The 219,162-nt window shown below is 41.6% G+C and carries 208 protein-coding genes and 7 tRNA genes; 100 read left to right on the forward strand and 115 right to left on the reverse strand.

What is annotated here, in order from left to right:
* Positions 1–360: 360 nt before the first annotated feature.
* The 4 genes from thrS (at position 361) to rplT (ending at position 3,571) form a co-directional block, all read left to right on the forward strand.
* Positions 361–2,301 (forward strand): threonine--tRNA ligase, encoded by a 1,941-nt coding sequence (gene thrS / locus J0654_RS13350; protein ID WP_207029629.1) that lies wholly within the window; start codon positions 361–363, stop codon positions 2,299–2,301.
* A gap of 36 nt (positions 2,302–2,337) precedes the next feature.
* Positions 2,338–2,889: a translation initiation factor IF-3 gene (gene infC / locus J0654_RS13355; protein ID WP_313784003.1), complete on the forward strand. Its 552-nt coding sequence runs from the start codon at positions 2,338–2,340 to the stop codon at positions 2,887–2,889.
* 48 nt (positions 2,890–2,937) lie between these two features.
* A complete protein-coding gene (gene rpmI / locus J0654_RS13360; RefSeq protein WP_014033572.1) occupies positions 2,938–3,135 on the forward strand; it encodes a 50S ribosomal protein L35 in 198 nt (65 codons plus the stop codon).
* Between the two features lie 91 nt (positions 3,136–3,226).
* The gene (rplT, locus tag J0654_RS13365) at positions 3,227–3,571 is read left to right on the forward strand and encodes a 50S ribosomal protein L20 (protein WP_014033571.1); all 345 of its coding nucleotides are present in this window, start codon (positions 3,227–3,229) and stop codon (positions 3,569–3,571) included.
* 220 nt (positions 3,572–3,791) lie between these two features.
* Here rplT and J0654_RS13370 read toward each other — a convergent pair whose 3' ends face one another.
* Positions 3,792–4,214, reverse strand: coding sequence for a secondary thiamine-phosphate synthase enzyme YjbQ (locus tag J0654_RS13370; protein ID WP_207029630.1), 423 nt, complete (start codon positions 4,212–4,214; stop codon positions 3,792–3,794).
* Between the two features lie 98 nt (positions 4,215–4,312).
* On the opposite strand from J0654_RS13370, the gene J0654_RS13375 reads away from it, so the two are divergent.
* On the forward strand, positions 4,313–5,104 hold the full coding sequence (locus tag J0654_RS13375; protein WP_207029631.1) for an HAD family hydrolase: 792 nt from the start codon (positions 4,313–4,315) through the stop codon (positions 5,102–5,104).
* A gap of 88 nt (positions 5,105–5,192) precedes the next feature.
* Complete coding sequence (locus tag J0654_RS13380; protein ID WP_207029632.1) at positions 5,193–6,080, forward strand: dienelactone hydrolase family protein; 888 nt, start codon at positions 5,193–5,195, stop codon at positions 6,078–6,080.
* Here J0654_RS13380 and J0654_RS13385 read toward each other — a convergent pair.
* From J0654_RS13385 to tgt, 5 genes are all read right to left on the reverse strand, one after another.
* Positions 6,077–7,384, reverse strand: a complete 1,308-nt coding sequence (locus J0654_RS13385; protein WP_417949084.1) for an asparagine synthetase B — start codon at positions 7,382–7,384, stop codon at positions 6,077–6,079. The genes J0654_RS13380 and J0654_RS13385 overlap by 4 nt on opposite strands.
* Positions 7,368–8,915, reverse strand: a complete 1,548-nt coding sequence (dnaB, locus tag J0654_RS13390) for a replicative DNA helicase (protein ID WP_207029633.1) — start codon at positions 8,913–8,915, stop codon at positions 7,368–7,370. The genes J0654_RS13385 and dnaB overlap by 17 nt, the downstream gene beginning before the upstream one ends.
* A gap of 167 nt (positions 8,916–9,082) precedes the next feature.
* Entirely contained in the window at positions 9,083–10,036 is a 954-nt protein-coding gene (locus tag J0654_RS13395) for an acetyl-CoA carboxylase carboxyltransferase subunit alpha (RefSeq protein WP_207029634.1), read from the reverse strand.
* 114 nt (positions 10,037–10,150) lie between these two features.
* On the reverse strand, positions 10,151–11,233 hold the full coding sequence (locus tag J0654_RS13400) for an LptF/LptG family permease (RefSeq protein WP_207029635.1): 1,083 nt from the start codon (positions 11,231–11,233) through the stop codon (positions 10,151–10,153).
* Complete coding sequence (tgt, locus tag J0654_RS13405) at positions 11,233–12,363, reverse strand: tRNA guanosine(34) transglycosylase Tgt (protein ID WP_207029636.1); 1,131 nt, start codon at positions 12,361–12,363, stop codon at positions 11,233–11,235. The genes J0654_RS13400 and tgt overlap by 1 nt, the downstream gene beginning before the upstream one ends.
* 156 nt (positions 12,364–12,519) lie before the next feature.
* On the opposite strand from tgt, the gene J0654_RS13410 reads away from it, so the two are divergent.
* Genes J0654_RS13410 through J0654_RS13420 form a run of 3 tightly spaced genes read left to right on the forward strand, consistent with a single transcriptional unit; the run spans position 12,520 to position 15,000 of the window.
* Positions 12,520–13,365 (forward strand): transketolase, encoded by an 846-nt coding sequence (locus J0654_RS13410; protein WP_207029637.1) that lies wholly within the window; start codon positions 12,520–12,522, stop codon positions 13,363–13,365.
* 17 nt (positions 13,366–13,382) lie between these two features.
* Entirely contained in the window at positions 13,383–14,336 is a 954-nt protein-coding gene (locus J0654_RS13415) for a transketolase family protein (protein ID WP_207029638.1), read from the forward strand.
* A gap of 52 nt (positions 14,337–14,388) precedes the next feature.
* On the forward strand, positions 14,389–15,000 hold the full coding sequence (locus J0654_RS13420) for an outer membrane beta-barrel protein (protein WP_207029639.1): 612 nt from the start codon (positions 14,389–14,391) through the stop codon (positions 14,998–15,000).
* 68 nt (positions 15,001–15,068) lie between these two features.
* Here the strand turns inward: J0654_RS13420 and J0654_RS13425 are convergent, their stop codons facing one another.
* A complete protein-coding gene (locus J0654_RS13425; RefSeq protein WP_207029640.1) occupies positions 15,069–16,019 on the reverse strand; it encodes an FKBP-type peptidyl-prolyl cis-trans isomerase in 951 nt (316 codons plus the stop codon).
* A gap of 78 nt (positions 16,020–16,097) precedes the next feature.
* Here J0654_RS13425 and J0654_RS13430 point away from each other — a divergent pair, with 78 nt between their 5' ends.
* Positions 16,098–16,469: an RNA-binding S4 domain-containing protein gene (locus J0654_RS13430; protein WP_207029641.1), complete on the forward strand. Its 372-nt coding sequence runs from the start codon at positions 16,098–16,100 to the stop codon at positions 16,467–16,469.
* Positions 16,470–16,505: 36 nt separating this feature from the next.
* Entirely contained in the window at positions 16,506–17,003 is a 498-nt protein-coding gene (locus J0654_RS13435; protein WP_207029642.1) for a phosphoribosyltransferase family protein, read from the forward strand.
* Here the strand turns inward: J0654_RS13435 and J0654_RS13440 are convergent.
* Positions 16,995–17,507 carry a shikimate kinase gene (locus J0654_RS13440; RefSeq protein ID WP_207029643.1) on the reverse strand — a complete coding sequence of 171 codons (513 nt, stop codon included), beginning with the start codon at positions 17,505–17,507 and terminating at the stop codon, positions 16,995–16,997. The two genes, J0654_RS13435 and J0654_RS13440, sit on opposite strands and share 9 nt — an antisense overlap.
* A gap of 118 nt (positions 17,508–17,625) precedes the next feature.
* Here J0654_RS13440 and J0654_RS13445 point away from each other — a divergent pair.
* Both J0654_RS13445 and J0654_RS13450 read left to right on the forward strand, forming a co-directional pair.
* A tRNA-Lys gene (locus J0654_RS13445) sits at positions 17,626–17,698 on the forward strand.
* 297 nt (positions 17,699–17,995) lie between these two features.
* Positions 17,996–18,604 carry a recombinase family protein gene (locus J0654_RS13450; protein ID WP_207029644.1) on the forward strand — a complete coding sequence of 203 codons (609 nt, stop codon included), beginning with the start codon at positions 17,996–17,998 and terminating at the stop codon, positions 18,602–18,604.
* 96 nt (positions 18,605–18,700) lie between these two features.
* Here the strand turns inward: J0654_RS13450 and J0654_RS13455 are convergent, their stop codons facing one another.
* Positions 18,701–19,012: a winged helix-turn-helix transcriptional regulator gene (locus J0654_RS13455; RefSeq protein ID WP_207029645.1), complete on the reverse strand. Its 312-nt coding sequence runs from the start codon at positions 19,010–19,012 to the stop codon at positions 18,701–18,703.
* Positions 19,013–19,133: 121 nt separating this feature from the next.
* On the opposite strand from J0654_RS13455, the gene J0654_RS13460 reads away from it, so the two are divergent.
* From J0654_RS13460 to J0654_RS13490, 7 genes are all read left to right on the forward strand, one after another.
* On the forward strand, positions 19,134–19,643 hold the full coding sequence (locus tag J0654_RS13460; RefSeq protein ID WP_207029646.1) for a VOC family protein: 510 nt from the start codon (positions 19,134–19,136) through the stop codon (positions 19,641–19,643).
* Positions 19,644–19,863: 220 nt separating this feature from the next.
* On the forward strand, positions 19,864–20,247 hold the full coding sequence (locus J0654_RS13465) for a hypothetical protein (RefSeq protein ID WP_207029647.1): 384 nt from the start codon (positions 19,864–19,866) through the stop codon (positions 20,245–20,247).
* Positions 20,248–20,464: 217 nt separating this feature from the next.
* Positions 20,465–21,010, forward strand: a complete 546-nt coding sequence (locus J0654_RS13470) for a hypothetical protein (RefSeq protein WP_207029648.1) — start codon at positions 20,465–20,467, stop codon at positions 21,008–21,010.
* A gap of 155 nt (positions 21,011–21,165) precedes the next feature.
* On the forward strand, positions 21,166–21,504 hold the full coding sequence (locus J0654_RS13475; protein WP_207029649.1) for a hypothetical protein: 339 nt from the start codon (positions 21,166–21,168) through the stop codon (positions 21,502–21,504).
* A 481-nt stretch (positions 21,505–21,985) separates the two neighbouring features.
* Positions 21,986–22,582, forward strand: coding sequence for a hypothetical protein (locus tag J0654_RS13480; protein WP_207029650.1), 597 nt, complete (start codon positions 21,986–21,988; stop codon positions 22,580–22,582).
* 100 nt (positions 22,583–22,682) lie between these two features.
* Positions 22,683–23,429 (forward strand): DUF6090 family protein, encoded by a 747-nt coding sequence (locus tag J0654_RS13485; protein WP_207029651.1) that lies wholly within the window; start codon positions 22,683–22,685, stop codon positions 23,427–23,429.
* A gap of 159 nt (positions 23,430–23,588) precedes the next feature.
* The gene (locus tag J0654_RS13490) at positions 23,589–25,103 is read left to right on the forward strand and encodes an MFS transporter (protein ID WP_207029652.1); all 1,515 of its coding nucleotides are present in this window, start codon (positions 23,589–23,591) and stop codon (positions 25,101–25,103) included.
* Positions 25,104–25,392: 289 nt separating this feature from the next.
* Here J0654_RS13490 and J0654_RS13495 read toward each other — a convergent pair whose 3' ends face one another.
* A complete protein-coding gene (locus tag J0654_RS13495) occupies positions 25,393–28,440 on the reverse strand; it encodes a vWA domain-containing protein (protein WP_207029653.1) in 3,048 nt (1,015 codons plus the stop codon).
* Positions 28,441–29,089: 649 nt separating this feature from the next.
* Between J0654_RS13495 and J0654_RS13500 the strand changes: the two genes are divergently transcribed.
* The 3 genes from J0654_RS13500 to J0654_RS13510 all read left to right on the forward strand — a co-directional run bounded on the left by J0654_RS13500 (position 29,090) and on the right by J0654_RS13510 (position 31,933).
* Positions 29,090–29,422 carry a hypothetical protein gene (locus tag J0654_RS13500; RefSeq protein WP_207029654.1) on the forward strand — a complete coding sequence of 111 codons (333 nt, stop codon included), beginning with the start codon at positions 29,090–29,092 and terminating at the stop codon, positions 29,420–29,422.
* A gap of 109 nt (positions 29,423–29,531) precedes the next feature.
* Positions 29,532–31,091, forward strand: coding sequence for a SulP family inorganic anion transporter (locus tag J0654_RS13505; protein ID WP_207029655.1), 1,560 nt, complete (start codon positions 29,532–29,534; stop codon positions 31,089–31,091).
* Positions 31,092–31,312: 221 nt separating this feature from the next.
* Positions 31,313–31,933, forward strand: a complete 621-nt coding sequence (locus J0654_RS13510; RefSeq protein WP_207029656.1) for a WG repeat-containing protein — start codon at positions 31,313–31,315, stop codon at positions 31,931–31,933.
* A 97-nt stretch (positions 31,934–32,030) separates the two neighbouring features.
* On the opposite strand, the gene J0654_RS13515 is transcribed toward J0654_RS13510, so the two are convergent.
* Both J0654_RS13515 and J0654_RS13520 read right to left on the reverse strand, forming a co-directional pair.
* Complete coding sequence (locus tag J0654_RS13515; protein ID WP_207029657.1) at positions 32,031–32,399, reverse strand: GerW family sporulation protein; 369 nt, start codon at positions 32,397–32,399, stop codon at positions 32,031–32,033.
* 14 nt (positions 32,400–32,413) lie between these two features.
* Positions 32,414–32,908: a hypothetical protein gene (locus tag J0654_RS13520; RefSeq protein ID WP_207029658.1), complete on the reverse strand. Its 495-nt coding sequence runs from the start codon at positions 32,906–32,908 to the stop codon at positions 32,414–32,416.
* Positions 32,909–33,171: 263 nt separating this feature from the next.
* Here J0654_RS13520 and J0654_RS13525 point away from each other — a divergent pair, with 263 nt between their 5' ends.
* Genes J0654_RS13525 through J0654_RS13535 form a run of 3 tightly spaced genes read left to right on the forward strand, consistent with a single transcriptional unit; the run spans position 33,172 to position 36,124 of the window.
* The gene (locus J0654_RS13525; RefSeq protein ID WP_237686004.1) at positions 33,172–34,173 is read left to right on the forward strand and encodes an efflux RND transporter periplasmic adaptor subunit; all 1,002 of its coding nucleotides are present in this window, start codon (positions 33,172–33,174) and stop codon (positions 34,171–34,173) included.
* A complete protein-coding gene (locus J0654_RS13530) occupies positions 34,170–35,432 on the forward strand; it encodes an ABC transporter permease (RefSeq protein WP_207029660.1) in 1,263 nt (420 codons plus the stop codon). Before J0654_RS13525 ends, J0654_RS13530 begins: the two co-directional genes overlap by 4 nt.
* 8 nt (positions 35,433–35,440) lie before the next feature.
* Entirely contained in the window at positions 35,441–36,124 is a 684-nt protein-coding gene (locus J0654_RS13535; protein ID WP_207029661.1) for an ABC transporter ATP-binding protein, read from the forward strand.
* A gap of 5 nt (positions 36,125–36,129) precedes the next feature.
* Here J0654_RS13535 and J0654_RS13540 read toward each other — a convergent pair whose 3' ends face one another.
* From J0654_RS13540 to J0654_RS13550, 3 genes are read right to left on the reverse strand one after another with little or no spacing between them, the layout of a single operon-like run.
* A complete protein-coding gene (locus J0654_RS13540) occupies positions 36,130–37,098 on the reverse strand; it encodes an MlaD family protein (RefSeq protein WP_237686005.1) in 969 nt (322 codons plus the stop codon).
* Between the two features lie 19 nt (positions 37,099–37,117).
* Positions 37,118–37,900 (reverse strand): ABC transporter ATP-binding protein, encoded by a 783-nt coding sequence (locus tag J0654_RS13545; protein WP_207029663.1) that lies wholly within the window; start codon positions 37,898–37,900, stop codon positions 37,118–37,120.
* Positions 37,900–38,682 carry an MlaE family ABC transporter permease gene (locus J0654_RS13550; RefSeq protein ID WP_207029664.1) on the reverse strand — a complete coding sequence of 261 codons (783 nt, stop codon included), beginning with the start codon at positions 38,680–38,682 and terminating at the stop codon, positions 37,900–37,902. Before J0654_RS13550 ends, J0654_RS13545 begins: the two co-directional genes overlap by 1 nt.
* Before the next feature lie 222 nt (positions 38,683–38,904).
* On the opposite strand from J0654_RS13550, the gene J0654_RS13555 reads away from it, so the two are divergent.
* The 4 genes from J0654_RS13555 to deoD all read left to right on the forward strand — a co-directional run bounded on the left by J0654_RS13555 (position 38,905) and on the right by deoD (position 41,131).
* Entirely contained in the window at positions 38,905–39,285 is a 381-nt protein-coding gene (locus J0654_RS13555) for a hypothetical protein (RefSeq protein WP_207029665.1), read from the forward strand.
* Positions 39,286–39,373: 88 nt separating this feature from the next.
* Positions 39,374–39,778, forward strand: a complete 405-nt coding sequence (locus J0654_RS13560) for a hypothetical protein (protein WP_207029666.1) — start codon at positions 39,374–39,376, stop codon at positions 39,776–39,778.
* Between the two features lies 1 nt (position 39,779).
* On the forward strand, positions 39,780–40,430 hold the full coding sequence (gene deoC / locus J0654_RS13565; protein WP_207029667.1) for a deoxyribose-phosphate aldolase: 651 nt from the start codon (positions 39,780–39,782) through the stop codon (positions 40,428–40,430).
* The gene (deoD, locus tag J0654_RS13570) at positions 40,427–41,131 is read left to right on the forward strand and encodes a purine-nucleoside phosphorylase (protein WP_207029668.1); all 705 of its coding nucleotides are present in this window, start codon (positions 40,427–40,429) and stop codon (positions 41,129–41,131) included. The genes deoC and deoD overlap by 4 nt, the downstream gene beginning before the upstream one ends.
* A 7-nt stretch (positions 41,132–41,138) precedes the next feature.
* On the opposite strand, the gene J0654_RS13575 is transcribed toward deoD, so the two are convergent.
* Genes J0654_RS13575 through J0654_RS13590 form a run of 4 tightly spaced genes read right to left on the reverse strand, consistent with a single transcriptional unit; the run spans position 41,139 to position 45,674 of the window.
* Positions 41,139–42,857 (reverse strand): adenosylcobalamin-dependent ribonucleoside-diphosphate reductase, encoded by a 1,719-nt coding sequence (locus J0654_RS13575; protein ID WP_207029669.1) that lies wholly within the window; start codon positions 42,855–42,857, stop codon positions 41,139–41,141.
* The gene (locus tag J0654_RS13580) at positions 42,854–43,882 is read right to left on the reverse strand and encodes a hypothetical protein (RefSeq protein WP_207029670.1); all 1,029 of its coding nucleotides are present in this window, start codon (positions 43,880–43,882) and stop codon (positions 42,854–42,856) included. The genes J0654_RS13575 and J0654_RS13580 overlap by 4 nt, the downstream gene beginning before the upstream one ends.
* Before the next feature lie 11 nt (positions 43,883–43,893).
* Positions 43,894–45,066, reverse strand: a complete 1,173-nt coding sequence (locus J0654_RS13585; protein WP_207029671.1) for a M20 family metallopeptidase — start codon at positions 45,064–45,066, stop codon at positions 43,894–43,896.
* On the reverse strand, positions 45,063–45,674 hold the full coding sequence (locus tag J0654_RS13590) for a flavin reductase (RefSeq protein WP_207029672.1): 612 nt from the start codon (positions 45,672–45,674) through the stop codon (positions 45,063–45,065). Before J0654_RS13590 ends, J0654_RS13585 begins: the two co-directional genes overlap by 4 nt.
* Positions 45,675–45,902: 228 nt before the next feature.
* On the opposite strand from J0654_RS13590, the gene ftsH (J0654_RS13595) reads away from it, so the two are divergent.
* Together ftsH (J0654_RS13595) and J0654_RS13600 are read left to right on the forward strand one after the other, a co-directional pair.
* Positions 45,903–47,918 carry an ATP-dependent zinc metalloprotease FtsH gene (gene ftsH / locus J0654_RS13595; RefSeq protein WP_207029673.1) on the forward strand — a complete coding sequence of 672 codons (2,016 nt, stop codon included), beginning with the start codon at positions 45,903–45,905 and terminating at the stop codon, positions 47,916–47,918.
* 55 nt (positions 47,919–47,973) lie between these two features.
* Positions 47,974–48,360: a hypothetical protein gene (locus J0654_RS13600; protein WP_207029674.1), complete on the forward strand. Its 387-nt coding sequence runs from the start codon at positions 47,974–47,976 to the stop codon at positions 48,358–48,360.
* Between the two features lie 56 nt (positions 48,361–48,416).
* Here the strand turns inward: J0654_RS13600 and J0654_RS13605 are convergent, their stop codons facing one another.
* Positions 48,417–49,691 carry a mechanosensitive ion channel family protein gene (locus J0654_RS13605; protein ID WP_207029675.1) on the reverse strand — a complete coding sequence of 425 codons (1,275 nt, stop codon included), beginning with the start codon at positions 49,689–49,691 and terminating at the stop codon, positions 48,417–48,419.
* Positions 49,692–49,878: 187 nt separating this feature from the next.
* Between J0654_RS13605 and J0654_RS13610 the strand changes: the two genes are divergently transcribed.
* The 5 genes from J0654_RS13610 to J0654_RS13630 all read left to right on the forward strand — a co-directional run bounded on the left by J0654_RS13610 (position 49,879) and on the right by J0654_RS13630 (position 53,789).
* Positions 49,879–49,962: transfer RNA gene (locus tag J0654_RS13610), tRNA-Leu, on the forward strand.
* A gap of 168 nt (positions 49,963–50,130) precedes the next feature.
* Entirely contained in the window at positions 50,131–51,030 is a 900-nt protein-coding gene (locus J0654_RS13615) for a MerR family transcriptional regulator (protein WP_207029676.1), read from the forward strand.
* A 7-nt stretch (positions 51,031–51,037) separates the two neighbouring features.
* On the forward strand, positions 51,038–52,498 hold the full coding sequence (locus tag J0654_RS13620) for a phytoene desaturase family protein (RefSeq protein ID WP_207029677.1): 1,461 nt from the start codon (positions 51,038–51,040) through the stop codon (positions 52,496–52,498).
* On the forward strand, positions 52,495–53,337 hold the full coding sequence (locus J0654_RS13625; RefSeq protein ID WP_207029678.1) for a phytoene/squalene synthase family protein: 843 nt from the start codon (positions 52,495–52,497) through the stop codon (positions 53,335–53,337). Before J0654_RS13620 ends, J0654_RS13625 begins: the two co-directional genes overlap by 4 nt.
* Positions 53,334–53,789: a sterol desaturase family protein gene (locus J0654_RS13630; protein ID WP_207029679.1), complete on the forward strand. Its 456-nt coding sequence runs from the start codon at positions 53,334–53,336 to the stop codon at positions 53,787–53,789. Before J0654_RS13625 ends, J0654_RS13630 begins: the two co-directional genes overlap by 4 nt.
* On the opposite strand, the gene J0654_RS13635 is transcribed toward J0654_RS13630, so the two are convergent.
* From J0654_RS13635 to J0654_RS13660, 6 genes are all read right to left on the reverse strand, one after another.
* Positions 53,786–54,352 (reverse strand): TlpA family protein disulfide reductase, encoded by a 567-nt coding sequence (locus J0654_RS13635; protein ID WP_207029680.1) that lies wholly within the window; start codon positions 54,350–54,352, stop codon positions 53,786–53,788. The two genes, J0654_RS13630 and J0654_RS13635, sit on opposite strands and share 4 nt — an antisense overlap.
* Positions 54,349–54,909: a TlpA family protein disulfide reductase gene (locus J0654_RS13640; RefSeq protein WP_207029681.1), complete on the reverse strand. Its 561-nt coding sequence runs from the start codon at positions 54,907–54,909 to the stop codon at positions 54,349–54,351. Before J0654_RS13640 ends, J0654_RS13635 begins: the two co-directional genes overlap by 4 nt.
* Positions 54,910–54,990: 81 nt before the next feature.
* Positions 54,991–57,258, reverse strand: a complete 2,268-nt coding sequence (locus tag J0654_RS13645) for an aconitate hydratase (RefSeq protein ID WP_207029682.1) — start codon at positions 57,256–57,258, stop codon at positions 54,991–54,993.
* A gap of 105 nt (positions 57,259–57,363) precedes the next feature.
* Positions 57,364–58,317, reverse strand: a complete 954-nt coding sequence (locus J0654_RS13650; RefSeq protein WP_207029683.1) for an AAA family ATPase — start codon at positions 58,315–58,317, stop codon at positions 57,364–57,366.
* A 4-nt stretch (positions 58,318–58,321) separates the two neighbouring features.
* Positions 58,322–59,719 carry a peptidylprolyl isomerase gene (locus tag J0654_RS13655; RefSeq protein ID WP_237686006.1) on the reverse strand — a complete coding sequence of 466 codons (1,398 nt, stop codon included), beginning with the start codon at positions 59,717–59,719 and terminating at the stop codon, positions 58,322–58,324.
* A complete protein-coding gene (locus J0654_RS13660) occupies positions 59,703–60,542 on the reverse strand; it encodes a peptidyl-prolyl cis-trans isomerase (protein WP_237686007.1) in 840 nt (279 codons plus the stop codon). The genes J0654_RS13655 and J0654_RS13660 overlap by 17 nt, the downstream gene beginning before the upstream one ends.
* A gap of 159 nt (positions 60,543–60,701) precedes the next feature.
* Between J0654_RS13660 and J0654_RS13665 the strand changes: the two genes are divergently transcribed.
* The 3 genes from J0654_RS13665 to J0654_RS13675 are packed head-to-tail and all read left to right on the forward strand — an operon-like array spanning position 60,702 to position 62,561.
* Complete coding sequence (locus J0654_RS13665; protein ID WP_207029685.1) at positions 60,702–61,154, forward strand: SRPBCC family protein; 453 nt, start codon at positions 60,702–60,704, stop codon at positions 61,152–61,154.
* A gap of 5 nt (positions 61,155–61,159) precedes the next feature.
* Positions 61,160–61,417: a hypothetical protein gene (locus J0654_RS13670; protein ID WP_207029686.1), complete on the forward strand. Its 258-nt coding sequence runs from the start codon at positions 61,160–61,162 to the stop codon at positions 61,415–61,417.
* 10 nt (positions 61,418–61,427) lie between these two features.
* On the forward strand, positions 61,428–62,561 hold the full coding sequence (locus J0654_RS13675) for a serine hydrolase (protein ID WP_207029687.1): 1,134 nt from the start codon (positions 61,428–61,430) through the stop codon (positions 62,559–62,561).
* 49 nt (positions 62,562–62,610) lie between these two features.
* Here the strand turns inward: J0654_RS13675 and J0654_RS13680 are convergent, their stop codons facing one another.
* Entirely contained in the window at positions 62,611–63,129 is a 519-nt protein-coding gene (locus tag J0654_RS13680; protein ID WP_207029688.1) for a fasciclin domain-containing protein, read from the reverse strand.
* Between the two features lie 118 nt (positions 63,130–63,247).
* On the opposite strand from J0654_RS13680, the gene J0654_RS13685 reads away from it, so the two are divergent.
* Both J0654_RS13685 and J0654_RS13690 read left to right on the forward strand, forming a co-directional pair.
* Entirely contained in the window at positions 63,248–63,811 is a 564-nt protein-coding gene (locus tag J0654_RS13685; RefSeq protein ID WP_207029689.1) for an RNA polymerase sigma factor, read from the forward strand.
* Positions 63,808–64,554 (forward strand): anti-sigma factor, encoded by a 747-nt coding sequence (locus tag J0654_RS13690; RefSeq protein ID WP_207029690.1) that lies wholly within the window; start codon positions 63,808–63,810, stop codon positions 64,552–64,554. The genes J0654_RS13685 and J0654_RS13690 overlap by 4 nt, the downstream gene beginning before the upstream one ends.
* A gap of 95 nt (positions 64,555–64,649) precedes the next feature.
* Here J0654_RS13690 and J0654_RS13695 read toward each other — a convergent pair whose 3' ends face one another.
* Positions 64,650–66,266, reverse strand: a complete 1,617-nt coding sequence (locus tag J0654_RS13695) for a Gfo/Idh/MocA family protein (protein ID WP_207029691.1) — start codon at positions 66,264–66,266, stop codon at positions 64,650–64,652.
* Positions 66,263–66,742 carry a DoxX family membrane protein gene (locus tag J0654_RS13700; protein WP_207029692.1) on the reverse strand — a complete coding sequence of 160 codons (480 nt, stop codon included), beginning with the start codon at positions 66,740–66,742 and terminating at the stop codon, positions 66,263–66,265. Before J0654_RS13700 ends, J0654_RS13695 begins: the two co-directional genes overlap by 4 nt.
* 356 nt (positions 66,743–67,098) lie before the next feature.
* Here J0654_RS13700 and J0654_RS13705 point away from each other — a divergent pair, with 356 nt between their 5' ends.
* On the forward strand, positions 67,099–69,681 hold the full coding sequence (locus J0654_RS13705; protein ID WP_313783924.1) for a cyclic nucleotide-binding domain-containing protein: 2,583 nt from the start codon (positions 67,099–67,101) through the stop codon (positions 69,679–69,681).
* A gap of 1 nt (position 69,682) precedes the next feature.
* On the opposite strand, the gene rimO is transcribed toward J0654_RS13705, so the two are convergent.
* The 3 genes from rimO to ftsY form a co-directional block, all read right to left on the reverse strand.
* On the reverse strand, positions 69,683–70,984 hold the full coding sequence (gene rimO / locus J0654_RS13710; RefSeq protein WP_207029693.1) for a 30S ribosomal protein S12 methylthiotransferase RimO: 1,302 nt from the start codon (positions 70,982–70,984) through the stop codon (positions 69,683–69,685).
* Between the two features lie 111 nt (positions 70,985–71,095).
* On the reverse strand, positions 71,096–72,757 hold the full coding sequence (locus tag J0654_RS13715) for an amidase family protein (RefSeq protein ID WP_207029694.1): 1,662 nt from the start codon (positions 72,755–72,757) through the stop codon (positions 71,096–71,098).
* A 6-nt stretch (positions 72,758–72,763) separates the two neighbouring features.
* Positions 72,764–73,720, reverse strand: a complete 957-nt coding sequence (gene ftsY, locus J0654_RS13720; protein ID WP_207029695.1) for a signal recognition particle-docking protein FtsY — start codon at positions 73,718–73,720, stop codon at positions 72,764–72,766.
* A gap of 252 nt (positions 73,721–73,972) precedes the next feature.
* On the opposite strand from ftsY, the gene J0654_RS13725 reads away from it, so the two are divergent.
* Positions 73,973–75,829: an immunoglobulin domain-containing protein gene (locus tag J0654_RS13725; RefSeq protein ID WP_207029696.1), complete on the forward strand. Its 1,857-nt coding sequence runs from the start codon at positions 73,973–73,975 to the stop codon at positions 75,827–75,829.
* A gap of 63 nt (positions 75,830–75,892) precedes the next feature.
* On the opposite strand, the gene J0654_RS13730 is transcribed toward J0654_RS13725, so the two are convergent.
* From J0654_RS13730 to recR, 9 genes are all read right to left on the reverse strand, one after another.
* Complete coding sequence (locus J0654_RS13730) at positions 75,893–76,045, reverse strand: DUF4295 domain-containing protein (RefSeq protein WP_014033527.1); 153 nt, start codon at positions 76,043–76,045, stop codon at positions 75,893–75,895.
* Between the two features lie 37 nt (positions 76,046–76,082).
* A complete protein-coding gene (gene rpmG / locus J0654_RS13735) occupies positions 76,083–76,265 on the reverse strand; it encodes a 50S ribosomal protein L33 (protein WP_100817574.1) in 183 nt (60 codons plus the stop codon).
* A gap of 28 nt (positions 76,266–76,293) precedes the next feature.
* On the reverse strand, positions 76,294–76,521 hold the full coding sequence (gene rpmB / locus J0654_RS13740; RefSeq protein WP_127138560.1) for a 50S ribosomal protein L28: 228 nt from the start codon (positions 76,519–76,521) through the stop codon (positions 76,294–76,296).
* Between the two features lie 74 nt (positions 76,522–76,595).
* The gene (locus tag J0654_RS13745; RefSeq protein WP_207029697.1) at positions 76,596–77,846 is read right to left on the reverse strand and encodes a competence/damage-inducible protein A; all 1,251 of its coding nucleotides are present in this window, start codon (positions 77,844–77,846) and stop codon (positions 76,596–76,598) included.
* Positions 77,847–78,185: an Hpt domain-containing protein gene (locus J0654_RS13750; protein ID WP_207029698.1), complete on the reverse strand. Its 339-nt coding sequence runs from the start codon at positions 78,183–78,185 to the stop codon at positions 77,847–77,849.
* Positions 78,185–78,796, reverse strand: a complete 612-nt coding sequence (locus J0654_RS13755) for a fumarylacetoacetate hydrolase family protein (protein WP_207029699.1) — start codon at positions 78,794–78,796, stop codon at positions 78,185–78,187. Before J0654_RS13755 ends, J0654_RS13750 begins: the two co-directional genes overlap by 1 nt.
* A 34-nt stretch (positions 78,797–78,830) precedes the next feature.
* A complete protein-coding gene (locus tag J0654_RS13760; RefSeq protein ID WP_207029700.1) occupies positions 78,831–79,604 on the reverse strand; it encodes a 3'-5' exonuclease in 774 nt (257 codons plus the stop codon).
* Positions 79,605–79,676: 72 nt separating this feature from the next.
* The gene (locus tag J0654_RS13765) at positions 79,677–81,044 is read right to left on the reverse strand and encodes a dihydrolipoamide acetyltransferase family protein (protein ID WP_207029701.1); all 1,368 of its coding nucleotides are present in this window, start codon (positions 81,042–81,044) and stop codon (positions 79,677–79,679) included.
* A gap of 79 nt (positions 81,045–81,123) precedes the next feature.
* Positions 81,124–81,744, reverse strand: a complete 621-nt coding sequence (gene recR / locus J0654_RS13770; RefSeq protein WP_207029702.1) for a recombination mediator RecR — start codon at positions 81,742–81,744, stop codon at positions 81,124–81,126.
* Between the two features lie 76 nt (positions 81,745–81,820).
* Here recR and J0654_RS13775 point away from each other — a divergent pair, with 76 nt between their 5' ends.
* Positions 81,821–83,308 carry a sodium:solute symporter gene (locus tag J0654_RS13775; RefSeq protein ID WP_207029703.1) on the forward strand — a complete coding sequence of 496 codons (1,488 nt, stop codon included), beginning with the start codon at positions 81,821–81,823 and terminating at the stop codon, positions 83,306–83,308.
* Here J0654_RS13775 and J0654_RS13780 read toward each other — a convergent pair.
* Positions 83,292–83,651, reverse strand: a complete 360-nt coding sequence (locus J0654_RS13780; protein ID WP_207029704.1) for a CoA-binding protein — start codon at positions 83,649–83,651, stop codon at positions 83,292–83,294. The two genes, J0654_RS13775 and J0654_RS13780, sit on opposite strands and share 17 nt — an antisense overlap.
* 343 nt (positions 83,652–83,994) lie before the next feature.
* Between J0654_RS13780 and J0654_RS13785 the strand changes: the two genes are divergently transcribed.
* Positions 83,995–86,445, forward strand: coding sequence for a TonB-dependent receptor (locus J0654_RS13785; RefSeq protein WP_207029705.1), 2,451 nt, complete (start codon positions 83,995–83,997; stop codon positions 86,443–86,445).
* A 114-nt stretch (positions 86,446–86,559) separates the two neighbouring features.
* Here J0654_RS13785 and J0654_RS13790 read toward each other — a convergent pair whose 3' ends face one another.
* The 3 genes from J0654_RS13790 to J0654_RS13800 all read right to left on the reverse strand — a co-directional run bounded on the left by J0654_RS13790 (position 86,560) and on the right by J0654_RS13800 (position 89,635).
* A complete protein-coding gene (locus J0654_RS13790) occupies positions 86,560–87,567 on the reverse strand; it encodes a 3-oxoacyl-ACP synthase III family protein (protein ID WP_207029706.1) in 1,008 nt (335 codons plus the stop codon).
* 95 nt (positions 87,568–87,662) lie between these two features.
* Positions 87,663–88,973, reverse strand: coding sequence for an ABC1 kinase family protein (locus tag J0654_RS13795; protein WP_207029707.1), 1,311 nt, complete (start codon positions 88,971–88,973; stop codon positions 87,663–87,665).
* A 5-nt stretch (positions 88,974–88,978) separates the two neighbouring features.
* On the reverse strand, positions 88,979–89,635 hold the full coding sequence (locus J0654_RS13800; protein ID WP_207029708.1) for a TetR family transcriptional regulator C-terminal domain-containing protein: 657 nt from the start codon (positions 89,633–89,635) through the stop codon (positions 88,979–88,981).
* A 324-nt stretch (positions 89,636–89,959) separates the two neighbouring features.
* Here J0654_RS13800 and htpG point away from each other — a divergent pair, with 324 nt between their 5' ends.
* Genes htpG through J0654_RS13815 form a run of 3 tightly spaced genes read left to right on the forward strand, consistent with a single transcriptional unit; the run spans position 89,960 to position 93,638 of the window.
* Positions 89,960–91,846, forward strand: coding sequence for a molecular chaperone HtpG (gene htpG, locus J0654_RS13805; protein ID WP_207029709.1), 1,887 nt, complete (start codon positions 89,960–89,962; stop codon positions 91,844–91,846).
* A gap of 13 nt (positions 91,847–91,859) precedes the next feature.
* On the forward strand, positions 91,860–93,275 hold the full coding sequence (locus J0654_RS13810) for a hypothetical protein (RefSeq protein WP_207029710.1): 1,416 nt from the start codon (positions 91,860–91,862) through the stop codon (positions 93,273–93,275).
* Between the two features lie 6 nt (positions 93,276–93,281).
* A complete protein-coding gene (locus J0654_RS13815; protein ID WP_237686008.1) occupies positions 93,282–93,638 on the forward strand; it encodes a DoxX family protein in 357 nt (118 codons plus the stop codon).
* Here J0654_RS13815 and J0654_RS13820 read toward each other — a convergent pair.
* Positions 93,635–94,045: a hypothetical protein gene (locus tag J0654_RS13820; RefSeq protein WP_207029711.1), complete on the reverse strand. Its 411-nt coding sequence runs from the start codon at positions 94,043–94,045 to the stop codon at positions 93,635–93,637. The genes J0654_RS13815 and J0654_RS13820 overlap by 4 nt on opposite strands.
* 4 nt (positions 94,046–94,049) lie before the next feature.
* On the reverse strand, positions 94,050–94,616 hold the full coding sequence (locus J0654_RS13825; protein ID WP_207029712.1) for an RNA polymerase sigma factor: 567 nt from the start codon (positions 94,614–94,616) through the stop codon (positions 94,050–94,052).
* Between the two features lie 136 nt (positions 94,617–94,752).
* Here J0654_RS13825 and J0654_RS13830 point away from each other — a divergent pair, with 136 nt between their 5' ends.
* Complete coding sequence (locus J0654_RS13830) at positions 94,753–95,106, forward strand: DUF6249 domain-containing protein (RefSeq protein WP_207029713.1); 354 nt, start codon at positions 94,753–94,755, stop codon at positions 95,104–95,106.
* A gap of 66 nt (positions 95,107–95,172) precedes the next feature.
* Positions 95,173–95,805, forward strand: coding sequence for an MOSC domain-containing protein (locus J0654_RS13835; RefSeq protein WP_207029714.1), 633 nt, complete (start codon positions 95,173–95,175; stop codon positions 95,803–95,805).
* A 50-nt stretch (positions 95,806–95,855) separates the two neighbouring features.
* Here the strand turns inward: J0654_RS13835 and J0654_RS13840 are convergent, their stop codons facing one another.
* Positions 95,856–96,233, reverse strand: coding sequence for a hypothetical protein (locus J0654_RS13840; RefSeq protein WP_207029715.1), 378 nt, complete (start codon positions 96,231–96,233; stop codon positions 95,856–95,858).
* A 213-nt stretch (positions 96,234–96,446) separates the two neighbouring features.
* Between J0654_RS13840 and J0654_RS13845 the strand changes: the two genes are divergently transcribed.
* A complete protein-coding gene (locus tag J0654_RS13845; RefSeq protein WP_207029716.1) occupies positions 96,447–97,319 on the forward strand; it encodes an AraC family transcriptional regulator in 873 nt (290 codons plus the stop codon).
* A 6-nt stretch (positions 97,320–97,325) separates the two neighbouring features.
* Here the strand turns inward: J0654_RS13845 and J0654_RS13850 are convergent, their stop codons facing one another.
* Entirely contained in the window at positions 97,326–98,096 is a 771-nt protein-coding gene (locus J0654_RS13850; protein ID WP_207029717.1) for a S1/P1 nuclease, read from the reverse strand.
* 149 nt (positions 98,097–98,245) lie between these two features.
* Here J0654_RS13850 and J0654_RS13855 point away from each other — a divergent pair, with 149 nt between their 5' ends.
* The 3 genes from J0654_RS13855 to J0654_RS13865 all read left to right on the forward strand — a co-directional run bounded on the left by J0654_RS13855 (position 98,246) and on the right by J0654_RS13865 (position 102,715).
* Positions 98,246–100,444 (forward strand): DUF5916 domain-containing protein, encoded by a 2,199-nt coding sequence (locus tag J0654_RS13855; protein ID WP_207029718.1) that lies wholly within the window; start codon positions 98,246–98,248, stop codon positions 100,442–100,444.
* Between the two features lie 261 nt (positions 100,445–100,705).
* A complete protein-coding gene (locus tag J0654_RS13860) occupies positions 100,706–101,968 on the forward strand; it encodes a DUF819 family protein (RefSeq protein WP_207029719.1) in 1,263 nt (420 codons plus the stop codon).
* A 42-nt stretch (positions 101,969–102,010) separates the two neighbouring features.
* The gene (locus tag J0654_RS13865; protein WP_207029720.1) at positions 102,011–102,715 is read left to right on the forward strand and encodes a DUF4369 domain-containing protein; all 705 of its coding nucleotides are present in this window, start codon (positions 102,011–102,013) and stop codon (positions 102,713–102,715) included.
* On the opposite strand, the gene J0654_RS13870 is transcribed toward J0654_RS13865, so the two are convergent.
* From J0654_RS13870 to J0654_RS13915, 10 genes are all read right to left on the reverse strand, one after another.
* Positions 102,712–102,984: a hypothetical protein gene (locus J0654_RS13870; RefSeq protein WP_207029721.1), complete on the reverse strand. Its 273-nt coding sequence runs from the start codon at positions 102,982–102,984 to the stop codon at positions 102,712–102,714. The genes J0654_RS13865 and J0654_RS13870 overlap by 4 nt on opposite strands.
* A gap of 28 nt (positions 102,985–103,012) precedes the next feature.
* The gene (locus J0654_RS13875) at positions 103,013–103,981 is read right to left on the reverse strand and encodes a type I phosphomannose isomerase catalytic subunit (protein WP_207029722.1); all 969 of its coding nucleotides are present in this window, start codon (positions 103,979–103,981) and stop codon (positions 103,013–103,015) included.
* A 1-nt stretch (position 103,982) separates the two neighbouring features.
* The gene (locus J0654_RS13880) at positions 103,983–104,390 is read right to left on the reverse strand and encodes a 6-pyruvoyl trahydropterin synthase family protein (protein ID WP_207029723.1); all 408 of its coding nucleotides are present in this window, start codon (positions 104,388–104,390) and stop codon (positions 103,983–103,985) included.
* Complete coding sequence (gene idi, locus J0654_RS13885) at positions 104,387–104,920, reverse strand: isopentenyl-diphosphate Delta-isomerase (RefSeq protein ID WP_207029724.1); 534 nt, start codon at positions 104,918–104,920, stop codon at positions 104,387–104,389. Before idi ends, J0654_RS13880 begins: the two co-directional genes overlap by 4 nt.
* Positions 104,921–104,976: 56 nt before the next feature.
* On the reverse strand, positions 104,977–105,930 hold the full coding sequence (locus J0654_RS13890) for a PorP/SprF family type IX secretion system membrane protein (RefSeq protein WP_207029725.1): 954 nt from the start codon (positions 105,928–105,930) through the stop codon (positions 104,977–104,979).
* Between the two features lie 3 nt (positions 105,931–105,933).
* Positions 105,934–107,982: a T9SS type B sorting domain-containing protein gene (locus J0654_RS13895; protein ID WP_207029726.1), complete on the reverse strand. Its 2,049-nt coding sequence runs from the start codon at positions 107,980–107,982 to the stop codon at positions 105,934–105,936.
* 2 nt (positions 107,983–107,984) lie between these two features.
* Positions 107,985–116,150, reverse strand: coding sequence for a beta strand repeat-containing protein (locus tag J0654_RS13900; protein ID WP_207029727.1), 8,166 nt, complete (start codon positions 116,148–116,150; stop codon positions 107,985–107,987).
* A gap of 404 nt (positions 116,151–116,554) precedes the next feature.
* Positions 116,555–118,504, reverse strand: a complete 1,950-nt coding sequence (locus J0654_RS13905; RefSeq protein ID WP_207029728.1) for an OmpA family protein — start codon at positions 118,502–118,504, stop codon at positions 116,555–116,557.
* Positions 118,505–118,515: 11 nt separating this feature from the next.
* Positions 118,516–119,463, reverse strand: coding sequence for a PorP/SprF family type IX secretion system membrane protein (locus J0654_RS13910; protein ID WP_207029729.1), 948 nt, complete (start codon positions 119,461–119,463; stop codon positions 118,516–118,518).
* A 12-nt stretch (positions 119,464–119,475) separates the two neighbouring features.
* On the reverse strand, positions 119,476–123,804 hold the full coding sequence (locus tag J0654_RS13915) for a T9SS type B sorting domain-containing protein (RefSeq protein ID WP_207029730.1): 4,329 nt from the start codon (positions 123,802–123,804) through the stop codon (positions 119,476–119,478).
* A gap of 395 nt (positions 123,805–124,199) precedes the next feature.
* Here J0654_RS13915 and J0654_RS13920 point away from each other — a divergent pair, with 395 nt between their 5' ends.
* On the forward strand, positions 124,200–125,789 hold the full coding sequence (locus tag J0654_RS13920; RefSeq protein ID WP_207029731.1) for a peptide chain release factor 3: 1,590 nt from the start codon (positions 124,200–124,202) through the stop codon (positions 125,787–125,789).
* A 110-nt stretch (positions 125,790–125,899) separates the two neighbouring features.
* On the forward strand, positions 125,900–126,331 hold the full coding sequence (locus J0654_RS13925; RefSeq protein WP_207029732.1) for a hypothetical protein: 432 nt from the start codon (positions 125,900–125,902) through the stop codon (positions 126,329–126,331).
* A gap of 34 nt (positions 126,332–126,365) precedes the next feature.
* Here J0654_RS13925 and J0654_RS13930 read toward each other — a convergent pair whose 3' ends face one another.
* From J0654_RS13930 to J0654_RS14055, 27 genes are all read right to left on the reverse strand, one after another.
* A complete protein-coding gene (locus tag J0654_RS13930) occupies positions 126,366–126,677 on the reverse strand; it encodes a DUF3467 domain-containing protein (protein WP_207029733.1) in 312 nt (103 codons plus the stop codon).
* A 53-nt stretch (positions 126,678–126,730) separates the two neighbouring features.
* Complete coding sequence (rpoC, locus tag J0654_RS13935) at positions 126,731–131,029, reverse strand: DNA-directed RNA polymerase subunit beta' (RefSeq protein ID WP_207029734.1); 4,299 nt, start codon at positions 131,027–131,029, stop codon at positions 126,731–126,733.
* Between the two features lie 39 nt (positions 131,030–131,068).
* The gene (rpoB, locus tag J0654_RS13940) at positions 131,069–134,878 is read right to left on the reverse strand and encodes a DNA-directed RNA polymerase subunit beta (protein ID WP_207029735.1); all 3,810 of its coding nucleotides are present in this window, start codon (positions 134,876–134,878) and stop codon (positions 131,069–131,071) included.
* Positions 134,879–135,006: 128 nt separating this feature from the next.
* Positions 135,007–135,390 (reverse strand): 50S ribosomal protein L7/L12, encoded by a 384-nt coding sequence (rplL, locus tag J0654_RS13945; protein WP_014033483.1) that lies wholly within the window; start codon positions 135,388–135,390, stop codon positions 135,007–135,009.
* Between the two features lie 55 nt (positions 135,391–135,445).
* Complete coding sequence (gene rplJ, locus J0654_RS13950) at positions 135,446–135,964, reverse strand: 50S ribosomal protein L10 (RefSeq protein WP_207029736.1); 519 nt, start codon at positions 135,962–135,964, stop codon at positions 135,446–135,448.
* A 23-nt stretch (positions 135,965–135,987) separates the two neighbouring features.
* A complete protein-coding gene (gene rplA, locus J0654_RS13955) occupies positions 135,988–136,680 on the reverse strand; it encodes a 50S ribosomal protein L1 (protein ID WP_207029737.1) in 693 nt (230 codons plus the stop codon).
* Between the two features lie 20 nt (positions 136,681–136,700).
* Positions 136,701–137,138, reverse strand: coding sequence for a 50S ribosomal protein L11 (gene rplK, locus J0654_RS13960; protein WP_207029738.1), 438 nt, complete (start codon positions 137,136–137,138; stop codon positions 136,701–136,703).
* 67 nt (positions 137,139–137,205) lie between these two features.
* Positions 137,206–137,757, reverse strand: a complete 552-nt coding sequence (nusG, locus tag J0654_RS13965) for a transcription termination/antitermination protein NusG (RefSeq protein ID WP_014033479.1) — start codon at positions 137,755–137,757, stop codon at positions 137,206–137,208.
* Positions 137,758–137,769: 12 nt separating this feature from the next.
* Entirely contained in the window at positions 137,770–137,958 is a 189-nt protein-coding gene (secE, locus tag J0654_RS13970; RefSeq protein WP_100817505.1) for a preprotein translocase subunit SecE, read from the reverse strand.
* Positions 137,959–137,979: 21 nt separating this feature from the next.
* Positions 137,980–138,052: transfer RNA gene (locus J0654_RS13975), tRNA-Trp, on the reverse strand.
* Positions 138,053–138,124: 72 nt separating this feature from the next.
* On the reverse strand, positions 138,125–139,312 hold the full coding sequence (tuf, locus tag J0654_RS13980; RefSeq protein WP_207029739.1) for an elongation factor Tu: 1,188 nt from the start codon (positions 139,310–139,312) through the stop codon (positions 138,125–138,127).
* A gap of 47 nt (positions 139,313–139,359) precedes the next feature.
* A tRNA-Thr gene (locus J0654_RS13985) sits at positions 139,360–139,431 on the reverse strand.
* Positions 139,432–139,522: 91 nt separating this feature from the next.
* Positions 139,523–139,595: transfer RNA gene (locus tag J0654_RS13990), tRNA-Gly, on the reverse strand.
* A gap of 79 nt (positions 139,596–139,674) precedes the next feature.
* Positions 139,675–139,757 (reverse strand) — tRNA-Tyr (locus tag J0654_RS13995).
* A 22-nt stretch (positions 139,758–139,779) separates the two neighbouring features.
* A tRNA-Thr gene (locus J0654_RS14000) sits at positions 139,780–139,853 on the reverse strand.
* A 101-nt stretch (positions 139,854–139,954) separates the two neighbouring features.
* Positions 139,955–140,257: a ribosome hibernation-promoting factor, HPF/YfiA family gene (hpf, locus tag J0654_RS14005; RefSeq protein ID WP_207029740.1), complete on the reverse strand. Its 303-nt coding sequence runs from the start codon at positions 140,255–140,257 to the stop codon at positions 139,955–139,957.
* Positions 140,258–140,310: 53 nt separating this feature from the next.
* Positions 140,311–141,201, reverse strand: a complete 891-nt coding sequence (locus tag J0654_RS14010; protein WP_207029741.1) for a tyrosine-type recombinase/integrase — start codon at positions 141,199–141,201, stop codon at positions 140,311–140,313.
* 97 nt (positions 141,202–141,298) lie between these two features.
* Positions 141,299–141,493 (reverse strand): 30S ribosomal protein S21, encoded by a 195-nt coding sequence (gene rpsU, locus J0654_RS14015; RefSeq protein ID WP_119606422.1) that lies wholly within the window; start codon positions 141,491–141,493, stop codon positions 141,299–141,301.
* A gap of 92 nt (positions 141,494–141,585) precedes the next feature.
* The gene (locus J0654_RS14020; protein ID WP_207029742.1) at positions 141,586–142,755 is read right to left on the reverse strand and encodes an acyl-CoA dehydrogenase family protein; all 1,170 of its coding nucleotides are present in this window, start codon (positions 142,753–142,755) and stop codon (positions 141,586–141,588) included.
* 10 nt (positions 142,756–142,765) lie between these two features.
* Complete coding sequence (locus J0654_RS14025) at positions 142,766–143,620, reverse strand: ComEA family DNA-binding protein (protein ID WP_207029743.1); 855 nt, start codon at positions 143,618–143,620, stop codon at positions 142,766–142,768.
* Positions 143,621–143,634: 14 nt separating this feature from the next.
* Entirely contained in the window at positions 143,635–145,254 is a 1,620-nt protein-coding gene (locus J0654_RS14030) for an alanine/glycine:cation symporter family protein (RefSeq protein ID WP_207029744.1), read from the reverse strand.
* Positions 145,255–145,338: 84 nt separating this feature from the next.
* On the reverse strand, positions 145,339–146,346 hold the full coding sequence (locus J0654_RS14035) for a potassium channel family protein (protein ID WP_207029745.1): 1,008 nt from the start codon (positions 146,344–146,346) through the stop codon (positions 145,339–145,341).
* Positions 146,347–146,348: 2 nt separating this feature from the next.
* Entirely contained in the window at positions 146,349–146,576 is a 228-nt protein-coding gene (locus J0654_RS18320; RefSeq protein WP_014033469.1) for a PspC domain-containing protein, read from the reverse strand.
* An 8-nt stretch (positions 146,577–146,584) separates the two neighbouring features.
* A complete protein-coding gene (locus tag J0654_RS14040; protein WP_207029746.1) occupies positions 146,585–147,865 on the reverse strand; it encodes a DUF2851 family protein in 1,281 nt (426 codons plus the stop codon).
* A gap of 21 nt (positions 147,866–147,886) precedes the next feature.
* Positions 147,887–148,198, reverse strand: coding sequence for a rhodanese-like domain-containing protein (locus tag J0654_RS14045; protein ID WP_207029747.1), 312 nt, complete (start codon positions 148,196–148,198; stop codon positions 147,887–147,889).
* 79 nt (positions 148,199–148,277) lie between these two features.
* Positions 148,278–148,910 carry a thioredoxin family protein gene (locus tag J0654_RS14050; protein ID WP_207029748.1) on the reverse strand — a complete coding sequence of 211 codons (633 nt, stop codon included), beginning with the start codon at positions 148,908–148,910 and terminating at the stop codon, positions 148,278–148,280.
* A gap of 6 nt (positions 148,911–148,916) precedes the next feature.
* Positions 148,917–149,471: a TlpA family protein disulfide reductase gene (locus J0654_RS14055; RefSeq protein ID WP_207029749.1), complete on the reverse strand. Its 555-nt coding sequence runs from the start codon at positions 149,469–149,471 to the stop codon at positions 148,917–148,919.
* 134 nt (positions 149,472–149,605) lie between these two features.
* On the opposite strand from J0654_RS14055, the gene J0654_RS14060 reads away from it, so the two are divergent.
* The 11 genes from J0654_RS14060 (at position 149,606) to J0654_RS14110 (ending at position 159,744) form a co-directional block, all read left to right on the forward strand.
* A complete protein-coding gene (locus tag J0654_RS14060; protein WP_207029750.1) occupies positions 149,606–150,052 on the forward strand; it encodes a MarR family winged helix-turn-helix transcriptional regulator in 447 nt (148 codons plus the stop codon).
* Between the two features lie 7 nt (positions 150,053–150,059).
* Complete coding sequence (locus J0654_RS14065; RefSeq protein WP_207029751.1) at positions 150,060–150,692, forward strand: NAD(P)H-dependent oxidoreductase; 633 nt, start codon at positions 150,060–150,062, stop codon at positions 150,690–150,692.
* 42 nt (positions 150,693–150,734) lie between these two features.
* Positions 150,735–151,307, forward strand: a complete 573-nt coding sequence (locus J0654_RS14070) for a YceI family protein (protein WP_207029752.1) — start codon at positions 150,735–150,737, stop codon at positions 151,305–151,307.
* Positions 151,308–151,550: 243 nt separating this feature from the next.
* Positions 151,551–152,948 (forward strand): anthranilate synthase component I family protein, encoded by a 1,398-nt coding sequence (locus J0654_RS14075; protein ID WP_207029753.1) that lies wholly within the window; start codon positions 151,551–151,553, stop codon positions 152,946–152,948.
* 2 nt (positions 152,949–152,950) lie between these two features.
* Positions 152,951–153,520, forward strand: coding sequence for an anthranilate synthase component II (locus J0654_RS14080; RefSeq protein WP_207029754.1), 570 nt, complete (start codon positions 152,951–152,953; stop codon positions 153,518–153,520).
* A 102-nt stretch (positions 153,521–153,622) separates the two neighbouring features.
* Positions 153,623–154,618, forward strand: coding sequence for an anthranilate phosphoribosyltransferase (gene trpD / locus J0654_RS14085; RefSeq protein WP_207029755.1), 996 nt, complete (start codon positions 153,623–153,625; stop codon positions 154,616–154,618).
* 89 nt (positions 154,619–154,707) lie between these two features.
* Complete coding sequence (trpC, locus tag J0654_RS14090) at positions 154,708–155,493, forward strand: indole-3-glycerol phosphate synthase TrpC (RefSeq protein ID WP_207029756.1); 786 nt, start codon at positions 154,708–154,710, stop codon at positions 155,491–155,493.
* 8 nt (positions 155,494–155,501) lie between these two features.
* Positions 155,502–156,152 (forward strand): phosphoribosylanthranilate isomerase, encoded by a 651-nt coding sequence (locus J0654_RS14095; protein WP_207029989.1) that lies wholly within the window; start codon positions 155,502–155,504, stop codon positions 156,150–156,152.
* An 11-nt stretch (positions 156,153–156,163) separates the two neighbouring features.
* Positions 156,164–157,348 carry a tryptophan synthase subunit beta gene (gene trpB, locus J0654_RS14100; RefSeq protein WP_207029757.1) on the forward strand — a complete coding sequence of 395 codons (1,185 nt, stop codon included), beginning with the start codon at positions 156,164–156,166 and terminating at the stop codon, positions 157,346–157,348.
* A gap of 104 nt (positions 157,349–157,452) precedes the next feature.
* Positions 157,453–158,214, forward strand: a complete 762-nt coding sequence (trpA, locus tag J0654_RS14105) for a tryptophan synthase subunit alpha (protein ID WP_207029758.1) — start codon at positions 157,453–157,455, stop codon at positions 158,212–158,214.
* A 33-nt stretch (positions 158,215–158,247) separates the two neighbouring features.
* Positions 158,248–159,744 carry a M20/M25/M40 family metallo-hydrolase gene (locus J0654_RS14110; RefSeq protein WP_207029759.1) on the forward strand — a complete coding sequence of 499 codons (1,497 nt, stop codon included), beginning with the start codon at positions 158,248–158,250 and terminating at the stop codon, positions 159,742–159,744.
* A gap of 72 nt (positions 159,745–159,816) precedes the next feature.
* Here J0654_RS14110 and J0654_RS14115 read toward each other — a convergent pair whose 3' ends face one another.
* The 6 genes from J0654_RS14115 to J0654_RS14140 all read right to left on the reverse strand — a co-directional run bounded on the left by J0654_RS14115 (position 159,817) and on the right by J0654_RS14140 (position 166,143).
* On the reverse strand, positions 159,817–160,014 hold the full coding sequence (locus tag J0654_RS14115) for a hypothetical protein (RefSeq protein ID WP_207029760.1): 198 nt from the start codon (positions 160,012–160,014) through the stop codon (positions 159,817–159,819).
* 115 nt (positions 160,015–160,129) lie between these two features.
* On the reverse strand, positions 160,130–160,825 hold the full coding sequence (locus J0654_RS14120) for a uracil-DNA glycosylase family protein (RefSeq protein WP_207029761.1): 696 nt from the start codon (positions 160,823–160,825) through the stop codon (positions 160,130–160,132).
* A 122-nt stretch (positions 160,826–160,947) separates the two neighbouring features.
* Positions 160,948–163,497 (reverse strand): phosphoenolpyruvate carboxylase, encoded by a 2,550-nt coding sequence (locus tag J0654_RS14125; protein WP_207029762.1) that lies wholly within the window; start codon positions 163,495–163,497, stop codon positions 160,948–160,950.
* Positions 163,498–163,670: 173 nt separating this feature from the next.
* Positions 163,671–164,432, reverse strand: coding sequence for a peroxide stress protein YaaA (yaaA, locus tag J0654_RS14130; RefSeq protein WP_207029763.1), 762 nt, complete (start codon positions 164,430–164,432; stop codon positions 163,671–163,673).
* 88 nt (positions 164,433–164,520) lie between these two features.
* Positions 164,521–165,552 (reverse strand): RluA family pseudouridine synthase, encoded by a 1,032-nt coding sequence (locus tag J0654_RS14135; RefSeq protein WP_207029764.1) that lies wholly within the window; start codon positions 165,550–165,552, stop codon positions 164,521–164,523.
* Between the two features lie 3 nt (positions 165,553–165,555).
* Entirely contained in the window at positions 165,556–166,143 is a 588-nt protein-coding gene (locus J0654_RS14140; protein WP_207029765.1) for a PASTA domain-containing protein, read from the reverse strand.
* A 78-nt stretch (positions 166,144–166,221) separates the two neighbouring features.
* Between J0654_RS14140 and J0654_RS14145 the strand changes: the two genes are divergently transcribed.
* The 5 genes from J0654_RS14145 to J0654_RS14165 all read left to right on the forward strand — a co-directional run bounded on the left by J0654_RS14145 (position 166,222) and on the right by J0654_RS14165 (position 171,954).
* The gene (locus J0654_RS14145) at positions 166,222–167,196 is read left to right on the forward strand and encodes a D-alanine--D-alanine ligase (protein WP_207029766.1); all 975 of its coding nucleotides are present in this window, start codon (positions 166,222–166,224) and stop codon (positions 167,194–167,196) included.
* 33 nt (positions 167,197–167,229) lie between these two features.
* The gene (coaD, locus tag J0654_RS14150) at positions 167,230–167,685 is read left to right on the forward strand and encodes a pantetheine-phosphate adenylyltransferase (RefSeq protein WP_207029767.1); all 456 of its coding nucleotides are present in this window, start codon (positions 167,230–167,232) and stop codon (positions 167,683–167,685) included.
* A 199-nt stretch (positions 167,686–167,884) separates the two neighbouring features.
* Positions 167,885–169,711 carry a PAS domain-containing sensor histidine kinase gene (locus J0654_RS14155; protein ID WP_207029768.1) on the forward strand — a complete coding sequence of 609 codons (1,827 nt, stop codon included), beginning with the start codon at positions 167,885–167,887 and terminating at the stop codon, positions 169,709–169,711.
* Entirely contained in the window at positions 169,698–170,111 is a 414-nt protein-coding gene (locus tag J0654_RS14160) for a response regulator (protein ID WP_237686009.1), read from the forward strand. Before J0654_RS14155 ends, J0654_RS14160 begins: the two co-directional genes overlap by 14 nt.
* Positions 170,112–170,181: 70 nt before the next feature.
* On the forward strand, positions 170,182–171,954 hold the full coding sequence (locus J0654_RS14165; RefSeq protein ID WP_207029770.1) for a M14 family metallopeptidase: 1,773 nt from the start codon (positions 170,182–170,184) through the stop codon (positions 171,952–171,954).
* On the opposite strand, the gene J0654_RS14170 is transcribed toward J0654_RS14165, so the two are convergent.
* On the reverse strand, positions 171,947–172,546 hold the full coding sequence (locus J0654_RS14170; RefSeq protein WP_207029771.1) for an NUDIX hydrolase: 600 nt from the start codon (positions 172,544–172,546) through the stop codon (positions 171,947–171,949). The two genes, J0654_RS14165 and J0654_RS14170, sit on opposite strands and share 8 nt — an antisense overlap.
* Before the next feature lie 7 nt (positions 172,547–172,553).
* Between J0654_RS14170 and pyrE the strand changes: the two genes are divergently transcribed.
* Both pyrE and J0654_RS14180 read left to right on the forward strand, forming a co-directional pair.
* Complete coding sequence (gene pyrE, locus J0654_RS14175) at positions 172,554–173,195, forward strand: orotate phosphoribosyltransferase (RefSeq protein ID WP_207029772.1); 642 nt, start codon at positions 172,554–172,556, stop codon at positions 173,193–173,195.
* 9 nt (positions 173,196–173,204) lie between these two features.
* Entirely contained in the window at positions 173,205–173,603 is a 399-nt protein-coding gene (locus J0654_RS14180) for an SRPBCC family protein (protein ID WP_207029773.1), read from the forward strand.
* Here J0654_RS14180 and J0654_RS14185 read toward each other — a convergent pair.
* On the reverse strand, positions 173,597–174,340 hold the full coding sequence (locus J0654_RS14185; RefSeq protein ID WP_207029774.1) for a biotin--[acetyl-CoA-carboxylase] ligase: 744 nt from the start codon (positions 174,338–174,340) through the stop codon (positions 173,597–173,599). The genes J0654_RS14180 and J0654_RS14185 overlap by 7 nt on opposite strands.
* Positions 174,341–174,422: 82 nt before the next feature.
* Between J0654_RS14185 and rsfS the strand changes: the two genes are divergently transcribed.
* From rsfS to J0654_RS14215, 6 genes are all read left to right on the forward strand, one after another.
* Positions 174,423–174,800 carry a ribosome silencing factor gene (gene rsfS / locus J0654_RS14190; RefSeq protein ID WP_207029775.1) on the forward strand — a complete coding sequence of 126 codons (378 nt, stop codon included), beginning with the start codon at positions 174,423–174,425 and terminating at the stop codon, positions 174,798–174,800.
* Positions 174,801–174,806: 6 nt separating this feature from the next.
* Positions 174,807–176,759, forward strand: coding sequence for an ATP-dependent zinc metalloprotease FtsH (gene ftsH, locus J0654_RS14195; RefSeq protein WP_207029776.1), 1,953 nt, complete (start codon positions 174,807–174,809; stop codon positions 176,757–176,759).
* A gap of 66 nt (positions 176,760–176,825) precedes the next feature.
* A complete protein-coding gene (locus tag J0654_RS14200; RefSeq protein ID WP_207029777.1) occupies positions 176,826–177,434 on the forward strand; it encodes an LUD domain-containing protein in 609 nt (202 codons plus the stop codon).
* Positions 177,435–177,438: 4 nt separating this feature from the next.
* Entirely contained in the window at positions 177,439–178,242 is an 804-nt protein-coding gene (locus J0654_RS14205; protein ID WP_207029778.1) for a phosphatidate cytidylyltransferase, read from the forward strand.
* Complete coding sequence (locus J0654_RS14210) at positions 178,232–178,897, forward strand: phosphatidylserine decarboxylase family protein (protein WP_207029779.1); 666 nt, start codon at positions 178,232–178,234, stop codon at positions 178,895–178,897. Before J0654_RS14205 ends, J0654_RS14210 begins: the two co-directional genes overlap by 11 nt.
* Positions 178,890–179,153, forward strand: coding sequence for an acyl-CoA-binding protein (locus J0654_RS14215; protein WP_207029780.1), 264 nt, complete (start codon positions 178,890–178,892; stop codon positions 179,151–179,153). The genes J0654_RS14210 and J0654_RS14215 overlap by 8 nt, the downstream gene beginning before the upstream one ends.
* Here the strand turns inward: J0654_RS14215 and J0654_RS14220 are convergent.
* The 5 genes from J0654_RS14220 to J0654_RS14240 all read right to left on the reverse strand — a co-directional run bounded on the left by J0654_RS14220 (position 179,150) and on the right by J0654_RS14240 (position 186,495).
* Positions 179,150–180,418: a sterol desaturase family protein gene (locus tag J0654_RS14220; RefSeq protein ID WP_207029781.1), complete on the reverse strand. Its 1,269-nt coding sequence runs from the start codon at positions 180,416–180,418 to the stop codon at positions 179,150–179,152. The two genes, J0654_RS14215 and J0654_RS14220, sit on opposite strands and share 4 nt — an antisense overlap.
* A gap of 52 nt (positions 180,419–180,470) precedes the next feature.
* On the reverse strand, positions 180,471–181,304 hold the full coding sequence (locus J0654_RS14225) for a sugar phosphate nucleotidyltransferase (protein WP_237686010.1): 834 nt from the start codon (positions 181,302–181,304) through the stop codon (positions 180,471–180,473).
* Positions 181,305–181,309: 5 nt separating this feature from the next.
* A complete protein-coding gene (locus tag J0654_RS14230; RefSeq protein ID WP_207029782.1) occupies positions 181,310–182,362 on the reverse strand; it encodes a GHMP family kinase ATP-binding protein in 1,053 nt (350 codons plus the stop codon).
* Positions 182,363–182,376: 14 nt separating this feature from the next.
* Complete coding sequence (locus tag J0654_RS14235; protein ID WP_207029783.1) at positions 182,377–183,765, reverse strand: Gfo/Idh/MocA family protein; 1,389 nt, start codon at positions 183,763–183,765, stop codon at positions 182,377–182,379.
* A 105-nt stretch (positions 183,766–183,870) separates the two neighbouring features.
* On the reverse strand, positions 183,871–186,495 hold the full coding sequence (locus J0654_RS14240; RefSeq protein ID WP_207029784.1) for a valine--tRNA ligase: 2,625 nt from the start codon (positions 186,493–186,495) through the stop codon (positions 183,871–183,873).
* Between the two features lie 197 nt (positions 186,496–186,692).
* Between J0654_RS14240 and J0654_RS14245 the strand changes: the two genes are divergently transcribed.
* Positions 186,693–187,079 (forward strand): DUF1573 domain-containing protein, encoded by a 387-nt coding sequence (locus J0654_RS14245; RefSeq protein ID WP_390822340.1) that lies wholly within the window; start codon positions 186,693–186,695, stop codon positions 187,077–187,079.
* A gap of 62 nt (positions 187,080–187,141) precedes the next feature.
* On the opposite strand, the gene J0654_RS14250 is transcribed toward J0654_RS14245, so the two are convergent.
* The gene (locus tag J0654_RS14250; RefSeq protein ID WP_207029785.1) at positions 187,142–188,488 is read right to left on the reverse strand and encodes an aspartyl protease family protein; all 1,347 of its coding nucleotides are present in this window, start codon (positions 188,486–188,488) and stop codon (positions 187,142–187,144) included.
* Between the two features lie 147 nt (positions 188,489–188,635).
* Between J0654_RS14250 and J0654_RS14255 the strand changes: the two genes are divergently transcribed.
* From J0654_RS14255 to J0654_RS14295, 9 genes are all read left to right on the forward strand, one after another.
* Positions 188,636–189,829, forward strand: coding sequence for a pyridoxal phosphate-dependent aminotransferase (locus J0654_RS14255; RefSeq protein ID WP_207029786.1), 1,194 nt, complete (start codon positions 188,636–188,638; stop codon positions 189,827–189,829).
* On the forward strand, positions 189,826–190,842 hold the full coding sequence (murB, locus tag J0654_RS14260; RefSeq protein ID WP_207029787.1) for a UDP-N-acetylmuramate dehydrogenase: 1,017 nt from the start codon (positions 189,826–189,828) through the stop codon (positions 190,840–190,842). Before J0654_RS14255 ends, murB begins: the two co-directional genes overlap by 4 nt.
* 201 nt (positions 190,843–191,043) lie before the next feature.
* Positions 191,044–191,610: an RNA polymerase sigma factor gene (locus J0654_RS14265; protein WP_207029788.1), complete on the forward strand. Its 567-nt coding sequence runs from the start codon at positions 191,044–191,046 to the stop codon at positions 191,608–191,610.
* Entirely contained in the window at positions 191,607–192,365 is a 759-nt protein-coding gene (locus J0654_RS14270; RefSeq protein WP_207029789.1) for an anti-sigma factor, read from the forward strand. Before J0654_RS14265 ends, J0654_RS14270 begins: the two co-directional genes overlap by 4 nt.
* Before the next feature lie 74 nt (positions 192,366–192,439).
* Positions 192,440–192,649: a membrane or secreted protein gene (locus J0654_RS14275; RefSeq protein ID WP_207029790.1), complete on the forward strand. Its 210-nt coding sequence runs from the start codon at positions 192,440–192,442 to the stop codon at positions 192,647–192,649.
* Between the two features lie 29 nt (positions 192,650–192,678).
* Complete coding sequence (locus J0654_RS14280) at positions 192,679–193,239, forward strand: RNA polymerase sigma factor (RefSeq protein ID WP_207029791.1); 561 nt, start codon at positions 192,679–192,681, stop codon at positions 193,237–193,239.
* A gap of 62 nt (positions 193,240–193,301) precedes the next feature.
* Entirely contained in the window at positions 193,302–194,177 is an 876-nt protein-coding gene (lipA, locus tag J0654_RS14285; RefSeq protein WP_207029792.1) for a lipoyl synthase, read from the forward strand.
* 24 nt (positions 194,178–194,201) lie between these two features.
* Positions 194,202–195,212 (forward strand): type I glyceraldehyde-3-phosphate dehydrogenase, encoded by a 1,011-nt coding sequence (gene gap / locus J0654_RS14290; protein WP_207029793.1) that lies wholly within the window; start codon positions 194,202–194,204, stop codon positions 195,210–195,212.
* Positions 195,213–195,268: 56 nt separating this feature from the next.
* A complete protein-coding gene (locus J0654_RS14295) occupies positions 195,269–197,431 on the forward strand; it encodes a tetratricopeptide repeat-containing hybrid sensor histidine kinase/response regulator (RefSeq protein WP_207029794.1) in 2,163 nt (720 codons plus the stop codon).
* Here J0654_RS14295 and lpxK read toward each other — a convergent pair.
* Entirely contained in the window at positions 197,428–198,426 is a 999-nt protein-coding gene (lpxK, locus tag J0654_RS14300) for a tetraacyldisaccharide 4'-kinase (RefSeq protein ID WP_207029795.1), read from the reverse strand. The two genes, J0654_RS14295 and lpxK, sit on opposite strands and share 4 nt — an antisense overlap.
* Before the next feature lie 48 nt (positions 198,427–198,474).
* On the opposite strand from lpxK, the gene J0654_RS14305 reads away from it, so the two are divergent.
* Both J0654_RS14305 and J0654_RS14310 read left to right on the forward strand, forming a co-directional pair.
* On the forward strand, positions 198,475–199,569 hold the full coding sequence (locus J0654_RS14305; RefSeq protein WP_207029796.1) for a Nif3-like dinuclear metal center hexameric protein: 1,095 nt from the start codon (positions 198,475–198,477) through the stop codon (positions 199,567–199,569).
* A 5-nt stretch (positions 199,570–199,574) separates the two neighbouring features.
* Positions 199,575–200,354 carry a zinc ribbon domain-containing protein gene (locus J0654_RS14310; RefSeq protein ID WP_207029797.1) on the forward strand — a complete coding sequence of 260 codons (780 nt, stop codon included), beginning with the start codon at positions 199,575–199,577 and terminating at the stop codon, positions 200,352–200,354.
* Between the two features lie 112 nt (positions 200,355–200,466).
* Here J0654_RS14310 and J0654_RS14315 read toward each other — a convergent pair whose 3' ends face one another.
* Entirely contained in the window at positions 200,467–201,813 is a 1,347-nt protein-coding gene (locus J0654_RS14315; RefSeq protein ID WP_207029798.1) for an FAD-dependent oxidoreductase, read from the reverse strand.
* Positions 201,814–201,954: 141 nt separating this feature from the next.
* On the opposite strand from J0654_RS14315, the gene J0654_RS14320 reads away from it, so the two are divergent.
* Genes J0654_RS14320 through J0654_RS14330 form a run of 3 tightly spaced genes read left to right on the forward strand, consistent with a single transcriptional unit; the run spans position 201,955 to position 204,929 of the window.
* Positions 201,955–202,092: a DUF2256 domain-containing protein gene (locus J0654_RS14320; protein ID WP_207029799.1), complete on the forward strand. Its 138-nt coding sequence runs from the start codon at positions 201,955–201,957 to the stop codon at positions 202,090–202,092.
* Between the two features lies 1 nt (position 202,093).
* Positions 202,094–203,392 (forward strand): DASH family cryptochrome, encoded by a 1,299-nt coding sequence (locus J0654_RS14325; protein WP_207029800.1) that lies wholly within the window; start codon positions 202,094–202,096, stop codon positions 203,390–203,392.
* 4 nt (positions 203,393–203,396) lie between these two features.
* Positions 203,397–204,929 carry a cryptochrome/photolyase family protein gene (locus tag J0654_RS14330; RefSeq protein WP_207029801.1) on the forward strand — a complete coding sequence of 511 codons (1,533 nt, stop codon included), beginning with the start codon at positions 203,397–203,399 and terminating at the stop codon, positions 204,927–204,929.
* 139 nt (positions 204,930–205,068) lie between these two features.
* Here the strand turns inward: J0654_RS14330 and J0654_RS14335 are convergent, their stop codons facing one another.
* The 4 genes from J0654_RS14335 to J0654_RS14350 form a co-directional block, all read right to left on the reverse strand.
* The gene (locus J0654_RS14335; RefSeq protein WP_207029802.1) at positions 205,069–205,614 is read right to left on the reverse strand and encodes a ClpP family protease; all 546 of its coding nucleotides are present in this window, start codon (positions 205,612–205,614) and stop codon (positions 205,069–205,071) included.
* A 73-nt stretch (positions 205,615–205,687) separates the two neighbouring features.
* Entirely contained in the window at positions 205,688–206,518 is an 831-nt protein-coding gene (locus tag J0654_RS14340; protein WP_207029803.1) for a mechanosensitive ion channel family protein, read from the reverse strand.
* A gap of 34 nt (positions 206,519–206,552) precedes the next feature.
* Positions 206,553–206,741: a hypothetical protein gene (locus J0654_RS14345; protein WP_207029804.1), complete on the reverse strand. Its 189-nt coding sequence runs from the start codon at positions 206,739–206,741 to the stop codon at positions 206,553–206,555.
* Positions 206,742–207,371 carry an RNA polymerase sigma factor gene (locus J0654_RS14350; RefSeq protein ID WP_313783959.1) on the reverse strand — a complete coding sequence of 210 codons (630 nt, stop codon included), beginning with the start codon at positions 207,369–207,371 and terminating at the stop codon, positions 206,742–206,744.
* A gap of 86 nt (positions 207,372–207,457) precedes the next feature.
* On the opposite strand from J0654_RS14350, the gene J0654_RS14355 reads away from it, so the two are divergent.
* Together J0654_RS14355 and J0654_RS14360 are read left to right on the forward strand one after the other, a co-directional pair.
* Positions 207,458–208,147 carry a hypothetical protein gene (locus J0654_RS14355; RefSeq protein ID WP_207029805.1) on the forward strand — a complete coding sequence of 230 codons (690 nt, stop codon included), beginning with the start codon at positions 207,458–207,460 and terminating at the stop codon, positions 208,145–208,147.
* Between the two features lie 162 nt (positions 208,148–208,309).
* Entirely contained in the window at positions 208,310–208,705 is a 396-nt protein-coding gene (locus J0654_RS14360; RefSeq protein WP_207029806.1) for a VOC family protein, read from the forward strand.
* A gap of 45 nt (positions 208,706–208,750) precedes the next feature.
* Here J0654_RS14360 and J0654_RS14365 read toward each other — a convergent pair whose 3' ends face one another.
* Genes J0654_RS14365 through J0654_RS14375 form a run of 3 tightly spaced genes read right to left on the reverse strand, consistent with a single transcriptional unit; the run spans position 208,751 to position 211,732 of the window.
* Positions 208,751–209,899: an MFS transporter gene (locus tag J0654_RS14365; RefSeq protein ID WP_207029807.1), complete on the reverse strand. Its 1,149-nt coding sequence runs from the start codon at positions 209,897–209,899 to the stop codon at positions 208,751–208,753.
* A gap of 41 nt (positions 209,900–209,940) precedes the next feature.
* Complete coding sequence (gene kynU, locus J0654_RS14370) at positions 209,941–211,209, reverse strand: kynureninase (protein WP_207029993.1); 1,269 nt, start codon at positions 211,207–211,209, stop codon at positions 209,941–209,943.
* A 58-nt stretch (positions 211,210–211,267) separates the two neighbouring features.
* Positions 211,268–211,732, reverse strand: a complete 465-nt coding sequence (locus J0654_RS14375; RefSeq protein WP_207029808.1) for a GNAT family N-acetyltransferase — start codon at positions 211,730–211,732, stop codon at positions 211,268–211,270.
* Between the two features lie 66 nt (positions 211,733–211,798).
* Here J0654_RS14375 and J0654_RS14380 point away from each other — a divergent pair, with 66 nt between their 5' ends.
* Positions 211,799–212,440, forward strand: coding sequence for an O-methyltransferase (locus J0654_RS14380; protein ID WP_207029809.1), 642 nt, complete (start codon positions 211,799–211,801; stop codon positions 212,438–212,440).
* Here the strand turns inward: J0654_RS14380 and J0654_RS14385 are convergent.
* From J0654_RS14385 to J0654_RS14410, 6 genes are all read right to left on the reverse strand, one after another.
* Positions 212,406–212,978: a phosphatase PAP2 family protein gene (locus J0654_RS14385; protein WP_207029810.1), complete on the reverse strand. Its 573-nt coding sequence runs from the start codon at positions 212,976–212,978 to the stop codon at positions 212,406–212,408. The two genes, J0654_RS14380 and J0654_RS14385, sit on opposite strands and share 35 nt — an antisense overlap.
* Positions 212,979–212,985: 7 nt before the next feature.
* The gene (locus J0654_RS14390; protein ID WP_127138444.1) at positions 212,986–213,258 is read right to left on the reverse strand and encodes a Sec-independent protein translocase subunit TatA/TatB; all 273 of its coding nucleotides are present in this window, start codon (positions 213,256–213,258) and stop codon (positions 212,986–212,988) included.
* A gap of 83 nt (positions 213,259–213,341) precedes the next feature.
* Positions 213,342–215,654 carry a M1 family metallopeptidase gene (locus tag J0654_RS14395; RefSeq protein ID WP_207029811.1) on the reverse strand — a complete coding sequence of 771 codons (2,313 nt, stop codon included), beginning with the start codon at positions 215,652–215,654 and terminating at the stop codon, positions 213,342–213,344.
* A 60-nt stretch (positions 215,655–215,714) separates the two neighbouring features.
* On the reverse strand, positions 215,715–216,233 hold the full coding sequence (locus J0654_RS14400) for a DUF6702 family protein (RefSeq protein ID WP_207029812.1): 519 nt from the start codon (positions 216,231–216,233) through the stop codon (positions 215,715–215,717).
* A 144-nt stretch (positions 216,234–216,377) separates the two neighbouring features.
* Positions 216,378–217,187 (reverse strand): carboxypeptidase-like regulatory domain-containing protein, encoded by an 810-nt coding sequence (locus J0654_RS14405; protein ID WP_207029813.1) that lies wholly within the window; start codon positions 217,185–217,187, stop codon positions 216,378–216,380.
* Positions 217,184–217,924: a carboxypeptidase-like regulatory domain-containing protein gene (locus J0654_RS14410; protein WP_207029814.1), complete on the reverse strand. Its 741-nt coding sequence runs from the start codon at positions 217,922–217,924 to the stop codon at positions 217,184–217,186. Before J0654_RS14410 ends, J0654_RS14405 begins: the two co-directional genes overlap by 4 nt.
* A 213-nt stretch (positions 217,925–218,137) precedes the next feature.
* Here J0654_RS14410 and J0654_RS14415 point away from each other — a divergent pair.
* The coding region (locus J0654_RS14415) for a hypothetical protein (protein WP_207029815.1) at positions 218,138–219,162 on the forward strand (1,025 nt) is incomplete at its 3' end.

Raw genomic sequence — 219,162 nt, forward strand, 5'->3', positions numbered from 1 at the left:
ATTAATTCTACGCTGTCGTTACAATATGTATATGAACTTCTTCTCTTGTCTTTTACTTCCGAAAACCCCTCTCGGTGTCTCAGAAGCGCCCTGCCTTATCAGCTAAGCGGGTGCAAATATAGAGAGGTTTAAATGATCCCACAAAACAATTTTGCGATTTTTTTAAAAAAAATTACACTTCATTGATTTACAGACTTTTAATATAGGAATAATTTTAAATCGAGCCAAGGAACCATCAAAAATATTTTATACATATATATAAGGCCCTGATTGATTAGAACTTACAAATGCAACCGCTTCCTATTGTAAGCATCAAATCAAGATAGTATCTTTGGCACCATCCAAAATAAAGGAGCGTAAATGATTGATATTACATTGCCAGATGGCGCAGTAAAGAAAGTTCCAGAAGGAACTACACCCATGGAGGTTGCTAAAAGCATCAGTGAAGGTTTAGCTAGAAATGTTATTTCGGCAAAATTCAACGACACCACCGTTGAAACCGTCACACCATTAAAGGAGAGCGGCACCCTTACTTTGTATACCTGGAAAGATGATGAAGGCAAAAAAGCTTTTTGGCACTCCACTTCGCACGTAGTGGCACAGGCATTGGAGGAACTCTATCCTGGAATTAAACTTACCATTGGCCCTGCCATTGAGAACGGTTTTTATTATGATGTTGATTTTGGAGACCAGTCCATTTCCGAGAAGGATTTTCCTAAAATTGAGAAAAAAGCCCTAGAGATTGCTCGCGGCAAACATGACTATAATATGCGAAGTGTTTCAAAAGCCGATGCGCTTTCCTATTATAAAGAACAAGGCAATGAATATAAGGTTGAACTCATCGAAAACCTTGATGACGGCACCATTACCTTTTGCGACCATAGCACTTTTACCGATCTATGCCGTGGCGGACACATTCCAAACACGGGGATCATTAAAGCCATCAAATTGTTGAGTGTTGCCGGTGCCTACTGGAGAGGTGACGAAAACAACACACAGTTGACACGTGTTTATGGCATTTCCTTTCCAAAACAAAAGGAGCTCACCGAATACTTGCAGCTTTTGGAAGAGGCCAAGAAAAGAGACCACAGGAAACTGGGCAAGGAATTGGAGCTTTTCACCTTCTCACAAAAAGTAGGACAAGGTCTTCCTTTGTGGCTGCCCAATGGTGCCGCATTACGGGAACGCTTGGAACAATTCCTAAAGAAAGCACAGAAGAAGGCAGGCTACGAAATGGTGGTTACCCCCCATATTGGCCAAAAGGAACTATATGTTACCTCGGGCCACTATGCCAAATACGGGGAAGATAGCTTTCAGCCAATACACACGCCCAAAGAGGACGAAGAGTTCCTATTGAAACCGATGAACTGTCCGCACCATTGCGAGATATACAATAGTCATCCGTTCAGCTATAAAGATTTACCAAAGCGTTATGCCGAGTTCGGTACGGTATATAGGTATGAACAAAGTGGAGAGTTACATGGTCTTACCAGGGTAAGAGGATTTACCCAAGATGATGCTCACATTTTTTGTACCACGGAACAATTGAACGACGAGTTCAAAAATGTAATTGACCTTACACTATATGTATTGAACTCCCTAGGTTTTGAAGATTTTACAGCCCAGGTATCTGTAAGGGATTTGGAAAATCCGGACAAATATATTGGCAACAAGGACGACTGGAAAAAAGCCGAGCAGGCCATTATAAACGCTGCTGAAGAAAAAGGTTTGAACTACGTAGTTGAGACTGGCGAAGCTGCTTTTTATGGCCCCAAGTTGGATTTTATGATCAAGGATGCCCTTGGAAGAAACTGGCAATTGGGAACCATTCAAGTGGATTATAACCTGCCAAAACGTTTCGACCTCACCTATAAAGGAAGTGACAATGAGCTGCACAGACCCGTGATGATTCACCGCGCTCCTTTTGGAAGCATGGAACGATTCGTGGCTCTATTACTCGAGCACACTGGCGGTAACTTCCCATTGTGGTTGATTCCAACACAGGCTATCGTACTGCCCGTCAGTGAGAAACATGAAAAATATGCAGAAAAAGTTTTGAATTCGTTAGAAAATCACGAAATTCGCGCGCTCATTGATAATAGGAACGAGACGGTAGGGAAAAAAATCCGTGAGGCAGAACTTAAGAAAATCCCTTTCATGATCATTGTCGGGGAACAGGAAGAAGAGTCTGCGACCATTTCTGTAAGGCGACATGGAGGTGAAGATTTGGGCAGTTTAAGCGTAGATGCATTTTCAGACTTGGTAACTACTGAAATAAATAGTACCTTAAAGTCGTTCTAAGAAATTAAGTTTAATTAAAAAGTTTACGTCATAGCAATTAGAAGAAGATTTAGACCCCAACCAAGGAGGGAGAATAAAAACCCTCACAACATCAATGAGAAAATAAAAGCCCGAGAAGTAAGGCTTGTCGGCGATAATGTTGAAATGGGTGTTTATCCCATTTCCAAAGCAAGGGATATAGCCAACGAACAGGAGTTGGATTTGGTGGAAATTTCCCCAAAAGCCGACCCACCTGTTTGCAAGGTGATGGATTATAAAAAGTTTCTTTACGAACAAAAGAAACGTGACAAGGCCATGAAGGCCAAGGCGAGTAAAGTTGTCGTAAAGGAAATCAGGTTTGGACCACAGACGGATGACCATGATTATGAATTCAAGAAAAGACACGCAGAGAAATTCTTGAAAGATGGTGCCAAACTTAAAGCCTATGTATTCTTTAAGGGACGGTCTATCGTTTACAAAGATCAAGGCGAAATATTACTGTTAAGACTGGCCCAAGAGCTCGAAGAGTTAGGAAAAGTTGAACAGATGCCTAAATTGGAAGGCAAGCGTATGACCATGTTCATCGCACCCAAGACAAGTAAAAAATAAAAACTGAACCCTGGTTCGGTATAATAAGCGGAGTTAAATACTAGGAAAATGCCTAAGATGAAAACAAAATCCAGTGCCAAGAAGCGTTTTAAGCTTACAGGAACTGGTAAAATCAAAAGAAAGCACGCTTTTAAGAGTCACATTTTGACAAAAAAATCTAAAAAGCGTAAGCTAAAGTTGACACATTCCACTTTGGTTCACAAAGCGGATGAGGACAACATCAAAGAACAATTGCGTTTAAAATAATTGTTCACCGGTACATTATTTATTAACCATGGAGTCGGGCTCATAAAAGTTCTCAATAATTGAGACGCCTGCTACAAAAAAATGACACATTATGCCAAGATCAGTAAATTCAGTTGCTTCAAGAGCTAGAAGAAAAAAAGTGATGAAGCAAGCCAAAGGTTACTTTGGAAGACGTAAAAACGTTTGGACAGTAGCCAAAAATGCGGTAGAAAAAGCAATGCTTTATGCTTACCGCGATAGAAGAAACAAAAAGCGTACTTTCCGCTCTTTATGGATTACCCGTATTAATGCTGGTGCCAGGATGCACGGAATGTCTTACTCTCAATTTATGGGGAAGGTAAAAGCCAATGGAATTGAACTTAACAGAAAAGTTCTTGCCGATTTGGCCATGAACCATCCAGATGCTTTTAAAGCAATTGTTGAGAAAGTAAAGTAAAAAACTTATATAAACTTACCCCGCTTATTTGGATCCCGCCTTGTGCGGGATCTTTTATTTTAGTTTAGTACCAAACTGGTTGACACGAATTACTCGAACTGTCGTAAATGCTCTCTGTTTCACTCTAATTACCCGCTGCTGAAAAGAGAACTATATAACCCGATAGGTTTGTAGCACAAGCCACTTCCTTATTTATTGAAAATTATAGACTTATAATGGTTTATTGCCCAAAGGCCGTAACCACCAACTTTCTTCCAGAAGCATGATTACGATGCTCACATAAGTAAATACCTTGCCAAATCCCCATGTTCAAACGTCCGTTGGTAATGGGAATCTGAACAGATGCACCCATTAATGAAGCTTTAATGTGGGCGGGCATATCATCCGGACCTTCATAGTTATGCACATAATAGGGTGCATCTTCGGGCACCATTGTATTGATGTGGCTTTCAAAATCCGTTCTCACCGTTGGGTCGGCATTTTCATTTATCGTTAAACTGGCCGAAGTATGTTTAATAAACACCTGTAAAAAGCCTGTATTTATCTTTCGGAGCTCTGGCATCGCATCCAAAACAGTATCCGTAATCAAATGGAACCCTCTGGAGTACGACCGTAGTTGTATTTCTTTTTGATAAAAATTCATGTAAAAAACATTCTTTGGCCTCAAATTAATATAAAGTTTACCAAAACAAGGAACCATTTCCATGAATAACAAATAACTTTGCAGCTTAATTAGTTGGAATGGACCTATCACAAATAAAAATGGTGGTTACCGATATGGATGGAACACTTTTGAATTCCAAACATGAAGTAAGCCCCCGGTTTTTTGAAATCTACGAAGAACTCAAAAAGAAAAACATTGCCTTTGTTGCCGCTAGTGGAAGACAGTACCACAGCATGGTGGACAAATTGGAGTCCATCAAAAATGAGATTTTGGTCATTGCTGAGAACGGTGCTCTGATCAAGAAGCAAGAGGAAACCTTACTTACAACCCCTATCAATACATCCGAGGTGCATCGAATTTTGGACACTGTGCGCCCATTGGAAAATGTACATCCCGTATTGTGCTGCCAAAACAATGCATTTGTAGGCGGCGACTCCGATGAGTTTATTGATATGCTTAAAGAGTACTATTCCGAATTCGAGATTGTTGAAGATCAAAAGCAAGTGGATGCGGAAGTACTTAAAATAGCCATTTACCATTTTGAAGATTCCGAAAAACACATTTATCCCAACGTTAAACACCTGGAAGGTGACCTAAAAGTAAAAGTATCAGGGGCCAATTGGGTTGATGTATCCGATTTGAATGCACATAAAGGATACGCCCTAAAAAAAGTGATGGACGAATTTCAGATTGCATCCAACGAAATTATGGTGTTTGGGGATTACAACAACGATCTGGAAATGCTGGAACTGTCCGATTACAGTTTTGCCATGGCCAACGCACACCCCAATGTGCTGAAAACCGCAAAATACACCACCCACAGCAACGATGAATTTGGTGTGGAGCGAATATTGGAAAAGTTGCTTTAGTTTCGCAATAATATTCCACACCTCTCTTACTGAGTAATTTGCTTTTGTAAAATTTGTACCTTAAGGAACAAACTATAAAAGCAATACTATGGCACCTTTAAAAAAAGAAGACATTAAACAAGAGGTCTTTGACCTCTATGATAAATATGCCCACAACCAGATAGACCGTAGGGAGTTTATGGAAAAACTTTCCGTGTATGCCGTTGGCGGTATTACTATGGCTTCGTTGATGAGCTTTATTATGCCCAATTACAAGGATACACTTACCGTTTCACCCAATGACCCGGAACTGGATTCCAAATTTATCACCTACAACTCTCCAAAAGGTGGTGGTGAAATCAAAGGCTTGCTGTCCAAACCCAAAAACAGTACCGGTAAAATGGGCGGTATTGTGGTAGTACACGAAAATCGGGGCCTCAACCCTTATATTGAAGATGTTGGACGCAGGGCGGCCAAAGCAGGGTTTATTTCCTTGGCTCCAGATGCCCTTACACCACTTGGAGGATATCCAGGCAACGATGATGACGGCAGGACACTTCAGCGACAACGAGATCGTAACGAGATGTTGGAAGATTTTATTGCAGCCTACGATTATCTCAAAAACCATGAGGATTGCAACGGAAAAGTAGGTGTTGTAGGGTTCTGTTTTGGTGGATGGATATCGAACATGATGGCCGTAAAAGTTCCAGATTTAGCAGCCGCAGTACCGTTTTATGGTAGTCAACCCGCAGATGATGAAGTAGCACAGATCAATGCCCCTTTATTGATTCACTACGCGGGATTGGATGAAAGGGTAAATGCTGGTTGGGAAGATTACAAAGCGAAACTGAACGAACTCGACAAGGATTATGAAGTGCATTTTTATCCAGATGTCAACCATGGGTTCCACAATAATACAACACCTCGTTTTGATAAGGCCTCAGCTGATTTGGCTTGGAAAAGGACTATAGATTTCTTCAAGGAGCACTTGAGTTAGGTCTTCTGTTTCTTTTTACGGGCGGCAGGAAACAACACATTGTTCAAGATCAATCGGTATCCCGGTGAAGTGGGATGCAGTTCCAATTCCGTTTTAGGATCTCCTACCCTATGCTGATAATCCTCGGGGTCGTGACCTCCATAAAAGGTAAAGAATCCTTTGCCCTTAATGCCATGTATGTACCTTGCCTCCCCGTTGATTTTGTTCTCACCAAGCACCATTACCGTTGGCTTTACTTGGCTTCGGGTGTAGGCTGTGGTCTGCCCCATAAATCCCTTCACCAAACTGGTATGGTTTTGTGTCAACATGGTGGGAACAGGATCCCATTTGGCCGAAAATTCCATCAAAGAGAAATAATCGGATTCTTTGGGCACATTGGCCCTTTTGTTGGTCATATCGATGGATGAAAACTCATAGCGGATGGGATTTCGCTCCAAGGTAAAATTGGTAAAGGCGAACGTATTGCTAAAATCCAATTTGGCCTGATAATTGGCATCGGATGGATCACCATCGAACATTGGCTCGCAGATATCCACATCTTCGGCAGCCAGTGCAATATCAAAACTATCGGTAGCGGAACACATGGCAAACATAAACCCACCACCAATCACATAATTTCTGATTTTCAGGGCTACGGCAAGCTTCTCTTCGGAAACCTTGTCATACCCCAAGCTTTGAGCCAACTCCTCTGCATTGGCCTTGTCCTCAATGTACCATGGAGCTGCTCTGTAATGCCCATAGAAGCGCCCATATTGTCCAGTGAAATCTTCATGATGGAGATGTAGCCAATCGTACAAGGCCAATTTATCGCCCAGTACCTCCGTATCATATATGGTGGTATAGGGAATCTCCGCATAGGTAAGTACCATGGTCACGGCATCGTCCCAAGGCTGATTCCCTTTTGGGGAATACACCGCAATCTTTGGTGCTTTTTCAAGTATGACAGCATCTTGGTTTTGGGATGGACTACTGATTTCATCCAGTATTTGAGCCGCCTGTCCATCGGAAAGCACTTCAAACGAAACACCCCGTATTTGGCACTCCTTGCGAATGGCCTCTCCATCGGGCAATATAAAAGAGCCCCCTCGATAATTGAGCAACCACTGCACCTTTTGCTGTTTGGAGAGCACCCAATAGGTTATTCCGTAAGCTTTCAAATGGTTTTTCTGCCCCTCGTCATCCATTGGGATTAGGATAACGGAAGCAAAAGATTGAAAAGTAAGTAGTAAAAAAAATGCTAAAAGCACACCTCTGATTTCTGTGCGAGGTGATAAAAAAGTAACTATTTTAGAAAGGTACGTCATTATCATCTGGGTCATCGTCACTGTTCATTGCGCTACCAAAAGCATCGTCCGTACTCGGAAGATTTGGTGTCGCAAAGGGATTTTCTTCGTCCGCATTCATCTTCGATTGGAATTCGAATGGGGAATCAAAGTCATCCAAGTTATCAAATTTACCCAGAGCACCCACAAATTTTAACCTAATATTTTCTAAACCACCATTACGGTGTTTGGCTACAATGAACTCAGCTTGACCTTGGGTGGGGGTGCGTTCTTCATCGTCCCACTCGTCAATTTTATAATATTCGGGCCTGTAAATGAACGATACGATATCCGCATCCTGTTCAATGGCACCTGATTCCCTCAAGTCGGAAAGAATAGGTCGTTTACTACCTCCACGGGTCTCAACGGCCCTCGATAACTGGGATAGTGCAATTACAGGAACATTGAGTTCCTTGGCCAATGCTTTTAGGTTCCTAGAAATAGTTGAAATCTCCTGTTCACGGTTCCCTCCTTTTTGACTTCCCCCAGCCGTCATCAACTGCAAATAATCAATCACAATAAGTTTAATATCGTGTTGTGAGGCTAAACGTCTTGCTTTGGCACGAAGGTCAAAAATGGAAAGGGAAGGCGTATCATCAATAAACAAAGGCGCCTTTTCCAAAGTTTTCACTTTAACATTCAACTGTTCCCACTCGTGCTTTTCCAGTTTACCGGTCCTTAATTTTTCCGAGGACAAGCCTGTTTCCGAAGAAATCAAACGGGTGATCAACTGTACCGATGACATTTCCAAGGAGAAAAAGGCAACAGGAATTTCGGAGTTTACCGCAATATTCCGTGCCATTGAAAGTGTCAGGGCGGTTTTACCCATACCCGGACGCGCTGCCACAATGATCAAATCACTGGGCTGCCAACCAGAGGTAAGCTTATCCAGTTTGTCAAAACCGGAAGGAATTCCACTCAAGCCCTCTTTATTGGAAATTTCCTCTATTCGTTTTTTGGCCTGAATCACCAAATTTTGGGCAGTCTCCGCAGAACGCTTTAAGTTTCCTTGCGTTACTTCGTATAATTTTGCCTCTGCATTGTCCAGAAGGTCAAATACGTCGGTCGCATCACTGTATGCTTCCTCAATAATATCGTTGGATATTTTGATCAGGCTACGCTGAATGTACTTTTGAAGTATGATCCTCGCGTGAAACTCAATATGTGCTGAAGAAGCCACTTTTTGAGTGAGTTTTATCAAATAAAAATCACCACCAACAGCTTCTAGCTTCCCATCTTTCTTTAATTGTGACGAAACAGTTAATAAATCCACCGGTTCGGAAGATTCGAACAATTTGAAAATGGCTTCGTATATGTATTTATGGGAATCCTTGTAAAAAACGTCGGGATGAAGAATGTCGATCACTTCATCAACACCTTTTTTATCAATCATCATAGCGCCCAGCACAACCTCCTCTAAATCAACAGCTTGAGGCGGTATTTTACCTTTCTCGAGATTGATAAGTGCGGATTTGTCCACTCGATGTCCAGCGATGGGGCTCGGTTTTTCCATGAATACGAAAGTAGCTAATTAACCTTTAGTTAACTTTAATTTAAACGAATACGATTTCCACAGGTACTCAACAATTTTATTGTTAATAACTTTAATTACCTGTTAATAACATAAAAAAAATCCGGGATATACCCTAACAAAAAAGGTGAGCCCCCAAAAAACAAGAATTATTCACTGAAAACACCCATATTCGCATATTTTTCCATGCGGGTTTTCACCAATTCTTTTGGTGATAACTTTTTGAGTTCTTCAAAATGGGAAGAAATTTTGTTAGCGACAGTATCAAATGTTTTTTCTCGGTTGGAATGTGCACCACCAAGAGGTTCCTTTACAATTTCATCGACCAAACCTTGCTTTTTCATGTCAGTAGCGGTCAATTTTAAGGATTCGGCAGCTTGTTCCTTGTATTCCCAACTTCTCCAAAGGATAGATGAACAGGATTCTGGAGAAATAACAGAGTACCATGTATTTTCCAACATCAATACCTTATCCCCTACTCCAATACCCAATGCGCCACCTGAAGCTCCTTCTCCAATAATGACTACAATAATAGGAACCTTGAGACGGGTCATCTCCAAAATATTACGTGCAATCGCCTCTCCTTGTCCACGTTCCTCGGCTTCAATACCTGGGTAAGCCCCTGGAGTATCCACAAAGCATACTACGGGAATCTTAAATTTTTCGGCAGACTTCATCAACCGAAGTGCTTTACGGTAGCCCTCGGGATTGGCCATACCAAAATTTCGGTACTGACGGGTTTTGGTATTATATCCTTTTTGTTGACCAATGAACATAAAGCTTTGGTCACCAATCTTACCCAATCCGCCAACCATGGCCTTATCATCCTTTACATTTCTATCACCGTGAAGCTCCAGAAAGGTGTCTCCACAGATAGCATTGATGTAATCCATGGTATAAGGTCTGTTGGGGTGTCTGGACAACTGTACTCTTTGCCAAGCGGTAAGGTTTTTATAAATATCCTTTCGGGTCTGATCCAGTTTTTTCTCAATTTGAGAGCACGTTTCTGTAACGTCTACATCACTTTCTTCCCCGATCACCATACATTTTTGAAGTTGATCTTCAAGTTCTTTGATGGGGAGTTCAAATTCTAGATATTCCATGGGAAGTCTTTTATTTTCACGAAAAACAATGGGGACAAATATATAACTTTATGGAATACTCACATGAAATATACAAGTCTTTTAACTTCAACAATATACGCTATACTTAATGAATTATCGCTTGGCCTTCATAAGCATATAAATGGCAAAAACACCAAAAATGAGGTTGGGAATCACCACGGCCAGCAAAGGTGAAAATCCTGATTGCTCGGCCAAGGTTCCAAAAACCTTGTCAAAAAAGATATAGACAAAGGCCACTCCTATACCAAAGGCCAAATTGAGCCCCATACCTCCCCTACGCTTTACGGAAGATACGGCTACCGCTATTACGGTAAGTATAAATGCTGCTATGGGCAAGGCCCATCTTTTATATTTTACAAGTACGTAGGCGTTTATATTTGATGCACCTTTTCTACGTTGATCCTCGATAAAATCGTTGAGCTCAAAAAGGTTCTTGGTCTCCGCTACATAGGAAACCGGGGTAAGATCATCTATTTGAAATGAGAAAACGGTATCCAACCTACGCTTTGCATTAATGTACTCGGTCTCATTTATGACCTCTCGTTTTTTATAGTTGGTAAGCCTATAAATGCTGTCATCTTCCACCCACCTTATGTTACTGGCAGTAATCTTATAATCGAGTTTACCAATAGAGTCAAAATGTTCGTAGGTAAAGTTGTAACCGATCTGACGATTGGGATCAAAACTGCTCACATAGATATAATCCCGCTCGTTCAATTGATTAAAGATATTCTCGGTAACCCTAGTTTGTTTACCTTTTTTAAAGTATTTGTACTCAAACTCGTTAAAACCAATACTGGCATGGGGCACTATAAACATCCCCATCATAAAAATAAGTATGGCTACCATGGTGGCCCCAACAAAATAGGGACGTAAGAAACGCCCAAAGGAAACACCTGAACTCAAAATGGCAACAATTTCGGTATTGCTGGCCAGTTTAGAAGTAAAAAATATAATCGATAGGAAAAGGAAAATGGGCAACAATAAATTACCGATCACCAAAGTAAAGTTACCGTAAAAGACAATTACCTCGGCCAATGGGGCCTCGTTGTCAATGATTTTCCCGATTTTTTCCGCCAAGTTGGCCATGATCCCAATAGGCACGAACAACAATAGCATCCCCATAAAGGTGATCAGGTAGCGTTTTAGGATGTATCTATCGAGTATGGTGAACATTACAGTCTTTTATCCATCTGGCCGACCATTTTGGTCTTCCACTCCAAAAAATCTCCGGCTAAAATACGTTCTCTTGCCGTACGCACCAACCATAAATAAAAACCTAGGTTGTGAATGGTGGCAATTTGCTTGCCCAAATACTCGTTGGCAGCAAACAAATGTCGCAAATAAGCCTTGGAATATTCTGTATCCACAAAGGTAATCCCCATCTCATCTATTGGGGAAAAATCATTTTCCCATTTTTTGTTTTTAATGTTGATGGTCCCGTGTGCCGTGAACAACATTCCATTTCTAGCATTACGGGTAGGCATTACACAATCGAACATATCCACACCCAACGCTATATTTTCCAAAATATTGATTGGTGTGCCAACTCCCATTAAATATCTTGGTTTGTCTTCTGGCAGGATATCGCAGACCAATTCTGCCATTTCGTACATTTCCTCTGCGGGCTCTCCTACCGATAGGCCGCCAATGGCATTACCTTCTGCCTCTACAGATGCAATGTATTCTGCGGATTGTTTTCTTAGGTCCTTATAAGTGGAACCCTGCACGATCGGGAAGAAACTTTGTGAATAATCATAGGTGTATGGCAGTTTTTCCAAATGATTGATACATCTGTCCAACCACCGATGCGTCATGTGCATGGAACGCTTTGCATATTGGTAGTCGCATGGATAGGGTGTGCACTCATCAAAAGCCATAATAATGTCGGCACCTATAGTACGTTGGATCTCCATTACATTTTCTGGTGTGAAAAGATGACGGGACCCATCAATATGGGACTTAAACCTTACCCCCTCTTCCTTGATCTTTCTGTTATCCGAAAGAGAGTATACCTGATAGCCACCACTGTCTGTTAAAATGGGGCGGTCCCAATTCATAAATTTATGGAGTCCACCGGCCTCCTGTAAGATTCCCGTTTTTGGTCTTAAAAACAGGTGGTATGTATTGCCCAGAATAATGTCCGGGTCAATCTCATCCCTCAACTCTCTTTGGTGCACCCCTTTTACGGAAGCTACCGTGCCAACCGGCATAAATATAGGGGTCTGTACAGTGCCATGGTCGGTGGTCAACTCCCCCGCCCTAGCCTTACTTTTGCTATCCTTTTGTACTAAGGTAAAATCCAATTGTTTGTTTTAGAACCGCAAATATAACCAACTCTGTTTCGTTGATCCTTAACAAAAAAATAAAGTTTCCAAGGTTAAATCATTTAATAAATGTATATTTAACACTTGTTTTCGAACAATAATGCGATTACATTTGATATCTAAATTAGACACACAATGCCGAACACGCAAGAATTACAAGACCTGGTAATACAGGTAAGAAGGGACATTTTACGAATGGTCCACAAGGTTAATTCGGGGCATCCGGGGGGCTCCTTGGGTTGTACCGAGTTCTTTGTAGCACTCTACAACGAGATCATGGATTTAAAGGATGGGTTTGATATGGATGGAATTGGGGAAGACCTCTTTTTCCTTTCCAATGGCCATATTTCTCCTGTATTTTACAGTGTTTTAGCCAGAAAAGGGTATTTCCCGATAGAAGAGCTGAACACGTTTAGGCTGATCAATTCCAGATTACAGGGACACCCGACCACCCACGAAGGATTGCCTGGGGTTCGAGTGGCTTCCGGTTCTTTGGGACAAGGAATGTCCGTTGCGATAGGTGCTGCCCTTGCCAAAAAATTGAACGGAGATGATCATTTGGTATTCAGTCTCCACGGAGATGGTGAATTACAAGAAGGGCAAAACTGGGAAGCCATCATGTATGCCGCTGGTAACAAGGTGGATAATTTGATCGCCACTGTAGACAGAAATGGCCAACAAATCGATGGTGCAACCAAAGATGTGCTTCCTCTTGGTGATGTAGGCGAAAAATTTAAGGTATTTGGATGGGATGTTCTGGAAATTGAGGACGGTAACGATTTGGAACAGGTAATTGCCGGTTTAAATGAAGCCAAGAGCAGAACAGGCAAAGGAAAACCTGTTTGTATCATCATGAAGACCGAAATGGGCAATGGTGTAGACTTTATGATGCATACCCATGCATGGCACGGTAAGGCCCCAAGCGATGAGCAATTGGCCACTGCATTGGAGCAAAATCCAGAGACTTTAGGCGATTACTAATCATAGAAAAAGAGAAAATGACAAAATATACAGATCAAGGAAAACAAGATACTCGAAGCGGATACGGCGCTGGAATGACAGAATTGGGGAGAACCAACCCAAACGTTGTGGCGCTTTGTGCCGACTTGGTAGGTTCTTTAAAGATCGACACTTTTATTGAAGAAAACCCAGAGCGTTTCTTTCAAGTTGGTATTGCAGAAGCCAATATGATGGGTATTGCAGCAGGTTTGACCATTGGTGGAAAAATCCCGTTTGCATCAACTTTTGCAAACTTCGCAACTGGGCGTGTTTACGATCAAATTCGTCAATCCATTGCATATTCCGATAAAAACGTGAAAATATGTGCCTCCCACTCTGGTTTAACCCTTGGAGAAGATGGTGCCACACACCAAATCCTGGAAGATATCGGTTTAATGAAAATGTTACCCGGAATGACGGTCATCAACACATGTGACTATAACCAGACCAAAGCTGCAACATTGGCTATAGCCGAGCACCATGGTCCGGTTTATTTGCGTTTTGGACGACCCAAAGTGGCCAATTTTACGCCAGTAGACCAAAAATTTGAAATTGGTAAAGCCCTTATGCTCAATGAAGGTACCGATGTAACCATTTTGGCCACCGGCCATTTGGTATGGCAGGCCCTAATGGCCGCGGAAAGTTTGGAAAATCAGGGTATTTCAGCAGAAGTAATCGATATCCATACCATTAAACCTTTGGACAGTAAAGCCATTTTGGATTCTGCAAAGAAAACAGGATGTGTGGTAACCGCCGAAGAACACAATTACTTAGGAGGACTAGGTGAAAGCGTAGCCCGTGTACTGGCCTCCCACCACCCTACCCCTCAAGAGTTTGTGGCAACACAAGATACTTTTGGCGAAAGCGGAACCCCAGAACAACTTATGGAGAAGTATGGCTTGAACAATAAAGCCATTGAAGAGGCCGTTTTAAAAGTGTTGAAACGCAAATAGTTTCATAAAATATCTCTGAATAGATATTTTACAATCATTTAAAACAACACTTATGAAAAAAACTTTTCTAGTAGCTGTATTTGCCTTGATCGGTTCTGCAGCAATGGCCCAAAGTGGTTCAGGATTCGGTGTAAAGGCCGGTCTATCGTATAACAAGAACGGTGATCTGATCCAATCAGTCAGCGAAGGTGGAAGTGATATTACCAAAGGAGCCGAAGGTAAAACAGGCTACCATTTTGGTTTTTGGGGCAAATTGGACTTCCCAAAAATTTATCTAAGACCTGAATTGGTGTATTCCAAAACCAAAAGTTCCTACGATATAGAAGGCGACTCACAGGATTACGATGTTTCCAAATTGGATATGCCCGTACTTTTAGGATATAAGCTTATTGGGCCCCTGCACATTTTTGCAGGTCCTGCTTTTCAGTATACCTTGAACAATGATTTGGGCGACCTACAGGTCGAAGATGTGAAGAACGACTTTACGGTAGGTCTTAATGCAGGTGTAGGTGTTAACCTTGGTAAATTAGGCTTGGACGTAAGATATGAAAGAGGTTTCTCGGAGAACGAAGCCGAATTTATCGACACCAATGTCGCCAATGTTGAAGGAAGGGTTGATTCGAGACCTTCGCAAATTATATTTGCTCTTTCGCTTAAATTGTAAGCGTTTAATCATAACAAATAAAAAAGCCCAGCTGCATGCAGCTGGGCTTTTTTTATCCTATGTTTTTTTTAGTTGGAATCCGGGTCCAAATAATCAGGAATACCATCACCATCTGAATCAGGATAAGGAGTGATTATATTTCCGTTATCATCGGATATTTCATTTTTTGTAGAAACCCCATCTCCATCATCGTCGGCGTCCCTAAAGTTCGCCAGAGGGTTAAAAGGTTCCTCTTCCAGATCGGTATTATCATCAAACAAGTATTCGTTTCCGTTTAAATCCTCTTCAATGGAAGGAATCCCATCATTGTCCCTATCAGTGTTTTCAACATAAAGGCCCAACTCCACTTTAAACAATAAAGGAGAGTAAGAGGGTATCAGTGCAGACCCCGAACTATTAAAATAACCTAAACCCGATGGTATCACAATAATTCCCATTCCACTATTGGTCACACTGTAAGTACCGTCCGCATTTTCCACTACTTGGTCCGAAGTTCCCGCTTTTAGTTTAGAAATTCCGCTACCGTATCCACGCACCGTGAAAGGAAGCTCTTGCCATGTAAAGTCTTGGCTCTCATCAAACAATGTCCCATCCAATAAAGAACCTTGATATCTTACCAAAGTGGAATCTGCATAAGTTGGGCTACCTCCCCCTCCTTCTTTAACCTCAATATAGTAGTAAGTATGGGCTATATCTTCCTCCCCTGCTTCCAGGTTCAAATAAACTGAAGAAACGTTGAGCGTAACAGGAACAGCATCTTCCATCATAGGTCTTTTGTCCGCATTATCGCCTGCTATGGTATCGATAACAATCTTATAGTCAAAACCTTCAGGAAGGTTTTCAAAGTCTTCATAATTATAAAAATGCGTATTTAAAAACTCTTTTATCGTAGCATCATCTTCTGGTGCCACATCGCTCAATAAGCTTGGTGGTATCACAACAACATCGTTGTCATCATCCTTTTTACACGATAAGAGTGTGACCGCAAAACATAAAAAAACTAAAATTCCGTACCTCATCAAGTCTGATATTTAGGCGCGCAAGATACAATTTTCCATTATTTTTGCTTTGTCCATTAACAAAGAATTGCGAAGACCATGCGAATAGACAAGTACCTTTGGTGCATCAGATACTTTAAAACTCGGAGCATTGCATCCAATGCAGTAAAAAAAGGACATGTGAAAGTAAATGGAAGTGCGGTTAAACCTTCCAGGGATGTATATCCAATGGACAAAATAGTGGTCCGTAAAAACCAAATTGAATACCAACTAACCGTTTTGGACATTCCAGAAAGCCGCGTGGGGGCGAAATTGGTGGATATTTACAGAAAAGACACCACCCCGAAGGAAGCCTTTGAACATACCGAGTTGCTACAGTATGCCAAAAAGCATTATCGCAAAAAAGGGTTGGGACGGCCTACCAAGAAAGATCGTCGTGATTTGGACGATTATTTGGACGAACCGGAATAAACTGTTTTTATATCTTTGAATCAAGCATCGAAAACTATGATAAACCGCATTCTTACCCACGACCAAATACAGCATATTGCCAAGCGAATCGCTTACCAGATCTATGAGACCAATGTGGACGAAAAGGAAATTGTGGTCGCTGGAATAAAAGGAAGCGGGGAAAGCTTTGCCAAGAAGATAATTACGGTTTTGAAAAAAATTACAGACGCCGAGATTATTTTGTGCAAAGTGGACATGGACAAGAAGAATCCATTGGAAAGTGGGGTCAAAACCTCTCTTTCGAGGGAGGACTACGAAAACAAATCCATTGTATTGGTAGATGATGTACTGAATTCGGGCACCACATTAATTTATGGCACCCACCACTTCCTAAAAACCCCGATAAAGCAATTAAAAACGGCGGTACTGGTAAATAGAAACCATAAAAAATACCCTATTAAAGCAGATTTTAAAGGTATTTCGCTATCAACATCGTTAAGCGAACATATCAAGGTGGATTTTGAACCGAAGAACAACGCGGTTTACCTAGAGTAACTCCTTTATTTTTTCAACAACGGTTTCGGCATCTGTTCCGTTGCAGTCCAATATATGTTTTGCTTGCCTATAGTATGGTCTACGCTCAAAAAGGTGTTTTCCTATGAACTCTGGTAATTCCTCATTGGAAATGTTTTTCACCAAAGGACGATGTTCCTTCTCATTTGAAATTCGCTCCAATAAGTTCGGGATACTTACATCCAGATAAATAGAATGATCGGCTTGGTCCAATATTGTAGCCATATTGGTTCCGTAACATGGTGTCCCCCCTCCTGTGGAAATCACAAGTGATTCTTCTTTTCCCAGCACTTCATTTAGCATTTGATGCTCCAACTTCCTGAAAAAAATTTCACCTTTTTCTGAGAATATCGTTTTGATGGATTTTTTTTGATGTTCTTCTATATAATCATCCAAATCGATAAACCGAATCCCTAATTGTCTGGCCAACAATCGTCCAACAGTTGACTTTCCACTTGCCATATATCCGACTAAAACAATTTTCATCTTTGAGAATTTTATCCGATTTCAAAAAAACACAAATTTATCATTAATTCACCTTGGAAAATAGATTATTGATGTTATATTTGCACCCGCTTAGCCAAACAGCTAAGCACAAAGTGGAGACCTGATAGCTCAGTTGGTAGAGCATCTCCCTTTTAAGGAGAGGGTCCTGGGTTCGAGCCCCAGTCAGGTCACAGAAAAACCCTTCAAATTGAAATTTGAAGGGTTTTGTTTTTTTATCGACTATCGTAAACACAATTTGAGCGAACACTTCTTCGGGTTTGCCATCTTCCGGAACCGATTCCTCAAAAAAACGGATACTTTTTCAAATACTACAGCCGATCCGTGGCATTTAACATCATAAACAAAGGCTTTTAAGGTACCGTTTATTTGAACTTTCACTCTAAAACGAGTCCACTGGTTTGTTAAAGTTCATTTCCCCGTACTAAATAAATAGTTTACATTCTACCGTTTATTTAAACTTTCAGGTTATGGTTTTTGGATATGCACGGGTGAGTACCATGGAACAAAGTTTGGACCTTCAATTGGATGCACTGCTCAAAGAAGGGATTCCACAAAAGAACATTTACACAGACAAAGTATCGAGCACCAAGGAAGTAAGGAAGAGCTTGAGCAAACTTTTAAAATGTGTGAGGGACGGAGACACCATTGTGGTTTGGAAACTTGATCGGTTGGCAAGGAGCTTGATACATTTTACCAATCTAATGGCAAAGTTGAAGGAAAAGGGAGTTCGTTTCAGAAGTATCACCGAACCCTTTATAGATACTACGGAGAAGTCTTCCCATTCAGAATTCATCATTAACATATTCGCTGCCTTGGCACAATTGGAAAGGGACATCATCATTGAACGCACCAAAGCAGGATTGGAATCAGCAAGACGAAGAGGAAAGATATTGGGAGCTCCAAAAGGATTAAGTAAGAAAAACCAACAAAAAGCTGTACTTTGTGAGGAGTATTTCAATGATGGCGTGTTGACCGTAACTGAAATATGTGAACGGTTGAGAATTTCGAGAGCCACCTATTACAAGTATTTGCGACATAGGGGGCTATCAGGAAAGTTAAGATCATATAAAAGATGATCAAACACATCGATAATATTCCATTTTGGGTGTATATAGACGAATTTCATACTTATATAAAAAGTTGCCAACAAGTTTGAAATCAAGCTTAAGCAATTACTTTTGACAATCTTCAGAACCCCATTTATCTAAACTTATTAAAATATCTTTTAGTGACATACCCCTATCAGTTAAACTGTATTCAACTTTAGGAGGAACAACAGGAAAGACTTTTCTGAAAATCAGCCCATCTTTTTCTAAATCTCGTACTGTTTGGGTAAACATTTTATTTGAAATTCCAGGAATTTTCTTTTGTAATGTTCCAGAACGCAGACCCCCTTCCAATAAATGAAATAAAACTAAAGGCTTCCATTTTGTCCCTATTAAATTCATTGTATAATCTAATGGACAAACATTTTTTTTAGTCATAAGTCAATATTTAAATAACTGTTTATCCATATTTTACTCGTTTAGGTAACTATATCACTTATTAGTGAGTTATTGCCTATTGGACAAATATAGACTAATTTTGTAATCTAAAATAAATCTTATGACAGTTAATAAAAATTATCCAAAATCATTTTCACACATTGGAATAACGGTTCCTGATATAAATGAAGCAGTGAAATTCTACTCAGAAGTAATGGGATGGTACGTAATTATGAAACCTTCCAATGTCAAAAAAGAAAGTGATACAGCTATTGGACAAATGTGTATTGACGTTTTTGGAGACGAATGGTCTGAATTCGAAATTGCTCATTTGGCGACTTCTGACGGAATTGGGATTGAGCTTTTCTCCTTCCCGCACGGAATAAAAGAAGCGCCTGAATTCAATCCTTTCAATACAGGACTTTTTCATTTTTGTGTGCAAGACCCCAATATTGAGGAATTGATTGATAAAATTTTGTCTTATGGTGGAAAACAGAGAATGCCAATTAGAGAATACTATCCAAATGACAAGCCTTATAAAATGTGCTATGTAGAAGACCCGTTCGGAATTGTTTTTGAAATCTATACCCATAGTTATGAATTGACATATTCCTCTGGTGCATATTCATAAAAAAATCAGTTGGCAACAACGTGTATAAGCAATAACGGTTTGGGTACCAATCTAAACCGTTATTTCGTTTCAATAAAGTATATTGTAATCTGAAAAGTAGTTGCTTAAATCCGCTACTGCTCATACACAAGACCGTTACCAAAGTTCAAAAAAATGATGTGATGCAGGTCATTGTTTTTTCTAAACTCCGAAAATATTTTTATCAAATAATAACGGTAAAATGTCTCGGAGGTTTTTCACATACATGGCTGTAGCATTCATAGCTTTATTCGCCTTTTCCAATTGTAGTGGCGATGACTCATTTGAATTTTCACCAGACCCTACATGTGGTCGAAATATCAACTTCATCGTTGAAGTAATACCCCAAGGAGCTGGAATTGTCACTAGATCCGAATATGTCAATTCATTTGGGCTAAACGGGTTAATGCCCTTTCAGGTTATCGAATACTTTGCCATTCCTACAGATGGGTATCAGTTCATAAAATGGGACTTGGCTCCAATAGCGGATAGGGAAGAAAATCCCATTTCCTTGATTCCTTGTGATATAAACCCTGTTTATACCACTATAAGGATTAAGGCCATTTTTGAAATCATAGAAGAATAATCGAATGCTCGTCCTGTAGTTGTGAAAATCATTTGGGAAAGGTATCGTCAATTCCAAATTTCCAAAAACTCAATTACCTTCCTTGGACTATAGGATACAAAGCGTCAAAGTTCAACTAAACGATTCCAATAAAAGATGATCAAACACATCGATAATACTCCATTTTGGGTTTATAAAGATGTATTTTATACTTAATAAAAAGTTAGCCACAAGCTAAATGACCGCTAAGACAATACACGAAATAGACAAAACTAGGAGGCTCAAATTGACAGCTGGACAAAAGTTCTGGCATTATTTTTTGGCAATTGGATTTGTGGCTGTAGGACTTATCAGCTTTTATTTGTTTTTGGAATCGAAGTATGATGAGAATTATATTAGGGCGAGAACAGGAAATCAGATTTTGGGTTCGGTAATTTTTTGGATTTCACTAGCACTTGTGGTTTTCATTATAAAAAAAAGACGCCTGCGTTTTAGACAAATTGATGTTTCTCTTTCTGAAAATGAGTTTAAAGAAAAAATGCAGCTAATTGCGGAAAAAGAAAATTGGACTTTATCAAATAACAATAAAAGGTTCGCAATTTTTTACAACGGTTCCATGTGGACTTGGGGACTTAAAATGACTGTTCTGCGATTTGAAAAATACATTCTGGCGAATAGTATTTGTGACTTGGATTCAAGAGTATCAATTTTAAATGAAAACGAGCGGAACATAAAAAAACTGGAAAGGGGCCTAAAAAAAGCCCGTGGCAAACAAGGGCTATAATTCATTGCTGTTTTTGGCTAACTTTAAACTTATTAACCTTTAACATGGCTGGATTTATCCGCAACGAAATCATAGCCTTGACCGTTACTAAAGTTCAAATAAACGATTGGCAAGATTAATCTTATAAAAAACAAACATGACCAGGATAAATAAAAATGATTGTATCTAACATTGGAATAGTAACTGTTATCACCATTTTATTATTTGGACTTCCAATATTGTGGAGTGCCAAAAAGAAGGGTCTTTGGAGTTCATTCAGTTTTGTTGGGCTTTTAAAATCATTGAATATTTCACTTTTGATACAAGTAATTGTTGGGCTAATTTTAATACTTGTGACTTGGTTATGGAATTTAACAGAGTTTGAAATTCCTAGTTTGTTAGGCGGGACAACATACACCTATTTGATAATCGGTTTAATGATTTATTTGCCAACATTGGTTGTGTTGAATTTATTAAACTTATTATTTAAAAATATCTCAAATAAAAAACAATAGAAGTCTAGGCCTTTATAGTTCAAATAAACGATTGCCAACACTGAATAAATTGATTAAGCAAAAATGGTCTATCTGATTATCGCTTTGTGTATTTCTTATTTCTTTTGGGTTTATATTTCGAACGCTGATTTGAAAATTGACAGAATTAAATCCTATTTGGAGAAAAGAGAATTGAAATATGTTAGCCACACAAAAGTGCGGAAATCTACTTTTCCGAAATTTGATATTGGAGAAAATTTATTTACATGGTTGTTTTTTCGAAAGCATCAATATGAAGTTATAGCATCAGGGGTAAAAGGTGAAACAAAGAATATATATGTGGTCTTCTATCAAACCACCACTTTCTTTTATAAAAATAGAGTGTTTTATGATTTGCCCTTAAAATAGTTCAATTAAACGATTGTGAAGGCATTCTAATGAATAATTAGGCTAACCATTGAAAAAAATTGTATTAATATTAATACTTGCCAATTTGTTTTATATGTGCGAAACAAAAAAGGTGAAAGCGGAATTCAAAAAAACTGAATTCTATTATCCTCGAGTTTCATATTTTAAAACGGATTCTTCTCTGACAGAAATATATCTGGATTCAATAAAAAACTACGGCGAACTTATTAAAGCAACAGAACAAATTGCTTGCGCTGGTAAAGCACCTTTACTAAAATTCAGCACCGACTCAACCGAATTTAATTTGATTGTTTACAAAGAATGCACCAATAGAATGGATATTGTTGATTATCATTTAAGTAATGTTATATCAATTCAAAAGGATTCAATAATTATAAACGACGAAATCGAAATGGGATTTGACAGTTTACAGCCAATATTGCGAAATCACATACTAAATCCGAATCAAGAATTTAACTATTCGAAAAGTGTAGATAAAGCATTAGTCTTTTATTATCAAGACAGTTTAGTTTCTGCGAAAAAAATAAAATACCAACTCATTAAAATAACAAAGGCATTCAATGAGCTGAATAGAAAAAATGGAGATAGTCTTCCTTTGAAAATTAAATTGAGTGAACATCCATATATTAGAATTCTAAATCCACCGACACCTGATGAAGAATCTAAGTAATAAAAGTTTAAATAAACCATTCTTATTCTCTTCAACACAACTATTCCTATGGTTCATCCTAATTCCATAAAAACCATATCTTTAGAGAAACCAACCTCTAATGATCAAGTTCTTTAGAAAAATCCGCCAAAACTTACTTTCAGAAGGCAAAACAGGAAAATACCTTAAATATGCCATTGGAGAAATAGTTCTTGTCGTTATTGGAATTTTGCTTGCGCTTCAACTTAATAATCTTAATGAGTCTAAGAAAGAGCGCATTTATGAAATCAAAATGTTGAATGAGGTAAAGCTAGCATTACAAAATGATATATCCTATTATAGAAGAATGGTAAGTCGAATGAGTATATTAGATTCTTCTGCAACTCATCTTATTTCATTGGCTTATAACAAGAGAACATTTCAAGATTCCCTATACATAAAAGCAGATAATCAAGGTAGATGGTTTAAATTAAAAACTGGTATTGCATACCGATTTAATTCTGGTCCCTACCAAGCGATTAAATCCTCTGGAATGGACAAAATATCGAATGACTCACTTCGAAACTTACTTGTTAATTTTTATGATTTCGAGTTACCTCGACATATGGAAATTACTAAATGGTACGACAGAGAATATGAAGCTCATATTACTAAACTTGACTCTTTTCTTGGACCCTCTGAAATTATAGAGAAGAACGGTGATTTTGAGATTGTAAGAAAGTTTCCTGATGATCTATTTAAACGTCAAGAATTTATCGAATTGATTGGTCAAATTAGGAAAAGGGCTCGATTTGTTGGAAATTATGTTGAGAGTATAGTTCCAAATATGGAAAATATAGTTGAAAAAATAGAAGGTGAAATTAAATAATAACGAAAGCACAACAATGGCCATAAGTAATTGCTTGTTCTCGCCTACTTCTGAAAATCCTCGCGGACTTTCTATCTGTGATTTATTTGTTGAATCAGTTGCTTAAACACGCAACTAATCTTATACAATCACGTTAAGTGAAAGCTTTAAAAAGAAAAAATGACAAACAACATTAAACTCGGACTTAAAGAGAATTGGAAACAGTTTACACTTTTGGTAATAGTGAACGGATTTGTGGGCGGAATGATCGGAATGGAACGCTCCATCTTTCCACAGTTTGCAGAATTAGAGTTTGGTGTTGCTTCTAAAACAGCCATTCTTTCATTCATTACAGCATTTGGAATTACTAAAGCCATAGCCAATTATTACACAGGACGACTTGCTAATAAATTCGGACGTAAAAATTTACTTCTATTTGGCTGGCTAATTGCAATTCCTATCCCGTTTATGCTTATTTACGCGCACAATTGGAGTTTCGTGATTTTAGCAAATGTGCTATTGGGAATTAGTCAAGGTTTAACTTGGAGCAGTACTGTAGTGATGAAAATTGACCTCGTTGGCGAGAAAGACCGTGGTTTTGCCATGGGGTTAAACGAATTTGCAGGTTATTTTGCAGTTGGAATCGTCGCTTTTTTGACAGGATATATTGCCAACACCTATGGTATTACCCCTTATCCATTTTACATTGGAATTTTCATTTCTATTATCGGTTTTATTTTGACAGCCTTGTGGGTTAAGGACACAAGAGTGTTTGCACATAAAGAAAGTGTTACAGATAATACCCCACAGCTCGACAATGTATTTTGGGAGACGACTTTTAAAAACAAGACTTTGAGTTCAGTTACACAGGCAGGACTTGTCAATAACCTGAATGATGGTATGATTTGGGGATTGCTTCCTATTGTTCTCATGTCTCTGAACTATAATAATGAAAATATAGGTGTTGTTACAGCTATTTACCCAACAGTTTGGGGAATAGGTCAGCTATTCACAGGAAAAATGTCTGACCATTACTCAAAAAAGGCAATGCTGTTTTGGGGAATGTTTTTACAGGGTTTAGCCATTTTACTTATTCCATTCAGTAGTGGCTTTTATATATTGTCATTGATTTCGGCAATTTTAGGTTTAGGAACAGCTTTGGTTTATCCAACTTTTCTTTCCACCATTGCCTCTGCAACAAGCCCAAGGCAACGAGCTGAAAGCATTGGTTCCTTTAGGCTTTGGAGGGATTTAGGGTATGCATTTGGTGCAATTTTATCTGGAATCACAGCTGACTTACTCGGAATATCATTTGCCATATTTTTGATTGGTGGTCTAACAATCATTTCCTCCCTCATCATTAAATTCCGCATGCCTGAACAAATAAAATCCATCAAAGAATGTATTGAAGTTGAAGAAGTAAAAAAGGCAATTAAAGCGAACAAGAAGATTCAAATCATTGACGTAAGAAACAAGGAAGAATACGAACAAGCGCACATTCCAAATGCATTGAACATTTCACTACAAGAATTGAAATACAAAATTTCCCAACTTGACAAGAATGTTCAATTTGTAATTGCTTGCGGAAAAGGTGGAGGACGCTCAGCAGACGGAGCAAAATTGTTGAAAGAATTTGGACTAAATGCAATTTGGCTTTGTGGAGGAACAAATAAATGGTTGAAAATTGAAAAGTAAAAAGCCAGCACCTAGCAAAGGGTATAGTTCATGCCCTTCGGGACACGCACCATACCCAAGCCGTTATCAAAGTTCAAAATAAAGGATAACTTATCGTTTCAATCCCAACCATTTATGACGCTTTAATTATATTTGAAATAACGAAAGTATTTCAACCATAAAAGTTCACAAATCGTCAACATTAAAGTGTGAACTTTCGCAGGATATTGATAAATACTGGGCTGATGAGCAAAGGTTCTGAACCCAGTCAGGTCACTTAAAATCCTCCCTTGTAAAGTTGGTTTTGCTTTCAACAGGACACAAAGGAAAAATCACCTCCCATCATGGCAATAAGGTTTTCCACTCCGGCCATTCCACTGCCAACTGGTCCTAAACTTGAATATGTAATTTCCTTGTACACACTACACGCCAATCCTTGCATGGCATGGACTACCTGATCGTCCAAGTTGGAAGCATCCATTAAAATGATAGCTTCAGAAGCATATGCGTAGAGTTTAACAAGGGTAACACTGTATGCCGCAACAATGCCGAGTGCCATTCCCCCTCCTGTAACAATCATCATATTACCCAATGCAGCAACTACTTTTTGATATTCGTCCACCACAGATTGAAGATGCTCTAGTTGAAGTTGAACCGATTCACCTCCTCCCCCGGTCATGTCAGGTAAAACGCCGAACAGCTCCCCATAGTTTCCATCAATATTCCAAAAAGCCTTCTTTTTAGCTTGAGCATCGAAAAAATTGTAGTCGCCCCCTCGATGTATATATTCCCTGAAATAATTGTAATCATCACCTAGAAAATCCTGGGATATGGTTTCCCGAATATCCGCTGCCTGACTATATTTAAGAGGAAGCGCATCCAGTTCTGAATAGGTGCTTTGCGGAAAATTTGCCGCTTCCAACAAGGCAAGTTGTGCTGTTTTTTCGGCGTTGGCAGCAAACCAATTTTTACCGTTACGGGTAAGTGTTCGGTACTGGGCGGTACGCAGATAATCAAATGAAACTTTTGACTCCTCGGAATACAATGCGGGCGTGAATCTTAATATGCCCACTCTCAATCCCTCGACATAGGTAGCTGAATTTTCGTTCACACTCTCTTCTATAGGCTGCATCATACTGAGCAACGGTGCAGGGTAGTCGAAGAACCCTTCTTGTAATTTGGCAACAGCCTCTCTTGAATTTCCGTCCAAATAAGGCTCCATCCAATTTCTGGTACTCAAAAGTGTCTGCAGATATTCCGAAAGTCGAACCGAGGTGGTCGCACCCGCTTTTTCAAATGCAATGGTCATGGAGCCCAACAAAGCCTCGTGCACCTCCTGTACCATTTTTTTTGTAGGTTGGGCATAGTATTCCAATGCTTTATCAAAACCTGCCAGCACCCTCCGATTTTCCCTCTGATTACCGATTTTCACATAGAGGTACAATCCAACCAGGCGCTTGCCCACAGCTGTTTCGGCAACCTCTGGAAATTGGTAGTCATCTTGAGCGGTGTGGGAAGTTTTAGTAAGGGAAACCTCAACTTGATGGTTGCCCTCTCTGTTCAGGGCATTATACGTAAATAAGTACGGGGCCAGCTCCAATTGCCCCAAGATGTTTTTGGTCTGCTCGATTACCGCCTCTTGGTCACTTGCTGGAATTTCAGTTATATCGATATTTTCCCGGAGGGAATCATAATATTTTTTATGATCATATACATTAAGATAGATTATGGGCGGACCTGATTCATATATTTCTTTGAACTGGGGAAGATATTTATCGTTATTATGTCCGTCCGTAGCGTACAATACCAAATCATTACTGGTTTGCGCCGCCTTTAGATGGGTCGTATAAACGTTGGACCCTGTGGCCATCAATTCAATCCGTGCACTGGGATATATCTCCCTAATGTTTTGCTGCATTTGGTCTAAAAAAGACTTGATACCGGTACCCCTATATTCTCTTGGCATACTCCCGGAAGTATCGAAAATGAGCAGTATTTTGGGAGCTATGATATTTTTTCGGAGCATTCCCCTAACCACAGTACCATTGTCCTCTATCTTGAAATTACCTGCCGAAAGCCCTTCTACAAGATTGCCCTCTGCATCTTTCGGAAACAACTCCAACTGTACTTCTGGAAATACCTTGGGATTTGCTTTCACCCCCATGGAAACGACTTGTTCCGGATTACCGGCTTGTTTTTCTTCACCATATACTTCCGAAAAAATAACAACTTCCTCAAAAACCTTTTCTCCTCCCAAAGTAATGGGTTCACCGACCACCGATCGTTCTTGAAGATATTCCGCATCCTTGTCCAAGTCCTGTAAAGCGATACTTGGTGTGTAGGTACTGATACTGTCTATTCCCTGACTTGCCTGCTCTTCAAAAGTGAGGTTGTTAAGGAAAGATATCTTTAGCTGGTTCCCTATTAATTCGGAAGCTTTGAAAGTTCCTTTGATCAATTCCTTTTCATTTCGCATGTCAAAGGAAGTAGTGCCCTTTACGGTAAGGGTCACCTCAAAATCGTCCTCCTTGAATTTGGTGGTGTCCCTTACATTTTGATTTTTATTATCGGGATGCATTTTACCATATTCCACTTTAGGGTCGAATAAATGCAGGTAAACATCTTCCTCACCATTTTTAAAGGTAACACCGGGAATGTTGTTGTTGCTCAACATGAATTTGGATTCACGGTCTTCCTTGCGCTGTTCCGGGGTGGTTTTCTGTAAAAGCGACTGGGCAAGTTCTCTGCCCCGTTCAACTACATTTTCCACTTCCGTTATCTTTCCATTGACCTCAGTTACCCCTAATTCTTTACGCCATTTTTTTAGCTGTCTTTTACTGACCGGCAAATAAAAGCCTACATCATGCCTTTTAAATAGGATGTCCTTTGCCTGCTCTTCCGTCATTTCAATATGTTCTGTGATCACCTTGGCCTCAAATCCTGATTCAATCAGCATATTCTTAAGGATTTCGGCCTTTTCCCTAATGGTGGCCATCCCTGTTCGCAATGCACCTTCTACCCCATACATGCCTCCATAGGTGGTCCGTTGGAAGTATCTGGCATCACTGGGCAAAAGCATAAACTCATCCCTTACAAAATCAAACATTGCTTTTGGGTCTTTTTGTTGAACCAACCTATCACGTTTGGCTTTATAATTATCAGGACTAAATTGGAGGGCATACAACATCTCTTCCCATGTCTTGAAAGGTGGGGCTCCACTACCTTCCGGAATTTCTATAGCATTACCGTCATCACATCCTTGCAACAAAGGAAATAGACATAGACCTGCGCTGGTCAACATTATTTGTTGAAAAAACTCTCTTCTGGATGATAATCCGATCGTTTTGGAATCTTTCATATGTTTTTGATTTTAGATTATCGTTTACTTTGCCAATAACCCGTAAAAGTTCAACGCATCAATCGCCTTCCATGTATTGTACCTCACCAAAGGATACAATTAGCCAAAATGTTAGCATTAGAGAGGACTTGATCTTAATTTTTTAATGTTCCTTGAGTTTTGGATTATTCCATTCTTGACTGAAAGTCAGTTTTAACTACTCTATGAAAATAGTGTTCACACACAAGGTTTAATATTATTTATGTAACAGAGTATACAACAGATGTAACTTAAAAACGAAAACATTCGTGATCTACTGGCTTTGGACAAGGTCTTTCCATGTAGAATCCAGTTTCAAGAACAACCGTTCTATAGGTAACATGCATAACTTTTTCTCTCCTAATACTGGATTGAGTACTTTATTTCCTAAAAGTTCGGCCAACATACTGTTGGACTACCCAAGGCTTGCCATCGAGATCGGAAATAACCTTTACCACATTACTGATGTCTCAAAAAAAATAAGGGCGTATAATTAACAATTATGCTAAAAAAATCTGCTTACATCATAAAAAATGCAATTTATAGTCCCTTTAACAGGATTTTAATACAAAATATTCATGAAAATTATAATTTCACTGCGATATTTCTAAACAAAGATCGTTAAACAATTTTGTCAATCCACTTAAAACATATCATCCCACCCTTTATTGTATCCACTTTCTTATTGTTATTGGGACTGTCCCTTGAACTAAGCAACAAACATTCTAAAGACACCAGCATTTCTCTTGAATTTGAGCACCCTGATAATCAAGATGATTCCAAACCTGAAACCGTTAATGACGTGGTCGATTTCAAACTTTTGATGGAACAGGTCCTTATGGCCAAGTTTGGCCTATCTGAAAAACAGTACCAACTTATCCGTATACATGGTCCCACCTTTCCAATTGATTGGGACTTCCAAACCAACACCAACATCGGAATACATAGGATAACCCTCATCTAATTACCATCAAACAATCATGTTGTGATGTTTTTTTCAAAGCTTAATCTTTTAAGGTTGTTTTTTCAATACTTATTGCTGCGGCCAGAATTCTTATTATAAAAATAGTTTCATGAATTTATTCAAATATTGGAAGAAAGACTTGCCTGCAAGTCTTGTAGTTTTCTTTGTTGCACTACCGTTATGCCTAGGGGTAGCATTAGCCAGTGGTGCACCTCCATTCGCTGGTCTGATTGCTGGTCTGATAGGCGGGATTTTGGTGGGCTACCTCTCTGGTTCGTCCATAGGGGTCAGTGGACCGGCAGCCGGATTGGTCGTTATTGTTTTTAATGCCATAACCGACCTGGGCAGTTATGAGCTCTTCCTTACCGCTGTGGTCCTAGCTGGCATCATCCAGATTATATTGGGTATTCTCCGGGCAGGGGTCATAGGTTATTATTTCCCTTCAGCGGTTATCAAGGGGATGTTGAGTGCGATCGGTATCATGATATTTATGCAACAGATTCCTTTAGCACTTGGATTCAGTGGCAACGTGAACACAGACAGGATTAATTTTCAAAATCTTTATGATAAGATTATACCGGGAGCTGTCCTTGTTACCCTGATTTCCTTGATCATCTTAATACTTTGGGACGGTATTTTGGCCAAGAAGAACAAGTTCTTCAAACTTATTCCGGGACCCCTTATTGCTGTGGTCGTGGGAATCATCATTTATACTTCCCTGGGTACCTCAGGATTCTTTGCCCTTCATGCAAACCAATTGGTAAGTGTGCCCATCCCCAAAGATGTGGCTTCCTTTTTTGGAGAGTTCAGCCTACCGGATTTTTCATCCTTGACCAATGGGTCTGTATATGTTACGGCATTCACCATTGCCATAGTGGCCAGCTTGGAGACTTTATTGAGTGTAGAAGCCACCGATAAATTGGACCCTTATAAAAGACAAACACCCACTAACCGCGAACTGATCGCCCAAGGGATCGGTAACAGTGTTTCCGGTTTAATCGGAGGAATACCCATAACTCAGGTGGTGGTAAGGAGTTCGGCCAATATCATGAGCGGGGCCATGTCCAAACTATCGGCCATATTGCATGGGCTTTTACTGCTGCTGAGCGTCATAGCCATACCAACTTTGTTGAACCTGATTCCGCAGGCAGTACTGGCTAGTGTCCTATTGATCATAGGATACAAACTTGCCAATCCCAAGAGTTTTGTCCAAATGTATAAATTGGGGAAGGCCCAGTTTATTCCCTTTATAGTTACGGTAATCGGCATAGTGGCTACGGATCTATTGAAAGGCATCATCGTGGGACTAACCGTTGGGCTCATTGTGGTACTATTGAAGTCCTATTACAATTCACACCATATGCTCATCAAAGAGTACCAAGGAAAAAAGAATCTGTTTCACATCAATTTTGCGGAAGAGGTTACCTTTATAAACAAAGGGCCCATCATGAAGGAGCTCAATGGGCTTGAAAAAGATTCCTTCTTGGAACTGGATTTTAGGAAAACCAAAGTCTTGGACTATGATATCCTGGAATATTTGGACGAATTTGCGACCAAGGCAAGGAACAACAACATTAATATTAAATTGATATCTGATAAAGGAGTAATTGACAACCCTGATAGCTTTAGAAGCTTTTTTGGACATCGTGTATACCATTTGAGCCATTGATATCCAAAACAACACATCCAAATGGAATCCGATTTTTATAACAACCTGATCATAAACAATAAAAAATAAAGGATTGATCAACGAAATCCCAGAAAACCACATTGGCCCAAACCATTATTAATAAAACTTATCATTTTTTTAATTGCCCGTGCATATGACCAAGATCATTTGATATACCCCCAATACATGAGATCTTAGTAAGATGATAAAAAGCAATGGCCATGAAAAAAATAACAACATTGATTGCTGCTTTTATAGCTATGGGCCTAAGCGCCCAACTTCCTGACAGTTTGGATTTTGTGAGCCCGTTCCATGAGGGATTCGCAGCAATACAGAAAGAAAACAAATGGGCTTTTGTTGATGAGACCGGAAACATCGTTATTGATTTCAGGGATGACCTTTATTGGAATACGGATGCCGATACATCCTATAATGATATTAGAGCCATGGCCTATCCTCAATTTTCGAGCGATAGATGTGTAGTTCAAAAAATGGTGGACGGTATACCAATATTTGGATTTATTGATACTACCGGCAAATTGGTCATAGAACATCAATTCTTGAATGTTGCCCCATTCGCGAATGGTTGGACAACCGGTATTATTTTCGAAAAAGTATTTAGGGGCAAAAATGAATTCAACCTGGATATTTATGAATTTAAATTCCATGAAGTATTGATGGATGCAGACGGCAATATCAATGAGTTTCTCAACCGTAGGCATAACATTCAAATGACAAAAAGAAGGTATGAAATACCAGAAATACGTTCTAAAATATTAAATGGAAACTTGATAGCCGTTGAAAAGGATAACCTCTGGCAGATCAAAAAAATAGACCTCTAAATCAAATCGTAAAGCCTATAGGTCATTCAACAAGCGAACTGGATTGTCCACACTTTAGGGGATGGGCAATCCAGTTCTTTTTAATTGTTGTCCTCGGTTAGGCAACAACTTCTTCTTTGTTTCTTTCAGAAACAATTTTTTCGATTAAATCGGGTACTTTTTCAAATGCAGCTGCCAATCCGTGGGTCTTGCCTGCTTCCAAAAATGAGATTTCATCTCCTTTGGTCACCAAAAAGCCGATAGGTTGAATACCGATACCGGCACCTGCACCTACTCCTTCACCTTTTCTTGCTTTGCCTTCAACTCCTTCGCCTCCTCCGGAGCCAAATCCCATACCTACTTTAATTACAGGTACACACTTAAATTCACCCAATTGAAAGGGTTCACCAATAATGGTCTCTGTTTTGGCCTCTGACTTAATAAAGTCAGTTACCTTGTTCAATAATTCTTCAAAATGTAAATCCATGACCTTAAAATTTTTTAATGATTAATAAATGTTTTTAGAATTCTGTAAGGCCTGTTTCGAATGTCCAACACCAATCTGTTATGGTCTTCAAAATTGATATGGAACGAGGCTACATAACGGTTTAGCAATACAAAAACAGGATACAATTTTGCATTGGCTACGTAATCGCCGGTATCCATATCCAATGCAAACCGTTTAATCTCGAACGATTTAAGCAATTGGACCATCTTCCTGAACGTAATCCTCCTTTTAGGTTTGGTTTTCTTTTTTTTGGCTGGTTGTTTTGGTTTTGAAGATTTTGTCAAGGGATAAAAACAGCGTTCATAAAAAAGCACTTTTAACCGAACCCGTAAAAGTTCTTTCTCATCAGGTTCGAAACTCGCCTTTGCCAAGCCCTTTAAGCCTGCATAATACTTTCCTGTATCTGTGTCAATAAAAATTTGAATTGGAACAAATAACAGCCCAAGGGCAAGGAGCACAACTAATAATATCACAATGGTCAGTATCATTAGTTTTTGCCACAAAGGAAATAGGAGGATGTTTTATATGCAATGACGCGGGTCAACATCGCATAGATAATTCGGTAAAAGTTGATAAGTTTTTTTCCAGTGCTTTTTTCGACTGATCTAACTCATATTACAAATCGGTTTTTTATTGGTAATTTGATGTCCGTATTCATACCGGGCCAATGAAATATCCTTTATTGTTTTGCATTGTTTTAATGAGTTTTTTCTCTTGTAGCGAGAGCAAAGAGAAAGTCTACCCAACTATAATGCCTTTAACGGAATCCGTATATGCCTCTGCCACAGTTCAACCCGATAGTCTTTACCAAGCGTATTCCATAGTAATCGGTATTTTGGACAAAACCTGGGTCGAAGAAGGTGATAAAGTAAAAAAGGGAGACCCAATCCTTCAAATCACGAACACTTCACCGGAATTAAATGCGGAGAACGCCAAACTGTCGCTACAACTTGCTCGAGAAAATTATAATGGTAGAGCGGCTGTCCTTACTAGCATTCAGGATGAAATTCATGCTGCAACCCTAAAGTTGACAAATGATTCTGTTAATTACTACAGACAGAAAAACCTTTGGGACCAAAATATTGGCTCTAAGGTGGAATACGATAACCGAAAGCTCAATTATGAACTCTCCAGAAACAACCTGGACCTGCTCAAAAGAAAGTATAGGCAAACAAAAAACGAGCTCGAGACCCAATTAAAGCAATCCGAAAACAATTACCGAACATCTTTGACCACTTCCGAAGACTTTACCATAAAAAGTAAGATAAACGGAACTGTTTATGCTATTTATAAAAATCCTGGGGAAATAGTAAATACCCAACAACCTGTGGCATCTATCGGTAAAAGCGAAGATTTTATAATTGAGTTATTGGTAGATGAAGTGGATATTGTAAAATTAAAAACGGGACAGCAGGTCTTCCTCACCCTTGATTCTTATAACTCGGAGGTTTTTGAGGCTACATTGGACAAAATCTACCCGAGAAAAGATGAACGTTCGCAGACTTTTAAGGTAGAGGCCCTATTTAAAGATCCTCCCAATACGTTGTATCCCGGCTTATCCGGCGAGGGCAATATTGTTATTTCCAAAAAAGAGCAAACCCTCACCATCCCAAAAGAATACCTCATCGATGCATCCAAAGTGCTTACAGACGATGGTGAAATCGAAGTTACCCTAGGACTTCAAAATTTGGACAGGGTAGAAATTTTGAAAGGTATCGATGAAAACACCGCAATTTATAAACCGGAGCAATGATCAATTGGAGCGTGATATTGGGCATTGCCAAAACACATCTTATTACCAAGATGAAATCCACGGTCACCGCAACACTTGGGGTTACTTTTGGAATCGGTGCCTATATCACCTTGGTAAGTTTTATGACAGGGCTCAACGGCATGCTGGATGATTTGGTACTGAACCAAACACCGCACATCCACATGTACAACGAGATTCGTCCTTCCAAAACCCAACCCATTTCACGTTACCAGGAGTTCCAAGATGCCATGAATTTTGTACACTCCATAAAACCCAAACAAAATCAAGAAAAAATCCATAACGCACTCCCTATTCTCGGCTATCTAAAAAAGCACCCCAATGTAAAAGGAGCGACCCCCCAACTAAGGGCCCAAATCTTTTACCTATCCGGTTCCATAGAACTCGGTGGCAATCTTGTGGGAGTTGATATTATGGAGGAAACTCGACTTTCCAACATTCAGGACAATATTGTGGAAGGCTCGGCAGAAGCCTTAAAAAACAGCAATAACGGAATTTTATTGGGTGCGGGGCTGGCTGATAAAATGTCTCTTTCCATTGGCGACAGAGTTCAAATAAGCACCGTAGCAGGGGATATTTTCCCGCTGAAAATTGTGGGTATCTACCAAAGTGGTATTGCGGAAATCGACAATGTGCAAAGTTTTGCAAACCTAAATACCGTGCAGCGCATATTGGGTGAGTCCGAAAACTACGTGACCGACATCAACATCAAATTATTGAATATTGGAGAGTCCGAGTCCATGGCCCGCAATTTGGAAAAACAGTTCAAAATAAAGGCGGTGGATATTAATGAGGCCAATGCCCAATTTGAAACAGGCTCCAACATAAGGAACCTTATTACCTATGCGGTTTCCATAACCCTTCTTATTGTGGCGGGATTTGGTATTTACAATATTCTGAACATGCTCATTTATGAAAAAATGAAGGATATTGCCATTTTAAAGGCCACTGGGTTTTCGGGTAATGATGTGCAATACATTTTTATGGCACAGGCCATACTGATTGGAATTTTAGGAGGCCTTTTGGGTTTATTGATCGGGTTTGGTCTTTCTCACCTTATTGACAACACTCCCTTTGAAACAGATGCATTGCCCACCATTACCACATACCCTGTAAATTACAACGGGACCTATTATTTTATTGGAATTGCCTTTGCACTTATTTCAACTTTTGTTGCAGGATATTTACCCTCCAACAGAGCCAAAAAAATAGATCCCGTAAAAATTATTAGAGGAACTTAGCAAAGCGTATGGACCATGTTTTAGAAGCTAAAAATATCAACAAGCATTTTCATAAGCCCAAGGATTTCCATGTGCTCAAAAATATTTCATTTGGGGTAAAGCAAGGGGAGTTTGCCTCCATTATGGGCAAATCAGGCTCTGGAAAATCTACCTTGCTGTACATTCTTTCCACCATGGATACCGACTATACTGGCGAGCTATATCTCAATGACCAACTTGTAACTGGCAAGTCACAAAAAGAATTATCGCGAATCAGAAACAAAAACATTGGCTTTGTATTTCAGTTTCATTATTTGCTTTCTGAATTCAGTGTATTGGAAAACGTTATGCTACCCGCCAAGAAACTAGCGGAAAAGTCCCTTGCAGAAATTGAGAAGAATGCACACCGAAAACTCGAAATGTTACATATTGGCCATTTGGCCGATCAGCGAGCTTCTAGAATATCGGGAGGTGAAAAACAGCGAGTTGCCATCGCAAGGGCCCTGATCAACGACCCCACTATTTTAATGGGTGATGAGCCTACAGGAAATCTGGACAGCCACAATTCTGAAAATGTGTTCAATATCTTTAAAAATTTAAAGGAAGAGCAAGGCCTATCCCTTTTAGTAGTGACCCACGATAAAGATTTTGCCAAGCGGACAGACCGTATCATTGAAATGGAGGATGGTATAATAATCAGTCATGGAACTTGAAATCATTAATTTTGATTCGCTTGCTTTTTTTGTTCTCGTTCCAGTTTTCTAAAATACCTTCGGGTCAAGAAATTGTGTTTAAGGGCCTCCATATTCTCATTGAACTTTTCTGTTCCCTCTTCAATGTTCTTCATGGTTTCCATTAACTGATTGGCCAATATGGTATCGGTCGCGACCTTGTTGAGAACTCCCTCACCATTTTTTATTTTTCCTATGACGGTGTTCAAATCTGTGGTCACCTTGGTAATTTCATTGCTCGATACTTCTAGGTTTTGTATAATGTTTCTAATCCTTTCTGCGGACAAAGTGTCCGACAGTAAAACTCCCGCAATTCCATCTCCCGAATTAATGGTTTTCAATGTTGTTTGAAGTTCGTTCAAAGTTCTATTCACCTGATTACCGCTCAACTTTAAGTTGGTGATGGTTTCCTTTAGATCATTTGCCATCAAGGTATCGTTCAGCAAACGTCCCAATGTACCTTTTCCTGTGGTTAAGGATTGAGTGACTTTCAATAGGTCCGAGGTTAACAAAGCAGCATTTTCATTGGTTACACTTAGTGTATTGAGCATGTCCTGGGATGAAATCTTACTGTAGGATGTCAATCTGGAACCATCTTCTATCAAAGAAGCATCTCCTTTTCCCGGCACAATATTGACCAACATACTGCCAACCAGTCCATCGGAACCTATCGTTGCAATCGCATCACCTCTAATATGTTCCTTCATTTTTTTGTTGATGGCCATATAAACAATTATCGTGGAATCGTTTATCATTTCAATATTGTCCACCGTACCAATGTCAATACCTGAAAAGCGTACATTGTTGCCAACTTGTAGTCCATTTACATTATTAAAGACCGCATTGACCGTAAATTTCTTCACAAACAGACTTTGCTCGTTTCCGATAAGATAAGCTGCAATTATCAGTAACAAGGTGCCAAGCACCACAAATATGCCCAGCTTTAGATTCTGCATTGGAGTTTTTGTTGTCATATCATTTTTTAAAAAAGGCATTTATTTTAGGGTCGGTCGATGCCACCAATTCTTCATAGGTCCCTTCGGCATAGTTGATTCCATCGACCAACAAAATCATTCTTTCGGAGATTACCCTAGCACAATCAACATCGTGTGTGATAATCAATGCAGATGTCCCATATTTTTTTTGAATGCTCCTCATAAGTCCAATAATTTCCTTAGCTGTTATGGGATCCAAACCACTGGTTGGTTCATCGTACAATATCAGCTTGGGCTTTAAAATAATGGCCCGGGCCAGTGCAACACGCCTTTTCATACCTCCCGACAGTTCTTCGGGCATCAAATCCATGGTATGGGCCAAACCTACATTTTCCAAAGCTTCTTGAACCAGTGGCAAGGTATCGGTAATCCCATCAAACTTTTTTCGGTGCCGCCTCATGGGAAACTCCAAGTTTTCCCTTACGGTCATGGAATCGTACAGGGCGCTGCCCTGAAAAAGAAATCCGATTTCCGAGCGCAATTCATCCAAATCCACTTGATCCAAACTAGCTATATCTTCTCCCAAAACCTCTACCAATCCGCTATCCGGGGTCATTAATCCCACCAGGCACTTGATCATAACCGATTTTCCCGAGCCAGATTTCCCCATCACCACCAAATTCTCGCCCTTGTGCAACATCATATTAAAACCATTCAATACATGGTTATCGCCAAAACTCTTGTACAGGTCTTGTATCCGGACTACAACTTCTTCCGAAGATCTGTTGTTTTGAAGTGTCGCTATGTTTTCTTTTACATCCATCACAGTTCATAAAAAATATCCGACACGAAAACAGCAATAAAATCAACCACAAACAATAGCAAGGAGGCCATTACCACAGCGGTATTTGCCGCGATTCCGACACCGGCGGTGCCCCTACCCGTCTTGTAGCCCTTGTAACAACCGGTCAATCCAATAACAAATCCAAAGAAAAAGGACTTTATGGTGGCCGGCACCAAATCCCCATAGGACAAGGCATCAAAAACCGTATTAAAATACAAGGTAAAAGACACATTCCCTTTCATGAATTCGACCAAAGAGGAACCAAAAAGAGCTATTAAGTCTCCGAATACCACCAACAGGGGGAGCATGAGCGTAGCTGCCAAAATTCGCGTGACCACCAAATATTTAAACGGGTTGGTACCGGAAACCTCCATCGCATCTATTTGCTCGGTTACCCGCATAGATCCCAACTCGGCCCCAAAACCAGATGCAATTTTTCCAGAACATATCAATGCAGTGATCACTGGACCAACTTCCCTGACTATGGAGATACCGACCATGTTCGGCATCCAGGAAACTGCACCAAACTCAATCAAGGTTGGCCTGGTCTGCAACGTTAGCACCAAACCGATGATAAATCCGGTCGTGGCTACCAGTAATAAAGATCTGTTGCCAACTTGGTAGCTTTGCTTAAGCAATTCCTTAAACTCAAAAGGAGGTATTACCGCTTGTTTAAAAAAACGCACGGCGAAATAAGAAAGGTCTCCTATTTCGATAAAAAACTCCTTGGTCTTATTGATCATTTGCGCTGCAATAGCCATATTTCATCGGATTTCGGCCTAATCAAAAATAAGTTTGTTGTGCTTACTTTCATATGACCAATATCATTAAGAAGCTTTCAATCAATCAGATGCACAGCTAAATAAAACCTATTTTCCAGCTATTTTGTGCATACCACAAACGCTACTCCTAATTCAAGAAATGACTCAGGTCATTTACTGAACTTTTCTATCACACTACCTTACCGAATAAAATGTAATACCATGAAAAAGGCTATTTTATTCCTCGGATTATTCTTGGCTTTATCAGGATTTCAGGCCTGTGGCCCAGTGATTGTCTCACATAGACTGGCAGATCCGCCACCCCCATGGTTCTATCCGCATAGGGTGGAAACGGTTCGATATGTATTTTTTCCAGAGTTCAGCATCTACTACGATCTCTCGGCGAGAACCTATATTTATTTGGATGGAGGCATATGGAGACGAAATAAAGTATTGCCCCCACGTTACCGCTCCTACAACTTGAACAGGTCAAGATACGAGCGGGTGCGCAACTATTTTGATGATAATATTGAGCGCTATCATAATCAAAATAACAGCAATAGGGGGCGTAGCAACAAAAGTGGGGTTAGAAGAAATAACTAATCATACTTTGCACTAACCATAGTTGAGTAATATCATAAAAATTAAGAAGCATTAGTTCTACTTTTAATAAGAACTAAAACATAATGGTATGCTCAATTCTGAAAAAATAGGAAACGAATTCTACCAAAGCCTTGGAAAATTATTCTATGCCGTGGCCATGGCCGATAATAATGTCCGCCCCAAAGAAGTTAAAAGATTAAGGGAATATGTGCGGCAACATTGGTTGGAGGTAGACAAGTTTGAAGATGAATTCCATACCGATGCTGCCTATCAAATAGAGATTGTTTTTGATTGGTTGGAAGGTGAGGAAAAAGACGGGGAAGAATACTTTAAAGAGTTTAAGGAGTTCTATATGGAACATCACGAAAAATTTCCTGAAACCATCAAAAAGCTGATTGTAGAAACCGCTGAATCCATTGCGAGTGCCTTTGCTGGAAAAAATAGATCGGAGATGTTGACTATATTTAAGCTCAAACAGCTCTTTAACCACTAATATGGGATTAGCAGACTTTATTGACCATACCAATTTAAGACCCTCCGCCAATATCGCGGATATTCAAAAATTGTGTAAAGAGGCTAAAACCTATGGTTTTTATGCCGTATGTGTAAACGGTTGTAATGTACCCATCGCTAAGAAAACATTAAAGAACACTTCGGTAAAAGTAGCTGCCGTAATTGGTTTTCCATTGGGAGCCATGTCCACTAAAGCAAAGGTGTTTGAGGCCAAGGACTGCATTGAAAATGGTGCTGACGAAATTGATATGGTCATCAATATCGGGTGGATGAAATCAGAAATGTACGATGCTGTTCGAGATGAGATCAAAGTTATAAAACAGGCTATCGGAGATAAAATACTTAAGGTGATCATTGAAACATGCTACCTCACTGAGCCAGAAAAAGAAAAAGCTTGTGCCCTGGCCGTGGAGGCCCATGCGGATTTTGTAAAAACCTCCACGGGATTTGGAACGGGCGGTGCCACTTTTGAGGATGTAAAACTGATGAAAAGAATCGTTGGTGAAAAGGCAAAAATAAAAGCTTCCGGCGGAGTAAAGGATAAGGGAACCGCTTTACAATATATTGAGCTAGGCGTATCACGCATAGGAACCTCATCTGGTCCCAAACTATTAAAACAAGAAGCCCCATGAGTACCCATATAGAAGCTAAACCAGGTGAAATTGCCGAAACCGTTCTAATGCCAGGAGACCCTTTAAGGGCCAAATGGATTGCGGAAACATTTCTGGAAAACCCGGTATGTTATAACAAAATCCGTGGTATGCTGGGCTATACTGGTACTTATAAAGGAAAAAGAGTGTCCGTTCAGGGCAGTGGAATGGGAATGCCTTCCGCCATGATCTATTTTCACGAACTCATCAACGATTATGGAGTAAAAAACATTATTCGAGTGGGGTCCGCAGGGTCATACCAAGAAAATGTAAAGCTCAATGATGTGGTCTTGGCCATGTCAGCTTCCACCACCTCAGGTATCAATAACTCGAGGTTTATCAACTCAGATTATTCCCCTACCGCGGATTTTGATCTTTTTATAAAGGCAGTTAATTATGCCCAGGAGAACAACATTGCCATAAAGGCGGGAAATGTGCTCTCTTCGGATGAGTTTTATAGTGATGACCCCGAAGAATACAAACTCTGGGCACAATACGGGGTTCTTTGCGTTGAAATGGAAACCGCAGGGCTTTATACCGTTGCGGCAAAATACAACGTAAAGGCTTTGACTATTTTAACCATTTCCGACTCTTTGGTAACGGATGAAAGACTTTCTGCCCACGCACGGGAAACAACTTTTAAGGACATGGTCCGAATTGCGCTCGCGGCTGCAATATCTTAAGTACCATTCAACAATTGGCGCTTTTATTTAGATGGCAGGCCTGCAAAACTTGATCGGCCTTACTACCATCCCTATAAATGGTTATTCCCTTGAGACCGTACTTCCAGGCCGTCATGTAAATATCCGAAACGGTTTCTTTGGAGGTGCTTTTTGCCAGATTAATCGTTTTGGAAACGGCATTGTCCGTATATTTTTGGAAAGCTTGTTGGTGTTTTAAGTGGTATTCCCATGGAATCTCCAAACTTGTTTCGAACACTTTTTTCACCTTTTTCGGCATATGTTCCAACTGTTGTATACTTCCAGTATGGAGCACTTCATTTTTCACCTGATCTGTCCATAATCCCAATGCTTGCATTTTACCAACAAAAAGCGGATTCACCTCCATTTGCGTTTGATTATCCAATATACCAACACGTTTGTAAGCCAAGGCATATAAGGGCTCAATGGAATACGATGTGTCAGCAATCACAGAAATGCTCCCTGTTGGTGCAATACTGTTACAAGTAGCATTTCGCATGGGTTTATTTGGGTAGAAAATACTTTTTTTCCAATTGGGAAACTCGCCCCGTTCCTTAGCTAATTCAGCTGAGGCCATATAACTCTTTGATTGAATAAACCGCATTACCTCTTCACCGAGGGAAATGGCTTCTTCAGAGGCATAGGGTATGTTGAGCAATACCAACATTTCTGCCCAGCCCATTACACCAAGCCCCACTTTTCTATTGTTTTTTGTTATTGCTGCTATCTGTGGAAGCAAATAATGGTTTATCGATATAATGTTGTCCAAAAACCTAATGGCCAATGCAACGGTCCGTTCAAGCTTATTCCAATCCACTACCGTCCCTTCCGGTTCTTTTAATGTGACCATTTTGGATAGATTGATAGAGCCAAGATTACAGCTTTCATATTCGAACAATGGGACTTCTCCACAGGGGTTGGTACTTTGTATTTTACCAATTTCGGCCACCGTATTATGTTTGTTTATCGCATCCAAGAAAATAAGGCCTGGATCTCCCGTGGCCCACGCTTGTGAAACTATTTGGTCCCAAAGCTTCTTGGCTTTGATGGTTTTTGCAATCTTTTTTGTTCTCGGATTCATCAACTTCCAATCTCTTTCATGTTGTACAGTCTCCATAAAATCATCCGTAATACCCACGGATAGATTAAAATTATGCAAAGTATCCCCTGCTGTTTTTGCAAGGATGAACTCTTCAATATCTGGATGGTCTACATTTAATATACCCATGTTTGCCCCTCTCCGTTTTCCTCCTTGCCTTATATGTTCCGTTGCAGTATCATAAATTTTGATGAAGGCCATGGGGCCCGATGATACCCCTCCAGAAGATGAGACCATGTCACCTTTAGGCCGGAGTTGAGAAAAGTTATATCCTGTTCCTCCCCCGCTCTGATGAATCATAGCTGTATTTTTTAAGGTGGTAAATATGCTGCTCAGGCTATCTTCAACAGGTAGAACAAAGCAAGCGCTCAGCTGCCCATTGGGCAATCCTGCATTCATCAGTGTTGGCGAGTTCGGTAAAAAATAGAGATGGGTCAGCAGGTCATTAAACCTAACCTCCCACTTTTCTTTATCCTCGTTTTCGGCACTTGCCACATATTTGGCTACCCTACCAAAAAGTTGTTCCGGAGTTTCCATTACCTCATCTTCGGAATTCTTTAGCAAATACCGGGCATTAAGTAATTGTAGGGCGTTTTTGGAAAGTTTCATTTTGTTTTGAGTGACATCCCTGTTTTCTCTGTCAAAATTTCTTTTAATGCTTTGGTAGTGGTGGAGTCTATCAAGTTTAAAGCTCTTACACCACACAATTCCTTCACCATTCTTGCTCCCGCCAAAGTATTGGAAGCAACCCCTGTGACAATATCGGGCACCAGTTCAAAAGCCTTCATCAAACCATGAACAGCATAAGGGTCCGAAGCACTCAAAATGGTGCATTTAATATGTTCCCTAAGCGCATTTATGGCGACATCCCCATTATAAGGTTCCAAAGGGGACGCTCCAATTTCTATAATGGCAATATCGGCATCTTCCATTGCAATCCTACTGAGCATTTGATCAAGTTTTTCCTTGTACACCTCGGTAGGACAAATGGACGAAGGAAGTCCCACGTCCACAAAATCCATTATCTTGTCCGCCCCAACATCCTTGAAGGCCAAAATATCCTTATAACGACCAGCTCCAGTTAGTTTTGCACCGACCACTTTATAGCCTGCCTGCTTAAAAATGTTGGTCACTATTCGGGCAGAGGTTGTTTTACCGGCGGACATGGAGGTTCCCACAAACAGAATTACCGGGGTATTGAATGGAACCTTGGGGATGGGCTCAACAAAATCATCCATGGTTACCTTTTTGCCTTCCCTAACCGCATGGCCTTTGTAAATAATCTTGATCATTTTAGGAATAAACATGGACTTGGACGTTAGTTTCCCCAAAAGCCCGGCACCTGTAAGTACCGTCATTTTTAGATCGTCCGTTACATTTCTCCAACTCCCTGTCGCTTCCAGAGTTGCATAACGTTCCCCCAATACGCCTACAATAAACTCACCAGCGATAACCCCTCTCATCCTACCGTTTGGGAGTTCTATCTTCAAGCTCTCCCCTCCTTCGTTCAAAATTTCACAAACGACATAATCGCCAGTTTGCCATTGGTCCCTGGGCAACTCCTTTACTTGAAATCCTTTTTCCGCCAAATCGGAAATTCGGGTCAACGATGCGTAAATATATTTGTGGTCCATAATACAAAGTTTTAATTGTCCCCTACTTCGGCCAACATCAATAGGGCCAACAATGCTGTCCTAACCGGAAACTCGTCCAATAAAATATGTTCATGTTGGGCATGGGCCCCATCTCCCGTAGTACCCAACCCATCCAAGGTGGCGGTATATAAACTGGTGGTATTGCCATCCGAACCCCCACCGGCAGTTGCTTCCTCCAATTCCAACCCTAAAAGGGCTCCGTTCGCCTTTGCCAATTTCCAGAGCATCCGATTGCCCGGTGTATGCTCCATGGGAGGTCTTCCTATTCCCCCTTCTATGTGCACTTCCACATCTGGTAATGTAGGTTGGAGCGCAAGAATCTGTTTTGTTATCTGTTCACCATCTTTTTTGTTCAATACACGAACATCAACGACCGCCTTGCTTTCCGGTGCAATTACATTGGGCGAAACACCACCTTCTATCATCCCGACATTTACGGTAATCCCCTTGTCAAAATCGTTCATAGCGTATAGGTGCTGTACTTGATGGGACAACTCCACAATGGCACTTGCCCCCTTTTGAGGGTCCAATCCTGCATGGGCAGCTTTCCCCTTTACGGTAATGGTAAAGCGGCCAAGGCCTTTTCTGGCGGTTTTCAGTTTACCCTTCAATCCCAACGGAGGCTCCATAACATATGCTCGTTCGCACACCTTGGCCAATCGTTCAATGGCTTTTCTGGATTCCTTGCTTCCAATTTCTTCATCGGAATTGATCAGAATAACAGGAATCAATGGCAAGCTTAAATTCAATTTATCAATGGCCTTTAAAGCAAATATGATTTGGGTAAGCCCGGCTTTCATATCATAAATTCCGGGGCCGCTCATAATTGCGCCATCTTTTGTCAATGGCATCTCTTTAAGTGTATCCAGTTCCCAAACGGTATCACAATGGCCGATCATTAACTGCAAAGCCTTGTTTTTATCCCTGTTTTTGGGTCTTGCATATAGGAAGCCACCTGTTTCCTTTCCTGGTACATGTAGCGTATAAAACCCTAATTTCTGCAATGCTTTCCCTATAAATTTCAAAATTTGATATTGGGACTTCGGGTCACGTGAAGGTGATTCCAACGATACGAGCTTCCCCAAAAAATCCAACATTTCTTTCTCACTTGATTTGAGTTGATTCAAGATACCATCGGCCATATGTGTAACCTTGGAAGTCATCTTTTAAAATCTTTAGGAAAAGGAAAGTTGTAAGTTTCATCGATTTTGGCAAAACGACCATAAGAAATGTATGCTAGCAACGGGTTATTTTTCAATTGTGCCTGTTCGTCCTTTTCTGATACCCGCAAATACTCGTTACGCACGCACGCATGCTTAATACTCCCTGTAATCATACTGTTCTCACCAAAACCATCAATAATCTTGAACAACTCACATTCCAAGTACAAATAAGCGTTCTTGACCAAAGGAGCATCCATGGAGGTTGCTTTGATCAAGGGCAAAGCTTCAACAATCTGTTGGGACTTGGTCAATGCATCTGTTCTTGGAGAAGCACTCAATGAAGTGGTGGTCACTTGGTCGGGAGTAGGAAAGCTGACCGTGAACTCACCCGTTTTTTTTACATTTTGATACGTACCGTGCCGTGGGGTACAAACAAACCCAAAATAGTTGTCGAACCCAAGCGGAGTAACCATATGTTTTGGCGCAAGATCATACCCATCTTTCTCTTTGGTTCCAACAACAACCAAAGGAGCAACGGTAAATATCCTATCCCAAATTGGATGCTGGATATCCAATGAAACGTATTTCTTGTCCTGAAGAATGTTCATAATATCCGTATTGCTATTTCTAAAAATACGATTATGAATCAGGGTCTCCTATGACCTAAATCAGGAACACCTTATGAAAACAATAGTGCTCCCACACTTAAAAAAACAACGGTTTCACAGGTAATTTGAATGACCTAAATCATTTTAAATGATGGTATTGTAACCTAGATTTGAGATAATCCATAGGTATGGTTAAATCAACGCTTAAGGAAATAAATGGATGTAAAAATGGATACCAAATCCGAATATAAAGGCAATAATGCCAATGGGAACAACAAGAACGAAAACCCTAAACCTCCCAAAGGAGGCAGTAATCTTACTTGGGTATATTGGATATTGTTGATTTTCCTTATAGTTTTTCCATTTTTCACCAACACTATTGGAGCGTCCAAAGAAATTGCCTGGTCTAAATTCGAGGATGACCTTTTGGCCAAAAATGCTATTGAAAAGATTGTTGTCATCAACAAAGAGGTTGCGCAGATCTACATTAAAAAAAGTGTTTTGGACGATTCCGAATTCAAAAATGACAATGACGGGCTATTCTCCTCAAACTCGGGACCCCAATATTACATCACCATTGGTTCAGTAGAAAGTTTCGAGAATAAATTACAACGTGCACAGGAAGATGCAGGCATTTCTGAAAAAATTGATGTTAGATATGAAAACCGGACAGATATTGTTACCATTTTATCTTGGCTATTGCCCCTGGCCTTTTTCATATTTATCTGGGTATTTATGTTTCGCAGAATAGGCGGTGGAAAAGGAGGTAGCTCGATGTTCAATTTCGGCAAGTCCACGCCAAAACTTACCGAAATAGGCACCAAAAGCAAAGTGACCTTTAACGATATTGCCGGTCTTAAAGAAGCAAAGACCGAAGTAATGGAAGTTGTGGACTTCCTTAAAAACCCGGAGGACTACACCCGATTAGGTGCAAAAATCCCCAAAGGTGTTTTACTTGTTGGACCACCCGGAACCGGAAAGACCTTAATGGCCAAAGCTGTTGCCGGCGAGGCCCAAGTGCCTTTTTTCTCCATGTCGGGTTCCGAGTTTGTGGAGATGTTCGTGGGTGTGGGCGCATCACGTGTTCGTGACCTTTTCAAAAAAGCCAAGGCAAAAGCACCAAGCATCATTTTTATTGATGAGATTGATGCCGTTGGCCGCTCCCGAGGCAAAATAAACGCCTTCCAAGCGAATGATGAACGCGAAAGCACTCTGAACCAACTACTTACCGAATTGGATGGATTCGGCGATAATACAGGTGTTATTGTTTTGGCCGCGACCAACCGACCCGATGTATTGGACAAAGCACTTTTACGACCGGGAAGGTTTGATCGCCATATTTATTTGGAACTCCCCAACCAAACGGAACGGGCAGAGATCTTTAAAGTGCACATTCGTTCCTTAAAACTTTCAAAAAATGTTGACATCGAAGTTCTGGCCAAATTAAGTCCGGGATTCTCCGGAGCAGATATTGCCAATATTTGTAATGAGGCTGCCTTGATCGCGGCAAGACAAAAGAAAGACGAAGTGGAACAAGAGGATTTCATGGCTGCAAGAGACCGGGTTATTGTTGGAATGGAACGTAAAAGCAAGATTATCTCCCCCGAAGAAAAGGAAATCGTTGCTTATCATGAAGCTGGCCATGCCGTTGCCAGTTGGCACTTAAAACATGTGGATTCCCTTGTAAAGGTTTCCATCATCCCAAGGGGGAAATCCCTCGGTGCTGCATGGTATTTGCCGGAAGAACGTCAAATTGTGACCAAATCACAATTTATTGACCAAATGTGTGCTTCGCTTGGTGGACGGGCTGCAGAGGAAATTATTTTCAATGAAATCTCATCCGGCGCGCTTGACGATCTTGAAAAAGTGACCAAACAAGCCTATACCATGGTCTCCTACTATGGTTTGGACGAAGAGATAGGTCCTATCAGCTTTTATGATTCCACTGGGGAAAACGAACGGTTACTTGGCAAACCTTATAGCGAGGAGATGGCCAAAAAAATTGATCATGAAGTACATAATTTGATTATGTCCGCCTATGAACGAACCAAAAAATTATTGATAGCACATAAGAAAGAATTGGAAAATTTGGCACAATTGCTTCTAAAAAAAGAGGTCGTGGATATAAATGACCTTGAAGAGCTTTTGGGCAAGCGCGGTGAAAAAATATTGAGCAAGGAAACTGAAAAGCCCAGCAAACCAAACTTGCTGATAAATTATTTTAATATTCTAAACAATAAATAAAGAGAACCGTTCAATTAAGTTGCCCCCGACTTTTTGAACATAAAAACAACATGCCATGGAAACATTAATTTACGATTCAGACCTCCATTTTGAACACAAACAATGGAAACGCGAGCTTGATTTCTGGAAAGACGAATTAAAAACATTCAAACACAGGTTAGGTGAACTTATAAATCGCTACGATGACAAAAAAGTTCTTGTGAAACTGGAACATTATCAGAATGAATTTATTTTACAGGATAGTGTTATCGAAGAACTAGAGGAAGCTATTGCGGAACATGAGTCCAACATGGCCGAACATAGTAAAGTGGGCGAGGATGCCCTGGACGTCTCCTTGGTTAAAAAACATGTGGAATTCAGAAAGAAGATGGAAACCCAACGTGAAATTTATGCCGATCTTAAAAAAGAATTCTTTGGATTTTTAACGGAATACTGGACATAAATAATTGATGGTTTAAAATATTGCTGTTACCAACAAAGTAATCTAAGAAAATCACTTTAGCCCTTTTGTGTAGGTTCCAACGAAACCGGCAATTCAAAAACCTCAAGGGAAAAATAGGGTAAAGCAGCTAATAAGTGGTCAAAAATATCGGCCATCACATATTCGTAGTTTTCCCAACGTTTATCGGAACTGAACGCATAAATTTCCAAAGGAATACCTTGCGGGGTAGGTTGCAATTGCCTTACCATGAGGGTCATCCCTGTATTGATCGCAGAATGCTGCTCTACATAGTCTGTTACGTATTTTCTAAAAACACCAAAATTGGTCAGGTTACGCCCATTGACCAAAAGTTCCTTGTTTATTTGGTTGGATGCGTTATAGCTTTTTATTTGCTCGTCCCTATTGGCAATATATGCTTCTACCAACTGAATCTTTTTTAACTTTTCAACTTCTTCGGGTGTTAAAAATCGAATACTCTTTTGACTGATGATCAATGACCGCTTTATTCGACGACCTCCGGACACCTGCATGCCACGCCAATTTTTAAAAGAATCAGAAATCAAGGCATATGTCGGTATCGTGGTTATGGTCATATCAAAATTCTGGACTTTAACCGTAGCCAAACTTATCTCGACTACATCACCATCGGCACCATACTTCTCAAAAGTAATCCAATCCCCGATCCGGACCATATCATTAATGGTAACCTGTATACTGGCCACAAGGCCCAAAATAGAGTCTTTAAATATGAGCAGCACTACAGCTGATGCAGCACCTAGGGCCGTAAAAAACTTCCAAACCGTGGTATCTGTTACAATGGCAAAAATGGTTAAGATACCAACCACCCAAGCAAAGATCATGAATACCTGAACATAGCTATCTATAGGCTTATCCTTAAATTTTGGAAGGGTTTTCAGATATCCGTTCACGCTTTTGAAAAACTTTCTGAAAATGACCAACGTTAAAAAAACAAACAGTATTTTAATCATTTTCAGCACAATACCACCGGCATAATCAAAATTTGAAAAGGCAACGGGAACAAATTCAAGTAAAATTAAAAGGGGAACTACATGTGCCAAAAAACGTGGTACTCTGTGGGCCACCAAAAAATTATCAAAATTATTTTTTGATTTTCTGGCCAACTTTATAGATAGGGCACGTAATATCTTCCAAAGAAGAACATCCAACAAAAAAACAAGCACAAGAACCACAACAACCAATACAAACAAGTTGATGTAAGAGGCCAATCCCTCTGCCATTCCTGTTTCTATCAAATAATTATAAAGTAAGCGACCTAAATCTTTTTCCACAGTTTGCAGTTCAATAAACATAAAAACAAAATTACAAGATTTAATCCACCTCCCAATACAAGTAAATCACCATTTTACAAAAGGAACAATGGTTGTAAATTTTAAAAGGCCCATTAAAAAACAAAGCTATTGGACCAATCATAAAATGCGATTTAAATCCTGCCCTTTTAGACAAAAAAATTATATTTGCACACCTAAAATTCCGTAGGCCCACGTGGTGGAATTGGTAGACACGCTACCTTGAGGGGGTAGTGTTCGTAAGGACGTGCTGGTTCGACTCCAGTCGTGGGCACAAAAAAACCGCAAGCAATTGCGGTTTTTTTATTTAAACACCCCTTGAGAAATCCTCAAACCTTTTCCCAAAACACTGATATTTATAAAGAAGAATCTAAATTTTATGATAAAAAACTAGGATGGCATCTATTTAATCGTAAATTTGTTTAACGTTTAAATAAAAAAGATGAACAACGTAAAAACTTCTTTTAGCATTCGGGATATGGAAAACCTTTCAGGTATTAAGGCCCATACCATCCGAATTTGGGAAAAGAGATACAATTTGTTCAGCCCTGAACGAACAGATACCAATATCCGTACATATAATCTTGAAAGCCTGCAAAAGCTGTTGAACGTTACCCTCCTTTATAATAATGGGTATAAGATTTCCAAGATTGCCAAAATGGGCGAGGAAAAAATTCCCGCCTTGGTCAATGAAATTATTTCAGAAAAAAGTGAGAAAAGCCATGCACTGAATTCATTAAAGTTGGCCATGCTCAATTTTGATCAATCGCTATTCTTGAAGACCTATAATGGGCTAATGGAAGAAAAGTCGTTCACCCAAATTTTCAATGACGTTTTCATTCCATTACTGAACGAACTTGGATTATTGTGGCAGACCAATACCATAAGTCCCGCCCACGAACATTTTATTTCCAATTTGATCAAACAAAAAATCTACATCCATACGGAAAAGCTTCAATTTGAGGCCCCGACCAAAAAAGATGAAGTATATGTTCTCTTTTTGCCCGAGAACGAAATCCACGAACTAGGGCTGTTGTATGTCAATTACCAATTGGCCTTGCACGGCTACAAGACCATTTATTTAGGCCAAACCATGCCCATAGAAAGCTTGGAAGATTTGCTCAAATACTACACCAACATAAGATTTGTTTCGTACTTCACCGTTTCACCGACCAAGGATGAGATCGATGATTATTTTGATCGATTCAATGAAGTGCTGAAAAAATCACCTGGATCAAAACTTTATGTAATGGGCTATCAAATACAAGAGATAAGGGAAGAAAAGCAACTTGGCCCCATTAAGATATTTAAATCCATTAATCAACTCGTAGATTTTCTGTAGCCCCCAAATGAAAAAAGTAATTGTTATTGGTTCTGGTTTTTCATCCCTTTCCGCTTCTTGCTATCTGGCAAAAGCCGGATATGAGGTAGAAATGTTCGAGAAGAACGATACTGTCGGTGGAAGGGCCAGACAATTGGTAAAAGATGGGTTTACTTTTGATATTGGCCCAAGCTGGTATTGGATGCCCGATATTTTTGATAAGTTCTTCGCCGATTTCAACAAAAAAACCTCGGATTACTACCAACTGGACAAGCTGAATCCGGCCTATAAGATCTTCTTTGAGGATGATACGATTACCATTGGCGATTGCATGGACACTATTTGTACCGAATTCGAACGAATCGAAACAGGGAGCAGCGAGCACCTAAGACAATTTATCAGTGAGGCCCAAGAAAATTATGATATCGCCATTAATAAGGTGGTGCTCAGACCTGGGCTTTCACCTCTGGAACTTGTGACCAAGGAAACAGTATTAAAAGTGGACCAATTCTTTAAGACCATTAGCCAACAGGTCCGCAAACGGTTCAAAAATCCAAAATTGGTCTCGACCTTGGAATTCCCTGTACTTTTTTTAGGTGCTAAACCGAGCAAAACACCATCCTTTTATAACTTTATGAACTTTGCCGATTTTGGTTTGGGCACATGGCATCCCAAGGGGGGTATGTACGAAATTATCAAAGCCATGAAAAGTGTGGCAGAAGAATTGGGGGTCACCATACACACCAATAGTCCTGCAACCCATATTTTGGTATCGGATGGTGAAGTTCTGGGTATTCGCAGCAAAGGAGCCAACCATTTGGCGGATTATGTGGTTAGTGGAGCGGATTATCATCATTCCGAGACCTTATTGGACAAAAAATACAGACAGTACTCCGAGGAATACTGGGACAAAAAAACCTATGCTCCTTCCTCTTTGTTGTTTTACATCGGTTTTGACAAGAAGTTGAAAAACATTGAACACCATAATCTGTTCTTCGACACCGATTTTGAAAAACACGCACAAGAAATCTATGACAACCCGCAATGGCCCAGCAATCCATTGTTCTATGCCAATTTTCCATCCGTAACCGATGCCTCCATGGCGCCAAAAGACCAAGAAACTGGGTTCTTTTTGGTTCCGATTGCTCCCGGATTGGAAGATACTCCACAACTTAGGGACCAATATTTTGATATTGTGATGGACCGATTTGAAAAATTGACCCATCAATCTGTAAAAAAATCAGTAATTTTTAAAGAGAGTTTTTGTGTTAACGATTTTGTGGAGCAATACAATTCCTATAAAGGAAATGCCTATGGTTTGGCAAATACGTTGCGCCAGACGGCTTTTTTAAGACCTAACCTCAAAAGTAGCAAGGTAAAAAACCTGTTCTTTACCGGTCAGTTGACCGTACCCGGCCCAGGGGTCCCACCATCCCTGATTTCCGGCAAACTGGTGGCTGATTTAATCATTAAAGAAGTAAAAAGATGAAAACTATTTTTGACGACGTATCTTATGACTGTAGCAAGGTTGTAACAAAATCTTACAGCACCTCTTTCTCCTTGGCCACCAAAATGTTGGCACCCTCGATCAGGGCAGATATTTATAATATTTACGGTTTTGTGCGGTTTGCCGACGAAATTGTGGATACCTTTCATGACTATGACAAGGCCAAATTGTTCGATGCCTTTGAAAAGGATATGGAACAGGCCATTGAGGACAAGATCAGCTTAAACCCTATTTTGAATTCCTTTCAGTATACCTACCATAAATATGACATACCACATCACTTGGTAGCTTCTTTTATGAAGAGTATGCGTATGGACCTTACCAAGAAAAACTACGAAAATTTTGATGAATATCGCGAGTACATTTACGGTTCTGCGGATGTGGTTGGGTTAATGTGCCTATGCGTGTTTGTTAAAGGTGATAAAGAAAAATACGAGGAGTTAAAAGAATCTGCCATGGCTTTGGGTTCCGCTTTCCAAAAGGTGAACTTCCTACGGGATCTAAAGGCCGATTATGAAGATTTGAATCGTACGTATTTCCCTAATACTAACCTATTGGAGCTTGACGAAGAATCCAAAAGACGTATCGTAAACGAGATAAAGGCGGATTTTGCATTGGGCTACTCCGGAATTGTACAATTGCCCGAGCAAGCAAAATTTGGAGTGTATACTGCTTATCGCTATTACAAAAAACTGCTTCAGAAATTGCAGAGCACACCACCTCTGGAAATAAAGAACACCAGGATTCGTGTACCCAACTACCAAAAATTTGGTTTGTTGGCGCAATCTTATGTAAATTATAAACTACAATTGGTACAATGAAAGTAGCACTTTGGATATTGATTTTTTTGGCAACCTTTTGCTTTATGGAATTTATGGCATGGTTTACCCATAAATATGTGATGCACGGATTTTTGTGGAGTTTACATAAAGACCACCATAAAAAGGACCACGATTCTTGGTTTGAGCGAAATGACGCCTTTTTCATTTTTTATGCTGTGGTAAGCATGACGCTCTTTTATTTGGGCAGTTACACCTCTTTTTGGTACGGCTGGCCGTTGGGCTTTGGTATTTTAGCCTATGGAATCGCTTATTTTATGGTCCATGACATCTTTATCCACCAACGATTTAAAATATTCCGAAACGCCAATAATTGGTATGCCCGCGGGGTTCGTAGGGCCCATAAGATGCATCACAAGCATTTAGGTAAACAAGATGGGGAATGCTTTGGTATGCTGCTGGTTCCCTTTAAATATTTCAAGAAGAAATATTAATCAGCTATCAACTTATCCAGCAAGCTACGGGTCTTATCAGAATTCCAATTGGCGGCTCCTGTTTTCTCGACCACAATATGTCCGGCCTTGTCGATGATATAGGTAACGGGAATACTGCTACTTTCCAATTCCATTGGGGTGGCCGAGGCTTGAAAGTATACAGGCAACTCATATTCTTTTTTCTTTAAAAAGGCTACTACCTTTTCCTTCTCATCATTGGCCACAAAGGCAAAAGTCACCTTATCCTTGTAATCTCCATATAGCTCCACAAACCCAGGCAGTTCTGCAACGCATGGAGGGCACCATGTGGCCCATACATTTACCAAAACGACCTCTCCTTTTTTAGATTGAAGGTTGCTCGACCTACCCTCCAAATCAACCAAGTTCCAGTTGTAATTGTTCAAAGTGGCTTGCTCTTCTTCATCCACGGTACTCGGACTGATTACGGTAGCAACTACCTTGTTCACCCAAACCCTTACATGAAAACCTATTGGGGTAAAAAGAATAAGCAATATGGCCAAAATCCATATACCATTGCTGATCTGTTCCTTTGTTAACTTCATTCTGCAATTAATTCATCCAATAACTTGTATACTTTTCCATTGCTCCAATCGGATATACCCTCTTCATGGATGACGATGTTCCCTGATTTATCGATTAAATAAGATGAGGGCACTTTACTGGCGTCCACCGCCATTTTATCCCCAATGATCAAATAAGTAACGGGAAAAGTAAATCCATGCTCTTCCATAAAAGCTTCAACAGGTTCCTGCTCCTCATTGGTGATGATATAGAAATCCATCTTGCCTTTGTATTTGTCGTACAATTCTTGAATACTTGCAAGTTCAGCCTCGGAAGGTAATCGCCATGAAGCCCAAAAATTGACAAAAATTACATTTCCCCTGGATTCTTCAAAGTTGAAAAAATTCCATTCTCCATCCTTTAGCCTCCAATCGTAATCGGTGATTTTTTGCTGCTCCGATTTTTCAATTACCGAAGGGGAAAACGCAAACAGTCTATTCAACCATATCTTTCCGTAATACCCTATTGGCGTTACAAAAAATGATAGGATAAAAAGAATCAATATAATATTGAGAACGGTCTTTTTACTGATCTTCATGAATTATTATTTCTCAAAAATTAAAAACTCCTGATATCTTTTTACAACATCAGGAGTTTTTACAGATTATATTAGATACAATTAAGCATTCTGTTTCTTGATCAAGTTCAAGGCCGAACCTTGGTTGAACCACTTGATCTGAGCATTGTTATACGAGTGGTTTGCCCTAATAGTATCCTTGCTTCCATCGGCGTGTACAACTTCAATGGTCAAAGGCTTGTCCGGTGCGAACTCCGCAGCGTCGACAATGTTGAATGTGTCGTCTTCTTGAATCAAATCGTAATCATCCTCATTGGCAAAGGTCAAGGCCAACATACCTTGTTTCTTCAAGTTGGTTTCGTGAATCCTTGCGAAGGATTTTACCAATACAACGGCAACACCCAAGTGTCTTGGCTGCATGGCCGCATGCTCACGTGAAGAACCTTCTCCATAGTTATGGTCCCCCACAACAACCGTCATGATTCCTTTTTTCTTGTATTCACGCTGCGTATCCGGAACCCCTCCGTACTCACCTGTCAATTGGCTTTTTACCAAGTTGGTTTTTTGGTTGAAGGCGTTTACCGCTCCAATCAAGGTGTTATTGGCAATGTTGTCCAAATGTCCTCTAAAGCGCAACCAAGGTCCTGCCATGGAAATATGATCTGTAGTACATTTTCCAAACGCCTTGATCAAAAGCTTCATTCCTTGAAGATCACTGGCTTTAATAGGTTCAAAAGGCGTCAACAATTGTAAACGCTCCGAACCTTCGGCCACAATTACATCTACACCACTACCATCTTCGCGAGGCTCCACATAGCCGTTCTCCTTTACTTCAAAACCTTTTGGTGGCAATTCCCACCCTGTTGGCTCGTCCAACATCACTTCTTCTCCATCCTCATTGATCAATTTATCGGTCAACGGGTTAAAGTCCAAGCGACCGGCAATGGCTATAGCAGCTGTCATTTCAGGTGATGCAACAAATGCGTGGGTATTTGGGTTACCATCGGCACGCTTTGCAAAGTTTCGGTTAAAGGAATGCACGATACTGTTCTTTGGTGCATTCTTTGGGTCTTCATAACGACCCCATTGACCGATACATGGTCCACATGCATTGGTGAAAATCTTGGCATCCAATTTTTCAAATATATCAAGGATACCATCACGCTCTGTAGTATATCTTACTTGTTCCGAACCTGGATTGATACCAAATTCAGCTTTTGTCTTCAATTTTTTGTCCAAAGCCTGTTGTGCAATGGATGATGCTCTCGACAAGTCTTCGTAAGAAGAGTTGGTACAAGAACCGATCAATCCCCACTCAACGGCCAAAGGCCAATCATTCTTTTCTGCCTTTTCCTTCATAGTACCGACTTCGGTAGCCAAGTCAGGGGTAAATGGTCCGTTCAATAAAGGCATCAGCTCCGATAGGTTGATCTCGATTACTTGGTCGAAATACTGCTCTGGATTGGCGTACACCTCAGGGTCGGCCGTCAAATGCTCTTTTACCTTGTTGGCTTCATCCGCTACATCCGATCTATCCGTAGCTCTAAGGTAACGCTCCATGGACTCGTCGTAACCAAAAGTTGATGTGGTCGCTCCAATTTCGGCACCCATGTTACAAATGGTTCCCTTACCTGTACAGGACATGGAAGTTGCTCCAGGGCCAAAGTATTCAACAATAGCTCCAGTTCCACCTTTTACCGTAAGAATCTCGGCCACTTTCAAAATAACGTCTTTTGGGGCGGTCCAACCGGATAGCTTGCCGGTCAATTTTACACCGATCAACTTAGGAAATTTAAGTTCCCAAGCCATTCCTGCCATTACATCCACAGCATCTGCTCCACCTACACCAATGGCCACCATGCCCAAACCACCTGCGTTCACAGTATGGGAATCGGTTCCGATCATCATACCTCCAGGGAAGGCATAGTTTTCCAAAACCACTTGGTGTATAATTCCTGCACCTGGTTTCCAAAACCCGATACCATATTTGTTTGATACAGATCCCAAAAAGTCAAAAACCTCTTTACTGGTCTCGTTGGCGTGCTTCAAATCTGTTGCGGCACCATCCTTAGCTTGAATCAAGTGATCACAGTGAACGGTTGTTGGCACGGCCACTTTATCCTTGCCTGCTTGCATAAACTGCAACAAGGCCATTTGCGCCGTTGCATCTTGACAAGCAATCCTGTCAGGAGCAAAGTCAACGTAATCCTTACCTCTAACAAAGGCCTTTTCTGGTTTACCGTCCCAAAGATGAGAGTATAATATTTTTTCGGAAAGTGTCAGGGGTTTGCCCACCAATTCGCGGGCTTTTTCTACGCGCTCACCTATGGTGGCGTAGACTCCCTTAATCATGTCTATATCAAATGCCATTATACAATTGAGTTTTTTAAGATTTTCGTAATTCGGTAAATTTACTAAATCGTGAAGTATTTTGGAATTAGAATCGCATTAAATAAGTGTTGACTTTCTTATTTTTTATAACAATTCCGTGATAATTTTTTCCTCGGTGATACCTTCTGCCTCAGCTTTATAGTTTTTTAGTATCCTGTGGCGAAGTATTCCCAAGGATACTGCTTTGACATCCTCGATGTCCGGAGAGAACTTTCCATGAATGGCCGCATGGGCCTTAGCGGCCAAGACAAGGTTCTGTGATGCCCTGGGTCCAGCTCCCCAATCAATATAATTTTTCACGTAATCTGATGCGCCTTTTTGCCCAGGTCTGGTCCTGTTGACCAACCTTACCGCATAATCCACAACATTGTCGGGCACGGGTATACGTCTGATCAAATGCTGCACTTCAACAATTTCATCGGCATTGAAGAGTGACTTTATTTGAACCTCATCGTCCGTAGTAGTGGATTTAACGACTTGGATCTCTTCTTCTATCGAAGGGTATTTTAGTTGTATGGCAAACATAAAACGGTCCAATTGGGCCTCTGGTAACGGATAGGTTCCTTCTTGCTCAATTGGGTTCTGGGTAGCCAATACAAAATAGGGTCGGTCAAGCTTGTATTGCTTTCCGGCAATGGTGACCGCTCTTTCCTGCATGGCTTCCAGCAAAGCTGCCTGTGTTTTTGGTGGAGTCCTATTGATCTCGTCCGCCAAAATTATGTTCCCGAAAACAGGGCCCTTGATAAATTTGAAGTTTCGGTTTTGGTCCAGCACTTCACTTCCCAAAATATCGCTGGGCATTAAATCGGGAGTAAACTGAATTCTTTTAAAATCCAATCCCAAGGTTTGTGCAATAGTGTTCACCATCAAGGTCTTTGCCAAACCGGGAACCCCTATTAAAAGCGAATGGCCACCAGTATAAATGGATAGCAGTATTTGTTCGATCACCTCTTCTTGGCCCACAATGACCTTGGCAATCTCCTTTTTTAACTCTTGGTGTTTTTTTACCAGATTTTCTACCGCAACTACATCCGACATACAATTATTGCTTTACCCAGTTATTAGCAAAATTGCAGCCTCTATTTTCTGGATCTACGTGAATATAGGTATCATCAATATGCTCGTTCATCCATTCTTTTATGGCCTTGAACTGTTTTTCCCTCAACGCAAGTTCTTGAATCTTCATGTAATCTTTGGCAAAGTCGGCCACATGTTCATCGTAGCGATTGGAAATTTTCATGATTTTGAATTTGGGAGCTCCTCCCCTTTGGTCATCTTCACGAACTGGTCTGGATATTTCGCCATCTTTTAAATCTCTAACCTGATTGTAAAGCGTTGGGTCCATTTTGGTCAATTCAAAACGGGAATCGAAATTTACAGGGTTTCGAAGCAATCCACCGTCAAACTTTGTTTCTTTTTCTTCAGAAAAATTCAATGCTGCCTCTGCGAAAGTATATTTCCCATCCAATATTTGCTGACGGATGGTATCCAATTCACTTACCGCCTTATCAATCGAACTTTGTGGAATCTCGGGTGTCATAAGAATATGACGGATATCTCTTTCCTGCCCTCTCACTTTTTCCACCAAAATAATATGATAACCAAAAATGGTCTCAAATGGCTCCGATATCTCACCTTCCTGAAGACTGAAAGCCACATCTTTAAATTCTTTCACAAACTGGGTTTCCTTGGTCATGCTATACAGACCGCCGTTTGCCCTGGATGCGCCGTCTTGCGTGTACAGGATGGCCTTTACCTTAAAACTGGCATCGTTCTCCAAAACATCTTGACGGATCTCCTTTAACTGGTTGATCACCTTTTGCTTTTCCTCCTCCGGGGCTTCGGGCTGCTTCACAATTTGTGCAATTTCCAGTTCTGCTCCAAAAACCGGTCTTTCATCCTCAGGTATTTTGTAGAAAAATTGGCGTACCTCTTCTGGGGTCACTTCAATTTCTTCCACAATTTTGCTCTGCATTTTCTCGGAAAGCATTCTCAATTTGTTGATTTCGAAAAGCTCTTCCCTAAAGCTTTCCATATCCGGTTTTTTATAATAACTGAGCATCTTTTCAACACTACCTATCTGTTGTGTCAGCTGTTGGATCTGTCTATCACTTTGGGCATTTACCATGTCATCGGACACCAACAAACTGTCCTGTACGGCTTGGTGGGCATAGAGTCTGTCTTCCATTAGTTTGCCCAAAAGGCCACAGCGGGTAACATCTTCGGTGGATGCGCCCTGGTTTTTAAGGTCGATCAATGTTTTATCAATGTCGGATTCCAAGATCACATAATCCCCTACCACTGCAGCAATTCCATCAAGCTTTACTTTTTTGCTATTGCTGGTCGTATCCACACTCAATGCTTGATCAGCTTCTTGTGCTTGGACCATTCCCAACATTGCAAAAAATGCAATGGAAAGTCCTTTAATTTTCTTTGTCATAAACCTCAAATTCATTCTTCTTAATAGCTTCATCTATAATTTCGGTTTCCAGTCTTTTTACGTAGTTCAACCGGCGCCTGTTCAAAATCAATTGCCGGATATCCGGCTCAACATAATCAAATGGTGCTGTTTCGTTGACTTCCAACACATTGGTCACCCAGCCCAAATATACTTCTAACGAATCTTGTAGCTCAAAAAATTGTGATTTTTTTAAGTGCTCGTCTTCATTTGCCTGTGTTAGCGGTGGAATTTCTTCAATTACACGTGATGCGCTCACCCATATAGAATCGTTAAAATGTATTTTCTTGAACTGTACGGCTATGGAGTCCAAATAATTTTTGTCCTGATTGTCCCAATTTTTGATTTTGGCCTCCACTCCATCACGATCCAAAAACTGATTCGACATGCCCACAAACCTCAGCTGTACCAGTTTTTCGTTCAGTTTAAAATTTTCCTTTTCTCGCTCATAGAATTCCTCAAGCTGATTTTTGGTAACGGCCGTATCCTGGGATTGGTTTACCAAAGCTTCAATATAGGCCCGTGTGTATAGGTCCGCACGGTAATCAGCCACCAAACGATCATACTCCGCCAACTTTTCCTCGGGCAGATTGATCTTTGATTTGGACAACAACAACTGTTTTGATGCCCAGTTATTAATGTAATTGGTCACAAAAACCGTACTGTCCTCGGCGGACATGTCATTTCGAATCAAAGAAGTAATGTCCTCTTTGTACAGAAACGTGTCCCCAACCCTTGCCAATGGTTCCTTTTCTTCTACTTTATTGAACATGCCCTCGCAAGAAGTAAGTAATATTGAGGTCAAAGCAAAAAGGATGAAAAGCGTATTTTTTTGGTGCTTAAGCATTTCGCAAAAATAACAATTACAAAGTCCCCTACAAGAAGGTTCTCATTTCATTAACAGATTTTTTAGTTGGAACTAGATGGACAGAAATTGCTACATTAGTGCAAAACCAAACCAAACATGAAGTATACCACCGAGATTGTTGTTGATGTCCCTAGGGAAAAATTCATAAAAAAAATGGACGACCCCGACAACATGAAGCATTGGCAACGAGGACTCATTGGATATGAACAATTGTCCGCCAATCCCGGACAAGAAGGTTCACGTATGAGTCTTAGCTATGAAATGGGCAAACGGAAAATGGACATGGTAGAAACCATCATCAAAAGAAACCTTCCCGAAGAAATACACATGACCTACGACACCAAGGGTGTACACAATATTCAAAAAAACTACTTTAAGGACGAAAATGGTTCAACCCGATGGATATCAGAATCGGAATTTCAATTTTCGGGTTTGGGTATGAAACTAATGGGATTTTTAATGCCAGGTGCTTTTAAAAAGCAGTCCTTAAAATATATGCAAGACTTCAAGGCTTTTGCCGAAAACGGAACATCAGTGCTTAATTCATAAAATCAATGGAAAAACTTTTGGACAGAAAAATTAAGATTATTTGGGATTTTAGAGGACCGAGTGCAGCACAAACCGCTGAGCACTACCTAAAACACCTTAAGGAATTTGTGGAGGTCGAGGAACTCAAGTACGACCTTGGGGGCACAGAACATTTTAGCCCTACACACAGCATTGCCTATCTGGTGGTTGCAGAATTTGAGCTCAAAGAGGTTCGTAGTATTCTTAAACCTCATCGGGGACAAATCTACAATCAAGAAATTTAACTTTTTGCCTATGTGGCAAAGACTTGCTTTTTTAGCCTTTTTGGTTTTGGGCACATCGTGTTCAGATACTGCCCCTACCCGACCTTTGAGAAAAGTGTTGGCCTCCCAAAACCCGAAGATCAAAAACGTAATGGACCATCTGGATGAATACGAGGTTCAAATACGGTATACCCAAATTAATCGAAGAAATGACAGTGTTGTTTTTACCGATTACGATTTTCAAGTCGACGACAATACCTATTTTTACCCGGCAAGCACCGTAAAATTTCCTGCGGCAGTGGCGGCTTTGGAAAAGCTCAACGAAATTGATTCCCTTTCGTTGGAAACCCGTTTTTTTGTTGAAGGTGATTCCGTGGAGACAACATTCGCAAAAGCTATCTCAGAAATTTTTGCCGTTTCGGACAATGCCGCCAATAATCGTTTGGTCGAGTTTTTAGGGCAAGACGATTTAAACAATAGAATACGAAAAAGAGGTGTTTCACCAATTCGCATTGCCCACCGACTGTCCACAAGCAATGCAGATGACGTAACAACAAAGCCTTTGGTTTTTTACCTGAACGATTCCACAACTTCCTTGAGCAGTCCCATTATAAACTCACCTATCGACCCGCTTGAATTAAAAGGTATAAAAAAGGGGAAAGGGTTTATCGCCAATGAATCCTATCAAGAAGGAATGTTTGATTTCAGCCAGAAAAACTACTATCCCATTACCGCGCAATCGGCATTGTTGAAACGTATTATTTTTCCAGAAGCATTTTCCAAGGGACAACGTTTTGACCTTAGTGATGACCAACGGGAGTATTTATTGACCGCCATGCATACCTTGCCATCGGCTGTTGGGTATGACAAAGAGGAGTTTTACGATAGTTATGTAAAGTTTTTTATGTTCGGAGACAATACAGATCCAATGCCCGACCACATCAAAATTTACAACAAAGTTGGGTATGCCTACGGAACACTAACGGATTGTGCTTATATCCAGGACACCAAAAACAATATCGATTTTATGCTTACGGCCACCATTTTGGTGAACAGCAATGGTATTTTCAACGACAATACCTACGAATACGACGAGGTCGGCATCCCATTCTTGGCCCAGCTAGGAAGGGAGCTATATCAATTGGAATTGGAAAGGGCCAATTAAAAAAGCACCGCAGAACGGTGCTTTTCAACTCAAAACGAACAACACTTAATTAGTTGGGCATAACCACATCCTCAATAATATGGATTACTCCATTTGAGGCTTCTACGTCAGTCTTGGAGATTTTGCTCCAACTTCCATTGGCATCCTTCAAATAAATGCCATCATCCTTTTTCATAGCAGTTAATTTCCCACCGTTCAAGGTTGTAAGTTCTGCTTTTCCATTTCCTTTCTCGAGGGCGGCTGCCACATCAGAGGCCATTAATTCCCCCGATACCACGTGATAGGTTAGAATAGCTGATAGTTTTTCCTTGTTTTCAGGTTGTAGCAAGGAGTTCAAGGTTGCAGCATCAATTTTAGCAAATCCTGAATTTACAGGAGCAAATACGGTAAAAGGTCCATCACCTTTCAAGGCACCTACCAAATCGGCGGCCTTTAGCGCTGTAACCAATGTAGAAAAGTCATCTACTGATACAGCGATATCCACAATATCCTGTGATTTTTGAGCATTGGTTTGTTGCGTGCCCATCAATAAGATTACGGCAACTAGGGCAAAGACTAATTTTTTCATTTTTTTCTGATTTAAATTTTAATGATTATTGTTTTAAAGCGCTTTCTACTATTATTTACACATGGTTCTGCCCATTGGATGAGGATCGCGGATTTTTATCATATCTTTAACAATAACAATGAAGAAAAGTTTTGACGACAATGAGGCAATCACCCGATTGATGTCCGGTGATAACGATGCGCTCTTCCAACTTTACGATAAATATTCCGGAGCACTCTACGGGGTCATCCTTCGCATGTGCAGGGATCAAACAAAAGCTGAAGATCTATTACAGGAAACTTTCATTAAAATTTGGAGAAGTATCGACTCTTATGATTCGTCAAAAGGAAGGTTTTACACTTGGGCCTATCGAATAGCACGGAATACCACCTTAAATTCCATGCGTTCCAAAGAAAAGCTCATCCAAACAGATGATTTCCGTGTATATGATAGCAAGGAAACAAATGAAGAAGTACCCGATTACACCGAATTGAAAGGTTCCATTAAAACGCTGGAACCCCATCACCAAGAAGCAATAACCTTAGTGTATTATAGGGGCTATACCCACAAACAGGCACACAAAGCCATGGGCGTACCTCTGGGAACCTTCAAATCCTATGTAAGGCAAGCACTTAAACAACTCAGGAAAACCTACACCAAGAAGTTAGTTTATATTTGGATCTTTTTAGAATTAATGGCATGATGGATAAGAAAAAGATATTGGACGAAGGCCTTCTGGAGCTTTATCTTACCGGTGAGCTCTCTGAAGAATTGACCAATGCTGTTGAGGAAGTACTTGAGAAGGACAAATCCCTCAAGGAGCATTTTGATGTGTTGGAATCCGACTTTGAACAAATGGGCATGGAGCAGGCCATTGTTCCTCCAAATATCGTAAAGTCAAGATTAAAAAATGCCGTGGGCCAAACAAAAACAAATTGGTTGCCCTTGGGCATCGCGGCCAGTTTTGCCCTTGTTTTTGGCTTGAGCACCTTTTGGTTGTATGAAAAATGGCAAAATGCCGAACAAAACTTAAATACATTGCAAATGCAGACCAGTGAGTTAGAGCGAAAGGTGAACAACTTGGAATCCGAGTTCAGGCTTACTTCCAACCGCTTGGAGAGCATCAACAATCCCGATGTTACCCCTTTGGTACTTTATGGCAATAGCAAAGCGCCCAATGGTAAGGTCATAGCCTACATTAACCATAAAAGCCAGTTAGTGCTCGTTAACCCTAAAGGGTTGCCCCGTTTGCCTAACGACAAAACCTATCAAATGTGGAGTGATGTTAATGGAGAAATGATCAATATGGGCATTGTACCAACCGATAAAGAATTGGTTACGTTAAAATATATTGAAAATGCGGAATCGTTGAACCTGACCATTGAACCTGCTGGAGGTAGCGAACATCCAACCGTTGAGGAACTGGTTTCCAATATCATCATATAACCCTAAAGATCAAGTGGGACATTGTCTGCTGGAATAGAATTCCGTTGAAACAACATCCCACTTTCCGGACTAGAATCCGTAAAAATCAAGAAACCTCATCCAACCATTTCTGGTTGTATATTCCAGTTTTCGTTTGCCAAGAGTACTTGATCAAAGTCAATTCCTTCAATCGGTTTTAAAGCTTGAGTAGCTGGGTCCCATTCAATTTTCCTTCCCAACTTCCAGGACAAACCTGCCATGTGTGCAGAAATAGCCTCTTCAAATCCTTCTTTTATACCACAACTTACTTTTCCACCGTTTTTGATAACGCTCAACCACTCGCGCATGTGCAAGAAGGTCGAATCTACACGGACCCCATCAATATAGGTCCACATCAATCCTTTGTCGGCAAAATATTGCGATGTGGCCGAGGATACGGCATCCGTTGCATTAGCAGCTGGGTCATATTGATAGATAGGCACATTGGGCTTCATTTTTTCCGCTTCCAACATTTCGGCGTATCGGGTAGATGCACCATCGGGCCAAACTGTTAATCTGTTACCCAATTCCATAGTGGCATCGTGCCCCATTAAAATGGTAGGTCTGCTGAACCCATTCCCCAAAGTGGCACTGTAACAAAAGGTCATCCCATTTTCTTTGCCCTTAGCTTGGCTACTTCCTGTGCTGTAATCAGGAAACTCCATGTTCACCTGAATCACATCGGGCACGTTTCGGCCATCGTTATGCGTATAAATTCCACCAGAAGAACTTACAGATGCAGGAATTCCCATATTGAGCACGCAATTCAAGCGATCATAATCATGGGACAAAAGATCTCCTGAAAGGCCGGAACCATAGGACCACCATTTACGCCACCTGAAAAAATGATTTTTATTGAATGGTACCTGTGGTGCTGATCCCAAAAATTGCTCCCAATCTATGGTTTCGGGACTAGCTTTTTCGTGGATGTCATAATTCCAAGCACCGTTGTCATCGTTCCTGTTTGTATTTGTTTGAATCAACGATACATGACCCAGAGTTCCTTTTTCCACAATATCACGAGCGGTACTAAAACTCAAGGTTTGCCTATGCTGGTGACCCACTGCGAATACTGCATCCGAATTTTCTGCAGCTTCGCGCAAAGTATAGGTTTCCTCTACGGTATGCGTCATCGGTTTTTCCACATACACATGCACATTATTGTTCAAAGCCTCAATGGACATTGGTGCGTGCCAGTGATCTGGAGTAGCAATAACTACCGCATCCACTTCGCCACTTTGGATCATATCCTTATAAGTAAGGTATCTCTTTATCTGATTATCATCGGTAGTAAATGAGTTGATGAACTTTTCAGCGCGGACATCGAACACATCACATATCCCCACTAATTTTACGTTGAGCCGTTCCTGGGCCTCAAAATCCTCCAACCTCTTATTGTTAGGGTCTTCTTGGGCAGCCAATCGCATTTCTTCTTTCCATTCATCGGTTGCAAAACCCAAAGCTCTGGTGAGTTGCTCTCCGCGAATACCAAAGCCGATTACCCCAATTCGGACTGGGTCTCCCCCTATTCCGGGAACGGCAGGTGGCAATGAGGGTTTTATATTGAGTTGTTCCAATATTTCCGAGCGCTTATTTCTTGATCCAACAGCAGTTGCCGCTCCAGCCCACCATACTGCTCCAAGTACTGGCAAGCCTCCCAATCCTATTAAAAGGTCTCTTCTAGTCCATTTCATTGTTCCTGAGTTTTAAGTTTGTTCTTTCTGAGATAATCCAAGCCAAAGTAGCTTCCTGTAGGTAACTGATAAATCACGATCATGGCCACTAGTTCGATCAAGTTTTTATTGACCAACCAATAGTTGCCTTCCACATTCATTTGTGCTAAACCTGGGAATGGTGGATGAGCTAAAAAATACAGCGCTAAAAGGCCAACCCCCACAATGGCACCGATACGTTCAAAAATCCCAAGGGTAAAGGTTGCCCCGACCACCATAAGTGCAATAATGTTCAGTGTATCCACCCAACCTATGGTTGCGTCGCCTATCAACATGGTAAAAAACCACTCAAAAGGTCCTTGTGCGGTTGCCAAATATCCAAACGATGTCCACTCGGGATTGTACATCTTCACCACACCTTCAAATAAAAAGTGCCACCCTATAAATATGCGAAGCAGGGTAACACTTGCTTTCAGTTTATTCTGATTTTGATTCATAGTTGCTATAGTTAATTTTAATTTTCCTTGCTTCCTGTAGGTGACAAAAGTAGATTTGGAGATCAGTTTCTTTTTTGAAATACTAAAAGTACCTAACAGTAACTCCAAATAATATGACCGATGTCAGTTTTTAGAAGTCTGAATATGAGGTTCCCAAGTGTTTGTGCTATGATCAAAAACTGACATTTTTCAAGGTTTTAGACAATGAGGGATTGACCAATATGATGTCTGAATTTTAGAAATATCGCTATGATCATAGCCTCATTTTTTCAAATTGATTTTTATTCCAAAATACTTTCCCCAACTGCTTTTTTTTGATGAAGTTAACCGCACCAACCCATACTTGAAGAAGGCTTGTGAATCATATTGAAGCGGATATCAATTATCTGAAAGAACAGTTTCCCAACGGAACCATTTCTGTATACGAAAAGGGTCACGTTATTTGCAACATACACACCAAAGTGCGAACCTTCAGATGGTTGATACAAGGTGCTTTCGACTATTACACCACCACCAAAGATCCCGAAGAGGAGGTACTGGTCTGCCAAATTTCAGAGCCCATGAGCACCTTGGGCCTCAACGGACTCAACGATCGAAAAAGATACACCTATAAAATTGCGGTGGCTTCCGAACGGGCAAGTTTCTATGAGGTGCCCATTGAGAAAATGGTCCATCATTTGGAAAATGACCAAAACAACCAAACCATTGCCAAGGTCGGCCGTTCGTTGTATCACCAACTTAGGCAAGCACTTTTAAAACAGACCGATCTTTTGCAAGCGGCACGCTATCGTCCTCTGCAGAAAGACCAGGAGTTTTTTATAGGCCCCGACACCGAGCAGGCCGAAGTGGTCTCGTTAATGCGACGCTCTCCTTTCTTGGATTATTTTGATGACCGACAACTTTCCCAAATCGCCTCCATTGCCGAGCGGCGTGAATATGAACCTGACGAAGTTTTATACATTCAGGACCGGCTTACCAACGGACTTTTTATTTTGATCCACGGGGAAGTGGCCATCAAACGATTGGAAGGCAACATTGAGATACGTCAGCGGTCGATCAACAATCCAGGCTTTATTTTCGGCTGGTCCTGTGCCATGAGGGAGAAGGATATCTGCTCCGCAGTGACTACCCAAAAAACCTCCATTTATTTTATCCATCAAAAGGATTTGCTACAACTGTTGGGCAAATGCCCTTTTTTCGCACATAAGTTTTTTATGCGACTCTTGTGGTTGATGGGCAATCAAATCAATGCTGCCTTCGTTCGTTATTTGGGGCTTTTGGGCAAACATAACCTTCAAGCTGTATATCAATTGATCGAGAACAACAAATCTCGATTGGCCCTCTCCTCTCCCTTGCATCAGGTCGGACATTTACTTTCGAACACCAATACCAAACAATTGGGGTACGATGCCCTGTCCAAACTCATAAATAATGGTTCGCATTTGGAACGCCATATCGCATCGCTGAGCTTGGAACTTTTACAAGAAGATATGCAGGAACTAAAGTTCCTGAAAGGACTTCAACAGATATATGAAACGGTGGCAGAAAAGAAAAACGAATCGGGCAGCGATGTCAGAAAATCCTGTGCATCGGCAACCAAATTGGCATTCGAACATGTGCAGCACCATATAGAGGGATTGGACAGCCTCCCCGATAAAAGTGGCTGCATCTTTATATATAACCATCTTTTCAATCACCCGTTCTATACGCTCAACAACACGTTTCAAATTACGTTGGATTCACATTTTATCAGTGCCAAAATATTGGATGAAAAATATAACGACCCTGGTATTAGGACCGTACGAATTGGAAGGGGCCAAGAGTACGGCCATCAAAATTATTATAACAAACTGGGGTATATCAATGTATACACCAAGGAATCGGACTCGGTCGATAAAAGGAGCAAAAAAGAAACCCGTAGCATATTTTATCGCACAGCGGCCAAATATTTACAAAACGGCCATAATCTGGTCATCAGTCCAGAAGGCACTTCCTACTCTTCCGAGGAATCTCCAGGACCATTTAAAGCCGGAGTTTTTAAACTGGCCCAGTCCATGGACCATGAACCTTACTTTGTGCCCATTGTTTTGGTGAACTTTGACAAACGTATTTCGGATGGTCTTTTTTACTGTAAAATTCACCAACCCTTTAAACTGAGTGAAAAATTATCTGAAACGGGTGCAGATGTATATGATTTTGTGAAGGGGTATCAACACACCTATGCGAGTTATGTGGAAGATGCAAGAAAACGGGCCGAAGAACTTTATATGAAGCCTGTACCGACAGTAATGGAAGAACCGCCAGAGATATGGCGCAACGAGATAAAGCGCTTAAAAAGGCGTGTTAGCGGTCTAGAGGACCAGCAAGATCTTATTGTTTTTTATGGTAGTTCATCTGTTCGATTATGGGTAGGGATGAAAAAAGACCTAGACCCTTTCAATGTGCTCAATTTAGGTTTCGGGGGATCTACCTATGCGTGGTGCATTCATTATTTTGATGAAATCTTTAAGGGAGCGGAGCCCAATAAAATTGTATTGTACGCTGGGGAAAACGACCTTGCTCAAGGCAAGTCTCCACAAGAAGTATTGAACGACTGCAACAAATTGGTCCAAATGATTCTCAAAAAATATCCTGAAGTGGAGCTGGCCTTTGTGAGCTTAAAACCTAGTCTGGAACGCGAGGAAATGATTCCCCAGATCATTGAGACCAATTTACTGCTTTCCAAATATGTGATTGGAGAACTCAATGCGCAGTACATCAATGTGTTTGGGCAAATGATTACGGCCGACAACCGTCCAAAGCACGAACTTTATATGTCGGACGGATTGCACCTCAACAAAAACGGATATGCGATTTGGAGCGAGGTCATTAAAACAGCTTTGCTCTCTGCTGAAAGTCCTGTGGAAAAAGAATCGATTGATTTTACTACCAATGCTTAGCTTAAGCGGGCTCTCCAAATAAATCGTAATCGGAGGCATCGGTAATCTTAATGTTCATAAAGTCTCCGATCTTTACGTAATGTTTAGTAGCATCAATGAGTACTTCGTTGTCCACATCGGGTGAATCGAACTCCGTACGCCCCACAAAATGGTTACCTTCCTTTCTGTCGATGATACAACGAAAGGTTTCACCGATTTTCTCTTGGTTCAGTTCCCAAGAAATCTGCGATTGGATTTCCATAATAATGTTCGCGCGCTCTTGCTTAACGTCTTCGGGGACATCATCTTCCAAATTGTAAGCGTGCGTATTCTCTTCATGACTATAGGTAAAACAACCCAAACGCTCAAAACGCATCTCCTGCACCCATTGTTTCAAGGTTTCAAAATCCTCCTCGGTTTCTCCCGGGTAACCCACGATCAAGGTGGTACGGATGGCCATTTCTGGGACAGCCTCCCTAAAATCCTTCAACAATTTTGTGGTTTTGGCCTGTGTGGTACCGCGTCGCATACTTTTAAGTATGGAATCGGATATATGCTGGAGTGGAATATCGATGTAATTACAAATCTTTGGCTCATTGCGCATCACTTCCAAAACATCCATTGGAAAACCTGTTGGGAAGGCATAGTGCAAACGAATCCATTCAATACCTTCGACTTTGGCCAAGGCCTTGAGCAATTCGGCCAAGTTTCTTTTCCTGTACAGGTCAAGACCGTAATACGTAAGGTCCTGGGCGATTAAAATAAGTTCCTTAACCCCGTTGGCCGCCAGTTTTTCGGCTTCGGCCACCAAATCTTCTATAGGTGTACTTCGGTGCTTTCCACGCATTAGGGGAATGGCACAGAATGAGCATGGGCGATCACATCCTTCGGCAATTTTAAGATAAGCGTAGTTTTTAGGTGTTGTTGTCAAACGTTCTCCTATCAACTCGTGCTTATAATCGGCACCCAGGGCTTTCAATAAATTAGGTAAGTCGCTCGTTCCAAAATATTCATCCACATTTGGAATCTCCTTCTCCAAATCAGGTTTGTAGCGTTCGCTCAAACAACCAGTTACAAACACTTTGTCCACATCGCCAGCTTCTTTTCGCTGCACGTAGTCCAAAATAGTGTTAACGCTTTCTTCCTTTGCATTGGCAATAAATCCGCAGGTATTTATCACCACTACATTGCCTTCCTCCTCGTGGGCCACCTCTTTATTGTTGGCACGCAACTGTCCCATCAATACTTCCGAGTCGTAGACATTCTTGCTGCAACCTAAGGTTACCACATTAATTTTGTTCTTCTTGAGCGATTTTGTGCGCATAATTCCTTTAAAATGGAGTGCAAAAATACAATAACACAAGGCATTACAACCTCTTTAAAGTATAATTTTAACTATAGGGATTATGTGGAACTGCCAAATATTATCTATAAGTTATTTTTGATACCCTTCTGGAATCTGTCTTGCCTTGGTCAAGTCTTCATAGGCTTTCCCGATACGAAGTAAATGCGCTTCTGAAAATGGTTTTCCGATAAAGGTCAAGCTCTCAGGCTCGCCATCGGTTTTGTATCCCATGGGAACGGTCAGGGCAGGATATTCCGCCACGGCTGCGTAGCCTGCATGGTAATTATTTATGCTCAACACGGCATCAAGATCTTTTTCTTCCATGATCTTGAAAAAGGCTCTTCCTGATTCTTTTAGATCCTGCTTAATTTTCTCAAACTGCGCCACTGTGGTCGAATCGGCCAAAATACCGTCAAAACGGGCCTGTCCATAAGGAATTCTTACCAAAGAGTCTTGTTTGTTAAAGGTTACAACGTCTTCCACCGACTCCACTTGTACGACATCCTTATTTTTCACTTGAGACCTTAAATAGGCAGGTAAATCCTCCTCCATATCCAGATTCAATAAAGTGGTAAAACCATCCAAGGGAATGTTCTCCGCTTCAAATTCCACTATTTGTGCACCAGCTTCCCTTAAAGCTGTTACATTGGCAGCATAAATGGAATCACGTTCCATTAAGTTTTTCATCGCCCCTAAACGAATTTCCTTAAGAGGTTCTGGATGCATCCAAGCAGATAAAATACCCGGTTCAGCACTTACCGATTTATAATCAGCTTCATCTTTCCCCAGCATGGCATCCAACAAAATGGCATTATCCGTTACATTTTTAGTCATTGGACCTGGGGTATCCAAAGTACTTGAAATGGGTACGATCCCTGTCCGGCTCAATAACCCAATGGTCGGTTTTAGGCCAACCACAGAATTTTGGCTGGACGGTGAAAGTATAGAACCTGAAGTTTCTGTCCCAACGGCACCAATAGCATAATTGGCTGCAGTGGAGGTTCCACTTCCTGCACTGGAGCCGCCCGTATCAAAAATTCTCCTTCCGTAGGGGTTTAAAGTTTGTCCACCCACAGCACTTTGACCGTTCGGGCATACCCCACAGATAAAATTGGCCCACTCACTCAAATTCGCCTTACCTAAAATAAGTGCTCCTTTTTGTTTTAGGCGTTCCACAATAAAAGCATCATCGGTCTGATTGTCCATCAGCGCGATAGCTCCAGCAGTGGTCTTCATTTCTTCGGTTCCAATATTATCCTTCAATAAAATTGGCATACCATAAATAGGATGGTGATCTCCTTTACTTTCATCCAGCTTACGGGCCTCTTCGAGCACATTGGGATTCAATGCAATAATGGTATTGAGGGTGGTATTATTGGGCAGTTCGTACTTGTAAATTCGATGTAGATAAAAAAGCACCAAATCTTCATAGGTAAAGATACCTTCATCGATATGGGTTTGAATGGTAGGGATATCTTGCTCCAATACCAAAGGTTTCATTTTCTCGTATTCTGCCTCTGTGAATTGCGATACTTCATCATAAAGAGGCAAAAACACTTCGTTTTTATCCAGCACCTTACTTTGGATGAATTTATAGCGCATCCGCCTGTTCTCGTTATCTTTACTGGCGGCTACCTCGGCCGAATCATTATATGGAGTCCAAAGAACAACTTCTTCCTTCGGTTCTGTTTCTTTTTGTTTACAGGAAATAAATCCGATCAATAAAAAGGAACATAGTAGGTATTTATACATAGTAATTTAAATATTAAAGAATGAATCTACGAATTCATATTTGTTGAACACTTGAAGGTCTTCGATTCCTTCGCCCACACCGATATACTTAACGGGAATCTGGAATTGGTCGGAGATTCCAATCACAACCCCTCCTTTTGCGGTACCATCCAATTTGGTCACGGCCAAACTGGTTACCTCGGTGGCCTTGGTAAATTGTTTGGCCTGCTCAAAGGCATTTTGTCCCGTTGAGCCATCAAGCACCAAAAGTACCTCGTGGGGTGCATCCGGCACCACTTTTTGCATCACGCGCTTTACCTTGGAAAGCTCATTCATTAAATTCACCTTATTGTGTAAACGACCGGCAGTGTCCACCAAAACAACGTCAGCCTTTTCAGCAACGGCCGAATTCAAGGTATCGAAAGCAACGGATGCAGGGTCGCTTCCCATTTTTTGTTTTACAATAGGTACGTCCACGCGTTTTGCCCAAACTTCCAATTGGTCAATGGCAGCAGCACGGAAGGTATCTGCAGCTCCCAGAACAACTTTCAATCCGTTGGCCTTAAACTTATGGGCCAATTTACCAATGGTAGTTGTTTTACCCACCCCGTTTACGCCCACCACCATAATAACATATGGTTTTTTGTCCTGTGGAACGGTAATTTCGGTGTCTTCGCCTGAATTGGTCTCCGAAAGCAAGCCAGCGATTTCTTCACGAAGAATGGTATTGAGTTCGTCCGTGCCCATGTATTTGTCGCGGGAAACACGTTCTTCAATGCGTTCGATTATTTTTAAGGTAGTATTGACTCCGACATCGGAGGTGACCAAAACCTCTTCCAAGTTATCCAATACTTCATCATCCACTTTGGATTTACCTGCAACAGCCTTGCCCAGTTTACCAAAAAAACTGGTTTTGGATTTTTCGAGCCCCTTGTCCAAGGTCTCTTTTTTATCCTTTGAAAATATATTTTTGAATAAACTCATCCTGTGTTCTTTGAGAATAGTCAAAGATAGGAAAGTAAGGGGAGTTTTGTTAAATCAATTTTAGGTGAAAACAAGGTGAACATTATATCCAGGGACTTTTCACGAAATCCAGTAAACCTCATAATCCCAGAACTTTACCGATATAATACATAGCTACACAACAATTATTAGAGTGCCTACAAATAACTGGATACTTTTAACACACCAAAGATTTCAATAATTTTGATGCAACCACCAATAAAAATAATCTTCTTGGCAATATTGTGCCTTATCACAATATCCACTAAGGCGCAAGAAACGTTTTCCGATACATTTAGCGCTGTATCGTATTCGAATAACGACGGCTCCCAAAACTGGTCTACCAATTGGCTGGAATACAACGATAATAACAATCCTGCCAATGGCTATATCAGTATCAATAACAATGAATTAAGGTTTAGATATATTTGGTCAGAGAATTTAAGGCGTTCGGCCGATTTAAGTTCGTACTATACCGCCTCCCTGTCTTTTGATTGGCGAACATCGAGTCTTGAATCGGGCGAGACATTGGTGATACAAATATCCTCGGACGGTTCTTCGTTTACCACTTTGGATACTTTTTCAGGTACTCAAAGTGGTACGTTCGACCAAGATATTACCGCTTACATATCCAGTAATACCACCATTCGTTTTAGAAAAGGAGGAAATGATTGGTCTGGAAACGATGATCGTACCTATATAGACAATATTATTATTTCCACTACATCTGTTCCCCAAACGGATACAGATGCGGATGGGGTTATTGATGCTGTGGATCTAGATGATGACAATGATGGCATTACCGATGAAGAAGAATATTGTTCCTCGATAAACGCTTCTTTTCTCACCTCCTCGGATGTGGGAGAAAGATCTGTGGTCATCAACCATACAGATACAGAATACTTAAGGCTTGATTTTTCATCTATGGACAATTCTTTTCAGTTGGACATTAATGGATCTACCGTCCATCCTTCTGTGCTGGAATTTGAAAATGGGGCATTGGATGCAGGAGACGAATACTTTGTATTTCAATCGGATGGCAGCTTTATAAGTCAGCCATGGGTCGCCAATTCCAATGGACTACCCCGATTAAGGTTGATTGTAGATGAATATGGACAGGCAAATCTCTATGGAACAAGGACTACCACCTCCACCAATTTGGAACCCATGGTAGCCCAAGGGGGAACACCTTTTAATACTATTCCATGGGTGCCAGGGAACAATAATACGTTTACATTGACCAACCAGGCTGGTCCAGGTCCAGAAGGATTTACAGGGGAGCTGTTTGCTAGTGCCATTTGTGATACGGATGGAGACGGCATTAGCAATCATTTGGACCTTGATTCTGATAACGATGGGATATATGATCTTATGGAGGCCGGGGCTTTAAACGAAGTTGGGGTTGCGGATGCCAATAATGATGGCATCATAGATGGAGCTCTTTCAAGTTCAGGCTCCAATGGAGTATATAATGCTTTGGAAGATACCGATACGGCGTATGCCATCCTTTCCTATTCCATTTTAGACTCCGATTCCGACGGAAGCTATGACACATCTGTTCTAGATGCTGATGGGGATGGATGTTTTGATACGCGAGAAGCAGGGTTTACCGATACCAATGATGATGGTTATTTGGGCCCTAACCCTGTTACTATTGATTCCAACGGCCTTGTCACCAGTGGTTCCGATGGATATTCAACTCCTGACGATAACGATTCCAATACAACCTATGATTACAGGGAGGCAGGCGCCGCCCCTACTATTACATCTCAACCGGTAGATACAACTACGTGTCCGGGATGCTCAACGACCGTATCCGCTTCGGTTGTTGCTGATAAATTCCAATGGCAATATTATAATGGTAGTAATTGGGTAGACCTTACAGATCTTGGCATTTATTCTGGAACGTCCACCAATACTTTGACCATTACCAATCCCACTGTTAACGAAAACAATACACAATATCGATTGCAGACTAGCAACGATGCCTTTATCTGTAGTTCCACAACAAGCAATACAGCTACATTGACCCTTCATGTAAACACAGTTGTCAGTAACCGAAGAATTACCTACAGGGTCAATAAAAACTAAAAACATTACTTCATAAAAAAAGCCGCTATATAGCGGCTTTGATATGGTGTAAGGAAATGCTCCTTATTTGCTGTTCAACCAGTCATTGACCATTTCTGGTGGCATAACAGACTCTACGAAAGTGTATGCTCCAGTTTTGGGAGACTTAACCATTTTAATGGCCTTTGTCAATCTTTTTGATGATGACTGAAGTGTTGCTACTGTTTTCTTTGCCATGGTTTATATTTTTCTGCCTTTTACTTTGAAAAAGCTATTACTTAATTTCTTTATGAACGGTCATACGCTTAAGGATAGGATTGTACTTTTTGATTTCCATCCTATCTGGCGTGTTCTTTTTGTTCTTGGTGGTAATATACCTAGAAGTACCTGGCATACCAGATTCTTTGTGTTCTGTACACTCTAAAATTACCTGAACCCTATTTCCTTTCTTTGCCATTGTATTGTACTTAAAATGCTTTTACAACTTACTTTTTGGAATTGATTTCCTTCAAGACAGCAGAGATTCCTTTTTTGTTGATGATTTTCAACCCACGGGCAGAAACGTTCAAGGTTACCCAACGATCTTCCTCAGGAATATAAAATCTCTTCTTGGAGACATTCGCATCGAATCTCCTTTTAGTCTTATTGATAGAAAAGGAAACGTTGTTTCCAAACATCACCTTTTTTCCTGTTACTTCACAAACTTTAGACATCTCCCTAACTATTTGAGTGATTTTATTGAGGCTGCAAATTTATACCATTTTAATGGGACGTACAAAATTCTTTTTCAGAAATTTAAAATTTCTTTGTACAACAGCTCAAAAGCCTTGTTTACAGACTTTTCAACAACCCTTTCCCTGTGCCTGCCCATACTGAATTTTTGGGCAAAAGTTCCATTTGGAGTGCTTATTCCTATATATACGGTTCCCACCTCGGCATCGGAGTCGCCTTTGGTAGGTCCAGCATTGCCCGTTGTGGCAATGGCGAAATCAGCTCCCAGCTTGTTTTTTACGTTATCGGCCATGGCAACTGCCACGGCTTCGCTCACCACGGAATGTTTGTTGATCAATTCTTGCGGCACTCCCAACAAATTCACCTTGACCTCTGTTGCATAGCACACCATACTGCCCTTAAAGTAATTGGATGCTCCCGGTACCGAAGTGATTCGTTCGGCAATACTTCCACCCGTAAAACTTTCCGCAGTGGCCAAGGTCATTTTTTTATCGGTCAATAAAGTTCCAATTTGCTTTTCTACACGTCCATCCTCCTCTTCTTCACCGTAAATGATATCACCTATAAGAGGATAAAGCTTTTTCACTTGCTCCTCAATACCTTCCATCAGGGTATCTTTATCATCCCCTTTGGCAGAAAGACGCAATCTTACACTGCCAATGCTGGGCAGGTAAGCAAATTTTATGAACGATGGCAAATTATTTTCCCACTCTTCCAGCTTATCTGCTATTGCGCTCTCACCCAGTCCGTACGTCATGATGGTCTTGTGGACAATATGAGGTCGGTGGTATTCTTCAACGATTTTAGGCAGAACAGATTTGGTCATGAGATTTTTCATCTCGTAGGGTACCCCGGGCAGGCTAACAAAGGTGGTTTCACCTTTTTTTATCCAAATTCCCGGTGCCGTACCAAACTCATTGTGCAGTACAGTGGCTTTTGAGGGTACCATGGCCTGCTCCCTGTTCAAGTCTGATATGGGCGTTGTGATGTATTTTCTAAAAAGTTCCTCTATATGATTTAAGACCGCCTCGTTCCGAACCAATTCATCCTCAAAAAATTCACAAAGGGTGTGTTTGGTTACATCATCTTTAGTTGGTCCCAGACCACCGGTAACAATAACCACTGAGGAACGCTCACCTGCTTCCCTTAGGGATTTTAATATATGGTCCTTGTCGTCTTGGATTGAGGTAATTTGATAGACGGAAACCCCAATCTTGTTCAGCTCTTTGGAAATAAATGCTGAATTGGAGTCTACAATCTGCCCAATGAGGATTTCATCCCCAATGGTTATGATCTCAGCTTGCATCTATAGATTGAAGTCGTTTTTAAGTTCGGCAACCACTTGGAGCACATCCTTTTTAAGGATTGGGAATTTCGCTTCAATTTCCTCCATACTTCCCGTTGTTTTGCCCAAAGTCTCTATTTCAAGTGCCTTGGCCCTTGTTTGCTCCATGCCCAAAATATCCACATTGGGTTTAATCTTGTGCGCCAGCTTATAAATGTTTTCGTAGTCCTTGCCATTAATGGCTTTTTCAAGACCTTCCAAGTCTTCTGGGACTTCTTCCAAAAACACAGAAATTACAGAAGTGATGAAATCCTCATCGCCTTCCGCCATTTCATTTATTTTATCGAGGTTGTATATCATTATTTTACATTAATATCAAACAGTTGCTCTCCTTCCAAAGTACCGACAAGGTAGTCATTTGGGCTTACTTTACCAACACCTGCAGGGGTGCCCGTGAATATGATGTCGCCTTTTTTTAGCATAAAATATGTGGATACATGCGAGATTATTTCATCTATCTTCCACAACATCAAAGAGGTATTTCCCTCTTGAACCGTTTCACCGTTTTTGGACAATGAAAAATTCAAGTTATCAAGGTCACTGAATTTGTCTTTGGGGACCCATTTCCCCACTACTGCAGCGCCGTCAAAACCTTTGGCCTTTTCCCAGGGCAAACCTTTGGATTTTAATTTGGATTGAAGGTCTCTTGCGGTAAAATCTATACCCAGTCCTATTTCATCGTAATACTTATGGGCAAATTCGCGAGAAATATGTTTTCCCACTTTTTTGATTTTCACCAAGACTTCCACTTCATAGTGTACATCTTTGGAAAATTCAGGGATATAAAAATCCTGTTCTTTGGGCAATATGGCAGAATCGGGTTTTATAAAAACCACAGGCTCATCTGGACGCTCGTTGCTTAGCTCATTGATATGATCCACATAATTACGTCCTATACAAATCAGCTTCATAATTTGTTAATGGGGTTATGCTATTTTGTTATTCTTAAAATTTATTGTTGAGTTTGCTCAACTTAATTTGGGTGAGCACCTTTTTAGTGTACAATGGGAAATCGGCATTCAAGATCCAACCAAAATAGCCCGGTTCTTTTTCCATCACCTCATCCACTGTTTTTCCTTTGTGCTTACCGAAAGAAAAAATCGGATTGTCGTTCTCGTCCACACCGATAAAACCGGCAAAATCAAGGTTTTGCCTTCTGGTGGTGAATTCGGATAGTTTTTTTATGTCGTTTTCCAACTCTGGATACCGTTCCAACTGTGCCAATAAGACCTCATAAGTGGCCATAGTATCGGCTTCGGCACTATGGGCATCATCCAAATTCTTATCGCAATAGAATTTATAGGCGGCTTCCAACGTCCGTTTTTCCATTTTATGGAAGATGGTCTGCACATCCACGGAGACCATGCTCTTCATATCAAAATCCACATCGGCACGGAGCATCTCCTCTGCCAACAATGGAATATCGAACCGATCTGAGTTAAATCCAGCTAGATCACTATCGCGAATCATCGCATAAATATCTTTGGACAATTGCTTGAATGTAGGTTCGTTGGCCACTTTTTCATCGGAAATTCCATGAATGGCCTCAGATTCAGGTGGAATTGGCATTTCCGGATTCACCAACCATGTCCTGCTCTCCTTGTTCCCGTTGGGAAAAACCTTCAGGATGGAAATTTCAACAATTCTATCCTTGGCGACATTGGTACCGGTGGTCTCCAAGTCAAAAAAGCAAATAGGTTTGGTCAATTGTAATTGCATGTGGGGATTTTTAAATAAAATTCACTTGGCTCCTAAATTAAGAATAGTGAAAGGAATACGGGTCGTTTTCCTTTATATTTCCCTATTTACGTCCCAAGCCTCCAAATAATCGGCCACTGCTTTTACGAACATTCCGCCCAATGCACCGTTCACCACACGATGGTCGTAACTGTGCGATAGGTACATTTTACTGCGAATACCGATATACTCCCCTTGATCAGTCTCTATCACCGATGGCATTTTACGAATTGCGCCCAGGGCAAGAATTCCCACCTGTGGCTGATTGATGATCGGCGTACCGAAAACACTTCCGAAGGAACCAACGTTGGTCACTGTATAGGTACCGTCCTTGACCTCATCGGGCTTTAACTGATTGTTCCTTGCCCTATTGGCAAGGTCGTTCACGGTTTTGGCCATTCCCACCAAGTTCAATTGATCTGCATTTTTTATCACAGGCACGATCAAATTGCCGTCGGGAAGCGCTGCTGCCATTCCCAAGTTGATGTTCTTCTTTTTAATGACCTTGTCCCCATCCAACGAGATGTTCATCATTGGATATTTTTTAAGGGCCATGGCCACCGCTTCCATGAATATGGGCGTAAAGGTCAGTTTTTCCCCTTCACGCTCTTGGAAAGCATTTTTTACTTTATTTCTCCAGTTGACCACATTGGTCACGTCAACTTCCACAAAACTCTGTACGTGCGCAGAGGTTGATACACTCTCGACCATATGGTGGGCGATCAGCTTTCCCATGCGGGTCAACGGAATCACCTCATCCCCTGCCCCAACCTGGACTTTGGATTCTTTGGGTTTCTCCGCTACCGTTTCTTTAGGCGCCAAAGGTGTGGCCGCTTTTTCTGTTGTGGTTTCGTGTTGTGGCCTGCTGCTTTCCGTTTTGGCCTCGCTTCCGTTGGAACGGCTTTCCAAATAGGCCATAATATCGTTCTTGGTGACCCTACCTTCTTTGCCGGTGCCGGCGATGGCCTCCAATTCGTCCATGGAAACGTTCTCTTCTTTGGCTATGTTCTTTACCAAAGGGGAATAAAATCGTTCAGAACTTGAAAAATCAGGAGCGGGTACGGATACGGATTCCTTGACCCCGGCCATTTGGGCTTCCAGTTCACCTGCATGGACCTCAGCAGGCTCCTCTTCCACAACTTCCTCTTCTGACCTGGCTTCAACGGCATTATCCACTTCACCTTCTATTTGAATCACAGCGACAACTTCGCCCACTTTTACAACATCATCTACATCGAACCGCTTTTCCAACAGTACACCATCCACTTCACTGGGAACTTCAGAATCCACTTTATCAGTCGCAATTTCGAAGACGGCTTCGTCCATCTCAATGGTGTCCCCTACCTCCTTCAACCAGTTGGTCAAGGTAGCTTCGGCAACACTTTCTCCCATTTGCGGTAATTTCAATTCAAATTTTGACATATTCGTATTTATCAAAGTGATTTTGATTTGTATTTTACAAAAATACTAAAGAAATCGACTTATTTTTGATTTATGTTCATTAATTCGCTTTAATAGAGCTTTCAAAAGGGACTCTATTGATAATACTTCTCCCCAAAGTTACTTCATCTGCATATTCCAACTCATCACCCACCGAAATTCCCCTGGCAATCGTAGAAGTGGTAACCTCTGTACCTTCCAGTTGTTTATAAATATAAAAATTCGTGGTATCTCCTTCCATGGTGGAACTCAGTGCTAAAATCAATTCCTTGATTGTCCCATCCTTAACTTTTTTAATTAAGGGAGCAATATTCAGGTCTTGCGGCCCTACTCCTTCCATTGGAGAAATTTTGCCCCCAAGCACATGGTAAAGTCCATTGTATTGCGAGGTGTTTTCAATGGCCATTACATCCCTAATATCCTCCACCACACAAACCATGGTCTCGTCACGTTTTGGATTGGCACAAATTTCGCATACTTCGGTATCGGAAATATTATGGCAATTTTCACAAAAATTGACCTCGCTCTTCAATTTCAATAGCGCATGTGCCAATAGTTCGGTCCTTTCTTCGGGCTGTTTTAATAAGTGGAGCACTAAACGCAATGCCGTTCTTTTACCGATTCCCGGCAATTGAGACATTTCGTAAACTGCGCTTTCCAATAGCTTAGATGAAAATTCCATAGCATCGATTCTGCTACAAAATTACGATTTTAGAGTTACCAATTTACTTTCGTACTTTGCAAATCAAATTGCAAATATGTCGGCCACACAAATTCTGTTGCTTATAGGTGCTTATTTCTTGGTGCTGATCCTCATTTCTTACTTTACCGGTAAAAACGACTCCAACGCCGATTTTTTTAAGGCTGGCAAGCAATCCCCTTGGTACATAGTGGCCTTTGGAATGGTCGGCGCCTCCTTATCCGGGGTTACTTTTATATCGGTCCCGGGATGGGTAGGCGATAGCCAATTGACCTATATGCAAGTTGTTTTGGGATATCTGTTCGGGTATTTTGTGGTGGCATTTGTGCTCTTGCCCTTATATTACAGACTTAATTTGACCTCCATTTACGAGTACTTGCAAGATCGGTTTGGAAAAGTAAGTCACCAAACGGGCGCGTTTTTCTTTTTTGTATCCAGGGTCTTGGGTGCTGCGTTCAGGTTATACCTCGTGGCCATAGTACTGCAGCAGTTTGTGTTTGATGACCTGGGGGTCCGTTTTGAGATCACCGTGATAATTTCCATTTTATTGATATGGCTCTACACCAACAAAGGTGGTATTAAAACCATTGTTTGGACCGACACCTTGCAGACACTTTTTATGATCGTGGCCGTAGTACTTTCCATTGTGATGATCAATCGGGAACTTGGGTGGAGCTTTGGAGAGTTTTTGGCTTCGGAAGAGCTAAAGAACTACAATGACTTTTTAGTGACCGATAGCTTTTTGGACAAAAGTTATTTCATAAAATCCTTTGTAGGCGGCATGTTCGTCACCATTTGTATGACAGGGCTGGATCAGGACATGATGCAAAAGAACCTTACCTGCAAATCTTTGAAGGATGCCCAGAAGAACATGGTCTCCTTTAGTTTTGTACTGGTCGGCGTCACCTTCCTGTTCATGCTATTGGGCATACTGCTCTTCATATTCGCTCAACGGGAAGGTATTGGCATCCCTTTAATGGACGGTTCTCCAAAAACCGACTTGCTCTTCCCCGAAATTGCACTTAACGGAAATTTAGGTCTGGCGCTCTCCATAACTTTTATGTTAGGATTGATCGCCGCTGCCTACAGTAGCGCGGACAGTGCCCTTACTTCGTTGACGACTTCGTTCTGTGTTGATTTTTTAAATGTTGAAGAAAAGGAGGAAAAGGAACAAAAAAGAATTAGAAAACGCACCCACATTGCGATGAGCGTTGCCCTAGTGATTGTAATCATCGCGTTTAAGTACATTCTTAGTAGCAATGTAATTGATAGTTTGCTTACGGTTGCAGGATATACTTATGGACCTTTGCTGGGTCTTTTTGCTTTTGGAATTTTCACTAAACATAAAATAAAGGACAAATATGTTTGGATTGTCGCACTGGCATCGGTAATTACCATAGTTTTAATTGCGAATGTGCCTGTGGCCTATCTGGGTGGATATCAAGTAGGATATGAATTGTTGCCACTGAACGGATTGTTGACATTTATTGGCTTATGGTTGATCCGAACTAAAAAAACAACTATATCAACTAGTACTGCCCAGTAGCCAACAGCACCAAAGTACACGCAACCTCCACCTGAATCCCAGCATTTTCAAGGATTTCGTAGAATTCGGGGTTTTCGGTTCCAGGATTAAAAATGACACGTCTAGGCTTCAAATCCACAATCTGTTGGTAATATTCTTTTTGATTTTTGGGGTTTAAATACAAAGTAACTGTATCAATATTTTGAAAATCAACTAAGTTGTCTTTAATTTGTATCCCTGATACAGTTCCCCCACGTATCCCAAATGCGGTTGTCTCAACATTGTTGTCAACCAACCTACGAATTGCTGTGTTACTGTATCTTCCCGGGTTTGTAGAAGCCCCTAAGACAAGTGTTTTTTGCATTTGTTAATTTTTGTGTTAAACTTTTATATAGACTGTAACTTATCATATGTAAAGTCGTCTATTTTTCATAACTTATTGTCATTGGTAAGACTGTATTTTTATAGTTAATGGTTAGTGTTTAGTATAGCTTATCAATGTATAACCCCGGTATTCTTTACCGGGGTTTCTTCTTTTATATGGTCCTTATAATCATCTCATCAAGCCGTAGCACCTTACAAAGGTGGGAAATCCATAGCGCTTTGTTGTTAAAGAATGTTAAAATGATTCGCTGCTGTAACATTCACCAAAGTTGGGCGTCTTAACAATATCATCAATCAATCATCAATCAAAAAACGAACTACTCATGAGACATGTGAGCTTTCTATTTGCACTATTGCTGTGCATGACCACCCCATTTATATCTTTAGCAAACGACCCCGACACGGCACTCGGTGTTATCAACGGAAAAGTAATCGACGACTCTTCGAGTCAGCCAGTTGCCTATGCAGCTGTTGTTGTCAAATCCGAAGACGGCTCCAAAACCATAACCGGTAGCATTACCACGGAGGACGGAAACTTTGAAATCAAAGAACTGCCCGATGGCACCTTTACTTTCGAAGTTCAATTTATCGGATATAAAACCTATTCACAAAAACTGGTCATATCCAAAGGAAAACGAAATTTAAACCTAGGTACGGTGATCTTGGAAGAAGAAACCAAAGAACTGGAAGGTGTAGAAGTAGTAGCCGAACGCACAACCATAGAACAGCGTGTGGACCGCAAGGTGATCAATGTAGGGAAAGACTTGACCACCGCTGGTGCTTCGGCCTCAGACATCATGAACAATATCCCTTCCGTAAATGTGGATGCCCAGACTGGCGATATTACCCTTCGTGGAAACTCCAATGTGCGTGTAATGGTGGATGGCAAACTGTCCAACGTTCCCGTAGCGCAATTGTTAAAGCAGATACCCTCCACGGCGATCAAATCCATAGAATTGATCACCAATCCTTCTGCCAAGTACAATCCCGAAGGGATGAGCGGTATCATTAATATTGTGTTGCACAAAAATGCAAACATAGGTTTCAATGGAAACGTAAACATGGGGCTTACCAAAGGTATCGAAGCCAAATTCAACAGTTCCATAGACATGAACTACCGCAATGGAAAATTCAATTTTTATGGAAACTACGGCAATAATATCGGCAAATGGGTGAACGACGGAAGCATTCTGAGAATCGATGAAAACTCCCGTCAAAAGTTTGACTTTTTCAACAACAACAAATCACATCTCTATAAATTGGGTGTCGATTTCTACCTGAATGACAAAAATACCTTGTCCTTTTTCACCAATCAAAATATATTCGATGGCGAAGGGGATGGAAAAACACAGGTTTCTTACTTTAATAATCCATCCAGAAATGTGACACAGTTGTTTTTTGATGATTCCAATAACCGCAGCGAACAATATAATTTTGATTATAAACTGGATTTCAACAAAGAGGGGCACAATATCGAATTGGAAGTGGACCACAACCAGTTCGAAAGTGAACAAGATGCCAATTTTAGCTCTACAGGTGCATCTACCTATCCAGATTATATGGATTTTGTGGATACGGAACGTACCCAGACCACGGCCAATTTGGATTACGTAAATCCATTGGATAGCATTTCCAAGTTGGAACTGGGGCTACAATCGAGAAATTTTGAAACAAAAGTGGATTATTCCTCAACGGGACAGTCCTTTAACCCCAACGGAAACTTAGTGCCAACGCCATCTACCAAATTCGTGTACGATATGGATATCTATTCGGCCTATGCCACTTTTGGACAGACTTACGAAAGATGGTCCTACCAGATGGGCGTGCGCATCGAGGACGTGCAAGTAAAAGCGGACACCAATGCCGTACGCGCCTTTACGGATAAGTATACCGAAATATATCCATCCGCATTTGTTACCTACAAACCAAACGATAAGGACCAACTGCAATTGAGTTATAGCAGACGTGTGGACCGACCTGGCTTGCAGCAAGTAAACCCCATCAGAGAGTTTGCTACACCCCTGATTTCCGCTTTCGGCAACCCGAATTTGGTTCCTCAGTTCACAAGCTCTTATGAAGCGAACTACACCAAAAGAATCAAAAATGGAAGCATTACAGGTGGTGTTTTTTACCGTAGTATTTCGGATGAGATCAACAGGGCCATTTATGTGGACCGATTGGATTTGAACAAAACCATTCTCACCTTCGACAATTTTGACAAAACTTCGGCCTACGGAGTTGAGCTTTCCACCAATTACCGACCGGCCAAATGGTGGAACATCAATGGTAGTTTTGATCTATTCTCCCAAACGCAGAGAGGTCTTACGGAGACATTGAATACCACGGACCCTAACCCCAGTGAGGACGATATTGTGGAACAACGGGTAAAGGTTGACAACACCGCTTGGAACCTGAGAATGAACAACAGCTTTACGGTAACCAAAAAATTGACGCTTCAAGCTTTTGGTTTTTACCGTGGACGTAACAAAAGTATCCAGTTTGATGCCCAGCCCATGTACTTTGTGAATTTGGGAGCTCGTTACAGCTTTGCAGAGGGCAAAGGTACTTTGAGTTTTAACTATAACGACATTTTCAATACCATGCGATTTGCCTTTGAAGGAGATTATCCCTTCGCACAGGAAGGTGCCTTTAACTGGGAAAGCAACAATGTATATGTTGGGATGTCCTACCGATTTGGAAGCGGAAAAAACCGCGCCAAGCAACGTAAAAGAAGGGACAGCAACACCAAACAAGGTGGTGGCGGAATCCTATAAAACATATTGATGCTTCATATTCGAGTGTTGGTTGGTTATCTTGTGGGAGCATCAATGAAAAACCCCGATCCTAATGGATCGGGGTTTTATTTATTGTATTTTTTTTGATGGAGATTACCAGCGAATAATTACACTCCCCCAAGTAAAACCACTACCAAAGGCAGCAAGCACCACTAAATCACCTTCTTTGATTTTTCCTTCTTCCCATGCCTCGGTCAAGGCAATAGGGATGGATGCGGCCGTTGTGTTTCCGTATTTCATGATGTTGTTGAACACCTGATCATCCTTTAATCCAAATTTCTTTTGGATGAATTGTGAAATCCTTAGATTGGCCTGATGCGGAATCAACATATCAATATCCTGAGGTCCTAGATTGTTCTTCTGCAAACCCTCCATGATCACTTCACTGAATCGAACCACCGCATTTTTAAATACAAACTGTCCGTTCATATAAGGAAAATACGATGTGTCCTCAGGGTCGTTATCCTCAATAATATCGGTCACCCAACGTTTTCCCATTCCGGGAGCGATCAACGAAAGTTCTTCCGCATGTTGCCCTTCGGAATGCAAATGGGTAGATAAAATTCCTTTGGATGTATCTTCTTCACGGGTCAGTACCGCAGCTCCGGCACCATCGCCAAAAATAACGGAAACTCCCCTACCCCTCGTGGTCATATCCAAACCATGCGAATGCAATTCGGAACCAATTACAAGTACATTCTTGTACATACCACTTTTAATGTACTGATCGGCAACGGAGATTCCGTACACAAACCCAGAACATTGATTTCTTACATCCAGGGCTCCCACGGTTTTTAAACCTAAATCTCGTTGTACCAAAACACCAGGCCCAGGAAAATAATAATCGGGACTCAGTGTGGCAAAAACAATAAAATCAATCTCATCCTTATCTATGCCGGCACGCTCGATTGCCTTTTCTGCAGCCTTCACCCCCATGGATGTGGTCGTGTCGGTTCCTTTTACAACATGCCGCCTTTCCTTAATTCCGGTACGTTCTTGTATCCATTCGTCATTAGTGTCCATCACTTTGGACAAATCGTCGTTAGTGACCACATTTTCAGGGACATAAAATCCCAATCCTGATATTCTTGAGTTATACATTATAGAGTACTTAAATATTGAATCTTCAAAAAAAGATAGGCTAATTAACGGAAAATAAAAAAATATATCACAAGAACTGATATATATTAAGGAAATTAGTCCAGGTACTTTTCAAAATGATTCACCTCGACCTTGGCCTTTAGGTCGTGCAATAGGTTATAAAGCCCAAAAAATGTGCGGTTTATGTACAAAAAGTGCTTGGACCCGCGATTTCCGTTCATTTTTCGGATTTGCTCATCTTTGGAATAACGTTCACTGAGATTCGCAATTTTCGACCAGAAGCCCTCATCACCAAAATCGAAGGTCTCTTTGTGAAAAGGTGAAGTGAAAATCGTAAGCATTTCTTTGAACAGGGCTTTGAAAAACCGCAATTCCTCTTCGGAATCCGTTGGTGTCAAAATCTCTAGTTCATACAGCTTCTCCATGAAGATTTTATCGTTATTGATATTCTCTTCTTTGGCCAGTTCAAAATAGGGTACATAAAAATCCTCTGGAATTTGCTTGATACAACCAAAATCAATTGCAATCAGTTTACCTTCTGAACTAACCAGGAAGTTACCTGGGTGAGGGTCTGCATGTACCCGTCTTAGCTTATGGATCTGAAACATGTAAAAATCCCAAAGTGCCTGCCCCAACGTATTGCCGGCATCGGCATCGAAATCGGTTCGGGTAAATTCCCCCAAGTGGGTCCCATCCATCCAATCCATGGTCAAAATACGCTCGCTTGATAGTTCGCGGTAATATTTTGGAAATTGCATGTTCGGAATTACGGAACATTCGGTAGTTATTTCGTGACTTTGCTCCAGTTCCAAAATATAGTTGGTCTCTTCAACCAGCTTGTGCTCTACTTCTTTAAAGTATTTTTCGGAATCTTTGCCCTTAAGGTTGAACATTTTAATGGCCACGGGTTTCACTAGGGCCAAATCACTACTAATACTTTCGGCCACTCCGGGATACTGTATTTTGACCGCTAATTTTTTACCACCCTTTTCGGCCCGGTGTACCTGTCCGATACTGGCAGCGTTCACAGAATCCTTTTCGAATTCATCAAAAATATCCTCTGGATACTTGTCCAAATATTTTTTAAAGGTCTTGCGCACCAAAGGTGCGGACAAAGGAGGTACCGAAAATTGAGAAAGGGAGAACTTTTCCACGTAGGCCCGCGGCAACAGGTTTTTCTCCATACTGAGCATCTGTGCCACTTTTAGCGCACTTCCTTTCAAACTTTTTAGCCCGTCGTAAATATCCTCGGCATTATCTTGGTCCAAGGTATCTTTGGAAGTTTCGGGGTCCACTAGTCTTTTACCGTAATATTTTACGTAGTTCCCTCCTATTTTAACCCCAGTTTTCACGAGCTTTCCAGCTCGCTCTAATTTTCCGGTGGGGATGGTATCCAAACTTTTCATTGGCCTTATGCGAATTTCTCTTTATAAAGGAATTTTCCGAAGTCCACAATTTTTTCCAAGGGTGTACTTTCAAAAATTTGAAAAATAGTCGTTACGGATTTTTCAATGGCAATGTCGGTTTTTTCGAAACCTGGGGAGCCATCTTCCATCCAAAATTTTAGGATGAACAAAAACTGTAACCATGCACCTTCAGAGAACAACGGGGCATTGTATTTAAAGATTTTGAGATTCTTTTCATCATTTCGTTCTTCAATCAAAGTAGAGGCAAAGTCCTTGAATCTTTTACGTAACCCTTTCAACTGGGCCAAGCCTTCCAAAGAATATTTGTGCTCTTTCATGATGAACAGTACATAGCTCCTGTTCAGTGTCAGGTTCTCGAAAAAAGTGAAGAAAAACGTCAGCATTTTTTCTTCGTTGGTCATGGAGGTATATTGCTTGTTCTTTTGCATTACTCCATAACTATTATCAAAGAATTTGTTCCAAATGGATTGCTGTAGGGATTCAAACGAACCAAAGAACCCATAAAATTCGTCTTCCTTTATTTTATGTTCCTTACAGAATTTGAATACCGAGCTTGGCACTTTTTCGTTTTCCAATACGGATTCCATATAGAGGCTTACAATTTTATCCTCGGTAATTTTGGATTTAGTGGTATTTGCCATTTTGGTATTTTTTGAAGAGTTAAAAAGGTTAGTATTGCGCAATCCAGCTTTTAAAGAAAATGCACTTTCGAGCGAAAGTGCATTTTCACAACCTAACCAATAAATAAACAAACTTGTTATAGTAGTACTATCTCATAGCAATTTTTATCCTATAACACTGTAAATATAGTTATTTTGTTTAATCTTTTTCTAAATTAAATAAACAAAATTATGTTAAAATTGATGTCGCGCTCTCAAAATGCCTTTCAAATGTCAGTTTGTCATATTTGACACTATGGTATTTTTTTTGACTAATCAGCAGTAAAAAGACTAAAAAATAAAACGATGGCTACAGGTAAAATCAATGTTTCAGTAGAGAACATTTTCCCTTTGATCAAAAAGTTTCTTTACAGTGATCACGAAATTTTCTTGAGGGAACTTATTTCCAACGCTACGGATGCAACCTTAAAATTAAAGCACCTTGCTTCCATTGGAGAGGCGAAAGTTGAATATGGAAACCCCATGATCGAAGTGAAGGTGGACAAGGACAATAAGCGCATCCATATTATAGACCAAGGTATCGGTATGACCGATGAGGAAGTGAAAAAGTATATTAACGAAGTAGCTTTTTCCGGAGCCGAGGAATTTTTGGACAAATACAAGGATGCCGATAAAGATGCGGGCATCATCGGGCATTTTGGTCTTGGTTTCTACTCTGCCTTTATGGTAGCGGAAAAAGTGGAGATCATCACAAAAAGCCATAAAGAGGAACCAGCAGTGCATTGGAGTTGCGACGGTTCTCCCGAATTTTCCATTGAACCAAGCGACAAAAAAGAAAGAGGAACGGAAATTATCCTTCACATAGCTGAGGATTCCACAGAGTTTTTGGAAGACGCCAGAATCCGTGAGCTTTTGGTGAAATACAACAAGTTCATGCCCATTCCGATCAAATTCGGAACAAAAACGGAAACGCTTCCCAAACCAGAAGGTGCCAAAGAAGATGACCCAGCGCCAACCAAGGAGGTGGACGACATCATCAACAATCCAAACCCTGCGTGGACCAAGCAGCCTACCGATTTAAGTGAAGAGGATTACAAGAACTTTTATCGTGAGCTATACCCCATGCAATTCGAGGAACCTTTGTTCCACATCCATTTGAACGTGGACTATCCGTTCAATTTGACGGGTATTTTATACTTCCCAAAGTTGACGAACGACCTCAGTATTCAAAAGGATAAAATCCAATTGTACCAAAACCAAGTGTTCGTAACGGACAATGTGGAAGGAATTGTTCCCGAGTTCTTGACAATGTTGAAAGGTGTAATCGATTCCCCGGACATTCCATTGAACGTTTCAAGGTCTTATCTTCAGGCTGATGGCGCCGTAAAGAAAATTGCTTCCTACATCACCAGAAAGGTTGCGGACAAATTGACTTCTCTTTTTAAAAACAACCGTAAGGATTTTGAACAAAAATGGAACGACATTAAAGTGGTAATCGAGTACGGAATGCTTTCCGAAGATAAATTCTTTGACAAAGCGGACAAGTTTGCACTTTATCCATCGGTTGATGGTGACTACTATACGTTCGAAGAGTTGGAAGCCAAGATCAAGGACAATCAGACAGACAAGGATGACAAATTGGTGGTCTTGTATGCCTCGGACAAAGACGCACAGCACAGCTATATTGAAGCTGCACAGAAAAAAGGATATGAAGTCCTTTTGTTGGACTCCCCAATTGTGCCACACTTGATGCAAAAATTGGAAACTTCCAAAGAGAACCTATCCTTTGTACGAGTGGATGCCGACCATGTGGACAACCTCATCAAAAAAGAGGATACGGCCATTTCCAAATTATCCGAAGAGGAAAAAGAGAAATTGAAGACCGAGATCGAAGAAGTAACCAAGGACAAAGGATACACCATTCAAATGGAGGCCATGGAAAGCAGTGCTTCGCCGTTTATCATCACGGAGCCTGAATTTATGCGCCGAATGAAGGAAATGCAGCAAACCGGTGGCGGTGGTATGTTTGGTATGGGCAATATGCCGGATATGTACAACCTGATCGTAAATACCAATCACGAATTGGTAAGCGAGATCTTGAACACCAAGACCGCGAAGAAAAGGCAAAGGCTGATCAATCAATCTTTGGATTTGGCGCGCCTATCCAAAGGATTGTTGAAGGGTGAAGAACTCACCAACTTTATAGCCCGAAGCTACGATATGATCAAATAAGCATAGTTTTTCTATGATCAACACGCAAAACCGCTCATTTAGAGCGGTTTTTGCATTTTATGACTATCTTGGTGTACAAACCAATCAAAACGTGACCAATAACGATTACAACAGCCCAACCTTTAAAAAGCTCTTGGATTCCCTTCAGCAGCAAAGTTGGGAATTGGAACTTATCATCTCCGGTTTTGCCATTTTTGGGCTCTTTACGGCATACGATCCACTCCGTATAGAAATGGTGAATGCCCAAAACGAAGATCAGGTCTATCGTTTTGTTGTTTATTTTATATTGAACATTGCCTGCTCCATTCTTCTGTTCAATCTATTGCTCCACGTTATCCTAAGGGGATTATGGATAGGCGCATTGGGGCTGCGGTACGTTTCCGGTGATATAGAATTTGAAAAACTAAGCTATTCCGAGCGCTTTACCAACTATTTAAAAAAGCGAATCATTTCTTTTGACCGCTACATTGCCAACTTGGAAAATTATTGCAGTGTATTGTTCGCCATTTCCTTTTTATTGATTTTCTATGTGCTTGCCATGACCATGATCATTCTATCGATCGTATTCGTGGCGAATTATATTATTGAGGGTAGTATATTTCCCGAACAATTCGGGGAAATATTCGGGGCCATCCTTATAGTTTTCATCATTTTTGGAATGTTCCTTACGTTTATCGATTTTGTTACCCAAGGTTGGTTGAAAAAAAAGAAATGGATATCCCGAATATACTTTCCCATATATTGGATTTTCAGTTTTATAACCCTGTCGTTCCTGTACCGCCCCTTGGTCTATAATTTTTTGGACAACCGTTTCGGAAAACGACTGATATTGCTACTGGCACCTATTTATATCATTATTCTATTGATTACAAGTCTGGAATACAGGAATTCCAATTATTTGGAGCAGGACCTCAATTCCTCCAGCATATATGCGAACCGCGAAAACTATTTGGACATGATGACCGAAGAAGGGGACTTCCCCGGAAGTCTGGTGATTCCATCAAAAGTTATTAGCCAGCCTTACCTGAATATTTTCGTTCCTTTTTCGGAAAATTTGGAGAATCTCGTTTTTGCCTATAACGATTCTTTGACCCCGGAAGACGACCGCAGGGGACTATCCAGCAGCATCAGAGTAAACTCTAACTGGAGCGACAAGATTACAAGTTTGAGCCAAAAAGACAGCATCCGTAAAATGTACTTGCAAACGTTCAACGAAATGCATTCCTTTCGAATAGACACACTGGAAGTGGACGAAGAATTTATCCTGACCACAGGCATGAAGAATATCCTCGGATTTGAGACTTTTCTAAAAATTTCCAATCTTGCTGAAGGCAAGCACATTTTAAGACTGAGGCGCAAAAGAAAGGAAAAAGATACCGTGGTTACCTTTACAGATGTTATATTACCGTTTTGGTATTTTAAAAACTAGAAAATTATGGCTCCATGGCATCTTTATGTAATGGCAGGAATGTACATTATTGCAGGTTTAATGCACTTTATAAAACCGAAAATGTATATGCGGATCATGCCCCTGTATTTACCGAACCATAAACTCTTGGTCCATTTAAGCGGAATCGCAGAAATTTTATTGGGGATAGGCGTATGTTTCGATGCTACCCGAAAATTGAGCAGCTTTGGAATCATTTTAATGTTGGGCGTGTTCTTATCGGTACATTTTTACATGCTTTCGGGCGAAAAAGCATCGGCTGGCATCCCTAAATGGATATTGATTCTTCGAATTCCCTTACAATTCTTTTTAATGTATTGGGCATATTATTACGCATATCTCTAAAATCCCCTGCTGCTCAACTGTTTTTTCAATAAAGTTACCTGAATGGAAAACATAAGACCCAAAAAGAGGAAAGCATACACCAATACTTTGGAAGAGGTATAACCTTCCATCCAGCTCCAATCAGCATGGAACCATGCCTCCATGTTCAAGTTTTTAAACCATCCCTGACTACTATCGAGTCCGACTTGAGAACCAATAAAAATAAGTAAGGCAACGAATGCAATAAACGCAATGGACAATACTTTTCCTGATACCAAGGGCTTATATTGAAAGATTTCCTTCGAGGTCCCAGCTTCAAGTTTGTGCAGCACATTTTGGGTAAAATCAACAGAAGGTGATTCCAATGGAGCATCATCCATTAACTTATCCACAAAAGCTTCCAGTTTTTTATCCTCTAGTTCATCCATTGCTTTACAATAATTCTTTGTTCACACTCTTTTCCATAATACTGGCCAATCGTTTTCTGGCCCTGAACAACCTTACCTTAAGTGTATTTATGGGAAGGTTGGTTACTTTCTCCATTTCTTGAAGGTTCTTTTCCTCAAGATAAAATAATGTAAGGACTCCTGCATCCTCATCCGATAGTCGCGACAAACATTTGCCAATTAACGCACTCCTTTCGGTCCTGACCATTTTTTGAAAGGCCGTGTCCAAATCCGCATAGGAGATTTGATCAACCATCTCCAACTCGGTATGCATCCTTTTCTTTTTTATTTTCTTGATCCTGTCCAAACAAGTGTTGTAGGCAATCCTATACATCCATGTAGAGAGCTTGGAATCCCCTTTAAAGCTCGGCAAGGACTTATAAACCTTAATAAACACGTCTTGCGACACCTCTTCAGCTTCTTCCCTGTTGCCCAACATTCTAATGGAAAGCGTAAAGACCAGATCCTTATAGCTGTCCACCAAATCGGAGAACGCGCGGGTATTGCCCTTGCCTATTTCCGAAATGAGTTGTTTTTCTTTGTTGGTCAGCATTGTTCATTGGACGACAAAAGTGCCTTTTAGGTTACAATAAAAATAATATGTATAAAATTATGTAACCTTACTCAAAAAACTGTCGTCATAGCTTATGAACAAATAAATTATTGAATAATCATTAAAACGAACAGTTATGGGATCAGAAGTAATTATTATACCAATTATTTTCGGAGTCATTTTTGCCATTGCCTACCTTTATTTTTCAACCAGGAACAAAGAGCGCCTTGCATTGATAGAAAAAGGTGCTGACGCCAGTATTTTTGTTAGGGGGAAAAGGGATGGTACGGCTCCGGTCTGGAAAATCGTTCTCCTTAACCTTGCCCTACTGCTTATGGGCATAGGGGCAGCCATTTTTGTGGCCTCCATGTTGGTCTACAGCGTCGGAGTAGAAGAAGAAGTAGCTTATCCGGGAACCATCTTCCTATTGGCAGGTGTTGGCCTTATGGTAGGTTTTAACATGACCAAGAAATTGGATAAGGAGGATTAATTTTTTCTACATTATTTAAAATGAAGGACCACCGCCAAAAGCGGTGGTTTTTTATAACTTGCCATTATGAAAGTTATCTCCACAAACCTCGGTGAGCCCACAAAAATAGTTTGGAACGGCAAAGAAACCATGACCGGCATCTACAAATACCCTGTTGACGAACCTCTTTTTCTGGATGTCGAAGATGTTCAAGGAGATACGGTAGTAGACCGAAGATACCACGGTGGCACGTACAAAGCTTGTTACTTGTTTGCTGCGGAAAACTACCCGTATTGGAAAGAAAAATACCCTCTTTTGGATTGGAATTGGGGCATGTTCGGTGAAAACTTGACCATTGAAGGTTTGGATGAATCACAGTTAAGGATAGGGAGCATATACAAGCTGGGCGATGCGTTGGTACAGATTACCCAACCCAGGGAACCCTGCTATAAGCTCGGCGTTCGATTTGGCGACCAAGATATCCTAAAAAAATTCATAGACCATGGATTCCCAGGCACCTACATCCGTGTTTTGGAACCTGGCAAAGTAACCATGGGGGATTCCATGGAATTGGTGGAGGAATCAAAAACCACTTTGACCGTACAACAATTCTATAAGTTGCTTTTTTCAAAAACCAAAGACCGAGATTTGCTGCAAATGGCCATAAACAATAATGCCCTCCCTCGAAAGAAAAGGGAAAAGCTTAAAAAATGGACATAAAAAAAGGGGGCCTCCCGACCCCCAATGCACATAAAAATTAACTAAACAAACTATCTTACTTCCATAGTTTCCTTGTAGGTACCAAATTTGTCCACTACAACTATGGTATACTCACCTTCAAAAGCTTTTTCGAAGTTGAATGCTTTTTCTACAACTACGTCTCCATCGATAGCTTGGTCAAAAACCAATCTATTCTTGTTATCATAAACTTTAAGGAGAACTTTACCTTGAGAGATGTTCAAAAGGTTCATCATTACTTTTTGACCTTTCTTTACAAATACTGGATCAAGGTTAACTTTTACCAAGTTTTTTTCAACCTCGTATTTGGCTACTGTTTTTTTACCAAAATCGGTTGCGTCCGTGTTGGCCATTCCAATTGCACTGATCAAAAGGGCCGCTGCTACTGTTAGATTTTTTACTACTTTCATAACACTTCGTTTTTTTAAGATTACAGTACAAATGTATGTCGCAATGGTGTACAGAAATACCACCATCTTTTCCACTTTCTATGCTATATTAACAGGGTAGTTGTTTTAACAAAGTATTAATGATAAAATAGCATAACTTTATGGTAACATTGTGGATATTTGTGTTTTAAACACATTTGTAACTTTGCCATTAAGAAGAAAAAATTGCACTAAATGATTCAAAAACCAGCATTTGAAGCAATAGCCCCAAGTTTTGGTCACTCATTTACTTTTCAGAAGTTCAATGAAAACAATGAGAACAAGAACAATGGTTGGCATTACCACCCAGAATTGGAGTTGGTATATGTAAATGGGGGTTCAGGAAAAAGACAAATAGGCAGCCATGTTTCCTATTATAGGAATGGTGACCTCATATTAATAGGTTCCAATTTGCCACATTGTGGTTTTACGGATAAGCTTACCGGGAACAAAAGTGAAACCTTGGTACAGATGAAAGCGGACTTTCTGGGAAGTGATTTCTTCAATATCCCAGAAATGAAAAACATCCAAAAACTGTTCGAGGTTGCCAAAGGCGGTATTGCTTTTTCTGGAAAGACCAAAATAAAGGTCGGGGAAAAAATGGAGATTTTGGAATACCAAACGGATTTCCAACGATTGCTCTCCATTCTCAATATATTGAACCTATTGGCTACCTCAACAGAAATGAACGTATTGAACGCCGAAGGTTTCTCCATGGAAACAGAGGTTAAGGACAACGACCGCATCAATATTGTCTTTAATCATGTGAAAACGCACTTTAAGGAAGACATAAGTTTGGAGCAAATTGCAGATATGGTGAGTATGACGGTACCTTCTTTCTGTAGATATTTCAAAAAAATAACCAATAAAACATTTACGCAGTTTGTAAATGAATATAGATTGGTCCACGCATCCAAGCTTTTGGCCGAACAGCCTATGAGCATTACCCAAGTGTGTTACGATAGTGGTTTCAACAACTTCTCGCACTTTAATAAGTCGTTCAAGGCATTCACAGGTCAAAACCCTTCGGAATATAGAAATCAATTAAAGACGGTTCTGCAGTCCTAAACAATTTTAGCCGAAGACATCATTTAGGACCTTGGCCAATCGCAAACCTCCCTTTTGCAATTGTTCAAAAAGTAAATTATTGTAATCGTAGGAGTAGCGATATCCGAGTTTTTCACCTACCTCAACGGATTCGTATAGCTCTGCGCAAATTTCGTGGGATTCATCTACCCAATCATATAGGGTACCAGCTTGTATCTCTTTTCTCTTTTTCCGACTAACCCCTTCCAATTCAGAAGCAAGTTCCGTGTAGGTCATCCCATAAGAATCTATCAAATTCTTGTCCCATACTTTATGAAGATTGCTGCCTTCTCCAAACCATTGCACTTGAATATCGTTTCCGCCTTTATCTTCCGCCCTGCTGGCATGCATTGGCTGATGAAGGTCGCCAATGAGATGAATCAGCATTTTTAAATGGAAAACCCGATCTTCGCGGGTATTGTTTTCATCTTTCACTTTTGCGATACATTCCTCAATGGCCATAACAATATCCCCGTACTCACTTTTTTCAGAATCCTTGTACCGCACCCCCAATGGATAGTTGACATAATGCCAGGCCGAATATTTAGAATAGGCCCGATCAGCTTTTATTTCATCGCCAAATGTAGAGACAAAAGCAAGGCTATGTCCGTCCAAAAGATCGTTCAAGGCTCTTTTAGTCTTTCCGGTTAAATGGTTTTGAGCAATTTGTCCCGTAACCCTATGGCCTGTTTTGGACCAAGTTGTGTTACCAAAAACAATAACGGGAAATAAGAATAAAAGGAATAAGGTCTTCCTCATTTTCAAAATTTGTGGAACAAATGGAGTTTTAGAACAATTCATACAGCTAATTTTCGCAATGTTTTGTCAAACAGCAATGCATTTTAAAGTTTTGGGATTTTTTTAACTTCTCTATCTCTTAAATTTGTGGCTCCAACTAAACTAGAGCAATGTTAAAAAAATGTATTGTACTTGTTACAATCCTTCTGCCGTTTGCATTATTATCACAATCGAACCCAAAGAACTTTACCGTTAAGTACATCAATGAAATAATAAAAGTAGATGGTATTTTGGATGAAGGTGTTTGGGAAACCGCGGAAAGCGCCCATGATTTTAACCAATACTTCCCTTCGGACACTACTCTTGCAGCTCAACAGACCGATATTAAGATGCTGTATTCCAATACCACCCTGTATATTGGTATAACATTGAATACGGAAGGAGACGATTACGTGATTCCATCCTTACAACGAGATTACAGGGCCGGGGGCAACGACAATATAAGTTTGATTTTTGACACCTTTAACGATGGCACCAATGCCTTCCTTTTCGGTATGAACCCCTACGGCGTTCGTCGGGAAGCCTTAATTTCCAATGGCGGGTCCGATCGTAACAATTTTACCACTTCTTGGGACGTAAAGTGGAAGGGAGAAACCAAATTATACGATGGTTATTATGTCTGTGAAATTGCCATTCCGCTGACTTCCTTCAAATTTAAACAAGGAGAGACCAAATGGCGATTCAATAGTTACCGGTTCGATATGCAGACCAATGAGACCAGTACTTGGATGAAAATACCGCAAAACCAACTTATTTTCAATTTGGCCTTCATGGGAGACATGGTATTTGAAAAACCCTTGGGGAAATCCAGAACCCCTATGGCCCTTATACCCTATGTGAACGGTATTGTTTCCAAAGATTACGAAAGCAATGAAAGTTTGAACAAAATTGGTTTTGGTGGAGATGCCAAAATTTCGATAGGAAACGGAATGAACCTGGACGTGACCCTAAACCCCGATTTCTCCAATGTGGAAGTGGACAATTTTGTGACCAACCTCACCCGTTTTGAAGTTTCGTTGCCCGAAAGAAGGCAGTTCTTTATTGACAACAGTGACCTGTTCGGTTCTTTTGGAAATGGTAGGGATGCCAATCCTTTTTTCTCCAGAAGGATCGGAATTGCAGAGGACAAGGATGGGGAAACCATAGAAAATGGGATCATAGGAGGAGTTAGGCTCAGTGGAAAGTTAAATAAAAATTGGCGACTTGGACTGTTGAACATTCAAACAGAGGAAGATAAACTGAATGAAATCCCGAGCAATAACAATACGGTTCTGGCACTTCAGAAAAAAATGTTCTCGCGATCGAACCTGAGCTTCATTTTCGTGAATCGACAGTCTTTTGAAGATTACGATTTTGTGGATGAAACCGATAGGTACAACCGTGTTGTTGGACTGGATTACAATCTCGCATCCCAGGACAATACCTGGACAGGAAAGTTTTACTATCATAAAGCATTTGCACACGACATCGGTGACCGAAATGACTCTGGCGGGATGGATCTTCGGTACAATTCAAGATATTTCAACTTCGGGGTCCGTGGTAATTATGTGGGTGACGATTTTCGATCGGACCTAGGTTTTATACGTAGGCAAGATATTATAGCTGCCAGACCTTTTATGGAATTGAACTTTTGGCCAAAAAAGGGAAAATTGAACACCCATGGTTTTCGATTCAGTCCCAATTTTATATGGAGGCCTACTTTGGACTACCAGAACACGGATTACACTATTTTTTCGCAATGGGAGGCACAGTTCAAAACACAAGAGCGTTTTAATGTGCGTATGTTCAACCGGTATACGTATTTGATAGACCCGTTCGACCCCACCCGTACCGATGGTGGAGTTGAGCTACCAGGAAATGCAGGATACCATTATACCAGCTTTGAAATGTCGTTCCAGAGCGACAGAAGAAGAGTTCTCTCCTACTCCGTACAGCCAGGATATGGCGATTTTTACAATGGAAAACGTTATGTTCTTGAGGGAGACGTGAGCCTTAGGCTTCAGCCAAAGGTTTTTATTTCCATGGCAATGATATATAATAGTATCAAATTGCCCGAACCCTACGAGAGCGAAGATATTTTATTGTTGAGCCCACGGATCAACATCACTTTTAACAAATCCATTTTTTGGTCCACCTTGATTCAGTATGGCAACCAATTGGATAATTTAGGGTTCAATTCACGATTGCAATGGCGATTTGCTCCGCTCTCCGATTTGTTTTTGGTATATAACGATAATTACTTTGTAAATTCCTTTATGCCCAGAAGCCGCTCCATCAACTTAAAGTTGACGTACTGGCTCAATATTTGATCAAAGGAATAATTAAAGGGTTATTGTATTTTAATAAGATAAAATACGAATTAACCTTTTTATGAAAAAAGTAATTATATCGTCCACCTTATTTATGGCTTTATATTTAAACGCTTGCACCTAAGAATGCGATTGTAAAGTTGATGATAATGGTAGGATTGAATGCCCCTGCTGATCATTGTAATATGGTAGGGCAAAATTGAATATTACCGCCACTACCTCTCCTATTTTCCTATATTTGGGCTTCTAGCTTAAAAATATATGGACCAACTACCGTTTACCCAAGATACCGTAATCTTCGGGCTACTTTGCCTCTGCTTAGGCTTCGTTTTTTATACTTCATCCATTAAAACCGGATTCTGGGGAAAGTTTTACCGTGTGGTTCCCACAGTTCTCATGTGCTACCTATTGCCCGCTATTTTAGCCAGTGTAGGAATCATAGACGAATCCTCTTCCAATACGTATTATGTGGCTAGTAGATACCTTTTACCCGCTGCATTGATTTTAATGACCTTGAGCATTGATCTTAAAGCCATCCTGAATCTTGGCTCAAAAGCGTTGGTGATGTTTTTAACAGGTACAGTGGGCATTATAATAGGTGGCCCCATCGCTATTTTGATCGTATCCATATTTTCGCCCGAAACAGTCGGCGGTGTCGGACCGGATGCTGTTTGGAGAGGTTTGGCCACCATTGCCGGAAGTTGGATCGGTGGAGGTGCCAATCAAGCAGCCATGCTGGAGGTTTTTAAGTATAATCAGGAAAGCTATGGCGGCATGGTACTAATAGATATCGTGGTCGCCAACCTTTGGTTGGCCATCATCTTGTTAGGTGTCGGCAAAACCAAAAAAATAGACCGTTGGCTAAAAGCGGATACTTCATCCATTGAAGAGCTTAAGGTAAAAGTATCCACCTATACCGAAAAAATTGCCAGGGTCACTACCCTCAAGGATTTTATTATGCTGCTTTTCTTTGCTTTTGTTGGCGTTGGCATTGCCCATTTGGCAGGGCATCATTTTGCCGGTTTTTTACAGGATAATTTTGAGGTTATCCGTAATCCACAGAAAATATTGTCCTCCCTTGGATCGCAATTTCTTTGGATGGTTGTTTTTGCCACGGCCATCGGAATAGGTCTTTCATTTACCAAGGCAAAGAATTACGAAGGAGCGGGAGCAAGTAAAATCGGAGGCATGTTCATATACATTTTGGTGGCAACCATTGGAATGAAGATGGATTTGGGCAAAGTATTGGACAATCCCGGACTTATCGCGATAGGACTGATTTGGATTACCATTCACGCAGGTCTTCTTATTTTGATGGCAAAATTGATCAAGGCACCTTTCTTTTTCTTGGCAGTGGGCAGCCAGGCCAACGTGGGTGGGGCTGCCTCCGCACCTGTTGTGGCCGCCGAATTTCACTCTTCACTGACCTCTGTGGGCATACTTTTGGCCGTTTTTGGTTATGTTGTGGGTACTGCTGGCGCATATTTATGTGCTTTGTTGATGGAAGTCGCCTCGAATGTTTAAATATTTTCAGAAGATTATGCATCTTTGCCCAGCTAAAATTTTATGATGAAGCAGATATTGTTTGTATTGCTAGTTGGAGTCACGGTATTGACTTCCTGTGAAAAGAGTACGGAAAACACCATGAACGTTAGTGGAAATATCAAGGGACTGAAAAAGGGAACCCTTTATTTGCAACAATTTAAGGACTCCACACTTGCCACATTGGACTCGTTGCAGATTAAAGGTGATGGCGCCTTCAGTTTTACAACAGAGGTGAATGAACCCGAAGTTTTCTATCTCTACCTAAAGAAAGAGGACAACAACGACATCAACGATAGAATTACCTTTTTTGGAGAGTCTGGCGATATTGTCATCAACACCTCATGGAACACTTTTGATACCAATGTGGACATCTCTGGTTCCAAATCGCACGAAAAGCTTTTGGAATTTTATGATATGGCCTCCAAGTTCAATATTAAGGAACTCACCTTGGTGCAACAGGCATCAACTCCGGAGCTTCAAGAAGATTCGGTTGCCTTGGACTCTATCCAACGATTGATCAATCAAAACACTATTAGTAGGTATCGCTACGCACTAAATTTCGGTCTTAATAATGGTGATTCTTATGCCACTCCCTATATTATGATTACAGAGGCCAGAGAAGCAAACCCAAAATATTTGGATTCCATCTATAAGGGCCTGAACCCAGAGGTGGCCGCATCTAAATACGGGAAGGAATTTAAAGCGTTTTTAGACGAAAACAACTAGGCTTCAAGGCTGTTGAGGCGCTCAACAAGCTTAACGGCCTTGTCCTCCAACTCTGTCCGTATGGACTTAAAGTGGGCTTTGGTATCCTCAACTTTTTTCTGGTTGATTTTATCCATTAGGTTATCGTACACCTCAATAGCTTCGTCAATAATTACGGTTCCCTCTTCAGATTCTTTGTTTCCGGAACCGGCTTCCCAAATGTAGACAGCTTCAATAATGTCCCCTAAAACAAAATTGACATCTTTTTTTAAATCACGAATACTTGGCATAACGCGGTGGTTTTGATTAAAGATAGCATTAAATCGTAACTTCTAAAAGTTTACTGCCTTGGGTATCAATGTCAACATAACTGCTTGATGCAGAAACAAGCACAGTTTCACCCTTTTTAATGGGTGCACTGCCCCAATCGTTATTGATTATGGCCGAACCACCTACACACATATAAATAGTGAAGGAATCCCTTTCTGTCAAGTCCTGCTTCAAGGGGTGTTCCAATTCCATAAAATTGGTCTTAAAGTAAGGACAGGTCACCATAGTGTTCACTTCATCCTTTTTTCTAGGATAATCCACTTTAAAATCATCCTTCTTCTCATAGTCGATGGCGTCCACTGCCAAACTGGTATGCAACTCCCTTAAATTACCCTCTTTATCCTTTCTATTAAAATCGAATACCCGATAGGTAATGTCCGAAGTCTGCTGAATTTCGGCCAAAAGGACGCCAGCTCCAATGGCATGGATTTTTCCTGTATTGATGAAAAACGTATCCCCTTCACCTACTGTTTCGTAGTTCATTAAATCGGTAAGGGTGCCTTCTTCAATACTTTTTACATATTCTTCCTTTTCCACATCCTTATTGAAACCCACGATCAATTTTGCTCCAGGGTCGGCATCCATAATGTACCACATTTCCGTTTTCCCAAAGGAATTATGTCGCTTTTTAGCCAATTCGTCATTGGGGTGCAATTGGATGGAAAGGTCCTGTTTGGCATCAATAAACTTAATCAATATTGGAAAATCGTTACCGAATCGGTCCACCACACTCTTACCCAAAAGTGCCTCCCCTTGATTATCCATCAAATCTTTTAGAGATGTGCCGGCCAATTCTCCATTCGCCACTTCAGATATATCACCTTGAACCCCTGAGAGCTCCCAACTCTCACCAGTAATATCACTTTCAATGGGCTTGTTTAAAACTTCTTTTAGTTTGGTTCCTCCCCAAAGTCGTTCCTTAAGGATGGGTTTAAATTTTAATGGGTATAGGTTCATATTAGCCTGTGTAGGTTACAAAATTGCGAGGGGTTTCATAGAGTACCACCTCCAGCTCTTTGTTTTTATTGATGTGGGGTCTTAATTTATTCCATATGACCACTGCTATATTTTCTGCGGTGGGATTTAAATTTTTAAACTCAGGAACATCGAGATTTAGATTTTTATGATCCAAGGCTTCTTCAACATGTTCCTTAATCAAATCCTTCAGGACTTTTAAGTCCATTACAAAACCTGTTTCAGGATCTATTTCACCTGTTACACTAACAATAAGGTCGTAATTGTGTCCGTGAAATTTCGGGTTATTGCATTTACCGAAAACGGCATTGTTCTTTTCCTCGTCCCAGTCTGGCCGGTACAACCGATGTGCCGCATTAAAACTAGCTTTTCTGCTTGCTTTTACTTTCATTTTGCAGTTGTGTTTTCCATAAGATGATCGTAGAAACGCTCAAAAATAATTTTGAACCACGCAGTGTACTCACCTGGATTTTCTTCAATGTCCTTTTTTACATCTTCTGGGTACATCCATTTCCAATCGGCAACCTCATCTGGATTGACATTGGGTTCATCTTCAAAATACCCTATCATCACATGATCAAACTCATGCTCGGTAAGGCCATTATCAAAAGGTGCTTTGTAAACAAAATTAAAGAGTTCCTTGAGTTCGGTGGTAAAGCCCATTTCTTCCATGAGCCTTCGCTTGCCTGCATCAATATTGCTTTCACCTTCTCGTTGATGGCTGCAGCAAGTATTGGTCCACAATAGCGGGGAATGGTATTTGTCCTTAGCCCTTTGCTGAAGCATTGTTTCGCCCTTGGCATTCATTACAAAAACGGAAAATGCACGGTGTAGCAAGGCTTTTTCATGAGCTTCCATTTTTGGCATTAAACCAATGGGCTCGTCCTTTTCATTTACAAGTATCACTTTTTCCTCTTCCATGAGGTAAAAATATGACCTTTAAGATAAAATAACGGGAATAGGTATTTAAATTCTTCCTAAAAGAAGCGTGGGGATTTCATGTTCCCAATATTTCTGATGAAGTCGTATCTCAGGATAATTTCGAAAGAACCATCATTAAAAGTGGCCGCACCTAGTTCGGTAATCTCACGATCATAGGCCAAGCCGACCATCAACTGATCAGATAACATAAAGCCCATAAGACCACTAAAGGCTGCATCCCAACGATAGGCCACCCCACCAATGAATTTTTCGTTGAACATAAAGTTCGCGGAAAGATCTACCTGCAATGGTGCTCCTTGTACCGCTTTGGTCAATAAAGCGGGCTTGAACTTTAAAACTGGATTCAAGTCCCAAACATAACCCGTAATAAGGTAAAAGTTCATCTGCTCCCTTGCTGTTGATACCGAAGAGGAATCAAAATGGGTGGTTTCCAATATTCTTGGAGCAGAGACACCTACATAAAATTTATCAGTATGGTAGTATACTCCTGCCCCAATGTTTGGAGAAAATTTATTTTGTATGTCCTGCTGAGATTGTAATTGCGGATCCACCTCGAACTCATCCAGCTCAGAATAACGAATATCCAGCATATGAGCGCTCGCTTTCAGTCCAAAGCTCAGTCTTCCCTCCCAACCTGTTTGAATGGTATAGGAGAAATCCACATCAAAATATGTCTCCGATGTTGGACCAATTTTATCGTTGACAATAGACAGACCCAATCCCACCCCACGGTAACCAACCGGTGTATGCACGTTCAATGTCTGTGTTTCGGGAGCGCCATCGAGCCCCAACCATTGGTTACGGTACAATGCAGCTATACTCAAGTGCCCCCTTGAGCCCGCATAGGCTGGATTAACACTTACGGTATTGTACATATATTGGGTGTACTGTGCATCTTGCTGTGCATGTATGTTTCCTACTACAAAGAGTAGTAGGACCAGCAGCCATTGCCTATTTCCTTTAAAAAGTTTCTTCACCACAGTAACCATTGTTTATCTGTTAATGTATATATAGCCTGTAAGCTGTTTCATATTTCCTCCTTGATCTTGGTAATCGATTACATAGAAATAAGTTCCCACAGGAAGTTTATTTTCTTGGTCCACGGTTACCCTACCTTGGGATGTACCATCAAATACATTTCCATTGGTATTGTAGGCTCTTGTCTGATATACCATGACACCCCATCTATTGTATATTCTTACCGTGTTGCTCGGATAGTTCTCCAGCCCTCGGATTTCCAAGGTGTCGTGTACACCGTCACCATTAGGTGTAATCACATTGATTACATCTACTTCTTCCTCACTGGCGGTGAGTTCACCTAGATCTGGGTCAAGATAATTAGGGATACCATCTTCGTTGGAATCATCGTTGGCATAGTTTCCATCTCCGTTCATATCCTCATCCATAGTCTCTATACCGTCGTCGTCGTCGTCAGAATCCCTGAAATCCGGAATACCATCAGTATCGTTGTCAGGAATAGCAATACTTGGATCATCCATTTCATCATTGACATCTATATCAATAACGGTTTCACCTTCAAAGGCATCGTCCAATCCATCGTTGTCTTTATCGGAACCTATCAATGTAACCTCTGGAACGCCATCATGATCATGATCGTGACCTTCTATGGCATCAGGGACATTATCGTTATCACTATCATCGTCCACATAATCTGGCAGCCCATCGTTATCGGAATCAATTGGAATTAAACCTACATTTCCATCTGTCTCATAGGCATCATCCAATCCATTGCCATTGGCATCCACTAAACTTGGTGGAATGTAACCTAAGGCAAGTTGTGCCTCCACATTATCCGGAATACCGTCGTTATCACTATCAATATCCAGGTAATCAGGGATGCCATCACCATCGGTATCGGTTGGGTTGGTTGATGGGTCATTGTCATTATCCGCATTCAGGTCCTCAAAATTATCCGCAATCCCATCATTGTCGCTGTCCAAATCGATTCCAGAAGGACTTACAATTACTGTAATGGTAGCCGTGCTGCAATTGCCATTGGAATCACAAATTGTATAGTCGAAAGAATCTGTACCTGTAAACCCTGGATTTGGTATGTATGTTATATCGTCATCGGAAGGATTGTTAGTAGTGCCATTATCATTTAATACCGCCGTTCCGTTTGATGGGTCCGGAGCAGTAATTGAACCTGAAATAGGAATATCGTTATCATTTGCTCTCCAGGATACAATGGCATCTACACCAATATCTGTTGATACTGAATCATCATTGGCATCCACAATTGGAAGTACGTCCACTGTGACCGTAGCCGTACTACAATCTCCAGAAGAATTACAGATGGTATAGTCAAAACTATCGCTTCCGTTATAATCTGGATTTGGAGTATATGTCACCCTATCATCCGTTGGATCATTAGCTGTTCCATTATCATCAATGCTGATTGTTCCATTAGATGGATTTGTGGTGGTCAGCACTCCCGTTGTGGGCAAATCGGTATCATTATCAAAAATAAGTGCATTAACCGATTCATCTTCGTTGACCACAACCACGTCATCCAATAAATTAGCTGCTTGGCTCATGCACACCACGGTAAAACGTGGTAATTCCATACTATTGCCGACTTTGGTAACAGTGGCCACATACCGCATTACAGTTTGGGTACTTGTTACGGTTGGTCTGGTTTGGTCTCCACTCAAAGCTGGAGCCCAACTTACCGTTGCCCCTGAAGGGACACTTGCCGAGATATCCAAAACCACTTCATTGTCCGGGGCCGCACAATTTGTTAAGATAAAATACCCTGTGGCATTTGAACCACAAAGTGTACCATCGTAGGTAGCAAAGTAAACACCGGGTTGGGTAGCTTCGTAAAAAGAGTCTGTCCCCAACACAGTATTGGTATCCGAAGCCTCAAACCATTGATAGTTATACTCATCGCCGGTATCTGGTGCCTGTAACAAGAACTGTGCATTTGCAAGGTTCATTCCTATAAAAGAGATGAACAGTACAATGAGTAAAGACTTGTATGAGGTTTTTGATTTCAAAATCGCTTGGTCTTTATTCATTATTATTTTACCACAAATACTACATTGATCAATGCATTGTAATCGGCTGGTTGTCCAATAATATCGTAGGTCAGCACACCGTTGGCATCAATACTCATGTTATCAAATACTGTTGGGTCTGCATAGGTTACATAATAATAAAGCTCTGTTGCACTATAAGTGGGAACTGCAGCAGGTGCACCTGCACTCGATACAGCAGGGGTCCCATACTGCGCTACATATTGAGCGTATAGATCCACTGTTCTTCCCGTTCCATTTGAAGACGCATCAATAGCTATTGAAGGTGGATAGAATATTCTAGCGGCTTTTGATGTTATTGGAGCTATATCCTGAATTACATCTTCCACAGTTGCTTCTGTATTTCCATCACCATCAACATCAATTGGCGAATCTGAATTTACTTCTGATGCTAGTTGATCATCTGTATTGATATCCGCTAATGGAACTTGTAAAGTACCATTGCTATCTTCAATCTCTAGATTTGTACCATTGACCTCAAAACGAGTATTAATTTCATTAGTAGATGACAAATCTCCGTCGGCGGCCACATGGTTCGCAATGTCCGTGGCATTGGTCGAGATATTTGTCGTATTTGTTGCAATATCGGAGGCATTGGTCGAAATGTCCGTTGTGTTCGTGGCTATATCCGCTGTATTCGTTGCTATATCAGCCGTATTGCTGGCGATATCGGAGGCGTTTGTTGATATGTTCGTTGTATTTGTCGCAATGTCCGAGGCATTTGCGGCAACCCCGGCACTGTCGTCAAGGTCGCTCAGATCAACGGTCACGTCCGTGGTGCCCTCGCTGATGGTCAGCACATTGGTCGGTGCATCCAGCGAAGCCCCCGTGATGTCGTCATCCGAAACACTGTCCACATAGGCCTTGGTCGCTGCATCCTGTGCAGCGGTAGGGTCCGCGATGTTGGTGATGGCCAATCCGCCACCATCGTTTCCATCGGCAAGTACTTCGCCAAGGTTCTGTATCTCGTTGGTCGAGGAAAGGTCACCGTCAGCGGCCACATGGTTGGCTATGTCCGTGGCATTGGTCGAGATATTTGTCGTGTTTGTTGCTATATCGGCAGCATTGGTCGCAATGTCCGAAGTATTGGTTGCTATATCGGCCGTGTTCGTGGCTATATCAGCCGTATTGTTTGCTATATCCGAAGTGTTGGTCGCAATATCTGCTGTGTTAGTGGCGATATCGGTAGCGTTGGTCGCAATGTTCCCTGCATTAGTTGTGATATCGGAAGCATTGGTCGCAATGTCCGAGGCATTCGCGGCAACACCGGCGCTGTCATCAAGGTCGCTCAGATCAACGGTCACGTCCGTGGCGCCTTCGCTGATGGTAAGCACGTTGCTCGGTGCATCCAGCGAAGCCCCCGTGATGTCGTCGTCCGACACACTGTCCACATAGGCCTTGGTCGCTGCATCCTGTGCAGCGGTGGGGTCCGCTATGTTGGTGATGGCCAATCCGCCACCATCATTTCCATCGGCAAGTACTTCACCAAGGTTCTGTATCTCGTTGGTCGAGGAAAGGTCCCCGTCCGCGGCCACATGGTTGGCAATGTCCGTGGCATTTGTCGATATGTTCGTTGCGTTCGTTGCAATATCGGAAGTGTTGGTCGCAATGTTTGTCGAGTTGGTTCCAATATCGGTAGCATTGATCGCAATGTCTGAAGTGTTCGTCGCTATGTCAGCCGTGTTAGTTGCAATATCGGCGGCGTTTGTCGATATGTTCGTTGTATTTGTCGCAATGTCCGAGGCATTCGCGGCAACTCCCGCACTGTCGTCAAGGTCGCTCAGATCAACGGTAACATCCGTGGTGCCCTCGCTGATGGTCAGCACATTGGTCGGTGCATCAAGCGAAGCCCCCGTGATGTCGTCATCCGAAACACTGTCAACATAGGCCTTGGTCGCAGCATCCTGTGCAGCGGTGGGGTCCGCTATGTTGGTGATGGCCAATCCGCCACCATCATTTCCATCGGCAAGTACTTCACCAAGGTTCTGTATCTCGTTGGTCGAGGAAAGGTCCCCGTCAGCGGCCACATGGTTCGCAATGTCCGTGGCATTGGTCGAGATATTTGTGGTGTTCGTTGCTATATCGGCAGTGTTTGTTGCTATATCCGAAGTGTTGGTCGCAATATTTGTCGCATTGGTTCCAATATCAGAAGCATTGGTCGCAATGTCTGAAGTGTTCGTTGTTATATCCGCTGTGTTAGCGGCGATGTCCGTTGTGTTAGTTGCAATATCGGCGGCGTTTGTTGATATGTTCGTTGCATTTGTCGCGATGTCCGAGGCATTTGCGGCAACCCCGGCACTGTCGTCAAGGTCGCTCAGATCAACGGTCACGTCCGTGGTGCCCTCGCTGATGGTCAGCACATTGGTCGGTGCATCCAGCGAAGCCCCCGTGATGTCGTCATCCGAAACACTGTCCACATAGGCCTTGGTCGCTGCATCGCTCGCCGCAGTGGGCGCACCCAGACCTGTCAACACCAATCCATTGGCATCGTTGCCATCGGTAAGTACTTCCTCGATGTTCTGTATCTCATTTGTTGACGAAAGGTCCCCGTCCGCGGCCACATGGTTTGCAATGTCCGTGGCGTTGGTCGATATATTTGTCGTGTTCGTGGCAATATCGGAAGCATTGGTCGCAATGTCTGATGTATTGGTTGCTATATCCGAAGTGTTGGTCGCAATATTTGTCGCATTGGTTCCAATATCGGTAGCGTTGGTCGCAATGTTCGAGGCATTCGCAGCAACCCCGGCACTGTCATCAAGGTCGCTCAGATCAACGGTAACATCCGTGGTGCCCTCGCTGATGGTCAGCACATTGGTCGGTGCATCAAGCGAAGCCCCCGTGATGTCGTCATCCGAAACACCGTCCACATAGGCCTTGGTCGCTGCATCCTGTGCTGCGGTGGGGTCCGCTATGTTGGTGATGGCCAATCCGCCACCATCATTTCCATCGGCAAGTACTTCGCCTAAGTTCTGAATCTCGTTGGTCGAGGAAAGGTCACCGTCAGCGGCCACATGGTTGGCAATGTCCGTGGCATTGGTCGAGATATTTGTTGTGTTTGTTGCAATATCGGTTGTATTCGTGGCGATGTCAGAGGTGTTTGTCGCAATATCCGCTGTGTTAGCAGCGATGTCCGTTGTGTTCGTGGCTATGTTCGTTGCGTTTGTTCCGATATTCGTGGTGTTCGTGGCTATATCCGTTGTATTGTTGGCGATATCAGAGGCGTTTGTCGATATGTTTGTTGTATTTGTCGCAATGTCCGAGGCATTCGCGGCAACCCCTGCACTGTCGTCAAGGTCGCTCAGGTCAACGGTCACATCCGTGGCGCCTTCGCTGATGGTAAGCACATTGGTCGGTGCATCAAGCGAAGCCCCCGTGATGTCGTCATCCGCAACACCGTCCACATAGGCCTTGGTCGCAGCATCCTGTGCAGCAGTGGGGTCGGCGATGTTGGTGATGGCCAATCCGCCACCATCGTTTCCATCGGCTAGTACTTCGCCCAGGTTCTGTATCTCATTGGTCGAGGAAAGGTCCCCATCCGCGGCCACATGGTTCGCAATGTCCGTGGCATTGGTCGAGATATTTGTTGTATTTGTTGCAATATCGGAGGCATTGGTCGAAATGTCCGTTGTGTTCGTGGCTATATCCGCTGTGTTCGTTGCTATATTAGCCGTATTGTTTGCTATATCCGAAGTGTTGGTCGCAATATTTGTCGCATTGGTTCCAATATCGGTAGCGTTGGTCGCAATGTTCCCTGCATTAGTTGTGATATCGGAAGCATTGGTCGCAATGTCCGAGGCATTCGCGGCAACTCCCGCACTGTCGTCAAGGTCGCTCAGATCAACGGTCACGTCCGTAGTGCCTTCGCTGATGGTCAGCACGTTGCTCGGTGCATCCAACGAAGCTCCCGTGATGTCGTCATCCGAAACACTGTCCACATAGGCCTTGGTCGCTGCATCCTGTGCAGCGGTAGGATCCGCTATGTTGGTGATGGCCAATCCGCCACCATCATTTCCATCGGCAAGTACTTCATCAAGGTTCTGTATCTCATTTGTTGACGAAAGGTCCCCGTCAGCAGCTATATGGTTCGAAATGTCCGTGGCATTTGTCGATATGTTCGTTGCGTTCGTTGCAATATCGGAAGCATTGGTCGCGATGTCCGAAGTATTGGTTGCTATATCGGCCGTGTTAGTAGCTATATCCGAAGTATTGGTCGCAATATTTGTCGAGTTGGTTCCAATATCGGAAGCATTGGTCGCAATGTCCGAGGCATTCGCGGCAACACCGGCGCTGTCATCAAGGTCGCTCAGATCAACGGTAACATCCGTGGTGCCCTCGCTGATGGTCAGCACGTTGCTAGGTGCATCCAATGAAGCTCCCGTGATGTCGTCATCCGAAACACCGTCCACATAGGCCTTGGTCGCAGCATCCTGTGCAGCGGAAGGATCCGCTATGTTGGTGATGGCCAATCCGCCACCATCATTTCCATCGGCAAGTACTTCACCAAGGTTCTGTATCTCGTTGGTCGAGGAAAGGTCCCCGTCAGCAGCTATATGGTTCGAAATATCCGTGGCATTTGTCGATATGTTCGTTGCGTTCGTTGCTATATCGGCAGTGTTTGTTGCTATATCCGAAGTGTTGGTCGCAATATTTGTCGCATTGGTTCCAATATCAGAAGCATTGGTCGCAATGTCTGAAGTGTTCGTTGTTATATCCGCTGTGTTAGCGGCGATGTCCGTTGTGTTAGTTGCAATATCGGCGGTGTTTGTTGATATGTTCGTTGCGTTCGTTGCAATATCGGATGTATTGGTCGCAATGTTTGTCGAGTTGGTTCCAATATCGGAAGCATTGGTCGCAATGTCCGAGGCATTCGCGGCAACTCCCGCACTGTCGTCAAGGTCGCTCAGATCAACGGTCACATCCGTGGTGCCTTCGCTGATGGTCAGCACGTTGCTAGGTGCATCCAATGAAGCTCCCGTGATGTCGTCATCCGAAACACTGTCCACATAGGCCTTGGTCGCAGCATCCTGTGCAGCGGTAGGGTCCGCGATGTTGGTGATGGCCAATCCGCCACCATCATTTCCATCGGCAAGTACTTCGCCAAGGTTCTGTATCTCGTTGGTCGAGGAAAGGTCACCGTCAGCGGCTACATGGTTCGCAATGTCCGTTGTGTTCGTGGCTATATCCGAAGTGTTAGCGGCGATGTTCGTTGTATTTGTTCCAATATCCGCTGCGTTCGCGGCGATATCGGAAGTGTTGGTCGTAATGTCCGAAGTATTAGTTGCTATATCAGCCGTGTTCGTTGCAATATCGGCGGTGTTTGTTGATATGTTCGTTGTATTTGTTGCGATGTTCGAGGCATTCGCGGCAACTCCCGCACTGTCGTCAAGACTTGATATGTCCACGACCGGATTGTTCCCAAGTTCATTGGTATAGGTCAACTCACTGGTCGTATTGTCAAAGGACAATGTGGTATTGGTCTCGGCTATGGACACGGATGCCACGTTCAAGTATAGTGCACCATCAGAGCCAGCCGTAATATTGTTGTTCGCATCACCACTGATCAAGTTTACAGATTCCGTTCCACCTCCATCAGTGATTTCCAGATTACCTCCCGCGATACCACTTCCCGTATTGTACTCATTGCCTATGTTAGTATCGGCATCGGCAGCAATATGGTTCGCAATGTCAGTGGCATTGGTCGAGATATTTGTGGTGTTAGCGGCAATGTCCGTAGTATTCGTTGCAATATCGGCCGTGTTCGTGGCTATATCCGTTGTATTGTTGGCGATATCGGAGGCGTTTGTTGATATGTTTGTTGTATTTGTCGCAATGTCCGAGGCATTCGCGGCAATCCCCGCACTGTCGTCAAGGTCGCTCAAATCAACGGTCACATCCGTGGCGCCTTCGCTGATGGTAAGCACGTTGCTCGGTGCATCCAACGAAGCTCCCGTGATGTCGTCGTCCGACACACTATCCACATAGGCCTTGGTCGCTGCATCCTGTGCAGCGGTGGGGTCCGCTATGTTGGTGATGGCCAATCCGCCACCATCGTTTCCATCGGCAAGTACTTCGCCAAGGTTCTGTATCTCGTTGGTCGAGGAAAGGTCACCGTCAGCGGCCACATGGTTGGCAATGTCGGTGGCATTGGTCGAAATGTCCGTTGTGTTCGTGGCTATATCCGAAGTGTTTGTTGTAATATCGGCAGTGTTCGTGGCTATATCCGTTGTATTGTTGGCGATATCGGAGGCGTTTGTTGATATGTTTGTTGTATTTGTCGCAATGTCCGAGGCATTCGCGGCAATCCCCGCACTGTCGTCAAGGTCGCTCAAATCAACGGTCACATCCGTGGCGCCTTCGCTGATGGTAAGCACGTTGCTCGGTGCATCCAACGAAGCTCCCGTGATGTCGTCGTCCGACACACTATCCACATAGGCCTTGGTCGCTGCATCCTGTGCAGCGGTGGGGTCCGCTATGTTGGTGATGGCCAATCCGCCACCATCGTTTCCATCGGTAAGTACTTCGCCCAGGTTCTGTATCTCGTTGGTCGAGGAAAGGTCCCCGTCAGCGGCCACATGGTTGGCAATGTCGGTGGCATTGGTCGAAATGTCCGTTGTGTTCGTGGCTATATCCGAAGTGTTTGTTGTAATATCGGCAGTGTTCGTGGCTATATCCGTTGTATTGTTGGCGATATTGGAGGCGTTTGTTGATATGTTCGTTGTATTTGTCGCAATGTCCGAGGCATTCGCGGCAACTCCCGCACTGTCGTCAAGGTCGCTCAGATCAACGGTCACATCCGTGGTGCCCTCACTGATGGTAAGCACATTGGTCGGTGCATCAAGGGAGGCCCCTGTGATGTCGTCATCCGAAACACCGTCCACATAGGCCTTGGTCGCAGCATCCTGCGCAGCGGTGGGGTCGGCGATGTTGGTGATGGCCAACCCGCCACCATCATTTCCATCGGCTAGTACTTCGCCCAGGTTCTGTATCTCGTTGGTCGAGGAAAGGTCCCCGTCAGCGGCCACATGGTTCGCAATGTCCGTGGCATTGGTAGAAATATTTGTGGTGTTCGTTGTGATATCGGAAGCATTGGTCGCGATGTCCGAAGTATTGGTTGCTATATCGGCCGTGTTCGTGGCTATGTTTGTTGCGTTCGCAGTAATGTTACTGGTGTTGGTCGCAATATTTGTCGCATTGGTTCCAATATCGGAAGCATTTGTTGCTATGTCCGTGGCGTTGGTCGATATATTTGTCGTGTTCGTTGCGATATCGGAAGCATTAGTCGCAATATCCGAAGTGTTCGTGGCTATATCCGAAGTGTTGGTCGATATATTTGTCGCATTGTTTCCAATATCGGAAGCATTCGTCGCGATGTCCGCCGCATTGGTCGAGATGTTTGCTGCATTCGCTGTGATGTCCGAAGTATTGTTTGCAATATTCGTTGTGTTTGTCGCAATATCTGCTGTGTTAGCGGCAATATCCGTTGTGTTCGTAGCAATATTTGTCGCGTTGGTTCCAATACCGGCAGCATTGGTCGCTATGTCTGAGGCATTCGCAGCAACACCGGCACTGTCGTCAAGGCTACTTAAATCCGCAGAAGTAGAGGCTCCATTCTGAATGTCAATCTGTAATTGGTTAGAACCATTAAGTGTTGCCCCTGTTAAGTCTTGACTATCTGTATTCGTATCTATCAAAGCCGCCAGATCTGCCAATGCTACAGCATAAGAATTGGCATCAGAATCGGTTATAACCAAATTGGTGTTTGTACCATCAATATCAAATGAAGTAACCGTTGTGTTTGAATCCGTGAGCACATCCTTTAAACTACTCAAATCAACATTTACACTGCCTCCATCTTCTAACGATAGGGATAAAATATTGGTGGCATCATCAAAAGTGAAACCAGTCAATTGCTGATCATCGTTTGAGGTCAATTCCCACGAATCACCATCCCAGAAATATATGGTTCCTGTTGTGGTATTTACATAAATATCTCCTAAATCCGCACCAGCCGGGGTTACCGAACCAGCACTGGAAACATCTGTACCTTTTAGGACTTCACAATTGCATTGGTCCTGAAGGGTCACAGTGGTTTGAGAAAAGGCAATTCCTGAAAAAAGAAGGAATATTAAGACTAGTATGCTCTTTTTCATGAGGTTACTATTAGTTGAGGTTCTATGCTGTAGTTTTGTTGATTCTTTAAACTTCTGGTTCTTAAACTCTTTCGTGGTTCAACACACCGAATTTTCGACCGAATACAAAATTACCCTCACTTTTAGGGGTGGAAAATAATTGTTGTGAACCCATGAAATAGGATTGTATAGCCCGTAAATTTTGAGGTTACTCTTGTATTTTTTTACGATTTTTTTAAGACAGTTCGTCGATGAGGCCCTAAACAACAAGCTATTATAGTAGGTTTAATCCTACAAAAACATGGATGTTATTTTAAATAAAAATGTTGCTAAAAGTCATTTTAAGGGAATTATTTTTTGCAATCGAACCATAACAAAAAACGACCCTGAAGGGGCCGTTATATTTCATTCGTTCTTAAAAATTCTTATTCAAAAATGATAAATTCCGATCTTCTGTTAAGTTGATGTTGTTCTTCCGAACATTGAACACCATTCATACAATCGTTAACCAATCGGGTCTCGCCAAACCCTTCTCCTTGAAGTCTATCAGCGGATATTCCTTTAGACACCATATAATCTACAGTGGATTCAGCTCTTTTTTGTGATAACCAAAGATTATAGGCATCAACACCACGACTATCAGTGTGCGAATTCACCTTAATTTTTAAACTTGGATATTTTTCCATGGCTACAATAACCTTCTGAATCTCTATTTCCGCATCGGGTCTGATATTGTATTTATTCAAATCAAAATAAATAGTACTCAATTGTAACAACTTTGCCAAGTCGTCGCCAAATCCTCCAGTGACCACGTCTCGTTCCAAGTAAAAATCCACAATCCGTGGTTTACCATCGGATATTGGTAAATATTCCTCTGCCGGCACATACCCATCCCTGGATGCCCTAACAAAATTACCTTTGGAACAATCCAATTGCAATATGTAGTTTCCATCGGAATCTGTAATGGTAGATGATATTTCGTTGTTTTCTTCATCTATAATTTTCACCGTGGCTCCAGCCAAAACTTCATTGGAAATTCGATCGCGTACCGTTCCGGTTACTTCTTGGATGCACTCCAAGGTTAAGGGAACATTTTCCACAAATTCGTAAATATCATCATCTCCCATACCCCCATCCCGGTTGGACGCGAAGTATCCGGTTTTGTTTTCCGAATCAAAAATAAAAGAGAAATCGTCCTTAGGCGTATTCGCCGGCCTACCCACATTGACCACAGGTTGGGTATAATCATTATAGGCAATCTTTGTGGCAAAAATATCCAAACCGCCCAGGCCTTGATGCCCATCTGAAGAAAAGTATAACACTCCGTCTTTAGTAATGAAAGGGAAAGTTTCACGAGCGATCGTATTGATATTACTTCCGAGGTTTTGAATGGGTCCATAGGTTCCATCCCCAATGATCTCGGTGACAAAAATATCCGATTCCCCCAAACTACCTGGCATGTCGGAAACAAAGTACAGCTTCTTGCCATCCGGACTCAACATAGGATGGGCCACAGAATAGGAATCACTATTAAAAGGAAGTTCCGTTATGTTTCCCCATTCACCATCAATTTTTTCTGCGCTGTAAATTTTTAATCTAATGATACCCTCTTCATCTTTTTTCCTTCTTCCATCGAAAAAATTATTTCGGGTAAAGTACATGGTCGTACCATCTTTGGTTACCACAGAAGTGGACTCATGTAATCTGGTATTGACCTCTCCTTCCAATTTTACAGCCCTATCCATGGAGACACTATCCGCATTGACCTTATATAAATCCAAAAAGTCCCTTGAATTCCATGTGTGGCGATATCTCGCGAAGTTACCTGTGTCACGGTCTGAGGCGAAAATGAGGCCTTTTTCGTAATAAGCTGCGGCAAAATCGGAGTACTTACTATTATAAGGGAAGGTTTTTATGGTATATCTTCCAGAGTTCGCTTCTATTTTTGACATGTAATCCTCATCAAAATCCACCATTGAAGAGGTCATCTCCCTAAAATCTTCCATGACTTTTGCGGCCTGATCATAATTACCCACCGACTTTAAGCTCTGTGCGTATCGGAAAACATCTTCTACCGACATGTCATCCGGATAGGTTTCCTCCAGTTTTTTATATCTCTCCGCAGCTTCTTGGTACTTGGCATTAAAGTAGTAGGAGTTCCCTAGCCTCTTCAATAAATCGGGCGAACTATACCCTTTGTCCAACACTTTTTTATAAATATCGATTGCAGGACTGAATGAGTACTGTTTGTATTTTTCATCGGCCCTTTCCATTACCCGGGAAATCTGCTTATCTGGAATACTATCCTGTTGCGCATATATTTTTATGATGCATCCGCAAACTATAAAGAGTAATGTGAGTATTCTTTTCAGCATTATAAACTATATTAAAAGAATCGTGGTGATATGGTTCTTTGGAAGGATTTCAATAATTCCAGTCTTAAAAATACTTCAAAAGACCCATCATTGAATTGTGTTCCTCCCAACTCTGTCGTTTCTCGATCATAGGCCAATCCCAACATTATTTGCTCTGAAACCTGGAATCCAACTAAACCGCTGACTGCTGCATCCCAACGGTAGGCCGCACCAAAACTAAATCTATTGGCAAACAGAAAACTGGCAGAGAGATCTACCTGTAATGGAGCTCCCCCGACCGCTTTGGTGAGCAAAGCCGGTTTAAATTGAAGATCCGCCCCTAAATCAAAAACATAGCCCGTAATCAAATAAATATTCATTCGCTCGGCAGACAAAAAGTTGACACCGTTATCAGCATTATCGTTGTCAAAATATTCCGACTCCAAAACATTCGGCGCGGAAATCCCCGCATAAAATTTATCGGTATGGTAGTAGATCCCAAGTCCAAAATTAGGTGTGAACCTGTTATCGATATTATTTTGATTGACTACTTCTTGGTCAAAATTTCTTAGACCGTTAAAGTCCAAACTCAACATATTCCCACCTGCTTTGAGCCCAAATGATAGTTTGGCATCCATAGACACATCTATTGTGTAGGATATAACAGCATCAAGGTATGTCTCCTGTACAACACCATCCCCAATATTATCATTAACGATGGATATTCCATAACCCAATCTACTGTTTTGAATGGGTGAGTGAAGATTTAAAGTAAAGGTTTCAGGAGCTCCATCCAACCCCACCCATTGCGATCGGTACAAGCCTGCAAAGCTAAGCTGTCCTCTTGATCCGGCATAAGCAGGATTTACACTCAACGTATTGTACATATATTGTGTGTATTGTGCATCCTGCTGGGCCATTACACCCGTAGACAGTATTCCAATAAACAACAACGTAGTTAAAAAATGCTTTTTTATCATTCTATCAATATGTTATCTACTTATGTAAATGTATTCAGAGTCTGTGAAGCTTCCTTGCTCGGTTTCGTAATTAAATATATAAAAATAAACCCCTGCAGGTAGATAATCGTTCACACTAAGGGCGGATTTACCTCTAACACGTCCATCAAAAACATTATTTACATTGTCGTAATTATTCCCTTCGAAGACAAGAGTTCCCCAACGATTGAAAATTTTAATGGTACTTGATTTGATATATTCCACACCTCGGATAAACAGAAAGTCGTTTTTTAAATCCCCGTTAGGTGTCAACATCTGGTTTACTTCAATATCCTCAACAATTACAGTCACAGTAGCCGTATCACAATTATCTGGATTAGCTGCTTCACATATGGTATATTCGATAGTATAAGTTCCTGCCGGCGTTCCAGGAGCCACAGTAACGCTCCCATCGTCGTTGACTGTTAATACGTTTGTTGGGGTAGATGTTAAGATTACATCAATCAGTACTATAGCTTCATCATTTAGCGTATCGTTAAACAACACATCGCTATCCGTGATATCACCTCCTCCAGATCCTGCATTGTAAGCATCGTCCACGGCATCGATTACATTTCCGACTCCTTCCGTCACTACTACGGTAACCGTGGCCGTATCACAATTGTTTACATCCATAACATCACAAATCGTGTACTCGATGGTATACGTGCCCGGTTCGGTTCCATCCACTACACTGACGCTGCCATCCCCATTGATGACAAGTTGGTCCGTTGGTGTGGAGCTCAATACGACATCGGCAAGGGTTACGGGGTCTCCGTTATAGGTATCGTTGGACAATACATCGCTTTCCGTGATATCACCTCCTCCAGATCCTGCATTGTAAGCATCGTCCACGGCATCGATTACATTTCCGACTCCTTCCGTTACTACTACGGTAACCGTGGCGGTATCACAATTGTTTACATCCATAACATCACAAATCGTGTACTCGATGGTATACGTGCCCGGTTCGGTTCCATCCACTACACTGACGCTGCCGTCCCCATTGATGACAAGTTGGTCCGTTGGTGTGGAGCTCAATACGACATCGGCAAGGGTTACGGGGTCTCCGTTATAGGTATCGTTGGACAATACATCGCTTTCCGCAATTGTACCGTCTTCCCCTGTTTGTAGAGTGTAGGCATCATCCACAGCATCGATAACATTCCCGGTCCCTTCCGTCACTTCTACGGTAACGGTGGCCGTATCGCAATTTCCTGAATCGGAGACATCGCAGATGGTGTACTCGATGGTATAGGTGCCAGGTTCGGTCCCATCCACTACACTGACGCTACCATCTCCGTTGATGACAAGCTCGTCCGTTGGTGTGGAGCTCAATATGACATCGGCAAGGGTTACGGGGTCTCCGTTATAGGTATCGTTGGACAATACATCGCTGTCCGCAATTGTACCATCCCCCCCCGTTTGTGCAGTGTAGGCATCATCGACGGCGTCGATAACATTCCCGGTGCCTTGTGTTACCTCAACGGTAACGGTGGCCGTATCGCAATTTCCTGAATCGGAGGCATCGCAGATGGTGTACTCGATGGTGTAGGTGCCAGGTTCGGTCCCATCCACTACGCTGACGCTACCGTCCCCATTGATGACAAGTTGGTCCGTTGGTGTGGAGCTCAATACGACATCGGCAAGGGTTACGGGATCTCCGTTATAGGTATCGTTGGACAATACATCGCTGTCCGCAATTGTACCATCCCCCCCTGTTTGTAAAGTGTAGGCATCATCGACGGCGTCGATAACATTCCCGGTGCCTTGTGTTACCTCAACGGTAACGGTGGCCGTATCGCAATTTCCTGAATCGGAGGCGTCGCAAATGGTATACTCGATGGTATAGGTGCCCGGTCCGGTCCCATCCACCACACCTACGCTGCCATCTTCATTGATGACAAGTTGAGCTGTTGGTGTGGAGCTCAATACGACATCGTCTAGGGTTACGGGAGCACCGTTATAGGTGTCATTGGACAGTACATTGCTGTCCGCAATTGTGCCGTCTCCGCCCGTTTGTACAGTGTAGGCATCATCGACGGCATCGAGGGTATTTGCTCCTACTTCTATATAAATAGTAGCCGAAGCACAAACACTTGGATCTGGTACAACATTACACACTTGATAAACTATGGTAACCGTTGTATTAGATTCAGACGCTACGGGCGTATAGTTCACAAACCCGGTCTCATTATCAAATACTACAACTCCAACTGCATCTCCACCTATTCTAGTTATAGCGGTAACTCCTTGGTTGTTATCATCGTTATTGGGAAGATAGTCATCGTTCTCCAAAATATTTATTGCTACTTCCGTTAAGGCTGGTGTTGAACCGAAATCGTCGTTGGCATTCGCCGTTAATGGATCTGGATCGGTTTCATTTGGATTTCCATCATCATCGCAATCAAGTGAGTTCCATTCAGCTGATTGCGGCAAGGTCACGCTATCTGCATTATAATCGCATGGGTCTAATGGGTCCGTTCCATCTTCTGTTTCATCCTCGTTGGTCACACCATCACCATCACAATCGGAACTGTTCCAAGTGGAATCGGGGTCGACCGTTTGACTGCCAAGTACAAAATCACACGGATCTTGTGGGTCGGTACCGTCCTCATCCTCCTGTTCATTGGTCACACCATCACCGTCGCAATCAGCGGTAAGGTAATCACCGCTTTGAGGCAAGGTCACACTTTCAGGATTGTAGTCACAAGGGTCTAAGGGGTCCGTGCCATCTTCTGTTTCGTCCTCGTTGGTCACACCATCGCCATCGCAATCGGAAGTGTTCCAAGTGGAATCGGGGTCGACCGTTTGACTGCCAAGTACAAAATCACACGAATCTTGTGGGTCGGTACCATCTTCTTCTTCATCCTCATTGATCACACCATCACCGTCGCAATCAGCGGTAAGGTAATCACCGCTTTGAGGCAAGGTCACACTTTCAGGATTATAATCACATGGATCTAATGGGTCCGTGCCATCTTCTGTTTCGTCCTCGTTGGTCACGCCATCACCATCGCAATCGGTTTGCTTCCACTCTTCGGATGGGGAGCAATCCTGATGTTCAGCAACAAAATCACATGGGTCCTGTGGGTCGGTACCGTCCTCATCCTCCTGTTCATTGGTCACACCATCACCGTCGCAATCAGCGGTAAGGTAATCACCGCTTTGAGGCAAGGTCACACTTTCAGGATTATAATCACATGGATCTAATGGGTCCGTGCCATCTTCTGTTTCGTCCTCGTTGGTCACGCCATCACCATCGCAATCGGTTTGCTTCCACTCTTCGGATGGGGAGCAATCCTGATGTTCAGCAACAAAATCACAGGGATCCAAGGGGTCTGTACCGTCTTCTTGTTCCTGACCGTTGCTTACTCCATCACCGTCACAATCCAACTTTTTCCATTCATCGGAAACGGAACAATCTTGGTGTTCAGCAACAAAATCGCATGGATCCAAGGGATCTGTGCCATCGTGGTGCTCTTGACCGTTGCTTACTCCATCACCGTCACAATCCAACTTTTTCCATTCGTCCGAAACGGAACAATCTTGGTGTTCCAGCACAAAATCACAGGGGTCCAAGGGATCTGTACCATCGTGGTGCTCTTGACCGTTGCTTACTCCATCACCGTCACAATCCAACTTTTTCCATTCGTCCGAAACGGAACAATCTTGGTGTTCCAGCACAAAATCACAGGGGTCCAAGGGATCTGTACCATCGTGGTGTTCTTGGCCGTTGCTTACTCCATCGCCATCACAATCAGCTTGGAGGTATTCATCACTTTGAGGAAAGGTAATATGTTCAGGATTGTAATCACAATAATCCAATGGATCGGTACCATCTTCTTTCTCATCTTCATCGCTTACGCCATCACCATCTGCATCGGTGTCATCTCCTCCATCTCCACAGGCGCCCAATGTATCACCATGATCTAAATGAGCCTTAACTGAAGCGGGAGCTACACTTATTGTATGATATCCATTTCGGGGATTGTTGTAACTTTTATCTTCTTTATGGCAAAGTAAAACTTTGTCGGGACCATTATAATTAGCCTCTTCACTATTATAATTACAAACACCGGTTTCTTGAGCAATAGCATCATTAGTTTCCCAATTTATATGCGCATTTAAGTCCAATGCCAAATCAGAACTCTTCAACGTATAGCTATCGCCAGTATTATCATGAGATATATTCCTGTTGTTCTCAATAGAGCTTGGGACATTCTTAAAAGATGTAATATTAGGATATACTATAAATCCCAGAACCAGAAGTAGGACAAAAATTTTGCCCTTTCTAAAATCTAAGAAAGTAATTTTTTCCATAAATGATAAGTTTTGGTCAACTAATCACCATGGCTTAAAGAGGTCCTCGTAATTGTAAGAAAATTGGGGTTTTCCTGTTTGTTTTAATGTCACCGGCCCTTAGGACACATATAGACACAATTACGTCACATAGTTAAACTATTTGACTCTCACCTCCTATTTTTCTCGATAAAAGGCGATTTCCTCATCATTATTTACCTCATCTGCTTGTTTTACAAATGGATAAACCCCGTGTGAATGGCTAGCGAGCATAAAACGAGCGAAAATTACTTTTCTTTTTGTTTATGGCTAACTTAAATGCTCTATTTTTTTCCAATTATATTAACAATCCCGAATCATGCTAAAAATGGGTGGCAAAACATATAAATCCCCTATTTTTGCCGAAATTTTTGTTGATGGAATTTGAAAAGGAAATAGCAAAACGAAGAACTTTCGGAATCATCTCCCACCCGGATGCCGGAAAAACAACTTTGACCGAAAAATTACTCTTGTTCGGTGGTGCGATTCAAGAAGCCGGTGCTGTAAAAAGCAATAAGATTAAAAAATCTGCTACGAGTGACTTCATGGAAATTGAGCGCCAAAGAGGAATTTCAGTCGCTACTTCCGTTTTGGCATTTATTTATAAAGGCAAGAAAATCAACATTTTGGACACTCCTGGACACAAGGATTTTGCCGAGGACACTTTTCGAACCTTGACGGCCGTAGATAGCGTTATTGTAGTTATCGATGTGGCCAAGGGTGTGGAGGAACAAACGGAAAAGCTTGTGGAGGTGTGCCGCATGCGTAATATCCCCATGATCGTTTTCATCAACAAATTGGACCGTGAGGGTAAAGATGCCTTTGACCTTTTAGACGAAGTGGAGCAAAAATTGGGCCTCACAGTAACACCTTTAAGCTTTCCGATAGGTATGGGGTACGACTTTAAGGGGATTTATAATATCTACGAGAAAAACATTAACCTTTTTAGCGGTAATAGCAAAAAGAATATCGAAGAGACTATTGCCTTTGATGATTTAGACAATCCTGAACTTGAAAAAATCATAGGAACAGAAGCTGCTGAAGAATTGCGTGGGAATCTAGAACTTGTTGAAGGGGTTTATCCCGATTTTGATAAAGAAGCTTATCTAAAAGGTGAGCTGCAACCCGTATTTTTTGGCTCTGCACTGAACAATTTTGGAGTTCGGGAACTATTGGATTGTTTTGTGGACATCGCTCCCTCACCCCGCCCCAAGAAAGCCGAAGAACGTTTGGTAAATGCCAATGAAAAGGATTTTTCAGGCTTCGTATTCAAGATACACGCCAACATGGACCCAAAACACCGTGACCGCCTTGCTTTTGTTAAAATTGTATCCGGTACGTTTGAAAGGAATACACCCTATTTACATGTTAGATTGGGAAAAAAGCTAAAATTCTCAAGTCCAAACGCATTTTTTGCTGAGAAAAAAGAAATTGTGGATATTTCCTATCCAGGTGATATCGTGGGGCTTCACGATACGGGCAACTTTAAAATTGGTGATACTTTAACCAGCGGGGAAGAGTTGCACTACAAAGGAATTCCAAGTTTTTCTCCGGAGCACTTTAGGTACATCAACAATGCCGACCCGATGAAGGCAAAACAATTGTACAAAGGTATTGACCAATTAATGGATGAAGGGGTTGCCCAATTATTTACCCTCGAAATGAACGGAAGAAAGGTGATAGGAACGGTCGGGGCCTTACAGTATGAAGTAATCCAATATAGATTGGAACACGAATATGGAGCCAAATGTACTTATGAAAACTTCCCTGTGCACAAAGCGTGCTGGGTAGAGCCTGAAGATGAAAAGAACGAAGAGTTCCAAGAGTTTAAACGGGTAAAACAAAAGTTTTTGGCCACCGATAAAAAGGGACAATTGGTATTTTTGGCGGATTCACCCTTTTCACTACAAATGACACAACAAAAATATCCCTCGGTCAAATTACATTATACTTCTGAGTTCGAATAGTATTTAAACACTAAGAAGACGCATCATATATTTCTGGATATGAAAGGGTTATCTTTTCATATGTCTTTTTTTTGTACATTGGATAGCATAACCAATTAAATAAAGAAATTATGACTACATCAGTAAAACCACCTACCTGGTTCTGGGTGGTGAGCGTTATTGCACTTTTATGGAATTTGGTCGGAGTTTTCAACTATCTCAATCAAGCTTTTAATCAAGTAGCCATTTTAGAAAGTTTAAACCAAGCGCAACGCGAGGCTTTTGAAAGTATACCAGCTTGGGCAACCGCAGCATTTGCCATTGCCGTTTTCGCAGGTACCATTGCCTGCATAGGTCTTTTAATGCGCAAAAAATGGGCGCGCCCTCTTTTTATTATCTCATTGATTGCTGCAGTGGCACAATTTATTCACTGGCTGTTTATTTCTAATGCCGTTGAGGCTTTTGGACCTTCTACCTATGCCATGCCCGTATTCATCATTGTTATTGGAATCTATCTTGTCTCTTTTTCCAAAAAAGGTATTCAGAAAGGTTGGCTAAATTAAATCATAAAAAAGCCCCGAATGTTCGGGGCTTTTTTTATGCTTCACCAGTAGGTCCAAAATTTAATGGGATTGCCGGTTGTTCGTAATCTTGTATAGTTCCATGTGCCTGTTCAAATCGGCTTACGTTATCGTTTAAAGCCTTAAGCAGCTTTTTGGCGTGCTGTGGTGTTAAAATGATTCTGCTCTTAACCTTTGCCTTGGGCGCACCCGGCATTAAACTAATAAAATCTACAACAAATTCAGATACAGAGTGGTTGATAATAGCCAAATTGGAATATGTTCCCTCAGCGGTTTTCTCATCCAACTCTATATTGATCTGCTTCTGCTTTTTCTTTTCTTCAGCCATACTATTTTGTCTTAAAAACAAAAACCCCGGCTTAGGGCCAGGGTTTGTTTTATTTAGAATTTAAATTCCTCTTTTCGGGCCATGATCTCATCATACTCCTCTTTGGAACCTACGATGATACTATCATAATCCCTCATACCTGTACCGGCCGGAATCTTATGTCCTACAATCACATTCTCTTTCAAACCTTCCAAGGTATCCACTTTACCACTTACTGCGGCTTCGTTCAATACTTTAGTGGTTTCCTGGAACGATGCTGCAGAGATAAACGACTTGGTCTGCAACGATGCTCTTGTGATACCTTGCAAGATTGGGGTTGCAGTTGCTGCAACAGCGTCTCTTGCGGCCACCAAGGTCTTATCCTCTCTTCTTAGAATAGAGTTCTCGTCCCTTAGTTCACGTACAGTCAGAATCTGTCCTGGTTTCAATCTTTCTGAATCACCGGCATCCTCAACCACTTTTTTACCGAAAATCTCATCATTTTCATTGATAAAGTCGTCTTTGTGTACCAATTGATTTTCTAGGAAAATCGTATCTCCTGGATCTTGGATTTTTACTTTACGCATCATTTGTCTCACAACAACCTCGAAGTGCTTGTCATTAATCTTCACACCTTGTAAACGATATACTTCCTGTACTTCGTTCACCAAGTACTGTTGTACAGCAGATGGTCCCTTAATGGACAAAATATCTTCTGGCGTAATGGAACCATCGGACAATGGCATACCTGCTCGTACGTAGTCATTCTCCTGAACCAAGATTTGGTTGGACAATTTAACCAAGTACTTTTTGATATCGCCTGTCTTGGACTCGATAATAATCTCACGGTTACCGCGCTTGATCTTACCGAAAGATACCACACCATCAATTTCAGAAACAACTGCCGGGTTGGAAGGGTTACGTGCTTCGAACAGCTCGGTTACCCTTGGAAGACCACCGGTAATATCCCCTGCCTTGGCAGATTTACGTGGGATTTTCACCAAGATCTTACCTTCTTTAACCTTTTCATTGTCATCAACCATCAAGTGAGAACCTACAGGCAAGTTGTACGAACGCAATGTTTCACCTTTACCATCCTTGATCAACAAGGTCGGTATCAACTTTTTGTTTCTGGTCTCGGAAATCACTTTTTCTTGGAAACCGGTTTGTTCATCGATTTCAACTTGATAAGTAACCCCTTGCTCAAGATTTTCGTAAGCAATCTGACCAGAGAACTCAGAAACGATTACACCATTATATGGATCCCATTCACAAATTATAGTTCCTTTCGTAATTTTCTCACCGTTCTTAATGAACAATTGAGAACCGTAAGGGATATTATTTGTACTTAGGGTAATTCCAGTTTTTGGATCGACAATCTTAACTTCAGATGTTCTGGAGATTACAATATCGGTTTTACCACCTTCACTGTTTTCTCCTTTAACCAATCTTAGGTCTTCAATTTCAGCAATACCATCAAACTTGGACTCCAACTTGTTGTCCTCGGAAATGTTACCTGCAATACCACCCACGTGGAAGGTACGCAAGGTCAACTGTGTACCTGGCTCACCAATGGATTGTGCAGCTACAACACCAACAGCTTCTCCTCGCTGTACCATTTTGTTGGTAGCAAGGTTTCTTCCGTAACATTTGGCGCAAATTCCTTGTGGAGCCTCACACGTCAATGGAGATCTTACTTCTATTTTCTCAATTGGAGCTGCCTCTACCCTTTTTACATCGGCTTCATTGATCTCTTGTCCTGCTTTCAGCACAAGCTCTTCGGTCAATGGGTTGTACACATCGTGCAACGATACCCTACCCAAGATTCTCTCACCCAAGGTTTCAACAATCTCCTCATTTTTCTTCAATGGTTCTACTTCGATACCTCTCAAAGTTTCACAATCCTCGCTGTTCACGATCACATCCTGTGAAACATCCACCAAACGTCTGGTCAAGTAACCCGCATCCGCCGTTTTCAAAGCGGTATCCGCAAGACCTTTACGTGCACCGTGGGTAGAGATAAAGTATTCCAAAATCGACAACCCTTCCTTAAAGTTCGAAAGAATCGGGTTTTCGATGATTTCACCACCACCAGCTGTGGATTTTTTAGGCTTGGCCATCAATCCACGCATACCGGTCAACTGACGAATCTGCTCTTTGGAACCCCTTGCACCTGAATCCAACATCATGTATACAGAGTTGAATCCTTGCTTGTCCTCACGGATTCGTTTCATCGCCAACTCGGTCAACATAGCGTTGGTAGATGTCCAAACATCAATTACCTGGTTGTAACGCTCGTTGTTGGTGATAAGACCCATGTTATAGTTCATCATAATACCATCGACCTGCTCATTGGCATCGCCGATCATATCCTGTTTTTCTGCAGGAATAATAATATCACCCAAACTAAAGGATAGACCACCCTTAAAGGCGAAATCGTATCCCATGGCCTTGATTTTATCCAAGAATTCAGCAGTTCTTGGCACATCGGTCACTGCAAGAATGTCCCCGATGATATTTCTAAGGGCTTTCTTGTTCAATACCGTATTGATGAATCCTGCTTGTTCCGGTACAACCGTGTTGAACAATACACGACCTACTGTGGTTTCAATGATTTTATAAACCAATTCACCTTCTTCGTTAAAGTCTTTGGCTCTTACCTTAATACCGGCGTTAAGCGAAACCTTTTTCTCGTTGAAGGCTATCTCTACTTCTTCAGAAGAATAGAAGGTCAATCCTTCACCCAAAACAGGCTCTTCTTTGGTAGATTTCTTGTGCTTGGTCATATAGTACAATCCCAAAACCATATCCTGAGATGGTACGGTAATCGGAGAACCGTTCGCTGGGTTAAGGATGTTCTGTGAAGCCAACATCAATAATTGTGCTTCCAAAATGGCCTCTGGCCCCAAAGGCAAGTGAACTGCCATCTGGTCCCCATCAAAATCCGCGTTAAATGCGGTACACGCCAATGGGTGCAAACGAATCGCCTTACCTTCAATAAGTTTTGGCTGGAACGCTTGGATACCCAATCTGTGCAATGTGGGGGCACGGTTCAACAATACGGGGTGTCCTTTAAGGACATTTTCAAGAATATCCCATACTACGGGCTCCTTCTTGTCTATAATCTTTTTAGCTGATTTAACCGTCTTTACAATACCTCTTTCAATCAACTTACGGATGATGAAAGGCTTGTAAAGTTCAGCAGCCATATCCTTAGGAAGACCACACTCGTACAAGTTCAGTTCCGGTCCAACAACAATCACGGAACGAGCGGAATAATCCACACGTTTACCCAAAAGGTTTTGACGGAAACGACCTTGCTTACCTTTCAATGAATCGGAAAGGGACTTCAATGGTCTGTTAGACTCTGTTTTTACGGCAGATGCCTTCCTTGTATTATCGAAAAGAGAGTCCACGGCTTCTTGAAGCATACGTTTTTCGTTTCTCAAGATCACCTCTGGCGCCTTGATTTCCATTAAACGCTTCAAACGGTTGTTACGGATGATCACTCTTCGGTACAAGTCGTTCAAATCGGATGTCGCAAAACGACCACCATCCAACGGCACCAACGGACGCAATTCCGGTGGAATCACAGGTATCACCTTCATGATCATCCACTCAGGGTTGTTTTCCCTGTTGTTTTGTGATTCACGAAGGGCTTCAACCACCTGAAGACGTTTCAACGCCTCAGTTTTACGTTGCTTGGAAGTTTCAGTGTTCGCCTTGTGACGCAGTTCGTAAGACAATTGCTCCAAATCGATTCTGGACAAAATCTCGATCAAACACTCGGCACCCATTTTGGCGATGAACTTGTTTGGATCGGTATCCTCCAAGTATTGGTTCTCGGTAGGAAGCGTTTCCAAAATGTTCAAATATTCCTCTTCGGTCAAGAAATCCATTTTATTGATTTCCTCACCTTCTGGACCTTTGGCAATACCCGGCTGGATAACCACATACCTTTCGTAGTATATGATCATATCCAACTTTTTGGATGGTAATCCCAAAAGGTATCCTATTTTGTTTGGTAGCGAACGGAAGTACCAGATGTGCGCTACTGGAACCACAAGGTTAATGTGTCCCACACGGTCTCTACGTACCTTTTTCTCCGTCACTTCAACACCACAACGGTCACAAACGATTCCACGGTAACGGATTCTTTTGTATTTACCACAGGCACATTCGTAATCCTTTACAGGACCAAAAATACGCTCGCAGAACAATCCATCACGCTCTGGTTTGTGCGTTCTATAGTTAATGGTTTCAGGCTTCAAAACTTCTCCACGGGACTCTGCCAAGATTGACTCTGGAGAGGCCAATCCGATGGAAATTTTGTTGAACCTTTTTTGTGCGTTATTATCTTTTATTCTAGCCATAACAATATGGTGATGATATAATTAATGTAATATAGTATTCTACTCTTCCAAACGGATATCCAAGCCCAAACCTTTAAGTTCGTGCATCAATACGTTGAAAGATTCTGGCAATCCAGGTTCTGGCATGGTCTCACCCTTAACAATGGTCTCATAGGTCTTGGCCCTACCGATCACATCATCCGACTTCACAGTCAATATCTCCCTAAGGGTAGATGATGCTCCGTAGGCTTCCAATGCCCAAACTTCCATCTCTCCAAAACGCTGACCACCGAACTGTGCCTTACCACCCAATGGTTGTTGTGTGATCAAGGAGTATGGTCCAATAGATCTTGCGTGCATCTTATCGTCGACCATGTGACCTAATTTCAGCATGTAGATCACACCAACGGTTGCACGTTGATCAAAACGTTGACCTGTTCCACCGTCATATAGGTAGGTATGTCCAAATCTTGGTACACCAGCTTCATCGGTAAGTTTGTTGATCTCATCCAACGAGGCTCCGTCGAAAATCGGGGTCGCATATTTCTGACCCAATTTTTGTCCGGCCCAACCCAATACGGTTTCGTAAATCTGACCAATGTTCATCCTTGAAGGTACACCAAGTGGGTTCAATACAATGTCCACAGGGGTTCCGTCTTCCAAGAAAGGCATATCTTCTTGACGAACGATACGGGCAACAATACCTTTGTTACCGTGACGACCTGCCATTTTATCACCAACCTTAAGCTTACGCTTTTTAGCGATGTATACCTTAGCCAATTTCATGATACCTGCAGGAAGTTCATCCCCAACAGAGATGGTAAACTTGTCCCTTCTTAGGTTACCTTGAATGTCGTTCAATTTAATTTTGTAGTTGTGCAACAAATCGGCCACCAATGCATTGGTTTTGTCGTCTGTTGTCCAGCTACCTCCTACCAAGTGAGCGAAATCATCAACAGCGTTCAACATTTTGATGGTGTATTTCTTTCCTTTTGGAAGTACTTCTTCTCCCAAATCGTTGATTACACCTTGTGATGTTTTTCCGCTGATCAACCCGAACAACTTCTCGATCAATACATCTTTTAGTTGTTGGAACTTCACTTCGTAGTCCATCTCCAATCTTGCGATGGCTTCTTTGTCTTCGGAACGTTTTCTCTTGTCCTTGATGGAACGTGAGAACAATTTCTTATCGATTACCACACCTCTCAAAGATGGTGAAGCCTTCAATGAAGCATCTTTAACGTCACCTGCTTTATCACCAAAGATGGCACGCAACAATTTTTCTTCAGGAGTTGGATCGGATTCTCCTTTTGGAGTGATCTTACCGATCAAAATATCACCTGGCTTCACTTCGGCACCAATACGGATCATACCGTACTCATCCAAATCCTTGGTTGCTTCCTCGGATACGTTGGGAATATCGTTGGTCAATTCCTCGGCACCCAATTTGGTATCCCTTACTTCCAAGGAGTACTCATCAATATGAATGGAGGTAAAGATATCCTCACGAACAACTTTTTCGGAAATCACGATCGCATCCTCAAAGTTGTATCCTTTCCAAGGCATAAAGGCAACCTTCATGTTTCTACCCAAGGCCAATTCACCTTTCTCGGTAGCGTAACCTTCACAAAGCACCTGACCTTTTTTCACTTTGTCACCTTTCTTTACAATTGGTTTCAAGTTAATGCTGGTCCCTTGGTTCGTTTTTCTAAACTTCACCAATTGGTAGGTCTTTGAGTCGTCGTCAAAGCTTACCAAGCGCTCTTCATCGGTCCTTGTATATTTTATTGTGATTTTTTGTGAATCCACATATTCCACTACTCCATCTCCCTCGGCATTGATCAATACCCTGGAATCGGTAGCTACTTGTCTTTCCAAACCTGTACCTACAATAGGGGAATCCGGTCTCAACAATGGAACGGCCTGACGCATCATGTTCGATCCCATCAAGGCACGGTTCGCATCATCGTGCTCCAAGAAAGGAATCAAGGATGCAGAAATGGATGCTATCTGGTTCGGCGCAACGTCAGTGTACTTCACCTCTGTTGGATCCACTACCGGGAAATCGCCTTCTTCACGGGCAATTACCTTTTCCCTTTCAATGGTTCCATCATCTCCCAATGGGATGTTGGCTTGGGCAATCTTCATTCCCTCCTCTTCTTCGGCACTTAGGTAAATGTGGTTTTTGGTATCCACTTTACCATCTTCAACTTTACGATAAGGAGTTTCCAAGAAGCCCATATTGTTCACCTTGGCAAATACGGACAACGAAGAAATCAAACCAATGTTCGGTCCTTCAGGTGTCTCAATAGGACACAATCTTCCGTAGTGTGTATAGTGAACGTCACGCACTTCGAAACCGGCTCTTTCGCGGGAAAGACCACCTGGCCCTAGTGCGGACAATCTTCTCTTGTGTGTTATCTCGGCCAACGGGTTGGTCTGGTCCATGAACTGGGACAACTGGTTGGTTCCGAAGAAAGAGTTGATCACGGATGACAATGTCTTCGCGTTGATCAAATCGATCGGAGTAAATACCTCATTGTCTCGAACGTTCATACGCTCACGGATGGTACGAGCCATACGTGCCAAACCTACGCCGAACTGTGAGGACAATTGCTCACCTACGGTTCTTACACGACGGTTGGATAAGTGATCGATATCATCAATCTCTGCTTTGGAGTTGATCAACTCGATCAAATACTTGATGATAGTGATGATATCTTCTTTGGTCAATACCTGCTTGTCCATTCCGATATCCAAGCCCAATTTCTTGTTCATTCTGTAACGACCTACTTCACCTAAGTTGTACCGTTGGTCGGAGAAGAACAATTTATCGATAATACCACGAGCTGTCTCCTCATCTGGCGGCTCGGCATTACGCAATTGTCTGTAAATGTGCTCTACCGCTTCTTTTTCGGAGTTGGTAGGGTCTTTTTGCAAAGTGTTGTGGATAATGGCGTAATCGGATTGTGCATTGTTCTCCTTGTGAAGAAGTATGGTCTTCACGTCGGCGTCAATGATTTCATCGATATGCTCTTTTTCCAAAACGGTATCACGATCAAGTACAATTTCGTTTCTTTCGATGGAAACCACTTCACCTGTATCCTCGTCCACGAAATCCTCATGCCATGTGTTCAACACCCTGGCGGCCAATTTACGGCCCAATACTTTTTTAAGTCCGGTCTTGGAAACCTTTACTTCTTCCGAAAGGTCGAAGATTTCCAAAATATCCTTGTCCCTCTCAAAGCCGATGGCTCGGAACAATGTGGTTACCGGTAATTTTTTCTTCCTATCAATGTAGGCATACATCACCGAGTTGATATCGGTGGCAAATTCAATCCAAGACCCTTTGAAAGGAATTACCCTGGCTGAATATAGTTTTGTTCCATTTGCGTGGAAAGATTGTCCAAAGAACACTCCTGGAGATCTATGCAATTGGGAAACCACAACGCGTTCCGCACCGTTGATCACAAAGGTTCCACTAGGAGTCATGTATGGGATGGTACCCAAATACACATCCTGTACGATAGTTTCGAAATCTTCGTGCTCTGGATCGGTACAGTACAATTTTAAACGTGCCTTTAACGGTACGCTGTAGGTAAGTCCACGCTCGATACATTCTTGGATGGAATATCTTGGTGGATCAATGAAGTAATCCAAAAACTCAAGTACAAACTGGTTTCTGGTATCTGTGATTGGAAAATTCTCCATGAAGGTGTTGTAGAGACCTTCGTTTCCTCTTTCGTCAGATTTAGTTTCAAGCTGGAAAAAGTCTTGGAACGATTTTATCTGAATGTCCAAGAAATCCGGGTATTCCGGTATGTTCTTAGCGGATGCGAAATTAACTCTTTCAATAGTGTTTGTGAACATCTATGGACAAATTTTGATCGTGAATACTAAGTGGGTTCGTGTACGGCTTTATACACTCCTTATATAAATAGGCTAAGGTCTAACCAAAAAATGGAAAGACCTTAACCAAGTTCTAATGGGAAAAGCGATTATTTAAGCTCAACTTCCGCTCCTGCTTCTTCCAATGATTTTTTGATGCCTTCTGCTTCATCTTTGGCAACACCTTCCTTAACAGCTTTTGGTGCGCTGTCAACGATTTCTTTAGCGTCTTTTAGTCCAAGACCGGTCAATTCCTTAACCAATTTTACGACTGCCAATTTAGATCCACCGGCAGCTGTAAGGATTACATCGAATTCTGATTTTTCCTCAGCAGCTTCACCTTCACCTCCACCAGCGGCAGCACCACCAGCAACGGCCACTGCAGCAGCAGCAGGCTCAATACCGTATTCTTCTTTTAAAATGTCGGCCAACTCATTTACCTCTTTTACTGTAAGGTTTACCAACTGTTCTGCAAAATCTTTTAAATCTGCCATTTTTCTATCGTTTAATAAAAATGTTTAAAAATATACTTAGTTTATTGTGCGCGAATTATTCTTTCTCAGAAAGGGTTTTAAGGATACCTGCCAATTTACCGCCTCCAGACTTAAGTCCAGAAATAACGTTTTTGGCCGGTGATTGCAACAATCCAATGATATCCCCGATAACTTCCTCTTTGGACTTGATGTTAACAAGTGCGTCAAGGTTGTTGTCCCCGATGTAGACGGCCTCTTCGATAAAGGCTCCTTTCAACACGGGCTTTTCTGATTTTTTTCTAAAGTTCTTGATAAGTTTCGCAGGTGCGTTCCCTGTTTCGGACAACATCAATGATGTATTGCCTTTCAACACTTCGGGAAGCTCACCAAATTCCTTATCAGAAGCTTCCATTGCTTTTGCAAGCAAGGTGTTCTTAACGACCGCAAGCTTAATATTCGCCTTGAAACACGCTCTTCTCAAATTGGAGGTGTCCACGGCATTCAATCCTGATATGTCCGCCAAATAAATGTTTGGATTATCAGCCAACTGTGCAGTCAAGTCTTTTATTACTGTTGCTTTTTCTTCTCTTGTCATAGTTAAAAAAATTGAACTACCAGTTATTGAACTGCTTTTGGATCTAATTGAATACTAGGACTCATGGTACTGGACAAGTAAATACTTCTCATATACACACCTTTTGCAGCGGAAGGCTTCATTTTCACCAAGGTGTCTATTAACTCCCTAGCGTTTCCTGCGATTTTGTCTGCAGAGAAAGAAGCTTTTCCAATTGCAGCGTGTACAATTCCAGTTTTGTCCACTTTAAAGTCTATTTTACCAGCTTTAACATCGGATACTGCCTTGGCAACATCCATAGTTACTGTACCGGTCTTTGGATTGGGCATTAAACCTCTAGGTCCTAAAATCCTACCTAATGGTCCAAGTTTACCCATAACGCTTGGCATGGTAATGATCACATCAACATCGGTCCAACCGTTTTTTATTTTATCCAAATATTCGTCCAATCCTACAAAGTCAGCACCGGCTTCTTTTGCTTCTGCTTCTTTGTCTGGAGTCACCAATGCTAAAACTTTTACATCTTTACCAGTTCCGTGAGGAAGGGTAACAACGCCACGCACCATTTGATTTGCTTTTCTTGGATCTACACCCAAACGAACTGCCAAATCAATGGAAGCGTCAAATTTTACATTGGTTATTTCTTTTACTAAAGCTGACGCCTCTTCCAAAGAATAGAGTTTGTTCTTGTCTATTTTGGCTTGGGCCTCTTTTTGCTTTTTAGTCAATCTTGCCATTTCTTAGTTGCTTTCAGATTTTAAAAAGGTCTTGGTCCTGCAATTTTCAGACCCATCGATCTAGCAGTACCTGCAACCATACTCATTGCAGATTCCACGGTAAAAGCATTTAAATCCACCATTTTGTCCTCGGCGATTGCTTTTACTTGATCCCAGGTTACTGAACCATTTTTAACCCTGTTAGGTTCTCCCGATCCTTTTTTAATCTTGGCCGCTTCCATCAATTGAACTGCCGCAGGTGGTGTTTTTACAACAAAATCGAAAGATTTGTCTTTGTAAACGGTGATAACAACAGGTAAAACTTTACCTTGCTTGTCCTGTGTACGAGCATTAAACTGCTTACAGAACTCCATGATGTTAACACCAGCAGCACCTAAGGCGGGTCCAACCGGTGGCGATGGGTTCGCAGCACCTCCCCTAACTTGTAATTTAACTACCTTATCTACTTCTTTTGCCATTGTTTCTAATTAAATTTAAAGTGTGTCAATTGGAAGCAACACAGCTTTATATATGTAACAGCTCTAATTATACTTTTTCTACTTGCATATAGCTTAGTTCCAATGGTGTTTTTCTTCCGAAAATCTTCACCATTACCTCTAGCTTACGCTTCTCTTCATTGATCTTCTCAACAGTTCCGTTAAAACCATTGAAAGGTCCATCAATAACCTTGACCGTTTCACCCAACACGAACGGAATGGCAACATTGTCTGTATTGACAGCCAATTCGTCCACTTTCCCCAGCATACGGTTCACTTCGGATTTTCTCAACGGAATGGGATCACCTCCTTTAACTTCGCCCAGAAAACCAATCACATTGGTTATGGAACGAATGATGTGCACCATTTCTCCGCCAAGATTGGCTTTTATCATGATATATCCAGGAAAGTAAACACGTTCTTTATTGATTTTCTTTCCGTTCCTGATCTGAACAACTTTTTCGGTAGGCACTAGAACTTCTTCAAGATAGTCGCCAAATCCTGCACGCTCTACCTCGCTTTCAATATAGCCTTTGATCTTGTTCTCCTGACCACTGACCGCTCTAACTACATACCATTTTTTCTCCAGAACCTCAGACATATCGACCGATCTTTATCCTATTAATTTTTCAAAATACAACGTGATCAAATTACTGAACAAGGAATCCACTCCCCATGTTGCCAAAGCAAACAAGATGGAAAATACAGCTACAATTACCATAAGATTGGAAGCTTTACCTCTTTCCAACCAGGTAACATTATTTTTAAGCTCTTCGAATGATTCCTTTATATAAGTGACCATAATTTTAATGTATTTTACTAGCACGGGAGGAGAGACTCGAACTCCCGACACCTGGTTTTGGAGACCAGTGCTCTACCAACTGAGCTACACCCGTTTATAATTACACTGAAAGGTATCCCGAGAAAATCGGAACACCCTTGAGTGCAATTTTATAATAATTTGAATCTTAATCTAGAATCTCAGTAACCTGACCGGCACCTACTGTTCTACCACCCTCACGGATAGCGAAACGTAGACCAACGTTACAAGCTACAGGCTGGATCAAATCCACAGTGATTGTCAAGTTATCACCTGGCATTACCATCTCTACACCGTCAGGCAAGTTAATGTTACCTGTTACGTCAGTAGTTCTCAAGTAGAACTGAGGACGGTAGTTGTTGTGGAATGGAGTGTGACGTCCACCTTCTTCTTTCTTAAGGATATAAACCTCTGCCTTAAATTTAGCGTGAGGAGTTACAGAACCTGGCTTACAGATAACCATACCTCTTTTGATATCGGATTTCTCGATACCTCTCAAAAGAAGACCAACGTTATCACCAGCTTCTCCTCTATCCAAAATCTTACGGAACATCTCAACCCCTGTGATGGTAGAAGTCAATTTTTCAGCACCCATACCGATGATGTCCACAGGGTCACCAGTATTGGCAACACCAGTTTCGATACGACCAGTAGCAACGGTACCACGACCTGTAATAGTGAATACATCTTCGATTGGCATAAGGAAGTCTTTGTCAACTTCACGCTCTGGCTCCTCGATCCACTCATCAACAGCTTTCATCAACTCCATTACAGTGTCAACCCATTTTTGCTCACCGTTCAAAGCACCAAGTGCAGAACCGGCAATAACAGGACCATTGTCTCCATCATACTCGTAGAAAGAAAGCAATTCCCTTACTTCCATCTCAACAAGCTCCAAAAGCTCTTCATCATCCACCATGTCAACTTTGTTCAAGAAAACAACAATACGTGGAATACCTACCTGACGTCCCAAAAGGATGTGCTCACGAGTTTGTGGCATAGGACCATCTGTCGCAGCAACAACCAAAATAGCACCGTCCATCTGAGCAGCACCAGTAACCATGTTCTTTACGTAATCCGCGTGACCAGGACAGTCAACGTGAGCGTAGTGACGGTTTTCTGTTTGGTACTCAACGTGTGACGTGTTGATTGTAATACCTCTTTCTTTTTCTTCAGGAGCGTTGTCAATAGAATCAAAGCTTCTTGTTTCAGACAAACCTGCGTTGGCCAATACAGTGGTGATAGCAGCGGTCAATGTAGTTTTACCGTGATCCACGTGTCCAATGGTACCAATATTTAAGTGCGGTTTGGAACGATCAAAAGTTTCCTTTGCCATTTTAAATAATTTTAATCTTAGTTTATATTAGTGTACAAATCGTTTTGAGCCAATGACGGGATTTGAACCCGTGACCTCTTCCTTACCAAGGAAACGCTCTACCCCTGAGCTACACCGGCCTATGGGTTATCAGGTTTAGAGTTTAAAGTTACAAGCTCAGCTCGTCAAAACTTCAACCTTCTTCTCTTGAAATCAAAGTTTCAAGTTTAGAGCGGGAGACCGGGTTCGAACCGGCGACATTCAGCTTGGAAGGCTGACGCTCTACCAACTGAGCTACTCCCGCATTTTTTCTGGACTTCCATCCAAAGATTCCATTATTTCAAAAAAACCTTCTTCCCAGTTGTTCCGCTGAACAACTTTTGTGGGGGGAGCAGGATTCGAACCTGCGAAGGTAAAAACCAACAGATTTACAGTCTGTCCTCGTTGGCCGCTTGAGTATCCCCCCGCCTTATTTTCAGTAACTTACGAGCCGATAGAGGGACTCGAACCCACGACCTGCTGATTACAAATCAGCTGCTCTAGCCAGCTGAGCTATATCGGCATTTCACCGCTTTTTACTCACTAAAAAAGCCCGCTATTTCTAACGGACTGCAAATGTATATATTTATATTTTAATTCAAAATAAATTTTGAAAAATTTTCATCAAGCTTTCGCCCTTAGTTTTTCCTTCTTTTTCACCAACTGTCTTTCCAAAGAACTACAGGCCGAATCTACAGCCTCTTCAAATGACTTACATTGTTTTTTTACCATGAATTTATCTCTTGGGACAAACACCATGATTTCCACGATCTTATTTTCTTTAGCACTTGTGTTTTCAACTTTTAAATACACATCCGATTCAATGACCTTGTCATAGAACAATTCCATCTTGTCCATCCGTTTTTGGATAAAGTCGATGAGTTTACCATCAGCTGCAAAATTTACCGATTGTGCGTTTACTTTCATAAGACGAAGTTTTTAGTACTGTCAGAGACAGTGAAGTTAAACAATACAAGAATTTATTTCTTGTTTCTTGGGTGGGCCTTTTGATGTATTTTTTTTAGTTCGGCGATACTGTTGTGTGTGTACACTTGCGTGGACGCCAAACTAGAATGACCCAACAGTTCCTTTACGGAATTTAAATCTGCCCCCCTGTTGAGCAAGTGCGTTGCAAAGGTATGCCTGAGTATATGTGGGCTCTTTTTTACCTTGGGGGACACCAAACTAAAATACTTATTTATAGTTCGATAAACAAGTGTTTCATATATTTTAAGACCTTCTTTTGTTAATAATAGATATGATAAATCCACTATACTTTCCAGTTCCGAGCGCTTGACCAGATAATTTTGAATCTGTTCCACTGTGGATGGCAGCAAGGGAATCAAACGTTCTTTGTTCCTTTTACCGAGCACTTTTAAAACCTGCCCGGAAAGGTTAAGATCTTTCACCTTTAGGTTGACCAGTTCGGCTCTTCGCATGCCCGTGGTGTACAGTAATTCTATAATCAGTTTGTCCCGTACCCCTTCAAAATCTTCATCAAAGGGAATTTCGGACAAAATAGATTGCATTTCGGTTTCTGAAAATGGGACCTCTACCTTTTTATCTGTTTTAAGTGCCCTATGCTTCACCAAAGGTGAAATGGAAATATCCCCAACCTTCAACAAAAATCTATAATAGGCTTGCAGCGAAGAAATCTTTCTGTTGATGGTCCTATTGGAAACACCCTGATCGGAGAGAGCAACTATCCAGTTTCTGATCAAGGGGTAGGAAACATGCACTATGTTCTGCTCCCCATGATGCTCCTTACAGAATGCTGCAAAGGTTTCAATATCCTTTTGATATGCCTTTATCGTATGTTCGGAGTAGTTTTTCTCCAAACCCAGATAAGATATAAAAGCAGTTACGGACATACATCAAAGGTAGCGATTAGAATCTGTTCATAGCTAAAACGAAAAATCCCGCTCCAATATTGGAACGGGATTGATATATTTTGTAAAAGCGATAGCCCTATACTTCTTCTTGGTCTCTTAGGCCTTGAATGTATTGTGCTTTTTGAATTTGCGCTCTACGCTCTACAGAAGGCTTGGTGAACTGCTGTCTTGTTCTCAACTGACGCATGGTACCTGTTCTGTCGAACTTACGTTTGAAACGCTTCAAAGCTCTATCGATGTTTTCTCCTTCTTTTACTGGTATAATTAACATGGGCTACAACCTCCTTTCTTTAAAATTTTGGTCTGCAAATATACAAATGATATTTAATGGGTAAAGAAATATTTTACTTTTTTAAAGAACCCCTATGTAGTGGGCTTTTTATATTCTTTTTTATCCACGATGATCTTCGCCAAAATTTCCTTCAAAATTTCAGATGTACCTCCTCCAATAGGCCCCAGTCTGCTGTCGCGCATCAAACGTGCCATTGGGTAGTCTTCAATATAACCGTAGCCTCCCAAAAATTGTAGGCAATTATAAATGACCTCATCGGCCATTTTTGTGGATTTCAATTTAGATATCGTTGCCTCTTTTACAACATATGCTCCTTGTTCCATTTGTGCTACGGTCGAATAATTAAACTGTTTGCACAACAACATATCCGAATATAAATCGACCAAACGGTGGCGCAATGCTTGAAATTGATCGATGCTCTTGCCAAATGCTTCCCTTTCGGACATATATTGCAACGCATAGTCCAAGGCATACTCTGCCCGAGCATGGGCATTGACACCCATTACCAAGCGCTCCAAAGCAAATGCTTCCATAATGTATGCAAACCCAGCGTTTTCATCTCCCAATAAATTAGCTGCCGGAACTTCTACATTATCAAAGGCCAATTCCGCAGTATCCGAGGCTCTCCAACCCAATTTATTGAGTTTACTGGCAGAAACACCCTTGGCATTCCTGTCCATAACAAACATACTTATACCCTTGTGGCCAGCATCTTTATCTGTTTTGGCTGCCAATATAATGTAGTCGCCGTAAACCCCATTGGTGATAAATGTTTTGGAGCCATTTACAATATAAACATCTCCTTTTTTTTCGGCCGTGGTACGCATAGCGGCAACATCACTTCCTCCAAAGGGTTCTGAAACTCCCAAACAGCCTATTTTGTTTCCAAGCACACTGGGTTCCAGATAAGTCCTTTTCTGGTCATCATTGGCCAATTTGTTCAGGTAGGTCATTGCCAAGTATTGATGTGCCCACATGGCCGCGGCGAAACCTCCCGAATTTATTCTCTGTAATTCCTCTAAAAAAATAACGGTATAAAAAAGGTCCAGGTCCAAACCGGAATATGCCTCGGGGCTCATAAGGCCAAAGTAGCCCATTTCACCGAACTTGGTCCATATAGCTTTATCAATCTTACCGGATTCTTCCCATTCCTCAATATGGGGGGCAACTTCTTTCTGTAAAAAATCCTTTAAACTTTCGCGGAATAAGTTATGCTCTTCCGTGAAGTACATATCGTTCATAGCACCAATTTTATAAAGACAAATATAAAGCTATTCTGTCTAGTTTTTCCGTAGGAAATTGGTCCACCTGACTCAATTCCTGCAGCGATACAAATAAACCATTTTTATCTCTATAATCAATAATATTGGATGCCAACAACTTATCTATGTAGATTAATTGGGACAACTCCTCTGCTCTCGCCTTGTTAATATTGATTTTGGTTACCAACGGAAGCTCGATTACCTGAAACTTGAGCAAAGCCCTTTCGACAACTTCTGGTTTTAGACCATACACATCATATAATTGTCCGTTGACCAAAAAGCCCCCTAATCTATCCCTGAACTTCACAATTCTTTCTGACAACGTTTCACCAATGCCATAAACTGATTTTAAATCTTCCGCAGTGGCCGAGTTAAGGTCTTGTATTGCTGTTATTTTTTCAGGCTTTGATAGTGTCTTTTTTACCGTTTGATTTTTCCTTACCCAATCTGGAAATTTAAAATAGGGCGAGATTTGATGCAACAACGAATCTGAAATTTGGGTAATGGTCTGAAATTCCTTCGCAGAATTCACAAACTTGCCCTGCTCCCTAAACGCAAACAACCTGTCCAATTCAGAAGTAGACAAACCCAAGGCATACCCTTTGTAGTCGGTAATGAAATTCGGATTAAAAGGATAAATTTTAGGGGTTGCTAAAGGTTGATGGGCTTTTAAACTATCAATCTTATGCTGTTCTGGAATATTGGTGGCAAAACCAGCTTCTCTTGGTGATGGATTTGCTTTCACATAATAATACCCTCCTTGAAGCACAATCACGATCAACAATAAAAAGAAAATCCCACTTCGTTCTTGTTTATTGAACCTGAAGTGGGATTTGAATTTCATCTTAACTTAGTCTCTTACATTTTATCCACCAAATCTTCTGCACCATCATCCAATGCATCTTCTTTTTTATTGATGGCGTTCATATATTTTCTCAATTCTTTTCGAACCACTGGTGTAAGCAAAATAACACCTATAATATTAGGTACTACCATTGCAAAGATCATGGCATCCGAAAAGTCGATTACGGAACCAAGACTAATGGACGCTCCAACAACTACAAAGAACAGGAACAATATTTTATACGCTAGGTCACTTCTTTTACTTTTTCCAAAAAGGTACATCCACCCTTGCATTCCGTAGTAAGACCAAGAAATCATAGTAGAGAATGCAAACAAGATTACCGCTATGGTCAGTACAACGGAGAAGTGTGGAATTACTGTATCAAAAGCAGTGGCGGTAATCTCCACACCTTCGGTAATCTCGGTACCGTACTGCAAGAACCCTGCTTCGTAGTTGGTAATGATGATTACCAAAGCAGTCATGGTACAAATTACAACGGTATCCACAAAAGGCTCCAAAAGCGCAACGATACCCTCACTCGCAGGGTACTTGGTACGTACTGCGGAGTGGGCAATGGCTGCCGAACCTACACCAGCTTCGTTGGAGAAGGCTCCCCTACGAATACCTTGGATCATTACACCGATAAGACCACCTGCTATTCCCAGTCCAGAGAAGGCTCCCTCAAAAATCAATCCGAAGGCATCATCAATGGAAGAGAAGTTGGCACCCAAAATAATCAGGGCTGCCAATACATATATACCGGCCATGAAGGGTACAATTTTTTCCGTAACGGATGCTATCCTTTTAATACCACCGATAATCACAATAGCCACCAAAACGGCCATCACAATTCCAAAATACAATCCGGCGTTGTCGTTTTCAATACCTGACAATTCCACAAACTGGGCAGCTGCTTGGTTGGCCTGGAACATGTTTCCTCCACCAAAAGAACCACCAATGACAAATATGGCGAACAATACGGCGAGAACTTTACCCAAACCTTTGGCATTTTTCTCTTTTAGACCTTTGGTCAAATAGTACATTGGCCCTCCGTAAACGGTTCCATCTTCACCAACGTCCCTATATTTTACACCCAAGGTACATTCCGCAAATTTTGATGCCATTCCCAACAATCCTGCAAGCATCATCCAAAAAGTTGCACCTGGACCACCAATGGAAAGGGCCACGGCAACACCGGCAATATTACCCAAACCAACTGTGGCAGAAAGGGCTGCGGTAAGTGCCTGAAAGTGGGAGACTTCTCCATGAGCCGATTCATCCCTAATGGTATCCGGCAAATCGTGCTCTTCCGATTCATCGCCATACAAATGATCGACCCCATGCTTTTCAATATCCTCATATTTACCCCGAACTACCTTTATGGCAGTCCAAAAGCCTGTAAAGTTGATGAGCTTAAAATAAATGGTGAAATATAATGCTCCTCCTACCAATACAATAAGTACCCAAGGTATCTGAAATTGATCCGAAAAAGGAATTTCGTAGAAAATCGCATCCACGAACCAACTTGTATATTTGGAGAAAACCGCATCAATTTTTTCCGATGTGCTTTCCTCCTGTGCGAAAGAAAGAGCTGGTAACAATAAACTAATTAAGGAAAGAAGTCTATACTTCATAATAATGTTTTGGTTATGTTAGTTTTTTGTAAAGGCCCCAATATCCTAAAAAATTTGCTCGCAAAAAAATTAAAGGGTGTTAAACTAGCCTATCTGAAACATTTGATTCAGCTTCCTGATCTGCTCTGGTCGTCCCAAAACAATTACCTTGCTTCTGGGCTGCAGTACCATATCGGCCTCGGGGTTGATGATATATTTCCCATTGGGATCTATATATCCTATTATGGTACAGCCGGTTTTTCTTCTCAAGTCCAAATCGCGCAAGGAATGGCAGTCCATTTGATTGGTAAAATCCTCAATACTGACTTCTTCCAAGTTTGTTGTGTGCTCCCCTTCAACGGAGAGTTGGTCCAAAAAGGTAATCAGATCGGGCATCACTACTAAAGATGCCATATGATCCCCTCCGATTTTATCCGGCATAATTACCTTGTTAGCACCCGCAAATTCCAATTTTTTTATTGAGGTAATCTGAGACGCCCTACTTATAATGAACAGGTTCTTGTTCAATTGTCGTGCGGAAAGCACTATGAAAAGATTGGCAGCGTCGTCTGGTACCGCCGTAATTAAATACTGGGCTCTATCAATTCCTGCTTGCAAGAGCACCTCATCCTCGTTCGCATCGCCCTCTACAAATAACACATCCTCCTCATGTCGGTCAATGATTTCCTTATCCTTTTCAATAACAACAAAAGGCTTTTTGTAGGCGATCAATTTTTCTGCCGCCTGCATGCCGTTTCTACCAAAACCGCAAACCACAACATGGTTGGAAAGACTATCTATTTGTTTTTTCACTTTTTTCTTTTTTAGTAATTCCAATGAGTTTTTTCCAAGAATATATTCGGTAACCACAGAAATGGCAAAACCGAAGATAAATACACTGGTAACGATTAAAAATACGGTAAAAATCTTTGCATTGGCATCCAATGGCCTTACCTCCGAAAAACCAACCGTGGTTACCGTAATAATGGTCATGTACACAGCCTCTATCCACGTAAAGTCGGATAACATTTTATAACCGACAACCCCAAACAAAAGCACCACAACCATTAAGGAAAGGGCCAACACTATTTTGGAACGCATCAGTCTAATCATGGTTACAGGTCAAATACAGATGTTCTTTTGGTATAGATCAAGTCTTTAATCCGAAGCCAAAATGCAATAAAAAGGTAAAGCGCAAAACCAAAACCCAAAGTAACAAAGGTTAGATAAATAAAGCTGGTACGCACAACACGGGCGCGAATACCAAGCCTTTCGGCAATACGCCTGCAAACCTCGAAGCCTCTTTTTTGAAAGTAATAAAGGGTATTGTAAAATAAAGACATGGTTAAAATTATGTATTTCTATTCAATAATTGCGTACCCACGGTACATTGCATGCATTTATTTTTAGCACAGTAATTGGTATAAAGTTCCAACTTTGCCTGACTTTCCAGTGCATTTTTGGTTTTTGAACCAATTTTATCAAAGTTTTTAATGATTGAATTGTCTTCCGTACCAAGTTGGGAGACCAATGCGACAAGCTCTTCGTTCCAATCCTTTCCCAAATGCCTTGCATAACAAAATTTAAGGGGCACCAAGGTATTGATCACAACAAGGTCAATAAACTTTTTGGATATTTTCTTCACCCGCTTTTTAGATACCTTGCCAAAAGTATAATGATCATCCCAATAAGATCCCGCGTAAATCTCGAAGGCTTGATAAATTTCTTCCAGCTTGTTGAGGCCCATCAATTTTGAAAAAACACTATGGGTCCCTTCATATAAGTTGACCAATTGGGAAATTCGTATGGTGGGGAAATTTAAAGGCCGTAATCCAAAGAATTCTGGTTTGGATCCATTCTTGTTCAAACCAAATTTATGTACCAAATACTCGTACTCTTTTTGGAGTTGTAGATAATGGTTATCCGTACAATCGGATACATTCAAGAGTCCAAAATGGCCAAAAAGCAAAGCTTCCAATTGCAAGGGCCCGTTGGTTGTTTTTCTCACTATGGAAAAATCCAATTGTTGTGCCCGCTCCAAAAAGTATGGGCCATTGACCATGGACCCGAAATTCTTGGCCAAAAGCATAAAAAGTACCGCCTCCCAATCGTTCATGGAAACCTTTAACAGGTCCAAGATCAATTTGGACTTGTGCTCCAACCTTTCAAAATACAACCGGTGCAGCCAGTTTTCGACCAAAAAGGAATCGATATCTTTTAGATTCTTTTCGCAATTGATAAAACTGGTTCGCGAATTATTCATCAAGTCCCGATAGCCATTCAAAAGTTGGTCTGTAATATATTGTTTCACTTCCAAAGTGGGAATTTGGGACCCGTCCTTCCTAAAAACAGCAATGTCATCCTCCCAAACAACATGTAGGATGACATTGTCGTAATTTTCATCTGTTTCATGATGATGCACATACCAGTCAGAAGACTTAAGGTGCATCTCTACATTACCGGCCCATAGCTGTCCATCAATTTCTAGTTTGGCATTAAAAAAATCCGGCCCAGCAAGCATGTTTTGCGTTCCGGTTGCCTTTATAGAGATGGTTTCACCCTTACCGGTACATAGCTGATCTGTTGGAAGCTTATTATGCTTCCAAATAAAATAAAGTAGGTCTTCTCGCATTGATTTGGGATAAATGGAGATCTACTCTACCTTTTCGCCTTCCCAATTCATAAAGCCTCCTTCCAAGTTATAGGCATTTTCAATTCCGATACTGTTCATTATGGCACAGGCTTGTCCACTTCGGGCCCCTGATCTACAATAAACGTAGTAGTTTTTAGACTTGTCCAATTTTCCCAGTTCCTCCATAAACTCTTGCCCTAAGTAAATATCAATATTTACAGCACCTGGGATATAACCTTCCTCAAACTCTTGAGGAGTTCGAACATCCAACATAAAGGCATTGTCATCATTTTGTAATTGCTCTGCCCATTCTTCTTGTGATAAATCTGCCATCTTTTTCAATTTATGTTCTGCAAAAATAAAAATCCGGAGCATTCCTCCGGATTTCTTGTTGTATTATTTTGATGGTACGCTATTTAATTCCACATCCAATGGCTTTCGTTGTTTTCGGATTGATTTCATTTCCTGCCAACATTGCATCCACGGCATTCTCCACAAAAGTTTCGTCCACTTGTGATGCATCTTGATAATTGTCGTCAATGGCACCGATATATTTCACCCTGTTTCCGGATACGGTTTTTTCCAATAAAAAAACATGTGGCGTGCGCGTTGCCCCATATTGGGGATATACGTTTTGCCCCTCATCCAATAAATATGGAAAAGTGAAGCCTTTCTCGGCTGCGCGCTCTTTCATTTTTGCAAAACTGTCTCCCGGTTTGGCACTAGGGTTATTCGGATTTATTGCGATAACCGGCACGCCTTTGGGTTTGTATTTGGCATCCAGCGCAATAATCCTATCCTCATAAGCCTGTGCATACGGGCAGGTATTGCAGGTAAAAATGACCAGAAAGCCTTTGGCAGTATTAAAGTCGGATAGTGATACCATAGTGCCGTCCACATTCTTCAATGAGAAATCGGCGGCCATATCGCCAACTTTATAACCCTCCTCCATGTTATGTTCACCCCCGTTATTCAATCCCATGGCAAAAGATGCTGCAACTACCAAGAACAAGACAACTCCTCCAAAAATCCTTGTCTTTTTCATAATCGATTATTTTGTGAATTTATTCAACTCTTCTTTTAACTCTTCATACGTGAAACCACGCTCGTAAAAAGTTCGTTTATCCTTATTATATATTAAGGTCGCGGGAATGGCACCACCCCACTCTTCGGATACCTTTGGTATCCAATCGTTTTGTTTTGGGTCGTCTAGGATAACCACCTTGGATTGAATTCCCCGGTTTTCAACAAAAGGTTCCAAACGGGTCTTCCACATATTGGGCATGTCCAAGTTGACAAGTATTACCTCTACATTATTGTCCTTTTGTTCTGAATTGATTCGCTCAAAATAGGGCATTTCCGCAATACAGGGTTTGCACCAAGTGGCCCAGAAATTTACAACGTAGGTTTTATCATCTTCTTTGTGGAGCATAGGTTCAAAGCCATCAAAATCATACACGGGAAACTTAACATCTGTGCTCTCCTCGGCTTCTTCCATAACAATTTCGTTGCCAAGAGTTTCAACCGTTTCTTTTTTTTGCTCTTTCTTTTCGGCACAGCCCGAAAAAATGGAAACTATCAACCCCAAAGTAAATAACTTGTTCATTATCTGTTTTTTACGTGCTTAAAAATATAGAAGTCCAGTTCGCTTTTTCACTCTTTAACAAAAATTTATCAATCAAATATTTGGATATAGATTCCAAATAAGATTACATTTGTATATACAAATATTGTTTATACATGAATGTTGAAGAGATAATAAAGACCTCAAAAAAAATTCCATTGGAACCCAGGACCTTGATTCATTTGCAATTGGTACATAATAAAATCAATGAAGCAATGAACGCTGCCCTTAAACCTTTTGAAGTCTCTCTGCAACAATTCAATGTATTGCGAATTTTAAGGGGTCAACAAGGCAAACCTGCCAACCTATCCACCTTAAACGAGCGTATGGTCACCAAAATGAGCAATACCACAAGATTAGTGGATAAACTTTTGGTAAAGGGTTTTGTAAACAGAACCGTTTGCCCTTCGAACAGAAGGAAAGTTGAGATAGTGATTACGGATTCTGGACTTAAAGCTTTGGAGCAAATGGATAAGTCATTGGAAGTTGCACATCAGGCAATCTATCAAAACTTCAGCAAAGAAGATTTAGAAAAATTAAACGAATTATTAGATAAATTTTAAAAACAGCATGAGCACAGTCATTGAAAATAGAACATGGCGATACGCCACCAAAAAGTTTGATGCAAACAAAAAAGTTTCAGAGCAAGATTTGGATACCTTACTGGAAGCTACCCGTTTGAGCGCATCTTCTTATGGATTGCAACCTTACCATGTTATCGTGGTATCTGACCAAAAGGTAAAGGAGCAATTAAAACCAGTTTCTTGGGACCAATCCCAAATCACTGATGCATCGCACATTATCGTATTTGCCAATGCAACAAATTTTGGTGAAGAACTTGTAGACGATTACTTGGAGAACGTAAGCAAAACCAGAGAGATTCCCATGGATGGACTAAAGGGATATTCTGATTTTATGAAGTCCAAACTAATGGATCTCCCTGCAGAGACCAAAAGCACCTGGACAGCAAAACAAGCCTATATCGCCTTCGGAAATTTAATGCAGGCTGCCGCAGAATTAAGAATTGACACCTGTCCGATGGAAGGTTTTGAATCCGAAAAATACAACGAGATTTTAGGACTGGACGAGAAAAACCTTAACGCAGCCGTTGTATTGACCGTGGGATACCGTTCCGAGGAAGATGCAACTCAGCATTTACCCAAAGTCCGAAAATCAAAAGAAGAATTATTTACCCTTATATAAATATTGAAACCTTTACAATTTAAAACAGAAATTAAAACAATTATGAAAAAGACAATTTTAAGCTTAGCATTGGTCACCCTTTTTGGAGCATCGGCAATAGCCAACCCACTTGAAAAAGAAACCAAAGAAGTAAAGACTACCGAAAGCACCGTAACTTGGAAAGGTTACAAAGTTGGAGGTTCCCACACAGGAACTATCAGCTTGGAGTCAGGTGCTTTGGAATTTGACGGTGAAAAATTGGTTGGCGGTGAGTTTGTTGTAGATATGACAAGCATCAATGCAACCGATTTGGAAGGTGATTACAAAAACAAGTTGGACGGTCACTTGAAGTCCGATGACTTTTTTGGCACTGCCAATCACCCAACGGCCAAATTGGTTTTCACCAACGTAAAATCAACAGGGAAAAATTCTTACGATGTAACTGGTGACCTTACCATTAAAGGTAACACTGAGCCTGTGACTTTTGAGGTTTCCGTTTATGGTGACAAAGCCACTGCCACCTTAAAAGTTGACAGAACAAAGTACGACGTAAAATACGGATCTGGAATCATTGGGACAGCCAAGGACAAATTGATCTACGATGAGTTTGATTTGGTAGTTGATCTACAGATGTAATCAACTCCTTTTTAGTGTGTGGAAATCCCGCCCGAGTAATTCTTGGACGGGATTTTTTATTTTAAACAAAACATTGTTGTCCCGTTAAAAATTCCTCCCTATATTTGGCACAATGAATAACAGAATAGCAAATAACTGGTGGTGGATAAACTTACGTCAAACGTCGTGAGCTAAGTCCCCATTATAACCATACAAGAGGCTTGTCATCACGACAAGCCTTTTTTAATTTATATAAGTACCAAAATGAGTTACACGCTTAAGACGCATTACAAAAAAATCCTCGCGGACACCATTACACCCGTGAGCGTTTACCTAAAGATCAGGGACAAGTTCCCGAACAGTATTCTTTTGGAAAGTAGCGACTACCACGCCAACGACAACAGTTTTTCATATATCTGCTGCAATCCCATTGCATCCATTAAAGTGGAAAACGAAACCATTACACAACGTTTTCCCGATGGCTCCAAAAAAGTAACCGAAATCACTCCTGAAACCGACGTTACCGAAATGATTCACCACTTTGGAAAACAGTTCAAGACCACGCAAAATGGTTTCAAATTCATTTACAACGGATTGTTCGGGTATATGGCCTATGATGCCGTTCGTTATTTTGAGGATATAGAAATTTCCAAGAAAGAAGACTCTGCCAATATTCCCGATATCTATTATGCGGTGTACCAGAACATCATAGCCATCAACCACTTTAAAAATGAGGCCTACTTGTTCGCACATTGTTACGACTCCGAAAGCAATGTTGAGGAAATGGAACAACTTTTCAACGTCCGCACCTTTTCATCGTACAATTTTAATAAAGAAGGGGAACCGGAATCCAACCTGAAAGATGAGGACTACAAAGAACAAGTTGCCTTGGCCAAAAAACATTGTCAACGGGGCGATGTATTTCAATTGGTGCTCTCCAGACGGTTCAAACAAAAATTTAAGGGAGACGAGTTCAATGTCTACAGAGCATTGCGGTCCATTAACCCCTCCCCCTACCTATTTTATTTTGATTATGGTGATTTCAAAATCTTTGGCAGCTCCCCGGAAGCCCAGTTGATCGTAAAAGATGGCAAAGCGGAGATTCACCCCATTGCTGGAACCTACAAACGTACAGGAAACGATGAAAAAGATGCCGAACTGGCCAAAAAACTGGCTCAGGACGAAAAAGAAAATAGCGAGCACGTGATGCTCGTAGATCTTGCAAGAAACGATTTGAGCCGCAACGGAAACACGGTAAACGTGGAAACCTATCGTGAAGTCCAATATTTCTCACATGTTATCCACTTAGTATCCAAAGTAACAGGTCAAAAGAAAAAGGACAGCACTACCATGAAGGTGGTCGCCGACACCTTTCCTGCGGGAACTTTGAGCGGAGCACCCAAGCATATGGCCATGCAGCTCATAGAGAAATATGAAAAAACAAGCCGTTCCTATTATGGAGGAGCTATTGGGTTCATGGATTTTGAAGGCAACTTTAACCATGCCATTATGATCCGGACCTTTCTGAGTAAGGACCACGAACTATATTATCAGGCAGGAGCAGGTTTGGTCGCAGCGTCCAATCCTGATGATGAATTACAAGAAACCTACAATAAATTGGGTGCATTGAACAAAGCACTGGAAATTGCCGAAACGATCTAAGTATGGGAAGGAAGATTTTAATGATAGACAACTACGATAGTTTCACCTACAATTTGGTACACTATCTGGAGGATTTGGATTGCGAGGTAACCGTAAAACGGAACGACCAGCTCACTTTGGATGAAGTCGAACCGTTTGAATACATTGTACTCTCACCTGGGCCGGGAATTCCGGATGAAGCAGGACTTTTAAAGGAGATCATTAAGACTTATGCGCCTACCAAACGTATTTTTGGAGTTTGCTTGGGGCTTCAGGCAATCGGAGAAGTGTTCGGTGGCACCTTGATCAATTTGGACCAAGTATACCACGGAGTGGATACCACGATAACCGTGACCAAGGACGACCCCATTTATACCAATATGCCAAAAACGCTCCAAGTGGGAAGGTACCATTCTTGGGTAGTGGACCCCAATTTACCAGAGGTGTTGGAAACAACCGCAGTGGATGAAAACGGACAAGTGATGTCCCTTAGACATAAGGAATACGATGTAACAGCAGTTCAGTTTCACCCAGAATCCGTTTTAACACCAGAAGGAAAGCAAATGCTAAAGAATTGGTTGGAGAGTAAATGATATATTTTCCAGCTGTCAACCTGAGCACAGACAAAGGAGAGGCTGGAATCCAAAACAACAATAAATAGATTTCTGCCCTGGCAGGAATGACAAAGAAGAACAATGAAAGAGACTTTAAATAAACTGATCAATCACGAGATTCTCCCCAAGGAAGATGCCAAGCAAATATTGGTGAACATTGCCAAGGGAGATTACAACACTTCACAAATTGCCGCATTTTTGACGGTTTACATGATGCGAAGTGTGACCATTGAAGAACTTGAAGGCTTTCGTGATGCCCTTTTGGAACTCTGTTTGGCCGTTGATCTTGCCGAGTACGACCCCATTGACCTTTGTGGAACAGGTGGAGATGGTAAAGACACCTTTAATATTTCCACTTTGGCATCTTTTGTGACCGCAGGAGCCGGAATACATGTGACCAAACACGGAAACTACGGGGTTTCCTCCAAATGTGGTAGCAGCAACGTCATGGAATTTTTGGGAATCAAATTTAGCAATGAGGCCGATTTTCTGAGAAGGACCATTGAGGAAGCCGGTATATGCGTGCTGCACGCTCCCTTGTTCCACCCTGCAATGAAAAATGTGGCACCCATCCGAAGAGAGTTGGCGGTGAAAACATTTTTCAACATGTTGGGACCTATGGTGAATCCTGCATTTCCAAAAAATCAGATGGTGGGCGTATTTAATTTGGAGTTGGCCAGAATGTACGGTTATCTGTATCAGAACACGGACAAAAAGTTCACCATTCTAAATGCATTGGACGGCTATGACGAAATCTCATTGACAGGCGATACCAAAACCATATCCAACCATACCGAGGCCATGTTGAAACCAGCTGATTTTGGCGTGGAAAAAGTTTCACAAGAGGAAATCACAGGTGGGGAAGATGTGGCAGAGTCCGCTCAAATTTTTATGAATATTTTGCAAGGCAAAGGTACCGATGCCCAAAACAATGTGGTCTGTGCCAATGCAGGGGTCGCCATCGCCACAGTGGAAGGCTCCACGCCAAAAGAAGGCTTTGAAAAAGCTAAAGAATCCTTGTTTGGTGGTAAAGGACTGAAAGCCCTAAAAAAATTACAGGAATTGAGTAAAAACTAAATTTGGTGAAATTGTCATTCCTGCGAAAGCAGGAGTCCAATGCACAAAAAATAGATTCCGTATCAAATGCGGAGTGACAACAATAAAAAATGAACATACTAGATAAAATAGTAGCCGATAAACGCAAAGAAGTCGATTTAAAAAAATCGCTCATCACCCTGCCTCAATTGGAGGCTTCGGTGATGATGGAGCGCACCTCCGTTTCTTTGGCGGAAGTTTTGCGCAAAAGCAACTCGGGCATTATTGCCGAGCACAAGCGCCGCTCCCCATCAAAATCCGTGATCAACCAAAGCTTGAGCGTACAGGATGTGGCCAAGGGCTACGCTGATGCAGGAGCCTGCGGGATGTCCGTGCTAACCGACGGTAAATATTTTGGGGGTTCCTTGGATGATCTGGTCCTCGCAAGAGCATCTACCAACATACCTATTTTGCGAAAGGAGTTCATCATAGATGAATATCAAATTGTGGAGGCCAAAGCTTATGGTGCGGATGTCATTTTACTGATTGCCGCCATATTGTCCAAAGGAGAAATCAAGACCTTGTCCGAATTGGCCAAAGGTTTGGGATTGGATGTACTTTTGGAAGTACACAATGAAGAGGAACTGGAAAAATCCCTGATGCCGAGTTTGGATATGTTGGGCGTGAACAATCGAAACCTTAAATCCTTTGAAGTTGATTTGGACATCAGTAAAACCTTGTCGAAAAAAATTTCAGACGATTTTGTGAAAGTTTCTGAAAGTGGCATTAGCTCTGTAGAGGCCATTCGCGAGCTAAAGGAGTTCGACTATCAAGGTTTTTTGATTGGCGAAAATTTCATGAAAACAGACGAACCCGGTGAAAGCGCTAAAAAATTTATTGAGAAAATAATCGCTTAAACTTAATGATGAAACTAAAGATTTGTGGCATGAATCATAACCCGGTAGAGGTAGCAGCATTGCAACCCGATTATTTGGGTTTTATTTTCTGGGAACCTTCTTCCCGTTATTTTTCGGGAGAGATGCCTGCATTGCCCGGTTCCATCAAAAAAGTGGGGGTTTTTGTGGACGCTCCTTTGGAAGAAGTCTTGGAGAAGGTCGGCCATTATAAACTGGATGCCGTACAGCTCCATGGAAAGGAAAGTGCTGCGTATTGCTTTAGACTAAAAGACAGCTTTCTGTCATTTCGAGCGCAGTCGAGAAATCCAGACATCATCAAAGTATTTTCCATAAAGGATGATTTTGATTTTGATGTATTGAAAGATTATGAAAAGGTCTGTGATTATTTTCTTTTTGACACCAAAGGAAAATTACCGGGCGGCAATGGTTATACCTTTGACTGGTCGGTCCTGGAAAAATATCCATCCGACAAACCCTACTTTTTAAGCGGTGGCATTGGATTGGATTCCAAGGAAAAATTACAGGACTTTTTAAATAGTTCCGCTTCCAAAAACTGTTTTGCCATTGATGTGAACAGTAAATTTGAGACGGCCCCAGGCCTAAAAAATATAGATGATCTAAAAGTATTTATCGAATCGCTGAAGAGCGTTCGCAACTAAAAAATAAACCAATGAAAAGCTATCATGCTGATGAACGGGGATACTATGGTGAGTTTGGGGGTGCTTTTATCCCGGAGATGCTATATCCCAATTGCGAGGAGCTTAGGCAAAACTACCTCAGCATCATGGAAGAACCTTCGTTTAAAGAGGAATTTCATCAATTACTGAAGGATTACGTTGGCCGGCCAACACCTCTTTATTTTGCAAAGCGCCTATCCGAAAAGTACAATACAAAAATCTACTTAAAACGAGAAGACCTCTGCCATACAGGGGCCCACAAAGTCAACAATACCATCGGCCAAATACTAATGGCCAAAAAATTGGGCAAGAACAGGATCATTGCCGAAACAGGTGCAGGTCAGCACGGAGTGGCAACAGCGACCGTATGTGCATTAATGGGCATTCAATGTGTGGTGTACATGGGCGAAATCGATATTGCCCGCCAAGCACCGAACGTGGCCCGAATGAAAATGTTGGGAGCCGAGGTCAGACCTGCTACATCGGGAAGTAAAACCTTAAAAGATGCGACCAACGAAGCAATTCGTGACTGGATCAATAATCCTGTGAACACGCATTATATTATTGGTTCTGTAGTGGGACCGCATCCTTATCCTGATATGGTGGCCCGTTTTCAATCGGTGATTTCGGAGGAAATCAAATATCAGCTTCAAGAAAAAGAAGGCAGGGAAAACCCCGATTACGTAGTGGCCTGTGTGGGCGGCGGAAGTAATGCTGCCGGGGCATTTTATCATTATTTGGATGTTCCAGAAGTGGGCATCATTGCCGTTGAGGCGGCCGGAAAGGGAATTGATTCGGGTGAGAGTGCCGCAACATCTGCCTTGGGAAAAGTAGGCATTATTCACGGTAGCAAAACCTTGTTGATGCAAACCCAAGATGGACAAATCACCGAACCCTACTCCATTTCAGCAGGATTGGATTACCCTGGGGTTGGACCTATGCACGCACATTTGTACGCTTCGGGTCGTGGAGAGTTCATTTCCATTACCGATGATGATGCCATGAAGGCTGGATTGGAGCTCTGTAAATTGGAAGGAATTATTCCGGCTATTGAAACTTCCCATGCACTGGCCATTTTCGAGGACCGAAAATTCAATACCGATGATGTTGTGGTGGTGAACCTATCAGGGCGCGGCGACAAAGATTTACAGAACTACATTGATTATTTTAAATTATAAACGAACATCATTCCCGCAAAAGCAGGAATCCAAAATAGGATTGAAACCGGATTCCACATCAAGTGCGGAATAATAACTTTTAATTTTGAATACTAGCACGGAACATGAATAGAATCAAACAAAAACTACAAGAGGACAACAAAATCCTCTCGATATATTTTTCAGCAGGTTACCCCAATCTGGATGATACCGTCAAAATCATTCAAGATTTGGAAAAAAACGGTGTAGACCTCATTGAGATAGGATTGCCGTTCAGTGACCCATTGGCGGATGGCCCCACCATTCAAGAAAGTTCAACGGCCGCCCTTAAGAATGGCATGAACACTTCGTTGCTCTTTGAGCAATTGAAAGATATTCGCAAAACGGTTTCGATCCCCTTGATTTTGATGGGCTACTTTAATCCTGTGCTGCAATATGGTGTAGAGGAATTTTGTGCCCAATGTGAAGAAATCGGAATCGATGGTCTCATTCTTCCCGATCTACCTTTAGATGTTTACCAAGAGGAATATGAGGACATTTTTAAAAAACATGGATTGATCAATGTTTTCCTGATTACTCCACAAACGAGTGACGAACGAATCAAAGCCATAGACGATGCTTCCGAAGGCTTTATTTATATGGTGAGTTCGGCCAGCACCACTGGGACCAAACAAGGTTTCGGTAGTGAGCAATCGGAATATTTTGACCGTATTGCAAGTATGGGACTGAACAATCCACAAATTGTTGGATTCGGTATCAGCAATGCGGAAACATTTGAGCAAGCTACACAAAAAGCCAAGGGAGCTATCATTGGTTCGGCATTCATCAAACATTTAACAGCAAATGGAGTGGATGGTATTGGTGACTTTGTGAAGCAAATTCGTTAAATTTCGGTTTTTAAAATCAAGATGATTTGTTCCATGAAAAAAACACTGTCCTTAGTTTCCCTTTTGCTTGCTTTTTCCGCTTTTGCACAAGATGATGTAGCCATAAAATCACAAGTTGCAGATGCTATCAACGAAATCCGTGAATTTATCGCCATTCCCAACGATGCATTGGATGCGGCCGACATTGACCGTAACATTATGTGGCTCAAGCAAAAGTTTGGCGATAGAGGTTTTAATACTGCTGTTTTGGATACGGAAGGTCTTCCTTTATTCTTTGCGGCAATGCCAATGAACAGCGAAAAGCCTACTGTACTTATTTACATGCATTTTGATGGGCAATCCGTAGATCCTTCCAAATGGAATCAGCCCGATCCGTATGAAGTGGTATTGAAAGCTCCCAAAGATGATGGGTTTGAAACAGTTTCCTTTGATGAATTGGGTGACGACATCAACTACGATTGGCGTTTGTTCGGACGATCGACTTCCGATGACAAATCGCCTATTGTGATGCTTTTGAATGCCATGGACCTATTACAAAAAGATGGCAAGGAAATCCCGTTCAATATCAAGGTGATTTTGGACAGTGAGGAAGAGAAGAGCAGCAAACCTTTGCCTGCTGCCGTGAAACAGTATCGCGAATTGTTGGATTCCGACTTTTTAATGATCGTGGACGGACCTGTCCATGCTTCTGAAAATCCAACCGTAGTGTATGGATGTCGTGGCATCACCACATTGACCCTGAGGACATACGGCCCGATCAAGCCGCAACATAGCGGACATTATGGCAATTATGCCCCAAATCCTGGATTCCAGTTGGCACAATTGCTGGCTACAATGAAAGATACTGAAGGAAGAGTGACCATTCCAGGCTATTACGATGGTATTTCCATTAACGAAAAAACAGATTCCATTCTAAAAAGTGTTCCCGACAGTGATGCGGCCATCTCGGAAAAACTTCAGTTTAAAACAGCTGAAAAAGTAGGGGCGTTTTATCAAGAAGCCCTGCAATATCCTTCCCTCAACATTCGTGGACTGGGCTCTGGTTGGGTGGGCGACAAGGCCCGGACCATTGTTCCCGAAAGTGCCACGGCCGAACTGGACTTGAGGCTAGTTGTGGAGAGTGACGGCAACCGATTGAAACAACTGGTTAAAAATCATATCACCAAGCAAGGGTATAAAGTGTTGGATCATGTCCCTTCCAAAGAGGAGCGCATGCAATTTGATAAGATTGTGACCGTGGAAGAGGGTAGCGTAACCGATGCTTTCCGAACCGATTTGGACAATCCGTACGGTGAGTTTATTGTTAACACCTTAAGTCAAAGTTTTGGGGAGGAAGTGATTCAAATCCGTACCATGGGGGGTACCGTACCTATTTCTCCTTTCATCAACGAATTAAAGATTCCTGCCTTTATTGTGCCCGTTGTAAATCCGGATAACAATCAACATAGCCCGAACGAAAATGTAAAAATTGGTCAGTTGGCTTATGGCATTAAAGCCTTTTATGGAATCCTTTCTTCGCCGATAAATTAAATAAAGATCAAAATGTCCAAATAAAAAAGCCCCGAACTAACGGGGCTTTTTTATGATAACATAGTATGTCGGCTATTCATTATTGCCTTTCTTCTTTTGTTGTCCCGGTGCATAAGCCTTTGCACTTTGGGCACCAGTTATTTTTTTCACTTGTCCTGGGGCCGTACTGCTATTAACAGTTCCTCGGTTCACGGTTCCGCGATGCGCTGTGCATGATGCGAACATTATAATTGTAAACAATAAAGCTGTAACGCTAAGTAAGTTTTTCATGGTTCTGTTTTTGGGATTTCTTTTAGTTATTGAATACAACGTAGAAATCCTATAAAAATTGACCTACAGCTCTTTTAATTTGAACAATCCCAAATATCCATTGAACTTTTATCGTCTAAAAAAACTCCCTATACTGCATCACCCTGAAATCAACCGTATTGAATTCTGGGTTTTGACTTTTTAAGTCTTTGTATTCCTGTAAACTCCCTACAGCCCGATTGGCAGCTCCCGAAGGGGCGGTCAGCGAAACGGTTTTGATTATTCTTGATTGCGCTCGAACCGACATACCCGAATCAAATGGCAACTCCAGATGATGGATGCGAGGCACTTTGTCGGAGATAACTTTTAATTTTAGACCATATTCCTTTAGCTGTTTACGAAAGAAGTATTCAGGGCCATTTTTACTGTTTCCTCCTGTGAACAAAAGTGTCTCGATATTGGGATATTTTTTCAAATAACCAACTAAATCTCGCAGCACCACTTGCTGCATGCCTAAATCGGAAGCATCTATTTTTTCGCGTTTGGCGCTTTCAACAATATCACAGACCCCTATTTTATGCTCGACCAAAAAACGCTTTCGTTGCTCAACCGCTTCCTCCGTATTTTCAAATTTTAGACCCAAATCAAAGATTTTATCCAGAATGGGCCACAACTGACCGTTGCAACTTCCATAACAAAAATCCACGTCATGTGGCTTTAACTCACCTGTTGTAAATCGAGGTGGTGGCAAGGTTCCCACAATCAACTTAGTGGCCTTGGACAATAAAAAGGGTTCGTAAGGATGTATGTGCTTAAAACTTTGTGAGCTCAAGTTGAATGTATTCTGTTGTGTATCTGGGTAAAAAAATAAACAATCGGCATGATGCAAAATGTAAAGGCATCATACCGATGTATAACTATTGAACTTATATTATCCTCAGAAGAAATCAGGCATTAAGCCGAATTTCTACTGGCGTTGATGTTTCCATAGAGTGAACGGGTCACAATTTTCTCATACAATTCTTTGTATTCGGAATTTTGTGTGATGTGATAAAGAGCATTTTGCTGAATCACCAACAATGGCAATACGATTTTTTCCCTAATCTCTACCGATTCCCGCGATACAGCCTCGTCCTCCATTAAAATCTTGAGTCCTGAAATCTGCAAGAGCATCTTTTTCGACAATTCAAATTCCTCGTGAAGTATCTTCCAGAAATCACCAAATTCAGGATCGTCCTTCATGTAACTGGTCAAGTCAAAATTGGATTTGGCCAAGGACATCATACTGTTCAGCATCAAAGCTTTAAAGAAAGGAACTTCCTTGTACAATTTCTTCACCTCGTTCAATCGCCCTTCCTCCTTCAACTTCTGAAAGGCAGAGCCCAACCCAAAGTAACCGGGAACGTTTTGTTTTAACTGACTCCATGAACCCACGAATGAAATTGCTCGTAAATCGGAAAGCGTCAGCTGCTTTTTATTGCCACGCTTACCTGGTCTACTACCAATATTGGCTTTGGTATAATATTTTAAGGTACTTCTATTTTCCAAGTACGGTATAAATTTTTCGTGCTGTTTTAAGGCATCGTATTTATCGAAACTAAGCTCAGAAAGCTCCTCGATCAATTTGCGTTGTGCTGCCGAAATGGTAAGCTCCTTACCGAACAGATTGTTGCTTAGTCCTGCGGTGAGCAATTGCTCGGAGTTATGTATGAATTGCTCTTTTGTTCCATAAGTACTGGTAATGGTCTGCCCTTGAATGGTTAACTGAATCTCGTGGTTGGCCACATCCTTGGTCTGGGCAGCATAGAATCTGTGCGTTTTACCTCCACCCCGTGCTGGCGGTCCTCCCCTACCATCAAAAAAGATGGCAGCGATTCCGTTTTTCTTACAGACTTTGCTCAAGGTCTCCTTAGTTTTTAAGATGGACCAGTTCGCTTTTAAGTATCCTCCGTCCTTGGTTCCATCAGAGAAACCGAGCATTATGGTGTGAATATCTCTTCTTCGTTCCAAATGCTGTCTGTATTTTGGAATATCAAACAAGGTTTGCATCACTTCTTCGGAACCATCCATACCTTTCATGGTCTCGAACAACGGAACAATATCGAAAGTGATATCCTTCTCGTCCCATCCGCACCATCTGAACAATCCAAATACGAACAATACGGCAAAAATATCTTCTGAATTACTGATGATGTACCTATTACAACCATCTTCACCGTTCTTCTCCTGGATTGCTTTTAAGTTCTGAATATTAACAATGGTGTCTTTCACAATATCATCGTCAAAATCCTTTGGGTTTAGTTTGAAGTTATCCTCAAGCAAGGTCTTTACCAATTCATCTTCTTTGAGCTCATCAATACTTTCCTTGATGATACCCTGTTTTTTCAGCACAGTTTCCACCACCAACAAGTGCTTGCTGTGGTCTTGGCGGATATCCAAGGTGGCAAAATGTGTTTTGAAGATATGGACCTTGTCTATAAACTGATCTAATTCATCCAGATACAACTCGTGATAATCAGCTATCAATTTCTCCCTCACCACACTTAAATGACCAATAATCCCTTCATAGGAAATGGGTGCATTGGGGTCGAACATGGCATGGTAGAGTTTTGTGCTCAACGCACTGATTTCCTCTTGCATGCTCTTAAAGGTCAGCTTCTTTCTAAGGCTTTTCAATTCGTTATAATAGCACTTCATCAAAGTCAACCTTAACTCATCTGCCACTTGCTTGGTGATATCGGCCGTTACAAATGGATTGCCGTCACGGTCTCCTCCAGGCCAAAATCCAAGTTTCATTAAGTCATAGTTCTCAAACTTATCGTCCCGAATATTGCTTTTTACATATTGATACAATTCACCGACAGCATCATAATAAGTGTTACGAAGAATGTAGATAATGTTTTTGGCCTCGTCCAAAGGTGTGGGCTTCTTGGCATTGATCAAGGATGTTAACCCCAATTGTTGCAAGGTCACATCAATGTCATGGATTCGATCCTCATCGATCAATGAGCGTAGCTCGGCAATAATGTCTAAAACAGCGGGCGTGTAAAACTGCGTGGGGTGTGCTGTTAAAACAATGCGTGCACTAAAGGTGGAAAGTTTCTTGGAGACCTTATCCCAATTTTTAGTTCGGTTCACCAATTCAAAGTAATCCTTGATGGTCAAGGAACTACTGTATTCCTGTAGTTTAGGAAATGCTGAATCTTCCACACTATCGTACAGCACTACTTGACGCTCCACGTATTGCACTATCCTGAACATAAAGTCCAACCGTTCCCGTTCATCCTGAATATCAACAAAATTGGAGAAGAACACCTCCAAAATCTCTTGTGGATCTTTACCCTCCTTGAGTCCTTTTTCGCACTGGTCGAGCAATAGGGGAATAAGAATCCCAACATTTTCGACATTCTTGTAGGGCAAGCTCAAGAAAAGGCTGTTATAGATATTGAATTTATTGGTTACCGATTTTTTAAACTCTTCTAACCGTTTAGTCTGCTGCTGCATGAATATGTTTTATGTTAGTGTTAAAAATGGACAAACACTCAAAGGTCGTGAATAAAGTGTAACCTCTGGGTTAAATTTAAGTGTATCACAATTTAAGGCATGTGCACTCCAATCGTAACAACATGCCTTGTCGAGTATAACTTAAAGATTACTTCGGATTTTACCAAAGTTTTTTAACGGATGAACACAGGTTCGTTTTTCTTTACCGTATGTTCCTCACTGAAAAGATATCCGTCGTAGTCAAAATTCTTGATATCGTCCAAGGTTTCGGCTCCCGTATCCAAGATATAACGGACCATGGAACCACGTGCTTTTTTAGCGTAAAAACTGATGACCTTTAATTTATCGTTCTTCCAATCCTTGAATACCGGAGCAATTACCGGAACTTTAAGGTTTTTATCGTCCACGGCGCTAAAATATTCGTTACTCGCCAGGTTAACGAACAGCTCTCCATCCTTTAGTTCCTTGTTCAGGGATTCTGTAATCCGGTCTTTCCAAAACTCGTACAAGTTCTTTTTGCGGCCCACCTTTAATTGTGTACCCATTTCCAATCGGTAAGGTTGCATCAAATCCAAAGGCTTTAACACACCGTACAGACCAGACAGAATTCGTAAAGTATCTTGCAGACGGTCCAATTTATCCTCTGGGATGGTATAGGCATCCAAACCCTGGTACACATCACCGTTGAATGCATAAATAGCGGGTCTAGCATTGTCTGCGGTAAACGGAAGCTCAAATTTTTGGTTGCGTTCCCAATTTAAATCGGCCAGTTTATCGGAAATGGACATCAGCTCCGACAAGGCTTTGGGCTTTTTCTTTTTAAGAACGGAATTCAGTTTTTCCGCTTGTTCCAAAAATTTAGGCTGACTATATTTTGATGTAGGCAAAGCCGTATCGTAATCCAATGACTTTGCAGGAGATATCACAATTTTCATCTTGTTCTAATTTTTGTAAAAATAACGAGGATTTTACTTATTTGGAAGCCTATTCCAATGGTGTTTCCAATCTTGGGATTGAAGAAAACTATGATTCGTGGTGCTTTGCATAGCCCCGCCACTTTTCAATACAGTTCACCATATCCTCGGGCAGTTCGGAATCAAATCGCATGAACTCGCCCGTTACAGGGTGTTCAAACCCAAGTGTTTTGGCGTGCAGTGCTTGTCTGGGCAAGACTTTAAACGCATTTTCCACAAATTGCTTGTATTTGGTAAAAGTGGTTCCCTTTAAAATCTTATCGCCCCCGTAGCGCTCATCGTTGAACAGCGTATGTCCAATGTATTTCATGTGTACCCGAATCTGATGGGTTCTTCCGGTTTCCAGCCTACAGGAAACCAAAGTAACGTATCCGAAACGCTCTAATACTTTGTAGTGTGTTACTGCTTCCTTCCCTTCATCCCCTTCCGGAAACACCATCATTTGGAGACGGTTTTTGGGATTGCGGGCAATATTTCCCTCTATGGTCCCTTCATCATCTTCCAAATTGCCCCAAACCAAGGCCACATATTCCCGCTCACTGGTCTTGTCAAAAAATTGCTGGGCCAAATGGGTCATGGCCGATTCTGTTTTGGCAATTACCAACAAGCCCGAAGTATCCTTATCAATTCGGTGGACCAGCCCTGGCCTGTCCGAACTATTGTTGGGCAAATTTTCAAAATGATAGACCAATGCATTGATTAGCGTTCCCGAGTAATTTCCATGTCCCGGGTGCACTACCATTCCTGCAGGTTTGTTCACCACCAATAGCACATCATCTTCATAAACAATATCCAGTGGAATATCCTCAGGTGTCAGTAAAAACTCGTAGGGTGGATGCTCGAACATCACCTTTACCTCATCGCCTGCCTTTACCTTGTAATTTTGCTTTACAATGGAACCATTCACCCAAATATGCCCTTTTTTGGCCGCTTGTTGGATTTTGTTCCGTGTAGCGTTCTCGATAAAGTTCATCAAGAATTTATCTACACGCAAAGGTTCCTGGCCCTTAGAGGCCACAAAACCATGATGCTCATAGAGATCATCTTGAGAAAGCTCGTCCTGATTGTCCGAAGTATTCATACTTTAGTTGGAGTCTGCCTGTACCCTGGCACTACCGGGAATGTTTCCGTTGCCACAAATCAATTCGACTTTGGAAGTTTTGGGCAATCGATCACCAGGTTTAATGTATTTCCCTTTGTACTTCATTCTATAGACCATGTCCTTACCGAGTTCATCAATATAGGTAACACGTTCTACATCCAAACCAACAGCTCGCAACATAGATGCTGCATTACGCTGTGTAACCTGTACAATGTCCGGGACACTCACTTCTTTGTATCCCGATGGGTTTACCGTAAAATAAATTTTACGATTGGCCTTTACCTTATTTCCTGCTGGCGGGTCTTGTTCCAATATTGAAAATCGTGGATATTCCGGATTAAAGTTGGATGAATCCAATACCTGATACCTAAGCCCAGCTTCCTCTACGGCTTTTCGCATCTCCATTACCGACATTTTGGAAAAATCGGGTACCTCAACAAACTCGCCGTGATTGGTTGTACTCTTAAGCCATTGCAAAGCAACGAACACCAAAACCAAAACGGCCACTGCAGCCAATCCCAACTGGATTAGAAAAGTCTTGCTTTTTAAAAAGTTGAAAAAATTTTTCATGTAGTTCACCTTATCGGGACAAATATAGGAAAGCCAACCCTTTTTTCTTTATTTTGGCTTTGCGATATTTTACATTCAATGAAAAAGAACATTGCCATAATTATGGGCGGCTACTCCAGCGAGCACAATATCTCCATCAAAAGCGGGAATGTTGTGTACAAGTATCTGGATAAGACCAAATACAACGCGTACCGAATTATAATAACAAAGGATAGCTGGTTTTATTTGGATGGAGCCGAGAAGGAACACCCCATGGAGAAGTCCGATTTCAGCATAAAAGATGATGGTAAAAAAGTTCATTTTGATTGCGTCTTCAATGCGATCCATGGAACTCCGGGGGAAGATGGTCTAATGCAGGCCTATTTTGAACTTTTAGGGATTCCACAGACATCATGCAACCATTACGAGGCAGCCCTTACTTTTAATAAAAGGGACTTGTTGAGCACGCTGAAACCTTATGGCGTTCCTTGCGCCACCTCTTATTTTTTGAACAAGGGACAAACAATTGATGAGGATGCGATTGTGGATAAGGTTGGCCTTCCATGTTTTGTAAAGGCAAACAGGGCAGGCAGTAGTTATGGAGTTTCCAAAGTGCACAACAAAGAGGATTTGGGCAATGCCATAGAAAATGCATTCAAAGAAGATACACAGATTATCATCGAGTCGTTTTTGGATGGCACAGAGGTATCCGTTGGGGTGATAACTATTAACAACAAGGTAACCGTACTACCGGCCACCGAGATTATTTCAGAAAACGATTTTTTCGATTTTGAGGCAAAATATATGGGGAAATCACAAGAGATAACCCCTGCCCGAATTTCCAAAAAACAGGAATCCAATGTGATACAATTGGCCGAGTTTATTTATAAAATCCTAGGGTTAAAAGGGTATACGCGCAGCGAATTTATTTTTATAGGTGATGAGCCACACCTTCTCGAGATAAACACCACACCTGGACTTACCGAAGAAAGTCTTTTACCCCAACAGGCCAAAACTGCCGGAATTTCACTTGAGGAGCTTTTTGACAGTGCCATTGTTGAAGCTTTGCGATAGAAACCGTATTTTTAAGAAACTTTATTCCACAACATGAGACGCGCATTGTTCCCCGGTTCCTTTGACCCACTTACTTTAGGACACTACGATATTATAAAAAGAGGTGTTACCCTTTTTGATGAATTGGTCATAGCCATCGGTATAAATGCAGAAAAGAATTACATGTTCACCTTGGAAGAGCGTGTCACTTTTATTAAAGAAGCCTTTAAGGACGAACCAAAAATTAAAGTAACCACTTACAAGGGCATGACTGTTGACTTTTGCAAAAAGATAGATGCCAATTTTATTTTGAGAGGTTTGCGCAACCCTGCGGATTTTGAATTTGAAAAAGCCATTGCCCACACCAACAGAAAGCTTTCCGAAATTGAAACGGTATTTCTGTTGACATCTTCCGGAAAATCCTACATCAGCTCTTCCATTGTTCGAGATGTTATAAGGAATGGGGGCGACTACACTGGGTTGGTTCCCGATACGGTTGTGGTCAAATAAAAGCATCCATACCATTTTGAGGTGAAAATGTCAATTGTAGGTAATTTCCTTCTTTTTTATTTTTGCCACACATAGCTTAAATTGATAAATACCACACGAATAAGTGTTTTCACAACATTAAATCGAATTACATATTGAATAATCATACATTGGTCAGAAATTTCTTAGAACCTTAAAGTTTTTAAACAACCCCCGAGTTTTGAAAGCAGCTGAGAGCGTTGACCAATTTTACTTACTAAAACAATTGCCTAAGGCAACAGCCCTTCTTTGCAAAGAAGGGGTATTATTGGATGCCTCCTGCTCTTGGTTGGGAATATTTGGCTTACCACCACAAGACAAAAACTCAAAAACCAGAATTTTTGATCTTTATCCAGAGGCATCAGACCTCGAACAAAGACTTAAGGACAATAAACCATTTACGCTACAACACAAAACGGAAGCCAATGATGGAACCCGTTACTTAAAAAGCTATTTCGCCCCTTGGTTCGACAAGGAAGAGAATGTGATAGGGACCATTGTTCAGACCGATGATATTACTTCCGAAGTTCAAAAAGAACAAAAAATCGACTGGTTGAATAATATTTTGGAAACCAAGGTCGAAGTATCCAAAACCGGTTGGTGGGAATATGATGTTAAAACCGATGAACTTTATTGGTGCAAGGAAACAAAGCGCATACATCAAGTTCCAGAGAGCTACCAGCCCACTGCCTTGGAGTCCATTGACTTTTTTAAGTCAGGGTACAGCCGAAACAAAGTTTCCATGCTGTTCCACAAGGTTAGGGTAAGTCATCAACCCTACGATATAAAATTAATGCTGGTTACCTACCATGGAGAGGAAAGATGGGTCCGCATAACAGGAAAACCGTTTGTTAAAAAAGGAAAAGTCAGAAAAATTTTCGGGACCATAAAAGATATTCACGATGAAGAAATGGCCGAAACCAGGGTAAAGGAGCACCAACAATTACTTTCTACTTTGGTGGACAGCCTCCCTTTAAATGTTTACGTAAAGGACCTCGAATCCAGAAAGGTATTGGTAAACAAGGGTGAGTGCTGTTACTTCAACAAAAGTGCAGAGCAACTTATCGGTAAAAATGATTTTGAGCTTTATGATGAGCAAATGGCCCAAGTTTCCAGAGAAGAGGATATACAGGTCATGAGGCATCTAACACCGATAATTGGCAAAGAAACCATAAGCGAGCTTAATGGAAAAACAACCTATTTTTTAACCTCCAAAATTCCACATTTTGATTTAGAGGGCAAGGTTTGCGGACTAATAGGTATGAGTTTGGATATAACATCCATGAAAAGGAAAGAGGAAGAACTGCACAACTTGATCGACATTACCTCTACACAGAACCAAAAGCTTCTAGGTTTTGCTCATATTGTTTCTCACAATTTGCGTTCCCACTCAGCAAATTTCTCCATGCTCTTAGGCTTTTTAAACTCAGAAAAAGACCCGCAGGAGAGACAGCGCATAATCGATATGCTCTCACAGGCATCGGATAATTTACTGGAGACTTTAGGAAACCTGAATCAAGTGGTAGATGTTAACACCAATACATCGGCTCCTAGGAAGACCCTAAACTTGAAGCAGAACACTGTAAAGGTGCTACAAAATCTTGCAGCATTTTTAGACAAGAACAATACCGAAATCATAAATAATATTGGAGAAAATATAGAAGTAAATTGTGTGCCGGCCTACTTGGACAGCATTATATTGAACCTAATTTCCAATGCGGTCAAATATAAAAGCCCTAACCGTGCACCATTAATTACCCTTAATTCGGTTAAATCCGAAGACGGTATTGTATTGAGCATATCCGACAACGGCTTGGGGATTGATTTGAATAAATACGGAGACAAAATTTTCGGGATGTACAAAACATTCCATAACAGAGAAGATGCCAAAGGCTTTGGTCTTTACTTGGTCAGGAACCAAATCGAAGCTATGGGCGGAAGTATAACAGTGCAAAGCGAAGTTGACAAAGGCACTACATTTAATGTGTATTTTTATGAAGACAGTTAGTTGTATTTTTATCGTGGACGATGATCCCATTACCGTGTTTGGTATTAAAAAAATGTTGAAATCGGTTGTTATTTGCGACGATATTCAAATTTTTCAGAATGGACAGGAAGCTTACGAGGCCGTTAAAGAAAGAAAAGAGAACGGGAGAATTATTCCCGAGGTTATTTTCCTGGACATCAACATGCCAATTATGGATGGATGGGATTTTCTGGATGAAATTATCGCTTTGGACATCAATGAGCATATCGTCATCAATATGATCACTTCTTCAATAGATCCCATGGATTACGAAAAATGGAACGGTTTCAAAGATAGGTGTCCGTATACACTCAACTTTAAGAACAAACCCATTTTTAAAATTGAATCAAATGATCTCGGCTGCATCACAGCCGCTTCATAAATTATAATAATCCGTATTTTTGGGGCAATCATGCACAGGTATTTGTGCAAACCAAAGTTCCCGAAGTATTTTGAAGTACATTGTTTTTTTTACGGCACTATTTCTTTTTGCATCCTGCGAATCGGAGACCAAGGACGAGAAACCTTCGTATCCAACACATTATGAAATGTCCAACGGTAAGGAAACAGCCACTTATCAACAAACTATTGATTATTATATCGCACTTGCCCGGGAATTTCCAGAAATAAACATTCACACCATTGGCAAAACGGACAGTGGCTATCCATTGCACATCGTCACATTTAATCCTGATGGAGATTTTAACTACGAGAATATACGAAAGGAGAAATCCATCATCCTGATAAATAATGGTATACATCCAGGAGAAAGCGATGGCATCGATGCCACAATGATGCTTTACAGGGATTTGGCCACCGAAAAACTGGACATGCCCCAAAATACGGTGCTGGTTACCATACCCATCTACAACGTAGGTGGTTCATTGAACAGGAATTCCACCACAAGGGCCAATCAAAACGGTCCACTGGAATATGGCTTTCGTGGCAATGCCCGTAACTACGACCTCAATCGGGATTTTATCAAAATGGACACCCAGAATGCACAGACCTTCGCCCAAATATTTCACAGGGTGAAGCCCGATGTGTTCATTGACAACCATGTGAGCAATGGAGCGGATTACCAATACACCTTGACCCACTTATTTACGCAACACAACAAATTGGGAGGCGAAATGGGCGAATACCTGCATGAAACATTGATGCCAAGTTTAGAAAATTCACTGGCGGAGAAAGATTGGGACATTACCCCTTACGTAAATGTATTTAACGTGCCACCAGAGATGGGGTTCAGCCAGTTTATGGATTACCCTAGGTATTCCACAGGATACACTACACTATGGAGTACTTTGGGACTCATGGTGGAAACCCATATGCTAAAACCCTACAAACAACGCGTTGAGGGCACCTACGATCTCATGCAAAGCCTAATTGAGGTGGTTGAAGAAGAACATGAGCACATAAAAACACTACGTAAAGAAACCTTGGAGAAAAATTTAGATATTTCCGAGTATTACTTTAATTGGCAAGTGGACACTACACAAAGTTCCAAACTTAACTTTAAAGGATATGAGGCGGAACAGATTACTAGTGAAGTAACAGGCCTACCACGTTTAAAGTACAATAGGGACAAGCCCTTTACCAAGGAAACCGTTTACCAAGATTATTTTTATCCAGCGGACACCATTGATGTTCCTGACGCCTACCTTATTAAGAAAAGTTGGCAAGGGGTCATAGAACGATTGGATGCCAACAAAATTCAATATACACCGTTAAAAAAAGATACCACACTTACCGTGGAGACCTACCGCATTGTGGATTACGATACCCGAAATGCACCCTATGAAGGCCATTACCTGCATTCCAACACCCAAGTGGCAAAAAACACCGAGCAGGTCCATTTTAGAGAAGGCGATTTATGGGTTCCCACGCGCCAACCAGGAATTAGATACCTTTTGGAAACCTTGGAACCACAAGGCACCGACTCATTTTTCAATTGGAACTTTTTTGACACCGTTCTACAGCGAAAAGAAGGTTTCTCCCCTTATGTTTTTGAAGATGTGGCATTGGAAATGTTGCAAAGTGATTCGCTATTGCAACAAGAATTTGAAACTAAAAAAGAGGCTGATCTGAATTTTACCAACAACTGGTATGCTCAGCTCAATTGGATTTTTGAACGATCGGAACATTTTGAAGAAGCCTATCTCACCTATCCGATTTACCGCGTGGCTAAAGGGAGCGATGCCTCGGGATTATTGCCTAATTAAAGGGCCAATCCTCGAACAGAACCTTAATGTTATGGTAAGAATTTTTTAATGCCTTTTTGGTCTTTCGGGCACCTTTCCACTTCACCTTTTTGATGCCTTCGGATTTTTCTGCCACCAATTTCCCTTTATAATTGGTGGACATAACAAACCAGTGCGTTTGTTTCAAACGGTATTCACCATTTCTTTTAAAGATGTGATAAGTGGTATGCAGAAACCGTTCTATTTTAAGGTTTTTTACGCCTGTTTCTTCCTCTACTTCGCGAATTGCGGCATTTTCTATGGATTCCCCTTTATCAACCTTTCCCTTGGGCAAATCCCATTTTCCATTCCTGTAAATGAAGAGGACCTTCCCTTTTTTGTTGATTACAAATCCACCACCAGCAACCACTACAGGTATTTTATGCATAAAAAGCTTCAGTATTTTTTCATCATCGGGATGATACAGATAGGCCTTCTTCAGCTTCTTTTTGGACAAAAGCTTGATAGCCTCAACAATGGAATCACCATCCAAAGAAAACAAATTACCATTGGAATCCTGGGGGCGCTCGTTTGTTAAGATCAGTGGAGCCTCATTAACAAAAACTTCATACATTTGCGCAATGGTTTTAGATAAGCAAATCGCAAAAAAAACAGCCGAGCTGTTATTACAAATTAATGCAATTAAGTTGGAACCTGAAAATCCTTTTACTTGGGCTTCGGGTTGGAAATCGCCTATTTATTGCGATAATAGGATCATGCTCTCTTACCCCCAAGTGCGGAATTTTGTGAGGGAAGAAATTGCCAAACAAGTCGAGAAACTCTATGGTAGGCCAGATGTAATCGCAGGAGTCGCTACTGGCGCCATCGGAATTGGAATTTTGGTCGCCGAAGCACTGGGTCTCCCCTTTGTTTATGTAAGACCAAAACCAAAAGAGCACGGAAGGCAAAACCAAATTGAAGGTTATTTTGAAGCTGGGCAGAGCGTCGTGGTCATCGAAGACCTTATAAGTACGGGCAACAGCAGTTTAAATGCCGTGCAGGCCCTGAAGGCTCAAAATGCCGATATTAAAGGTATGATCGCAATATTCACCTATGGTTTTCCCGTATCCATCGAAAACTTTGAAAAAGAGGGTGTGGAACTTCATACGCTATCCGATTACCAAAACCTGATCGAACAAGCCTCGGAGACCAACTACATTCAACAAAATCAATTACAGACCCTATTGGAGTGGAGATCCAATCCACAAGAATGGAAGAAATAAAAATTTACAATGCACATTGAAACCCCAACAAAGCAGGTAGCTAAAAGCGACAAGGAAGTATTTGAGTTCTTGACCAATATCAAAAACTTTGAAATACTGATGCCCGATAACATAGACAAATTCGAAGTGTTGGACGAGAACACTTTTAAATTTGCATTGAAAGGCATGCCCGAAATCGTGCTCCGGTTAAAGGAACAAAACCCGAATGACAAAGTGGTATTGGGCGCTGCCAGCGATAAGCTGCCCTTTACATTGACCGCGGACATTAACGCTCTGGGCGAAAACGAAAGCGAAGTTGCATTGAGTTTTGAAGGAGAGTTCAATGCCATGATGGCCATGATGATCAAAGCACCCATTACCAATTTTATGGGAACCCTGTCCAACAACTTGGACAAAATAGGTCAGTAAAGCAAGCTTACTTGCTTTAGATCAAATTCTTTAAATATCCTATCCTCCAGCTCGATCACCAATTTTCCGGAAGATGAAACCCTTCGGATATACCCCATGAACATTTCTCCGTCGCCATCGGTAAAAGTGGAAGGTTTGTCCTTTCTAAAAAGTAACTTTTCGTAGAAGGGCAACAATTGCGTGACGGTCTTGGATTCGATAGCTTCCAAACGCAACCAGATACGCTCCAGGAGTTTTTGGAGCAGTTCATCCAGATCAAAATTGCGGCCTGTAATTCGTTTCAAAGAGGAAGCTTTGTCCAAATTTTCAAAATCCGTTTGGTTCACGTTCAAGCCAATTCCGATAATGGACTGTCCCACCCTTTCACCTTTGAGCACATTTTCGATCAAAATGCCACAAACTTTCTTGGAACCTGACATAATGTCGTTGGGCCATTTTATCTTCACATTTGGCACCAAAAATTCTTCCAACACATCATAAACCGCCATGGAAATGGCAATGTTCAGAACAAACTGATGTTTGACACTTAACGCATCAAACCTTCGCAACACGCTGAATGTAAGGTTTTTGCTGCTTTCGGAATACCAAACCGTTCCCATCTGCCCCCTACCGTTCAATTGTTTTTCGGCAACAACAACAGTATAATCCAACGGATTTTCCGAGCGCAACAAATCCTTTAAATATTGATTTGTGGAATCCGTGGCATCAAGTTTGAGTAATTGAAAATGTTTTCCCAATGTGACAAGCCTTTACGATTTGTTAAAAACTAGGGCTAAGAAAACAAAAAAAACATAACTTTGTAAAAACTAAATTTTTTGAATGCAGAAAACGAAAGCTAGTGCAGATGAATTGATTGCCTTGATCCTGGAAGGAATAGAAGACGTTAAAGGAGTTGATATAAATCTACTGGACCTTAGGGAAATCGAAAATACAGTTTGCGACTACTTTATCATCTGCACTGGTACTTCCAACACACATGTTAACGCAATAGTATCCTCCATCCAAAAGAAGGTAAGCAAAGCCATACACGACAAGCCATGGCATGTTGAAGGCTCTGAAAACGCTGAATGGGTGCTGATGGATTATGTAAATGTTGTGGTACATGTATTTCAAAAACACATTAGGGAATTTTATGACATTGAAGGGCTTTGGGGAGATGCCAAGGTCACTATGGTGGAAAGCAGTTACAATTCTTAAGAAAAAATGGCAAACGAAAACAACCCGAATAATAATGCTCCAAAGAAACCACGCTTTAGCTCGTGGTGGATTTATGGTGTGGTAATCGCTATTATAATTGGCTTCCAATTTTTTGGAGGAAGCAGTTTTTCTAGCACAGAAAAAACCACAACTTCTGAGTTACAGGAATTTTTACGCAACGGTGACATATCCAAAATCGTCATCATTACAAATACGCGTCAGGCCAAGGTATACCTTACCGAGGAGGCCATGAAAAAGGACGTCCACAAAGGTGTGGCCGAGAAACCCCTTTTCCCCTCCACTGGTCTGGTACCACAATACGTTCTGGACTACGGAGACCTCCAGATTTTCCAGAATGAAATCACGGAAATCAAGAAAGAAAACAACTTGGACACCATTGTCGAATTCGACACGGAATCCAATGTGCTCGGTGAAATATTCTTGACCCTGCTGCCATTCGCTCTTATTATAGGTATTTGGATATACCTCATGCGCAGAATGTCTGGTGGTGCAGGAGGTGGTGCAGGCGGACAGATTTTCAATATCGGAAAATCCAAGGCCAAACTATTCGATGAAAAAACGGATACCCGTACATCTTTTAAAGATGTAGCAGGCTTGGAAGGTGCAAAAGAAGAAGTTCAGGAAATCGTAGAGTTCCTTAAAAACCCGGATAAATATACCTCCCTTGGGGGTAAAATACCAAAGGGAGCCCTTTTGGTAGGCCCTCCCGGTACAGGTAAGACCCTTTTGGCAAAAGCCGTGGCAGGTGAGGCAAAAGTGCCTTTCTTCTCACTATCAGGTTCAGACTTCGTGGAGATGTTCGTAGGTGTGGGGGCATCAAGGGTAAGGGATTTGTTCAAACAAGCGAAGGACAAATCACCCGCCATCATATTTATTGATGAAATCGACGCAATTGGACGTGCAAGGGGAAAGAACAACTTTACGGGTTCCAATGACGAGCGTGAAAATACATTGAACCAGTTATTGACCGAAATGGATGGTTTCGGCACCAACACCAACGTAATTGTGTTGGCTGCAACCAACCGTGCCGATGTACTGGATAAAGCATTGATGCGTGCAGGGCGTTTTGACCGTCAAATTTATGTTGACCTACCCGACCTTAACGAAAGAAAGGAAATATTCGAAGTTCACCTTCGTCCCATTAAAACGGCAGAAACACTGGATTTGGACTTTTTGGCCAAGCAAACACCCGGTTTCTCAGGAGCAGATATTGCCAATGTCTGTAACGAAGCTGCACTTATCGCCGCCCGTAAAGAGAAAAAAGCGGTGACAAAACAAGACTTCTTGGATGCCGTTGACAGAATTGTTGGAGGTCTGGAAAAGAAGAACAAAATCATCACCCCGGACGAAAAGAAAACCATTGCCTTCCACGAAGCAGGGCACGCCACCGTAAGCTGGATGTTGGAACATGCTGCACCGTTGGTAAAAGTTACCATTGTACCGCGTGGACAATCGCTGGGTGCCGCTTGGTACCTTCCCGAAGAACGCTTAATTGTTCGACCAGAGCAAATGTTCGATGAAATGTGTGCGACCATGGGTGGTAGAGCCGCAGAAAAAGTAATGTTCGGCAAAATTTCCACAGGTGCATTGAGTGATTTGGAAAAAGTAACCAAACAAGCTCGTGCCATGGTTACCATATATGGGCTTAATGATGAATTGGGGAACATTACCTATTACGATTCTTCAGGACAGAACGAGTACGGGTTCACCAAACCGTATAGTGAAGAAACGGCCCAAAAAATTGACCAAGAGATATCCAAAATGATAGAAAAGCAGTATCAGCGAGCTATTAAATTGTTGGAAGACAATAAAGACAAGCTTACCGAACTTGCCGAAAGACTTTTGGACAAAGAGGTTATTTTTAAAGACGATTTGGAAAAGATTTTTGGCCAGAGACCTTTTGAAAAAGAGGAAGAAAAACTTGAACCTGCCGAATAAAATCATTTAGCAAAATCTAACCAAAAGAATTATATTGATTCAGTAGAAAAGAACGCATAACCATAAATGGGAGTTTTTAAAAAACTTTTCGGAGGAGGAAAAAAGGTTTCCAAGGAAACCACGGAAACCCGTGGTGAGCACATGCCCGATTTAAAGATTCCCGTAGATGAGAAATTTACCATCTACTTTAAAAAAAATGGTGGCAAATTTATCTACTGCGAAGATTTTGCAGAGGTTTCCGAAGCGTTAAAAAACATTATTTCGGAAAATGATTGGCAAAACCATCTTTTTTATTCCATGGATCCCAGATTGGAAACACGTTTTGCTTCGGAGAACATTAACTTCACCAATGACCGCAACGAAAGCGATATTTTCTTTACAACCTGTGAGCACCTTGTTGCACACAACGGTTCCATTTTGGTATGCTCCAATCAAATAAAGGAAAAGAAATTAAACGAACTCCCTTCCAACTTGGTGGTTTTTGCCACCACAAGTCAATTGGTGGATTCCATCAGTGAAGCACTCAAAATTATCAAAGAACGCTATCAAAAAAATATTCCCAATAACATTACAACCTTAAAGCACTTTCAGCAAACTCCCGAAAACAAAGATGACTTTCTTTCCTACGGAAGTGCCTCAAAAAATGTATATCTTTTACTCCTAGAAGATTTCTAAATAAATGAGAGAGCTTTTGCGACGCTCCATAACAGGAGTGATTTACGTGGTACTTTTGCTAGGAGCGGTATTCTTGAGCTCGGATGCCTTCGATTTTTTATTTATGACCTTTGGTTTGGCTTGTCTATATGAATTTAAACGTATTGTCCGTTTAAAAGGATATTATGTGTTTATGGCCTATTTGGCGTTATGGTGGGTCTTTATTTATTTGACCAATGACACAACTGCCATCAACCTTTTGATGCTGTTGACCATTACCGTGGATATCGCATTACTGATGTTTCTTTTCTCTAAAGGCCCCAGGAATTTCACCAGTTTTCAGAAGTTTTTTATTGGACTCTTCTACATTGGGGGCGGATGTATTTTTTTAACTATGATCCCCTATAAGATCGATGAATTTGCCCAGTTTTTGATCATGGGCATCTTTATTTTGATATGGGTCAATGATACGTTTGCCTATTTAGTGGGCCGAACTTTTGGCCGCACAAAACTTTTTCCTTCAGTTTCACCAAAAAAAACCATTGAAGGTTCTGTTGGAGGTCTTATTTTTGCACTGGTAGCTGCTTATTTTTTATCGTGGTACGAAACAAGGCTCACGGTAATGGAATGGATGGCAATGGCCTGTTTAATAGTGATTGCAGGAAGTTTGGGCGATTTATTGGAATCAAAATTCAAACGAATGGCAGGAGTAAAGGATAGCGGGGCTATTTTACCTGGACATGGCGGAATTTGGGACCGACTGGATAGCTTGGTTTTTGCAGCACCTTTTGCTTATTTGATTTTAACTATATTCTCCTATGTTTCATAAAGAGGGGCAAAAAATTATTATCACCACATTTTTTTTAGTGGTAGCTGTGGTATTGACCGCACAGTACTTCATTGATGTTGAATGGATTCGGTTTACGGTACAAATTGCTGCATTGTTGCTTTTGATAGCTATTCTACAATTTTTTAGGAACCCAAAAAGGTTGGTCACGCCCAATTTTGATGAAATATTGGCCCCAGTTGATGGAAAAGTGGTTGTAATCGAAGAGGTTTACGAGCCCGAATACTTCAAAGAGAACAGAAAGCAAGTATCCATATTCATGTCTCCCACCAATGTGCACGTTACAAGGTATCCGGCTAGCGGAACAGTTACCTATTCCAAATACCACCCCGGAAAATATTTGGTGGCCTGGCACCCAAAATCCAGTACTGAAAATGAACGTACCACTATAATACTGCACACACCAAAATTTGGGGAAATCGGGTACAGACAAATAGCAGGTGCCATGGCACGTAGGATCGTAAACTATGCCGAAGAGGGCGAACAAGTTACTCAGGGCGAGGATGCTGGATTCATAAAATTTGGGTCCAGAGTAGATCTGTTGTTACCGCTAGACTGTGATATTAACGTAAAACTCAATCAAAAAGTAGTTGGAGCACGCACTTGCATTGCTTCCGTTAGACCATTGGATGATTAACGAAGAATTACATAAAAGATTCAACGACGCCGTTAACTTTGTTAACGACTACACCGATCCATTGCCAGCCGATCTGTTGCTAAAACTCTATGCCTACTTCAAAATTGCGAACAAAAACTTTGATAACCCAGGTAGTAGGACCCCCCTTATCAATGCATTCAAGGCAAACGCCCTTTTCCAAGCAAAGAGAATAAGTGTGGAAGAGGCCATGGAAAAATATGTGGAATTGGTGGAAAAAGAGCTAAAAACCCTCTAAGAAACCAAATTTGGGGTAGCAAACGATTTCTCGAAATACGTAAAATAGATAGCTCCAAAAATCGTCACCAAAAAATAAAAGGCCACAAAGTAGCTTGCCGCCGAAAAATACGTGTCGATCCCAAACCAATCGTTGGTTACATAAATAAGTATCACCCCCCCTATTCCTCGGACCATTTCAATCCAAACTGCGTAGTTCTTACGATCCATTAAGGTTGTATATCCATAAATGCCCACAAAAATAAACGCACCGAAAAGTAAAAGGCCATCAAAACCAATCTCCGAGTAACTGTAAAACATAAAGAGCATTAAAAAGGTGGTAACGATCAACTGAAAGAGTGCATACCCCTTTAAGGATCTAGATGCCTCGGGTTGATACTTCCTAAAGTTGTACACGTTCTCTATAATAGTAACAGGATATTTTTCCTTTACATCTTTAGGCCGCCAACCTGTGGGCATAAACCAAATCCGTAGTTTGTCCAGATAGCTTTTGGTCCTCCATGCATCCTGTATCAACCGCCATAAATGCTGAAAGTTGATGATTATCGGATTCCAGGTATTTGCCGGTTTTAATACGCCGTATTGCGGAGGCACCTCATCCAACTCCTCCTGAAAGGTTCCGAACATCCTATCCCAGACACAGAATATCTGTCCAAGGTTTTTATCGATGTACTCTGGATTAATGGCATGATGCACACGATGCTGTGACGGGGTCACGATCACATACTCCAAAACCCCCATTTTACCAATATGTTGGGTGTGATACCAAAACTGGGCAAACAAATGGATGGGAGCAAGTATCGCAATCACTTGGTTGGGGACCCCCAAAAGAGCGGCAGGAATCAATAAAAGTGCGTAATACCCCAGCAAATTTGAAATGGGCTGCCTTAGCGCACATGCCAAATTAAACTCTTCACTACTATGATGAATCACATGTTGGTTCCAAAAAAAATTGATATGATGGCTCAGCCTATGGTTCCAATAGCCAGCAAAATCCAGGGCAATAAAGGCCACTGTCCAAACTAACCACGTAGCCTTTATTTCCACCAAGGCCAAATGCTCCAATAAAAAGGGATAGCTTACCAAAATAAGTACCAGCCCCAGAGAATCCTTTACCACATTGGTCAGACCAGAGCTAAGACTGCTCACGGTATCCATGAGATTGTGTTTCTGATCTTTTACAAACCGACCGTAAAGAATTTCAATCAATACTAAGCCAATAAAAAACGGTGTAGCATATAACAATGCTGTTGCATACGATTCCATTTCAAAAATTTACGCTTTGCTCAATGCAAGAATGGGATTATGTGCTTATAAGTTACTTTAAATTTTTAAATAACTGAATATCGTTGGCATCTGTTAAATCGGGAATATGCTCGGAGCGAGGAATACACAGGACGCTTTTCGGTTGTTCGGCAACCAAGGTGTCAACGGCCTTGGGCAATTCCTTTTCTTTGCGTACTGGGTCAATAGGACATTTTTCTAAATAGGGATAGATTTCCTTCCCGGAAAAACTAAAAATGTTCATGCTAACCCGTAGCTCACCTGAGGCATCTTTATATTTGGGAACATCTTCCATGTCAGGTTTTTCAATAATGTCTTGCAAAAAACCATCTGGAGAAATATCCATTACGGCAAACTTCGCAATGCGCTCCTCGGTATAATCAAAACCCGAACTGCCATAACTGATCAAGGCATGGGGAGCTTTTCTTTCTTCCCGTAAATCTTGCAAAGCACCAATGGAGTATAGATTATCCCCATTACAAACCGTAAACGTGGTTTGCTTCAATTCTGGATACTGATCCAAACATTGTTGAAGGGCATCAGCGGTGCCCAATGGTTTTGTTCTTCCTTCTGGCACCGATTGCACGGCCAAGAAAACCTCCAATCCTGTTGGAAGATCGTCTTGCTCCTTCAAATTCCGAAAAGCCTCATTTTCAGGGCTAGTGATCAAATAAAGTTTGGTGTATCCTGCTTCCACAGCATTCTGAACCAGATAGTACAAAAAGGGTCTCCCATTTTTCCCAACGGGAATTAAACTTTTATGGGGGATATTGTCCATAACATCCTTTTGACCTTCCATATCTTTTAGGCTTCGCTTCATCCGTGAAGATGCACCACCTACCATGATGATCAAACTTGTATTCTCCATTATAATCAACTTGTTAATTCTACTGTGTAGACCGCCTTGGCACCCTTGTCCAAAAACGCCTTTTTTACCTTTTCCTCAATATCGTCCGTGATTATGGACACCATACAGCCACCACCACCCGAACCAATGATCTTTGTTCCTATCGCTCCAGCACTGCGCGCAGCATCCATCATCTCCACCATTTCAAAAGGTGTATTTTTAATTTCATTTTGAAGAATGGTCTGGTGTTGGTTCATTAAATCTCCCAAAACCTGGATATCGGGATTAGCCTTTAACAACTCTTTTTTTGCTTCCAAGGTGATGTGATAGTTATAAATAGTAGCGTACCAGTACCCCTGAAGCTTCTTGGGCACCAGATTGACATATTTTTCATAATCCTCCAAAGTGGCATGTTCCAGTTCAAACTCTGAATGAACACTTTTGACGGCCGCCGTAGCTTTTTGAGCATATACCCGGGCATTCTTTAATACCTCCAAGGTTTTTTTGGGCACTCCAGACTCTGCCACCAGCAATTTTCCCAATTTGGCATTGAGGCGAGTACTTTCACCACTCTGGGTATCAATATAGAGTAATCCTTTTTGGGCTATAGTATATTGATCCATTAAACCTCCAGGCTGATCAAAGAACAGTACTTCGGCCTCATACGCCCATCTCCCGATTTGAAAGTCGCTTATTTCTTCCGACTTTCCTTGCGTAGCTACCAAAAAACGTATCCATGCCACAACTAGCGCAGAAGAACTGGAAAGTCCGGCATTTACAGGAATGTTTCCCGATATTTCGATATCGTAACCCTGATCAAACTGAAAACCTTCTTTTTTTAAAACGGCCATCACGGACCTAAAATAATCATCGGCTTGAACTTGCTTTAAATCATCGTCCAACGCAATGGATGTATTCGCTTTAAGGTCCAATAACTTTAAAAGATATATACTATCGGTATTTGGGCTTGCCTTTAAATTGATGTAGCGATCAATGGTCCCGGCGATAACTGGCAATCCCAAATAATCCTGATGATCCCCGTAAAAACAGATTCGAGCGGGTACTTTTATTTCAATCATTGGTTACAGTCTACTTAATTTATAATTTGCAACGGCTCTGTATCCTTCCAATTGCCTCGTGTAAAATCGGGGAAGGGTTGTGGTGCCCCGCCGCTGGCCACCGAACGTTCACTCAATGGGGAAACAGCACTCCATAGGCATCCTTCGTAAACATTCTGGTCCAAAGGCAATCCTTTTTGCAGGCATTCTACTATGCGGTACACCATGATTCCGTCCATTCCTCCATGCCCACTTCCCTTAGCTGCTTCATTTAGCCGTTTATAGAGCGGGTGATCATATTTTTCGTATAATCTTTCGAGCTGCTCACCTTGTACCCAAGAGTGGTGATCTTCTGTAAGTCCTTCCACACCACCTTCTAAAGCTACGCGGGTCGGAAATCCAGCTAAAATACCTTTGGTTCCCTGCACTAAATTCAGTCGGGAATAGGGTCTAGGACTGGTTTCATCCCACTGCACCATAATGGTTTTTCCCATCGCGGTTTTGATGATGGATGTATTCAAATCCCCACCCTTAAAATCGAGTTGATTCCATTTATGATCCGCTGGATAATTTTTTTCAGCATATAACTCGCGTCCTCTTGCCGGGGTCGAGAATGAAACCAAGCTACCAAAAGTATCATCTTGTCTTGCCAAGTTCATATATTGGGCAACAGGTCCCAAACCATGGGTCGGGTATAAATTCCCATTTCTTTTGGCATAGTGGTATGTTCTCCAAGAGCCTGTACCCCTTTCTTGCTCTTCCATTTGCCAACGCAATTCGTGGATATAGGCAGCTTCGCCATGCAAGATCTCTCCAATTACCCCTTGTCGGCACATATTAAGGAACATCAGTTCATCTCGGCTGTAGTTAACGTTCTCCAACATCATACAATGCTTTTGGGTGCGTTCACTGGTATCCACTATGTCCCACATATCCTGAATGGTGGTAGCTATAGGGACCTCAACAAAGGCATGGGCCCCATTTTCCATGGCCCCAATGGCCATTGGTGCATGATTGGCCCAATTGGTAGCGATAAACACCACATCGGGGTTTACTTCTTTAAGCATGGTTCGCCACTTATCTTCATCACCCCAGTATTGAGCTATATTTTTATGTCGATTTGCTCCTGCGGCATCCTTTACCCATTGCGTCTTTTCTTTTACCAAATCCTCATAAAGATCACAGATAGCGACTACCTCAGTTCCTTCCAGAGCGGCAAAAAACTTGGCATGCGTTCCCCCTCTGGCTCCTACTCCAATAAAAGCAGCACGAACGTTTTCCAATTTAGGTGCAGCAAATCCACCCATATAGGTTGAAGAAAGAGGTCTCTCGAAATTGGCTTTTAAATAAGTTGGGGCTATCGAAACTGCGGCAGCGGTTAACGAAGTTTTTTGGATAAAACTTCTTCTATCGAGGTTTTTCATTGGTCCTAAAGTCAATTGGTTATTATGCCTTCCAAAGTATGAAAAATAAAAAGAAAAGGGAAGCTTGCTTCCCTTTTCAAAATCAATAAACTATGTATTTTTCGGTTATTGCAAACTTGCCAAACTCTTCTCCAAAGTTTCAATCTTGGCTTCGGCATCGGCAGCTTTTTTACGTTCCATGGCCACTACCTTTTCCGGTGCATTGTTCACAAAACGCTCGTTGCTCAACTTCTTTTCCACCGATTTTAAAAATCCTTTGGTATAATTGAGCTCTTCCGTAATCTTGGCGATTTCAGCTTCAACGTCAATGGCGCCACTTATCGGAATAAAGTATTCGTTACTCTTTACCCTAAATGTGAGTGCTCCCTCCAAACTGGCATCAACCGCCTCCATTTTTGATAGGTTTCCTAATTTTAGGATAATGGTGTCCATCTGCGAACCTATGCCCTCTGCATTTAACATGAAGAGTTCCAACGCATCCTTTTGAGGGATGTTCTTTTCCTTTCTGACAGTACGAATCCCTGAAATTACCTCAGAAGCAAATTCAAAATCTGCAATCAAGGTCGAGTCCACTTCCTTTGTATCGGGCCACTGGGCAACGATCAAAGCATCCTCTGGGGTACGCTCGGCTATATGCTGCCAAACTTCCTCCGTTAAGAACGGCATAAATGGATGCAACAACTTCAAGTTTTCTTCAAAAAGTCCCAAAACCTCACTATACGTTTTTTTGTCTATGGGCTTTTGATATTCTGGTTTTACAATCTCCAACAACCAAGAACAAAAATCATCCCATACCAATTTATAGGTAGCCATCAGGGCATCGGAAATACGGTATTTGGAGAAATGGTCCTCAATCTCCACCAAAGTTTGATTGAACTTGGCCTTGTACCACTCAATTCCCTTTTGTGCCGCTTCAGGCTGCGGAATATCAGCTACTTCCCATCCTTTTACCAATCGGAAGGCATTCCAAATTTTATTGGCAAAGTTGGCCCCTTGCTGACAAAGAGCTTCATCAAACAACAAATCGTTACCGGCCGCGGAACTCAATAATAGTCCTACACGAACCCCATCGGCACCAAAATCGGATATAAGTTTTAGCGCATCGGGCGAATTACCCAAAGATTTTGACATTTTTCTACGCTGTGCATCTCGAACCAAGCCGGTCAAGTACACATTTTCAAAAGGTCGTTTACCTCTATACTCATAACCAGCCATAATCATTCTGGCCACCCAGAAAAATAGGATGTCCGGTCCAGTTACCAAGTCACTGGTCGGGTAATAATAGTTGATTTCCTCATTTTCCGGTTCCAAGATGCCACCAAAAACACTCATGGGCCACAACCAAGATGAGAACCAGGTATCCAATACATCGGCATCTTGACGCAAATCGGACAATTGGATATTTGGGTTCTTGGTCTTTGCCAGTTCCAATGCTTCTTCTGGAGTCTCGGCAACAACAAAATCCTCTTTACCATCACCATAATAGTAGGCAGGAATTTGTTGTCCCCACCACAACTGGCGAGAAATGTTCCAATCACGGATGTTTTCCATCCAATGGCGATAGGTATTCTCGAATTTAGAAGGGTACAGCTTTATATCCTTGGTTTCCAAAACTCCTTCAATAGCAGGTTTCGCCAGGTTTTCCATTTTTAGGAACCATTGGTCGGATAATCTCGGTTCAATCACCGCTTTTGTCCTTTCAGAGGTGCCCACTTTGTTCGTATGCTGTTCCGTCTTTACCAGATATCCTTTCTCTTGAAGCTCTTTCGAGATTTCTTTGCGAACCACAAAACGGTCCTTCCCTTCATAGTGAAGGCCAAAAGAGTTCAAGGTGGCGTCTTCGTTAAAAATATCGACCACCTCCAGGTTGTGTTTATCTCCAAGATTTTTATCGTTCTCGTCGTGAGCAGGTGTAACTTTTAGGCATCCTGTACCAAACTCAACATCTACATATTCATCCTCAATAATAGGAATTACCCTATCGCAAATGGGTACAATGGCCTTTTTGCCGCGTAAATGACGGTATCTTTCGTCATTGGGATTGATACAAATAGCGGTATCCCCCAAAATGGTCTCTGGACGGGTGGTGGCAATGGTCACTTTTTCATCGGAACCTTCAATCGCATAGGACAAGTAATACAACTTACCTTGGCGTTCTTCATATATCACCTCTTCATCAGAAAGAGTGGTCTTGGCCTCAGGGTCCCAGTTCACCATTCGGTATCCTCTGTATATCAAACCTTTATTGTATAAATCAACAAAAACCTTAATTACCGAGGCAGACATATCGTCGTCCATGGTGAACTTGGTGCGATCCCAGTCACAAGAACAGCCAAGTTTCTTCAATTGCTGTAAAATGACACCCCCATATTCGTTGGTCCAATCCCAAGCGTGCTTTAGAAATTCATCACGCGATAATTTTGACTTGTCTATACCATCCGCTTTTAGCTTGGCCACAACTTTAGCCTCCGTGGCAATGGAAGCATGATCCATTCCTGGCACCCAACAGGCATTTTTCCCCAAGAGTCTGGCTCTTCGGATAAGAACATCTTGAATGGTATTGTTTAGCATATGGCCCATATGGAGCACCCCCGTGACGTTTGGAGGGGGTATTACTATGGTGTATGGCTCCCTTTCATCTGGTTTGGAACTAAAGTAATCATGCTCGGACCAGTAGGCATACCAATGCTCTTCGACCCTTTTTGGGTCATATTTTGATGGAATTTCCATTTTTCGGTACAGTTTTTGTTTAATTGGACTGTGATTGGTTTTTTGAAGGGAAAGCTAAATGTTAATTTTACGCTATTCTTCGGATTAGAGCCAATCCAGAAATACGAAACAAAAATAAGTAACGTTATCCTATAACAAAAGAATTTTGGATGCAGGTATCAAAACATCTACATTTGAAGTTCACCCAAAAACCAAAAATGATGAAAAAAACTGTACTCATGCTGTTTGTAGGGCTTTTATCCTTAGGGGTATATGCTCAAGAGACTGCTAAAATCGAATTTAAGAGCGAGACCATTGATTACGGAGAAATCGAAAGAGGTAGTGATGGTGTTCGTGTTTTTGAGTTTACCAACACAGGAAATGTTCCTTTAGTGATCAGTAATGTTAGGTCCAGCTGCGGATGTACAATTCCCAAAAAGCCAGAAGAACCTATCATGCCTGGTAAAACAGGTCAAATCGAAGTAAAATATGACACCAACAGAGTTGGCCCAATAAGAAAGGCAATTACTGTTACATCGAATGCAGATACTCCTACGAAAGTTCTTAAAATAAAAGGAACCGTAAAAAATCCCGGAGCGAAGTAAGCGAAAAATAATATATATATTTAAAAGCCCCGCAACCATTTACTTGCGGGGCTTTTTATATGTTAATCGTCGTCGAACATCTTCTTGAGCACAAAGGTGAACAACAAATCAGTATTATACCTTTCTATAAGAACCCTAATTCGTTTGCCTTCTTTCTCATTGAGCATTTTCAGAATTTCCTGAAGCTTATATTTGTGGACCTTTCTGCCATTAACGGCCAAAATAACATCACCTTCCTGCAGACCAGCTTCTTCAGCGGGACTGCCCGCACGAATACCGGAAACCACGATTTCCGGGACCAGACTTAACCGGGTTTTATTTTCCAATAAAATCTGAACGTTACCAAAAGTATCGCTGCCATCTTCTTCTTTTACGATACCGTTGACATCCGCAATACTTTCCGCTATATAGCGCAAGCCATTATGCTGCAGGTCTATACCTGCCAAATTGTAATGAAAAGGGTCTTTGAAGTTTCCATTCTTTTTTAACGTCACCAATCCCCGGGCATAATCGAATACCATATTAAAACGCTTGAGTACTTCTCCCCCAAGGCTTCCATTCCGGTCTCCCAAACTATCCATACCCTGAAAAGACTCTCGATAAGGAAAAGCTACTTTAGCTTCGTCCAATTCAAAACCACCGATTCGAACTCCATTGATTTTACTGCGTTTTCCAAAGATATCCCCACTCAATCCCCTGCCTAAATGGTCTTCATAGTTCTTTTCTGGTATTGCCAATCCTTTATCCGGCTCCGGAAAAAGCCACAAGGCATCACTACTTCCTGTATCCACCAACAATTTCACGCTCACATTTGCCGTGTCCTTCATTAAAACCGTTCCTTCCACATAAGCTTTTCTTTTTTCTATGGTAAGAGGAATGGTCTGTGTTTTTCTTCGATCCCTGTACTTATAATGTTCAGGATTGTGCAATTTCAATTTTCGAGAAGAATAATTCACCTCAACAACAAAATCCCTGAACAGGTCATATCCCATAATTCCATGTACAGGAATTCCCAAGGATGTTGAAAAATTGATTTCCCTGTCCAGAACCACATAAAGATCTTGCGAAAAGTTTTTGGCTTTTCCCAGTTTAAAGGCATTACCCTTAGAGCTTAATGCTTTCATAGGCTCTCCCCCACCAAGGCCTCGAATGGTAACCTCGGATACATTATTGATTGGAATTGAGTCCGATTCGGATAGATTGAAAAGAATAGGTTTACTTACCCCGGAATCCAAAATAAAGGTGAGTTCCGTGCCATTGATCTCAACAGGAATGATGATCAGGTTATTGATCAGTTCAAATTTTATCTTTTGGAATTTTTCAGCTTTGGGCAATTGATACCCTTGTGCCATCACAAAAAATGGCATCAATAAAAGAAGTGTGAAAAAGATGATATTTTTTCTCAACATACTTAATTTCAACGTATCATACCTATTAAATATACAAATTAAGCTGCAAACCTGATATTAATTTAACATTTCGATAAGCAAGTAATTATTCTTTAAAGTTGTTGTTTTCGATAGTTGGTTTTCTCATTTTTGCCAAAACTTTAGCACATGCCAAGTATCTCAAAAAAAGGGACGCAAATGCCCGCTTCGCCCATTCGCAAATTGGTACCTTATGCAGAAGCTGCCAAAAAACGAGGAACCCATGTAATCCATCTTAATATTGGACAGCCTGACATTAAAACTCCGAAAGTAGCGCTAGATGCTGTAAGGAATCACAATATTGAAGTGCTTGAGTATAGCATGACCCAAGGTTCTGAACAGTATCGCCAAAAAATAGCGGCCTATTACGCCAAACAAGAGATTTTTGTTGACGCCGAAGATATTATTGTAACTACGGGGGGTTCCGAAGCACTGTCGTTTACCATGGGAACCATTATGGACAATGATGATGAAATTATCATTCCGGAGCCATTTTATGCCAATTATAATGGATTTGCCACCGCTGCAGGGGTTAAAGTAAAACCTATTGCATCGTCTATAGAAAATAATTTTGCCCTTCCTCCTATTTCCAAGTTTGAAGAACTTATCACTCCTAAAACAAAAGCCATCCTAATTTGCAATCCTGGAAACCCAACTGGATATCTATACAGTAAGGAAGAAATACATCAATTGGCCGAGTTGGTGAAAAAACATAATCTTTTCCTTGTTGCTGATGAAGTTTACCGAGAATTCACTTATGACGGCAGGGAACATTATTCCATTTTACAAGTGGAAGGATTGGAAGAGCATGCCATTGTGGTCGACTCTGTTTCCAAGCGCTATAGCATGTGTGGGGCAAGAATCGGTTGTCTAATCTCCAAAAACACTGAGGTGATCGGAACTGCAATGAAATTTGCACAAGCACGATTATCTCCACCAACTTTTGCTCAAATTGCGAGCGAGGCCGCCTTGGAAACTCCCCAAGAATATTTTGATGACGTAATCGAGGAATATGTTTCCAGAAGAAACCTCTTAATTACCGAACTCAACAAGTTGGAAGGGGTCAAGGTTGCCACACCACAGGGTGCGTTTTACTGTGTTGCCGAACTACCTATAGAAGATGCCGACCACTTTGCACAATGGTTGTTGGAAAGTTTTGAGGTCGATGGAAAAACCGTGATGGTTGCTCCAGCAGCTGGCTTTTACGCAACACCGGGTCTTGGAAAAAATCAGATAAGAATTGCCTATGTGCTCGAAAAAGAGCAACTTGTAAAGGCTGTCCAAATTTTGGGAAAGGCCTTAACCGAGTATAACGCCCAGTGAACATTCAGGAAAACATATCCTTAAAAAGCTACAATACCTTTGGTATTGATGTTAAAGCACGGTTTTTTGTAGAAATAACCGGACTGGTTCAGCTTCAAAAAGCACTGGAACTCAAGGCATACCCAAAAAAATTCATCATCAGTGGTGGCAGCAATATGTTGCTGACCAAGGACATTGACGCACTGGTGATGCACATCCAACTTAAAGGCATTACCGTTGTTGAGGAAGATGAGGATACCGTTGAAGTAAAAGTGATGGCCGGCGAAAATTGGCACGAACTGGTGATGTGGAGTTTGGAGCAAGGATACGGTGGATTGGAAAATCTTTCGTTGATTCCAGGTAATGTGGGCACGGCACCCATTCAAAACATTGGTGCCTATGGTGTTGAGCTCAAAGATGTCTTTGTTAGCTGTGCCGCCATGAATTTAAAAACCAGGGAACTGGAAGGTTTTGACAACGAAGCCTGCGAATTTGGTTACAGGGATTCCATTTTCAAAAAGAAGGTGAAAGGAAAGTATATCATCACTTCAGTTGTTCTAAAACTGACCAAAAAAGACCATGTGCTGCACACGGGTTATGGTTCCATCGAAAATGAGCTGAAGAACAAAGGAATCGTTCATCCAACCATAAAAGACATTTCCAATGCAGTAATTGATATTCGAAGAAGCAAATTGCCCGACCCCAAGGAAATTGGCAACAGCGGTAGTTTTTTTAAAAACCCCATCATTTCCAAAAAAACCTTTGATAAATTCATTAAAAAAAATCCCGACGCCCCTTTTTATGAGGTAGATGATAATCAATATAAAATACCTGCGGGGTGGCTCATAGAACAATGCGGTTTTAAAGGCAAAAGGTTCGGTGATGCCGGAGTACACGAAAAGCAAGCATTGGTTTTGGTGAATTACGGGAATGCCACGGGCAAAGAAATTCTTTTCTTGGCCAAAAAGATTCAGGAGGAGGTACAAAAAAACTTCAAGATAAAAATCCAGCCAGAAGTAAACATAATAAAATAACCCTCGCATTGAAACCAATAACGAGGGTTATACCAAACCAAACTAACCAAATTTATATATGTCATCAGGGCTGTAAAACCCTTTATTTATTGCTAATTAAGCTAAACAAAATGCTTTTTCTGTCTTAGCTTTGTTTTATATACGAGATAAATCCTATTTTAGATTTTGGCCCCACAAAAAATTTTACCAAAAACACCATAAATGAGCACATTGATCGAGAGACATATTGTTTCACTCCTTGCGGAAAAGGACGATAAGGCCATTTCCCTTCTCTACGAAAACTATGGAGACACGCTCTTTGGGGTTGCCTATAAAGTGGTTAAAGACGAAGATTTGGCCCAAGATGTGCTTCAGGAAAGTTTTATTAAAATCTGGAAAAAAGCAGATACTTACGACCCTTCTAAGGCCAAACTTTTTACCTGGTTGTTCCGAATTACCCGAAATACAGCCATAGATAAGTTAAGAAGTGTTACCAATAAATCGGACAAAGAGATCCAAATCGACGTTTCGGACGTATATAATGTTGGAGTAAAGAGTATAAATCCCGAACATCTGGACATCCAGGATAACTTGGACAAAATCGAAGATAAGTACAGGATTGTTCTTGAAGCCCTGTTTTTTGAGGGAATGACGCAGCAGGAGGCAAGTGATGAATTGGATATTCCCTTGGGAACCATAAAGTCCAGATTAAAAATCGGACTTAGGGAACTTGGAAAGATTTACGGTACAACGATGTCTTTGCTTCTGTTATTAAACCTATTATCATGAAAGAGAAAGTTAAAATATTTTTAGAATCTGATATCTTGGAAAAGTATCTTTTGGGAGATACTACAAAAGAAGAATCACAGAAGGCCGAGAGGTACATTGCCATGTATCCTGAGGTAAGGGAAACATACGATACGCTCCAAAAAAACCTGGAGACCTTTGCCAACTTGTATGCCAAAAAGACCCCTGAAGGTCTTAAAGAAATAATTCTTGCCAGTGCCAAGAAAGAAAGTGTGGTGAGCAAAAGATTCATGCGCTATGCCGTCGCAGCCAGTATCGCTATTATGATCTTTGCTGGTTCCTCCCTTTTCTTCTGGAACCAGAACAAGAACTTGCAGGAAGAAAATACCATGGTCACGAACCAAATCAAGTATTTGGAAAACAACATGAAAGACCAGTTGGCCGATATGAGAAATCAATTTATCGTTCTCAACAATCCCGCTACCAAAAAGTATCAGGTAAAGGGTGAACGTGAGGCCAAAGAACTTAAGGCCATTGCATACATCAACCCCGTAAAAAAACTATCTTATATCAATGTAAGCAATGTTCCCGAACTTCCAGAGAACAAATGTTTCCAGATGTGGGCCGAAGTCAACGGTGAATTGGTCAACTTGGGGGTCATCAAAAATTTTGACGAAAAAGATAAGCTCCTTGCCCTTCCCTACGCCGATAATGCCGTAGGCTACATTACCATAGAACCAGAAGGTGGAAACAATACCCCTTCGGTGGACAATATCGTTGCCAACATCAAATATTAAGGTTCACTTTAAAGAAACCTTAAACGGGCTACCCTTTAGCAAGGTATTTTGTACCTTTGCATAAAAGTTGGAATATGAAGTTAGCATTAGTTACCATTGGATTGTTGGCACTTGCTTTCGCAGGAATCGCCATCAAAATCTGGGGAAAAAAGAACGGTGAGTTTGCTGGAACATGTGCAAGTCAAAGCCCTTTTTTAAACAAGGACGGAGAAGCTTGTGGTTTTTGTGGTAAACTTCCCGAAGAACAAGATTGTAAAAAAGACACCGTTACCAACACCCCATAATTCGTAATTTTTTAGATAAGACTCATTTTTTGGAAAAAACCGACGATTCCATCAAGGAGATTATACAAAAGGCAAAAGAAGGAAACCAAATTGCCTTTAGCACGCTTCTTGACACTTTTTGGAACGATGTTTACGGTTTTCAGGTGCTTCGCACCAAAAATGAGAACGACGCAGAGGATATCACCATACGAACCTTTTCCAGGGCGTTCGATAAAATTGACACTTACGACGAAAATTACGAGTTCAAGACTTGGCTCATTACCATATCCAAAAATCTTCATGTAGACCTTTTGCGAAAAAGAAAAAGAAGTCTCATGAACGATATGGAGTCCCGTGGCGACGAGGTAAAAAGAGTATTGGACGAAACCCCAACGGTGGAAGACCGTCTGATCACGGAGCAAAACCTTGCACACCTATTACAGGACATCAAAAAATTGAAGCCGCACTACCAAAAGGTCATCAACCTTCGGTATTTTCAGGAAATGAGCTATGCCGATATAGCCAAAGAACTCAATGAACCCGTGAACAATATCAAAGTAAAACTGCTCCGTGCGAAAAAGCTATTGGCGGAAATCATCAAAAAAAAGTGACCCCCTGCGAGGCATTTAGTTTCTTTCACAGTTTCGTATCTTTGTAAATCTAAATTAGATGTATGAGCACAAGCGTAGCAGAAAATGTTCTTCCACCTAAAGGAAAGCCAAAATGGCTAAGGGTCAAGCTCCCAACGGGCAAAAAATATACCCAACTTAGGGGACTCGTGGACAAATATGACCTTAATACCATTTGTACCTCTGGGAGTTGCCCGAACATGGGTGAATGTTGGGGAGAAGGTACAGCTACTTTTATGATCTTAGGTAACATCTGTACCCGTTCCTGCGGATTTTGCGGTGTTAAAACAGGTCGACCTGAAACCGTGGACTGGGCAGAGCCAGAAAAAGTGGCCCGCTCCATAAAAATCATGAACATAAAACATGCTGTGCTTACATCGGTAGACCGGGACGATCTTAAGGATATGGGCTCCATTATCTGGGCAGAAACGGTTAAAGCAGTCCGAAGAATGAACCCGGATACCACCATGGAAACCCTTATCCCTGACTTCCAGGGAATATCCACACACTTGGATAGAATACTAAAAGTAGCTCCGGAAGTGATTTCCCACAACATGGAAACCGTTAAAAGACTGACTCGAGAAGTTAGGATCCAGGCCAAATACGAAAGAAGCCTTGAAGTGCTGGACTATTTGAAGAAAAATGGAGCAAATAGAACCAAATCAGGTATCATGCTCGGTCTTGGTGAAGAAGAAAACGAGGTCATCACCACAATGGAAGACCTCAGAAAAGTTGATGTTGATGTAATCACCATTGGCCAATACCTACAACCATCCAAAAAACATTTGCCCGTGAAACAGTTTATTTTACCGGAGCAGTTCAAAAAATATGAAGAAATAGGGTTGGAAATGGGCTTTAGGCATGTGGAAAGTGGAGCCTTGGTTCGCTCATCGTACAAAGCCCACAAACACATACACTAGCTCAATCGTGCGCCCTCCCCGATCATGAAAAGTATAACCATTGGAATAAATGGCTTTGGCCGTATTGGCAGAACCCTTTTCAGGCTTTTGCTGAACCATCCGAACATTAAGGTCGCGGCCATAAACGATTTGGCCAATGCCGAAACCCTGGCACATCTTCTAAAATACGATAGCATACACGGGGTATTGAATAAAGAAATCACACACAAAGACAACCATATCTTGTTAGATGGCAGGGAAATTCCAGTGCTCAACCACCATCACCCCAAAGAAATAGATTGGAAATCGCACGGGGTGGATATTGTGGTAGAATCCACAGGAAAATTCAAGACTCGCCAAGATTTGGAATTCCATCTAAAAAATGGGGCGAAAAAGGTAATTCTTTCCGTCCCTCCATTGGACGACTCCATCAAAATGGTGGTCCTTGGGGTCAATGAGGACACCATAAACGGTGAAGATCAAATCATTTCCAATGCATCCTGCACAACCAACAATGCCGCTCCAATGATCAAGGTAGTCAATGAGTTGTGCGGTATTGAACAAGCCTATATTACTACGGTACACTCGTATACCTCCGACCAAAGCTTACACGATAGCCCGCATCGGGACCTTCGCAGATCAAGGGCAGCTGGTCAATCCATAATCCCGACGACCACGGGAGCCGCAAAGGCACTGACCAGTATTTTTCCTGAACTGTCGGAAGTAATAGGAGGTTGTGGTATCAGGGTTCCCGTTCCAAACGGCTCACTTACGGATATCACGTTCAATGTAATCAAAGAAACCTCGATTGAAGAAATTAATGCTACCTTTAAAAAACAAGCGGAAAACAACTTAAAAGGTATTTTAAATTATACTGAAGACCCTATTGTTTCTATCGATATAAACAATAGTTCGTTCTCTTGTACGTTTGATTCCTTGATGACCTCCGTAATCGGTAAGATGGTGAAAATCATCGGATGGTATGATAACGAAACTGGATATTGTTCCAGAATTATTGATTTAATAGCTTTGCTGATAAAGAAAAACTACGTTTGATCTTCAACTTCGTTAATAAAAGTCTGGGCAAAAAATTGCCATTTCTACTGTGCATAATGCTATGTACCCAACTCTCTTTTGCCCAAAGCGAAGAAAATTCCATATCGAATGTAAACGACATATTAAATGAGTTTATACAATATCGCCATAAGAACAAAGTAGACAAAGCCTTAGAAACGTTGAACAAGGCTGCCAATATTGCCGAGAGGAACGAAGACACCAATCTTTTGATCGACATTTATCAACAGATGTCAAAACTGCTCTTGGAAGAGGGTGATAGGGAAACTTCCGAATTTTACTGGAGCAGGGCTTCTTATTATTTGAAAGATAACCCCTATCCGCTAGGAGAAGCATTTCAATTATATATGGATGCCGCCCTCAGATTTGATGAAGGCAATAATTTTCAAGCCCTGAAACAACTGGAGGAAGCCAGAAAAGTCAGCAATAACAGAAACCTCACCAACAATATACTTTTACTTGAGGCCAACATCTACAGCAATATTGAAAAATTTGATGATGCCATTAAGAACCTGCATGCCCTCATTGTAAATTCAGATAATGAAGAGCGTGCATACCTGGCCACCCGAGCGAACTTGGAATTGGGAAAAATAAGCGTCACCCTAGATGATCTTGAAGAAGGGGTAATCCATTCCAAAGCGGCTTTGGAACTGGCAGAAAAACACGGTTTCTCCAAAGAAATCAAAAATGCTTTCGAACAATTATCATCCATATACGAAGCGGATGGCAATTATCGCGAGGCACTGAGATATTCAAAAGGTTTGGCCCAAATCAAGGATTCCATATTCAACATAGAAAAAGTTCAGTTGGATGCGGATACAGCCGACAAAACCCGTTTTGACCATCAAATGAACGAATTGAACAAACTCCAAGCCAAAAACGAGGAGTTGAGCGAATCCAAAAACCGTTCGGAAATAACGGCCATATTAACCTCCGCCTTTTTGACCATTATATCCCTGTTAGCGGTTTCATTGTTCAGGAACAACCAAATAAAACTCAAAACCAACGATCTACTCTACACTAAAAACAAGGAATTGGAGTTGGCAAGGGATGCCGCGGTTTCTGCCATGGAGGCCAAAACAAATTTCCTGTCCACCGTTACGCACGAGTTACGAACACCCCTATACGCGGTAACAGGGCTCACGCATTTATTGTTGGAAGAAAACCCCTCCGAACACCAAAAGGAACATTTAAAATCGTTAAAATTTTCCGGGGAATACCTGCTCAATTTCATTAACGATATCCTGCAAATCAATAAAATTGATGCTGATAAACTTGAGCCGCTCAGTATAGAATTCAAATTGCACAAAGTGCTGACCGATGTTGTAGAATCCCTTCATCAGAATGCCAACGAAAAGAACACAGAGCTTATCTTGGATTATGACCCCAAGATACCAGGAAAGCTCTTGGGAGACCCGATAAAACTATCCCAAATTTTCATGAACTTGGTGGGCAACGCCCTTAAATTCACCAAAAATGGCAAGGTAGAGGTCATTGCCAAAATGCTCAACAAAGATGAAGATCACGTAAAATTATATTTTGAGGTAAGGGACAACGGTATCGGTATTTCCGAAGAGCAGCAGAAAAACATCTTTGAAAGTTTTGAGCAGGGCTCTATCCAAATCAATCGGGAATATGGAGGAACAGGTCTTGGATTGACCATTGTAAAAAGTCTTTTGGGCTTGTTTGGCAGTACCATTCACTTGGAGAGTGAATTGGGCCATGGAAGTTCTTTCTATTTTGAAATGGATTTGGATTACGAAAGCAAACAGGGAGAAGAAGTTGTTTTTGAACTCAATCCAGAGGAATTCCAATTCAAGGGATTACACGTTCTAGTGGTTGAGGACAACAAAATCAACCAGGTGATCACCAAAAAAATGCTCACCAAAAAAGAAATTACCTGCGATATTGCCAACAATGGTAATGAAGCAATTGATTTGGCCCAAAAAAACACCTACGATGCCATTCTAATGGATATTCACATGCCGGGTATCAGCGGTGAAGAGGCAACGCGACAGATTCGAAAATTTGATACAAACATCCCCATAATTGCCCTTACCGCTATTTCTTTGGATGACAGTTTGGACAGTTTCTATGAAGCTGGCTGTAACGATGTGGTCACCAAACCATTTAAGCCCGAAGTGTTCTACCAAAAAATAGGAGAGAATATTTTTAGGAGCAAAATGCAAGGTTCCGTCTAAAACAAGGCTTCAATAGCATTTTTCAACACCGTTTCATCCTCTTTGGAAAAACTATGTGCTATTTCCAAAAAATATAGTTTTCCGACCCTCCCTTTTAAGCGGACAAAATCCTTTTCGGTGGTCAATATCAGCTCATAATCCTTGAATAGTTCAATTTCCTTATCGGAGAAATGATGGTGGTCCCCGAACTGGAAATGTTTAAAACGAACCCCCACCGTACGCAGATGCTGAACCAAAGGTGCTGGCGAAGCGATTCCCGTCACTAAAGCCACTTGCTTATCACTTAATTGAGCTAATGGTATCTTTTCCTCGTCCCCATCAGATACAAGATCATGATAGGTTATAGTGGCAAATAACACCTTTTGATGCTTTTTGGGTTTAAGTTTTGATGTAATGGCCTTCTTTTCCTCTTCGGAAATACCAACGGGACATTTGGTTACAACAATCAAGTTGGCGCGATGTGCTTGCTTTTTGGCATCTCGAAGATTTCCAGTGGGCAAATACCAATCATTGATATATAAATTATGGTAGGTAGAGAGCAGTATCGAAAAAGTCGGCTTCACCTTTCTATGCTGAAAAGCATCATCGAGAACAATAACATCTGGGTCGACCAAATCCTGTAGTTTTTCGATACCATTCCGCCGATCAGCATCCACGGCAACCGTTACCTTGGGAAATTTTTGATGGATCTGATAAGGTTCGTCCCCCAATTCCAAAACCGTACTTTGAGCATCTGCCAAGTAAAAACCCTCGGATTTACGCTTGTAGCCCCTGCTCAGGACAGCAGTTTTTCGGTTTTCCAATATCCGTAGCAAATATTCCGTCATTGGGGTTTTACCGGTACCCCCAACACTCAAGTTGCCCACACAAATGGTAGTTGTTTTGTACGATTTGGACGAAAACACACCAATATCGAACAAGAAGTTTCGAACATAAACCACAAGGGCATAGACCAACGAAATGGGGAACGCTATTTTCCGGAGCAATTGAAGCATTGAACGAAAATATAATATTTTATCTTTAGCCCACTTAACATTTTTAAAATGACGGTTAACGAGATAGCAAAAATCCTGGAGGAATTGGCTCCTTTGGCCCATGCCGAGGATTTTGACAATGTAGGCCTTCTAGTCGGCGACCCGAACATGGAGGTTAATGGGGTTCTAGTGACCCTCGACACTTTGGAAAATGTAGTGGACGAAGCCATCGAAAAAAAAAGCAACCTTATCGTAAGCTTTCACCCTATAATTTTTAAGGGATTGAAAAGATTGACAGGGAGCAATTACGTAGAGCGCGTTGTACTTAAGGCCATCGCCAACAATATTGCCATTTACAGTATGCATACCGCATTGGACAACAGCAAAATGGGGGTGAATGCGAAAATTTGTGAGGTTTTAGGAATCAAAAATCCAGAAATCCTCATCCCAAGGGCAAAAAGCATCAAAAAATTGACCACCTATGCCCCCAATGCCGATGCGGAAAAGATAAAACTTGCCCTCTTCTCGGCAGGTGCTGGGGAAATTGGTAAGTATAGCAATTGTAGCTATAGTCTGGAAGGCACCGGAAGCTTTAAGGCAGAAAACGATGCTAATCCAGCCATTGGAAAAGTTGGTGAGCTACATTATGAAAAAGAAACCCAGATCAACGTCATCTATTCATTTGAAAAAGAAAAAAGTATCCTAAAAGCTCTTTTTGAAGTCCACCCTTATGAAGAAGTGGCCTATGAGGTACTCACTTTGGAAAACACCAATCAAGACTTGGGGATGGGCATGATAGGGATTCTTGAAACCGAAATGAGCGAAAAAGAATTTTTACTTTCGGTCAAAGAACGGATGAATGCTTCTGTAGTAAGGTATTCCGAACTACTCGGAAATAAAGTTAGAAAAGTCGCTGTATTAGGGGGGAGCGGAGCGTTTGCCATTGGCGCCGCAAAGAAATCGGGTGCCGATATTTATGTTACGGCCGACCTTAAATATCACGATTTTTACCAAGCCGAAAATCAATTGGTGGTTGCAGATATTGGGCACTTTGAAACTGAGCAGTTTACAAAAGATTTATTGGTTGATTATCTTACGAAAAAAATTCCTAATTTTGCAGTCTCTTTATCGGAGAGTATAACGAATCCCATCAAGTATTTATAAAATATATGGCGAACAAGAAAGAAAGCACTGTGGAAGAAAAGTTGAGAGCACTGTACGATTTACAGCTTATTGATTCCAGAGTGGATGAAATCCGCAATGTTAGAGGCGAATTGCCTTTGGAAGTACAAGACTTGGAAGACGAAGTTCTTGGTCTTAAAACCAGAATGGACAAATTGAAAACGGATGTTGAGACCATCAACTTTGAGATTACTGCCAAAAAGAATCTTATCGACGAGTCCAAGGCGCTAATCAAAAAATATAGCGAGCAGCAAAAAAACGTAAGGAACAGCCGCGAGTTCAATTCCTTGAGCAAAGAAGTGGAGTTCCAAGAGTTGGAGATTCAATTGGCCGAAAAGAACATTAAAGAGTTCAAAGCACAGATTGAGCAGAAAAAAGAGGTGATTTCCGTAACCAAAGAGAAATTATCTGAACGTGAAGGTCACTTGAAGCATAAAAAAGGTGAACTCGACGCCATTCTTGCAGAAACTGAAAAAGAAGAAAAAGCCCTTTTAAAGAAGTCGGAAGAATACGAAGACAAAATCGAAGAGCGTTTGATCAAGGCATATAAAAGAATCCGTCACAATGTGAAAAACGGTTTGGCCGTGGTTCCTGTTGAGCGTGGAGCTTCTGGTGGCTCTTTCTTTACCATTCCACCACAGGTGCAGGTAGAGATTGCATCCCGTAAAAAAATCATTACTGATGAGCACAGTGGAAGAATTTTGGTAGACCCTCTTTTGGCCGAAGAAGAGCAGGAAAGAATGCAAAAACTTTTTGCCAAAATCTAATTTCCATTACGTAAGAAATTAAAAAAAAGCCACCTTTTTAAGGTGGCTTTTTTAATGCTATAGGTTTTATCAAAATAGATATCTTGACTGCCTCGACTTGGCAATTGACTATCTACTTATCTAAAAGTTCCAGGATTTTATCCTCTACTTCTTGAGAGTCCCATTTTTCTTCAATATGGGGCGTTTTCATTACCTCTTTCATAATTTCTTCCTGCAAATCACCAATTGCCAATGCCTCGGAATAAGGTTTATCCGAAAAAGTAACACGACTGTAAACAGGTACCCATTTTTCTGGGTGTTTGCCAGCAAAATGCTTTTCAATTTTTTTCTGTAACAAAAACTTTGGGTCGGCAGTTCTACTGCTCATTTCCACAAAGTTCCGGTAACTTAGTTCGGCAATGGCATCTGCATTGGGTTTCCGTTCCTCCTGGTATTCGGAAAAAATGGTATCCCAATCATCCCCATGCTTTTCCATGAGCTGGTTGAGCACGTAGATATCTTCAAAACCGGCGTTCATCCCTTGTCCATAAAAAGGGACAATAGCGTGCGCCGAATCCCCCACAAGAGCCACTTTGTTCCAATAAGTCCATGGATAACACTTCATGGTAACCATGGCACTGGTGGGATTGGTAAAAAAGTCTTTGGTCAAATCTTCTATTTCCTTGCGAACGTTCGGAAAATATTTTTCAAAAAACGCCTTGGCATCATCGACCGTAGTTATGCTCTCAAAGGAAATTTCTCCTTCAAAAGGCAAAAACAAGGTACAGGTAAAACTACCATCAATATTGGGCATGGCTATGAGCATGAACTCTCCGCGCGGCCAAATATGGAACGAGTTTTTGTCCAGCTTGTGCGTTCCATCCTCGTTGGCGGGTATAGTAAGCTCCTTATAGCCCACATCGATAAAATGCTGCGAGTAATTAAACCTACTCCTACGTTGCATTTTATGGCGAACCCTCGAAAAAGCACCATCACAACCAAAAATCAAATCATACTGATACTCCTTCCACTCACTTTTTTCCGTTTCGCCCGTATAGATTTTGGCCTCGGGCAAATTCACATCCCAGACCTTTTCATTAAATCGAAAAGTAGCTCCTTCCTCTTCTGCAAGATCGATCATCCGCTTATTGAGGATACCTCGGGATATGGACCAAATAGCCTCTCCATCCTTCCCATACTTTTGAAAATACACGGGTTTATCGTTCACATGCATGGCACGCTTATCCAACGGAATTGCCAAGTCTTTGATTTTATCACCAATACCTACCTCATCCAAGGAGCGCCACCCTCTATTGCTCATAGCCAAGTTGATGGATCTTCCCGAAAACTTGATGGTCCTAATATCCGGTCTCCTATCAAAAACAGTAACCGTATGTCCAATTCTTCGAAGATATATTGCTAATAGGGAACCCACCAATCCGGAACCGATGATGGCTATATTTTTTGGAGTCTGTGCCATAAATGCCCAATGGGCTCAATTCTGATTAAAGCGATAAAAGTAAGCATTTTGCGCGTTAAACTGTTTCGATTCCTTGGTTTCACTCAACCTTAATCATATTTTGTTTAATTTTTTGTTACTTTTATTAAACAATAAATTGGATTGGCACACAAGAAACCGTATTTACCCACTAAAATATGTCCCGTATGCGAAAGACCCTTTGCTTGGCGAAAAAAATGGGCCAAGCATTGGGATCAGGTCATCTATTGCAGTGCACGGTGCAGAAAAAACAAAATCTAGAATGGAAACTAGTCTTATTTGGTTCGGAAACAATCTAAGGATTCAGGACAACGAAGCGCTGTACAAAGCAGCTAAAGCTGATCGGTTGGTTGCAGTCTACTTCTTTGATCCGAGACAATTTCAAGTCAATTCGTTCGGTTTTAAAAAAATGGAACGTTTCAGGGCCAAATTTTTACTGGAGTCGGTGCATCAACTTCAAAAGAATTTGGAAAAAATCAACATTACCTTACTTGTCTACCACGAAAAACCGGAAGCCAAGATTCCCGAACTGGTGCAACGCTTCAACATCAACAGTATCTATCTTCAGCATGAATGGACATCCGAGGAAAATCAGGTGATTCAAAATGTAGAAAACCGAGTACCCCACTCAGTGGCATTCCACAAAACCATGGACCAGTTCCTTTTTCATCCTGAAGATATTCCCTTTGATTCGTATGCGCAGATTCCGCAGGTATTTACAGTTTTTCGAAAAAAATGCGAGAAGCATGTTCAGGTAAGACCTTGTTATGACAAACCTAGAGTTTTCCCATCTGACAATCGAATGGAGTCTCAACCGCATCCCCTTAGTTTGGAAGACCTTGGGTTTTCCCACTTTGAGGCGGACCATAGATCTGCCTTTCCTTTCAAGGGTGGCGAAAACAACGCCCTAAAACGGTTGCAGCATTATTTTTGGGACAGCAAAAAACTGGCCTACTACAAAAAAACAAGGAACGGACTGGTGGGCACGGATTATAGTTCCAAGTTATCTCCATGGCTGGCCAATGGCAGTATTTCTGCCCGTACGATTTATTGGGAAATCAAACGTTTTGAAAACGAAATCAAGAAAAATCAAGATACCTATTGGTTGATTTTTGAACTGATTTGGCGAGATTACTTCAAATATGTTTCGTTAAAGCACGGCAACCAGATTTTTAAAATCGATGGTATCCTTAAAAAGGATTATCATTGGCACACCAACGAGGCAGCCAAACACGATTGGATCAATGGTGAAACCGATGATGATTTTGTCAACGCCAATATGATCGAGCTTAAAAAGACAGGGTGGATGAGCAACCGCGGCCGACAGAACGTGGCCAGTTATTGGTCCAAGCACCTTCAACAAGATTGGCGCATAGGGGCCTCTTATTTCGAAGCCATGCTCATTGATTACGATGTACACAGCAATTGGGGCAACTGGATGTACAACAGCGGCGTGGGCAACGACCCTCGGAACAGGACTTTTAACACCGAAAGGCAAGCGGAACGATACGATCCATACAAAAAATTCCAGCGCCTTTGGCTACAACCCACCTTATTCTAATTTGATGAAAACACTTAGACTAATCCTTGGTGATCAGCTCAATCTATCCCATAGCTGGTTACATCAAGTAGATGATGACCATGTATACCTTATGGCCGAAATGCGGCAGGAAACGGATTATGTAAAACACCACATCCAAAAAGTGGTTGGTTTTTTCTGTTCCATGCGGAATTTCGCAAATACGCTGAAAGACAAAGGGCATCACGTGATATACTTTACGATTGGTGACCCAAACAATCCCCAGAAACTACCGGACCTTATTGATCAAACCATTTCGGAGCACAAGGTTGAAAAGTTTGAATACCAATTGCCCGACGAATACCGGTTGGACCAACAGTTCCAAGAAATTTGTGAGTCCATCCCTATTCCTTCAGAAGCTTTTGATACGGAACATTTTTACACTAGCAGAAATGAACTGAAAAATCACTTTAAGGGCAAAAAACAATTACTGATGGAAAGTTTCTATCGGATGATGCGAAAGAAACACAACATTTTGATGGTAAACGAACAGCCTGAAGGTGGAAAATGGAATTTTGACCAGAGCAATCGTAAAAAATGGGACGGTTCACCGGAGATTCCCGAAGAACTATCATTCAACACAGATGTTACCGAACTGTTGGACGAAATTAAAAGTGCCGAAGTCAACACCTTTGGTAACATTGATGCCAAAAACTTTCCATGGCCCACCTCCTACCAAGAATGCAAAAAGCTATTGGATTATTTCTGTTCAAAGTTGTTGCCCTACTTTGGTGACTATCAAGATGCTTTGCATACCCAAGAAAAATATCTGTTCCATTCCCGTCTGTCCTTTGCCATGAACAGTAAAATGCTTTCGCCAAAAGAAGTTATCGATACGGTTATAGAGTATTATTACGAACATACAGATGACATCCATATTTCGCAAGTGGAAGGATTTATCCGTCAGATTTTGGGCTGGCGGGAATATATGCGCGGCATATATTGGAAAGAGATGCCAGGCTACGCTGAATTGAACAAACTAGAGAACCACTACCCGCTCCCCGATTTCTTTTGGACAGGAAAAACGAAAATGAACTGTCTGCACAAAGCTATCACCCAAAGTCTGGACGATGCCTATGCCCATCACATTCAACGTTTAATGGTCATTGGTAACTATGCACTGCTTACACAAGTTGACCCCAATGAAGTAGATGCCTGGTATTTGGGGGTATACATTGATGCCATTGAATGGGTGGAGATTACCAACACCCGAGGCATGAGTCAATTTGCTGATGGCGGTCTCGTTGCTACCAAACCTTATGTGAGCAGCGCCAATTACATCAATAAAATGGGGAATTATTGTAAGGAATGTACCTACAGTCATACGGTTAAGTCTGGAGAGAACTCCTGTCCGTTCAATTCCCTTTACTGGAACTTTTTAGAGGAAAAGAAAGCACATTTTAAGAACAACCAACGTATGTCGATGATGTTGAGCTTATTAGAGAAGAAAAGCAAGGAAGAGTTGAACGAGTTACAAGAAAGGGCGCGCAACATTATTGACCGGCCCGATCAATTTTGAATTTTACAATCCTATGAAATCCGATAGCCGCCTAACCTTCGTATATCCAGTAGAATATTCCGCTACGGCGTCTATATATAAAAAGTCCTTCACAATACGTTGCGAAGGACTTTTCACTTTTTAACAAGTTGTTGTCTTATTACAAGATTTCATCCACGATTCCGTATTCCACGGATTCTTCGGCACTCATCCAGTAGTCTCGATCAAAATCCTTCATCACCTTGTCATAAGATTGTCCGCAATTTTCTGATAGGATTTTAGCGCCCAATTCCTTGGTCTTGATAATTTCCCTTGCCTGGATCTCGATATTGGAGGCCTGTCCCCTTGCCCCACCGCTTGGTTGGTGTATCATAACACGGGCGTGTGGCTGAATAAACCTTCTACCCTTTTCCCCTACCGATAAAAGTATGGAACCCATAGAGGCCGCCAAACCGGAACATACCGTGGAAACAGGGCTTTTTATCTGTTTAATGGTATCATAAATAGCAAAACCAGAGGTTACGTACCCGCCTGGGCTATTGATGATCAATTGAATCTCTTTATTGTTCAACATATCCAAATACAGTAACCTGTCTATAACGTGCTTTGCAGAATCATCATCTACTTGGCCCCACAAAAACACTTTGCGGTCTTCTAACAGTTTTTCTTGGATCAATTCCTGAACTTTTCCTTTTTTTGAACTCATTTTTTACGTGTTGTAAGACTTCAAAAATAATCAAATTCCAAGGAAGTTACCGCACTTGTTTTTCACAATACGACTATTCTGATTTTATCTGCACTTTTTGCGATACTACATCCTTGATCGGAATCACGAATTTGCCCTCTTGCGTTTCCAGGGTAAGGCTATTGTTCTCAATGGCTTTTATAGTTCCTTCGTTACCACCAATTACAATTTTGTCGCCAACCACATAAGTTTTCCGGGTGTAAAATGCCCTTAGGATATCCGCGACGATCTCCCTGGACCCCAAGCCGACCCCCAAGGCGAACGCCAAAAGGAAAGAGCCCAAAATCAAGGTAATGTTATTGGTGATGATGGTAGTATCCACCCCTGCCTGATTCAATGCGGTGATGGACATAAAGATGACGATCACATAGAAAAATAGGTTGCTTACAATATTGGAACCGCCGAATTCCAATGAGTCGAACAACCGCTTGATGGTTTTCTTCACAAAGTTCCCGATATAGAATCCGAGCATCAATAAGGCAAGGGCACTAAAGAATTGCGGTAAGTAATGTAAGAGGTTCCCGATTTCCTTGGATATGATTTTCCAATCCAAAATATCGGCGGCCACAATCAAAAAAACCAAGAATAAAAACCACCGAACAAAGCCCGATATAATTTTAATGAGGTCTATTTCAAGGTCGCCTTTTCCTGTAACATCCATACCGTTAATTTTATCGTTCAGCAGGTCGATTTTAGCGAGTTTTAAGATTTTCCTTAAAAGGAAAAGGACGATTTTGATGATAATCCAACCCAAAAACAAAATAACGATCGCTCCCAGAATTTTAGGAAAAGCCAATGCTATCTCTTTGCCCATCCCGGATAAGGAATCAAGTGTCACATTTTTCCATTCATTAATAGTCTCCATAGTTGTTGTTTATTTATAGTGTTCTGTTAGTTGATTAGTTTTCCCCTAGGGTTCGGAACAGTTTACGCAAAGCTCCTCCCAAATTGATCGAGAACAATGAAGCCATGTCCATGATCAACTTTGCCGCAGCAATGTCGTTCATTACTTTTTGCTTCATTTCGGGCGGTACTTCGTGCAGCGAAGCCTCCAACTCTTTAAACGGGTTTTTGTGTTTCTTTGCCATCTATTCCAGGGTATTGTAGATTTCCAATAGTCTTTCTTTAGCTCTTTTTAGCCTCATCTTCACAGCACTCTCTCCAATGTCCATTAAACTCACCAGTTCTTTAATGCTGGCGCCATCTTGGTATTTGAGCAACAATATGGATTTGTCCTCAACGGCTATTATCTCCAATGCTTTCTTGAGTTTATCCGCTTTCATTTCGTACAAACTCTCATCGGGCACTTCTTCGGTAAGTTTATGTTCGGAGTTTTCAACTAGTATGGATTTGTCGCGTATTTTGAGTTGTTTGTTCCTATTTACATAGTTCACGCAAAAATTATAGGTAAAAGAATAGAGCCAAGTAGAAAACTTCGATTTCCCCTTAAAGGTCCGAAGTTTGATAAAAAGTTGGAGGAACACATCCTGCGTTAGATCTTCTGCCTCGTCCTCGGATCTTGCAAATCCGTAGCATTTATTGTACACCATCTTGGCATAGCGGTCGTACAACTTCCCAAAAAGCATAGGGTCGTTGTCCGCTACAATCTGTTTCACTAATTCTTCATCGGAAAGATGTACGTATAAGTCTTCCTTTTCCAAAAACGCTTTGTCGGGGTTACTTATAAGTATTAGAAACAAGTTTTTAAAAAAAGTCACTCCAGAAACAGATTTATTTGGTCAGGCTTTTTAAAATGGGGCGCAAAATAAGAGATTTTCCTAGTATATTTGGTTAAAAACCAGATATGAAGACCAATTACATCGTTGCCCTGTTGTCTATTTTAATTTTTGCTTCCTGTAAAACGGAACCCAAAAAAACCGAAGAAACGGCCGAACCTACCGAAACTGAAAAAACTGTCCCCGAACGTATTGCTGAGGCTCATGGCTTTGATAATTGGGCAGACGTAAAGGAAATTACCTTTACCTTTAATGTGGACCGGGATTCCATGCATTTTGAACGCAGCTGGGACTGGGAGCCCAAAACCAACAACGTTACGGCCATATCTGGAGGCGACACCCTTACGTACAGCCGAAACTCCATGGACAGTATTGCGCTAAAGACAAATAGCGGTTTTATTAATGACAGATATTGGTTGATGGCCCCATTTAATTTAATGTGGGACTCCAGCAACTACACTTACGAGCATACCGAAGAGGCCACGGCGCCCATTAGCAACGAGCCCATGCAGAAACTTACTATTGTGTATGCCAACGAAGGTGGTTACACCCCAGGTGATGCGTACGATTTTTATTTTAAGGACGATTATATTATTCGTGAGTGGGCTTATCGTAAATCCAACCAAGAAGAGCCCAACTTGGTCTCCACCTGGGAAGATTATGTGGATGTTGAAGGGTTACAATTGGCCCAACAGCACAACCGCCCCGATGGTGGTACCAGCTTATATTTTACCGGGCTTTCTGTAAGCAAGGAGTAGTGCAGTTATTGTGAGTCAGCAAAACTCACAAAGGATGTATTAAATTACCCCAGTCACAAGTTAAAGGTGATATTAAGCATTGTTTCTATTCCTATGTATAGGTATCATAATATAAAATTACCGGTACCGATTAAGTTGGCCACAATGTAAAAATCACTGAAAATGAAAATAACACTGATTAGTATTCCCGTTCGAGACCAGGAAAAGGCGATGCGGTTTTATACCGAAAAATTAGGCTTTATTAAAAAGAAAGACGAACCTTTAGGTGGTGGTAACAGATGGTTGATACTAGTATCTAAAGATTGGGTAGATGGACCAGAATTATTATTAGAGCCCGCACCCAACCACTTTGAACCATCCAAGGTGTACCAAGATGCATTGATGGAAGCAGGTATACCATGGACACAATTTGATGTTGAAAATGTAGACTCCGAATATGAACGTTTGACCGAGCTAGGGGTTGAGTTCAGTGTAAAGCCCACTGAAGCAGGAAACGTAAAATATGCAATCTTTAATGACACATGCGGGAACAATATTCAATTAGTACAGGAACTTTAAAAGTACTATTGCGTTGGTCAGATACAGGGAATTGTTTGTTCTCCTTCACTTCCCCCTCCTACGCAAGAAAAATGTAATCCCAAAAACCAAGAGGGCCATACACAACAGTAAGAGAAAGCTATAGTTTAAAGAGGCACTTTCCGCAATAAAACCAAGGATTACGGGACCCAACAAAAATCCCATATACCCAGCTCCAGCAATAAATGCTACCCCTTGGGAAGAATCCACTCCCTTTACATTGCCCCCAATTCGAAACAACTCGGGCACGATAACCGAAAAGCCGAGGCCATTAAAGGCAAATCCGACAATGGACCATACCGTATGCTGCGTGAGCACCAAAACAAAACCAACAGCGGCAATAAGCGCACCCAGCATAACTATTTTAATGGGGCCTATTTTGGCACTGATCCCATCTCCTAGAAATCGACCTAAGGTCATAGTAGTGGAAAATGCCAAGAATCCTGCTCCAATGAACATCTCCGGGGCCATGGTCATTTCTTTGAGGTACAGGGAGCTCCAATCTATTATGGCACCTTCGCTACCAAAAGACACAAAGCCGATAATCCCCAGTAATAGCAATGGTTTGAACAATTTCAGGCTAAAAGGTTCCTTTTCCACAGGGGCTGCCACTATCTGGATGTAATGTTTTTTCAGAAAAAAATTGATGACAAAAACCAAAACTACGGTAATGCCCATGTGCAACACAGGGTTCCCGATTACAGGAATCAGGAAACTACCGAGTCCCACCAAAATACCACCTAAACTAAAGAACCCATGGGCAGCGGACATAAAGTTTTGCTTATCCTCCTTTTCAATCTCCGTGACCAAGGTGTTTATCGCAATATCAATAAAACCGTTGCTGGCTCCAAAAAGGTAGAGCCCGGCCATCAACAAATAATAATTGGGTGCCATAAGCGGCAACATGGCCGTAACCGAAACAAACAGCACCCCATACCACGAAGCCCTTCCCACTCCAAGTTTATTGATGATCTTGGAGGCTACGGGAAAAATGGTGAAAACCCCTAGGGACAAACAAAAAAGCGCTATTCCCAGATCTGCTTTATTTATGTCCAGTTTTTCCTTTACGGTCGGGATATAAATGGCCCAAGTACCAAACCAAATATTGATACTGGTAAATACCCATGCGGGTGCAAAATACCTTGGGTTGGATAAAATTAGCCAAAGGGATTTCATATGTTGGTCAGGTTTGGTCGGTTCATTTTAATGCATGGTATTTATTTTCCCTGTATGCCTTCTTTTAAGATCTGTCCAAAACGGTACATATCCTCATACGAACAATATAGGGGTGCAGGGGCCAACCGGATAACATTGGGTTCCCTCCAATCGGTAATCACACCGTTTGCCATTAAATAATCAAAGATGGCCTTACCTTCACCGTGCAAAAAAACGGACAGTTGACAACCCCTTGCCTTAGGGGTAATGATCTCAAATGTGCTATCCACTTCCTTATCGATTTCGTGCAGTACAAACTCCAAATAGGCCACAATGGTCTTTTGTTTTTCGATCAGGGCATCCATACCCACTTCATCAAATATTTCCAAAGAAGCCAAATAAGGTGCAATGGACAATATGGGAGGATTGCTCAATTGCCATGCATCGGCACTTTCAATAGGGTCGAACTCGGGTTTCATTAAAAATCGAGTCTCCTTTTTGGTGCCCCACCAGCCCTCAAAACGAGGAATGTCTTCTTTGTTTAAATGTTCTTCGTGCACAAAGATTCCAGATGCGTTCCCTGGACCGCTGTTCATGTATTTGTAGCTACACCACGCGGCAAAATCAGCACCCCAATCGTGTAGGTCCAGTTTGATGTTTCCAACCCCATGGGCCAAATCCCATCCCACAATGGCACCAACATCTTTTCCTGCTTTGGTGATGGCTTCCATATCCATAACTTGACCATTGTAATAGTTGACACCGCCCATGAGCACCAGGGCCAGCTCATCCCCTACCTCGTTGATTTTTTGAATGATGTCTTCTGTACGCCAAGCATGTTCGCCTTCTCGCTTTTTTACCTCAACAATGGTATCCTTGGGGTCCAAACCATGAAAGCGGACCTGACTCTGCAGCATGTATTGATCGGAAGGAAAGGCTTTTTCCTCACAGATAATCTTGAAACGCTTTTTGGTAGGTCGATAAAAAGATACCATCAATAAGTGCAGGTTTACCGTAAGCGTGTTCATCACAGAAATTTCCTTGGGCATGGCCCCTACCACTTTGCCCAGACCTTCGGCAAGCCTTTCGTGATAATCCCACCAAGGTTTATCGGCATAAAAATGACCTTCCACAGCCAGTTCCCGCCAATCCTTCATCACATCATCCACAAACTTTTGGGTCCGTTTGGGTTGAAGCCCAAGTGAGTTTCCCGTAAAATAAATCACATCTTTTCCGTTGACCTGTGGGTAGTGAAATTCGTTTCGGTAGGAAGCCAATGCATCGGAAGCATCAAGTTTTTTTGCAAATTCAAGCGTATTCTCGAACGTCATTTTCTCTTTGGTTTGCATCAAAAATACGATTTGTGGGAGTAATGTGACGAAAAGAAATTTACTCCAAACGCATTTCGATGATGTGCTTTTTAAAACCCACTTTTTCATAGGCCTTTATGGCGGGCAGATTTTCGTTGTAAACTGTCAATCTGATTTCCTTGTACCCTTCTTGTTGGGACCACTGCTTAAGTTCGTCAACGATTTGGGCATTGATACCCTTCCCCCTAAAATCCTCGTCGGTATACATAAAACCAAGATAGGCATATAACTCATGGTCCAGATAATGCCTCGCTCTTTTGGGAATGGCATAGCCCGAAGCAACTATTTTCTCGTCTACTTCCGCGACCACCACATGAGCTTTAGGGTCTTGGATCATTTCGCCAATGTCGTAGTAGCTGATGGGTCCTTCCTTTATGGTCACATCAAAAGGTCGTTCAGCTTTTATGATTTCCTGTTCAAAATTTAACAATACGGGAAGGTCTTCCATTGTTGCTGTTCGTATGTTCACCTTTGGTAACGTCATGGAATGCTTTTGGTTTATCAACTGTTCCAATGTAGTTCTTTTCTATATTTTTGCGAAAAATAAATCATGCATTTCCTATCGCCCATTTTGGAAAGTTACATTGCCAACAGTTCGGAGGACGAACCCGAATTGTTGCAAGAACTTACCCGTGAAACGCACTTAAAAGTGATTCAACCCCGAATGATCACAGGACATTTTCAGGGCCGGGTGTTGAGCATGCTCTCCAAAATCATCAACCCCAAATACATTTTGGAAATCGGCACTTACACAGGCTATTCGGCCCTATGTTTGGCGGAAGGACTTCAAAAAAACGGGGAACTCCACACCATTGAGGTAAACGAGGAACTCCACCAAATGCAACGCAAATATTTTGATAAAAGCGGTCATGGAAACCAAATCATTCAACATATTGGGGACGCGTTGGATATTGTCCCCAACTTGAACCCTACTTTTGACCTTGTTTTTATTGATGCGCAAAAGGTGAACTACGATGCCTATTTTGAAGCTGTGATCAAAAAAACCAAACCCGGCAGTATTATTCTGTCCGACAATGTCCTCTGGTCTGGGAAGGTGGTGGAGCCATTACAAAAATCCGACAAAGCGACCGCCGCATTGCTTGAGTACAATCAAAAATTAAAAGAAGACCCGAGAGTAGAAACGGTACTATTGCCCATTAGGGACGGACTGACCTTGAGTAGGGTGCTATAAAACGCCGGTACAGGACATAAAAAAGCCATCCGGACAACAAACCTACCAACATACCCACAATAATGTCCAACGGAAAATGCACGCCCACGTAAATGCGGCTCAGGGAAAACAAGATAGGCCAAACAAAAAATAGCACCGCCCATTTTACTTTACGGCACAGAAATAAAAATACCAACACGGTTATGGAAAACGAACTAGAGGCATGTCCTGAAAAAAAACTGTAGTCCGTTGGGGTTTTTAAGATACGGATCAGGGCATTGATTTCTTCGGTATTATTGGGACGTAGCCTAGCTACCGATATTTTGGTGAAATGGGTAATTACAGTTATAAAAATGGCCAACCCGAGCACGGTAAAAAACATGTAGAGTGCCTCTTTTCTTGGAAATTTCAGGAAAAACAATACTGAGAATAGGACAAAAAGGGGAATCCAAGTGGAAATATTGGTGACCGTGGACCAAAAAACATCATAATCTTCTATGCCCAACCCATTGAGATAAATAAAGGTGTCTCTATCCCATTTGAGCAATTTTTCCCACATAGGAGTCTTACTTGTTAAGGTCTCTTTTGATGGAGCCGGAAACTTCGTCTACATTCTTCTTAACATCATCGATTTCCTTACGGATGTTCTTGGTAAAGTCGGTATCCACATCCGCGGTCTTCTGGATTTCGCGTTTAATATCGTCGGTAGCGTCCTTAAGTTGGCGCATTCCTTTGCCGAGCCCCCTGGCTATTCCAGGAATCTTATCCGCACCAAACACCATCACTACAATGAATAGGATGAAGAAAATCTCGGCTCCGCTTATAAATAGAAATTGCATGGCACAAATATAATCAGATATTGGGTTCAAAATAAAAAAAGCCCCGTGAAATCACGAGGCTCTTAACATAGTTTTTTCTTTTACTATTTTCCTTTGATGTTCTCCTTGAACTTATCAAAGTCAGACTTCTCTTCTTTTTTGGGCCAAGAATTGTTGGTCGTATCAATATCGGCTGTTTCCAATTTTGGATCCACAACGATGCCAACCAATTCTTTTTCCGTAGCCATAACTCTTTTTACCTCGGTATCGTTCTTTCTCCAAATCTCTGGAGGATACGTAACGCTCTCGGTAGTACCATCGGCATAGGTGTACTCCACAATCAATGGCATTGGAATACCTCCTGGCTTGTCAAAAGTGATTTCGTAGAAATACTTTGGCTCTTTAACCTGGGCTCTTTCAGCCTCGGTCATGTTGTCCATCATAAACTCCTTAAGGTTCTGGGAAGTTTCAGTCGGAGACTTACCTTTTAGCTCAGGAGCAAAATCCTCACTGTCCTCTTCAGCCAAATAAACCAAAGGCGGAAGGTCGGCCTCGGTAAGGTTTCTGTCGGCCATGTATTTTTCCATTTCCTTGGTAGGCTTGTTGGACACGTAGTATTTTTTAACTCCTTGTACACCTATATCCACATAATCGGTAGTGTAGAACCATCCTCTCCAGTACCAATCCAAATCCACAGCGGAAGCATCTTCCATGGTACGGAAGAAATCTTCTGGGGTCGGGTGTTTGAACATCCAACGTTGCGCATAGGTTTTAAAAGCATGGTCGAACAATTCTTCTCCCATTACCGTCTCTCTAAGAATGTTAAGAGCAGTTGCTGGTTTTGCGTAGGCGTTTGGTCCAAGCTGATATACATTTTCAGGGTTGGACATAATTGGTGATATATAACTTTGATCACCTGCCATGTAAGGAACAATCTTGGCCGGGTCACCTCTTCTTGAAGGGTACTTTTCGTTTGGAGCAATGACCTCTGGGTTGTTTTTTCCAAACTCTTGCTCAGCCAAATACTGCATAAAGGTATCCAAACCTTCGTCCATCCATCCCCACTGACGCTCATCGGAATTTACGATCATTGGGAAGAAGTTGTGACCAACCTCGTGGATGATCACACTGATCATACCATACTTAACTCTATCGGAGTAGGTACCATCCTCGTTTGGACGACCATAGTTCCAACAAATCATTGGATACTCCATACCTTGGTTTTTAGCATGTACGGAGATGGCTTTGTGGTAAGGGTAATCAAACGTGTGTTTGGAATACGTTTCCAAGGTCTGTGCCACAGCTTTGGTGGACATTTCCTCCCAAAGTGGGTTACCTTCTTTTGGGTAAAGCGAAACTGCCATTACATCTTTGTTTCCGATTTTAACGGCTTGCATGTCCCAAATAAACTTTCTGGAAGTGGCGAATGCATAATCCCTTACGTTGGTAGCTTTAAACTTCCAAGTTTTGGTGTCTGTGGAGAATCCTTTTTCCGCAGCTTCCGCTTCTTCTTGTGTTACAATGATCACAGGCTTATCATAAGATTTTTTGGCCTGCTTGTAACGCTTCATCATATCTCTAGAGAATACATCGTCACGGTTTTGTAGCTCACCGGTCGCATCCAATACGTGGTCTGCAGGAACGGTAATGCTCACATCGTAGTTACCAAATGGCAATGCGAACTCCCCACTTCCCCAGAACTGATGGTTTTGCCATCCTTCCACATCGCTGTATACAGCCATTCTTGGGAAGAACTGGGCAATTACATAGGCACGGTTCCCATCTTCAGGAAAATACTCGTATCCAGAGCGGGCCCTGTTTACCGTGTGATCAGGAATATTGTACCACCACTTTATATCGAACGAAATTTTCTCACCACTTTTTAGCGGTTGTGGGATATTGATACGCATCATGGTTTGATTGATGGTGTAGGACAATGGTTTTCCACTGCTATCGGTCACCGATTCAATATTAAAACCACCATCAAATGGCTCACTGATATAGGTCTCCGCAAAATTACCGGCGGTATAGGCAATATTTACACCGTTTCCGTTACGAAGCGGTGACTTGGAATCCTTGGCACGTACATTTTGATCTAACTGTACCCAAAGAAACTCCAAATCGTCCGGTGAATTGTTATGATATGTAATGGTCTCTTCCCCATTGATCTTTGCATTTTTATCATCTAGGTGAATATCCATTACATAATCCGCCTGTTGTTGATAATAATCTGGACCAGGTGCTCCAGAAGCGGACCGGTATGTGTTTGGTGAGGAAAACTCCTCGTACAATTGTTTAAATTTACTCTGGTTGTAATGTCCGGGCTCCCGCTCTTCTTTAACGTCTCCCTCTTGTGCCATAACCACGGCTCCAAAAAGGAACAACACGGAAGCAAAGCAATACTTGATTCTGTTCATTTTCTATCTGATTTTATAACGGTGAAAAATAACATATTTTAACCAAATGTTAAGAATAGGTCATAAGTTTAACATTCCTTTATTGTTCTCCCTGATCAACACAAAACTTTTTTTGTTGCCCTTCCATTTTATATGGACGACATTTTTCTGCTCATCGAACAAATCGGTGAGCACTTCGTTCTGTACGGACATGGTTTTTATTTCGGTTAGGTCGACATCGGGGATTTCCAGGTAACAGATGACTACGTCGGTATCGTACCGTTTCCCCAAAAAGTTATATGGTACGATTTCCCCATCAAATTCCACCACAAATTTGGTCCTGAAATATTTCTCGATGTATTCGTCCGCAATCTTGGATTCCTTTGGAGTGGCCAACTTGGCCTCTACACCATAACGTTCCTTGAGAAGCTTATCGAGGTCATCTATAAAAACCCGACTGGTAATCTGGAAAGCTTTATCGTCCTCCGAATAGGAAATATTGGTGACGCTGACATAGAATTTATGGGCGGATGAGAAAGAAAAAAAAAGTAGTATTACCAAAGGTAAAACCCAGATTTTTGCTTTTTTTAGTTTCATCATGTTCAATAAGACTTTAATTGTGCAACAATGTTACAGTTTTAGGATACGTTCTGCAATTTACCTGCCAAACTATTTTTTCGGGACATTTCGACTGCGCTCAATGTAACAGCGGGTCCAAATCTCCAACTCCTGACTCCTGAAAAATCAATCCAAATCGTTGTTTTTGCGATAAGCTCTGCTTTTCTGCAGCATGACATCCCATATTCTTAATTTGTCCTTAGAGGCTATCGCCACCTGAAACTTTTCATCCACTTCGCAGAAATACATAAAATCATCAATTTTATCCAAGGGGATTTTCAACGTGGTCAAAAACAGGGAATCGGCATAAAAGCTTTGTACCTGTTGTGTTTGCGCATAGGTATTTTCAATGTTCACCCGATTTTTGAGCATTTTGGTACGCCCTGTAATCGCATTGATTATTGGATTAAGACTAAGGGCTCCTCCTGCCCCACCTATGCCACCTCCCCCCATTACGCTCATACTGGAAGCTTCCTGTAACCTTCTTTCGCTCTGCGTGGGTATACTTTGGTGGGCATTCGGCAATTTTAGGGCTTCGGCACTCACGTCCTTTTCCAAGGTGACCCTATCGATATCCTTTGTTAAATCCCCGGTCAAATCGTAAGGGCTCACCACCACTTCCTTTAATTGGTTCACGAATTCCTGCATGGGTACTTCAATAAAGCTGGATTGGTACAGCGCTTCGGTAACAGGCAAAGATTTCCTTAAAAAATGAACTGCGGAAAACACCAAGGTGTCATTGACCCGAACACGGATTGAAAAATTTCCCTCAAAATCGGTGATCACCGCATCGTTTGTGGTACTATTTTGTACCACGACCCCTACAACATCCTTATCGGGGCTCGTTACTCTTCCTCGCAATATTTTGACACTTCCCTCTTGGGCAAGAGCCCATTGGGTGGCAAAAATCATCAATGCAAAAAAGATTTTTTTCATTCCTCATTCAAGGTTGCCAGATACTCTTTGCTTTGGGTGACTAAAAAATCGATCAATTGGAATTCGTTTTCTTTTTTAAGCAAGGTCTGCGAAGGTATTTTATCATCACAATACAGAAGAAATGCGTCTATTTTGTCCTGTGGCAGTCTAAGGTCGACCACAAAGAACTCGTCATCGTAAACATGTCTAAGAACCTCACTTACCTTAAGCGGTGCCCTTTGCTGCCCGTTGACCTCTTGCGATTTGAACAGAGCCTTGAATATGTTGACAAAGTTGATTCCGTCCTTCATCCCACGGGTAATCCTGGAATTGGCGATATTCTCGACCTCCGTACCCCGATCTATCTCATAATTGAATTCCTTGAAATCCTCGTTCTTTACCTGCAGAAACCTCTCTTGGTTTTCCGGGGTCACCACCACTTCGTCCAGTTCCTGTACTTTTTCATCCACTTCCACCACCAAGCGGTTGTTCGCTAAAATTTCGGGCGTAATGGTGACCACCTCCAATTGATAGTTTACCGCGGTAAACACCAACTGATCCCCATCCTTTACGCGAATCATAAATTCTCCGTTTTCGTCGGTTATGGTAGCTATTCCGCTGGTAGAATTGATAACGTTCTCGTTAGGTACGTTCGAACTCCGGTAAAGCACCTTTCCCCTGAGCATTTGACGGGTATCCTGTGCCATGGACCAGCCCGACACAAGCAAAGAGAACACTATCAAAAATATATTTTTCATTTCAATGTATTTAGCACAAGTTAAAGAAAACCCTTGGAGGCGATAAAAAAAATTAAGGCGTTCTAAACTTTTGTTAATTCTGTACCCTACAAATATACCAAAGGGAATTCCATTCACCCTCTAATTACGTGTTTTGACGGTATTTATTAAAAATATTGAAACATAAGTTTAGTTTTGTTTTTTACGTTTGGAAATCCTCAAATAACAAACACTGTGAAAACTTCAATTCTCTCCTTGATCATCTGCCTACTCTTGATCAACACCCTCAGCGGACAGGTAAAAATAGGGAACAACCCGCAAAACCTGGACCCCGCCTCCGTACTCGAACTGGAAAGCACTACCCGCGTATTGGTGATCACCAGGGTTACCGATGCCCAAATGAGCCTGATCGACCCATTGCCCGGTGCCATGGTGTACAATACCGACCAAGAGTGTCTGCACTATTATAACGGAACGGTATGGGTAAACATCTGCGACGAGCTGGACAATTCGTTTACCGTAAGTACCAGGGCCGATTATTTAAGACTACTGAATCCACAAGCTAGGGACAGCACAGTGGTGATTACCCCAACGACCAATCCGGATGGAAGCGTTAATTACAATTTTGAGGTAGGACAGATCACCGGAGCCAATATCGTGACACAATCCATTAATGGGGATTCTAAAATACAGCCCACATCCATTACCACGGGATTACTGGCACCAAAATCCGTGACCATTGGCAAATTTGCCGATGCTACAAGCGGACAGGCTGGAGATATTTTTCAATGGAACGGTACCCAATGGACCTTGGTCAACGAATCTGTATTGGGGATTACGGAAAAGGACAGCATTATCGGGAATGAAGTTTTTGATGCCACCGATGCCACTTTGGTCCGATCGGGAAATGGAGAAGACATTCCGTATACCTTGGATGTTTCCGAAGGAGGAATTACAGCTTTTGAGATTGCCACAGGTGCGGTAACTACCGATGAAATATTCAATGGCACCATTTTAACAGAAGACATTGCGGATGCTGCCATCACCGATACCAAACTTGACAAGACGAACATCCCCTTGAGCGGTTTCGGGGCCGCGGAAGTACCTTTGGATTTAGGCAATCAAAACCTAATTAATGTTGCTGACCCAACAAATCCGTTAGATGCGGTAAACCTTCAATATTTGGAAGGAGCGGTTACGACTTTGGAGACCGTGACAACCCTGACCGACGGGAACGACGGAACATTCACCTATTCGTC

Origin of the sequence: Flagellimonas profundi (genome assembly GCF_017313275.1) — a bacterium.
GTDB classification, from domain to species: Bacteria; Bacteroidota; Bacteroidia; order Flavobacteriales; family Flavobacteriaceae; genus Flagellimonas; species Flagellimonas profundi.

Coding starts and splice junctions, on each gene's coding strand:
- thrS (WP_207029629.1), top strand. CDS start 361: ATGATTGATATTACATTGCCAGATGGCGCAGTAAAGAAAGTTCCAGAA.
- rpmI (WP_014033572.1), top strand. CDS start 2,938: ATGCCTAAGATGAAAACAAAATCCAGTGCCAAGAAGCGTTTTAAGCTT.
- rplT (WP_014033571.1), top strand. CDS start 3,227: ATGCCAAGATCAGTAAATTCAGTTGCTTCAAGAGCTAGAAGAAAAAAA.
- J0654_RS13370 (WP_207029630.1), bottom strand. CDS start 4,214: ATGAATTTTTATCAAAAAGAAATACAACTACGGTCGTACTCCAGAGGG.
- J0654_RS13375 (WP_207029631.1), top strand. CDS start 4,313: ATGGACCTATCACAAATAAAAATGGTGGTTACCGATATGGATGGAACA.
- J0654_RS13380 (WP_207029632.1), top strand. CDS start 5,193: ATGGCACCTTTAAAAAAAGAAGACATTAAACAAGAGGTCTTTGACCTC.
- J0654_RS13385 (WP_417949084.1), bottom strand. CDS start 7,384: ATGACGTACCTTTCTAAAATAGTTACTTTTTTATCACCTCGCACAGAA.
- dnaB (WP_207029633.1), bottom strand. CDS start 8,915: ATGGAAAAACCGAGCCCCATCGCTGGACATCGAGTGGACAAATCCGCA.
- J0654_RS13395 (WP_207029634.1), bottom strand. CDS start 10,036: ATGGAATATCTAGAATTTGAACTCCCCATCAAAGAACTTGAAGATCAA.
- J0654_RS13400 (WP_207029635.1), bottom strand. CDS start 11,233: ATGTTCACCATACTCGATAGATACATCCTAAAACGCTACCTGATCACC.
- J0654_RS13410 (WP_207029637.1), top strand. CDS start 12,520: ATGCCGAACACGCAAGAATTACAAGACCTGGTAATACAGGTAAGAAGG.
- J0654_RS13415 (WP_207029638.1), top strand. CDS start 13,383: ATGACAAAATATACAGATCAAGGAAAACAAGATACTCGAAGCGGATAC.
- J0654_RS13420 (WP_207029639.1), top strand. CDS start 14,389: ATGAAAAAAACTTTTCTAGTAGCTGTATTTGCCTTGATCGGTTCTGCA.
- J0654_RS13425 (WP_207029640.1), bottom strand. CDS start 16,019: ATGAGGTACGGAATTTTAGTTTTTTTATGTTTTGCGGTCACACTCTTA.
- J0654_RS13430 (WP_207029641.1), top strand. CDS start 16,098: ATGCGAATAGACAAGTACCTTTGGTGCATCAGATACTTTAAAACTCGG.
- J0654_RS13435 (WP_207029642.1), top strand. CDS start 16,506: ATGATAAACCGCATTCTTACCCACGACCAAATACAGCATATTGCCAAG.
- J0654_RS13440 (WP_207029643.1), bottom strand. CDS start 17,507: ATGAAAATTGTTTTAGTCGGATATATGGCAAGTGGAAAGTCAACTGTT.
- J0654_RS13450 (WP_207029644.1), top strand. CDS start 17,996: ATGGTTTTTGGATATGCACGGGTGAGTACCATGGAACAAAGTTTGGAC.
- J0654_RS13455 (WP_207029645.1), bottom strand. CDS start 19,012: ATGACTAAAAAAAATGTTTGTCCATTAGATTATACAATGAATTTAATA.
- J0654_RS13460 (WP_207029646.1), top strand. CDS start 19,134: ATGACAGTTAATAAAAATTATCCAAAATCATTTTCACACATTGGAATA.
- J0654_RS13465 (WP_207029647.1), top strand. CDS start 19,864: ATGTCTCGGAGGTTTTTCACATACATGGCTGTAGCATTCATAGCTTTA.
- J0654_RS13470 (WP_207029648.1), top strand. CDS start 20,465: ATGACCGCTAAGACAATACACGAAATAGACAAAACTAGGAGGCTCAAA.
- J0654_RS13475 (WP_207029649.1), top strand. CDS start 21,166: ATGATTGTATCTAACATTGGAATAGTAACTGTTATCACCATTTTATTA.
- J0654_RS13480 (WP_207029650.1), top strand. CDS start 21,986: ATGTGCGAAACAAAAAAGGTGAAAGCGGAATTCAAAAAAACTGAATTC.
- J0654_RS13485 (WP_207029651.1), top strand. CDS start 22,683: ATGATCAAGTTCTTTAGAAAAATCCGCCAAAACTTACTTTCAGAAGGC.
- J0654_RS13490 (WP_207029652.1), top strand. CDS start 23,589: ATGACAAACAACATTAAACTCGGACTTAAAGAGAATTGGAAACAGTTT.
- J0654_RS13495 (WP_207029653.1), bottom strand. CDS start 28,440: ATGAAAGATTCCAAAACGATCGGATTATCATCCAGAAGAGAGTTTTTT.
- J0654_RS13505 (WP_207029655.1), top strand. CDS start 29,532: ATGAATTTATTCAAATATTGGAAGAAAGACTTGCCTGCAAGTCTTGTA.
- J0654_RS13510 (WP_207029656.1), top strand. CDS start 31,313: ATGAAAAAAATAACAACATTGATTGCTGCTTTTATAGCTATGGGCCTA.
- J0654_RS13515 (WP_207029657.1), bottom strand. CDS start 32,399: ATGGATTTACATTTTGAAGAATTATTGAACAAGGTAACTGACTTTATT.
- J0654_RS13520 (WP_207029658.1), bottom strand. CDS start 32,908: ATGATACTGACCATTGTGATATTATTAGTTGTGCTCCTTGCCCTTGGG.
- J0654_RS13525 (WP_237686004.1), top strand. CDS start 33,172: ATGCCTTTAACGGAATCCGTATATGCCTCTGCCACAGTTCAACCCGAT.
- J0654_RS13530 (WP_207029660.1), top strand. CDS start 34,170: ATGATCAATTGGAGCGTGATATTGGGCATTGCCAAAACACATCTTATT.
- J0654_RS13535 (WP_207029661.1), top strand. CDS start 35,441: ATGGACCATGTTTTAGAAGCTAAAAATATCAACAAGCATTTTCATAAG.
- J0654_RS13540 (WP_237686005.1), bottom strand. CDS start 37,098: ATGCAGAATCTAAAGCTGGGCATATTTGTGGTGCTTGGCACCTTGTTA.
- J0654_RS13545 (WP_207029663.1), bottom strand. CDS start 37,900: ATGGATGTAAAAGAAAACATAGCGACACTTCAAAACAACAGATCTTCG.
- J0654_RS13550 (WP_207029664.1), bottom strand. CDS start 38,682: ATGGCTATTGCAGCGCAAATGATCAATAAGACCAAGGAGTTTTTTATC.
- J0654_RS13555 (WP_207029665.1), top strand. CDS start 38,905: ATGAAAAAGGCTATTTTATTCCTCGGATTATTCTTGGCTTTATCAGGA.
- J0654_RS13560 (WP_207029666.1), top strand. CDS start 39,374: ATGCTCAATTCTGAAAAAATAGGAAACGAATTCTACCAAAGCCTTGGA.
- deoC (WP_207029667.1), top strand. CDS start 39,780: ATGGGATTAGCAGACTTTATTGACCATACCAATTTAAGACCCTCCGCC.
- deoD (WP_207029668.1), top strand. CDS start 40,427: ATGAGTACCCATATAGAAGCTAAACCAGGTGAAATTGCCGAAACCGTT.
- J0654_RS13575 (WP_207029669.1), bottom strand. CDS start 42,857: ATGAAACTTTCCAAAAACGCCCTACAATTACTTAATGCCCGGTATTTG.
- J0654_RS13580 (WP_207029670.1), bottom strand. CDS start 43,882: ATGGACCACAAATATATTTACGCATCGTTGACCCGAATTTCCGATTTG.
- J0654_RS13585 (WP_207029671.1), bottom strand. CDS start 45,066: ATGACTTCCAAGGTTACACATATGGCCGATGGTATCTTGAATCAACTC.
- J0654_RS13590 (WP_207029672.1), bottom strand. CDS start 45,674: ATGAACATTCTTCAGGACAAGAAATACGTTTCATTGGATATCCAGCAT.
- ftsH (WP_207029673.1), top strand. CDS start 45,903: ATGGATACCAAATCCGAATATAAAGGCAATAATGCCAATGGGAACAAC.
- J0654_RS13600 (WP_207029674.1), top strand. CDS start 47,974: ATGGAAACATTAATTTACGATTCAGACCTCCATTTTGAACACAAACAA.
- J0654_RS13605 (WP_207029675.1), bottom strand. CDS start 49,691: ATGTTTATTGAACTGCAAACTGTGGAAAAAGATTTAGGTCGCTTACTT.
- J0654_RS13615 (WP_207029676.1), top strand. CDS start 50,131: ATGAACAACGTAAAAACTTCTTTTAGCATTCGGGATATGGAAAACCTT.
- J0654_RS13620 (WP_207029677.1), top strand. CDS start 51,038: ATGAAAAAAGTAATTGTTATTGGTTCTGGTTTTTCATCCCTTTCCGCT.
- J0654_RS13625 (WP_207029678.1), top strand. CDS start 52,495: ATGAAAACTATTTTTGACGACGTATCTTATGACTGTAGCAAGGTTGTA.
- J0654_RS13630 (WP_207029679.1), top strand. CDS start 53,334: ATGAAAGTAGCACTTTGGATATTGATTTTTTTGGCAACCTTTTGCTTT.
- J0654_RS13635 (WP_207029680.1), bottom strand. CDS start 54,352: ATGAAGTTAACAAAGGAACAGATCAGCAATGGTATATGGATTTTGGCC.
- J0654_RS13640 (WP_207029681.1), bottom strand. CDS start 54,909: ATGAAGATCAGTAAAAAGACCGTTCTCAATATTATATTGATTCTTTTT.
- J0654_RS13645 (WP_207029682.1), bottom strand. CDS start 57,258: ATGGCATTTGATATAGACATGATTAAGGGAGTCTACGCCACCATAGGT.
- J0654_RS13650 (WP_207029683.1), bottom strand. CDS start 58,317: ATGTCGGATGTAGTTGCGGTAGAAAATCTGGTAAAAAAACACCAAGAG.
- J0654_RS13655 (WP_237686006.1), bottom strand. CDS start 59,719: ATGACAAAGAAAATTAAAGGACTTTCCATTGCATTTTTTGCAATGTTG.
- J0654_RS13665 (WP_207029685.1), top strand. CDS start 60,702: ATGAAGTATACCACCGAGATTGTTGTTGATGTCCCTAGGGAAAAATTC.
- J0654_RS13670 (WP_207029686.1), top strand. CDS start 61,160: ATGGAAAAACTTTTGGACAGAAAAATTAAGATTATTTGGGATTTTAGA.
- J0654_RS13675 (WP_207029687.1), top strand. CDS start 61,428: ATGTGGCAAAGACTTGCTTTTTTAGCCTTTTTGGTTTTGGGCACATCG.
- J0654_RS13680 (WP_207029688.1), bottom strand. CDS start 63,129: ATGAAAAAATTAGTCTTTGCCCTAGTTGCCGTAATCTTATTGATGGGC.
- J0654_RS13685 (WP_207029689.1), top strand. CDS start 63,248: ATGAAGAAAAGTTTTGACGACAATGAGGCAATCACCCGATTGATGTCC.
- J0654_RS13690 (WP_207029690.1), top strand. CDS start 63,808: ATGATGGATAAGAAAAAGATATTGGACGAAGGCCTTCTGGAGCTTTAT.
- J0654_RS13695 (WP_207029691.1), bottom strand. CDS start 66,266: ATGAAATGGACTAGAAGAGACCTTTTAATAGGATTGGGAGGCTTGCCA.
- J0654_RS13700 (WP_207029692.1), bottom strand. CDS start 66,742: ATGAATCAAAATCAGAATAAACTGAAAGCAAGTGTTACCCTGCTTCGC.
- rimO (WP_207029693.1), bottom strand. CDS start 70,984: ATGCGCACAAAATCGCTCAAGAAGAACAAAATTAATGTGGTAACCTTA.
- J0654_RS13715 (WP_207029694.1), bottom strand. CDS start 72,757: ATGTATAAATACCTACTATGTTCCTTTTTATTGATCGGATTTATTTCC.
- ftsY (WP_207029695.1), bottom strand. CDS start 73,720: ATGAGTTTATTCAAAAATATATTTTCAAAGGATAAAAAAGAGACCTTG.
- J0654_RS13730 (WP_014033527.1), bottom strand. CDS start 76,045: ATGGCAAAGAAAACAGTAGCAACACTTCAGTCATCATCAAAAAGATTG.
- rpmG (WP_100817574.1), bottom strand. CDS start 76,265: ATGGCAAAGAAAGGAAATAGGGTTCAGGTAATTTTAGAGTGTACAGAA.
- rpmB (WP_127138560.1), bottom strand. CDS start 76,521: ATGTCTAAAGTTTGTGAAGTAACAGGAAAAAAGGTGATGTTTGGAAAC.
- J0654_RS13745 (WP_207029697.1), bottom strand. CDS start 77,846: ATGCAAGCTGAGATCATAACCATTGGGGATGAAATCCTCATTGGGCAG.
- J0654_RS13750 (WP_207029698.1), bottom strand. CDS start 78,185: ATGATATACAACCTCGATAAAATAAATGAAATGGCGGAAGGCGATGAG.
- J0654_RS13755 (WP_207029699.1), bottom strand. CDS start 78,796: ATGAAGCTGATTTGTATAGGACGTAATTATGTGGATCATATCAATGAG.
- J0654_RS13760 (WP_207029700.1), bottom strand. CDS start 79,604: ATGCAATTACAATTGACCAAACCTATTTGCTTTTTTGACTTGGAGACC.
- J0654_RS13765 (WP_207029701.1), bottom strand. CDS start 81,044: ATGTCAAAATTTGAATTGAAATTACCGCAAATGGGAGAAAGTGTTGCC.
- recR (WP_207029702.1), bottom strand. CDS start 81,744: ATGGAATTTTCATCTAAGCTATTGGAAAGCGCAGTTTACGAAATGTCT.
- J0654_RS13775 (WP_207029703.1), top strand. CDS start 81,821: ATGTCGGCCACACAAATTCTGTTGCTTATAGGTGCTTATTTCTTGGTG.
- J0654_RS13780 (WP_207029704.1), bottom strand. CDS start 83,651: ATGCAAAAAACACTTGTCTTAGGGGCTTCTACAAACCCGGGAAGATAC.
- J0654_RS13785 (WP_207029705.1), top strand. CDS start 83,995: ATGAGACATGTGAGCTTTCTATTTGCACTATTGCTGTGCATGACCACC.
- J0654_RS13790 (WP_207029706.1), bottom strand. CDS start 87,567: ATGTATAACTCAAGAATATCAGGATTGGGATTTTATGTCCCTGAAAAT.
- J0654_RS13795 (WP_207029707.1), bottom strand. CDS start 88,973: ATGAAAAGTTTGGATACCATCCCCACCGGAAAATTAGAGCGAGCTGGA.
- J0654_RS13800 (WP_207029708.1), bottom strand. CDS start 89,635: ATGGCAAATACCACTAAATCCAAAATTACCGAGGATAAAATTGTAAGC.
- htpG (WP_207029709.1), top strand. CDS start 89,960: ATGGCTACAGGTAAAATCAATGTTTCAGTAGAGAACATTTTCCCTTTG.
- J0654_RS13810 (WP_207029710.1), top strand. CDS start 91,860: ATGATCAACACGCAAAACCGCTCATTTAGAGCGGTTTTTGCATTTTAT.
- J0654_RS13815 (WP_237686008.1), top strand. CDS start 93,282: ATGGCTCCATGGCATCTTTATGTAATGGCAGGAATGTACATTATTGCA.
- J0654_RS13820 (WP_207029711.1), bottom strand. CDS start 94,045: ATGGATGAACTAGAGGATAAAAAACTGGAAGCTTTTGTGGATAAGTTA.
- J0654_RS13825 (WP_207029712.1), bottom strand. CDS start 94,616: ATGCTGACCAACAAAGAAAAACAACTCATTTCGGAAATAGGCAAGGGC.
- J0654_RS13830 (WP_207029713.1), top strand. CDS start 94,753: ATGGGATCAGAAGTAATTATTATACCAATTATTTTCGGAGTCATTTTT.
- J0654_RS13835 (WP_207029714.1), top strand. CDS start 95,173: ATGAAAGTTATCTCCACAAACCTCGGTGAGCCCACAAAAATAGTTTGG.
- J0654_RS13840 (WP_207029715.1), bottom strand. CDS start 96,233: ATGAAAGTAGTAAAAAATCTAACAGTAGCAGCGGCCCTTTTGATCAGT.
- J0654_RS13845 (WP_207029716.1), top strand. CDS start 96,447: ATGATTCAAAAACCAGCATTTGAAGCAATAGCCCCAAGTTTTGGTCAC.
- J0654_RS13850 (WP_207029717.1), bottom strand. CDS start 98,096: ATGAGGAAGACCTTATTCCTTTTATTCTTATTTCCCGTTATTGTTTTT.
- J0654_RS13855 (WP_207029718.1), top strand. CDS start 98,246: ATGTTAAAAAAATGTATTGTACTTGTTACAATCCTTCTGCCGTTTGCA.
- J0654_RS13860 (WP_207029719.1), top strand. CDS start 100,706: ATGGACCAACTACCGTTTACCCAAGATACCGTAATCTTCGGGCTACTT.
- J0654_RS13865 (WP_207029720.1), top strand. CDS start 102,011: ATGATGAAGCAGATATTGTTTGTATTGCTAGTTGGAGTCACGGTATTG.
- J0654_RS13870 (WP_207029721.1), bottom strand. CDS start 102,984: ATGCCAAGTATTCGTGATTTAAAAAAAGATGTCAATTTTGTTTTAGGG.
- J0654_RS13875 (WP_207029722.1), bottom strand. CDS start 103,981: ATGAACCTATACCCATTAAAATTTAAACCCATCCTTAAGGAACGACTT.
- J0654_RS13880 (WP_207029723.1), bottom strand. CDS start 104,390: ATGAAAGTAAAAGCAAGCAGAAAAGCTAGTTTTAATGCGGCACATCGG.
- idi (WP_207029724.1), bottom strand. CDS start 104,920: ATGGAAGAGGAAAAAGTGATACTTGTAAATGAAAAGGACGAGCCCATT.
- J0654_RS13890 (WP_207029725.1), bottom strand. CDS start 105,930: ATGGTTACTGTGGTGAAGAAACTTTTTAAAGGAAATAGGCAATGGCTG.
- J0654_RS13895 (WP_207029726.1), bottom strand. CDS start 107,982: ATGAATAAAGACCAAGCGATTTTGAAATCAAAAACCTCATACAAGTCT.
- J0654_RS13900 (WP_207029727.1), bottom strand. CDS start 116,150: ATGAAAAAGAGCATACTAGTCTTAATATTCCTTCTTTTTTCAGGAATT.
- J0654_RS13905 (WP_207029728.1), bottom strand. CDS start 118,504: ATGCTGAAAAGAATACTCACATTACTCTTTATAGTTTGCGGATGCATC.
- J0654_RS13910 (WP_207029729.1), bottom strand. CDS start 119,463: ATGATAAAAAAGCATTTTTTAACTACGTTGTTGTTTATTGGAATACTG.
- J0654_RS13915 (WP_207029730.1), bottom strand. CDS start 123,804: ATGGAAAAAATTACTTTCTTAGATTTTAGAAAGGGCAAAATTTTTGTC.
- J0654_RS13920 (WP_207029731.1), top strand. CDS start 124,200: ATGGAATTTGAAAAGGAAATAGCAAAACGAAGAACTTTCGGAATCATC.
- J0654_RS13925 (WP_207029732.1), top strand. CDS start 125,900: ATGACTACATCAGTAAAACCACCTACCTGGTTCTGGGTGGTGAGCGTT.
- J0654_RS13930 (WP_207029733.1), bottom strand. CDS start 126,677: ATGGCTGAAGAAAAGAAAAAGCAGAAGCAGATCAATATAGAGTTGGAT.
- rpoC (WP_207029734.1), bottom strand. CDS start 131,029: ATGGCTAGAATAAAAGATAATAACGCACAAAAAAGGTTCAACAAAATT.
- rpoB (WP_207029735.1), bottom strand. CDS start 134,878: ATGTTCACAAACACTATTGAAAGAGTTAATTTCGCATCCGCTAAGAAC.
- rplL (WP_014033483.1), bottom strand. CDS start 135,390: ATGGCAGATTTAAAAGATTTTGCAGAACAGTTGGTAAACCTTACAGTA.
- rplJ (WP_207029736.1), bottom strand. CDS start 135,964: ATGACAAGAGAAGAAAAAGCAACAGTAATAAAAGACTTGACTGCACAG.
- rplA (WP_207029737.1), bottom strand. CDS start 136,680: ATGGCAAGATTGACTAAAAAGCAAAAAGAGGCCCAAGCCAAAATAGAC.
- rplK (WP_207029738.1), bottom strand. CDS start 137,138: ATGGCAAAAGAAGTAGATAAGGTAGTTAAATTACAAGTTAGGGGAGGT.
- nusG (WP_014033479.1), bottom strand. CDS start 137,757: ATGTCTGAGGTTCTGGAGAAAAAATGGTATGTAGTTAGAGCGGTCAGT.
- secE (WP_100817505.1), bottom strand. CDS start 137,958: ATGGTCACTTATATAAAGGAATCATTCGAAGAGCTTAAAAATAATGTT.
- tuf (WP_207029739.1), bottom strand. CDS start 139,312: ATGGCAAAGGAAACTTTTGATCGTTCCAAACCGCACTTAAATATTGGT.
- hpf (WP_207029740.1), bottom strand. CDS start 140,257: ATGAAAGTAAACGCACAATCGGTAAATTTTGCAGCTGATGGTAAACTC.
- J0654_RS14010 (WP_207029741.1), bottom strand. CDS start 141,201: ATGTCCGTAACTGCTTTTATATCTTATCTGGGTTTGGAGAAAAACTAC.
- rpsU (WP_119606422.1), bottom strand. CDS start 141,493: ATGTTAATTATACCAGTAAAAGAAGGAGAAAACATCGATAGAGCTTTG.
- J0654_RS14020 (WP_207029742.1), bottom strand. CDS start 142,755: ATGAACGATATGTACTTCACGGAAGAGCATAACTTATTCCGCGAAAGT.
- J0654_RS14025 (WP_207029743.1), bottom strand. CDS start 143,620: ATGAAATTCAAATCCCACTTCAGGTTCAATAAACAAGAACGAAGTGGG.
- J0654_RS14030 (WP_207029744.1), bottom strand. CDS start 145,254: ATGAAGTATAGACTTCTTTCCTTAATTAGTTTATTGTTACCAGCTCTT.
- J0654_RS14035 (WP_207029745.1), bottom strand. CDS start 146,346: ATGATTAGACTGATGCGTTCCAAAATAGTGTTGGCCCTTTCCTTAATG.
- J0654_RS18320 (WP_014033469.1), bottom strand. CDS start 146,576: ATGTCTTTATTTTACAATACCCTTTATTACTTTCAAAAAAGAGGCTTC.
- J0654_RS14040 (WP_207029746.1), bottom strand. CDS start 147,865: ATGCGAGAAGACCTACTTTATTTTATTTGGAAGCATAATAAGCTTCCA.
- J0654_RS14045 (WP_207029747.1), bottom strand. CDS start 148,198: ATGGCAGATTTATCACAAGAAGAATGGGCAGAGCAATTACAAAATGAT.
- J0654_RS14050 (WP_207029748.1), bottom strand. CDS start 148,910: ATGAAAAAGACAAGGATTTTTGGAGGAGTTGTCTTGTTCTTGGTAGTT.
- J0654_RS14055 (WP_207029749.1), bottom strand. CDS start 149,471: ATGAACAAGTTATTTACTTTGGGGTTGATAGTTTCCATTTTTTCGGGC.
- J0654_RS14060 (WP_207029750.1), top strand. CDS start 149,606: ATGAATGTTGAAGAGATAATAAAGACCTCAAAAAAAATTCCATTGGAA.
- J0654_RS14065 (WP_207029751.1), top strand. CDS start 150,060: ATGAGCACAGTCATTGAAAATAGAACATGGCGATACGCCACCAAAAAG.
- J0654_RS14070 (WP_207029752.1), top strand. CDS start 150,735: ATGAAAAAGACAATTTTAAGCTTAGCATTGGTCACCCTTTTTGGAGCA.
- J0654_RS14075 (WP_207029753.1), top strand. CDS start 151,551: ATGAGTTACACGCTTAAGACGCATTACAAAAAAATCCTCGCGGACACC.
- J0654_RS14080 (WP_207029754.1), top strand. CDS start 152,951: ATGGGAAGGAAGATTTTAATGATAGACAACTACGATAGTTTCACCTAC.
- trpD (WP_207029755.1), top strand. CDS start 153,623: ATGAAAGAGACTTTAAATAAACTGATCAATCACGAGATTCTCCCCAAG.
- trpC (WP_207029756.1), top strand. CDS start 154,708: ATGAACATACTAGATAAAATAGTAGCCGATAAACGCAAAGAAGTCGAT.
- J0654_RS14095 (WP_207029989.1), top strand. CDS start 155,502: ATGAAACTAAAGATTTGTGGCATGAATCATAACCCGGTAGAGGTAGCA.
- trpB (WP_207029757.1), top strand. CDS start 156,164: ATGAAAAGCTATCATGCTGATGAACGGGGATACTATGGTGAGTTTGGG.
- trpA (WP_207029758.1), top strand. CDS start 157,453: ATGAATAGAATCAAACAAAAACTACAAGAGGACAACAAAATCCTCTCG.
- J0654_RS14110 (WP_207029759.1), top strand. CDS start 158,248: ATGAAAAAAACACTGTCCTTAGTTTCCCTTTTGCTTGCTTTTTCCGCT.
- J0654_RS14115 (WP_207029760.1), bottom strand. CDS start 160,014: ATGAAAAACTTACTTAGCGTTACAGCTTTATTGTTTACAATTATAATG.
- J0654_RS14125 (WP_207029762.1), bottom strand. CDS start 163,497: ATGCAGCAGCAGACTAAACGGTTAGAAGAGTTTAAAAAATCGGTAACC.
- yaaA (WP_207029763.1), bottom strand. CDS start 164,432: ATGAAAATTGTGATATCTCCTGCAAAGTCATTGGATTACGATACGGCT.
- J0654_RS14135 (WP_207029764.1), bottom strand. CDS start 165,552: ATGAATACTTCGGACAATCAGGACGAGCTTTCTCAAGATGATCTCTAT.
- J0654_RS14140 (WP_207029765.1), bottom strand. CDS start 166,143: ATGAAAAATTTTTTCAACTTTTTAAAAAGCAAGACTTTTCTAATCCAG.
- J0654_RS14145 (WP_207029766.1), top strand. CDS start 166,222: ATGAAAAAGAACATTGCCATAATTATGGGCGGCTACTCCAGCGAGCAC.
- coaD (WP_207029767.1), top strand. CDS start 167,230: ATGAGACGCGCATTGTTCCCCGGTTCCTTTGACCCACTTACTTTAGGA.
- J0654_RS14160 (WP_237686009.1), top strand. CDS start 169,698: ATGAAGACAGTTAGTTGTATTTTTATCGTGGACGATGATCCCATTACC.
- J0654_RS14170 (WP_207029771.1), bottom strand. CDS start 172,546: ATGTATGAAGTTTTTGTTAATGAGGCTCCACTGATCTTAACAAACGAG.
- pyrE (WP_207029772.1), top strand. CDS start 172,554: ATGGTTTTAGATAAGCAAATCGCAAAAAAAACAGCCGAGCTGTTATTA.
- J0654_RS14180 (WP_207029773.1), top strand. CDS start 173,205: ATGCACATTGAAACCCCAACAAAGCAGGTAGCTAAAAGCGACAAGGAA.
- rsfS (WP_207029775.1), top strand. CDS start 174,423: ATGCAGAAAACGAAAGCTAGTGCAGATGAATTGATTGCCTTGATCCTG.
- ftsH (WP_207029776.1), top strand. CDS start 174,807: ATGGCAAACGAAAACAACCCGAATAATAATGCTCCAAAGAAACCACGC.
- J0654_RS14200 (WP_207029777.1), top strand. CDS start 176,826: ATGGGAGTTTTTAAAAAACTTTTCGGAGGAGGAAAAAAGGTTTCCAAG.
- J0654_RS14205 (WP_207029778.1), top strand. CDS start 177,439: ATGAGAGAGCTTTTGCGACGCTCCATAACAGGAGTGATTTACGTGGTA.
- J0654_RS14210 (WP_207029779.1), top strand. CDS start 178,232: ATGTTTCATAAAGAGGGGCAAAAAATTATTATCACCACATTTTTTTTA.
- J0654_RS14215 (WP_207029780.1), top strand. CDS start 178,890: ATGATTAACGAAGAATTACATAAAAGATTCAACGACGCCGTTAACTTT.
- J0654_RS14220 (WP_207029781.1), bottom strand. CDS start 180,418: ATGGAATCGTATGCAACAGCATTGTTATATGCTACACCGTTTTTTATT.
- J0654_RS14225 (WP_237686010.1), bottom strand. CDS start 181,304: ATGGAGAATACAAGTTTGATCATCATGGTAGGTGGTGCATCTTCACGG.
- J0654_RS14230 (WP_207029782.1), bottom strand. CDS start 182,362: ATGATTGAAATAAAAGTACCCGCTCGAATCTGTTTTTACGGGGATCAT.
- J0654_RS14235 (WP_207029783.1), bottom strand. CDS start 183,765: ATGAAAAACCTCGATAGAAGAAGTTTTATCCAAAAAACTTCGTTAACC.
- J0654_RS14240 (WP_207029784.1), bottom strand. CDS start 186,495: ATGGAAATTCCATCAAAATATGACCCAAAAAGGGTCGAAGAGCATTGG.
- J0654_RS14245 (WP_390822340.1), top strand. CDS start 186,693: ATGATGAAAAAAACTGTACTCATGCTGTTTGTAGGGCTTTTATCCTTA.
- J0654_RS14250 (WP_207029785.1), bottom strand. CDS start 188,488: ATGTTGAGAAAAAATATCATCTTTTTCACACTTCTTTTATTGATGCCA.
- J0654_RS14255 (WP_207029786.1), top strand. CDS start 188,636: ATGCCAAGTATCTCAAAAAAAGGGACGCAAATGCCCGCTTCGCCCATT.
- J0654_RS14265 (WP_207029788.1), top strand. CDS start 191,044: ATGAGCACATTGATCGAGAGACATATTGTTTCACTCCTTGCGGAAAAG.
- J0654_RS14270 (WP_207029789.1), top strand. CDS start 191,607: ATGAAAGAGAAAGTTAAAATATTTTTAGAATCTGATATCTTGGAAAAG.
- J0654_RS14275 (WP_207029790.1), top strand. CDS start 192,440: ATGAAGTTAGCATTAGTTACCATTGGATTGTTGGCACTTGCTTTCGCA.
- lipA (WP_207029792.1), top strand. CDS start 193,302: ATGAGCACAAGCGTAGCAGAAAATGTTCTTCCACCTAAAGGAAAGCCA.
- gap (WP_207029793.1), top strand. CDS start 194,202: ATGAAAAGTATAACCATTGGAATAAATGGCTTTGGCCGTATTGGCAGA.
- J0654_RS14295 (WP_207029794.1), top strand. CDS start 195,269: ATGCTATGTACCCAACTCTCTTTTGCCCAAAGCGAAGAAAATTCCATA.
- lpxK (WP_207029795.1), bottom strand. CDS start 198,426: ATGCTTCAATTGCTCCGGAAAATAGCGTTCCCCATTTCGTTGGTCTAT.
- J0654_RS14305 (WP_207029796.1), top strand. CDS start 198,475: ATGACGGTTAACGAGATAGCAAAAATCCTGGAGGAATTGGCTCCTTTG.
- J0654_RS14310 (WP_207029797.1), top strand. CDS start 199,575: ATGGCGAACAAGAAAGAAAGCACTGTGGAAGAAAAGTTGAGAGCACTG.
- J0654_RS14315 (WP_207029798.1), bottom strand. CDS start 201,813: ATGGCACAGACTCCAAAAAATATAGCCATCATCGGTTCCGGATTGGTG.
- J0654_RS14325 (WP_207029800.1), top strand. CDS start 202,094: ATGGAAACTAGTCTTATTTGGTTCGGAAACAATCTAAGGATTCAGGAC.
- J0654_RS14330 (WP_207029801.1), top strand. CDS start 203,397: ATGAAAACACTTAGACTAATCCTTGGTGATCAGCTCAATCTATCCCAT.
- J0654_RS14335 (WP_207029802.1), bottom strand. CDS start 205,614: ATGAGTTCAAAAAAAGGAAAAGTTCAGGAATTGATCCAAGAAAAACTG.
- J0654_RS14340 (WP_207029803.1), bottom strand. CDS start 206,518: ATGGAGACTATTAATGAATGGAAAAATGTGACACTTGATTCCTTATCC.
- J0654_RS14345 (WP_207029804.1), bottom strand. CDS start 206,741: ATGGCAAAGAAACACAAAAACCCGTTTAAAGAGTTGGAGGCTTCGCTG.
- J0654_RS14355 (WP_207029805.1), top strand. CDS start 207,458: ATGAAGACCAATTACATCGTTGCCCTGTTGTCTATTTTAATTTTTGCT.
- J0654_RS14360 (WP_207029806.1), top strand. CDS start 208,310: ATGAAAATAACACTGATTAGTATTCCCGTTCGAGACCAGGAAAAGGCG.
- J0654_RS14365 (WP_207029807.1), bottom strand. CDS start 209,899: ATGAAATCCCTTTGGCTAATTTTATCCAACCCAAGGTATTTTGCACCC.
- kynU (WP_207029993.1), bottom strand. CDS start 211,209: ATGACGTTCGAGAATACGCTTGAATTTGCAAAAAAACTTGATGCTTCC.
- J0654_RS14375 (WP_207029808.1), bottom strand. CDS start 211,732: ATGACGTTACCAAAGGTGAACATACGAACAGCAACAATGGAAGACCTT.
- J0654_RS14380 (WP_207029809.1), top strand. CDS start 211,799: ATGCATTTCCTATCGCCCATTTTGGAAAGTTACATTGCCAACAGTTCG.
- J0654_RS14385 (WP_207029810.1), bottom strand. CDS start 212,978: ATGTGGGAAAAATTGCTCAAATGGGATAGAGACACCTTTATTTATCTC.
- J0654_RS14390 (WP_127138444.1), bottom strand. CDS start 213,258: ATGCAATTTCTATTTATAAGCGGAGCCGAGATTTTCTTCATCCTATTC.
- J0654_RS14395 (WP_207029811.1), bottom strand. CDS start 215,654: ATGAACAGAATCAAGTATTGCTTTGCTTCCGTGTTGTTCCTTTTTGGA.
- J0654_RS14400 (WP_207029812.1), bottom strand. CDS start 216,233: ATGATGAAACTAAAAAAAGCAAAAATCTGGGTTTTACCTTTGGTAATA.
- J0654_RS14405 (WP_207029813.1), bottom strand. CDS start 217,187: ATGAAAAAAATCTTTTTTGCATTGATGATTTTTGCCACCCAATGGGCT.
- J0654_RS14410 (WP_207029814.1), bottom strand. CDS start 217,924: ATGAAAAATATATTTTTGATAGTGTTCTCTTTGCTTGTGTCGGGCTGG.